This window comes from Streptomyces nidicola (assembly GCF_050106155.1).
In the GTDB taxonomy this organism is placed as follows: Bacteria; Actinomycetota; Actinomycetes; order Streptomycetales; family Streptomycetaceae; genus Streptomyces.
The window spans coordinates 8103412-8328958 of record NZ_JBNBPI010000001.1 but is presented as its reverse complement, the minus strand read 5'-3'; the positions used below and the strand labels follow the sequence as shown (position 1 = coordinate 8328958).

General features: G+C 71.4%; 205 protein-coding genes, 1 tRNA gene, 1 pseudogene and 1 riboswitch (2 of these 208 running past the window's edge). Of the genes and pseudogenes, 107 read left to right on the top strand and 100 right to left on the bottom strand.

Annotated features, from left to right (window positions below; genetic code table 11):
* The 7 genes from ACOKM3_RS37625 to ACOKM3_RS37595 all read left to right on the top strand — a co-directional run.
* A protein-coding gene (locus ACOKM3_RS37625; RefSeq protein ID WP_426905745.1) for an ABC transporter substrate-binding protein crosses the window boundary here: on the top strand, positions 1-1326 show its 3' portion. 378 nt of this gene lie to the left of the window's left edge; 1326 of the gene's 1704 nt are visible here — the last part of the coding sequence; the start codon falls outside the window, past its left edge; the stop codon is at positions 1324-1326.
* A 6-nt stretch (positions 1327-1332) separates the two neighbouring features.
* Entirely contained in the window at positions 1333-2292 is a 960-nt protein-coding gene (locus ACOKM3_RS37620; RefSeq protein WP_426905744.1) for an ABC transporter permease, read from the top strand.
* Complete coding sequence (locus ACOKM3_RS37615; RefSeq protein WP_266717189.1) at positions 2292-3287, top strand: ABC transporter permease; 996 nt, start codon at positions 2292-2294, stop codon at positions 3285-3287. Before ACOKM3_RS37620 ends, ACOKM3_RS37615 begins: the two co-directional genes overlap by 1 nt.
* Entirely contained in the window at positions 3284-4171 is an 888-nt protein-coding gene (locus ACOKM3_RS37610) for an ABC transporter ATP-binding protein (protein WP_426905743.1), read from the top strand. Before ACOKM3_RS37615 ends, ACOKM3_RS37610 begins: the two co-directional genes overlap by 4 nt.
* Positions 4168-5037 carry an ATP-binding cassette domain-containing protein gene (locus ACOKM3_RS37605; RefSeq protein WP_426905742.1) on the top strand — a complete coding sequence of 290 codons (870 nt, stop codon included), beginning with the start codon at positions 4168-4170 and terminating at the stop codon, positions 5035-5037. Before ACOKM3_RS37610 ends, ACOKM3_RS37605 begins: the two co-directional genes overlap by 4 nt.
* On the top strand, positions 5034-6476 hold the full coding sequence (locus ACOKM3_RS37600; protein WP_426905741.1) for an aminopeptidase P family protein: 1443 nt from the start codon (positions 5034-5036) through the stop codon (positions 6474-6476). Before ACOKM3_RS37605 ends, ACOKM3_RS37600 begins: the two co-directional genes overlap by 4 nt.
* 162 nt (positions 6477-6638) lie before the next feature.
* Positions 6639-8063 carry an MFS transporter gene (locus ACOKM3_RS37595; RefSeq protein ID WP_426905740.1) on the top strand — a complete coding sequence of 475 codons (1425 nt, stop codon included), beginning with the start codon at positions 6639-6641 and terminating at the stop codon, positions 8061-8063.
* A gap of 79 nt (positions 8064-8142) precedes the next feature.
* Here the strand turns inward: ACOKM3_RS37595 and ACOKM3_RS37590 are convergent, their stop codons facing one another.
* Entirely contained in the window at positions 8143-9684 is a 1542-nt protein-coding gene (locus ACOKM3_RS37590; RefSeq protein ID WP_426905739.1) for a serine/threonine-protein kinase, read from the bottom strand.
* Between the two features lie 100 nt (positions 9685-9784).
* Positions 9785-9991: a tautomerase family protein gene (locus ACOKM3_RS37585; protein WP_426905738.1), complete on the bottom strand. Its 207-nt coding sequence runs from the start codon at positions 9989-9991 to the stop codon at positions 9785-9787.
* A gap of 211 nt (positions 9992-10202) precedes the next feature.
* Between ACOKM3_RS37585 and ACOKM3_RS37580 the strand changes: the two genes are divergently transcribed.
* Positions 10203-11072: a helix-turn-helix transcriptional regulator gene (locus ACOKM3_RS37580; RefSeq protein WP_461856267.1), complete on the top strand. Its 870-nt coding sequence runs from the start codon at positions 10203-10205 to the stop codon at positions 11070-11072.
* A gap of 27 nt (positions 11073-11099) precedes the next feature.
* Here the strand turns inward: ACOKM3_RS37580 and ACOKM3_RS37575 are convergent, their stop codons facing one another.
* The gene (locus ACOKM3_RS37575; protein ID WP_426906996.1) at positions 11100-11714 is read right to left on the bottom strand and encodes a PAS domain-containing protein; all 615 of its coding nucleotides are present in this window, start codon (positions 11712-11714) and stop codon (positions 11100-11102) included.
* Between the two features lie 231 nt (positions 11715-11945).
* Here ACOKM3_RS37575 and ACOKM3_RS37570 point away from each other — a divergent pair, with 231 nt between their 5' ends.
* On the top strand, positions 11946-15128 hold the full coding sequence (locus ACOKM3_RS37570; RefSeq protein WP_426905735.1) for a cytochrome P450: 3183 nt from the start codon (positions 11946-11948) through the stop codon (positions 15126-15128).
* A 28-nt stretch (positions 15129-15156) separates the two neighbouring features.
* On the opposite strand, the gene ACOKM3_RS37565 is transcribed toward ACOKM3_RS37570, so the two are convergent.
* From ACOKM3_RS37565 to ACOKM3_RS37555, 3 genes are all read right to left on the bottom strand, one after another.
* On the bottom strand, positions 15157-16215 hold the full coding sequence (locus ACOKM3_RS37565) for an ABC transporter substrate-binding protein (protein WP_426905734.1): 1059 nt from the start codon (positions 16213-16215) through the stop codon (positions 15157-15159).
* Between the two features lie 72 nt (positions 16216-16287).
* Entirely contained in the window at positions 16288-17151 is an 864-nt protein-coding gene (locus tag ACOKM3_RS37560; RefSeq protein ID WP_426905733.1) for an ABC transporter permease, read from the bottom strand.
* Positions 17141-17965, bottom strand: coding sequence for an ABC transporter ATP-binding protein (locus ACOKM3_RS37555; protein WP_426905732.1), 825 nt, complete (start codon positions 17963-17965; stop codon positions 17141-17143). The genes ACOKM3_RS37560 and ACOKM3_RS37555 overlap by 11 nt, the downstream gene beginning before the upstream one ends.
* Positions 17966-18188: 223 nt before the next feature.
* On the opposite strand from ACOKM3_RS37555, the gene ACOKM3_RS37550 reads away from it, so the two are divergent.
* Together ACOKM3_RS37550 and ACOKM3_RS37545 are read left to right on the top strand one after the other, a co-directional pair.
* Positions 18189-19844 carry a sensor histidine kinase gene (locus ACOKM3_RS37550; RefSeq protein WP_426905731.1) on the top strand — a complete coding sequence of 552 codons (1656 nt, stop codon included), beginning with the start codon at positions 18189-18191 and terminating at the stop codon, positions 19842-19844.
* Positions 19841-20551, top strand: a complete 711-nt coding sequence (locus tag ACOKM3_RS37545; protein ID WP_426905730.1) for a response regulator — start codon at positions 19841-19843, stop codon at positions 20549-20551. Before ACOKM3_RS37550 ends, ACOKM3_RS37545 begins: the two co-directional genes overlap by 4 nt.
* On the opposite strand, the gene ACOKM3_RS37540 is transcribed toward ACOKM3_RS37545, so the two are convergent.
* Positions 20548-21168 carry a TetR/AcrR family transcriptional regulator gene (locus ACOKM3_RS37540; protein ID WP_426905729.1) on the bottom strand — a complete coding sequence of 207 codons (621 nt, stop codon included), beginning with the start codon at positions 21166-21168 and terminating at the stop codon, positions 20548-20550. The genes ACOKM3_RS37545 and ACOKM3_RS37540 overlap by 4 nt on opposite strands.
* 137 nt (positions 21169-21305) lie before the next feature.
* Between ACOKM3_RS37540 and ACOKM3_RS37535 the strand changes: the two genes are divergently transcribed.
* The 7 genes from ACOKM3_RS37535 (at position 21306) to ACOKM3_RS37505 (ending at position 29157) form a co-directional block, all read left to right on the top strand.
* On the top strand, positions 21306-22709 hold the full coding sequence (locus ACOKM3_RS37535; RefSeq protein WP_426905728.1) for a purine-cytosine permease family protein: 1404 nt from the start codon (positions 21306-21308) through the stop codon (positions 22707-22709).
* Between the two features lie 47 nt (positions 22710-22756).
* A complete protein-coding gene (locus tag ACOKM3_RS37530; RefSeq protein ID WP_426905727.1) occupies positions 22757-24463 on the top strand; it encodes an amidohydrolase in 1707 nt (568 codons plus the stop codon).
* A gap of 194 nt (positions 24464-24657) precedes the next feature.
* Complete coding sequence (locus ACOKM3_RS37525; RefSeq protein ID WP_426905726.1) at positions 24658-25302, top strand: hypothetical protein; 645 nt, start codon at positions 24658-24660, stop codon at positions 25300-25302.
* Positions 25299-26636, top strand: coding sequence for a copper resistance CopC/CopD family protein (locus ACOKM3_RS37520; protein WP_426905725.1), 1338 nt, complete (start codon positions 25299-25301; stop codon positions 26634-26636). The genes ACOKM3_RS37525 and ACOKM3_RS37520 overlap by 4 nt, the downstream gene beginning before the upstream one ends.
* Positions 26637-26701: 65 nt before the next feature.
* Positions 26702-27802, top strand: coding sequence for a cupredoxin domain-containing protein (locus tag ACOKM3_RS37515; RefSeq protein WP_426905724.1), 1101 nt, complete (start codon positions 26702-26704; stop codon positions 27800-27802).
* Between the two features lie 144 nt (positions 27803-27946).
* Positions 27947-28471, top strand: a complete 525-nt coding sequence (locus ACOKM3_RS37510) for a hypothetical protein (RefSeq protein WP_426905722.1) — start codon at positions 27947-27949, stop codon at positions 28469-28471.
* A complete protein-coding gene (locus tag ACOKM3_RS37505; RefSeq protein ID WP_426905721.1) occupies positions 28459-29157 on the top strand; it encodes a cupredoxin domain-containing protein in 699 nt (232 codons plus the stop codon). The genes ACOKM3_RS37510 and ACOKM3_RS37505 overlap by 13 nt, the downstream gene beginning before the upstream one ends.
* Here ACOKM3_RS37505 and thiD read toward each other — a convergent pair whose 3' ends face one another.
* The 4 genes from thiD to ACOKM3_RS37485 all read right to left on the bottom strand — a co-directional run bounded on the left by thiD (position 29158) and on the right by ACOKM3_RS37485 (position 32978).
* A complete protein-coding gene (thiD, locus tag ACOKM3_RS37500) occupies positions 29158-29979 on the bottom strand; it encodes a bifunctional hydroxymethylpyrimidine kinase/phosphomethylpyrimidine kinase (RefSeq protein WP_426905720.1) in 822 nt (273 codons plus the stop codon). It lies immediately after the preceding gene.
* Complete coding sequence (gene thiE / locus ACOKM3_RS37495) at positions 29976-30698, bottom strand: thiamine phosphate synthase (protein WP_426905719.1); 723 nt, start codon at positions 30696-30698, stop codon at positions 29976-29978. Before thiE ends, thiD begins: the two co-directional genes overlap by 4 nt.
* Positions 30695-31516: a hydroxyethylthiazole kinase gene (gene thiM, locus ACOKM3_RS37490; protein WP_426905718.1), complete on the bottom strand. Its 822-nt coding sequence runs from the start codon at positions 31514-31516 to the stop codon at positions 30695-30697. The genes thiE and thiM overlap by 4 nt, the downstream gene beginning before the upstream one ends.
* A gap of 61 nt (positions 31517-31577) precedes the next feature.
* Positions 31578-32978, bottom strand: coding sequence for a purine-cytosine permease family protein (locus ACOKM3_RS37485; protein ID WP_426905717.1), 1401 nt, complete (start codon positions 32976-32978; stop codon positions 31578-31580).
* Positions 32968-33062, bottom strand: a riboswitch (TPP riboswitch). It overlaps the preceding gene by 11 nt.
* A gap of 413 nt (positions 33063-33475) precedes the next feature.
* Here ACOKM3_RS37485 and ACOKM3_RS37480 point away from each other — a divergent pair.
* The 5 genes from ACOKM3_RS37480 to ACOKM3_RS37460 all read left to right on the top strand — a co-directional run bounded on the left by ACOKM3_RS37480 (position 33476) and on the right by ACOKM3_RS37460 (position 40920).
* Complete coding sequence (locus tag ACOKM3_RS37480; protein WP_426905716.1) at positions 33476-34891, top strand: family 2B encapsulin nanocompartment shell protein; 1416 nt, start codon at positions 33476-33478, stop codon at positions 34889-34891.
* A gap of 54 nt (positions 34892-34945) precedes the next feature.
* A complete protein-coding gene (locus ACOKM3_RS37475; RefSeq protein ID WP_426905715.1) occupies positions 34946-36283 on the top strand; it encodes a family 2 encapsulin nanocompartment cargo protein terpene cyclase in 1338 nt (445 codons plus the stop codon).
* A 16-nt stretch (positions 36284-36299) separates the two neighbouring features.
* Positions 36300-37187: a geranyl diphosphate 2-C-methyltransferase gene (locus ACOKM3_RS37470; RefSeq protein ID WP_426905714.1), complete on the top strand. Its 888-nt coding sequence runs from the start codon at positions 36300-36302 to the stop codon at positions 37185-37187.
* A 158-nt stretch (positions 37188-37345) separates the two neighbouring features.
* On the top strand, positions 37346-38431 hold the full coding sequence (locus tag ACOKM3_RS37465) for a hypothetical protein (RefSeq protein WP_426905713.1): 1086 nt from the start codon (positions 37346-37348) through the stop codon (positions 38429-38431).
* A 470-nt stretch (positions 38432-38901) separates the two neighbouring features.
* Complete coding sequence (locus ACOKM3_RS37460) at positions 38902-40920, top strand: SpoIIE family protein phosphatase (protein WP_426905712.1); 2019 nt, start codon at positions 38902-38904, stop codon at positions 40918-40920.
* Between the two features lie 54 nt (positions 40921-40974).
* Here ACOKM3_RS37460 and ACOKM3_RS37455 read toward each other — a convergent pair whose 3' ends face one another.
* A complete protein-coding gene (locus ACOKM3_RS37455) occupies positions 40975-41934 on the bottom strand; it encodes an NAD(P)H-quinone oxidoreductase (RefSeq protein ID WP_426905711.1) in 960 nt (319 codons plus the stop codon).
* A 345-nt stretch (positions 41935-42279) separates the two neighbouring features.
* Complete coding sequence (locus tag ACOKM3_RS37450; protein WP_426905710.1) at positions 42280-43509, bottom strand: IS701 family transposase; 1230 nt, start codon at positions 43507-43509, stop codon at positions 42280-42282.
* Between the two features lie 167 nt (positions 43510-43676).
* Between ACOKM3_RS37450 and ACOKM3_RS37445 the strand changes: the two genes are divergently transcribed.
* Positions 43677-44222, top strand: a complete 546-nt coding sequence (locus tag ACOKM3_RS37445) for a helix-turn-helix domain-containing protein (RefSeq protein ID WP_327668343.1) — start codon at positions 43677-43679, stop codon at positions 44220-44222.
* Positions 44219-44773 carry a transposase gene (locus ACOKM3_RS37440; protein ID WP_327668342.1) on the top strand — a complete coding sequence of 185 codons (555 nt, stop codon included), beginning with the start codon at positions 44219-44221 and terminating at the stop codon, positions 44771-44773. Before ACOKM3_RS37445 ends, ACOKM3_RS37440 begins: the two co-directional genes overlap by 4 nt.
* 11 nt (positions 44774-44784) lie before the next feature.
* Here ACOKM3_RS37440 and ACOKM3_RS37435 read toward each other — a convergent pair.
* The 4 genes and pseudogenes from ACOKM3_RS37435 to ACOKM3_RS37420 all read right to left on the bottom strand — a co-directional run bounded on the left by ACOKM3_RS37435 (position 44785) and on the right by ACOKM3_RS37420 (position 49205).
* Positions 44785-45649: pseudogene (locus ACOKM3_RS37435) on the bottom strand (alpha/beta hydrolase).
* A gap of 172 nt (positions 45650-45821) precedes the next feature.
* On the bottom strand, positions 45822-46439 hold the full coding sequence (locus ACOKM3_RS37430) for a TetR/AcrR family transcriptional regulator (protein WP_426905709.1): 618 nt from the start codon (positions 46437-46439) through the stop codon (positions 45822-45824).
* A 166-nt stretch (positions 46440-46605) separates the two neighbouring features.
* Complete coding sequence (locus ACOKM3_RS37425; protein WP_426905708.1) at positions 46606-47826, bottom strand: metal-dependent hydrolase family protein; 1221 nt, start codon at positions 47824-47826, stop codon at positions 46606-46608.
* A complete protein-coding gene (locus ACOKM3_RS37420) occupies positions 47823-49205 on the bottom strand; it encodes an MFS transporter (protein WP_426905707.1) in 1383 nt (460 codons plus the stop codon). Before ACOKM3_RS37420 ends, ACOKM3_RS37425 begins: the two co-directional genes overlap by 4 nt.
* Positions 49206-49441: 236 nt before the next feature.
* Between ACOKM3_RS37420 and ACOKM3_RS37415 the strand changes: the two genes are divergently transcribed.
* The gene (locus ACOKM3_RS37415) at positions 49442-49744 is read left to right on the top strand and encodes an antibiotic biosynthesis monooxygenase family protein (RefSeq protein WP_426905706.1); all 303 of its coding nucleotides are present in this window, start codon (positions 49442-49444) and stop codon (positions 49742-49744) included.
* Between the two features lie 31 nt (positions 49745-49775).
* On the top strand, positions 49776-50615 hold the full coding sequence (locus ACOKM3_RS37410; RefSeq protein ID WP_426905705.1) for a MurR/RpiR family transcriptional regulator: 840 nt from the start codon (positions 49776-49778) through the stop codon (positions 50613-50615).
* Between the two features lie 61 nt (positions 50616-50676).
* On the opposite strand, the gene ACOKM3_RS37405 is transcribed toward ACOKM3_RS37410, so the two are convergent.
* On the bottom strand, positions 50677-52287 hold the full coding sequence (locus tag ACOKM3_RS37405) for a succinic semialdehyde dehydrogenase (protein ID WP_426905704.1): 1611 nt from the start codon (positions 52285-52287) through the stop codon (positions 50677-50679).
* Positions 52288-52318: 31 nt separating this feature from the next.
* A complete protein-coding gene (locus tag ACOKM3_RS37400) occupies positions 52319-53260 on the bottom strand; it encodes an acetoacetate decarboxylase family protein (protein ID WP_426905703.1) in 942 nt (313 codons plus the stop codon).
* Positions 53261-53521: 261 nt separating this feature from the next.
* Between ACOKM3_RS37400 and ACOKM3_RS37395 the strand changes: the two genes are divergently transcribed.
* Entirely contained in the window at positions 53522-54937 is a 1416-nt protein-coding gene (locus ACOKM3_RS37395; RefSeq protein ID WP_426905702.1) for an acetamidase/formamidase family protein, read from the top strand.
* A 92-nt stretch (positions 54938-55029) separates the two neighbouring features.
* A complete protein-coding gene (locus ACOKM3_RS37390; protein WP_426905701.1) occupies positions 55030-56355 on the top strand; it encodes an amidase in 1326 nt (441 codons plus the stop codon).
* Positions 56356-56368: 13 nt separating this feature from the next.
* On the opposite strand, the gene ACOKM3_RS37385 is transcribed toward ACOKM3_RS37390, so the two are convergent.
* Positions 56369-57394 (bottom strand): AsnC family transcriptional regulator, encoded by a 1026-nt coding sequence (locus ACOKM3_RS37385; protein WP_426906995.1) that lies wholly within the window; start codon positions 57392-57394, stop codon positions 56369-56371.
* A gap of 191 nt (positions 57395-57585) precedes the next feature.
* Here ACOKM3_RS37385 and ACOKM3_RS37380 point away from each other — a divergent pair, with 191 nt between their 5' ends.
* Positions 57586-59139, top strand: coding sequence for an AbgT family transporter (locus tag ACOKM3_RS37380; protein WP_426905700.1), 1554 nt, complete (start codon positions 57586-57588; stop codon positions 59137-59139).
* Between the two features lie 58 nt (positions 59140-59197).
* Entirely contained in the window at positions 59198-60433 is a 1236-nt protein-coding gene (locus ACOKM3_RS37375) for a M20 family metallopeptidase (protein WP_426905699.1), read from the top strand.
* Between the two features lie 8 nt (positions 60434-60441).
* Here the strand turns inward: ACOKM3_RS37375 and atzF are convergent, their stop codons facing one another.
* From atzF to ACOKM3_RS37355, 4 genes are read right to left on the bottom strand one after another with little or no spacing between them, the layout of a single operon-like run.
* Positions 60442-62130 carry an allophanate hydrolase gene (gene atzF / locus ACOKM3_RS37370; protein ID WP_426905698.1) on the bottom strand — a complete coding sequence of 563 codons (1689 nt, stop codon included), beginning with the start codon at positions 62128-62130 and terminating at the stop codon, positions 60442-60444.
* On the bottom strand, positions 62127-65714 hold the full coding sequence (gene uca / locus ACOKM3_RS37365) for an urea carboxylase (RefSeq protein ID WP_426905697.1): 3588 nt from the start codon (positions 65712-65714) through the stop codon (positions 62127-62129). Before uca ends, atzF begins: the two co-directional genes overlap by 4 nt.
* Positions 65711-66364, bottom strand: coding sequence for an urea amidolyase associated protein UAAP2 (locus ACOKM3_RS37360; RefSeq protein WP_426905696.1), 654 nt, complete (start codon positions 66362-66364; stop codon positions 65711-65713). Before ACOKM3_RS37360 ends, uca begins: the two co-directional genes overlap by 4 nt.
* Positions 66361-67233 carry an urea amidolyase associated protein UAAP1 gene (locus ACOKM3_RS37355; RefSeq protein ID WP_426905695.1) on the bottom strand — a complete coding sequence of 291 codons (873 nt, stop codon included), beginning with the start codon at positions 67231-67233 and terminating at the stop codon, positions 66361-66363. The genes ACOKM3_RS37360 and ACOKM3_RS37355 overlap by 4 nt, the downstream gene beginning before the upstream one ends.
* 158 nt (positions 67234-67391) lie before the next feature.
* On the opposite strand from ACOKM3_RS37355, the gene ACOKM3_RS37350 reads away from it, so the two are divergent.
* Complete coding sequence (locus tag ACOKM3_RS37350) at positions 67392-68078, top strand: TetR/AcrR family transcriptional regulator (protein WP_426905694.1); 687 nt, start codon at positions 67392-67394, stop codon at positions 68076-68078.
* 5 nt (positions 68079-68083) lie between these two features.
* Here ACOKM3_RS37350 and ACOKM3_RS37345 read toward each other — a convergent pair whose 3' ends face one another.
* Both ACOKM3_RS37345 and ACOKM3_RS37340 read right to left on the bottom strand, forming a co-directional pair.
* A complete protein-coding gene (locus ACOKM3_RS37345) occupies positions 68084-69607 on the bottom strand; it encodes an amino acid permease (protein WP_426905693.1) in 1524 nt (507 codons plus the stop codon).
* Between the two features lie 774 nt (positions 69608-70381).
* A complete protein-coding gene (locus ACOKM3_RS37340) occupies positions 70382-71026 on the bottom strand; it encodes a dihydrofolate reductase family protein (protein WP_426905692.1) in 645 nt (214 codons plus the stop codon).
* A gap of 105 nt (positions 71027-71131) precedes the next feature.
* On the opposite strand from ACOKM3_RS37340, the gene ACOKM3_RS37335 reads away from it, so the two are divergent.
* The 3 genes from ACOKM3_RS37335 (at position 71132) to ACOKM3_RS37325 (ending at position 73094) form a co-directional block, all read left to right on the top strand.
* Positions 71132-71638 (top strand): winged helix-turn-helix transcriptional regulator, encoded by a 507-nt coding sequence (locus ACOKM3_RS37335; RefSeq protein ID WP_426905691.1) that lies wholly within the window; start codon positions 71132-71134, stop codon positions 71636-71638.
* Positions 71628-72545, top strand: a complete 918-nt coding sequence (locus tag ACOKM3_RS37330) for a YihY/virulence factor BrkB family protein (RefSeq protein ID WP_426905690.1) — start codon at positions 71628-71630, stop codon at positions 72543-72545. Before ACOKM3_RS37335 ends, ACOKM3_RS37330 begins: the two co-directional genes overlap by 11 nt.
* Positions 72546-72686: 141 nt before the next feature.
* Positions 72687-73094: an FKBP-type peptidyl-prolyl cis-trans isomerase gene (locus ACOKM3_RS37325; protein ID WP_426905689.1), complete on the top strand. Its 408-nt coding sequence runs from the start codon at positions 72687-72689 to the stop codon at positions 73092-73094.
* A 4-nt stretch (positions 73095-73098) separates the two neighbouring features.
* On the opposite strand, the gene ACOKM3_RS37320 is transcribed toward ACOKM3_RS37325, so the two are convergent.
* Positions 73099-73893, bottom strand: coding sequence for an SDR family oxidoreductase (locus ACOKM3_RS37320; RefSeq protein WP_426905688.1), 795 nt, complete (start codon positions 73891-73893; stop codon positions 73099-73101).
* 194 nt (positions 73894-74087) lie between these two features.
* Positions 74088-74161, bottom strand: a tRNA-Pro gene (locus ACOKM3_RS37315).
* 129 nt (positions 74162-74290) lie between these two features.
* On the opposite strand from ACOKM3_RS37315, the gene ACOKM3_RS37310 reads away from it, so the two are divergent.
* Both ACOKM3_RS37310 and ACOKM3_RS37305 read left to right on the top strand, forming a co-directional pair.
* Positions 74291-74791, top strand: a complete 501-nt coding sequence (locus ACOKM3_RS37310) for a DUF309 domain-containing protein (protein WP_426905687.1) — start codon at positions 74291-74293, stop codon at positions 74789-74791.
* Positions 74792-75169: 378 nt separating this feature from the next.
* On the top strand, positions 75170-77260 hold the full coding sequence (locus ACOKM3_RS37305) for an MDR family MFS transporter (protein WP_426905686.1): 2091 nt from the start codon (positions 75170-75172) through the stop codon (positions 77258-77260).
* A gap of 24 nt (positions 77261-77284) precedes the next feature.
* Here the strand turns inward: ACOKM3_RS37305 and ACOKM3_RS37300 are convergent, their stop codons facing one another.
* A complete protein-coding gene (locus tag ACOKM3_RS37300) occupies positions 77285-78055 on the bottom strand; it encodes a sulfite exporter TauE/SafE family protein (protein WP_426905685.1) in 771 nt (256 codons plus the stop codon).
* Positions 78056-78232: 177 nt separating this feature from the next.
* Between ACOKM3_RS37300 and ACOKM3_RS37295 the strand changes: the two genes are divergently transcribed.
* Together ACOKM3_RS37295 and ACOKM3_RS37290 are read left to right on the top strand one after the other, a co-directional pair.
* Positions 78233-78643, top strand: coding sequence for a DUF1622 domain-containing protein (locus ACOKM3_RS37295; protein ID WP_426905684.1), 411 nt, complete (start codon positions 78233-78235; stop codon positions 78641-78643).
* Complete coding sequence (locus ACOKM3_RS37290; RefSeq protein WP_426905683.1) at positions 78640-78855, top strand: hypothetical protein; 216 nt, start codon at positions 78640-78642, stop codon at positions 78853-78855. Before ACOKM3_RS37295 ends, ACOKM3_RS37290 begins: the two co-directional genes overlap by 4 nt.
* Before the next feature lie 36 nt (positions 78856-78891).
* Here the strand turns inward: ACOKM3_RS37290 and ACOKM3_RS37285 are convergent, their stop codons facing one another.
* The 7 genes from ACOKM3_RS37285 to ACOKM3_RS37255 form a co-directional block, all read right to left on the bottom strand.
* Positions 78892-80406, bottom strand: a complete 1515-nt coding sequence (locus tag ACOKM3_RS37285) for a long-chain-fatty-acid--CoA ligase (protein WP_426905682.1) — start codon at positions 80404-80406, stop codon at positions 78892-78894.
* A gap of 377 nt (positions 80407-80783) precedes the next feature.
* Positions 80784-81422 carry a LuxR C-terminal-related transcriptional regulator gene (locus tag ACOKM3_RS37280; RefSeq protein ID WP_426906994.1) on the bottom strand — a complete coding sequence of 213 codons (639 nt, stop codon included), beginning with the start codon at positions 81420-81422 and terminating at the stop codon, positions 80784-80786.
* Entirely contained in the window at positions 81419-83173 is a 1755-nt protein-coding gene (locus ACOKM3_RS37275) for a sensor histidine kinase (RefSeq protein ID WP_426905681.1), read from the bottom strand. The genes ACOKM3_RS37280 and ACOKM3_RS37275 overlap by 4 nt, the downstream gene beginning before the upstream one ends.
* A 67-nt stretch (positions 83174-83240) precedes the next feature.
* A complete protein-coding gene (locus ACOKM3_RS37270) occupies positions 83241-84083 on the bottom strand; it encodes an ABC transporter ATP-binding protein (RefSeq protein WP_426905680.1) in 843 nt (280 codons plus the stop codon).
* Positions 84067-84885, bottom strand: a complete 819-nt coding sequence (locus ACOKM3_RS37265) for an ABC transporter permease (RefSeq protein WP_426905678.1) — start codon at positions 84883-84885, stop codon at positions 84067-84069. The genes ACOKM3_RS37270 and ACOKM3_RS37265 overlap by 17 nt, the downstream gene beginning before the upstream one ends.
* Complete coding sequence (locus ACOKM3_RS37260) at positions 84882-85661, bottom strand: ABC transporter permease (protein WP_426905676.1); 780 nt, start codon at positions 85659-85661, stop codon at positions 84882-84884. The genes ACOKM3_RS37265 and ACOKM3_RS37260 overlap by 4 nt, the downstream gene beginning before the upstream one ends.
* Entirely contained in the window at positions 85658-86635 is a 978-nt protein-coding gene (locus ACOKM3_RS37255; protein ID WP_426905675.1) for an ABC transporter substrate-binding protein, read from the bottom strand. The genes ACOKM3_RS37260 and ACOKM3_RS37255 overlap by 4 nt, the downstream gene beginning before the upstream one ends.
* Before the next feature lie 303 nt (positions 86636-86938).
* Here ACOKM3_RS37255 and ACOKM3_RS37250 point away from each other — a divergent pair, with 303 nt between their 5' ends.
* From ACOKM3_RS37250 to ACOKM3_RS37235, 4 genes are all read left to right on the top strand, one after another.
* Positions 86939-87793: a TetR family transcriptional regulator C-terminal domain-containing protein gene (locus ACOKM3_RS37250; protein ID WP_426905674.1), complete on the top strand. Its 855-nt coding sequence runs from the start codon at positions 86939-86941 to the stop codon at positions 87791-87793.
* Between the two features lie 169 nt (positions 87794-87962).
* Entirely contained in the window at positions 87963-88853 is an 891-nt protein-coding gene (locus tag ACOKM3_RS37245; RefSeq protein WP_403714980.1) for a beta-keto acid cleavage family enzyme, read from the top strand.
* A 106-nt stretch (positions 88854-88959) separates the two neighbouring features.
* A complete protein-coding gene (locus tag ACOKM3_RS37240) occupies positions 88960-89940 on the top strand; it encodes a 3-hydroxyacyl-CoA dehydrogenase NAD-binding domain-containing protein (RefSeq protein ID WP_426905673.1) in 981 nt (326 codons plus the stop codon).
* A complete protein-coding gene (locus ACOKM3_RS37235; protein WP_426905672.1) occupies positions 89937-90413 on the top strand; it encodes a thioesterase family protein in 477 nt (158 codons plus the stop codon). Before ACOKM3_RS37240 ends, ACOKM3_RS37235 begins: the two co-directional genes overlap by 4 nt.
* A gap of 74 nt (positions 90414-90487) precedes the next feature.
* On the opposite strand, the gene ACOKM3_RS37230 is transcribed toward ACOKM3_RS37235, so the two are convergent.
* On the bottom strand, positions 90488-92599 hold the full coding sequence (locus ACOKM3_RS37230) for an MMPL family transporter (protein WP_426905671.1): 2112 nt from the start codon (positions 92597-92599) through the stop codon (positions 90488-90490).
* A gap of 173 nt (positions 92600-92772) precedes the next feature.
* Here ACOKM3_RS37230 and ACOKM3_RS37225 point away from each other — a divergent pair, with 173 nt between their 5' ends.
* The gene (locus tag ACOKM3_RS37225; RefSeq protein ID WP_426905670.1) at positions 92773-93144 is read left to right on the top strand and encodes a VOC family protein; all 372 of its coding nucleotides are present in this window, start codon (positions 92773-92775) and stop codon (positions 93142-93144) included.
* Between the two features lies 1 nt (position 93145).
* Here ACOKM3_RS37225 and ACOKM3_RS37220 read toward each other — a convergent pair whose 3' ends face one another.
* The 10 genes from ACOKM3_RS37220 to ACOKM3_RS37175 form a co-directional block, all read right to left on the bottom strand.
* Positions 93146-93796 carry a response regulator gene (locus tag ACOKM3_RS37220; RefSeq protein WP_426905669.1) on the bottom strand — a complete coding sequence of 217 codons (651 nt, stop codon included), beginning with the start codon at positions 93794-93796 and terminating at the stop codon, positions 93146-93148.
* Positions 93793-94977 (bottom strand): sensor histidine kinase, encoded by a 1185-nt coding sequence (locus ACOKM3_RS37215; RefSeq protein ID WP_426905668.1) that lies wholly within the window; start codon positions 94975-94977, stop codon positions 93793-93795. The genes ACOKM3_RS37220 and ACOKM3_RS37215 overlap by 4 nt, the downstream gene beginning before the upstream one ends.
* A 130-nt stretch (positions 94978-95107) precedes the next feature.
* Complete coding sequence (locus ACOKM3_RS37210) at positions 95108-96031, bottom strand: TauD/TfdA dioxygenase family protein (RefSeq protein ID WP_426906993.1); 924 nt, start codon at positions 96029-96031, stop codon at positions 95108-95110.
* Positions 96032-96430: 399 nt separating this feature from the next.
* Entirely contained in the window at positions 96431-97885 is a 1455-nt protein-coding gene (locus ACOKM3_RS37205; protein WP_426905667.1) for a glyceraldehyde-3-phosphate dehydrogenase, read from the bottom strand.
* A gap of 54 nt (positions 97886-97939) precedes the next feature.
* Complete coding sequence (locus ACOKM3_RS37200; protein ID WP_426905666.1) at positions 97940-99130, bottom strand: GDSL-type esterase/lipase family protein; 1191 nt, start codon at positions 99128-99130, stop codon at positions 97940-97942.
* Positions 99131-99174: 44 nt separating this feature from the next.
* Positions 99175-99747, bottom strand: coding sequence for a TetR/AcrR family transcriptional regulator (locus ACOKM3_RS37195; RefSeq protein ID WP_426905665.1), 573 nt, complete (start codon positions 99745-99747; stop codon positions 99175-99177).
* 85 nt (positions 99748-99832) lie between these two features.
* Complete coding sequence (locus ACOKM3_RS37190; protein WP_426905664.1) at positions 99833-101107, bottom strand: GDSL-type esterase/lipase family protein; 1275 nt, start codon at positions 101105-101107, stop codon at positions 99833-99835.
* A 164-nt stretch (positions 101108-101271) separates the two neighbouring features.
* Entirely contained in the window at positions 101272-102036 is a 765-nt protein-coding gene (gene madM, locus ACOKM3_RS37185; protein ID WP_426905663.1) for a malonate transporter subunit MadM, read from the bottom strand.
* Position 102037: 1 nt separating this feature from the next.
* A complete protein-coding gene (madL, locus tag ACOKM3_RS37180; protein ID WP_426905662.1) occupies positions 102038-102466 on the bottom strand; it encodes a malonate transporter subunit MadL in 429 nt (142 codons plus the stop codon).
* 83 nt (positions 102467-102549) lie between these two features.
* On the bottom strand, positions 102550-105519 hold the full coding sequence (locus ACOKM3_RS37175) for an AMP-binding protein (RefSeq protein ID WP_426905661.1): 2970 nt from the start codon (positions 105517-105519) through the stop codon (positions 102550-102552).
* Positions 105520-105660: 141 nt separating this feature from the next.
* On the opposite strand from ACOKM3_RS37175, the gene ACOKM3_RS37170 reads away from it, so the two are divergent.
* On the top strand, positions 105661-106332 hold the full coding sequence (locus tag ACOKM3_RS37170) for a GntR family transcriptional regulator (protein WP_426905660.1): 672 nt from the start codon (positions 105661-105663) through the stop codon (positions 106330-106332).
* 81 nt (positions 106333-106413) lie between these two features.
* Here the strand turns inward: ACOKM3_RS37170 and ACOKM3_RS37165 are convergent, their stop codons facing one another.
* The gene (locus ACOKM3_RS37165; RefSeq protein ID WP_426905659.1) at positions 106414-109101 is read right to left on the bottom strand and encodes an ATP-binding protein; all 2688 of its coding nucleotides are present in this window, start codon (positions 109099-109101) and stop codon (positions 106414-106416) included.
* A 241-nt stretch (positions 109102-109342) separates the two neighbouring features.
* On the opposite strand from ACOKM3_RS37165, the gene ACOKM3_RS37160 reads away from it, so the two are divergent.
* From ACOKM3_RS37160 to ACOKM3_RS37130, 7 genes are all read left to right on the top strand, one after another.
* A complete protein-coding gene (locus tag ACOKM3_RS37160; RefSeq protein ID WP_426906992.1) occupies positions 109343-109969 on the top strand; it encodes a TOPRIM nucleotidyl transferase/hydrolase domain-containing protein in 627 nt (208 codons plus the stop codon).
* A gap of 74 nt (positions 109970-110043) precedes the next feature.
* On the top strand, positions 110044-110439 hold the full coding sequence (locus tag ACOKM3_RS37155) for a TOBE domain-containing protein (protein WP_426905658.1): 396 nt from the start codon (positions 110044-110046) through the stop codon (positions 110437-110439).
* A gap of 216 nt (positions 110440-110655) precedes the next feature.
* Entirely contained in the window at positions 110656-111447 is a 792-nt protein-coding gene (gene modA / locus ACOKM3_RS37150; protein WP_426906991.1) for a molybdate ABC transporter substrate-binding protein, read from the top strand.
* A gap of 2 nt (positions 111448-111449) precedes the next feature.
* Positions 111450-112274 carry a molybdate ABC transporter permease subunit gene (gene modB / locus ACOKM3_RS37145; protein ID WP_266716626.1) on the top strand — a complete coding sequence of 275 codons (825 nt, stop codon included), beginning with the start codon at positions 111450-111452 and terminating at the stop codon, positions 112272-112274.
* Entirely contained in the window at positions 112271-113356 is a 1086-nt protein-coding gene (locus ACOKM3_RS37140; RefSeq protein WP_426905657.1) for an ABC transporter ATP-binding protein, read from the top strand. Before modB ends, ACOKM3_RS37140 begins: the two co-directional genes overlap by 4 nt.
* A gap of 80 nt (positions 113357-113436) precedes the next feature.
* A complete protein-coding gene (locus ACOKM3_RS37135) occupies positions 113437-113856 on the top strand; it encodes a TOBE domain-containing protein (RefSeq protein ID WP_266716622.1) in 420 nt (139 codons plus the stop codon).
* Positions 113857-114073: 217 nt separating this feature from the next.
* Positions 114074-115354, top strand: coding sequence for a YeeE/YedE family protein (locus ACOKM3_RS37130; RefSeq protein WP_426905656.1), 1281 nt, complete (start codon positions 114074-114076; stop codon positions 115352-115354).
* Positions 115355-115443: 89 nt separating this feature from the next.
* Here ACOKM3_RS37130 and ACOKM3_RS37125 read toward each other — a convergent pair whose 3' ends face one another.
* The 3 genes from ACOKM3_RS37125 to ACOKM3_RS37115 form a co-directional block, all read right to left on the bottom strand.
* Entirely contained in the window at positions 115444-116190 is a 747-nt protein-coding gene (locus ACOKM3_RS37125; RefSeq protein ID WP_426905655.1) for an SAM-dependent methyltransferase, read from the bottom strand.
* 167 nt (positions 116191-116357) lie between these two features.
* Positions 116358-117035, bottom strand: coding sequence for a GntR family transcriptional regulator (locus tag ACOKM3_RS37120; RefSeq protein ID WP_426905654.1), 678 nt, complete (start codon positions 117033-117035; stop codon positions 116358-116360).
* A gap of 46 nt (positions 117036-117081) precedes the next feature.
* A complete protein-coding gene (locus ACOKM3_RS37115; RefSeq protein WP_426905653.1) occupies positions 117082-118287 on the bottom strand; it encodes a CaiB/BaiF CoA transferase family protein in 1206 nt (401 codons plus the stop codon).
* Between the two features lie 130 nt (positions 118288-118417).
* On the opposite strand from ACOKM3_RS37115, the gene ACOKM3_RS37110 reads away from it, so the two are divergent.
* Positions 118418-119593, top strand: a complete 1176-nt coding sequence (locus ACOKM3_RS37110) for an acyl-CoA dehydrogenase family protein (RefSeq protein ID WP_426905652.1) — start codon at positions 118418-118420, stop codon at positions 119591-119593.
* Between the two features lie 10 nt (positions 119594-119603).
* Here the strand turns inward: ACOKM3_RS37110 and ACOKM3_RS37105 are convergent, their stop codons facing one another.
* Both ACOKM3_RS37105 and ACOKM3_RS37100 read right to left on the bottom strand, forming a co-directional pair.
* On the bottom strand, positions 119604-120104 hold the full coding sequence (locus ACOKM3_RS37105) for a GNAT family N-acetyltransferase (protein ID WP_426906989.1): 501 nt from the start codon (positions 120102-120104) through the stop codon (positions 119604-119606).
* Positions 120105-120172: 68 nt separating this feature from the next.
* Positions 120173-120787, bottom strand: a complete 615-nt coding sequence (locus ACOKM3_RS37100; RefSeq protein WP_426905651.1) for a LysE family translocator — start codon at positions 120785-120787, stop codon at positions 120173-120175.
* 113 nt (positions 120788-120900) lie between these two features.
* On the opposite strand from ACOKM3_RS37100, the gene ACOKM3_RS37095 reads away from it, so the two are divergent.
* From ACOKM3_RS37095 to ACOKM3_RS37075, 5 genes are all read left to right on the top strand, one after another.
* Entirely contained in the window at positions 120901-121353 is a 453-nt protein-coding gene (locus tag ACOKM3_RS37095; protein ID WP_385754492.1) for an Lrp/AsnC family transcriptional regulator, read from the top strand.
* Positions 121354-121466: 113 nt separating this feature from the next.
* Positions 121467-122783, top strand: coding sequence for an MFS transporter (locus ACOKM3_RS37090; protein ID WP_426905650.1), 1317 nt, complete (start codon positions 121467-121469; stop codon positions 122781-122783).
* On the top strand, positions 122780-124177 hold the full coding sequence (locus ACOKM3_RS37085) for an alpha/beta fold hydrolase (RefSeq protein WP_426905649.1): 1398 nt from the start codon (positions 122780-122782) through the stop codon (positions 124175-124177). The genes ACOKM3_RS37090 and ACOKM3_RS37085 overlap by 4 nt, the downstream gene beginning before the upstream one ends.
* Positions 124178-124229: 52 nt before the next feature.
* Positions 124230-125078: a PaaX family transcriptional regulator gene (locus ACOKM3_RS37080; RefSeq protein WP_426905648.1), complete on the top strand. Its 849-nt coding sequence runs from the start codon at positions 124230-124232 to the stop codon at positions 125076-125078.
* A 58-nt stretch (positions 125079-125136) separates the two neighbouring features.
* The gene (locus ACOKM3_RS37075) at positions 125137-125991 is read left to right on the top strand and encodes an endonuclease/exonuclease/phosphatase family protein (RefSeq protein ID WP_426905647.1); all 855 of its coding nucleotides are present in this window, start codon (positions 125137-125139) and stop codon (positions 125989-125991) included.
* Between the two features lie 14 nt (positions 125992-126005).
* Here ACOKM3_RS37075 and ACOKM3_RS37070 read toward each other — a convergent pair whose 3' ends face one another.
* A complete protein-coding gene (locus ACOKM3_RS37070) occupies positions 126006-126710 on the bottom strand; it encodes a LuxR C-terminal-related transcriptional regulator (protein WP_426905646.1) in 705 nt (234 codons plus the stop codon).
* Between the two features lie 467 nt (positions 126711-127177).
* Positions 127178-128980, bottom strand: coding sequence for a flavin-containing monooxygenase (locus ACOKM3_RS37065; RefSeq protein WP_426905645.1), 1803 nt, complete (start codon positions 128978-128980; stop codon positions 127178-127180).
* Between the two features lie 179 nt (positions 128981-129159).
* On the opposite strand from ACOKM3_RS37065, the gene ACOKM3_RS37060 reads away from it, so the two are divergent.
* Both ACOKM3_RS37060 and ACOKM3_RS37055 read left to right on the top strand, forming a co-directional pair.
* Positions 129160-130218 carry an SDR family NAD(P)-dependent oxidoreductase gene (locus tag ACOKM3_RS37060; RefSeq protein WP_426905644.1) on the top strand — a complete coding sequence of 353 codons (1059 nt, stop codon included), beginning with the start codon at positions 129160-129162 and terminating at the stop codon, positions 130216-130218.
* 56 nt (positions 130219-130274) lie between these two features.
* Complete coding sequence (locus tag ACOKM3_RS37055) at positions 130275-131306, top strand: SMP-30/gluconolactonase/LRE family protein (protein ID WP_426905643.1); 1032 nt, start codon at positions 130275-130277, stop codon at positions 131304-131306.
* A gap of 3 nt (positions 131307-131309) precedes the next feature.
* On the opposite strand, the gene ACOKM3_RS37050 is transcribed toward ACOKM3_RS37055, so the two are convergent.
* Positions 131310-131888 (bottom strand): TetR/AcrR family transcriptional regulator, encoded by a 579-nt coding sequence (locus ACOKM3_RS37050; RefSeq protein ID WP_426905642.1) that lies wholly within the window; start codon positions 131886-131888, stop codon positions 131310-131312.
* Between the two features lie 58 nt (positions 131889-131946).
* Here ACOKM3_RS37050 and ACOKM3_RS37045 point away from each other — a divergent pair, with 58 nt between their 5' ends.
* From ACOKM3_RS37045 to mnhG, 8 genes are all read left to right on the top strand, one after another.
* Positions 131947-132789, top strand: coding sequence for an SDR family oxidoreductase (locus ACOKM3_RS37045; protein ID WP_426905641.1), 843 nt, complete (start codon positions 131947-131949; stop codon positions 132787-132789).
* Between the two features lie 174 nt (positions 132790-132963).
* Positions 132964-134205, top strand: coding sequence for a cytochrome P450 family protein (locus tag ACOKM3_RS37040; RefSeq protein ID WP_426905640.1), 1242 nt, complete (start codon positions 132964-132966; stop codon positions 134203-134205).
* Positions 134206-134273: 68 nt separating this feature from the next.
* On the top strand, positions 134274-137168 hold the full coding sequence (locus ACOKM3_RS37035; RefSeq protein WP_426905639.1) for a Na+/H+ antiporter subunit A: 2895 nt from the start codon (positions 134274-134276) through the stop codon (positions 137166-137168).
* Complete coding sequence (locus tag ACOKM3_RS37030; RefSeq protein ID WP_426905638.1) at positions 137165-137758, top strand: Na(+)/H(+) antiporter subunit C; 594 nt, start codon at positions 137165-137167, stop codon at positions 137756-137758. The genes ACOKM3_RS37035 and ACOKM3_RS37030 overlap by 4 nt, the downstream gene beginning before the upstream one ends.
* On the top strand, positions 137755-139350 hold the full coding sequence (locus ACOKM3_RS37025) for a Na+/H+ antiporter subunit D (RefSeq protein WP_426905637.1): 1596 nt from the start codon (positions 137755-137757) through the stop codon (positions 139348-139350). The genes ACOKM3_RS37030 and ACOKM3_RS37025 overlap by 4 nt, the downstream gene beginning before the upstream one ends.
* Positions 139347-139991 (top strand): Na+/H+ antiporter subunit E, encoded by a 645-nt coding sequence (locus ACOKM3_RS37020; protein WP_426905636.1) that lies wholly within the window; start codon positions 139347-139349, stop codon positions 139989-139991. Before ACOKM3_RS37025 ends, ACOKM3_RS37020 begins: the two co-directional genes overlap by 4 nt.
* Positions 139988-140326, top strand: coding sequence for a monovalent cation/H+ antiporter complex subunit F (locus ACOKM3_RS37015; protein WP_426905635.1), 339 nt, complete (start codon positions 139988-139990; stop codon positions 140324-140326). Before ACOKM3_RS37020 ends, ACOKM3_RS37015 begins: the two co-directional genes overlap by 4 nt.
* A complete protein-coding gene (mnhG, locus tag ACOKM3_RS37010) occupies positions 140323-140676 on the top strand; it encodes a monovalent cation/H(+) antiporter subunit G (protein WP_426905634.1) in 354 nt (117 codons plus the stop codon). The genes ACOKM3_RS37015 and mnhG overlap by 4 nt, the downstream gene beginning before the upstream one ends.
* Here the strand turns inward: mnhG and ACOKM3_RS37005 are convergent.
* Positions 140610-141500, bottom strand: a complete 891-nt coding sequence (locus tag ACOKM3_RS37005) for an AraC family transcriptional regulator (protein WP_426905633.1) — start codon at positions 141498-141500, stop codon at positions 140610-140612. The genes mnhG and ACOKM3_RS37005 overlap by 67 nt on opposite strands.
* A gap of 54 nt (positions 141501-141554) precedes the next feature.
* On the opposite strand from ACOKM3_RS37005, the gene ACOKM3_RS37000 reads away from it, so the two are divergent.
* The gene (locus tag ACOKM3_RS37000) at positions 141555-142757 is read left to right on the top strand and encodes an MFS transporter (protein ID WP_426905632.1); all 1203 of its coding nucleotides are present in this window, start codon (positions 141555-141557) and stop codon (positions 142755-142757) included.
* 35 nt (positions 142758-142792) lie between these two features.
* Here the strand turns inward: ACOKM3_RS37000 and ACOKM3_RS36995 are convergent, their stop codons facing one another.
* The 6 genes from ACOKM3_RS36995 to ACOKM3_RS36970 form a co-directional block, all read right to left on the bottom strand.
* On the bottom strand, positions 142793-144982 hold the full coding sequence (locus ACOKM3_RS36995; RefSeq protein ID WP_426905631.1) for a glycosyltransferase: 2190 nt from the start codon (positions 144980-144982) through the stop codon (positions 142793-142795).
* 188 nt (positions 144983-145170) lie between these two features.
* The gene (locus ACOKM3_RS36990) at positions 145171-145491 is read right to left on the bottom strand and encodes a Rieske (2Fe-2S) protein (protein WP_426905630.1); all 321 of its coding nucleotides are present in this window, start codon (positions 145489-145491) and stop codon (positions 145171-145173) included.
* Positions 145492-145493: 2 nt separating this feature from the next.
* Positions 145494-146780, bottom strand: a complete 1287-nt coding sequence (locus ACOKM3_RS36985; protein ID WP_426905629.1) for an NAD(P)/FAD-dependent oxidoreductase — start codon at positions 146778-146780, stop codon at positions 145494-145496.
* A gap of 5 nt (positions 146781-146785) precedes the next feature.
* A complete protein-coding gene (locus ACOKM3_RS36980) occupies positions 146786-147142 on the bottom strand; it encodes a Rieske (2Fe-2S) protein (protein ID WP_426905628.1) in 357 nt (118 codons plus the stop codon).
* Positions 147143-147222: 80 nt separating this feature from the next.
* Positions 147223-147945: a TenA family transcriptional regulator gene (locus ACOKM3_RS36975; RefSeq protein WP_426905627.1), complete on the bottom strand. Its 723-nt coding sequence runs from the start codon at positions 147943-147945 to the stop codon at positions 147223-147225.
* 115 nt (positions 147946-148060) lie between these two features.
* The gene (locus ACOKM3_RS36970; protein ID WP_426905626.1) at positions 148061-149614 is read right to left on the bottom strand and encodes a hypothetical protein; all 1554 of its coding nucleotides are present in this window, start codon (positions 149612-149614) and stop codon (positions 148061-148063) included.
* 295 nt (positions 149615-149909) lie between these two features.
* Here ACOKM3_RS36970 and ACOKM3_RS36965 point away from each other — a divergent pair, with 295 nt between their 5' ends.
* Positions 149910-151340, top strand: coding sequence for an MFS transporter (locus ACOKM3_RS36965; protein ID WP_426905625.1), 1431 nt, complete (start codon positions 149910-149912; stop codon positions 151338-151340).
* Here ACOKM3_RS36965 and ACOKM3_RS36960 read toward each other — a convergent pair.
* Positions 151258-152985, bottom strand: coding sequence for a PucR family transcriptional regulator (locus tag ACOKM3_RS36960; RefSeq protein WP_426905624.1), 1728 nt, complete (start codon positions 152983-152985; stop codon positions 151258-151260). The genes ACOKM3_RS36965 and ACOKM3_RS36960 overlap by 83 nt on opposite strands.
* 127 nt (positions 152986-153112) lie before the next feature.
* On the opposite strand from ACOKM3_RS36960, the gene ACOKM3_RS36955 reads away from it, so the two are divergent.
* The 4 genes from ACOKM3_RS36955 to ACOKM3_RS36940 are packed head-to-tail and all read left to right on the top strand — an operon-like array spanning position 153113 to position 155805.
* A complete protein-coding gene (locus ACOKM3_RS36955; RefSeq protein WP_426905623.1) occupies positions 153113-154567 on the top strand; it encodes an aldehyde dehydrogenase family protein in 1455 nt (484 codons plus the stop codon).
* Positions 154568-154593: 26 nt separating this feature from the next.
* Entirely contained in the window at positions 154594-155043 is a 450-nt protein-coding gene (locus tag ACOKM3_RS36950) for a GlcG/HbpS family heme-binding protein (RefSeq protein ID WP_426905622.1), read from the top strand.
* A gap of 55 nt (positions 155044-155098) precedes the next feature.
* Positions 155099-155407 carry an ArsR/SmtB family transcription factor gene (locus ACOKM3_RS36945; RefSeq protein WP_426905621.1) on the top strand — a complete coding sequence of 103 codons (309 nt, stop codon included), beginning with the start codon at positions 155099-155101 and terminating at the stop codon, positions 155405-155407.
* Positions 155404-155805: a VOC family protein gene (locus ACOKM3_RS36940; protein ID WP_327668976.1), complete on the top strand. Its 402-nt coding sequence runs from the start codon at positions 155404-155406 to the stop codon at positions 155803-155805. The genes ACOKM3_RS36945 and ACOKM3_RS36940 overlap by 4 nt, the downstream gene beginning before the upstream one ends.
* 13 nt (positions 155806-155818) lie before the next feature.
* Here the strand turns inward: ACOKM3_RS36940 and ACOKM3_RS36935 are convergent, their stop codons facing one another.
* Positions 155819-156292, bottom strand: a complete 474-nt coding sequence (locus ACOKM3_RS36935) for a DUF3592 domain-containing protein (RefSeq protein ID WP_426905620.1) — start codon at positions 156290-156292, stop codon at positions 155819-155821.
* Between the two features lie 53 nt (positions 156293-156345).
* A complete protein-coding gene (locus ACOKM3_RS36930; RefSeq protein WP_426905619.1) occupies positions 156346-157863 on the bottom strand; it encodes a SulP family inorganic anion transporter in 1518 nt (505 codons plus the stop codon).
* Between the two features lie 195 nt (positions 157864-158058).
* Between ACOKM3_RS36930 and ACOKM3_RS36925 the strand changes: the two genes are divergently transcribed.
* Together ACOKM3_RS36925 and ACOKM3_RS36920 are read left to right on the top strand one after the other, a co-directional pair.
* Positions 158059-158463 (top strand): MerR family transcriptional regulator, encoded by a 405-nt coding sequence (locus ACOKM3_RS36925; RefSeq protein WP_426905618.1) that lies wholly within the window; start codon positions 158059-158061, stop codon positions 158461-158463.
* 88 nt (positions 158464-158551) lie between these two features.
* A complete protein-coding gene (locus tag ACOKM3_RS36920) occupies positions 158552-159055 on the top strand; it encodes a DinB family protein (RefSeq protein WP_426905617.1) in 504 nt (167 codons plus the stop codon).
* Positions 159056-159077: 22 nt separating this feature from the next.
* Here ACOKM3_RS36920 and ACOKM3_RS36915 read toward each other — a convergent pair whose 3' ends face one another.
* The 8 genes from ACOKM3_RS36915 to ACOKM3_RS36880 all read right to left on the bottom strand — a co-directional run bounded on the left by ACOKM3_RS36915 (position 159078) and on the right by ACOKM3_RS36880 (position 165546).
* Entirely contained in the window at positions 159078-159944 is an 867-nt protein-coding gene (locus tag ACOKM3_RS36915) for a GNAT family N-acetyltransferase (protein ID WP_426905616.1), read from the bottom strand.
* Positions 159945-160005: 61 nt separating this feature from the next.
* Positions 160006-160701 carry a GntR family transcriptional regulator gene (locus ACOKM3_RS36910; RefSeq protein WP_426905615.1) on the bottom strand — a complete coding sequence of 232 codons (696 nt, stop codon included), beginning with the start codon at positions 160699-160701 and terminating at the stop codon, positions 160006-160008.
* A gap of 99 nt (positions 160702-160800) precedes the next feature.
* A complete protein-coding gene (locus tag ACOKM3_RS36905) occupies positions 160801-161844 on the bottom strand; it encodes an LLM class flavin-dependent oxidoreductase (RefSeq protein WP_426905614.1) in 1044 nt (347 codons plus the stop codon).
* Positions 161841-162083 carry a tautomerase family protein gene (locus ACOKM3_RS36900; protein WP_426905613.1) on the bottom strand — a complete coding sequence of 81 codons (243 nt, stop codon included), beginning with the start codon at positions 162081-162083 and terminating at the stop codon, positions 161841-161843. Before ACOKM3_RS36900 ends, ACOKM3_RS36905 begins: the two co-directional genes overlap by 4 nt.
* An 8-nt stretch (positions 162084-162091) precedes the next feature.
* A complete protein-coding gene (locus ACOKM3_RS36895) occupies positions 162092-163588 on the bottom strand; it encodes an aldehyde dehydrogenase (protein ID WP_426905612.1) in 1497 nt (498 codons plus the stop codon).
* On the bottom strand, positions 163581-164348 hold the full coding sequence (locus ACOKM3_RS36890) for an alpha/beta fold hydrolase (protein ID WP_426905611.1): 768 nt from the start codon (positions 164346-164348) through the stop codon (positions 163581-163583). The genes ACOKM3_RS36895 and ACOKM3_RS36890 overlap by 8 nt, the downstream gene beginning before the upstream one ends.
* A gap of 8 nt (positions 164349-164356) precedes the next feature.
* Positions 164357-164908: an amino acid synthesis family protein gene (locus ACOKM3_RS36885; RefSeq protein ID WP_426905610.1), complete on the bottom strand. Its 552-nt coding sequence runs from the start codon at positions 164906-164908 to the stop codon at positions 164357-164359.
* Entirely contained in the window at positions 164905-165546 is a 642-nt protein-coding gene (locus ACOKM3_RS36880) for an amino acid synthesis family protein (RefSeq protein WP_426905609.1), read from the bottom strand. Before ACOKM3_RS36880 ends, ACOKM3_RS36885 begins: the two co-directional genes overlap by 4 nt.
* A 206-nt stretch (positions 165547-165752) precedes the next feature.
* Between ACOKM3_RS36880 and ACOKM3_RS36875 the strand changes: the two genes are divergently transcribed.
* From ACOKM3_RS36875 to ACOKM3_RS36865, 3 genes are all read left to right on the top strand, one after another.
* Entirely contained in the window at positions 165753-166682 is a 930-nt protein-coding gene (locus ACOKM3_RS36875; RefSeq protein WP_426905608.1) for a flavin reductase, read from the top strand.
* Between the two features lie 40 nt (positions 166683-166722).
* Positions 166723-168192 (top strand): purine-cytosine permease family protein, encoded by a 1470-nt coding sequence (locus ACOKM3_RS36870; protein WP_426905607.1) that lies wholly within the window; start codon positions 166723-166725, stop codon positions 168190-168192.
* 99 nt (positions 168193-168291) lie between these two features.
* The gene (locus ACOKM3_RS36865; protein ID WP_426905606.1) at positions 168292-168666 is read left to right on the top strand and encodes a VOC family protein; all 375 of its coding nucleotides are present in this window, start codon (positions 168292-168294) and stop codon (positions 168664-168666) included.
* 15 nt (positions 168667-168681) lie between these two features.
* On the opposite strand, the gene ACOKM3_RS36860 is transcribed toward ACOKM3_RS36865, so the two are convergent.
* On the bottom strand, positions 168682-169287 hold the full coding sequence (locus ACOKM3_RS36860; RefSeq protein WP_426906988.1) for a CatB-related O-acetyltransferase: 606 nt from the start codon (positions 169285-169287) through the stop codon (positions 168682-168684).
* A gap of 215 nt (positions 169288-169502) precedes the next feature.
* Between ACOKM3_RS36860 and iolC the strand changes: the two genes are divergently transcribed.
* The gene (gene iolC, locus ACOKM3_RS36855) at positions 169503-170456 is read left to right on the top strand and encodes a 5-dehydro-2-deoxygluconokinase (RefSeq protein WP_426905605.1); all 954 of its coding nucleotides are present in this window, start codon (positions 169503-169505) and stop codon (positions 170454-170456) included.
* A gap of 34 nt (positions 170457-170490) precedes the next feature.
* Here the strand turns inward: iolC and ACOKM3_RS36850 are convergent, their stop codons facing one another.
* The gene (locus ACOKM3_RS36850) at positions 170491-170832 is read right to left on the bottom strand and encodes a DoxX family protein (RefSeq protein ID WP_426905603.1); all 342 of its coding nucleotides are present in this window, start codon (positions 170830-170832) and stop codon (positions 170491-170493) included.
* 94 nt (positions 170833-170926) lie between these two features.
* Between ACOKM3_RS36850 and ACOKM3_RS36845 the strand changes: the two genes are divergently transcribed.
* Together ACOKM3_RS36845 and ACOKM3_RS36840 are read left to right on the top strand one after the other, a co-directional pair.
* Positions 170927-171820: a LysR family transcriptional regulator gene (locus ACOKM3_RS36845; RefSeq protein ID WP_426905602.1), complete on the top strand. Its 894-nt coding sequence runs from the start codon at positions 170927-170929 to the stop codon at positions 171818-171820.
* A gap of 119 nt (positions 171821-171939) precedes the next feature.
* Positions 171940-173061, top strand: a complete 1122-nt coding sequence (locus ACOKM3_RS36840) for a quaternary amine ABC transporter ATP-binding protein (RefSeq protein ID WP_426905601.1) — start codon at positions 171940-171942, stop codon at positions 173059-173061.
* Here the strand turns inward: ACOKM3_RS36840 and ACOKM3_RS36835 are convergent.
* The 5 genes from ACOKM3_RS36835 to ACOKM3_RS36815 all read right to left on the bottom strand — a co-directional run bounded on the left by ACOKM3_RS36835 (position 173045) and on the right by ACOKM3_RS36815 (position 177426).
* Positions 173045-174358: an MFS transporter gene (locus ACOKM3_RS36835; RefSeq protein WP_426905600.1), complete on the bottom strand. Its 1314-nt coding sequence runs from the start codon at positions 174356-174358 to the stop codon at positions 173045-173047. The genes ACOKM3_RS36840 and ACOKM3_RS36835 overlap by 17 nt on opposite strands.
* Before the next feature lie 111 nt (positions 174359-174469).
* The gene (locus ACOKM3_RS36830) at positions 174470-175306 is read right to left on the bottom strand and encodes a sugar phosphate isomerase/epimerase family protein (RefSeq protein ID WP_426905599.1); all 837 of its coding nucleotides are present in this window, start codon (positions 175304-175306) and stop codon (positions 174470-174472) included.
* A gap of 19 nt (positions 175307-175325) precedes the next feature.
* Complete coding sequence (locus ACOKM3_RS36825; RefSeq protein ID WP_426905598.1) at positions 175326-175919, bottom strand: sugar phosphate isomerase/epimerase family protein; 594 nt, start codon at positions 175917-175919, stop codon at positions 175326-175328.
* Positions 175822-176274 carry a sugar phosphate isomerase/epimerase family protein gene (locus ACOKM3_RS36820; RefSeq protein ID WP_426905597.1) on the bottom strand — a complete coding sequence of 151 codons (453 nt, stop codon included), beginning with the start codon at positions 176272-176274 and terminating at the stop codon, positions 175822-175824. The genes ACOKM3_RS36825 and ACOKM3_RS36820 overlap by 98 nt, the downstream gene beginning before the upstream one ends.
* Before the next feature lie 3 nt (positions 176275-176277).
* The gene (locus ACOKM3_RS36815; RefSeq protein WP_426905596.1) at positions 176278-177426 is read right to left on the bottom strand and encodes a Gfo/Idh/MocA family protein; all 1149 of its coding nucleotides are present in this window, start codon (positions 177424-177426) and stop codon (positions 176278-176280) included.
* 220 nt (positions 177427-177646) lie between these two features.
* Between ACOKM3_RS36815 and ACOKM3_RS36810 the strand changes: the two genes are divergently transcribed.
* Both ACOKM3_RS36810 and ACOKM3_RS36805 read left to right on the top strand, forming a co-directional pair.
* Positions 177647-178915 (top strand): ROK family protein, encoded by a 1269-nt coding sequence (locus ACOKM3_RS36810; RefSeq protein WP_426905595.1) that lies wholly within the window; start codon positions 177647-177649, stop codon positions 178913-178915.
* A 257-nt stretch (positions 178916-179172) separates the two neighbouring features.
* Positions 179173-180264 (top strand): Gfo/Idh/MocA family protein, encoded by a 1092-nt coding sequence (locus ACOKM3_RS36805; RefSeq protein ID WP_426905593.1) that lies wholly within the window; start codon positions 179173-179175, stop codon positions 180262-180264.
* A gap of 12 nt (positions 180265-180276) precedes the next feature.
* Here ACOKM3_RS36805 and ACOKM3_RS36800 read toward each other — a convergent pair whose 3' ends face one another.
* From ACOKM3_RS36800 to ACOKM3_RS36785, 4 genes are all read right to left on the bottom strand, one after another.
* Positions 180277-180735, bottom strand: a complete 459-nt coding sequence (locus ACOKM3_RS36800; RefSeq protein ID WP_327654448.1) for a MaoC family dehydratase — start codon at positions 180733-180735, stop codon at positions 180277-180279.
* Positions 180736-180737: 2 nt separating this feature from the next.
* Entirely contained in the window at positions 180738-182096 is a 1359-nt protein-coding gene (locus ACOKM3_RS36795; protein WP_426905592.1) for an MFS transporter, read from the bottom strand.
* Positions 182097-182189: 93 nt separating this feature from the next.
* Entirely contained in the window at positions 182190-183416 is a 1227-nt protein-coding gene (locus tag ACOKM3_RS36790; RefSeq protein WP_426905591.1) for an acetyl-CoA C-acetyltransferase, read from the bottom strand.
* Positions 183417-183544: 128 nt separating this feature from the next.
* A complete protein-coding gene (locus ACOKM3_RS36785) occupies positions 183545-184447 on the bottom strand; it encodes a LysR family transcriptional regulator (RefSeq protein ID WP_426905590.1) in 903 nt (300 codons plus the stop codon).
* 140 nt (positions 184448-184587) lie between these two features.
* Between ACOKM3_RS36785 and ACOKM3_RS36780 the strand changes: the two genes are divergently transcribed.
* The 3 genes from ACOKM3_RS36780 to ACOKM3_RS36770 are packed head-to-tail and all read left to right on the top strand — an operon-like array spanning position 184588 to position 187919.
* On the top strand, positions 184588-185505 hold the full coding sequence (locus ACOKM3_RS36780) for a CoA transferase subunit A (protein WP_426906986.1): 918 nt from the start codon (positions 184588-184590) through the stop codon (positions 185503-185505).
* Positions 185506-185534: 29 nt separating this feature from the next.
* Positions 185535-186335: a CoA-transferase subunit beta gene (locus ACOKM3_RS36775; RefSeq protein ID WP_426905589.1), complete on the top strand. Its 801-nt coding sequence runs from the start codon at positions 185535-185537 to the stop codon at positions 186333-186335.
* Positions 186336-186395: 60 nt separating this feature from the next.
* Positions 186396-187919 carry a 3-hydroxyacyl-CoA dehydrogenase gene (locus ACOKM3_RS36770; protein ID WP_426905588.1) on the top strand — a complete coding sequence of 508 codons (1524 nt, stop codon included), beginning with the start codon at positions 186396-186398 and terminating at the stop codon, positions 187917-187919.
* A gap of 24 nt (positions 187920-187943) precedes the next feature.
* Here ACOKM3_RS36770 and manD read toward each other — a convergent pair whose 3' ends face one another.
* From manD to ACOKM3_RS36750, 4 genes are read right to left on the bottom strand one after another with little or no spacing between them, the layout of a single operon-like run.
* Entirely contained in the window at positions 187944-189161 is a 1218-nt protein-coding gene (gene manD / locus ACOKM3_RS36765; protein ID WP_426905587.1) for a D-mannonate dehydratase ManD, read from the bottom strand.
* Positions 189162-189203: 42 nt separating this feature from the next.
* Positions 189204-190715, bottom strand: coding sequence for a mannitol dehydrogenase family protein (locus ACOKM3_RS36760; protein ID WP_426905586.1), 1512 nt, complete (start codon positions 190713-190715; stop codon positions 189204-189206).
* A complete protein-coding gene (locus ACOKM3_RS36755; RefSeq protein ID WP_426905585.1) occupies positions 190712-191770 on the bottom strand; it encodes an NAD(P)-dependent alcohol dehydrogenase in 1059 nt (352 codons plus the stop codon). Before ACOKM3_RS36755 ends, ACOKM3_RS36760 begins: the two co-directional genes overlap by 4 nt.
* Positions 191771-191812: 42 nt before the next feature.
* Positions 191813-193168, bottom strand: coding sequence for an MFS transporter (locus ACOKM3_RS36750; protein WP_426905584.1), 1356 nt, complete (start codon positions 193166-193168; stop codon positions 191813-191815).
* Between the two features lie 107 nt (positions 193169-193275).
* Here ACOKM3_RS36750 and ACOKM3_RS36745 point away from each other — a divergent pair, with 107 nt between their 5' ends.
* The gene (locus tag ACOKM3_RS36745) at positions 193276-194049 is read left to right on the top strand and encodes a GntR family transcriptional regulator (RefSeq protein WP_267071743.1); all 774 of its coding nucleotides are present in this window, start codon (positions 193276-193278) and stop codon (positions 194047-194049) included.
* A 30-nt stretch (positions 194050-194079) separates the two neighbouring features.
* Here the strand turns inward: ACOKM3_RS36745 and ACOKM3_RS36740 are convergent, their stop codons facing one another.
* Positions 194080-194652, bottom strand: a complete 573-nt coding sequence (locus ACOKM3_RS36740) for a TetR/AcrR family transcriptional regulator (RefSeq protein WP_426905583.1) — start codon at positions 194650-194652, stop codon at positions 194080-194082.
* 143 nt (positions 194653-194795) lie between these two features.
* On the opposite strand from ACOKM3_RS36740, the gene ACOKM3_RS36735 reads away from it, so the two are divergent.
* From ACOKM3_RS36735 to ACOKM3_RS36700, 8 genes are all read left to right on the top strand, one after another.
* Entirely contained in the window at positions 194796-195530 is a 735-nt protein-coding gene (locus tag ACOKM3_RS36735) for an SDR family oxidoreductase (RefSeq protein WP_426905582.1), read from the top strand.
* A 77-nt stretch (positions 195531-195607) separates the two neighbouring features.
* On the top strand, positions 195608-196147 hold the full coding sequence (locus ACOKM3_RS36730; protein WP_426905581.1) for a GNAT family N-acetyltransferase: 540 nt from the start codon (positions 195608-195610) through the stop codon (positions 196145-196147).
* A 131-nt stretch (positions 196148-196278) separates the two neighbouring features.
* Positions 196279-197562: an ABC transporter substrate-binding protein gene (locus ACOKM3_RS36725; protein ID WP_426905580.1), complete on the top strand. Its 1284-nt coding sequence runs from the start codon at positions 196279-196281 to the stop codon at positions 197560-197562.
* A gap of 102 nt (positions 197563-197664) precedes the next feature.
* Positions 197665-198600 carry a carbohydrate ABC transporter permease gene (locus ACOKM3_RS36720; protein ID WP_426905579.1) on the top strand — a complete coding sequence of 312 codons (936 nt, stop codon included), beginning with the start codon at positions 197665-197667 and terminating at the stop codon, positions 198598-198600.
* A gap of 69 nt (positions 198601-198669) precedes the next feature.
* Entirely contained in the window at positions 198670-199512 is an 843-nt protein-coding gene (locus ACOKM3_RS36715) for a carbohydrate ABC transporter permease (protein ID WP_426905578.1), read from the top strand.
* A gap of 5 nt (positions 199513-199517) precedes the next feature.
* Entirely contained in the window at positions 199518-200540 is a 1023-nt protein-coding gene (locus ACOKM3_RS36710; protein ID WP_426906985.1) for a LacI family DNA-binding transcriptional regulator, read from the top strand.
* Between the two features lie 102 nt (positions 200541-200642).
* Positions 200643-202571, top strand: a complete 1929-nt coding sequence (locus tag ACOKM3_RS36705) for a glycoside hydrolase 5 family protein (RefSeq protein ID WP_426905577.1) — start codon at positions 200643-200645, stop codon at positions 202569-202571.
* 3 nt (positions 202572-202574) lie between these two features.
* A complete protein-coding gene (locus ACOKM3_RS36700) occupies positions 202575-204812 on the top strand; it encodes a glycoside hydrolase family 3 N-terminal domain-containing protein (RefSeq protein WP_426905576.1) in 2238 nt (745 codons plus the stop codon).
* A 73-nt stretch (positions 204813-204885) separates the two neighbouring features.
* Here ACOKM3_RS36700 and ACOKM3_RS36695 read toward each other — a convergent pair whose 3' ends face one another.
* Positions 204886-205839 (bottom strand): LysR family transcriptional regulator, encoded by a 954-nt coding sequence (locus tag ACOKM3_RS36695; protein WP_426905575.1) that lies wholly within the window; start codon positions 205837-205839, stop codon positions 204886-204888.
* A gap of 149 nt (positions 205840-205988) precedes the next feature.
* Between ACOKM3_RS36695 and ACOKM3_RS36690 the strand changes: the two genes are divergently transcribed.
* Together ACOKM3_RS36690 and ACOKM3_RS36685 are read left to right on the top strand one after the other, a co-directional pair.
* Positions 205989-207110 carry a PrpF domain-containing protein gene (locus ACOKM3_RS36690; protein WP_426905573.1) on the top strand — a complete coding sequence of 374 codons (1122 nt, stop codon included), beginning with the start codon at positions 205989-205991 and terminating at the stop codon, positions 207108-207110.
* Positions 207111-207202: 92 nt separating this feature from the next.
* Entirely contained in the window at positions 207203-208459 is a 1257-nt protein-coding gene (locus tag ACOKM3_RS36685) for an SLC13 family permease (RefSeq protein ID WP_426905572.1), read from the top strand.
* Positions 208460-208534: 75 nt separating this feature from the next.
* Here the strand turns inward: ACOKM3_RS36685 and ACOKM3_RS36680 are convergent, their stop codons facing one another.
* Complete coding sequence (locus tag ACOKM3_RS36680) at positions 208535-209206, bottom strand: DUF4097 family beta strand repeat-containing protein (RefSeq protein WP_426905571.1); 672 nt, start codon at positions 209204-209206, stop codon at positions 208535-208537.
* Positions 209207-209456: 250 nt separating this feature from the next.
* Between ACOKM3_RS36680 and ACOKM3_RS36675 the strand changes: the two genes are divergently transcribed.
* Positions 209457-210191: a GbsR/MarR family transcriptional regulator gene (locus tag ACOKM3_RS36675; RefSeq protein ID WP_426905570.1), complete on the top strand. Its 735-nt coding sequence runs from the start codon at positions 209457-209459 to the stop codon at positions 210189-210191.
* A gap of 53 nt (positions 210192-210244) precedes the next feature.
* Positions 210245-211234, top strand: a complete 990-nt coding sequence (locus ACOKM3_RS36670) for an ornithine cyclodeaminase family protein (protein WP_426905569.1) — start codon at positions 210245-210247, stop codon at positions 211232-211234.
* Between the two features lie 10 nt (positions 211235-211244).
* Here ACOKM3_RS36670 and ACOKM3_RS36665 read toward each other — a convergent pair whose 3' ends face one another.
* Positions 211245-212300, bottom strand: coding sequence for an aldo/keto reductase (locus tag ACOKM3_RS36665; RefSeq protein WP_426905568.1), 1056 nt, complete (start codon positions 212298-212300; stop codon positions 211245-211247).
* A 120-nt stretch (positions 212301-212420) separates the two neighbouring features.
* On the opposite strand from ACOKM3_RS36665, the gene ACOKM3_RS36660 reads away from it, so the two are divergent.
* Positions 212421-213266 carry a helix-turn-helix transcriptional regulator gene (locus ACOKM3_RS36660; RefSeq protein ID WP_426905567.1) on the top strand — a complete coding sequence of 282 codons (846 nt, stop codon included), beginning with the start codon at positions 212421-212423 and terminating at the stop codon, positions 213264-213266.
* A 31-nt stretch (positions 213267-213297) separates the two neighbouring features.
* A complete protein-coding gene (locus tag ACOKM3_RS36655; protein WP_426905565.1) occupies positions 213298-214263 on the top strand; it encodes a threonine/serine dehydratase in 966 nt (321 codons plus the stop codon).
* 42 nt (positions 214264-214305) lie between these two features.
* Here the strand turns inward: ACOKM3_RS36655 and ACOKM3_RS36650 are convergent, their stop codons facing one another.
* The 7 genes from ACOKM3_RS36650 to ACOKM3_RS36620 are packed head-to-tail and all read right to left on the bottom strand — an operon-like array spanning position 214306 to position 221850.
* Entirely contained in the window at positions 214306-215100 is a 795-nt protein-coding gene (locus ACOKM3_RS36650; RefSeq protein ID WP_426905564.1) for an SDR family NAD(P)-dependent oxidoreductase, read from the bottom strand.
* Between the two features lie 4 nt (positions 215101-215104).
* Positions 215105-216604 (bottom strand): aldehyde dehydrogenase family protein, encoded by a 1500-nt coding sequence (locus tag ACOKM3_RS36645; RefSeq protein ID WP_426905563.1) that lies wholly within the window; start codon positions 216602-216604, stop codon positions 215105-215107.
* Positions 216601-217449, bottom strand: a complete 849-nt coding sequence (locus ACOKM3_RS36640; protein ID WP_426905562.1) for an ATP-binding cassette domain-containing protein — start codon at positions 217447-217449, stop codon at positions 216601-216603. The genes ACOKM3_RS36645 and ACOKM3_RS36640 overlap by 4 nt, the downstream gene beginning before the upstream one ends.
* Complete coding sequence (locus ACOKM3_RS36635) at positions 217442-218473, bottom strand: ABC transporter ATP-binding protein (protein WP_426905561.1); 1032 nt, start codon at positions 218471-218473, stop codon at positions 217442-217444. The genes ACOKM3_RS36640 and ACOKM3_RS36635 overlap by 8 nt, the downstream gene beginning before the upstream one ends.
* Positions 218470-219336: an ABC transporter permease gene (locus ACOKM3_RS36630; protein ID WP_426905560.1), complete on the bottom strand. Its 867-nt coding sequence runs from the start codon at positions 219334-219336 to the stop codon at positions 218470-218472. Before ACOKM3_RS36630 ends, ACOKM3_RS36635 begins: the two co-directional genes overlap by 4 nt.
* Positions 219336-220283, bottom strand: coding sequence for an ABC transporter permease (locus ACOKM3_RS36625; protein ID WP_426905559.1), 948 nt, complete (start codon positions 220281-220283; stop codon positions 219336-219338). The genes ACOKM3_RS36630 and ACOKM3_RS36625 overlap by 1 nt, the downstream gene beginning before the upstream one ends.
* A gap of 16 nt (positions 220284-220299) precedes the next feature.
* Complete coding sequence (locus ACOKM3_RS36620) at positions 220300-221850, bottom strand: ABC transporter substrate-binding protein (RefSeq protein WP_426905558.1); 1551 nt, start codon at positions 221848-221850, stop codon at positions 220300-220302.
* 122 nt (positions 221851-221972) lie between these two features.
* On the opposite strand from ACOKM3_RS36620, the gene ACOKM3_RS36615 reads away from it, so the two are divergent.
* From ACOKM3_RS36615 to ACOKM3_RS36595, 5 genes are all read left to right on the top strand, one after another.
* Positions 221973-223403 carry an amidase gene (locus tag ACOKM3_RS36615; RefSeq protein WP_426905557.1) on the top strand — a complete coding sequence of 477 codons (1431 nt, stop codon included), beginning with the start codon at positions 221973-221975 and terminating at the stop codon, positions 223401-223403.
* Positions 223400-224173, top strand: coding sequence for a FadR/GntR family transcriptional regulator (locus ACOKM3_RS36610; protein ID WP_426905556.1), 774 nt, complete (start codon positions 223400-223402; stop codon positions 224171-224173). The genes ACOKM3_RS36615 and ACOKM3_RS36610 overlap by 4 nt, the downstream gene beginning before the upstream one ends.
* Before the next feature lie 74 nt (positions 224174-224247).
* Positions 224248-224445: a hypothetical protein gene (locus ACOKM3_RS36605; protein ID WP_426905555.1), complete on the top strand. Its 198-nt coding sequence runs from the start codon at positions 224248-224250 to the stop codon at positions 224443-224445.
* Positions 224400-225161, top strand: a complete 762-nt coding sequence (locus tag ACOKM3_RS36600) for an NAD(P)/FAD-dependent oxidoreductase (protein WP_426905554.1) — start codon at positions 224400-224402, stop codon at positions 225159-225161. The genes ACOKM3_RS36605 and ACOKM3_RS36600 overlap by 46 nt, the downstream gene beginning before the upstream one ends.
* A gap of 151 nt (positions 225162-225312) precedes the next feature.
* Positions 225313-225547, top strand: the beginning of a protein-coding gene (locus ACOKM3_RS36595; RefSeq protein WP_426905553.1) for an acyl-CoA dehydrogenase family protein. The gene runs 962 nt beyond the window's last position; only the first 235 of its 1197 coding nucleotides appear in the window; its start codon is at positions 225313-225315; its stop codon lies beyond the right edge, outside the window.

Here is a 225547-nt window from a genome sequence, read left to right as displayed (position 1 = left end):
ACCAGCAAGGAGGTGAAGTTCGGGGTCGAGCGCGCCTGGGATCCCGAGGCCGGGCTCGGCTCGCCGTACGCCAAGCAGTACATCGAGGCGCCCGACAGCTACAAGGGGCCGTACAAGTCGGGTGACCTGTCGACCATCGAGACACCGGACGCGCACACCATCGTCTTCCACCTGAAGAAGGCGACGGCGCAGTTCGGTTACATCGCCGCGCAGCCCACGTTCACGCCCTTCCCGAAGGGCAGTGGCGCCAAGGCCGTCTTCGACCGCAAGCCGATCGCCTCGGGCCCGTACCGGGTCAAGAGCTATCAGCACGGCTCCAAGCTGGTCCTCGTCCGCAACAAGCAGTGGAAGCGGTCGACGGACAAGGTGCGCGACGCGAAGCCGGACAGCTTCGTGTGGACCTTCGGCCTCGATCCGGCGACCATCGACGAGCGGCTCATCGCCGGGCAGGGCGCCGACGCGAACGCCATCAGTGGCACCGCCTCGCTACAGCCCGCGACCGTGTCCCGTATCCAGACACCGCAGCTCAAGCAGCGCACGATGTCGGGGCCGACGGGCTGCACCTCGTACATGAGCATCAATACGAGCAAGGGCCCGCTGAAGGATGTGCGGGTCCGGCAGGCCATCGAGTACGCGGTCGACAAGCAGACCACCGTGGATGCGCACGGGGGCAAGTCCCTCGCGACCGTGGCCACTTCCATCCAGCCGCCCACCCTGCCGGGCCGGGACGCGAGCGATGTGTACCCGAGCAAGGGCGGCACCGGTGACGTGAAGAAGGCCCGCAAGCTCCTTGCCGAGGCGGGGCAGTCCAAGGGCTTCACGTTCACGCTCGACACCCGTGCCGCGGGCGTGGAGCAGGCGACGGCCGTCGCGGTGCAGCAGGCCCTGAAGCGGGTCGGCATCAAGGTCAAGGTCAACACCATTGACACGTCGACGTTCTACGAGGTCATCGGCACACCCTCGCAGGAGCACGACGGCGCGCTGACCGGCTGGTGCCCGGACTGGCCGAGCGGCAGCACGTTCCTGCCGCCGCTGTTCGACGGCCGCAACATCACCGGCAGCGGCAACCCGAACATCTCGATGCTCGACGACAAGAAGGTCAACGACCGGATGGACGCGATCGAGGCGATGAGCGACGCGGACGCGCAGAACACGGCGTACGGGAAGCTCGACGCGCAGATCATGCGGCAGGCGCCGATCGTGCCGCTGCACTACACCAAGTACCTCACGGTCGTCGGCGACAACATCGCGGGCGCCTACCTCACTCCGTCCTTCTCCGGCGGCATCGACCTCGTCTCCGTCGGTCTCGCGGACCCGAAGAAGTAGCCCGCCATGTCCACTTCCGTCCTCCAAGAGGCGCAGCCGGGCACGGCCGGCGCGCCGCCGGGCACCGAGCTGCCCGGCTCCACCGGGCGCCGGGTCCTGCACGCCCTGTCCCGCGATGTCGGGGCGGTGCTCAGCACCGCTTTCCTGCTCCTGATCGTCCTGATGGCGCTGTTCGCCCCGCTGCTCACCATGATCACGGGGCACGGCCCGGACGCCTTCGACCGCGCGGCCGTCGACACCGACATCGGTGGCCTGCCGCGCGGCTCGTTCGGCGGGATCAGCGCCGAGCACTGGTTCGGCGTCGAGCCGCAGAACGGCCGCGACGTGTTCGCGCGGATCGCCTACGGGGCCCGTACCTCGCTGCTGATCGCCGTCGCGGCCACCCTGATCACCACCGCGATCGGCACGGTGCTCGGGGTGCTCGCCGGGTTCCTGCGCGGCTGGGTGGACACGGTGATCTCCCGGCTCATGGACTTCCTGATGGCGTTCCCCGCGCTCATCTTCATGATCGCGATCCTGTCCGCGCTGCCGGGCAGCGGCCGGGCACCGCTGCTTGTCGTCGTGCTCAGCGTGTTCGGCTGGCCGTATCTGGCGCGCGTGGTGCGCGGGCAGACACTCGCGCTGGCCGAGCGGGAGTTCGTCGAGGCGGCCAGGGCGTCGGGCGCGGCCAAGTGGCCGCTGGTGTTCAAGGAGATCCTGCCGAATCTGCGCAACTCGGTCCTGGTGATGGCGACGCTGTCGGTGCCGGGCTACATCGGTACGGAGGCGGGTCTGTCCTTCCTCGGTGTCGGTGTCACCCCGCCGACGGCATCCTGGGGGCAGATGATCGCGAGTTCGGTCTCCTGGTACCAGGTCGACCCGCTGTACTTCGCGATCCCCGGCGCCTTCCTGTTCGGCACGGTGCTCTCGCTGACGGTGCTCGGCGACCGGATCCGGCACGCACTCGACGCGGGGGAGGCCGTCTGATGGCCCGTTATCTCGCCGGACGCCTCGCCTGGGTGGCGCTCATCCTCGTGGCCGTCTGCGTCTTCACGTATCTGATCTTCTTTCAACTCTCCCCCGATCCGGCCGTGATGATCTGCGGCAAGACCTGCACCGCCGAGCGGATCGAGACCATCAGGTCGTCCCTCGGCCTGGATCTGCCGTTCTTCACCCAGCTGTGGGACTTCCTCAGCGGTATCGTCGTCGGCCGCGACTACGGCAGCGGCGCGAACCTCGTGCACTGCCACGCCCCCTGCCTCGGCTACAGCTTCCAGAGCGGCCAGTCCGTCTGGGACATGGTGCTCCAGCGCCTTCCCGTGAGCGCGACCGTCGCGATCGGCGCCGCCGTGCTGTGGCTGCTCGCCGGGGTGGCCTGCGGGCTGCTCAGCGGCGTCAAGGAGGGCACCTGGTGGGACCGCGGCGCGATGAGTCTCGCGCTCGGCGGCTCCAGCATCCCCAACTACGTGCTGGCGCTTGCCCTTCAGTACGTGCTCGTGGTCAAGCTCCAGATCCTGCCCTTCCCCGCGGCGGTCTCCTTCGGCGACGATCCGCAGATGTGGCTCGAGTCATATCTGATGCCGTGGATCGTGCTCGCCACCGGATACGCCTGTCTGTACGCGCGGTTGACCCGCTCCAACGTCATCGACACCCTCTCCGAGAACTTCGTGCGCACGGCGCGCGCGAAGGGGCTGCGGCCGACGCTGCTGATGCGCCGGCACGCTCTGCGACCCGCGCTCACCCCCATCACCACGCTCTTCGGCATGGACTTCGCGGGGCTGCTCGGCGGGGCGATCATCACCGAGACCGTCTTCGGGCTCAACGGCGTGGGCAAGATGGCCTCCGACGCGATCTCCAAGAACGACCAGCCGGTCATCATGGCGGTCACACTCCTCGCGGCCTTCTTCGTGGTGCTCGGCAACCTCGTCGTCGACGTCCTCTACACCTTCCTGGACCCGCGCGTGAGGATCACCGCGTCATGACTGATTTCCCGAACCAACGCGCTTCTACAGAAGGCCTGTTGACGGTCGAGGGCCTGACCGTCACGTTCCCCACCGGGCGCGGCCCCGTCGATGTCGTCCGCGATCTGTCGTTCACCGTGGAGCGGGGCGAGACCCTCGGCATCGTCGGCGAGTCCGGCAGCGGGAAGTCCATGACCTCACTCGCGGTCATGGGCCTGCTCCCACGCGGCGCGCGCACCAGCGGCAGCGTCCGCTTCCAGGGCCGCGAGCTGCTCGGCCGCCCCGACCGGGAGCTGCGCCGGCTGCGCGGCGACGCGATGTCGATGGTGTTCCAGGACCCGCTGTCCTCGCTCAACCCGTACTACACGGTGGGCCTGCAGATCGCCGAGGCCTACCGCAGCCACCGCGGCGGTTCCCGGCGGGCGGCACGCAGACAGGCCGTCGAGGCGCTCGGCCAGGTCGGCATCCCGCGGCCCGCCGAGCGTGTGGACCACTTCCCGCACCAGTTCTCCGGCGGCCAGCGCCAACGTGTCATGATCGCCATGGCGTTGGTGTGCGAGCCGGCGCTGCTGATCGCGGACGAGCCGACCACCGCCCTTGATGTCACCGTGCAGGACCAGATCCTCACGCTCCTCACCGAACTCCAGCAACAGACCAGCACCGGCATGCTGTTCATCACCCACGACCTGGCGGTCATCGCCAACCTGGCGGGCCGTGTGCTGGTGATGCGGGGCGGCGAGCAACTGGAGTACGCGACGACGGAGGACGTCTTCTGCGCGCCCCAACACGCGTATACGAGAAAGCTGTTGGAGGCGATCCCCCGCATCGACGACGAACTGGCCGAGCCCGGCGGAACGCTCGCCGATCTGACACCGCTCGGCGCGGCACAGGAGGACTCCCGGTGACCCCCGACCACTGCGGCTCCGCACCCGCGCCGCTGCTGCGCGCCCGCGGGCTGACCAAGACGTTCACCACGCGCGGCTCGCTCGGCCGCACGTCCGTGACCACCGCGGTCGACGACGTGAGCCTCGACATCCACCCCGGCGAGACCCTTGCGGTGGTCGGCGAGTCCGGCAGCGGCAAGTCGACCACCGCACGCCTGGTGGCCAAGCTGATGGAACCCACCGCCGGCACCCTGGAGTTCGCGGGCGAGGACGTGACACACGCGAGCGGCGCCGCGCTCGCCCGCTTCCGCAGCAACGTACAAGTGGTGTTCCAGGACCCGTACTCCTCGCTCAACCCCCGGCACACCGTCGAACGCATCCTGACCGCCCCGCTCGACTACCAGCACCTGCCGATCCCGGGAGGCCGCCGCGCCTTCACCCGCGAGCTGATGGAGCGCGTCGGCCTGAACCCGGACCACGCGCTGCGCTATCCGGCGCAGTTCTCCGGCGGGCAGGCGCAGCGGATCGGCATCGCCCGCGCGCTCGCGGTCGGCCCGCAGCTGGTGATCTGCGACGAGGCGGTGTCCGCGCTCGACGTGTCGGTGCAGGCCCAGGTGATGAATCTGCTGCTGCGCCTGCAACGGGAGAACGGCTTCTCCTACCTGTTCATCGCCCACGATCTCGCCGTGGTGCGCCGGATCGCCCACCGCGTGGCGGTGATGCACCAGGGACGTATCGTCGAGTCCGGCCGCGCCGCGGACGTCTTCGACCAGCCGCGGGACGCGTACACCCGCACCCTGCTCGGGGCGATCCCGCGCATCAACCCGGAGTGGGACCGCCGCAGGCGTGCCGCTCCCCGGACCTCTCAAGGAGTGGAGTCGGCATGACCGAGACGACCCCCGCCACCTCCGTGCCCAGGTCGAGCACCCCGGATCCCCGGATGCCGCGCCTCGCCGAACTGCCGGACTTCGCCGCGTACATGGGCCAGGGCTGGGACGAGGCCGACCGGACGCCGCCGACCGTGCCGGGGGGCGCCGACGCGGCCGCCGCGCACCGGGCGCGGCTCAGCGCCGAGTTCGCCGGTCGGCCGCTCGTGGTCGCCGCCGGACGGGCCCCGGTGCGCAGCAACGACACGGCGTACGACTTCCGGCCCGACAGCGACTTCTACTGGCTCACCGGCTGTTCGGTCGAGGACGCCGTCCTGGTCCTTCGCCCCTCCCCCGGCGGTCACGACGCGGTGCTGTATCTGCCGCCGCCGGCCCGCCCCGGCGAGACCGGATTCTTCGCGGACGCGGCGCACGGCGAACTGTGGGTGGGCCCGGCCCCCGGCCTGGACGACTGGCGCGAGGCGCTGCGCGTGGACACGGCGCCGCTGGGTGCCCTGGACGAGGCGCTGGCCGCGTGCGCGTCGCAGGGCCCGCTGCTCACCGGCCCGCTCGACCCCGACACGGCCCGCCGCCACGGGATCGCGGCCTCCGCCGACCTCGGCCGGACGCTCTCCGAGCTGCGCATGATCAAGGACGCGTGGGAGATCGGCCAGCTGCGCGAGGCCGTGAACCGTACGGTCGAGGGCTTCGCCGCGGTGGTCCGCGAGTTCCCCGCGGCCGTGCGCGGCGGCGGCGAGCGCTGGCTTCAGGGCACCTTCGACCGCTACGCCCGCACGTACGGCAACGGCCCCGGGTACGCCACGATCGTGGGCAGCGGCCGCAACGCCGCGACCCTGCACTGGGTGCGCTGCGACGGGCCCGTGGCCGAGGACGCGGCGGTGCTCCTGGACATGGGCGTCGAGACACGCAGCTACTACACGGCCGACGTCACCCGCACCTTCCCGGCGTCCGGCCGCTTCACCGACGCCCAGCGCCGCGTGCACGACCTGGTGGAGCGCGCGCACCGGGCCGGGCTCGACGCCGTGGGTCCGGGGCGGGAGTGGGCGGACTTCCACACGGCGTCGATGGAGGTCGTCGCGCGCGGCCTCGACGACTGGGGCCTCCTGCCGGTCTCCGTGGACGAGGCCCTCTCCCCCAAGGGCCAGCACCACCGCCGGTACCTGGTGTGCGGCATCGGCCACCACCTCGGCCTCGACGTGCACGACTGCGCCCGCGCCGACTACTCCGCGTACCAGGGCGCCCGCATGGCTCCCGGCATGGTGCTCACGGTCGAGCCGGGCCTGTACTTCCACGCCCATGACACGACCGTGCCGCCGGAACTGCGCGGTATCGGGGCGCGCATCGAGGACGACATCCTGGTGACCGAGGCCGGTTCGGAGGTCTTGTCGACCGAACTGCCCCTGGACGCCGCCGGGTTGGAGCGGTGGATGGCGGCGTAGGCGGACCGCCACACCTTTACGTGTCTCACATATCGAACACCCATTACCGGTGAGTGAGACACATGAAAGGTTGTGATCCTCGTACCGTCCGACCGGTACGAGGGTCGCCGGCGTCCCGTGCCGGTGGACGCACACCGCAACACCCCTGGGATTGACCCGAAGATGTCCGCTTCTGCCACCGGCCCGGCCCCTGCCAAGACCGCCGCGCCGTCACCCGCCTCCGGCCCGAACCCGGCCGCGCCGGTCAACCCGCGTTCGCGGGTCCTGATCGCCAGCCTCATCGGAACGACGATCGAGTTCTACGACTTCTACGTCTACGCGACCGCAGCCGTACTCGTCTTCCCCGCGCTCTTCTTCCCCAGCAGCGACCCGACCACCGCGCTCCTGTCGTCGTTCGCCGTGTTCGGCGCGGCGATGGTGGCCCGGCCCATCGGCGCGGCCTTCTTCGGGCACCTCGGTGACCGGCTCGGCCGCAAGAAGACGCTGGTCGTCTCGCTGCTCACGATGGGCATCGCCACCTTCCTCATCGGCGTGCTGCCCACGTACGGGTCGATCGGCTGGGTCGCCACCGCGTTCCTCGTGCTGATGCGGCTCGCGCAGGGTTTCGCGCTCGGCGGCGAGTGGAGCGGCGCGGCGCTGGTCGCCACGGAGAACGCGCCTCCGGGCAAGCGGGCGCTGTGGGGTACGTTCCCGCAGCTGGGCGCGCCGCTCGGGTTCATCATCGGCAACGGCCTCTTCCTGGTCATCGCCGCCCTCCTGCCGTCCGCGGCGGGCGCCGACCCCTCGCAGCCTTCGCAGGCGTTCCTGTCGTGGGGCTGGCGGATCCCGTTCCTGTTCTCGGCCGTGATGGTCGCGATCGGCCTGTGGGTGCGGATGCGCCTGGTCGAGGCGGAGGTCTTCACCAAGACGCAGGAGACCAAGAAGGTCCGCAAGCTGCCGCTGGCGACCGTGTTCCGGCACCACTGGAAGCAGCTGATCCTCGGCACCTTCGCGATGCTGGCGACGTACGTGCTCTTCTACCTGATGACGACGTTCTCGCTGAGCTACGGCCGCACCGCGAAGGACGCCGCCGTCCCCGGGCTCGGCTACAGCTACACCACGTTCGTGCTGATGCTGATCTTCGGCGTGGTCTTCTTCGCCGCGTTCACGCTGATCTCCGGGCCGCTGGCCGACAAGTACGGCCGCCGCAAGACGCTGGCCTGGATCACCGCGGGCATCTTCGTGTTCGGCCTGGCGTGGGTGCCGCTGATCGGGCTCGGCACGCTCGGTGTAGTGCTGTGGCTGGTCCTCGGCTTCACGCTGATGGGCCTCACCTTCGGCCCGATGGGCGCGCTGCTCCCGGAGATGTTCCCGACGTCCGTGCGCTACACCGGCTCCGGCATCTCGTACAACGTCAGCTCCGTCCTCGGCGCGGCCGTCGCCCCGTTCATCGCGGTGGCGCTGTGGGAGGCCGGCGACGGCTCTCCGTGGCTGGTCGGCGTCTACCTGTCGGCGATGGCCGTCCTCACCCTCGTCGCGCTGCTGTGCAGCAAGGAGACGAAGAACGTGGACCTGGGGGAGCTGGAGGCGGGCGAGAGCCCGGCGTAACCACCCTCTACGTAAGAGCCCGGACCACCCCTTTGCGGGCGGTCCGGGCTTTTGCGTGTGTCATCGCCGACTACGTGTCTCATCCCCTGCCCGGGTCGAACGACTTCAACAGGACGCGCAGCGCCTGGCGGTTCGTGGTCGCGGTGAAGGTGTCGGCAGGGGTCGTCCAGCGCAGCGAGAAGCCGCGCTCGCCGCCGAGGCGGAAGCCGCGCCCGAAGGTCCGCACCCGCTCGTTCCCGCTGCCGGCCAGCCACTCCATGTCGGCGGCCCGGAACCCCTGGTAGGTCGTGCCGCGGATGGCCCCGACGCGCCGGTACCCGGTCCGCTGCCGCAGTGCGGGTTCCACGTCGTCGCGCCAGACCGCGACCGGGTCCCGGTCGACGCGTTCGGTGTACGTGACGGCGAGGCGGCGGTCGTCCCCGCTCGCCCCGAAGTCGACGCGGTAGGCGCCGTCCGGCGCACGCGTGATGCCCTGGCGCCGCCAGCCCGTCGGCAGGGCGAGGGAGAACCCCTCGGGCGCGTCGTAGCGGCGGAAGCCGGGCGGCAGGGCAGGTGCTGGGGAGGAGGAGACGGTGGGACGCGGGGCAGGAGCGCGCCCAGAAGCAGCGCCGGGCGACGAGGAGCCCGACGAGCCCGAGCCGGGCGGCTGATGGGTGACGGCCAGGACCGCGACCGTCACGGTCACGACGGCCAGAGTGGTGCCCGCCGCCATGGCCCGCCTGCCCCATGCCCGGCCCGCCCTCCGGGCCGCCGCGTACGCGCAGCCCCGCAGCCGGGGCCGTGGGAGCGGAGCGGCGACCGCGTCCGGATCCTCGTCCAGTACGCGGCTGAGGACCTCGCGCACCACGCCTCGGGGAAGCCGCTCCCGGGAGTCCTTCCTCAGCAGCCCCTCCACGGCCCGGGTCAGCGAGCCGGCCCGCTGCGGGGCGCGCAGCGGCTGCCGGTCCACGCTCCGCAGCGTGAGCTCGGCCGGGCCCCGGTCACGGTACGGCGGCCGGCCCTCGACCATCCGGTACAGCAGCGCGCCGAGCGCCCACAGGTCGGCTGCGGGTCCGATGCGTTCGTCGCGGGCCTGTTCCGGGGCGGCGTACGCGGGCGCGGTGATTCTCTGGGCCAGGGTGACGCCGGCCAGGCCGAAGCCGGTGAGTACGATGCCGCCACTCTCGCGCAGGAACACCTGGCCGGGGCCGAGTTCGCCGTGGGTGATGCCCTGCGCGTGGGCGGCGTCCAGCACGTCGAGCAGTTCGAGACCGATGCGGGCCGCCCGCATGTACGTGAACGACCCCTCCACGTCGAGGAGTTCCCCCAGCGGCAGTCCTTCGATTCCCTCGGTGACGGTCCACAGCGCCCCGGCCTCCGTGACCGCGTCGACCACCGTGGCGACCCGGCCCGGCCTCAGCAGCCGGACGGCCTCGGCGGTGCGCAGGACGCGAGCGGTGATCCGGCGGGCGGCCTTCCGGTCCGTGCCGTCCGGGAGCACGATCCGGGTGAGCAGCCGGGGGCGCGCGGCCTCCAGGTCCTCACCACGCCAGCAGACGTGGTTCGTCTCCCGGTGGACGACCTCCAGGAGCCGGTACCGCCCGGCGACCGTGCCTGCGGCGGACCCGCACCCCTCGACCATGGTCACCCCTTCGTTGAGCCTGCGGCCGGCTTTTCGCCCAGGGATACGAAGGGTGGGGGCGGGTGTGTTCACCCGGCCCCGCGGAAGGTGCTCGCGGATCTCAACTGCGCCCGAGGATACCGGCGTTGAGGACGCTGCCGCCCAGGCTCCAGCCGCCGTCGGCGACCTCTTCGAGGATGACGAGGGTGGTGGCGCGGGCGCGCTCTCCGTAGACGTCCGCGAACGCGTCGGTGACGGCGTCCTGCAATTTCTTCTTGGAGGCCGCCGTGAGCGTGTCGGCGGGCACCTTGAGGTTGGCGTAGGGCATGGGGTGCGTTCCCTTCACAAATGGTTCGTTGCTTGCACAAGGTGGGGTGGTGGGCGACGACGTGGGCGATGTCGTCCGGCGGGGCGCTTCCGCAGAACTGCCGGCGTGGTCCATGCGATCCACGATGCGGCGCCCGCGGCGTGCGTGCCAGGGGATGTCATCCCCTGGGTCGGCGGCCCATCGGCGGGCCGCATGCGCGCAGACTGGGCGCGTGGCTTCTCTCAAGTACACCGGCAAGTACACCGAGCTCGGCGCCTTCCTGCGCTCGCGCCGCGAACGCATCCGCCCCGAGGACGTCGGCCTGGTCACCGGTCCGCGCCGCCGGGTGCCGGGGCTGCGCCGCGAGGAGGTGGCGCAGCTCGCGGGCGCCTCGGTCGACTACTACAACGAGCTTGAGCGGGGCGCGGGCTCCCAGCCCTCCGAGCAGATGCTCGCGGCGCTGGCCCGCGCGCTGCGCCTGACGTCGGACGAGCGCGACTATCTGTACCGCCTCGCCGAGCGCCCGCTGCCCGCCGCCGGAGGGCCGCAGGCGCATGTGCACCCCGGCATGCTGGATCTGCTCACGCGGCTGACCTCGACGCCGGCGCAGGTCATCACCGATCTGCACGTCACGCTCGTGCAGAACCCGCTCGCCGTCGCGCTGCTCGGCGACCATGCGCGGTTCCGCGGCAAGAACGTGAGCTTCGTGCACCGCTGGTTCACGGACCCCGACGCTCGGCGCCTGTACCCCGAGGCGGATCACGAGGCGCAGTCCCGCGCGTTCGTCGCCGATCTGCGGGCCGCGGCGGCGCGCCGCGACGCGAAGGACCCCGAGGCCCGCGCCCTCATCGCCGAACTGACCACGCGCTCCGCCGAGTTCGCCGCCCTGTGGGCCCGGCACGAGGTCAAGGTCCGGGCGAACGACCGTAAGCGCATCAACCACCCCAGCCTCGGCACGCTGGAGGTCAACTGCCTCAACCTGTTCAGCGAGGACGGCCGCCAGCGGCTGCTGTGGTTCACGCCCGCGCTGGGCACCGACAGCGCGGACAAGCTGGAGCTGCTCGCCGTCATCGGGACACAACTCACCGACACCCCGCGCTGACCGGTCGCGGGCTCCTGTGACGTACCGTCAGGCGCCCGCCTCGGGCGGCGGCGACGCGACCCGCGGTGGCCACACCCCCGCCACCAGCACGCCCTCCGCATACGCCCGCGCCACCAGCTCCGTGCGGTTCGACGCGCCCCAGCGGCGCGACAGTTGACGCAGGTGGTACGTGACGCCGTCGGTCGTCAGGCCGGCCTCGCGGGCCGCTCGGGCCGTCGTCGCGCCGGCGGCGAGCAGCGCCAGGATCCGCGCCTCCTGCGGGTGCGTCGGCGCGGCCGTGGACGGCATCGGGTCGGGCACGGGCGACGCGTCGAAGACCCGTACCGTCACCAGCAGATCCGGCACGCGATTGGCCCGCTCGCTCACCGTGTCGACGATCAACTCGCCCCGGCGCCGCACCCCGTCGCCGCCGCGCCAGGCCACCGCCACCGTGTAACGGGAACGACGGCCCGTCTTCTGCGCCTGGGTGATCCGGTCGACCTGGGCCGCGTCGACCGGGACGAACAGGTCGAGGATCGAACGTCCCTTGAGCCGGCCCGCTGTGGTGCCCCACTCCAGGGCGAACGCGGCGTTCACCAGTCGTACGTCGCCGTAGGGGTCGCACACCGCGACCGGCATCGGGATCCGGTCGAACAGCACCATCGCGCGATTGCGCCACACCACGGCGTCCCCGGTGTCCACCGACTCCTCACCTCCCGCCCCCGTACGCACCGCTCTGCCACGGACGGCGTCCGCGCACAAGTCCGATACACCGTCAGCCACTACACAATCATGTAGTGGACGGGGCCTGGCCAGCGGGGGGAGCGGATCAAGCTGGAAGCCGCAGCTCCCCACTCCGCGCCAGCAGGTCCCCTTCCGTGAAAGGCCCCCACCATGACGGACTCCCCCACACCGACCCCCGAGGACAGCGCCTACGCCGACGCCGGTGTCCCCGTGATCGACGTCACCGCCACCGGCCTCGGCGCCGGACCGCTGCAGCAGGTCATGGGCCTGATGCGGGAGCACGGTCCCGTGCTGGTGCGGCGGGTGCACGGGCGGGACGCCCTGTTCGTGTCCGAGCTCGACCTCGTCACCGAGCTCGCCGACGAGACACGGTTCGCCAAGGGCATCGGTCCTGCACTGCGCAACGTCCGCGAGTTCGCCGCCGACGGCCTGTTCACCGCCTACAACGACGAGCCGAACTGGGCGCGGGCCCACGACATCCTGATGCCGGCCTTCGCGCTCGGCTCCATGCGTACGTACCACCCGGTGATGTACAAGGTGGCGCGCCGCCTCGTCGAGTCCTGGGACCTGGCGGCGGGCGACGGCAGCCCGGTCGACGTGCCCGGTGACATGACGCGGATGACGCTCGACACCATCGGACTCGCCGGTTTCGGCTACGACTTCGCCTCCTTCGAGAGCAGCGAGCCGCACCCGTTCGTCGAGGCGATGGTGCGCTGCCTGGAGTGGAGCATGAAGCGCCTGGCGCGGGTGCCCGGCGGTGACTACGAGGCCGCCGACGCGGCGTTCCGCGCCGACGCCGACTATCTGGCGCAGGTCGTCGACGACGTGATCAGCGCGCGCGTCGAGAGCGGGGAGCGGCACACCGACGACCTGCTCGGCCTGATGCTGACAGCCGAACACCCGGTGGACGGCTCCACGTTGGACACGGCCAACATCCGCAATCAGGTCATCACGTTCCTGATCGCCGGGCACGAGACGACGTCGGGTGCCATGTCCTTCGCCCTGTACTACCTCGCGAAGAACCCGGCCGTCCTCGACCTCGTACGCCGCGAGGTGGACGCCCTGTGGGGTGACACCACGGACCCGGAGCCGGACTTCGACGAGGTCGGCCGGCTCACGTACACCCGGCAGGTCCTCAACGAGGCGCTGCGGCTGTGGCCGACGGCCGCCGCGTTCAGCCGGGAGGCCCGCGAGGACACGCTGCTCGGCGGCCGTGTCCCGGTCCGTGCTGGGCAGGGCGTGCTCGTGATGGCGCCGATGCTGCACCGGCAGCCGGTGTGGGGCGACAACCCGGAGCGCTTCGACCCGAACAGGTTCACGCCGGAGGCGGAGGCGGCACGTTCGCCGCACGCCTTCAAGCCCTTCGGTACGGGCGAACGGGCCTGCATCGGGAGGCAGTTCGCGCTGCATGAGGCGACGATGCTGCTCGCGATGCTCGTGCACCGCTACCGCCTGGTCGACCACGCCGACTACGAGCTGACGGTGAAGGAGACCCTCACCCTGAAGCCGGACGGCTTCACCCTCACCCTCGCGCCGCGCACCCCGGCCGACCGCCGGCACACTCCGCTGCCGGGCGCCGCGACACAGGGCGAACAGGCCGTGCGGGACGGCGAGTTGCCGACCCGCGTCCTCCCCGGCACCCGCGCCCTGTTCCTGCACGGCAGCAACTACGGCACCTGCACGGGGCTCGCCGCCCAGCTCGCCGACGAGGCCGCGGCGCTCGGCTGCGACACGGAGGTCGCCCCGCTGGACGCGTACGCGGACGGTCTGCCGGCCGACCGTCCCGTGGTGATCGTCGCCGCGTCCTACAACGGCCGTCCCACCGACGACGCCGGGCAGTTCGCCGCCCGACTGCTCGACACCGACACACCGACCGAGGGTGTGTCGTACGCCGTGCTCGGTGTCGGTGACCGCAACTGGGCCGCCACCTACCAGCACTTCCCCACCCACATCGACGAGCACCTGGCCGCGCACGGCGCCGACCGGCTGTGCAAGCGGGCCGCCGCCGACGCCTCCGGCGACCTGGGCGGCACCGTCCGCGCCTTCACCGCCGACCTGCGCACCGCCCTCCTGGAGCGGTACGGCGACCCGGAGGCCACCGCCGCGAACACCCCCGCCGAGTCCACCGCCCCGTACGAGATCCGCGAGATCACCGGTGGGCCGCTGGCCGCCGCGACGGCGAGGCACGGGCTCGACCCGCTGACGGTCACCGAGGCACGCGACCTGACGGCGCCCGGCCACCCCCGCGTCAAGCGGTTCGTGCGGCTCGCGCTGCCCGATGGTGCGTCGTACCGGACCGGCGACCACCTCGCGGTCCTGCCCGCGCACGAGGACGGGCTCGTCGACCGCGCGCTGAAGGTCCTCGATCTCGACCCGGACGCGCTGCTCGACATCCGGGACGCCCGTCCGCGGCGCGATGCCCTGCCCCTCGACCGGCCCGTGACCGTACGCGAACTGCTCACGTTCCACGTCGAGTTGCAGCACCGCCCGGGCCCGGACGAGGTGGCCGCGCTCGCCGCCGCCAACCCCTGCCCGCCGGAGGCCGCAGCGCTGCGGGAGCTGCCCGCCGACGACCCGCGCACCTTCCTCGACCTGGTCGAGGACCACCCGGCGCTGCGCGAGGCCCTCGACTGGAACCTCCTCCTCGGCCTCCTTCCGCCGCTGCGCCCGCGCCACTACTCCATCTCGTCCAGCCCGGCCGAACTCCCGGGCCACGTCGACCTGATGGTGTCCGTGCTCGACGCGCCCGCCGCCTCCGGCACCGGCCGCTACCGCGGCACCGGCTCGCACCACCTGGCCGCCCTCCGCCCCGGCGACACCGTCCTCGGACGCGTCCAGCCGTGCCGCGACGCCTTCCGCATCGGCCCTGACACCCCGGAGCCCGTCATCATGATCGCCGCCGGGACGGGCCTCGCCCCGTTCCGCGGAGTGGTCGCCGAACGAGCGGCGCAGGGCACCCAACAGGCTCCCGCGCTCCTCTACTTCGGCTGCGACCACCCCGAGCGGGACTTCATGCACGCCGACGAACTCCGCGCCGCCGACGCCGCGGGCGCGATCTCCCTCCGCCCCGTCTTCAGCGACGCCCCGGTCGACGGCCACGCCTTCGTCCAGCACCGCATCGCCGCCGAGGGCGCCGAGATCGGCCGCCTCCTCGACGCGGGGGCGCGGGTGTACGTGTGCGGGGACGGCGCCCGGATGGCACCGGGTGTGCGCGCCGCGTTCCGGGCACTGCACCGCGAACGCACACCGGGCGCCGACGAGGCGGCGGCCGAGCAGTGGCTCACCGAATTGATGGCCGAGGGACGGTACGTGGAGGACGTGTACGGCGGCTGACGGCCGCACAAGTCCGCCGCGGGCCTGTTCAGTTGGCCTTGTCGGTGAATTCGGTCGTGTACGTCTTCTTCAGGTCGATGGTGGCGTCCTTCAGGTTCGGATTGAAGGACTTCAGGACCCGCTGCACGGTGGCGGGTCCGTCGGCCGGCATCCTGCCGTCCTTGGTGAACATGGGCAGCGTGCTGTCGATGGCCTGCGCGTACAGGCCCGCGCCGCCCTGCGCGTAGTCGCCGGGCATCTTGGCGGCGATCTCCTTGGCGCTGTGCGCGGACATCCACTTGAGGGTGCGGACGAACACCTTGGCCAGCTTCTGGACGGTGTCCTTGTGCCCGTTCACCCAGTCGGTGTTCATGTACAGGCTGGACGACGGGTACAGGCCGCCGAGCGCCTTCTTGGAGCCTTCGGGGGTCCGCATGTCGACCACGGCCTTGCCGAGCTTCTTGTCGACGATCTGGGCGACGGTCGGGTCGGTGGTCATCCCGCCGTCGATCGAGCCCTTCTTCAGGGCGGAGATGAACGTCTGCCCGGCGCCGACGGCGACGTTGGTGAACTTGTCGGTGGAGACACCGTCGTGGACGCCGAGGTACTTCGTCAGGAAGTCGGTGGACGAGCCGAGGCCGGTGACACCGAGCTTCTTGCCCGCGAAGTCCTCGGGCGACTTGAGGCTGCCGGCCGCCTTGTTGGAGACGACCTCGACCTCGCCGGGGGTACGGGCCAGCTGCACCACGGACTCGACCTGCTTGCCCTTGGTCTGCAGGTCCAGGGTGTGGTCGTAGAAGCCGACGACGCCCTGCACGTTGCCTGCGACGAGGGAGGTGGTGGCGTCGATGCCGGCCGGCTCGCTCAGCAGCTCGATGTTCAGGCCCTCGTCCTTGAAGTAGCCGAGGCGCTGGGCCAGCATCGCCGGCAGGTAGATGACCTTGTCGATGCCGCCCACCATGATCTTGACCTTGCCTCCCTTGCCGCCTCCCCCGGCGCCGTCCGCGGACTTGGAGGAGACCTCGTCGGCGCAGCCGCTGAGCGCGGCCAGGGCGGCGAGGGCCGCAGTGGCGGCGGTCAGTCTGGTGGTCAGAGTACGACGGGACATGTACGGCTCCTGACGGACGAAACGGGCGGGGAAGGTGCAGCGGACGGTGAGGGTGCGGCGGAAGGCGGAGGTTCAGCGGGCGTCGTGACCGGCGGGCTTCCAGCGGAAGAGCCGGTTCTCCAGGAAGGTGAGCAGTCCCTCGGCGAGCAGGGCGACGACGGCGAGGATGACCATGGCGGCGTAGACGCCCGCGGAGTTGAAGGTGCCCTGGGAGGCGGAGACGAGCAGGCCGATGCCCTTGGTGGCGCCGATGTACTCGCCGACGATGGCGCCGATGAGGGCGAAGCCGAAGCTGACGTGGAGGCTGGTGAAGATCCACGAGGTGGCGGCGGGGATGACGACCTGGAAGGTGACCTGCCGGTCGCGGGCGCCGAGGATGCGGGCGTGGTCGATGATGTGCCGGTCGACCTCGCGGGCGCCCTGGAAGGCGTTGAAGAAGACCGGGAAGAAGACCAGGACGACCGCGGAGGCCACCTTGGAGGCCGGTCCGAGGCCGAACCAGATGAGGAAGATCGGGGCGAGGACGATGCGCGGCAGCGCGTTGAGGACCTTGATGTAGGGGCCCATCACGTCGGCGAGGAAGCGGACGCGGCCGAGCGCGATGCCCAGGACCACGCCGCCGATGACACCGATGACCCAGCCGAGCAGTGCCTCGTAGAGCGTGTACCAGATCTGTTCGAGGAGGGAGCCCTGCGGGGTTCCGTGCAGGGCCCACTGCTGGATCTGGTCCCAGATCTTCGAGGGCATGGAGAAGTTGAACGGGTCGATGACGCCGGCCCGGGAGAACCACTCCCAGATGCCGAGGACGAGGACGAGCAGCGCGGCCCGCGACAGGAGGACGATGCCGCGGCGGCGGCGCGCGGCTCGCGCGCGTTCCTCGGAGCGTGCGGGCTTGACCACGGTGGCGGCGGGGGCGGTCGAGGTGTCAGGCGGCATGCTGGGCGCTCCTTTCGCGGGTGATGCGGACCTCTTCGCCCAGCGAGGACCAGATCTCGCGGTAGATCTCGACGAAGCGCGGCTCCAGGCGGATCGACTCGACGCGGCGGGGCCGCGGCAGGTCGATCGTGAAGATCTCCTTGACGGTGGCGGGTCCCGCGGTCATGACGACGACCTGGTCGGCGAGCGCGATGGACTCCTCCAGGTCGTGGGTGACGAAGACGACCGAGGAGCCGGTGCCGGCCCACAGTTCCATCAGCTCGTCCGACATCAGGGCGCGGGTCTGCACGTCGAGGGCGGAGAACGGCTCGTCCATGAGCAGGATGGACGGGTCGTTGACGAAGGTGGAGGCGAGGGCGACGCGCTTGCGCTGGCCGCCCGACAGCTGGTGCGGGTAGCGGTCCTCGAAGGAGCTCAGGCCGACGCGGGCGAGCCACGCGCGGGCCCGCTCCCTGGCCTCCGGTTTCGGCACACCACGGAACCGGGGCCCCGCCATGACGTTCGACAGAACGGTGCGCCAGGGAAAGACGGCGTCCTGCTGGAAGACGAAGCCGACCCGCTCGTCGATGCCCCGCACCGGCGTGCCCGACAACATGACCTCGCCCTCCGTCGGTTCCTCCAGGCCGCTGACCAGGGTGAGGGTGGTGGACTTCCCGCAGCCGGTGGGGCCGACGACGGCGACGAACTCGCCCTGCCCGACGGTCAGATCGAGGTCGTGGACCGCGGTGTGCGGGGTCCCTGACGGGGTGCTGAAGGCCTTGCGGACACCGCGCAGTTCGATGGCCGGACTCGATGGGCTTGGCAGGCTTGTCATGCCGCGGAACGTTAGGAACGGCGGCACGGCCTGGGAAGTATTGGCCCGCAACCGCCGGTTGTGCCCGTTGCAGGGGATTGTGCTCATTGTGCCGACGGCGCGCGCAGGAGGTGGCGCCCGGGGCCTTCCCCGGCCAAAACACCTGCGGCTACGGTGCGTTCACCCCCGCGAAACGTCCGCTCGCGCGGGAGAGTTCCCGAAGGCAGGTGTCACCGTGGCCCGCATGCGCATCGGTTGGCCCAGGCAGGTGTTCGCGCAGGTGCTGATCGCGCAACTGCTCATCACCATGGGCGTACTGCTGTTGCTGACGGGGCTGTTCCTGCAGCCGCTGCGCACCCAGCTGGACGACCAGGCGGAGCATCAGGCGCTGGCCATCGCGCAGACCACGACGGCCGATCCGGCGATCGCCTCCGGACTGCTCACGAGCGCGCCCGATCCGCGGGGGCCGGTGCAGCGGCAGGCCGAGCGCACCCGTGCGGCGACCGGCGCGCTGTACGTCGTGGTGATGGACCTGCGCGGAATCCGCTGGTCGCACACCAATGTCCGCAAGGTCGGACACCATGTGTCGACCGATCCGTCGCTCGCGCTGCACGGGCACGTGGTGCTGCAGATCGACCGGGGGACGCTGGGCACGTCGGCGCGGGCGAAGGTGCCGCTGCGGGACCGCTCCGGCCGTGTGATCGGCGCGGTGTCGGTGGGGATCGCGTACTCCGGGGTGCAGGACCGTCTGATGGCTGCCCTGCCGGGGCTGCTGCGCTACGCGGGCACGGCGCTCGCGGCCGGTGCCTGCGCCGCGCTGCTGGTGGCCCGCATCCTGCGCAAGCGCACCCATGGTGTCTCGGTGGGTGACATCTCGGCGCTGCTGTCGGAGCGGGAGGCGATGCTGCACGCCGTACGGGAAGGTGTCATCGCGCTGGACGGACGCGAGCGGGTGCGGCTCGTGAACGACGAGGCGGCGCGGCTGCTCGCGCTGGAGGACGGGGCGGCGGGACGCGCGCTCAAGGACGTGCTGCCGCCCGGCCGGTCCCGCGATGTCATCACCGGGCAGGTCACCGGCCGTGATCTGCTGACCGTCCGGGGGAACCGGGTGCTGATCGCCAACCGGATGCCGACGCCGGACGGCGGCGCGGTGGTCACGCTCCGGGACCGCACCGAGGTGGAGCTCCTGGGCCGTGAACTCGATTCCACCAAGGGCCTGTTGGACGCGCTGCGCGCCCAGGACCACGAGCACGCCAACCGTCTGCACACCGTCCTCGGCTATCTCGATCTCGACATGGGCGCGCGGGCACGCAGCTACGTCGCCGGTCTGACCAGCGCCCGGCGGGCCTCGGCCGGGGAGGTCGCGGAGCGCGTGAGGATGCCGATGGTCTCGGCGCTGCTGGCCGGGAAGTCGGCGATCGCCGCGGAACGCGGGGTGACGCTGCGGCTCTCCGACCGCACCCATCTGCCCTCCGGGCCGATCGAGGCGCGGGACCTCGTGACCGTCCTCGGCAACTTGATCGACAACGCGCTCGACGTGGTCGGCGGCGGCCGGGCGGCCCGCCCCGTCGTCGAGGTCGAGGCCTTCGTCGAGGCCGACACGGTGGTGCTCCGCGTCAGCGACAACGGGCCCGGTGTGCCGGTGGAGCTGCGCGACACGATCTTCCAGGAGGGCTGGAGCACGAAGGAGTCGCCCGCCCACCGCGGCCGCGGCCTGGGCCTCGCCATGGTCCGCAGCCTCGCCGAACGCTACGGCGGGACGGCCCGGGTCGCCGCGCGGGCGGGTGGCGGCGCCGTGTTCACGGTCGTTCTCCCCGACATCGTTTCGCGGGGCGCGCCGCCCGGACCCGTCCCGGTCGCCGCCCTGACCGCACGCCAACATCCAGGAGACACACCGTGATGGACGTTCTGGTGGTCGACGACGACTTCCATGTCGCGGAGATCAACGCCGCCTATGTGGAGAAGGTGGCGGGGTTCCGTGTCGTGGGCACGGCCCACACCGCCCTGCAGACGATGCGGATGCTGGAGGACCGGCATGTCGACCTGCTGCTCCTCGACCACTATCTGCCCGACCGCACCGGCCTCGACCTCGTGCGCGCGCTGCGCCAGCGCGGTGTGCGCAGCGACGTCATCATGGTCACGGCCGCGCAGGACGTCGACGTCGTCGAGGCGGCGCTGCGTTACGGCGTGCTGCACTACCTCGTCAAGCCGTTCACGTTCGAGGGGCTGCGCTCCCGCCTGGACGGCTACGCCGAGCTGCGCCGCACCCTGCGGGACGCGGGCGGGGCGGCGACTCCGGGCCAGAAGCAGATCGACCGCATCTTCGGCGCGGTGCGGGCGCCGGCGGGCGGTGCCCCGCCGACACCGGCCAAGGGCTGGTCGGGCCCCACGGTGGAGCTGATCCGCGAGGTCCTCGCGGCCGCCGAGACCCCGCTGTCCGCCCATGACGTGGCCTCCCGCACGGGCATCAGCCGCTCGACGGCGCAGCGCTATCTCCGCTACCTCCAGGAGCAGGGGGTGCTCGACCTGTCACTGCGCTACGGCGACGCGGGCCGGCCCGAGCACCGGTATGCGTGCGCTTCCTCGGGGCCCGCGAACGAGTGCTAGGGCCTGTCGGCCGCGGGCACCAGCGCCGCCGCCGCCGAGCGCGCCGCGGCCAGCGCCTGGCGGCGTTCGGCGCCCGGCTGGCCCAGGACGACGCGGGTGCTCAAACCGTCGAGCAGCGCGAGGAGTTGGGCCGCGCGGCCGGGGACGTCGTCGACGGCGAAGGCGCCCCGGTCGACTCCCTTGGCGAGGATCGCCTCCAGGTCGCGCTGCCAGCCCTGGTCCAACTCCTGCTGCGCGGCGCGCAGTTCGTCGTCGGCGCCGGAGCGTGCCCACAGCTCGATCCAGAGCATCCAGCGCGGGTCGCGGGGGCCGGCCGGCAGATACAGGTCGAGGAAGAGGTCGAGCCGGCGGGCCGGGGTCACCCGGCGGGCCAGCAGCCCCGCCCGCTCCTCGGTGAGCGCGGCCTCGCTGTAGCGCAGGGCCTCGACGAGCAGCAGGTTCTTCGAGCCGAAGTAGTAGAGCAGGTGGCCGCCGCTGGTGCCGAGCCGCTTGGCGAGCGAGGCCATGGTCAGGTACGCGAGGCCCTGCTCGGCGACGACGGCCGTCGCTTCCTGGAGCGTACGGGTCCGCAGATCGCCGCCCGGCCGTCCCGGCCGTGCCGCTGTCGACCCTGCCATCCGCTCCGCCCCTCACCACTGTTCGTACGGATCGCAGCCTACCTCTTGACGTGGGGCGGCACCGCGCCGCATCTTGAATGCCATTCAAGGTTCTTGAACGGCATTCAAGCCGTTCCCCTGCGATGAGAGGCGACGGCATGACCGCACCCCCGACCGCGCGGGACGCGCCCGCCCAGGCACCCCGGGACGAGGTGTTCCAGGTCGAGGAGCACGGCATCGACCCGATCCCGGAGTCCGAACGGCACGGCGGGGCGCGGGACCTGTTCTGGCTCTGGTTCGGTTCGAACCTGACGTTCACCTACGTCATCAACGGCGCGCTCGCCGTCTCGTTCGGGCTGTCCTTCTGGCAGGCGGTGCTCGCGGTCGTCCTCGGCGGCCTGACGTTCTTCGCCATCAGCGCGGCGGGCATGAGCGGCGTACGGACGGGCACGGCGACGCTGGTGATCTCCCGCGCCGCGTTCGGCGTGCGCGGCAACTGGCCGGCGGGCCTGCTGAACTGGATCGTCAGCATCGGCTACACCATCGTGAACACCGTCGTCGGCGTGCTCGCGCTCCAGGCGATCTGCGCCGAACTCGGCTGGCACGGCACCGCCGCCCGCGCCGCGAGCCTCGCCGCCACCCTGGCCCTCACCTTCGCCGTCGCCCTGTGGGGCCACGCGACCGTGCAGTGGGCCGAGCGCTGGCTGGCGTACGCGCTGACCATCGGGTTCGCGGCGATGCTGCTGTTCCTGCTGCCGGGCACGGACACCGGCGCCGCGCCCGCGCCGGGCGGTGCGGCCGGCTGGTCCCTCGCGTTCGTCGTGGTGCTCGCCGGCCCGATCAGCTACGTGCCGATGCCCGCCGACTACACCCGCTACCTCCCGACGACCACCACGATGCGCGCGCTCACCTGGAACGGGGCACTCGGCGGACTCATCTCCTCCGTCGCCCTCGGCGTCGCCGGCGCGGCGGCCGCGACGCAGGCCGACCTCACGGACGCGGTGGCCGGGACGCAGGGGCTGCTGCCCACCTGGTTCCAGCCGCTCTTCCTCGCCCTGGTGCTCGGCGGCTCGGTCACCAACTCGATCATCACGCTGTACTCGTCGAGCCTCAACCTCCAGGTCCTCGGCATCCCCTGGAGCCGCGCGAAGGCGATCCTGATCAGCGCGGCGGTGACGGCCGCCGGTTCGCTCGCCGCGCTGTTCCTGGTCGATTTCACGGAGTCGCTGCTCTCCTTCCTCTCGCTGCTCGTCATCGTGTTCGCGCCGTGGGGCGGTGTCTTCCTCACCGACATGGTGCTGCGCCGCTGCCGCTACGACGCCGAGTCCCTGCACACCGGACGTGCCGGCCGCTACTGGTACCGCGCCGGCTTCAGTCCCGCCGGCCTCACCGCCCTGGTCGTCGGCATGGTCTTCGCGGCGCTCACCTGCGACAGCGCCCTGTGGCGCGGCCCGCTCGTGGCCCCGCTCGGCGGCATGGACCTCAGCGCCCTCGGCGCCGTCGTCGCGGCCGTCGTGTACGCGGCCCTCGCACGCACCAGCGCGCGCCCGCACACCGCCTGACACCTCTTCCCTCACCACACCCTCGTACGAGAAAGAACCGCATCCCCATGGCACGCGCACAGCACCACTCCCCCGAACCCGCCCCCGCCGACCTCGTCCTGCGCGGCGCCCGTATCCACACCGTCGATCCGGAGCTGCCCGCGGCCGAGGCGCTCGCCGTGCGCGACGGGCGGATCGTGTGGCTCGGCGACGACGCGGACGCCGGGCCCTGGACCGGCCCGGACACCCGGGTCGTCGACGCGGAGGGGCGCCTCGTGCTGCCCGGGTTCATCGACGCCCACAACCACGTCCGGCTCGGATCGGACGACGCCTGCGTCCAACTGGCCGGAGCGGCAAGCCTTTCGGAGATCCACGACCGCATCGCCGCGTGGCGCGAGCGGAACCCGGACGCCGCCTGGATCGAGGCCGAGGCGTTCGACTACTCGGCGCTGCCGGACGGCCGGATGCCCACGGCCGCCGACCTCGACCCGGTCACCGGCGACACCCCCGCCATGGTCCTCAGCTACGACGTGCACACGGCCTGGCTCAACACGGCGGCCCTGGACCGGCTCGGCGTCCGGGCCGACCGCACGGAACTCCCCTTCGGCGTCGCCCAGACCGACCCGACGACGGGTGAACCGACGGGATTCGTACGGGACTTCGCCGTGCGTGGGCTGTCCCGCGACGGCCACCGGGCGCTGCGCGAGCTCGGTGTGCCGTGGGCATCCCCGGAGCGGCAGTACGGGCGGCTCGTGAAGTCGCTGGACGACGCGATCCGGTTCGGCATCACCACGGTGGTGGAGCCGCAGAACTCCCTGGACGACCTGGCCCTGTTCGAGCGGGCGAGGGCCGAGGGGCGGCTGCGCTCGCGGCTCGTCGCCGCCCTGTTCCACCCGCACGGCACCTCCGACGCGGACCTCGACGACTTCGAGGCCGCCACGCGCGCGTACCGCGACGAGCGGATGCGACTCGGCCCGCTCAAGCTGTACATCGACGACGTCGTGGAGCCGCGCACGGCCGCGCTCCTCGAGCCGTACTCGACCGGCTGCGGGGGGCACCGGGGCGAGACCTTCTACCCGGCCGAGGAGTTCGCCGACCTGCTCACGAAGCTGGACGCACGCGGTTTCCAGTGCTTCGTGCACGCCACCGGCGACCGGGGCATCCGCACCGTCCTGGACGCGGTCGAGCAGGCCCGCGCCGTCAACGGCCCGCGCGACGCCCGCCACCAAGTGGTGCACGTCGAGTGCCTGGACCCGGCGGACGCCCCGCGCTTCGCCGAGCTCGGTGTCGTGGCCTGCATGCAGCCGCGGCACTGCGCACCGGAGATCGCGGGCCCGGGCCAGGACTGGGCGGCGAATGTCGGCGCGGGCCGCTGGCACAAGGCGTGGCCGATGCGCACCCTCGACGCGGCCGGTGCGACGCTCGCCTTCTCCAGCGACTGGAACGTCGCGGAGATGGACCCGATGATCGGCATCTACACGGCCGTCACCCGCAAGCCGCTGGCCGGCGGCCCGGCGTGGATGCCCGACGAGACGGTCGACGTCGCCACGGCCGTGCACGCCTACACGATGGGTTCGGCGTACGCCAACTTCCTTGAGGACGAGCGGGGTTCACTGTCCGTGGGCAAGGTCGCGGACTTCTCCGTGCTCTCCCGGGACATCCTGCGGGCCACTCCCGAGGACATCCCCGGCACCGTCGCCGAGCTCGTCGTGGTGGCGGGGGACGTGGTCCACGAGGCAGGCATATGCAGGAGCGGGCATTCCGTGAAGAATTGATGAGCACCTTGCTCCTTTTCGCCATTTCTCTCTGTACGGCAATGCGTGCATTCCACCGGTGAAGACCTTTCTCACAGTGGGCCGGGTCGCAGAAATGAGGCAATGAAACCGCGCATTAACTGACGCGTATCCACCGGGACTCCTGACGTCGATGCACTCCTTGGCATTGCAGGTCCGCCGTCAGGAGGAAATTCATGTCCTTCTTCGCCAGGGCTTCCTGGCCAGGAGACCACCGTGACGAGGTCGTGGCCGGCGCGCTCGCCGCCGCCGTGATCATCGTCCTCGGCTACGCGTCCGGCATCGGCGCAACGGCCGATCAGCCCACAACCGGCTCCGCCCCGCCGACCGTCGGGGTGCCCGCCTCGCCGTCCGCCCCCGGCAGCCCCGAACCGGCGCCGACCGAGTCCCCCACCTCGGATTCCGGAGGTGCCGGAACCGGGGACCCCGGCGTGCTGCCCGTGGGCGGAATTCCCGGCGGCGGTTCGGAAGGAGCGGGGGGAGCCGCGGGTAGCCACGACGGGCACGGAAATTCCGGTGGCATTCCCGATGGCGGCTCCGGCCATTCCGGTCACACGTCGCCGACCCCGTCGGCCCCCTCATCACCGCCGTCCGCCACCCCTTCACCCTCCCCCTCCTCCCCCTCGACGTCGCCGTCGTGCGCGGACGGAGAAGTCCGCCTCGTACAGCCGCTCCTGAAGGGGGCACTCACCCCGGTGACCGGGCTTCTGGACGGCCTGACCAACGGGGGCGACAAGACCGCGTCCGACGAAGAGGTCACCCCCTCGCCGTGTGTCGGTCTGGCCTCCGACCCCGCCCTGCTCACGGAGTTGACGCCGTGAGAACTCGCTCCCTTTACGTCATCGTCCTCACCCTCCTGGCGCTTCTGTTCACGGCCCCCGCCGCCTCCGCACACACCGAGCTGGAGTCCTCGTCCCCCAAGAGCGGGGCCCGCCTCGACAAGCCCCCGAAAGAAGTCACACTCACCTTCACCGAGCCCGTCGACCTCGCCGACCTCCATGTCACGCTGGGCGGCGACGAGTTGGCGCTCGCGCAGGAGAAGGTTCGCGACACCGTGGCCGTCACCGTCCCCGAGCGCAAGGCCAAGAAGGCCGGCCGTCGCCTCACCCTGGATTGGCATGTACGCAGCAAGGAGGACGGGCATCCGACCTCCGGGTCGCTGTCCTTCACGCTCCCCGCGCACGCCGGTTCCACCGCTCCGGACCACACATCCACGGACGGCGCCGCCGCGCCCGCGGTCGGGCCGTCCGGCACGGTCCGCACCGCCTGGGCCGTCGCCCGCTGGGTCGGGTATCTCGCGCTGGCGCTGTACGTCGGCGGGCTGGCCTTTGTGGCGATGCTGTGGCCCGAGGGCACACGGGAGCGCAGGACCCGGCGGATCCTCGCCTCGTCCTGGGCGGCCGGCCTCGTCGCCACCGTGGCGGCGGCCGGGCTACAGGGCGCGTACGGCGCGATGGGCTCGATCGGCGACGCGTTCAAGGCGTCCACGTACGTCGACCTGCTGGGCAGCGAAGTCGGTGTCGCCCTGGCGTGCCGGGCCCTGATGTGGGTGCTCGCGGCGGTGGTGCTCGCCGCGCTGCTGCAGAACGGCGAGCGCGCCGCACGGTCGCCGGGCTGGCGGGTCGGTGCGGCCGTCGTCTGCCTGGGACTGCTGCGCACCACGGGCATGGCGGGCCACAACTCCGAGGGCGGTCACCCGGGTTGGGGCGCGGTCGCCGACCTCGTCCATCTGCTCGGCATCTCGCTGTGGCTGGGCGGGCTCACCCTGCTGCTGGCCGGCGTGCTGCCGCGCCGCCGCCCGGACGAGATGTCGACCGCCGTCTCCGGTTACTCGATGCTCGCCGGGGTGTCCGTCGCCGCGATCGCGGCGGCCGGAGCCGTACTCACCTGGCAGGTCGTCGGCTCGTTCGACGCCCTCTTCGCCACCGGCTACGGGCAGTTGCTGCTCGTCAAACTCGCCCTGCTCGCCGGGGTGTTGCTCATCGCCCAGCGCAGTCGCGGCTGGGTCCGCACCCGGCTCGACATCGCCGTTCTGCTGCGCGGGGACCGCGCGACGGTACGGCCCTTCGTCTACTCGGTCGCGGCCGAGACGGGGCTCGTCCTCGTCGTGCTCGCCGCGACGAGTCTGCTGGTCACCGCCGCTCCCGGCCGTTGACCCGCGTACCACCATCACCCCATCCAAAAGCCGATCCGCAAGGATCCGTGAGGAGAAGTACCTTCATGACTACTGACGTTTCCGATCGCGACACGCAGGTGCGGCAGCGCCCGCCGTCCCGGCGCGGCAATCGTGTCCTGCTCGCGGCCGGGCTCGGCGCCGCCCTGGCGTCCGTGGGCTGCCTCGGCCTCCTCCAGGCGGCCGACGGAGCGGCGGCTCCCGCCCCCGCCGCGGCCCAACCGGCCGCCGACGCCCACTCGATGGCACAGACGCAGGAGCAGCGGCCCGCCGCCGCGGCGGCCGGGGCCGACCACACCATGAAGATCGCGGACATGAAGTTCGCGCAGGCCAAGATGACCGTCAAGGTCGGCGAGACCGTGAAGTGGGTCAACGAGGACACCGCTCCGCACACGGTCACCGCGACGAGCGGCCCCGCGAAGTTCGACTCGGGCACGATGGAGAAGGGCGACAGCTGGTCGTACACCTTCACCAAGCCCGGAACCTATGAGTACTACTGCGCCGTGCACCCCGACATGGTCGCCTCGATCACGGTGGTGGCGGACGACTCCGGGGGCGGGGCGGGCGGTTCGGACACGGGTGGTTCGGGCAGCACGGGTGGTTCCGGAAGCGCGGGCGGCTCCGGCTCCGGTGGCTCGACCGGCGGCAGCGGGTCCGGCGGGTCGACGGGCGGTTCCACCGGCGGCTCCTCCGGCGGTTCGTCCGGGGGCCACGAGTCCGGCGGCTCCATGGGCGGTGCCACCGGAGGGTCGAGCGGCGGTTCCGGCGGTGGCGACGACGGTGACGACGCCGGGCAGTGCCAGAGCGTCCAGCAGGTCCTCCTGCCCATCCTTCAGCACCTCAACAAGGCCCACCTGGAGGAGTCCCCCGGCCAGCAGGTCCAGGACGCGCTGAAGCTGGACAGCTACATCAAGATGCACACCGTCTGGGTCGAGTCGATCCTCGAGCCGACCGTGGAAGGCGGCGGCTCCGTCCTCGACGACACGCTCGGCGTCCTGCTCCAGCACGTCAACAAGGCTCACCTGGAGGAGTCCCCGGGCCAGCAGGTGGCGGACATCCTCAACCCGGACGCGTACGTCAAGATGCACACGGTCTGGGCGGAGCACCTCCTCGCGCCGTCGATCAACTACGTCTCGACCTCCTGCTGAACCGAGGTCGCCGACGAAGGCGTGTGATGGCGGGCCGGCCGAGTCGCAGTCGGCCGGCCCGCCACCGCCGCCATTGTCCCCAACCGACCCGCCCAATGCCATGCCCCTCCCTCGTGAACCGAGGTACCCGCCGTGAGCGCACACATGACCACGCAGACCCTGCCCGTCCCGTCCACCGCTCCACCCGGACCCGGCCCTTCCTGGCTGCCACGCCCCGGCGCGTACGCCGCGGCCGGTGACCGCTGCATCGTCGAAGTCACCACCCGGCTCGGCCCGTTGACCACCCTGCGCCGCCGCGTCACCGCCGACGAGGCGACACTCACCGTCGCAACCTCGCCCGACGACTGCGTACTGGCCCTCAGGCTCACCGGGGACGCGCTCGACGGCGACGAGCTCTCGTTCGTCAGCAGCGCCCTCGAACCGCGTTCGGGCAGCGCCGAGTTGCTCGTCCACGGTGAGCTGGCCACGGCCGACCCGACCGTTCCCGGCGTCCCCGCGACGCTGCCCCTGCGCGTCGTCGCCCGCACCGACGACACACTCCTCGTCCTCGGAACCGCCCGCGTCCCCTACGGCCACCTGCGCCGCACCACGGGCTTCGCCCTGTCCCGCATCCGCCCCGCAGACCAGCTGCGTCTGCTCGTCGCCGCGAAGTTCACATGCCCCGCCTGACCCACCGCGCCGCCCGCCTCGCGCTCGCCACCGCGCTCAGCTCGGGCGCCGTCGTGTTCCTCCCCGTCCCCGCCGCACACGCGGCGAGTCACCAAGTCCTCATGTCGGACTACAAGTTCGGGCCCCGTACGCTCACGATCCCGGTCGGCGACAGTGTCACCTGGGTCAACCAGGACACCGCGCCGCACGACGTCAAGACCACGTCGGGCCCTGCCTCGATCCACTCACCGATGCTCGACAAGGGCGGCACCTGGAGCCATACGTTCACCAAGGCGGGCTCGTACGGCTACGTCTGCACCGTGCACCCCGGGATGACCGGCGGAATCGTCGTCAAGGCCGCCGCGACCACCCGCGCACCGGCTCCCAGCACCCCTCCTCCGGAGGCCGCACACACCCACGAACATCCCAGCCCGACACCCACCAAGACGTCGAGCACGAGCCCCACGCCCAGCTCGACGCCGTCGCCGTCCGAACACCACAGCAGTGCGGCCGCCGCACCACCGGCCCCCGCATCCCCCACACCGCAAGCGGAGCAGACCCCGGCGACCCAGGCCGTCGGCGCCGCCCGCCCGCTCGACCCGCTGCTCGTCCTGGCCGGGATCGTCGCCGGGTGCGCCGTGCTCTGCCTGCTCCTGGTCGGCTCCCGAGCGGCCGCGGCCTCCGCGCACACCACCGAAGGGAAGTGATCACACCGCCCGGAACCGCCACCCATGGTCGACGGGCCCGATCCCGGCGCCCAGCGCGAACCCCGCCGCGATCGCCCCGGTGACGTACTCCTTCGCCCGGCGCACCGCCTCCGGCACCTCGTGCCCCTGTGCCAGGCCGACCGCGACGGCCGAGGCGAGGGTGCAACCCGTGCCGTGAGTATGGGCGTTGTTGTGACGCGGCGAGCGCAGCCAGTGCTCGTCCGTGCCGTCGGTGAGCAGGTCGACGGCCTCGCCGGGCAGGTGACCGCCCTTGACGAGCACCCAGCGGGGGCCGTACGCGAGCAGCCGCTCGGCGGCCCGCCGCATGTCACGTTCCGCGGTGTCGGCCTCGACGGCGACGCCGGTGAGTTCGGCTACCTCGTCGAGGTTGGGGGTGACGACGGTCGCCACCGGCAGCAGGCGGTCCCGTACGGCGTCGATCGCGTCGTCGGCGAGCAGCCGGTCGCCGTGCTTGGAGACACTGACGGGGTCGACGACTACGGGGGCCGGCGCCTCGGACAGCAGCTCGGCGACCGTGACGACCATGTCGGGGTCGGCGAGCATGCCGGTCTTGAGCGCCTGCACGCCGATGTCGTCGACGACGCTGCGGTACTGGGCGCGCACGGCGTCGAGCGGAAGGCTCCAAGCGCCTTGTACGCCAAGGGAGTTCTGGGCCGTCACGGCGGTGAGCACGCTCATGCCGTGCGCGCCGAGGGCCAGCATGGTCTTGAGGTCGGCCTGGATCCCGGCGCCTCCGCCGGAGTCGGACCCGGCGATGGTGAGCACGCGGGGCGGCGCGACCGCGGGTGGTGTCCCGGTCATGCGGAGACATCCTTTCGGATACGGCTACGGGTGTGGGTGTCCCGGCTGCCGGTCCAGGCGTCGGCGTAGGACCGGGCGGCGGCGCGGGGGTCGTCGGCGGCGCAGATGCCGGAGACGATGGCGGCCCCCGCGGCGCCGGCGGCCCGCAGGTGCGGCAGGTCGGCGGGAGTCACGCCACCGATGGCCACGGCGGGCAGCGCACTCTGCCCGGCCAGCGCGGCGAAGCCGTCGAGGCCGAGCGGCTCGGGGGCGTCCGCCTTGGTGCGGGTGGCGTGCAGGGCGCCGATGCCGACGTGGTCGACGCGGGCGTCGGATGTCGCGGCGGCGCCCAGCTCCTCGGCGGTGGCCGCACTCAGCCCCAACACCGCGTCGTCGCCGATGAGTTGACGTACGGAGGTGGCGGGCAGGTCGGACTGGCCCACGTGGACGCCCGTGACGCGTGCGCCGTTCGCCCGTGCGGCCAGGAACACGTCGACCCGGTCGTTGACGATCAGCGCGACGTGCTCGGGCAGGACCTCGGCGACGTCCCGGACGGTGCGCAGGAACTCCCGTCCGCTCGCGTGCTTCTCCCGGATCTGTACGGCGGTGACTCCTCCGGCCACGGCCTGCGCGACGGTCTCGGCCACGGTGCGACCGCGGGCCGCGCACTGCGCGGTGTCGGTGACCAGATACACCGACAGGTCGATCCCGGCAGCCACCGGGTGCGGACGCGCCGTCATGACACCTCCGCCCGCTTCGCGAGGTCCTCCGGGGTGAGCGCGGCGAGCGCGTCCAGGAAGCCGACGGCGAAGCTGCCGGGTCCGGCCGCGGTCCGGGCGGCGGACTCGGCGGCGACCGTGTACGCGGTGGCGGCGGCCACCGTGGTCACGAACCGGTCCGCGTCCACCGCGGCGAACGCGGCCATCACCGCGCCCAGCGCGCAGCCGCCGCCGGTCACACGGGTCAGCAGGGCGTCCCCGTTGGCGATCCGGGCACTGCGTGTGCCGTCGGTGACGTAGTCCACGGGGCCCGACACGGCGACCACACTGGCCGCCGTCCGCGCGAGCTCCACGGCCGCGCCCTCGGCGTCGTCGACACCATGCGAGGCGTCCACGCCCCGGCCGCCGCCGCCCGCGCCCGCCAGCGCGATGATCTCGGAGGCGTTGCCCCTGATCACGGTCGGCCGCAGCGCGAGCAGGTCGGCGGCGAGCGCCGTACGCACCGGCAGCGCGCCGATGGCCACCGGGTCGAGCACCCACGGCGTGCCCGCCTCGGCCGCGGCCCGCGCCGCCTCGGGCATCGCGGCGCGCTGCTCGGCGCGCGGGGTGCCGAGGTTGACCAGCACGCCCGAGGCCACGCGGGCGAAGGGCCCCGCCTCGTCGGGGATGTCGACCATGGCGGGCGCGGCGCCCACCGCGAGCAGCACGTTGGCGGTGAACCCGGTGACCACCGCGTTTGTCAGGCACTGCACCAGCGGTGCGTCCTGCTGTACGCGCCCGAGAGCCCGCGCCGCGAAGGCGACGAGGTCATCGGGGCGACCGGGGGACGTCTGAGGCATGGGGTGACTCCAGGTGCAGGAGGTGCGATACGTACAGGTGGTGCGGGGCTCGTACGGCAGGTCAGCCGCGTCGCCGCAGCCGCAACGGCGCGTACACGGCGGCGGCCACGAGGAACGCTACGTAGTACGACACGTCCGCGCCGTGCAGCGCTTCGGCCACCGGGCCCACGTACAGGCTGGTGTCCATGAACGGGACCGCCGCGCCGAAGGCCGCCGCGAAGGCCAGCAGCGCCGGCCAGGCGGGCCCCCGCCGCTCGCGCTCGGCGGCGAGGTCGAGCGGCGCTCCGGCCCGCGCCCTGGCCCGCGCGCGCCAGTCGACGAGGACGATCGCCACGAAGCCGGGGATCCAGTACCCGACGAACAGCAGCACATTCTGGAACCGCGCGGTGGTGTCGGCGGCGTGCATCCACAGCACGAGCGGGAAGCCGAGCGCGGCGGCGAGGGCGGCGGCCACCGGGCGCGGTATGCGCACGCCGATGGTCTGGAGGGCGAGCGAGCCGCTGTAGTCGTTCATGGCGTTGCTGCACAGCGCGGCCAGCGCCACGGCGAGCAGCCCGAACGCGCCGACCGCTCCACCGCCGAGGATCTTGTCGACCCCGGCGGCCGTCTGGTCGGTCAGCACGGAGGCGCCCCACAGCCCGAGCGCCTGGACGGCCACGAACGACACCAGCAGGCCGAGCAGCGTGTACCAGAACATGCGGGTACGGGAGGTGGTGGCGGGCAGGTAGCGGCTGAAGTCACTGGCGTACGGCGCCCAGGACAGGCTGAGGCTCAGCGCGATGGTGCTGGTCAGGACGAACGCGCCGGCGCGGTCGGCCCCGTGCACGGAGCCGTGGGCGGCGGGGTGCACGCCGTCGAGCATCCGCCACGCGATGAGCAGGAACGCGGCGCCGAGCACGAAGGTCATGACGATCTGGAGCCGGTGGATGGCCTCGTAGCCGAGGACACCGAGCAGTCCCTGGGCGAGCAGCATGACGAGGACGCCGACCCAGAACGGCCAGCCGAACAGGCGGGCCAGCGCATCGCCGCCGAACAGGCCGATGAGCGCGTCCCACGCGATGGACGACAGCCACTGCAGCACGCCCGGCAGCACGACGCCGCGCCCGAACGCGAGCCCGGCCAGCGGCAGTTGCCCCGCCCCGGTCCTGCTCCCCCACGTCCCGAGGTAGGCGGTCGGCACCGCGCCGACCAGGGTGCCGAGCACGACGGCGGCGAGGGCGGTGGCGAAGTCGAGGCCGAGGGCGATGCCGACGGTGCCGGTGAAGACGCCGGTCATGGTCAGGTTCGGGGCGAACCAGACGGTGAACAGGCGCCCGGCCCCGCCGTAGCGGTTGGCCTCGGGGACCGGTTCGATGCCGTGCCCCTCGATGCCGAGGTCGCCGGGTGCCGCGGGCATCCGCCCGTCGAAGGCGCCGCTCTCGCGGTCGGCAGGCAGGCCACTGGAAACATGCGCCACAGGCATGAGACATCCCTCCGCCAGTACGAACTGGTTCAGGTTCGACGGGTGTGTTCTCAGCCCTCGGGTGGGGCACCCCGTGTCCGGTTACGGCGGCCAGGGTAACGCGGTGGCCGGTGTCGGCGCGCGGGTGGGTTCCCGCTCGGCCGTGCCGCCTTTACCTTGCCCCGTGCAAAGTCCGCAATGAGGACCTCTGCGGCGGCTGGCCGACTTCCATCGGGTTTGCGACCCCGCGACACCCTGCCGCCGCGTGAGAGCGGGCCGGCATCCGCGGGGACACGCCACGGAAACGGGCCGAGATCCATCGGTGGCCGGGCAAACACCGCGCGGCCTTGATCATCGCATCGAGCTAATGTCCCCGGCTTCCCTTGGCCGGGCGGGCGAGGCGGCCCTTACGGTGATTCAGGTTCTGGACGCATTACCTCTGACATATCCCTCTTTCCTTCTTCTGCCCCGTTGCTACGGGCATGCGTGCTTTCGCCCGACCAAGGAGAGCTCACCCGATGACCGTTGACTCGACCACGCCGGACACCGCGTCGGTACCGCCGCAGCAGACCAGCCTCGGCACGGCGGCCGCCCGCAACCTCGCCACCACGACCAAGTCCGCACCGCAGATGCAGGAGATCACCTCGCGGTGGCTGCTGCGGATGCTGCCCTGGGTGGAGACCAAGGGCGGCGTCTACCGGGTGAACCGTCGCCTGACCTACACCGTCGGCGACGGGACCATCGAGTTCATCCAGGACGGCGGCACCGTCCGGGTCATCCCCCGCGAACTCGGTGAACTGGCGCTGCTGCGCGGCTTCGACGACGTCGAGGTGCTCACCACCCTCGCCGACCGGTGCGTGCAGCACGACTTCCGGGCCGGCGACACACTGGTGGAGCGCGGGGCACCGTCGGACAAGCTGCACCTGATCGCCCACGGCCGCGTCAGCCAGCTCTCCGAGGGCGAGTACGGCGACGAGGTCGCGCTCGACGTCCTCGCCGACGGCGACCGCTTCGGCGACAACGCGCTGCTGGACGAGGACGCCCGCTGGGAGCAGACCGCGGTCGCCGAGACCTCGGGCACCCTGCTCACCCTGTCGCGCTCCGACTTCGCGGCCGTGCTCTCCGCGGCGCCGCACCTTCAGGAGCACGTCGACGAGTTCAAGTCGCTCGCGAGCCGGGGCCAGAACCACCGCGGCGAGGCCGAGATCCCCATGTCGGCGGGGCACGTCGGCGAGCACGAACTGCCCGGCGCCTTCGTCGACTACGAGGCGAAGCCGCGCGAGTACGAGCTCTCGGCCGCCCAGACGATCCTGCGCGTGCACACCAGGGTCGCCGATCTCTACAACGAGCCGATGAACCAGACGAAGGAGCAACTCCGGCTCACCATCGAGGCATTGCGCGAGCGCCAGGAGCACGAGCTCGTCAACAACCGGGAGTTCGGCCTGCTCCACAACGCCGACTTCAAGCAGCGCCTCCAGCCGCACTCGGGCCCGCCCACGCCGGACGACCTGGACGAGCTGCTCTGTCGCCGCCGCGGCTCGAAGTTCTTCCTGGCGCACCCCCGCACGATCGCGGCGATGGGGCGCGAGTTCAACGCGCGGGGGCTGTATCCCGACCACGTGGACCTCGGCGGCCAGCAGGTGCCGGCCTGGCGCGGGGTGCCGATCCTGCCCTGCAACAAGATCCCGGTCACCAAGGAGCGCACCAGCTCGATCCTGTGCATGCGTACCGGCGAGGACAACCAGGGTGTCATCGGCCTGCACCAGACCGGGCTGCCGGACGAGTACGAACCGGGTCTTTCGGTCCGGTTCATGGGCGTCGACGAGCAGGCCATCACCAAGTACCTCGTCAGCACGTACTACTCCGCCGCGATCCTCGTGCCGGACGCGGTCGGTGTGCTGGAGAACGTACAGATCGGCCGCTGGCCCAGGTAGCGGGCGCAGGCCCGGAGCCGCCCACCCCGCCAAGGAGCCCTCAAGGAGACATGGATGCCCCCGCCTGAGCCGACACCTCCTCAGTCGAGCCTGCCGGAAGCGGTCTCCCGCTTCGGGGCGCAGGTCCTGGCCGACGCCGCGGCCCGCGCCCGTGACATCGGCGCCGTCACGGGCGGCGCGCCCCGAGTGGCCCCGCCGGCCGCCGAGGCACCCGCGGCCCCGGTGCCGGCGACCCCGGTGCCGACGGCCGGGGTACCGGCAGTCGAGGTGCCGGCGGCCGAAGTCCCGCCTGCGGGCGCCGACTTGGAGCGGCTGCTGCGCGGGCCCAGCGGCCTCGGCACGGCGGGCCTGCGGCTGACTCCGCGGGCGGAGCCGAGTCCGCCGGACCCGGCTCCGGCGCCGACTGCCGCGAAGGGCAGGCCCGTTCCCGGCCTGTACCACCACCCGGCGCCCGACCCCGATCCCGTACGCGTCGCGGAGGTCAGCCGCAGGATCAAGGCCTGGGCGCTGGACGAGGTCGATCTGTACCCCGACGACTGGGAGGAGGAGTTCGACGGATTCTCCGTGGGCAGCTACATGGTCGGCTGCCACCCCGACGCACCCACCGTCGACCACGTCATGATCGCCACCCGGCTGATGATGGCCGAGAACGCGCTGGACGACTGCTACTGCGAGGACCACGGTGGCTCGCCCGTCGGCCTCGGCTCCCGGCTCCTGCTCGCGCACACCACGCTCGACCCGCTGTACACGACGCGGGAGTACCAGCCGCAGTGGACGGAATCGCTCTACGCGGACGCGCCCCGGCGCGCCTACCGCTCCGCCATGGAGTACTTCGTCCAGGCGAGCAGCGCCTCGCAGGCCGACCGCTACCGGCACGACATGGCCCGGCTCCACATGGGCTACCTCGCCGAAGCGGCCTGGTCCGAGCACGACCACGTACCGGAGGTGTGGGAGTACCTGGCGATGCGCCAGTTCAACAACTTCCGCCCCTGCCCGACCATCACCGACACCGTCGGCGGCTACGAACTGCCGGCGGATCTGCACGCCCTGCCGGACATGCAGAAGGTCATCGCGCTCGCGGGGAACGCGACGACCATCGTCAACGACCTGTACTCGTACACGAAGGAACTCGACGCTCCCGGACGGCACTTGAACCTGCCGGTCGTGATCGCGGAACGCGAGGACCTGTCCGACAAGGAGGCCTACCTCAAGTCGGTCGAGGTCCACAACGAACTCATGCACGCCTTCGAGACAGAGGCCGCGGCCCTGGCCGCCGCCTGCCCGCTCCCGAACGTCCAGCGCTTCCTGCGGGGCGTCGCGGCGTGGGTCGACGGCAACCACCAATGGCACCAGAACAACACCTACCGCTACAGCCTGCCCGACTTCTGGTAAGAGATAGGACACATCAGTGACCAGCACCGAACTCACCGCCACGGCCCAGACCGCCTCCCCGTACATCCCCGGTCCCGCCACCCCCTACCAGGGGGACATCGCCCGCTACTGGGACGGCGAGGCCCGGCCGGTCAACCTGCGGCTCGGCGATGTCGACGGTCTGTACCACCACCACTACGGCATCGGCGCCGTCGACCACTCCGCACTCGGCGACGGGACGGGTGACGCGAACGAGAAGAAGCTGATCGCCGAGCTGCACCGTCTCGAGTCGGCACAGGCCGAGTACCTGCTCGGGCACCTCGGTGACATCGGCCGCGACGACACCCTGGTGGACGCCGGCTGCGGCCGCGGCGGCTCGATGGTGATGGCGCACCAGCGCTTCGGGAGCAAGGTCGAGGGAGTCACCCTCTCCGCCAAGCAGGCCGACTTCGCCAACGGCCGGGCCGAGGAACTCGGCATCCAGGACCACGTCAGGGCGCAGGTCTGCAACATGCTGTCCACCCCGTTCGAGACCGGGCAGATCTCGGCGTCGTGGAACAACGAGTCGACCATGTACGTCGACCTGCACGACCTGTTCGCCGAACACTCCCGCATCCTGGAGGTCGGCGGCCGCTACGTGACCATCACCGGATGCTGGAACCCGCGGTACGGCCAGCCCTCGAAGTGGGTGTCCCAGATCAACGCGCACTTCGAGTGCAACATCCACTCGCGCCGGGAGTACCTGCGCGCGATGGCCGACAACCGCCTGGTGCCGCAGGCCGTGATCGACCTGACCCCGGACACCCTCCCGTACTGGGAGCTGCGGGCCACGTCATCGCTGGTGACGGGCATCGAGGACGCGTTCATCAACTCGTACAGGGACGGCTCGTTCCAGTACCTGCTGATCGCGGCGGACCGCGTCTGACCGTTCCCCGACCGAAGGGGGTGGAGCCGTTCGAGGACGGCTCCACCCCCTTCGGTGTCACCCGGCGTTCGCGCCTGTGCCATGATCCGTCGACGGCGGCCGGCCCTGGGGAGGGACCGGCCGCCACCGAATTGGCACGGTACAAGGGGAGTTCACCAGTGAATCCGGGTGGGGATCAGGGCGGTTCGTCGCTGTCGGACGAGGATTGGGAGCGCTTCCTCCAGGAGTCCGAGGACGGTGTGCGGGACGCGCCGAAGGAGCCGTCGGCGCGCGCCCGCATGGTGACGCGCCGCTTGCAGGAGGAGGACGCCCGGCCCGAGCCGTGGCGTGCGCACCGGCCGGCCCGGCCGCGCCGCCGTACGGGTTGGTACGTACTCGGCCTGGTGGCTGCCCTGGCCGTGGTGGTCGTGGCACTCGCTCCGGGACGGGTGACGGACTGGTTCGGGTCCAGCTCCTCCTCCGACGATCCGACACCGCTCGCAGCGGCGCCGCCATCGGCCCGATCGGCCGAACACCCCACACTGGCCGAGCCGTTCAGGGGCTCCCCCGCCGCACGCTGGGCCTCCGGGACGGCCGGGATCACGGTGCCCGCGGCCCGGGCCACCGGCTGGATGACCAAGGCACAGGTCGCCCGGACCCTCGAACGCTCCCGCGACTTCCTCGCCGCGTCCAGCCTGGACCCCGCGGTGCTGCGCGGCGCACACCCCGTCGAGGCCATCGCCCTCATCAACCCCCACCAGCCGAAGGAACGCGCCTTCCTGGACCGGTCGTTGAGCGCGCCGAGCGAGAAGTACAACCCGCTCGTGCTGTTCAGTCGCTTCGACCCGACGAAGGTCGAGCCGGCCGGCGACGTGGTCAAGACCCGGGGCCGCATCACGTACCGCGCGGGCGACAAGGGTGCGCTGGAGGTCACCACCGATGTCACGTACGTGTACCCGGTGATGAGCGCGGAGACGGGCGACGACCGTGTCACGCGCGTCATCGTCCGCCGCGAAGTGGTGATGAACTGGCACGATCCGGCGAAGGTGGTCACGGAACCGGGCACCTTCTCGGTCGTCTCGAACCGCGTGGACACCACCAACGCGGGCTGCGAGACCTACACCGGCTACCTCACCCCGTCCTTCACCGACGAGCACGACACCGGCGAAGGACCCGTGGTCGACCCGTACGACCGCAGCGTCACGATGGACGAGCGGGTGGGCGCCGCCGGGGACGACAAGTGCGGGACCGCCGCGCGGTCGTGAATCGGGGGGCGGCACGGTGCGCCGGCGTCGGGGTGCGGACGCAGGAACAGGAGCCCAGGCCGTGCTGGAGGAGGGGTGAGTCGATCCAGTACGGGGCGGACAGCTCGGCGAGGGGCTCATCGTGCGGTGCGTGGCTCATACCGAGGAAACGACTGCGCCCCGTGCGCGGGCGCGTGCCCCGGCGAAACCGTTATCTCGCCGCCCCCGCACGAGTGAAGCCGGATGCGCTCCGTGAGCGAAAGTGCGGATGTGACGCCGTCGTCGTGGACGAGTGGTGCTCGCGGAGCGTCAGCGGGGTGCATGCCGTCAACCCGCCGTCGCAGGGCACGGTGCTGTCTGCGGTGTCCGCCCTCGCCGGCGCGCGTACGGCTGCTCATTCCGTCTTCTCAGGGGATCATGGTGGAGTGGAAGAGGACGCCGCTCTCAGCCCGGGTCCCGCCTTCGACTTAAAGAGTCTCCAGGCGGCGACCGTGGGGGCAGCGCTGGTCACGGGGCCCTTTCACCGGCTGAGAGAGCGCAATCAGCCGTTCGAGGAGCTGTTCGAGTTCTGGCGGTTGGGGCAGGAAGCGGGCGTCGCGCTGGCGGGGCCCGCCCTGCGGCCCGTGCTGCGTGCCCTGGATCTCGCCGGGACGGAGCGATCGACCGTGCTGGTCGATGTCCCCGGCACTCGCTCCGAGGGCGCGACACACCATGCGTGTGTGGTGACGTGCGTCCCGGTGCGGATCTGGTGCGGACGTGCCACGTTGATGCTGGCCGCGCGCATCACGACGCGCGTGCTCGGTGCCGGTGGTGGGGTGCGGGAAGAGGCGCACGACACTCCCGCGAATGCGGTCAGACGCTACGAGGCCCTGCTGTCGGCCATCCCGCACGTGGTCTGGCTGATGGACAGGGACGGAAGCGTGTCGGCGCTGGTCGGCCGGTTCGGACAGGGCAGCGGCGGCCTGTGGAACCCGGACGGCAAAGGCTCGTGGATGGACGCCGTCCACCCCAAGGACCGCGCGTGGTTCGAGTCGAAGTGGCAGGACACCGCGAGCGGCCGGTCGCTCCTCGATGCGGAGATTCGCGTACGGGCAGCGGACAACACCGGCGGTTACCGGCACGTGAAGATCATCGCGGTACCGGTGCTGAGGGACGGCGAGCTCGTCGAGTGGATCGGCACGGTGAGTGACGCCGAGGAGCAGTGGCGCAGGCAGATGCGGGAACGGCTCCTCGCAAGGGTGGCGGCCGAGCCCGTGGCGGGTGACCTCGCGGAGCTGTTCGCCGGTACGGCCTCGGCCGTGGTGCCCGACCTCGTCGATGCCTTCGCCGTCTTCCAGCTTCAGAGCGGCGGCCCCGCCGCGCGCGATCCCGGCTCCGGCCTCCACCTCACCAGCCGGGTGCGCATCGCCCGCGCCCCGAACCTGCCGCCGATCACTCCGCTCGCGGGCGACTTCGTTCTCGGCCCGCTGGCCGAGCAGGCGATCGAGCACCGCCGGGCCCGGGTCATCAGGTTCCCGGCCGGCGGACCGCCCGATGACCTGTTCTCCGGGCCGACACGGGAATGGCTGGCCCGCGCCCAGGGCACGAGCCTGACGCTGCTGCCGATCGTCGTGGACGAGCGGACGGTGGCCCTCGCGGCGGCGGCGACCTGCCAGGGCAATCCGCCACCCAGTGACACGGACATCGAGCTTCTCCAAGAGGTCCTCCACCGGGCTCAGGGCCCCGTGTCACGCACGCTCGAACTCCAGAATGTGCGTGACACCGCCCTGGCCCTCCAGCGCTCGTTCCTGACGGCCCCGCCCCAGGTCGAAGGTGCGGAGCTGGCGGCGGTGTACCAGCCCGCCAGCTCCCAGGCCGAGATCGGCGGTGACTGGTACGACGCCACGGCCTGCCGCGACGGATCCCTGACCCTGACGATCGGCGACGTCGCCGGGCACGATCTGAACGCCGCCACAGCCATGGGCAAGGTCAGCAACATGCTGCGCGGCTTCGCCTACGACGACCCCACGAGCCCCGCCCGGACACTGAGCCGCCTGGACCAGGTGACACAGGGCCTCGGCACCAGTCCGTACGTCACCATCCTCCACGCGGTGCTCACGCCGGCCGAGGGCGGTGGCCGGGATGCGGTCCTGTCCAATGCCGGGCACCTCCCGCCCCTGCTCGTTCCGGCCGGCGGTGGGGTTCCGCACTATCTCGCCGCCGTCGACGGTCCGGACCTGCCCCTGTGCGTGGCACCTGGCGCGCGACGCGGTGAGTGGCACGAGCGGCTCGGGCCGGGAGACACGCTGCTGCTCTACACCGACGGTCTGGTGGAGACACCCGGGCAGGACATCGGCGACGGGCTCGGCCGGCTGGCGGCCCGAGCCGCCTCCCTCACGTCCCAGGACCTGCCGCTCGCGACCCTCATCAAGGAGCTGCTCACCCTGCCCGGCGAGCGCCGCGACGACATCGCCATCATCGGCCTCCGCGTCACGGTCGACTCGCCGTGCCCGCGGGAGCGCGAGCGCTGAGCCACGGGCGCAGGGGACTTCACACTTCACACTTCAGACCTCAGACCTCAGACTTCAGGCGTTCACCAGAAGGATTTTGCCGACGTGGTGACCCGTGTCGATCAGCCGGTGCGCCTCGGCTGCCTCGGCCATCGGCACGGTCTGGTCGACGACCAGTCGCACGGCCCCGCTCTCGATCATCGGCCAGACCTCGCTCCGGACCTCGGCCACGATCGCCGCCTTCTGCTCGGCGGAGCGGGTGCGCAGGGTCGTACCGTGCACGGAGAGCCGCTTGAACACCATGTCGGCGAGGTCGAGTCGGCCTTCCAGTCCGTCCTGGAGGCCGATGACCACGAGGCGTCCGTCCGGGGCCAGGGACTGGACGTTCCGCTCGAGGTACTGGCCGCCGACCACGTCCAGGATGACGTCGTAGGGGCCGTGCTCGGTGAAGTCCTGAGCGCGGTAGTCGACCGCCACGTCGGCGCCCAACTCCTTTGCCCTGGCCGCCTTTTCCGGGCCGCCGACGGTGGTGACGACCCGGGCCCCGACCGCCTTGGCGATCTGGATGGCCGCGGTGCCGACGCCGCCCGCGCCGCCGTGGACGAGCAGGGTCTCCCCCTCCTCGAGGTGCGCGGTCATGACGAGGTTGGACCACACGGTGGCCACCGCCTCGGGCAGCCCGGCCGCCTCGACCAGGCCGACCCCCTTGGGCACGGTGAGCAACTGCCCTGCCGGAACGGCGACCTTCTGCGCGTATCCGCCCCCGGTCAGCAGCGCACACACCTCGTCCCCCACCTTCCAGCCGGTCACCCCCGCACCGACGACGCCGATACGGCCCGACACCTCGAGCCCCGGGTACGGAGAGGCACCCGCGGGGACCGGGTACAGACCCATCCGCTGCATGACATCGGCCCGGTTCACCGCACTGGCCACCACGTCGACGACCACTTCCCCGGCTGCGGGTACGGGGTCTTCGGCATCGACCCATTGCAGTACTTCGGGCCCACCGGGTTCCTTGATCGACACTGCCTTCATGACATTCCGTTCACGTGGTTGAGGGGAGACCGTCTGTGCGCGGGGCCACTGCTCGCGCTCTGCTTCTAGGGCCTGTCGTTTGGATTAGGCCGGATCAGGGAGCGGGGTCTGGTGCGTGCGATCGCAAGGCGGAGGAGGGAGGCGACGCGGAGCGTCGTCGACCGACGACAACGCCGCGAGCGTGCGTGCCAGACCCCGCGAGCCCGGCCTGATCCAAACGACAGGCCCTAGTAGTGCTTCGTTAAGTTCTGGCTCGGCTCGCTGTGAGGGGTTGGCCGCAGGTGGTGCAGGTCCCGGTCCAGCACCGCAGCAGGTCCTGCAGGGTGTCGAGGACTTGGTAGAGACTCAAGCTGGACTCGGGGCTTTTGGGTCGTAACGCCGCAGGGTGAGGAAGGCCTGGGCGGCGGTGACGAGGGTGACGTGGTGGTGCCAGCCGCGCCAGGTGCGGCCCTCGAAGTGGTCCAAACCGAGGCCGTGTTTGAGTTCGCGGTAGTCGTGCTCGATGCGCCAGCGCATCTTCGCCAACCGCACCAGGTCGGCGACCGGGGTGGTGGCGGGCAGGCTGCTCATCCAGTAGCCGCTCGGTGCCGCCTCGTCCTCACGCTGTTCGACCAGCAGGGTCCGCAGCGGCAGCACGCCGTCCCAGCGGGCCCGTCCGCCGGCCCGTTCCTGGGCGGTGCGGCGGGCGAGCTTGCCGGCCGGCCGCACTTGCAGCACCGCGAAACGGGAGGTCATCGGGCCCTTGCTGCCTTGTCGCCAGGTCACCTGCTGGAACGGGGTGGTGGCATCGACGACATCGGCCAACGCCCGGGCGCTATCGCGGTAGCAGGGCCGCGTCGGCGGCCCCAGCCCGCCGTAGGGCGGCTGATACGGTTCGGCCGCCTCCATCTGCACGGTCTCCTTGGGATCGACGGCCATCACGTAGGACCAGCCGTGTTCCTCCAGCGCCTGCCGGAAGGAGACACTGCGGCCGTAACCGGCATCGGCCACGATCACCGGCACCTGATCCACCGAACCGGACAGCTCATCGAGCAGGTCCAGCGCCAGCTGCGGCTTGGGCACGTGCCCCACCTCCTCCGGCACCCCCGCAGCCCGCCGCCGCGCGACATCACCGGCCCACTGTTCGGGCAGGAACAGCGCCCACTGAAGCGGGCACGACACAGTGTCGGTGGCCGCGTGCACGCTCACCGCGACCTGGCAGTTGGCCCGCTTGCCCAGCGCACCGCAGTACTGCCGGGCCACCCCCACCGACGCCGTCCCGCACTTGGGAAAGGACACGTCGTCGACCACCCACACCTCGGGCCGGATCACCTGGCAGAGCCGCTCGGCGATCCGGCGGCGCACCGGCGTCCAGTCCCACGGTGACTGGCTGACGAACTGCTGCAGGGCCTGCATGTTCCCGTCCGGCAACCGCTCGGCCATCGGCTGGATCGACTTGCGCCGCCCGTCCAGCATCAACCCCCGCAGATAGCACTCGCCCCAGCCCCGCTGATCCTTGCGCGGCACCGAGGCGAACACATCCGCAACAAACAGTCCCAACTCCGCCCGCAGACGGTCCACTTCATGTGCGTCCACACACCCAACATGCTCCTGATCAGCCTCAACAACCAGAGCTAACGAAGCACTACTAGTGCTGGATTCCTCTTTGGCGGGGTAGGTGTAGTAGTGCGGGGTGCTGATTCGGGCTGCTCGGGGGGCGAGTTGTTGTGCCAAAGGTGTTATCGGCCCGTCCGGCTTCGGACGTGGCGGAGGAGAGCAAGGTCCGCAGGCTGGCCGGGGCGAGGCACGCGCCGGCTGACTGGATTCTGCGGGCGGGGATCATCGCGCTGAGCTGGGACGGCCTGCACGTTCCGGTGATCGCGCACCGGTTGGGCTGCCATCACAAGACGGTCCGTAAGTGGTTGCACCGGTTCAACACCCAGGGCCTGGACGGACTTGGTGACCGGCCGGGCTGCGGCCGCAAGCGCAGGATCACCGAGGACGAACGCTCCCGCATTATTGCCCTGGTCAAGCTGACTCCGCCCGGCAGACTCGAGATCCAGCCGTCCAACGAACTGTGGGCGGCCGATGTGAAGGGTCCGGAGGAGTGGACTCTGGACGCGCTGGCCGCCACCGCCCAGGCCGAAGGCATCCAGGTCGGCCGGTCTCAGGTCCGCCGGATCCTCATGGCAGAGGGCGTGCGCTGGCGCCAGACCCGTACCTGGACCACCAGCCGGGATCCGGAGTTCTCCCCAAAAGGACGAGGATTGTCGGCCTCTACACCGAACCGCCGAAGGGCACCACGGTGATCTGCGCGGACGAGCTCGGGCCGGTCATCCCGCGTGCCTTCCCACCCGCGCCCGGCTGGTCACCGGACGGGCACCGGATCAAGGCGGAGCTCGACTACAGCCGTGGCCCGGAAAAGACCTGGGTCTACGGTGGCCTGCGGGTGCGTGACGGCATTGAGGTCACCACCACGGCCGCTTCCCGCAACAGCGTCAACTACCAGCAGTTCCTGCAGAGAATCGAGGACGCCAACCCCACCGGTCCGCTCTGGATCGTGACCGACAACCTGTCCTCCCACAACAGCAAGTCCACTCGCGAGTGGCTGGAGGGCCACCCCCGCATCCACCATGCCTTCATCCCGGTCGGCGCCTGCTGGCTCAACCTGCAAGAAGGCTGGTGGCGCCTGTTCCGCAAGGCTGCCCTGGCCGGCCGCTCCTTCTGCGGACCCGACGACATCGCCGAAGTCACCACCGTGGCCACCGCCCAGCTCAACGCCCGTGCCAAACCCTGGATCTGGGGCCGACCGGCACCATCAACGCGCGTCCTCCGGCACCGTTTTGAGTACCGCCTTTGAGGAATCCAGCACTAGTCGTGCAGTGCGCTCTTCGGCGCGTTCACGGCGAGGTTCCGCGCGACGTTGGCCGCCCGTGTGTCACGCAGGCTGTCGAGGAGCAGGAAGTCGTGGACCATGCCCGCGACCCGCACCGACGTGACATCCACCCCGGCCTCACGGAGCTTGTTCGCGTACTGCTCGCCCTCGTCACGCAGCACATCGGCCTCATCGGTGATGACCAGCGTCGTCGGCAGCCCCTTGAGTTCCTCCAGCGAGGCCTGCAACGGCGCTGCATGCACCTCGGCCCGCTGCGCCGGGTCGGTGGTGTACGCGTCCCAGAACCACTTCATCCCGTCGCGCGTGAGGTAGTAGCCCTCGGCGAACTGCAGATACGAGGGGGTGTCGAAGTCCGCGTTCGTCACCGGATACAGCAGGACCTGCGCCTTGAGGTCCGTGCTTCAGCACCCACTGCCCCACCGCGTAGTTCTGCTCGACCTGCGTCGGGTACTTGGCCTCGGGCGCCCGGTCGTACACCGGGAAGACACCCGCCGCACCGGCTCCGACAGTGAGTTCACGGAACAGCCGGTCATGCGTCTTGTCGTCACCGAACACCCAGCCCGCGCCGTGGATGTAGAACACCACCGGCATCGGACCGCTCGACCCCTTCGGCCGGATGATGCGGGTACGGACCGTGCCCCATTCGCCCGCGTCCACGTCGACCCACTCCTCGTCGACGTCGGGCCGGGGCACACTCGGGTCGCTCTGCAGCCCGAGCAGGATCTCGCGCCCCTTCTCGGGTGGCACTTCGTAGATCCGCGGGTGTGGGTCGGTCGCCTCGGCCAGCTCCTTCGCGGCCGGCTCCAGGTAGGGCGTGATCGGCGGCGGCACATCAACCATGTCCACTCCTAGTGACGAGCCCCCCCATGGGCGTGACTATGTCGGTCACACCGGTCGGGCGAACCCCCGTGAATCGCCCCCGCGTCCCATCTTCAAGCCCCGCCCACAGTCCGCAACACGGCACGAAACCGTCCGCCGGGACGGCGGTGACCGTGGGTGAAGGCCCCTCGCCCTAGGCCGATGCCGCCTCGCCCTGCCCGGCCGCCGCCTGCAACGCCGGAGCCGCCATGAACAGCGCGGACACGGCAGCGCGGACCTGCGACGCGACCGTCTCGGGGGTGGACGTGTCGAGCTTGCCGTCGAGGTGCAGGAAGGCCAGTCCGTGCACGAGGGCCCACACCGTGGTCGCCAGGACACTGGCGTCCGAGCCGGGGAAGGCGTTACGGACGATGCCCTGGACGTACTCCGAGATGACAGCCGTCGCGGCGACGCGTTCCTCGCTGGTGGGGTCGCAGGGCTCGGCGAACATCGCCCGGAACAGCGCCGGGTGGTCGAGGGCGAACCGTACGTAGACGACGGCGACCGCCGCGAGGTCCTCAGGCGTCGAGGGCGCGGGGTGCGCGGCGGCCAGCTGCTCGGCGAGTTCGCGGTAGCCCTCCGCCGCCACCGCGGAGACGAGCGCGTCACGGTCCGCGTAGTGGCGGTACGGAGCGGTCGCCGACACCCCCGCACGGCGTGCCACCGCACGCAGCGACAGTCCGGCGCTGCCGTCCTCTTCCAACAGCTCACGCGCCGCCCGCAGACAGGCCGCCCGGAGATCCCCGTGGTGGTACGCAGCGCCTTGCGGCATGGTCACGCTCCTCTGTGTTCGCACCGTCGACATTGTCCCTAATGTGAACGGTGCATACACCGTAAGCGATCGAACCGGAAGAGCGGAAACGAAAGAGGGGAACCAAGGGCGGGACCCCGAATGTCCGGCGGACTGCTCCCGCATGTCGGCCTCCCCTCGACGAACCTCAGGTCACGGTGCCGCCCTTGATGACATGCCGGAGGTTGTCCTGCGGGCGGGTGAGGACGCCGATGTCGTCCAGCGGGTCGCCGTCGACGACGAGGAGATCCGCGTCGGCGCCGATGGCCAGGGTGCCGATCCGGGATTCCAGGTTGAGCAGGCGGGCCGCGGTGCTGGTGGCCGCTCGTACGATGTCGGCGGCCGGCTGGACCTCGGCGCGCAAGGTGAACTCCTCGAGTTGGGCGGTCTGCATGGGACCGAGCAGATCGCTTCCGTAGACGAGGTTGACGCCTGCCTTGTGGGCGCGTTCGAGGGCCGCGAGGCCGCCTTCATGGACGTCCGCGATCTTCCGGTGGGACGCCTCCGCCATGCCCAACTGCTTGCCGAGCTTGGCCATTTGATCGTAGGTGACAAGGGTGGGGACGAGGTAGGCGTCGTTCTCCAGAAGGAGGCGGACGGTCTCGTCGTCGATGAGGTTGCCGTGTTCGACGCAGCGCACGCCTGCCCGCAGGGCCCGGTTGACGCCGCGGGGGTGGTAGGCGTGCACGGTCACGTACCGGTTGTGGTTCCTGGCCTCGGTGACGGCGGCGCGCATCTCTTCGTCGGTGTACTGGACTTCGGAGACCTCGTCATGGGGTGAGGCGACACCGCCGCTGAGGAGCATCTTCAGGTGTGCGGCACCCTTGCGGAACTCGTCGCGTGCGGCGGCCTTGACGGCGTCGACGCCGTCGGCGATGCGGGAGAAGGCGGGGCGGGCCTGGCAGCAGGGCATGGTGTCGTCGCCGAGCGGGCGGAGGTCTCCGTGGCCGCCGGTCTGCGACAGCGCCTTGCCGCCGAAGATCAGGCGGGGGCCGGGGGCCAGCCCCTCCTCGATGGCTCGGGCCATTCCGTAATCGGCGCCGCCGACGTCGCGGACGGTGGTGAAGCCGCGGCGCAGCATGCGGCCGGCTTCGGCGAGGGCGCGGACGGTGGCGTACCCGGGCGTCCAGGAGGCGGACTCCTGACGGTCGAGGGTGCTCAGCAGGAGGTGGACGTGCGCGTCGACGAGTCCGGGCATGACGGTGGCGCCCGCGGCGTCGATGTGCCGGACGCCGTCGGTCGGCTTGGGGGCGCGGCCGGTGCCGGTGGCGGCGATCCGGCCGTCCGCGACTTCGAGCCATGAGGCGTCGGTGATCTCGGCGGTTTCCGGGTGCAGCAGGTGGGCGTCGGTGATGAGCAGGCGGTTCATGCGGTCCTACTTTCGATGTGCTCAAGGCTGTGTCCGGCGGTCCTCTCGCCGAACACGGTGACGACGAGGACGGCGACGGCGAGCAGGCCGACGAGGCCGAGGAACACCTTGCTGAAGCCGACCGCGCCGTAGAGGTAGCCGATGGCGATGGGCGAGAGGATGGCACCGCACCGTCCGACGGCAGAGGCGGCGCCCATGCCGGTGGTGCGGATGGCGGTGGGATACAGCTCCGAGGTGTAGACGTAGTAGGCCGCTGCGGAGCCGTTGATGAACGCGGCGAGGAAGGCGGCGCCGACCAGGAGCAGCACCTCGCTTCCGGTGAGCGCGACCAGGAGGGCGGAGAGGGTGGCGCCGGTTGCGTAGAGGGCGATGACCCACTTGCGTTCGATGCGGTCGACCAGGGCGGCGGCTATGTAGTAGCCAGGTACTTGGGCGAGGGCGGTCACCAGTCCGTAGAGGAAGGACTTGGTGATGGCGAAGCCCTTCGCGGTGACCAGCAGGGTGGGGAGCCAGCTGGCGAAGCCGTAGTTGACACCGGTCAGGGTGAACCAGATGACCCAGAGGACGAGCGTCCGGCGGGCCAGGCCGGGACCGAAGAGCGCGGTCAGTTGGGCGAGGCTCGGCCTCTTCACCGCCGTGGCCGGGGTGTCCGGTGTGCTCGGTGCGCTCGGCGCGTTCGATGCGTTCGATGCGTTCGATGCGGTTGGTGCAATCGGCGCCGGTAGGTCGGGAGCGGTGTGCGGGCCCTTTGACCCGGAGGCGGCACCGGGAGCAGCGCTTTCGAAGCGGCGGACCACCTGTTCGGCCTCGTCGAGACGCCCACGGGCGATGAGGAAACGCGGGGATTCCGGAAGGCTCTTGCGCCACCACAGGAGGAGAACCACGGGCAGCGCCGTGATCAACGCGGCGATCCGCCATCCGGTCTCCGCGTGCGGGCCGACCACCACGGCCGCGACGACACCGGCCAGGATGTAGCCGAAGGACAGGAAGCCGACCGTGCGGGCGACGAACCGGCCGCGGTAGCGGGCGGGCAGGAACTCGGAGATGTAGGGCGCGACGAGCACGCTCTCGGCGCCCACTCCGATGCCCGACAGGGCCCGCCAGACGAAGAGTTGGGTCGGGTCGCTCGCGGTGGCCATCAGCAGGCTGAAGACGGAGAAGATGAGCAGCGCGAACATCATCAGGCGCCGCCGGCCGAACCGGTCGGCGAGCACGCCGGCCCCGAGCGCGCCGATCAGGTAGCCGAAGTAGAGCGAGGACAGCAGCCAGCCGGCCGGTCCGGCGTCGATGCTCCACAAGGCGATGACCGCGGACAGGGCGTACCCCATCAGCGCGCCGTCGAAGGAGTCGAAGGTGTAGCCGAGGCCGCCCTGGAACATCAGGCGGCGGTGTGCCGATGAGGGCTCGAGACGGTCGAGCCTGTGCAACAGGTCCTCGCCGTTCAGCGCCTGCGATATCTGTGATGCCTGTGATGCCTGTGATGCCCGTGATGCCTGTGGTGTCTGTGGTGCTTGTGACGGTTGGGAAGGGTTCACTGCGCCTCCACGAACGGGGTCCGGCACTCGATGCGGCGCAACGTTAGATGCATGGAGCGAATCCATGCAATGGTTGATGCATGAAGATTTCGGTACTCACCCTGCGCCCCACGCCCGGCACGACCGGCGAACTCCTCGCCTTCTATCGCCGTCGGCAGATCCTCGAAGCCTCGGGAGCTCTTGAGTCCCGCATCCTGACCAGCGAGGATGCACAGGAGCTGGTCGTCACCGCCGTGTGGCCCGACACGGCCGCGTACACCGCGTGGCAGCGCTCACCCCGCCGGGCCGAGCTGGCGGAGGGCATGGCACGCTTCTTCAGCTCGCCCAACGCCGTGCACAGCCAGTTGTTCGACGTCGCCCATACCGTGTCGGGCCGCCCGTGAACGGGCGTGTCCCGTGGCCGAGGAGTCGCCCGTGTCCGTGATCGAGACCTGGCTGCGCAACCAGGAGGGGTACGCGGCCCTGGGCCCGCAGGCGGAACGCGTGGTCCGGGTCCTGGTCCGCGAGCCGCACTTCGCGAGCTACGCCTCGGCCCGTGAGGTCGCCGAGCGCGCGGGGGCCAACACCTCCACCGTCGTACGCACCTGTCAGCAGCTCGGCTTCGAGGGCTGGCCGGCGCTGCGGGAGGGGTTGCGCGGCCTCTACCTCGACAGGCTGACCGGGACCGAAGGAGCGCCGAGCCACGCACAGGATGCCGCCGCCCGGGCGCTGCACCAGGACGCCGCCAACCTGCAGGCGCTCAACACCACGGAATCCGTCGAGGCGATCCGCGAGATCGCCGAGGCCATCCGCACCGCGCGCCGCACCCTGATCGTCGGCTCGGGCAGCGCCGCGGGCCCCGCTCACATCCTGGCGCACCTCGGCGCCATCATGGGCTACGACATCCAACTCGCCCTCGGCGCCCCCACCGTGCAGGCCGTGCGACTGAGCCACCTCCGGGCGGGCGACTGTGTCATCGCCATCAACATCTGGCGCCTCACCCGGGCCCTGCGCGGGCTGACCCGGCTCGCCCGTGAACAGGGGTCGACCGTCTGCGTGTTGACCGACCTGCACTCCTCTCCCCTGGCGGAGGACGCCGACCACGTACTCGTGACGCCGATCGAGGGGCTGCACTCCACTCCGTCGCTGACCGCCATGGTCTCGGCCGTGCAGGCCGTCGTCGCGGAACTGGGGGCCTCCCCCGACCGGCTACGGTCGGTGGGTCGCGTCGAACACGCCTGGAACGACCTGGACTTGATGGACGATCAGCCCTGACGGGCTGTGGTGTGCGGCGGAACAGGCGGTACATCGGGGCCGCGTCGCCCGCTCCCCTCCGTCAGCGAACACCCGCCGCCTTGAGGACCTTCATCGCTGCGGCGAGCATGGCCGCCCAGGTTTCGGGTGAGACGCGGGCCGGCGGGTAGAAGCCCTGGACGCGCTGGTGGGCGACGGTCTGCGCTTCGGTGTACTTGAGGATTCCCTCGGCTCCGTGGCGGCGGCCGAGCCCGGAGTCACCCATGCCGCCCATCGGCGCGTCGATGCTGCCCCAGGCGGCGGCGAACGCCTCGTTGACGTTGACGGTCCCGGCGTGAACGCGCGCGGCCACCGCACGGCCGCGGGCCCCGCTGCCGGCCCAGACGCTCGCATTGAGGCCGTAGGGCGAGGAGTTGGCGAGCTCGATCGCCTCGTCCACGTCCCGGTAGGAGTGGATGGAGACGACCGGACCGAAGGTCTCGCTGTCATGAAGCGTCATGTCTGGGGTGACATCGGCGAGGATGGTCGGCTCGTAGAACAGCGGCCCCAGGTCGGGCCGTGCCCTGCCGCCCGCGAGGACGGTCGCGCCCTTGGCCACGGCGTCGTCGACGTGTGTGGTCACGGTGGCCAGCTGGGACGGGGTGGTGAGACTGCCGACATCGACGCTGTAGTCGTACGCGGCCCCCATCCTGAGCCTCTCGGTACGGGCCACGAACGCGGCGACGAACGCGTCGCGGATCGACTCCGCCACGTAGAGGCGCTCGATGGAGACGCACAGCTGTCCGGCCGAGGGGAAGCAGGCGTTGACGGCGCCCTCGGCGGCCTTGTCGATGTCGGCGTCGTCGAGGACGATCATTGCGTTCTTGCCGCCGAGTTCGAGGGAGGCGCCAATGAGGCGCTCTCCGGCGGCACTTGCGATCCCGCGACCGCTGGCGGTGGAGCCGGTGAACATCACGTAGTCCGCGTTGTCCATCAGCGCACCGCCGATGGAGCTGCCGCGGCCGACCACCATCTGCCACACGTCGGCCGGCAGCCCCGCCTCACGCATCAGGCCGAGCGACCACAGTGCGGTGAGCGCGGTCTGGGTGTCCGGCTTCTGGACGACGGCGTTGCCGGCCATGAGGGCGGCGACGGCATCACCGGCGGCCATGCTCAAGGGATAGTTCCACGGGGAGATGACGGTGACGACGCCCTTGGGGTGACGCCGTTCCGTGGTGTGCGTGAGCAGCGGCATCGCACCGCGGCGGCGCTTGGGTTTCAGGTACCTGGCGGCGTTGCGGGCGTAGTAGCGGGAGGTGATCGCGATGTCGATCACCTCGAGGACGGCGTCGCGGCGGGTCTTGCCGTTCTCGGCCTGCATCAGGTCGAGCGCTTCGTCCTTGCGGGCGAGGACGAGGTCGTGGAAGCGCAGCAGGATCTTCTTACGTGCACTCAACGACGTTGCGGCCCAGGCCTGTTGGGCGACGCGGGCGCGCCCGAAGGCCTCCTCGACGTCCGCCGGGGCCGAGACCGGAAGGTCGGCGAGCGGGGCGCCCGTGTAGGGGGCGGTGGTGGTGACCCGCGCGGCGCCGGGCGCGGCCGCGACGAGCGCGGCCAGTCGCTCGAGGCGGGCAGGGGTCAGTGACGCGGGCAGGCCGGAAGCGGGGGTGGGGGTGGGGGTGACCGTGGATGGGGTGGCGTGGGTGGCGGCCATGGCGGGGCTCCTTTCCTCTGGTGTCCAGTGCCTAGTCGCGGCCCTGGACCGAGGTGGGTGTCGGTGTGTGCACCGAGGTGGGGACCGGCATGTGCAGGGCGGCCTGGCCTTCGGTCACGACGTCGAGTTGGAGGGTCCTGATCGGGTTCAGCGAACGCAGGTCGTCGGACATGCGGCCCCGCCCGAGCCGGAGGTCGACGCCGCGCGGGAATCGCACGGTGCCGGCCGACAACAGGTTGGTCTGGTTCAGCGTCGAGTGCCATGCGCCGTCGATCGACGTGTACGAGGTGAGGGACGAGACACGTGCACCGCTCGGGTGGGTGGTCTGCGCCGGTGTGGCCGCGGAGAACGACACGTCGGTTCCACCCTGGTCGTTGGCCACGCGGGCCGTCGCGCGGCGTGTGTCGATGTCGACGTCGAGTTCGGTGACCCACTTGGGGAAGCCGTAGCCGTCGTGGCCGCGCACTTGGGCGATCTCGGTGTTGACGGGCAGCGACAGCACGTAGGAGTCGAGGTGGTCGTTCTTGAGGGCGGAGACCAGGTCGAAGAAGCCGAGCCCGCCGTGCCGGGCCGGCTTCACGGCGATCCCGACGGCGGCTTCGGTGTAGGAGTCGATGTCGCACACGTCGTAGCGGAAGAACATCACCGAGACCAGCCCCGCCCCGGGCGCGACCTCCAGCGGTGCCAGTTCCCCGGGCAGGCGGCTACGGATGGAGCGGGAGCGGGCGAGCATGGTGAGGCGGGCCGTCGAGATCCGGTAGTAGAAGTTCGGGGTGAGCGTCGGCCCGATCGCCGATTCGACCTTCGTCTTGGGCAGCCGCCGGAAGAAGTCCACGCTGCTGACGCGGGGATCGCGGGCGACCTCGTCGAGGTCGGTGTCCATCCGGTAGCGGTCATAGAGGCCGCCCTCGGGGACGGTGACCGTACGGCCGCCCAGGTCGACCTGCACGGTGTCCTGCGTCGTCGATGGCATGGGGAGGCCCTTCGCTACGATGTTTACGGCGCTTACATGAGCACGTCGACCATAGGGCGGGATGTGAGCACCGTCAACAATGAGGCGAGGGCCTTGGAGCAGGGCCGACCGCGCGTTACCCCCGGGAAACCGGACGCACCCCCTCCCGGTAACAGGCGCTGCATAGGAAAGGCACATCAGCCGCGCACGCCACGTGTCACCACCACGTGCCATGTGTATACCGCGATACGACGAGGGGTCTTGATGTCACACGAGCCGCGTATGCCGAACCACCTTCCCAGTGCGGCCGCCGCCGAGCCCACCGAACTCCCCGCGGTGTACGAGGCGTTGGCGTCGCGGCTCGGCCGGCGTGGACTGCTGCGTATCGCGGCGGGGCTCGGCGCGGCCGGTGGGATGGTGGCCGCGGGGACGCATGCCGCCGCGGCGGCGCCCTCTCGTACCGCCTCCGCCGTCTCCCGCCCCGGCCGCGTCCTGCAACCCGGCAAGGGGCCCATCCACGGTCAGCACTATCTGCGGGCCACGCCCGACACCGTCCGCTGGGGCTACGTACCCGCCCGCGACGCCGAACCCGCGCTGCGCATGCGGTCCGGCGAGACACTGACCGTGGATGCCCTCTCGCACGAAGGCCTGCTCGAGGACCAGGGACGGGACCCGGTCGCCTGGTTCGGGGAGCACGGCGTCGGAAAGGAACAGGTGCTGCGGGACGCGGTCGACCTCGCCCGCGACTACACACGTACACCCCGCTCCTTCGACACCGACGGCCCGCACGTCGTCCTGGGCCCGGTGCAGGTGTCGGGCGCCGAGCCCGGCGACGTACTGAAGGTCGAGACACTGTCCCTCCTGCCGCGCGTGCCCTACGGCGTCGTGTCGAGCCGGCACGGCAAGGGCGCCCTGGCACGTACCCGAGACGGTGGCGCCCCCGACGGCATCACACTCGACGAGGTCATGCCGCCCGTCGGCACCGACGGCCGAGCCTCCGCCAAGGACCCCGAACAGTACGGAAATGTCTCGGTGTTCACCCCGATCCGCACCGGCGGCGGCAGCGGGGACGGGCACGGTGTGCTGCCCCTCGACGGGCCCGGCGAGGTCACCTTCCCGCTCAATCCGCACATGGGCCTGATGGGCACCGCGCACGCCGACGCCGACTCCCTCACCGACCCGCTCCTGAACTCGATCCCGCCCACCCTCGGCGGCGGCAACATCGACATCCGCCACCTCGGATCCGGCTCCGCCTTCTACCTCCCCGTGCACGCCGAGGGCGCCCTCTTCCACACCGGCGACCCGCACTTCGCGATGGGCAACGGCGAGGTGGCACTGACCGCGCTCGAGGGGTCGCTGCGCACGACCTTCCGGCTCACCGTCTGCAAGCCCGGTTCCGGCGACGCCCCTTCGGTCGCGTACCACTACCCGTTCGGCGAGACCGACGAGGCGTGGCTGCCGATCGGTCTCTCCGATCCGGACGGCGCGGCCGGGACCAAGGGCCAACTCTCCGATCTGGACGTCGCGATGCGTCGCGCGGTCGTCAACGCCCTCGACTTCCTGCAGTCCGACCTCGGCATGAGCCGCTCGGTGGCGTACGCGTATCTGTCGGCGGCGGCCGACTTCGAGGTGTCCCAGGTCGTCGACCGGACCACCGGGGTGCACGCGGTCATCAGGAAGCAGGACTTCGGGCGGTAGGCCCCCTCACTTCGGGCGGCAGGCCCCTCCCCCATTCCACCGACCCGTTCCAACACCGCACGAATACCCACCAGTTGAGGAGTTTCGTACGCATGCAGGCAGTGAATCGAAGGGGCTTCCTCACTCTCGCGACCGCGGCCGGCGCCGGTGCGGTGCTGCCGCTCGGCGCAGGGACCGCCTCCGCGGCTCCCCGGCCCGGTGCCCTCGACCCCACCGTATGGCGGGAGTTCGGTTCCCCGCTGGTGGCCGCGACGGGGCACGGCCCACTGTCCGGGCTCAGTGTCGCCGTCAAGGATCTGTTCGCCGTCGAAGGGCACCGGGTGGGCGCGGGCAATCCCGCGTGGCTCGCCGAGAGCCGACCGCAGACCACGACCGCCGCGGCCGTCGCCGCCCTGCTGGCGGCGGGCGCCGACGTCGCCGGCATCGCCCGCACCGACGAGTTCGCTTACAGCCTGGCCGGCACCAACGGCCACTACGGTACGCCGCCCAACCCCGCGGCCCCCGACCGCATTTCGGGCGGTTCGACCTCCGGGCCCGCCAGCGCCGTCGCCCTCGGACAGGCCGACATCGGCCTCGGCACCGACACCGGCGGCTCGATCCGGATCCCCTCCTCCTACCAGGGCCTGTACGGCATCCGCCCGAGCCACGGCGCGGTGTCCACCGCGGGACTGCTGCCGCTCGCACCGTCCTTCGACACGGTCGGCTGGATCGCCCGCGACGCGGACACCCTGCGCGCCGCGGGCCGGGTCCTGCTCCCCCGCACCCAGACCCCCATGCCCTCGGGCGTGGTGCTCGCCCAGGACATCGTCGACGTGGCCTCGCCGGAGGTCGCCGCCTCCGTGCGCCGGGCGGTGGCCGGCTGGCGCGGCGCCGCGGATCTGCCGCGGCTGCGCAACGTACGGTTCGACGCGAGTGTGCTGCCCGGGTGGGTGCGCGCCTTCCAGACCAAGCAGGGCGTGGAGGCCTGGCGTCAGTGGGGCCCGTGGGTGTCTCGCCACTGGGACTCGCTCAACCCCGATGTCCGGGCGCGCTTCGAGACCGCGTCCGCGTACACCTCCGCCGACCTGGCCGCCGCCGAACGCGTGCTGCGCGAGGCCCGGGCCCGCGTCGACGACCTGCTCGGCGACCGGATCCTGCTCCTGCCGTCCGCGTCCTCCGTGGCCCCTACCCGGGAAGAGGCCTCCATCGGCGGCCCCGCCATCGAGGAGACCAGGGCCCAGACGTTCCAACTCACGTGTCTGGCAGGCCTGACGGGCCGCTGCGCCGTCAGTATCCCCATCCGCAGCCGCACCGCTCCGGTGGGCCTCTGCCTCGTCGGGCCGCGCGGCAGCGACCGGCATCTGCTGGATCTCGCGGTCCGGGTGACGGCAGCGGTTCCGGAAGCGGGACGGCGGGCGCGGCAGACGGGAACCGCCTGATCTGCCCTCACCTTCACAGCAACCCCGGCGGATGGAACTCCCCCAGCCCCGACTCGCGGTCCCGGTCCAGCCAGTAGCGGCGCGGCTCGGTGAGCATGACGTCCACGCCGGCCTTCACGATGCCCGGCACCTCCGCCAGTTCGTGGTCGATGAACGCCGCCAACGCCGCCCGGTCGGCCACGAGCCCGGTGCACAGCACGGACAGGTCGCCCGCGACGTGGGCGGTGAGCCGGGTCTGGGACAGCCGGTCGATGCGGCCCATCACGTCGGCCGTCGAACCGGGGGCGACGCGCAGACGCAACAGGAACGGGGTGTCGAACCCCAGCCACTGCGACACCGTTTCGAGCCGCGGCTGGACCCACCGTTCGTCCAGGACCCGGCGGACGAGACGGTGCGCCGTGGACGTGGCGAGGCCCGCGGCCCGGGCGATGGCCGCGGCTGAGGCCCGGCCGTCCCGCATCAGATGGGCGACCACGGTGCGTTCGGACTCACTGAGCGGCTTGCCGGGCGGAGCCGCGGTCGCGGTGCCCTCGGGATGGACGCCGGTCAACTCCCGTAGCCCGGCCCGCTCGGCGTCGGTGAGGAAGCCTGGAGCCCAGTTGATGCCCCGGCGCAGTGTGCGCAGCGCGGGCAGGGCGTTGACGCGGCGGACGCCGGGGACGGAGAACAGCCGGTCGACCGCCTCGCCGGTGGCGGCTTCGGACGGGGCGTGCACCACGGCGTAGAGCGGATGGTCTCCGGAGATCTGCGCGAGGTGCTGGAGGTGGGGCAGGCCACGGAGCCGCTCCAGGACGGCGAGTGGCGTGGCGCCGGTGACATCGAGGAACACATGGACCGGCATCGCCGAGGAGTGCATGCCCCAGGCAGCTTGCCCGATGACACGCGCCATCCCGGCTTCGTGCAGCCGGTCGAAGCGTCGCTTGAGGGTGCCCGCGTCGGCGGCCAGCACGGCGCCGATGTCGTCCCACGTCGCCCTGGGCGCCAAGTGAAGCGCACCGATGAGGCGTCGGTCGAGCTCGTCGAGTGACGGCGTCGTCACGTGGGTCATGTAGGTCATGCGGCCCCCTCTGGGTGCAGATTAATCCCGATGTTACGCGCGACCTCTAGAGAATCTCTTACTCGACTGCCATGGTGTGCGACAACGTCCCCTTACGGAACGCCTCCCACCGGCTCCCCCACTGCCGGCACCTCGTGTCCCCGTCCCCACCCCTGACCGCGTGAAGAGGCCCCATGAGTTCCCTCACCACCGAGACCCGGCCGACCGAGCCGCCCTCGCGCATGCTGCGCGTCGCGTTCCGCTCCTTCGCGGCGATCGAGAAGGTCGGCAACAAACTCCCCAACCCCTTCTGGCTGTTCTGGATCCTGGCCGGCGTCGTCATCGTCCTCAGCGCGGTACTCGCGTCGGTCGGCGTCAGCACCACGCACCCAGGCACGGGCGACACCATCGCGGTACGCAGCCTGCTCAGCAAGGCGGGCGTCACGGAGATGATCGAGGGGGCCGTCGACAACTTCGCGTCGTTCCCGCCGCTCTCCACGATCCTCATCGTCGGCTTCGGCATCTCGATCGCCCAGGCGAGCGGCCTGTTCACGGCGACGCTGCGCCGCATGGTCGCCCGGGTGCCCGCCCGGTATCTCACCTTCGCGCTGTCGATGACGGCGATGGTCGGCCACGTCGCGGGCGACGCCGCGTACGTCACGCTGATCCCGCTCGGAGCGCTCATCTACCGTGCCGCGGGCCGCAGTCCGGTCCTCGGCTGCATCGTCGCGTACGTCTCCGTCTCCGCCGGTTACGACGCCTCGCCGGTGATCACGACGACCGACACACTTCTCTCGTCGATCTCCACGGCCGCCGCGCACACCATCGACGCGGACTACCACGTCACCCCGATCGCCAACTACTTCTTCGCCCTCGGCTCGTCCGTCCTCGTGGCCCTGGTGATCGCGCTCGTGGTGGACAAGGTCATCGCCAAGCGCTCCGACCTCGAGCCCGACGAGCCGGTCACCGCGCCGAGCGCCACGGAGCTCAAGGAGATCGGGACAACTCCCCAGCAGCGCCGTGCACTTCGGGCAACCGGCCTGACCGCACTCGGCTTCATCGCGGTGGTGGCCGCGGGCATGATTCCCGTGAACTCGCCGCTGCGCGGCAAGGGCGGCTCCCTCGTGGAGTCCCCGGTGGTCACGGGCATGTCGATCGTCCTGTTCGCCTTCTTCGCCCTGCTCGGCTGGGTCTACGGGAAGGCCTCCGGGACCTTCGCCCGCCCCCGCGATGTCGTCGACGGGCTGGTCGAGGGCACGCGCACGTACGCGCCGATCCTCGTCCTGTTCTTCGCGATCTCCCAGTTCCTCGCGTACTTCCAGTGGACGAACATCGGCAACGTCATCGCCGTCGAGGGCGCCCGAACCCTCAAGGACCTGCACCTGAGCGGCTGGAGCGTGCTGGTCGGCATCGCCGTCCTGATCACCTTCATGAACCTCGTCATCACCAGCGGCTCGGCGCTGTGGGCACTCGCCGCGCCCATCCTCATCCCGATGCTGATGCTCATCGGCATCAGCCCCGAGGTCACCCAGGCCATCTACCGCGTCGCCGACTCGGTCACCAACTGCGTCACCCCGATGAGCCCGTACTTCGCGATGGCGCTCGGCTTCATCCAGCAGCACAAGAAGTCCGCGGGCATCGGCACGCTCGCCTCCTTCACCATCCCGATCGCCGCCGTCATCTGGATTGTCTGGGTCGCGTTCTTCGTGGCCTGGTACCTGCTCGGCATCCCGTTCGGCATCGGCTGACCCGCACCCGCCCGTACGACAACGCGCACAACACCCCGCACGGAAACGAGAGTTCACCATGACTACATCCCCCACAGACACCGCCACATCCGACACCGCCACCTCCGGCACCAGCACCGCCCACGCTCTTACCGGCCGCGCCGAAAAGGCCTCACCCCTCATCGTCGAGGACATCCTCGCGCTCGTGGGCCAGGAGACCAGCAGCTACGACCTGCCCGCCCTCGCCGAGGGCCTCGACCTGCTGCGCAACCTGGCCGTACGACGCCTCGGCGAGCCCGACCACGAGCACCGCCACCCCGGCGGCGCATGCGGCGACATCCTCACCCTGACCTATACGGGCACCGCCCCCGGCCACGTCGCGCTCATCGGCCACTACGACACCGTCTGGCCGACGGGCACACTCGCGACCTGGGAAGGCTGGGAGCAGCCGCACACGGGGCCCGAGGGCCGCGAGCGGCTCAGCGGCCCCGGCATCTTCGACATGAAGACCGGTCTGGCGCAGGGCATTTGGGCCCTCAAGCTGGCCCGCGAGAGCGGCGCCCCCGTGCCCACCGTGACCTTCCTCTTCAACGGCGACGAGGAGATCGGCTCCCTCTCCTCGCGCCCGGTGATCGAGGAGACCGCACGGAACGTCGACGCCACCCTGGTCCTCGAACCCTCCGCACACGGCGCGGTCAAGACGTCCCGCAAGGGCTCCGCCATCTTCAAGGTGACGGCCACCGGCATCGAATCGCATGCCGGTCTCGCGCCGCAGGACGGGGCGAGCGCCGTCACCGCGCTGGCCGAGTTCGTCCTCGCGGCGACGAAGATCGCCCGCCCCGAGGCCGGTACGACCATCAACCCCGGCCTCTTCCACGGCGGTTCGGGCACCAACGTCGTCGCGGGCAAGGCCACCGCCAACATCGACATCCGGGTCACCAGCGAGGCCGAACAGGCCCGGGTGGACGCCGAGTTCAGCGCCATCACCGTGAGCGACCCGCGCGTGGACATCGCCATCGCCCGCGACTGGAACCGCCCGCCGATGACCCTCGGCGCCGCTTCCACCCCGCTCCTCACCCTCGCCCGCGAGGTCGCCGCCGAACAGGACCGGGAGCTCCCCGACACGGCGGTCGGCGGCGCCAGCGACGCCAACTTCGTCGCCGCGCTGGGCCTGCCGGTGCTGTGCGGGATGGGCGCGGTGGGCGACGGGGCGCACGCGCAGGGCGAGTTCATCTACCCGGACACGGTGCCCGCTCAGACAGCGCTGGTGGCGGGGCTGTTGACGCGGCTGGCGCGGGGGCTTTCGGACGGCTGAGCCCGCACCTATCGGGGTGCCGTTGCATTCCGCTCCATGAGAGGGAGTGCGGCGCGCCAGCCTCCGAACGGGGTGATCTCCCGGGCGCCCTCCAGCGCTTCGGGTGCGCAGAGGAATCCGGGTACCGAGCTTCCGTCCGCGAGTTCCACGCTGCCGAGCGCCATGGGCCGGGGCACCTGTGCGAGGAGCATGCCGAGTCCCTCGGCCGGCAGCTGCCACACCTCGGCCTCGATCGGGGCCCCGCCCTCGCGAGAGCGCACCAGGCCCGGCTTCGGGGGCGTCGTGTCCAGCGCGTACAGGCGGTACGTGGTGGCGGTCGTGGTCGTGCGGAGGAGCCGGCCGCCCAGGGCGAGCAGCTGCCCGTTGAGCGGCTGCCCGGACAAGTGCGCGCCGACCACCGCCAGTTGCTGCGGCGGCGAGGTGAGCAGGTGGGCGATGCGGGCGAGCCGCCCGTCCGTGAACGCGGGGCCGATCAGCATGACGCCGAACGGCCTCCCGTTCACCTCGCCCGCGGGGACGGCCACCGCCGCCAGGTCGAACAGGTTCGTGGAGTTGGTGAACCGGCCGAGCCTCGCGTTGGCCCCCAGCGGGTCGGCCGCGACCTCGGTGAGGGTCGGGTGCCCCGGCGCCGTCGGCAGGAACAGCGCGTCGGCGTCACCGAGGGAGTCAAGGGCACGGGCGCGCAGTACTGCCAGCCGCTCCATGTCGGCGTAGAGCTGGTGGGCAGGGACATCCCGGGCCCGGGAGATGATCCCGGCGACGGTCGGGTCGAGGTCCGCCGAGCCGGTGTGCGCGTCGACGAAGGCCCCGACGGCGGTGTAGCGCTCGGCGACGAACGCGCCCTCGTACAGCATCGCCGCCGCCTCGGTGAACGGGGCGAGGTCGACGGGCAGCAGTTCGGCGCCCGCCTCGGCGAGCCGCCGCGCGGCCGTCTCGAACGCCTCGGCCCAGCCCCCGTCCAGCTCGCCGAGCTGTGCCCTCTCGGGGACGGCGACCCGCCACGGGCCCGGGCGGCGCTGGGCCTGATCCGGGAGTTCGCGCCCCGGTGGTGCCGTCATGTACGCCAGCGCCTGCTCGGCCTCCGACAGCGTACGGGCGAAGACGGTCACGCAGTCGAGCGATGCGCAGGCCGGGACGACGCCTTCGGTGGGCACGAGGCCGACGGTCGGTTTGAGGCCGACGATGCCGTTGAAGGCGGCCGGGACGCGGCCGGAGCCCGCGGTGTCCGTGCCGAGCGCGAAGTCGGCGATGCCGAGGGCGACCGCGACCGCCGAGCCGGACGAGGAGCCGCCGGAGATGTACGCCGGGTCGACGGCGCCGCGGACCGCGCCGTAGGGGCTGCGGGTGCCGACGAGGCCGGTGGCGAACTGGTCGAGGTTCGTGGCGCCGAGGACCACCGCGCCGGCCGCCTTCAGACGGGCCACCACCGGGGCGTCGACCTCGGGCCGGTACGCGTAGGCGGGGCAGCCGGCGGTCGTCGGCAGCCCGGCCACGTCGATATTGCCCTTGACCGCGAACACCCGTCCAGACAACGGCAGTTGTTCGCCCGCTGCCACCCTCGCGTCGACCGCGGCGGCATCGGCCTCGGTCTCGGCCTGGGGGCGCAGGCCGATCCACACCTCGGGGCGGTCCACTTGTGCGATGCGCCCGTACGCGGCCCGCACCCGCTCCACCGCGCTCGTCGTACGGTGCGTCACGCGGCCACCTCCGCGGCCTCGGCGGGGGCGAGGACGACGAGCGCCGTGCCCGCCTCGACCTGGCTGCCAGGCGCCGCCAGGACCTCCGCGACGACGCCTTCGGCGGGGGCGAGGACCGGTGACTCCATCTTCATCGCCTCCAGTGCGAGGAGTTGCTGTCCGGCGGTCACCCGGTCTCCGGCCGCTACGTTGACCTGCCAGACGCAGGCGGTGAACTCGGCCTCGATCAGGCTCCCGCCCGCGGGGACCTCGATGTCGGTGACCGGCGGCGCGATTTCGGCGGCCGCCTCGGCGCGGGCGAACTCCCCCGCCGCCTCCCAGGCGTCCCGCTCCGCGCCGAACGCCGTGCTCTGCCGGTCCCGGAACGCGGCGATCGACTCGGCGTTGTCATCGATGAAGCCACGGTACTCGGCGAGCGAGAAGGTGCCTTCCTCCGTCTTCGGTACGAACCGGCCGGCGACGATGTCAGCGCGCAGCTCCAGGAGTTCGTCCGCCGCGACCGGGTACCACTTGATCCGGTCGAAGAAGCGCAGCAGCCAGGGCCTGCCCGGCTCGAACGCGCCGCGCTGCTGCCACGGCGACCACACCTGGGTCGTCCGCCCGACGAACTGGTAGCCGCCGGGGCCCTCCATGCCATAGATGCACAGATACGCGCCGCCGATGCCGACCGAGTTCTCCGCGGTCCAGGTGCGGGCCGGGTTGTACTTGGTGGTGACCAGCCGGTGCCGGGGGTCCAGCGGGGTGGCGACCGGTGCGCCCAGGTATACGTCTCCGAGGCCGAGCACCAGGTACTCGGCGTCGAAGACGGTGCGGTACACGTCGTCGACGGTGTCCAGGCCGTTGACGCGGCGGATGAACTCGATGTTCCACGGGCACCACGGGGCGTCGTCGCGCACGCCCGCCATATAGCGCTCGATGGCTTCGCGGGTCGCCGGGTCGTCCCAGGACAGCGGCAGGTGCACGGTCCGGCTGGGCACCACCAGCTCGTCGGTGGCGGGGAGTTCGGCTTCCAGGCGCAGCACGGTCTCCAGGAGCTTGTCCTGCGGCAGGGCGTCGGGGTCCGTCTGGATCTGTAGCGAGCGGATGCCCGGGGTCAGGTCGGTGATGCCGTCCAGGTCCTGCGCGGCGAGCGCCTGCGCCAGGGCGTGGACGCGCATCCGCAGGCCGAGGTCGAGCTGCATCGGCCCGTACTCCACGAGCAGGTTGTCGTCACCGCTGCGCCGGTACGTGACCGTGGGCCGGCCCGCGGTCTCCTCCAGGCGGGCGAGCACGCCGCCGTCGACGATCGCCTCGCGGTCGGCGCGGGGTGCCCTGGCCGGTTCCGCCCTCAGTGCGGCGGCCCCCTCCCCGGTGACCGGGACGAAGCGGGCCGTGTCGCCGGGCCGGAGCTGGCCGAGCTTCCAGCGCTGGCCGGTGGGCACGGTCGCCGGGCACACGAAGCCGCCGAGGGACGGCCCGTCCGGGCCGAGCAGCACGGGCATGTCACCGGTGTAGTCGACGGCGCCGACCGAGTAGGGGGTGTCGTGGATATTGGAGGGGTGCAGGCCCGCCTCGCCGCCGTCCGTGCGCGCCCAGCGCGGCTTGGGGCCGACCAGGCGGACGCCGGTGCGCGCCGAGTTGAAGTGCACCTTCCAGTCCGCGGCGTAGAAGTCGCGGATGTCGTCCTCGGTGAAGAACTCGGGGGCGGCGTGCGGGCCTTCGAGGGCGCCGATCCGCCAGGCGCTCACGAAGTCGGGGCGTCGGCCGAGCGGGACGACGGCGGTGTCGTGGCGCTCCTCGCCGCCGTGCAGGACGTCGCCCGCGCGCAGCGCACGGCCGCCGTGTCCGCCGAAGCGGCCGAGGGTGAAGGTGGCGGCGCTGCCCAGGAACCGGGGTACGTCCAGGCCGCCCGCGAACAGTACGTAGGTGCGCAGTCCGTGGGCGTCGGGGGCCGCGACGCCGAGGGTCTGGCCGGCGCCGACGGTGACCGGTTCCCACTGCGGCACGGTGGCGCCGTCGAGCGTCACGCGCGCGGGGGCGCCGGTGACACACACCGTGGTGGGGTGGGTGAACCTCAGCCGGGGCCCTTCAAGGGTGCACTCCAGGCCCGGTGCGCCCTCGTCGTTGCCGAGCGCGGTGTTGCCGAGTCGGAAGCTCAGGTCGTCCATCGGCCCGGACGGCGGGACGCCCACCTGCCAGTGTCCCGTGCGCCCCGGCCAGTCCTGCACGGTGGTCAGGGTGCCGGGCAGGACGACCTCGACGCGCGGCGTCGGGTCGGCGATCCCGGCGAGCGAGGCGGTGGTGTGTGCGGCGGCGCGCACGTCGGTTTCACGGAGGGCGGCGCGTACCAGTCCGAGGTTGGTCTCGATGCCGTCGATACGCGTCGCACACAGGGCCGCGTCCAACCGGTCGAGGGCCTCGGCGCGGTCGGCCCCGTACGCGACGACCTTCGCGAGCATGGGGTCGTAGGAGGTGGTGACCTCGGTGCCGGTCTCCACCCAGGTGTCCACGCGGACACCCTCGGGGAAGGCGACGCGGGTCAGCAGTCCTGCGCTCGGGCGGTGCTCGCGCGAGGGGTCCTCGGCGTACAGACGCGCCTCGACGGCGTGGCCTTCGGGGGCCGTGGGCTCGCGGACGACGGAGGTCTCGCCCTGGGCCAGGCGCAGCATCCACTCGACGAGGTCGACGCCGTAGATCTCCTCGGTGACCGGGTGCTCGACCTGGAGGCGGGTGTTGACCTCCAGGAAGTACGCCTCTTCGCGCACGGCGTCGTACACGAACTCGACCGTGCCGGCGGAGCGGTAGCCCACCGTGGCGCACAACTGGCGTGCTGATTCCGCAAGTTGGCGCCGTACGTGATCCGGGAGGCCGGGGGCGGGGGCCTCTTCCAGGACCTTCTGGTTGCGTCGCTGCAATGAGCAGTCGCGGTCTCCGAAGGTGACGACCTTGCCCTCGCCGTCGCCGAAGACCTGCACCTCGACGTGGCGGGCCCGCTCCACCAGGCGCTCCAGGAAGACGCCGGTCGAGGAGAAGGAGGCGGCGGCCACGCGCTGCACCCGTTCCCAGGCGTCCGCGAGTTCGTCGGGGCCGTGGCAGGCCTGCATGCCGATGCCGCCCCCGCCGCCGGTCGCCTTGAGCATGACCGGGTAGCCGATTTCCTCGGCCGCCGCGAGTGCCGCGTCCGCGTCGGGCAGCAGTCCGGTGCCGGGGGCGAGCGGCACCCCTGCTGCCTCGGCGGCGGCGCGGGCGGTGTGCTTGGCGCCGAACAGCTCAAGGTGCTCGGGGGTGGGTCCTACGAAGACGATCCCGGCCGCGTCGCAGCGGCGTGCGAAGTCGGCGTCCTCGGACAGGAATCCGTAGCCGGGGTGGATCGCGCCGGCTCCGGTGTCCGCGGCGGCCTTCAGGATGAGGTCGGCGTCGAGGTACGACTCCTTGGCGGGCGCGGGGCCGAGCCGGACGGCCGTATCGGCGAGGCGCACGTGCGCGGCGCCGCGGTCGGCGTCGGAGTACACGGCGACGGTGCGCAGGCCGAGGCGGCGGGCGGTGCGGATGATGCGGGCCGCGATCTCGCCGCGGTTGGCGATGAGCAGAGTGTCGAACGTCATGCGGCCTGGCCCCCGTCCGGATCGGTGACGGTCACTTGCAGGGCGGTCGGGTCGAAGCCGTTGCAGGGGTTGTTGATCTGCGGGCAGTTGGACAGCAGCACCAGGACATCGGTCTCGGCGCGCAGGACGACCCGCAGGCCCGGGGCGGAGATGCCGTCGACGATGCCGAGGGTGCCGTCCTGCTCGACCGGCACGTTCATGTACCAGTTGATGTTGGAGACGAGGTCGCGTTTGCCGAGGCCGTGCCGGCTGCCCTCGGCGAGGAAGTTCTCCACGCAGGCGTGCTGCGAGAAGGTGTGGTGTCCGTAGCGCAGGGTGTTGGACTCCTTCGAGCAGGCGCCGCCGACGGTGTCGTGCCGCCCGCAGGTGTCCTCGACCACGGTCATCAGCGGGGTGTGTTCCCCGGAGAGCAGGACGGACCCGGTGGTCAGGAAGATGTTGCCCTGGGCCTGGATGGTGTCGGGCGCGCTGTAGCGCACACCGGTGTCATGGGCGTCGTAGACGAGGAAGTCCGCGGCCTGGTTGCCGTGCAGGTCGGTGATGGTCAGCGACTGGCCGGCGCGCAGGTGGGCGGAGAAGGCGGCGCGGGCGGGGACGGTCTCGTCGCGGACGACGCGGCCGGCGGTGGACGGGCCGAGGGTGGTGGTCATGCGATCCCCCTTGCTGTCAGGTGCTCGACGGTGTTGAGGAAGGCGCGGCGGCCCTCGGGGGTGGCCTCCCACAGCGCGTCGCCGGGGGCGGTCGGGCGTGCCCGGTGCGCGAGGACCTGAAGCGGCGTACAGGTGTAGGCGGGGCGCGGGTCCAGCGGGTGCGGGACGTTGGCGATCAGCACGGTCAGCGGCTGCTCGGCGCGCAGCGTGACGGAGGCGCCGGGTCCGGCCGAGCCGGTGAACCCGGTGCTGCCGTCCTCGGCGATCCGCACCCCCTGGAACAAGGAGACGGATGGCGGGATGTCCCGGGGGCCCAGGCCGTTCTTGAGGGCGGCGAGCTTGAACAGTTCACGACCGGCCGGGGTGGCGGACTGCGCGGTGCCGTCGCCGTAGCGCGTGGTGTTGCGCGCGAGGGCCGAGGTGCCGGTGAGGGCGTCGTGCCGACCGGAGGTGTCGGCGACGAGGGAGGCGAGCACGCGGCCCTGGTCGGACAGGAGCAGGTGCCCCGCGCCGAGATAGGCGTTCCAGAGCACCTTGACGGTGTCGGCCGTGTTCAGCCGCTCCCAGGGGCGGTCGGCGTTGAACAGCAGCACGTGCGCGCACGCGTCACCGGTGAGGTCGGTCAGCCTCAACTCGGTTCCACGGGCGAGGACTTTGTGGGTGTAGTTGCCGCCTGCCACGGTCTCGGCCCACACGATCTCCTCGGCGGCGACACCCTCGGGTGGCGTCGGCCAACTGCTCGCGGGCAGGACGGGCATGGTGTCGACCTCGGTGCCCGCCTGGGCGCGGGCGTGGTCGCGTGCGCCGTGCGCCGTCGCTGTCGCTGTGGCTGTGGCTGTGGCCGGCGCCGTCACTGGACCTGTCGTCATGGCTCACCTTCCAGCTCGTCGGCATAGTTTCTGTCGAGTGACAGAAATTAGGCGGCGGTCGAGTCGAGGCCATTGCCCGCCCATTTCCGCCCAGTTACCGGAAGCTCACCCGGAGTTCCCCTCAAAGGGCACGCCAGGGGCTGTGCGAGGATCGGCGGGTGACCGCCCGCACCAGCAGAAGAGTCGGCCGCCCGCGCGCCCAGGAGCGTCACGCAGGCGGCCTGGAACCACGTGACGAAGTCCTGGCCGCGGCCGCGGAGTTGTTCACCGTCCGCGGCTACACCGCGACCTCCACCCGGGCGGTCGCGGAGCAGGCCGGCCTGCGACAGGCATCCCTGTACCACTACTTCGACGGCAAGGAGGCGATCCTCGCGGCGCTGCTCGAGGGGACCGTCCGCCCTTCCCTGGAGGTGGCGCGCGAGCTGATGTCCCGCACCCGGGCGTCCGCGGAGGCGCGGTTGTGGGCCCTGTGCCTGTCCGACGTGGAGCTGCTGTGCGGCGGCCCGCACAACCTGGGGGCGCTCTACCTGCTGCCCGAGGTGCAGACGGAGCGCTTCGCCGCCTTCCATCGGGTCCGGACCGAACTCAAGGAGGTCTACGGGCAGTTGCTGGCCGCCACCGAGCCGGGCACGGCACTCGACGCCGCGGACCTGACGGTGCGTACGGACCTGCTCTTCGGCCTCACCGAGAGCGTGATCCTGATCCGGCGCTCCGCCCCCGGCCGTGACACCGGGGCCCTGGCGGCGGCGACCGCCGACGCGGCGCTACGGGTGGCCGGTGTGCCCCAGCGCTCCCTGGCACGCCTTGGCCGCGAGGGGCGGAGCCTCCTCGCGGCCAAGGCGTGAACGGCTCAGGCGGCGGACGTCCCGCGGCGGTACCGGCGGTAGAGCGCGCCCGTCACGACGGTGACGCCGAGGAACAGGACCGTGAACCACTGGAAGTACCAGTGCCCGCCCTCCGGGTCGTACACCCCGGCGCGCGGCCAGGACAGGTTGACCGTCATCAACACCCCGTAACCGACCGCGAGTACGTTGACGGGCAGACCCCAGCGGCCGAGGGAGAACAGCCGCCCGCCCAGTTCGTCGCGCTCGCCGTCGACAGGCGGCCACTGGCCCCGCAGTCGCCGTAGCAGCATCGGCCCGGTCACCATCGCGTACGCCAGGTACACCATCGCGATGCAAGTGGTGCCGATGGCCAGAAAGGCCTGCGGGGAGGCGAGGTTGAGCAGGAGCAGCAGCGCCGCACAGACACCGACCACCGCCGCGGCCGTGCCGGGCATCCCGGTCCGTCGCGGCACCCGCGCGAGCCGCGGCGACCACGGCAGGACGCCGTCGCGCGCCATGGAGTAGAGCATGCGGGTCGCCGACGTCTGGATCGCCAGGGTCGCCGCGCAGATGGCCAGGGCCACGTCGGCGAGCAGGACCTTGCCGAGGCCGTCGCCGAGGGTGCTGGTCAGCACGTAGCTCAGCCCCTCGCTCGCGAGGCGCCCGTCGCTGAGGCTGGGCGCGGCGAGCAGCCCTCCGAGCAGCAACAGCCCGCCACAGACTCCGGAAGTGGTGAGCGCGGTCAGCGTCGTACGCGGGGCGGTGCGCCGGGGGTTGACGGTCTCCTCGCTCATCTCGCTCGCGCTCTCGAAGCCGATGAGGACGTACGCGGCGGTGAACGAGCCCACCAGCAGCGCCGCGATGACACCACCCTGGCCGCCGGTGTGCAGGGTGATGCCGGGATCGCGTTCGGCGTGCGTGACGAGGAGTACGACGATGAGGGAGACGCCCGCGATCTCCGCGGTGACACCGACCGTGTTGACGGCCGACAACAGCCGGTTGTCCAGAACGTTGAGCAGTGTGGTGAGGGCCAGCAGGGCCACGCCCAGCAGGGCGGCGTTGGCGGCGCCGCTGGTCGTGGTCGGCGCCGGGTCACCGCCCACGAGCTGGAAGCCCGACCAGACCGCGGGCAGCACCACCTGGAGGGCGAGCGCCGCGGCCGCCACCACCACGATCCGGCCGATCACCATGATCCAGCCCGCGTACCAGCCGAAGGCCGGGCTGCCCAGCCGGCTCGACCACTGGTAGACGGCTCCCGCGATGGGCAGCCGGGCGGCGAGTTCGGCGAAGCAGGCGGCGACCAGCAGTTGACCGAGGAGGACGGCGGGCCAGGTCCAGAAGAACAGCGGACCGCCGAAGGAGTAACCGATGGCGAAGAACTGGAAAACCGTGGTCAGTACGGAGATGAAGGAGAACCCGGCGGCGAACGAGGCGTAGCGCCCCATCCGCCGCCGCAGCTCCTGGTGGTAGCCGAACTCGGCGAGCGAGCCGTCGCCCGTGCCGTCGGCTTCGGAGGGTGTGGGCCGGGCGGGATCGGTGGTCACGGTCATGGCGGTCCCCTGTCGCATGGGCGAGTTGCCGCGAGACGTAATTCCTGTCAAGCGACAGAAATTAGAGACAGCCCGTTTCCCCCGGGTGTCCCGGCCGTGTCGCCACCGTTAGCGAGTCTTCTCCTCAGCGCCCCACGCCACTGCGCCGCACCGCCGACCGCCACCCTCGACACGGCCACCATCACCGAGGCTCCGCCGTGCGACAGCGAGAAATGGGGCGCGCCCACGGCATCCCGCACCTCCGACCGCCCTTGCGCCCCGGAACACCACGGGCAGTCGGACCGCCCGAATCGCACGGCGTCCGATGGCAGACCCACGTAGAGCGCCAGTACGCGGCGCAGCGCGAGGTGATCGCTGACATAGCGCAGCCGGCCCCTGGTCCGTACGAACGCGGCGGCACGGCGCAGTTCCTGTCGGTCGAGCTCCGCGAGGACGCGGCTCGGCCACCCCTGCCCGGAGTCGGGGACGCGCAGTGTCCAGATGTGCGTCTCATGGACACCGAGGGGCAGGCACGGTGACGCGGGCGGTGGGGCAGGGGCCGCCTGCCGACGGCCGCCGAACATTTCGCGCACAGCACCCCACCCCGACCGGACGCGACCCCCGCGAGATCTGGGCGTCGCCGACTGACGGCAACCGAGGGTGCGAGCCACGTCAAGCGGTGTCAGAGAAACGACAAATCAACGGCCAGACCGACTCCGCGGCCCGAAGCGGAGTGGCCCGACGCGGACCTCCCGCCGGGCGAGCGACCGTCCGAGCGCCGGCCCGACGTGGCCGCTACCGCCGCGTGAACGTCATATGCGTAACGCCCCCGGGCGTTGTCACGGACTCGACCCGGAAGCGCTCCTCCAGCCCTTCGAGTCCGTCCCACAGACGCTCACCACGCCCCAGAACGATCGGGACGACGGCGACGTGCAGATGATCGACGAGGTCTTCGGCGAGGAACTCGCGGACCGTGGTCGGCCCGCCACCGATCCGCACGTCCAAGTCGCCCGCGGCCTCGCGCGCCTGACGGAGCGCCTCCTGCGGCGTGGCGTCGATGAAGTGAAACGTGGTGCCGCCCTCCATCTCCACCGAGGGGCGGGGGTGGTGGGTCAGGACGAACACCGGGGTGTGGAAGGGCGGATTGGGCCCCCACCAGCCCTTCCAGTCCTCGTTCTCCCACGGCCCGCGCTGGTGCCCGAACTTGTTGCGGCCCATGATCTCCGCCCCGATGCCGGCATCCCAGGCGGCGGCGAACGCGTCGTCGACGCCAGTGCTCCCGCCCGGCTTGCCCAGCATGTGCTGGAAGGTCCTGGTCGGGAAGAACCACTCATGGAGCCGCTCACCGGCGTGGCCGAACGGGGCGTCGAGACTCTGCCCCTCGCCAGTGGCGAATCCGTCGATGGAGATGGCGAAGTTATGAACCCTTACGCGGGACATTGCACCGACTCCTGCCGTCGAAGCGATGTGATTGCGATTTGCAATCACTGGCTGTGAGTGAGCCTAGAAGTGGTGATGGCAGAATGCAATCACTGGAGGTGGGAAATGCGAGACAGACCGCGGTCCGGATGCGCGATCAACGCGGCCGTGGAGGCACTTGGGGACCAATGGAGCCTCATCGTCCTGCGCGACGTGGTGTTCGGCGGGCGCCGACACTTCCGCGAGCTGCTCAGCGGCTCCGACGAGGGGATCGCGTCGAACATCCTCAGCAGCCGCCTCAAGGCCCTCGTCGCCGGCGGCCTCCTCACGCAGGAGCAGGCCGGACGAGGACATCGAGCGACCTACAGCCTCACGGAAGCGGGCATCCAGACCGTTCCCATCATGGCCGCGCTCGGCTCCTGGGGAATGCGACACCGCCCGACCACCCCCGAACTCACCGCCCGCGCCCGCCTGTTGGAGGACGGCGGCCCGCGGCTCTGGGAGGACCTCATGGACGAACTCCGCGAGGTGCATCTGGGCATCCCCCGCCCGAACCCCGACCAGCCCCGGGCGTCCGAACTGCTTCAGGCCGCCTACGAACAGGCCCTCACGGAGAGGCCGCATGTCAGCTGACCCGCACGCCCTCGACGGAACATCGCACGAACGCGGCCCACGCCCCGCCCCGTCGAGAGGCGACACCACCGTGCAGACCTGGCGAGCCGCGCTGCGCCGCACCCCGGCGTCGATGTGGCGCGACGACATGTCGGACTCCGCGGCCGCACTCACGTACTACGCGATCCTGACCGTCCTGCCCTCCCTCATGGTCATCTCCCTGGCATTCAGTCTCATCAGCCCGGACACGGCCGAGCAATTCATCGCCCACGTCACCGAATACGCTCCCGGCCAGTCCGGCACCCAGCTCCACGACGTACTGTCCCGGGCACTGCACCACGGCACGGCCGCCTGGACCCTGCTGGGCGCGGGCACAGTCAGCGCACTGTGGTCGGCCTCCAGTTACCTCGCGGTGTTCCGTCGCGCCGTGCACCGCATGCACCGGGTGACGGACCGCCGCTCGACCTGGCACAAGGCCCACCGCATCGTGATCACGGCCCTCGCCCTGCTCGGCATCCTCGTCCTCAGCGCCCTGGTACTCCTGATGACCGGCCCGCTCGCCGGGACGATAGGCCGCTACCTCGGCCTCGGCACCGCCGCCGCCCTGGCCTGGAGCCTGCTGCGCTGGCCCCTGCTGCTGTGCGTGGTCGCTCTCCTCGTCGTCATCGTCTTCCGCACCGGTCCCGCGCAGGCCCGCGTGCGTACCCACAGCATCCCCGGCGGCGCCCTGGCGGCCTTCCTGTGGCTGTGCGCCTCCGCCGGATTCGCCCTCTACACCTCGGAGTTGAGCACCTACAGCAGGCTCTACGGATCACTGGCGGGCTCCGTCGTCTTCCTCATCTGGCTGTGGCTGTCCAACCTGGCACTGCTCGCCGGCGCTCAATTCACCGCGGAGCTCAGCGAGTTGGAGAAGCAGCCATCAGGCTGAGCGACACGTACGGCGCGGTGCGGTGCGGCCCGCATGACGGTGTGCCCTCCTGATCCTCGGTAACGTGGCCATCTGCGGCATGGTGTGTCCATGTGCCCGGCCGACCCCTGCAAGGCCCCGACGGAGAGTGACGAGGCGGCAATGAGTGAACTGACGAAGCCCGAGGTCGACGTTCCGGAGGGTGCCGCTCCCACCGAGCTGGCCGTCCGGGACCTGGTCGTCGGGGACGGGGCCGAGGTGAAACCCGGCATGGTGATCAAGGTCCACTACGTCGGGGTGACCTTCGCGTCCGGGAAGGAGTTCGACGCCTCCTGGGACCGCGGCGAGCCGTTCAAGTTCGCCCTGGGCGGCGGCAGGGTCATCAAGGGCTGGGACCGGGGGCTGAGGGGGATGAAGGTGGGCGGTCGGCGCGAGATCATCGTTCCCCCGCGTCTCGGCTACGGCAACCAGTCGCCCTCGCCGCTGATCCCGGCGGGCTCGACCCTCGTCTTCGTGGTGGACCTGCTCGACTCGTATTCCAGGACGACCGGGTGGAGCAACACGCTTTAGGCGCCTACGCGGTTGTGGCGATGCCCCCGTCGACGGGGATCACGGCGCCCGTCAGGTATGCGCCGGCCCTGCTTGCGAGGAACACGGCGACACCCGCCATGTCGTCGTCGCGGCCGATCCGGCGTAGTGGGGCCGCCGCCGCGATCGCCTCGCCGAGCTCATCGAGGGTCGCAGCCATCATCGCCGACGGGAACGGTCCCGGCGCCACGGCGTTCACGGTGACGTGCTGCGGTCCCAGTTCCTTGGCGAGCACTCTCGTGAGTTGATGCAGCGCGGCCTTGCTGCTGGAGTACGAGTAGTTGGGCCGCTGGGGGATGTGGATGGCGGCGATGCTGCCGATGTTGATGATCCGCGCGGGATCGTCGGCGGTGCCCGCCTTGCGAAGTGCGGGCAGCAGCTCCTGGACCAGCCAGAACGGCGACTTCAGGTTGAGATCGACGACCGTGTCCCAGGCCTCGTCCGGGAACGTCTCCAGCGGCTCGTCCCACATGGCGCCCGCGTTGTTGACGAGGATGTCGAGACGCTCCGAGCCGGCGGTGACGAGGTCGGACAGTCGCCGGCACTCGTCGTGGCGGGACAGGTCGGCGGGGACGGCCCGCACGTCACCGAATGCGGACAGCTGCTCCTGCGCCCGAGCGCACGCTTCCGCGTCGCGTGAGCTGATGACGACGCGGGCGCCCGCCTGGAGAAGACCACGCGCGATCATCATCCCGATGCCTCTGGTGCCACCGGTGACGAGCGCGCGCTTCCCCCGCAGATCGAAAAGTCCTGCATGTGTTGTGAACTGGTTGTCCATCACTTGCCACCTTGCACGAGAGATGCTTCCTGGACACCGGGCACCTGGCTCCCGTCGATCCGAGAACCCAGTGACACCGGCATGCCCTCGACGCTATGACCTTGGCGTGCACTCCAAGCAAGCGGAACAGGTGAGGAAACAGAAAAAGGGCCGTTCGAAAACGGCCCTTCACCTGCGACGTTCGATCGTTCGAACTGTCGGGACGACAGGATTTGAACCTGCGACCCCTTGACCCCCAGTCAAGTGCGCTACCAAGCTGCGCCACGTCCCGATGTCCACTGCCATCCGGTCCGGTGTTCTCCGGGCCCTTCCGGCGGCGACAAGAAGAACAATACCCCAAGCTCAGGGGTGGTTTGAAACCGGATCCGCGGGCCGTGGGCGACTGAGCGAGAATCGGCGTATGAGCACTTCACGCGAGGGTGACCGGGATCGGGACGAGGAGGGGCGGGCTCGTAATGCTCGGCCCCGTGATGGGCTCGGGCGGCCGCTCCCCCATGGTGCGGCCGGCGTCGAGCGGCAGCCTGAGGGCGTCGTACGGACGGCCGCGCAGAGCGTCGCGGAGGCGCAGGCGCTGCTCGATGCCGGGCGGCCCTTCCATGCGCACGAGGTGTTCGAGGACGCGTGGAAGTCGGGGCCCGAGAGTGAGCGCGGGCTGTGGCGGGCCCTCGCGCAGACCGCCGTCGGGCTGACGCACGCGGCGCGCGGCAACGCAACCGGGGGCGCCCGGCTGCTGCGGCGCGGAGCGGACGGACTCGTGGAGTGGCAGGGCAAGGGGCGGGGCGTCGCGCCGGCCGGGCTCGACACGGCGGGGCTCGTGCGGTGGGCGCAGGAGCTGGCCGGTGAGGTGGAGCGGAGCGCCGAAGCCGTGGATGCCGCCGCCGTCGCACCGCGTCTGACCTGACGCGGCGCGCTGGGCGCGCACGCATTCCATCCGACGCGGGCACCGGGCGGCGCGCACATCCCCCGGCCGACAAGGGCGCCGGGCGCGCATGTCCCCGTCCGTCGTGGGCGCCGGGCGCGCCCCCCTCGGCCGACGAGGGCGCCGGGCGCGTACTCCTCCCCCGCCTGACACACACGCCGAGCGCGTACGCCCCCGTCTGAAACGCGCGCCGGGCGCGCACGTCCCCCGGTCCGACACACACGCCGGGCGCGCGCGTCACCCACCGGACACGACCCGGGCGCCAGGCACCCACACACCCCACCCGACGCGGCAAGCGCACGTCACCGGTCCGGCCCCCACCCGCATGCGCGGCTCCGGCCCCGATGTGACGCTGCGAGGGTGACGACCACCGAAGAAGCCGCAGCCCCGCCCCCGGCCGCAGAGGCCGCGCCTCCGGTCCTCGACAAGCGCCGTCGCAATGTCGTCTTCGGGACGATCATGCTCGGCATGCTGCTCGCCGCCCTGGACCAGACGATCGTCGGCACGGCGCTCCCGACGATCGTCTCGGACCTGGGCGGCGCGGCGCACATGTCGTGGGTCGTGACGGCCTATCTGCTCGCGGAGACCGTCGCCACCGTCCTCGTCGGCAAGTTCGGCGACATGTTCGGGCGCAAGATCGTCTTCCAGCTCTCGGCGATCATCTTCATCACCGGCTCGTTCCTGTGCGGCCTGTCCACGAACATGTCGCTGCTCATCGCCTGGCGCGCACTGCAGGGCATCGGCGCGGGTGGACTCATGGTGACGGCGATGGCGCTCATCGCGGATGTGATCCCGCTGCGCGAGCGCGGCAAGTACCAGGGTGCGATCGGCGCCGTCTTCGGTGTGTCGACCGTCATCGGGCCGCTGCTCGGCGGGCTGTTCACGGACCACCTGACGTGGCGTTGGGCGTTCTACGTCAACGTACCGATCGCGATCATCGTCGTCATCGCCGCCGCTCGTACGATCCCGGTGGTGAAGTCGGCGGCCAAGCCGATCATCGACTATCTCGGCATCGCCCTCGTCGCGGTCGGCGCGAGCGCCCTGATTCTCGCGACCAGTTGGGGCGGCAACGAGTACGCGTGGGGTTCAAGCGTCATCATCGGCCTGTTCGCCGGCGGCATCGTCGCGCTCGGGCTGTTCTGCTGGGTGGAGACGCGGGCCGAGGAACCGATGCTGCCGATGCATCTGTTCCGCAACCCGGTGTTCACGGTCTGCTCGATCCTCAGCTTCATCGTGGGCTTCGCGATGCTGGGCGCGATGACGTTCCTGCCGACGTATCTGCAGTACGTGGACGGGGACTCGGCCACCATCTCGGGTGTACGCACCTTGCCGATGGTGATCGGTCTGTTGATCGCGTCAATCTTCTCCGGCAATGTTGTCAGCAAGACCGGCAAGTACCGGATCTTCCCGATCGTGGGCGCCCTGGTGATGGCGCTCGGGCTGTATCTGCTGTCCCTGATGGACAGTTCGACCAGTGCGTGGCTCGAGTCCGTGTACATGTTCGTGCTGGGGCTCGGCATCGGGTTGTGCATGCAGGTGTTGACCATCGCCGTCCAGAACACCGTCGAGTACGCCGAGTTGGGTACAGCGACGTCCGGTGTCACGTTCTTCCGTACGCTGGGCAGCTCGTTCGGCACCGCCGTGTTCGGCACGATCTACGCCAACAGCCTGGAGCCGAACCTGAAGCAGGGCATCCAGGAGGCGGCGGGGGCCGGCACCGGGATCCCGCCCGCGACCCTCGCCAAGGCCGCGCAGAGCCCGCAGGGTCTGCACGGGCTGCCGGAGGCGGCGCGCGAGCCGATCGTCAACGGGTACGCGGACTCGCTGCACACGGTGTTCCTGTGCACGGTGCCGGTGGCGCTCATCGGGTTCCTGGTGGCGCTGTTCCTCAAGCAGGTGCAGTTGCGCGACACCGCGCGCGCGGGTTCCTCGGACATGGGCGAGGGCTTCGCGCAGCCGTCGTCGGGTGATTCCTCGCACGTGCTGGAGCGGGCCGTGGCGAACCTGGTGAAGGAGACGAACCTCAACACCGCGCGGCAGATCCTGGAGAAGTCCGAGACGCGGCTCGATGTCGCGGGCGCCTGGGCCGTGATGCAGGTGGACTTCTTCACGCGGATGGTCGGGCACGCGAGCCTCGGGATGATCGCGGCGCGCCGCAGGGTGCCGCCGGAGGTGCTGGTGCCGGTGTTCCAGCGGATGGTCGACGAGGGCTATCTGACGCGTACCGGCTCGTACTTCTCGCACACCGAGGCGGGGCACCGGGAGTCGGAGGTCATCAACAGCGCCTGGGGCGACTGGTTGAGCCAGAAGGTCGAGGCCGATGTCGGCCGCCCCGCGGACGCGGAGCTGCGGATGGCGGTCGACTCGATCGCGAAGCGGCTGCTCGCCGAGGACATGGCGCAGGGGCTGACGAGCCAGTCGGGTTCGGAGCGGGCGCTGGTCCCCATGTAGCTCATGCGGATCCCGCTCCCGGTGTCACCGCAACAGGAGCTGGAGGCCGCCCAACACCGTCGCCGCGATGACCAGTTGCTCGAAGAGTCGCTGGTTGATCCGGTTCACGCACGCCTTGCCGATGATGGCGCCCGGCACGACGAAGAGACAGAGCGCGGCGTCCAGGAGCAGCGAGCGGCCGTCGATGAGACCGAGGCCCACGCTGAACGGCACCTTCGCGGAGTTCACGATGAGGAAGAACCACGCGGAGGTGCCGAGGAAGCCGAGCTTCTTGAAGCCCGCCGACAGCAGGTACATGGACATCACGGGGCCGCCCGCGTTGGCGACCATGGTGGTGAAGCCGCCGAGCACGCCGTACGAGCCCGCCTTCACGCGGGCCGCGCGGGTCTGCGTCGACTCGGATTCGGCAGCGGCAGCCGCCGCCTGTTTGCGGCGCCACACCGTCACGCCCGCCATGACGAGCAGGATCACGCCGATCGACATCCGTACGGCCCCGTCCCCCGCGAAGCCGAGGAAGACCGTCCCGAGGACCACGCCCGCGCCGACGGCGGGGAACAGGCGCCACAGGGTGGGCCAGTGGGCGTGCCGCCGGTAGGTGAGCACGGCGAGGATGTCGCCGCAGATCAGGATGGGGAGCAGTACTCCGGTGGAGGCGCGCGCGGGCAGGATCGCGGCGAAGACCGCGAGGCTGACCGTATTGGCGCCGCTGACGGCCGTCTTGGAGAAACCCACCACCATGGCCGCGGCGGCCAGGGCGGAGAACTCCCAGGGTGTGATCCCGAATATGTCGTGCATGGCGGGGTCAGATGCTAGACCCAACTATCTGTTGGGCGTCAGGGGCGCCACATGGTGATACGGGTTACGTTTCATCGGGTTTCACGGGACCCGTAGGCCCGCACGCACGGCGCCCGGCCCTCCGCGCGGCGCGAACTCGGCCTTGTGTCCAGGCCGTTCGGGGACGAGTCTCCCTCCATGACCCCGCTGGCAGAAGTACTGCCCGAGTCGACGCTGCACGATCTGATCGGCCTGCTGGTCAGGCTGGTCGAGACCGCGGGCGCGCTGATCATCTTCATCGGCGCCGTATGGGCCTTCGCACAGTTCGTCCGGGCAGGTGTGCGCAGGCGCGGCAAGGAGGCGGAATTCAGCCGGATCAGGCTCAGTCTGGGGCGGTTCCTCGTCCTGGGCCTGGAGTTCCAGCTCGCCGGTGACGTGCTGCGCACGGCGGTCGCACCGAGTTTCGCCGAGATCGGCCAGCTGGCGGCCATCGCGGCCATCCGAACTGCGCTGAACTACTTCCTCGGACGCGAGATCGCCCAGGAGCGGGCAGAGATCGAGCAGGGCCGCTCGGCGACCGCGCCCGGCGCCGAGGGACGGCCGACATGAGCGAGTGGCTGCCGCGGGCCGCCGTACTGGTCTGCGTGTTCGGCCTCTTCGCCGCGGCAGCGGTCTGGCGCCTGACGCACACGGTGCGCCGCGCGCTGGCCGTGCTGCTCGACTTCCTGACCGCCGCGGCCCTCCTGCGGCTGGCCGACCGGCCGTCCTGGGACACCATCACCCTGACGGCAGTGGCGGTCGCGCTGCGCAGGATCCTCTGATCACCCGTTGGCCGGTTCCGGTCGGGACGCCCGTCCTCAGCCCTTGTACGTCTCCCGCAGCTCGCGCTTGAGGACCTTCATGCTCGGGCCGAGCGGCAGCCGGTCGGTGAACTCCACGCGGCGCGGGTACTTGTGCTTGCCCAGGTGTTCCTTGGACCAGGTGGTGAGTTCGGCGGCGTCGAGCGTGGTGTCGGGCTTGAGGACGGCGACCGCGCAGACCTCCTCGCCGTGCACGTCGTCGGGCAGGCCGATGACGGCGACGTGGTCGATGGCGGGGTGGCGCATCAGCACCTCCTCGACCTCGCGCGGGTAGACGTTGTAGCCGCCGCGGATGATGACGTCCTTCTTGCGGTCGACGATCCGCAGGTAGCCGTCCTCGTCCTTGGTGCCGAGGTCACCGGTGCGGAACCAGCCGTCGACGAGGGCCTCCGCGGTCTCTTCGGGCCGGCCGAGGTAGCCGGAGAAGACGCAGTGGCCGCGGACGACGATCTCGCCGAGTTCGCCGGTGGGCAGCAGCTCGATGCGGTCGTCGAGTTCGGCGCGGGCGACCTCGACGTCGACGCCCCAGATGGAGTGGCCGATGGTGCCCGCCTTCGCGCCGTACCAGGGCTGGTTGACGGCGGCGACGGGCGAGGTCTCGCTCAGCCCGTAGCCCTCGTGGACGGGGGCGCCGAAGAGCTGCTCGAAGCGTTCGAGGACCGCGACCGGCAGCGAGGCGCCTCCGGAGACCGCGACGCGCAACTTCGGGAGCGTGTCCGCCTGTTCGGCCGCCGCGAGCAGGTGTACGTACATGGTGGGCACGCCCTGGAAGACGGTGACGTGCTCGCGGATCATCAGCTCGACGGCCTTGGCGGCGTCGAAGCGCGGCATCAGGACGAGCGTCTTGCCGGCGCGCCAGGTGGCGTGCATGGAGGCGGTCTGGCCGAAGGCGTGGAAGAGCGGCAGGGCGCCGAGGACGATGTCGCCGGGGCTGTGCTCGTTGCAGTCGAAGGCCTCGACGGTCGCGTTCATCACCAGGTTGAAGTGGCTGAGCACGGCACCCTTGGGGACGCCGGTGGTGCCGCTCGTGTAGAAGACGACGGCCGCGTCGTCGGCGTCGCGGGTGGCGTACGTGGCGATGGGCTCGGCGGCGTCCGTGAGCTTCTCCAGCTCGCCGTCGGCGCCGAGGGCGACGGTGCGGATGCCGACGGCGTCGGCGGCGGCCTCGCCCGTCTCGGCCTGCGCCGGGTGGCACAGCAGGAGCGTCGCGCCGCTGTCCTTGAGGACGTGCTCGACCTCGTGCGCCGACAGCAGCAGGTGGACGGGGACGACGGCGGCGCCGGCCGCGATGGCCGCGTAGTAGGCGTGCGGGAACTCGGCGGTGTTGGGCGCCATGAGGGCGATCTTGTCGCCGGGGCGGACGCCGAGCTCGGCGAGGGCGGCGGCCTGCTTGCGGACCTGGAGCCACAGCTCGGCGAAGGTGCTGCGCAGCTCGCCCGCGACGAGGGCTGTCTTGTCGGGGTACCGGCGGGCGTTGTCGGCGAGGATCGCGGCGAGCGAGAGGGTGGCCATCGGGTAGCGCTCCGTTCCGTACTGACTGCTGGTTCGGCGGTGGACCAGGTCGGGAGGGTTCCGTAGCAGTAAATTAGCGCCGCTAGTTTTCGCCTCCTGGTGGGACTCTACGCCTCGACCCCGACCGAGCGGTATGTGCCCTGGGTCACTTCCGGATCTCAGGGCTGGCCCTGATGTCCTGACAGGTCGGCCCGCCTACGGTTGAGGTCCGGCACCGCTCCGCGGACGACGTACGGGGGAGCACGGGGGCTACGGGGGTGGCGCGTCGTCCGACGGAGCGGGTAGCCGGAACCTCTTCCCTCCTTACGGAGGGGGAAGCGTCCTCAGGGACGCGCAGCCTCCTTACGGAGGAGGCGCCTTACGGGAGCTGCGCGGAATCAGCCGCGCAGAAAGCGCAGCACGGCCATCACGCGCCGGTGCTCGGCCGGGTCCGACTCCAGGCCCAGCTTGGCGAAGACGTTGCGGACATGGGTCTCGACCGTCTTGCCGCCGATGACCAGCTTGTTCGCGATGGCCTCGTTGGAGCGCCCCTCGGCCATCAGCGCGAGCACATCGCGCTCGCGGCCGGTGAGGTCGTCGAGCGGCCCCGCCGGACGCGGCGCGTCCATGAGACGGGCCACCACCATCGGATCGACGACGGTCTCCCCCGCGGCCACCCGCTTCAGCGCCCCGCTCAACTCCTCGGCGTCGGCGACGCGCTCCTTGAGGAGGTAGCCGAAGCCCTCCGGCCGCCGGGCGAGCGCCCGGACGCTCGCGGTCGTCTCCACGTACTGGGACAGCAGCAGCACACCGGTGCCGGGGTGCGCCGCACGCACGGCCGCCGCCGCGACCAGGCCCTCGTCGGTATGGGTCGGCGGCATACGGATGTCGAGCAGTACGGCGTCCGGGGTGTGCTCGGCGACCAGGGCGAGCAGCGGCGCGGTGTCCGCGCACTCCGCGACCACCTCGATCCCCTCGTCGCTCAGCAGCCGTACGATCCCCAGCCGAAGGAGAGCCGAGTCCTCGGCGACGATCACGCGCACGGCAGCTCCGCCCTGATTCTGGTTCCGCCCCCGGCGGGGCTGTGGATGTGCAGTACTCCGTCGACGGCGGCGAGCCGGTCGGCGAGGCCACGCAGGCCGGTGCCGCGCGCGAGGTCGACGCCCCCGACGCCGTCGTCCACGGTCTCCACGACCAGGCGCCCTTCGTGGTGCCGTGCCGAGACGCTGACGGCCCGGGCCTCCGCGTGCTTGGCCGCGTTGGTGAGGGCCTCGCAGACGGTGAAGTACGCGGTGGACTCGACGAGCGCGTCGTAGCGGCGGGACTCGGCGGCGACGACGACCGGGAGCGCGGCCTCCTCGGCGAGCTCGCTCAGCGCCGCGGCGAGGCCTTCGCGGGTGAGGACGGCGGGGTGGATGCCGTGGGCGATGCCGCGCAGCTCCGCGATGGCGTGCCGCACGCCGGCCTCGGCCTCGTCGGCGGCCTCGCGCAGCGCCGCGTCCGGGTGGTCCGCGAGGCCCTTCTGCACGCGGCGTACGGACATCAGGGCGAAGACCAGGCGGGTCTGCGCGCCGTCGTGCAGATCGCGCTCCAGGCGGCCGCGCTCGGCGTCGGCGGCCTGCACGATGCGGGTGGCGACGTCCTTCGCGCGCGTGCGCAGCCAGACGTTCTCCAGGGCGAGGCGCAGGGCGGCCGCCACGGACTCCAGGAGTTCGGGGTCCTCGGACAGGGCCGGGTCGTGGTGGAGCAGGGCGAGCGGGCGGCCGTCGGAGGCGGCCACCGGGGTGCGCCCCGGCCCGTCCTTGCCGATCTCGCGGCGGGACCCGTCGACGTATCCGCCGCGCTCCTCGTCCCACAGGCCGAGCCGCAGCGTCGGGTCGCCGAGGACGCGGACCAGCGCCTCACGCAGCCGCGCCGGATCGGAGTCGGTGCCGATGTCGATGACGAGCCCGCTGACCTCGGCGCGCTGCAGGCGCATGCGCAGCAGGCCCGCCAGGAAGGCGAAGGGGACGGCGACCTGGGCGAGGTCGGACAACAAGTAGACGGCCTGTTCGGGCACCGAACCGACTCCGCCGAACCACGGCACTACGTAGAACAGCATGTCCCACATCAGGAACACCGTGGCGACGCCGATGCCGATCCAGGCGGGCAGCAGGGCGCGCCTGCGGGCCGCGGACGCGCTCCGCCAGCGCAGCACGATCGCGACGGCGGCGACGACCGAGAGCACCCAGCCCGCCGCGTGATAGGCAGCGTCGAACGGGCCGAAGAGGCCGTCCCAGGCGGGTACGTGCAGCAGGTTCGGGCCGCAGTCGCGGCAGTCCAGGTACGTCGCCCCGGCCTGGGCCGCCGGGTCGAACAGGAGCGTGCGGACGAATCCGCCGACGGCGACGAGCCCGTACGCGAACTGCACCAGGCGGCGCGAGAGGACCGTGGTCAGGCGGCCTTCGGGGAACGACAGGACGAGGTGCAGGAGGATCGCCATGTTCAGCGCCTCCCACCAGGCGCCGAAGGCGAAGAGGGCCGGGACGGCGGTGCCCTGGAGGTTGCCGAAGAACCAGGTGATGCCTTCGAACACCATCAGGCGCCCGGTGTGGTTGGCGGGCCTGCGCCGCCAGGCGACGAGTCCGGCGACCACGAACGCCCAGCCCACCGCGAGGTCCCGCACGAGATCGCCCGCGGACGCGCCACTGCGCGCGTACGCCCACACTCCCGCGCCACCCGATACTGCGGCGAGGGCCGCGGCCCCGGTCAGGCGCAGCCGAACCGCCCGCTCACCCTGACTGTCCACGGCCACACGGTAAGGCATCCGGGGGTGGGCCGGGGAAATCGGGCGGGGCGTGCGGGGGCACTCGGGGTCACCGGGGGCTCTTGGGGTTACTGGGGCTCTTGGCCACGTGGTCCTGCGGCCCGCGGCCGCCGCTCGCGCCACCGCCCGAGCGGATCAGCTCCAGGACCCGGCTCCTGAGGGTCGTGAACCGGGCGTCGGCCCGGGTCGTCAACTGGTCTCGTTGTACGGGGAGTTCGACGGGCATGTCCTCCAGGACCACGGTCGGCGACGCGCTCAGGACCAGCACCCGCTCCCCCAGGTACACCGCCTCGTCGATGTCGTGCGTGATGAACAGGACCGTCATGCCGCGCTCCCGCCACAGGCCGCGCACCAGGTCCTCCAGGTCGGCGCGGGTCTGCGCGTCGACGGCCGCGAAGGGCTCGTCCATCAGGAGCACCTCCGGCTCGTACGCCAAGGCGCGCGCGATGGCGACGCGTTGCTGCATGCCTCCGGACAGCTCCCACGGGTAGGCGCGGTGCACGCCCGCGAGGCCGACCGCTTCGAGGGATTCCGCGACCCGCGCGCGGCGGGCCGCCTTCGGCATCGATTTGCGCTGTCTGAGGGGGAGTTCGACGTTCTCGGCGACCCGCATCCACGGGAAGAGGCTGCGCCCGTACTCCTGGAAGACGACGGCGAGACCGGGGCGGGGGCCGGTCACCGGGGCGCCGTCCAGGGCGATCGTTCCTTCGGTCGGCCGGAGCAGCCCGGCCACGCACTTCAGGAGCGTCGTCTTGCCGCAGCCGGAGGGGCCGACGACGCACACCAGCTCGCCCGCCCCGAGGCGGAACGTCAGGTCGCGCAGCGCCTCCACCTGCCGGCCCGAGCCCTCGTAGAGCTTGCGCAGTCCCGTGACCTCAAGCACCGCCGCCACCCGCCTTCCGCCGCGCCCCGCGCGATCCGTGGTACCAGCCGAGGGCCCGCCGTTCGACGAGCCGGAACAGCAGCGCGAGCAGTACGCCGAGCAGGCCGAGGACGAGGATTCCGGTCCACATCTCCGGTACGGCGAAGGAGCGCTGGAACTCCACGACGGCGAAGCCGAGGCCGCTGCTGGAGGCGTACATCTCGCTGATGACCATGAGGATGACGCCGATGGACAGGGCCTGGCGCAGGCCCGCGAAGATCTGCGGGCTCGCGGCGGGGAGCACCAGGTGCCGCAGCCGGGCCGCTCCCCCGATGCCGTACGAGCGGGCCGTCTCGGCGGCGACCCGGTCCACGGAGCGCACACCCGCGGTCGTGTTGAGCAGCACCGGCCAGACGCAGCCCGAGGCGATCACGGCGACCTTCATGGTGTCGCCGATGCCCGCGAACAGCATGATCACGGGGACCAGGACCGGTGGTGGGACCGCTCGGAGGAACTCCAGGGCGGGCTCGGTCGCGGCGCGGGCGCGGCGTGAGGAGCCGATGACGACACCGAGGGCGACGCCGACGACGCCCGCGACCGCGTATCCGGCGAGCAGGCGCAGCACGCTGGGCAGGACGTCATCCTGGAGCCGCTCCGCCGTCCAGGTGTCGTCGAAGCGGCCGAGGATCGTGCGCAGGGGTGGCGCGTAGAAGCTGGTGCTGGCCGCCGAGGCGAACCACCAGATGGCGATCAGGACGCAGGGCAGGGCCACGGCCAGGACGGCGGCGCGCAAGGCACGGAGGGGGCGGAGGGCGCGGAGGGGGCGGCTCACGCCGGGTCCTCCGCCCGTACGGACTGGTGCCAGGACAGGGCGCGACGTTCCACGAACCGCGCTCCGGTGTTGATCAATACGCCCAGGCAGCCGGCGACAAGGATCAATGCGTACATGTCCGGGACGGCCTGTGAACTCTGCGCAACATTGATCCGGTGCCCCAAGCCCGGTGCACCGATGACGAGTTCGACGGTGATGGCGAGGATCAACGCGACCGCGGCGGCGAGCCGCACACCCGTCATCACATACGGCAGCGCCGTCGGCCACACGACGTGCCGCACGCGCGCCCACGCGCCGAGGCCGAAGGCGCGCGCCGTGTCCTCGGCGACCGGGTCCACGTCCTGCACCCCGTACAGCACCTGCACGAGGACCTGCCAGAACGCGGCGTAGACGACGAGCAGCAGGACCGAGCGCAGCTCCGTGCCGTACAGGAGGATCGCGAGCGGGATGAGCGCGACGGACGGGATGGGGCGCAGGAACTCGACGGTGGACGCGGTGAGTTCACGCAGGTGCGGGACCGTGGCGATGACGAGGCCCGCGAGGACGCCGCCCGCGGTGGCGAGGGCGAGGCCGAGTGCCCAGCCGGTGAGGGTGTCGCCGAGCGCGGTCCAGAAGGTGGCGTCGGCCAGTTCGCCGCGCAGGGCGTTCAGGGTCGTCGTGAAGGGTGGCAGGAAGTCCGGGTCGACCAGGCCGAGGCGCGGCACCGCCTCCCACAGCGCCGCGCACACGAGCAGCCCGAGGAGCCCGGGGACCGCGGGGATCACGGCAGCGATCACGGCAGCAGCGCGTCGAGGTCGGGGCGCTTCTCGAACAGGCCGTCCTGCTCGCCGAGCTTGGCGAGGGTGTCGAGCGAAGGGCGGTTCCACTGCGCGGGCCAGGCCGGGAGGGTCACCTTGTCGAGGGTCGACTGCGGGATCTTCGTGTACGTGCTGATGATGTCGCGGACCTCGTCGGGGTGGCCGTTGGCGTAGGTGAGGGACTTCTGGGTGGCGGCCTTGAACTTCTTGACGACGTCCGGGTGTTGATCCACGTATTGAGTCGACGAGAAGTACATCGCGACCGTCAACTTACGTGCCGTGTCGACGAAGTTGGAGGCGATCACGCGTCCGCCCTGCGCCTTGACGGTGGCGGTGGCGGGTTCCACGACCTGGGCGGCGTCGATCTGCCCCTTGTCGAGCGCGGCGGGCATCTGGTCGAAGGCGAGCTCGACGAACTTCACCTTGGAGGGATCGCCGCCGTCCTTGCGGACCGATTCCCGGACCGTGGTGTCATTGATGTTCTTGAGCGTGTTGACGGCGACCTTCTTGCCCTCAAGGTCCTTGGCGGACTTGATCGGGCTGCCCTTGTTCACGACGACGGCGCCGAAGTCCGCGTTCTGCTTGCCCGTGGAGCCGACGCCGTTGACGACGACCTTGACGGGGACGCCCTTGGACTGGGCGACCATCAGCGAGGTGGAGTTCGAGAAGCCGAACTGGAACTGGCCGCTGACCACGCCCGGCACGATCGCCGCGCCGCCCTGCGCCGTGGTCATGGACAGGCTGAGGCCCTGCTCCTTGTAGAAGCCCTTCTTCTGCCCGAGATACAGGGGCGCGACATCGACGATCGGGATGATGCCGATCTTGAGCTTCGTGGTGCCGGCGTCTCCGGTGGATCCGGACTTCGGACTGTCGGAGCCGGAGCCGCAGGCAGCGGTGGCGGCCAGCAGCATCGTGGCGGTGACAGCGGTGAGTGTGCGGCGCGTGCAACGCATGGGTATCCCCCTGGGAGCCCTGGTGCTCAGCGGGAACGTAGAGCCCGCACCCTATGGGGTCAACTCCCCTCGCAGGCAAGGCTGTTGGCACGTTTCACAGCGCAACCTTTGGGTGCGTGGCGCGTCGCCCGCGAGCGGCGCCCGCGGGGTCACCTGATCCCGGCCGTCGTCCCGGCCGTCACCCCGTCCCTCGTGTTGCGATGGTGACTGATGAGACAGTCAGAGGCTCAATGGCCAGTGTTTCCCATTGATTGATGGGCATCGTGTTGAGTTCTTCTCAACATGTGGTTAGGGTCGGGCCCCGTGGAATCCAGCAACGAGGCAAGCCCTGCCGACACCGCCGCCCGCGTCCGTGAGGTCATCACGGCGGCCGGTGTCAGCCAGCGCGAGTTCGCGCGCCGCATCGTCATGGATCCGTCGAAGCTCTCCCGCTCCCTGAGCGGCACCCGCCGGTTCACGGTGGCCGAGCTGGCCCGGATCGCCGACGAGGCGCGCGTCGACCCGGGCTGGCTGCTCGGCGCGCGGCCGCAGGAGGCCGAGGCCGCCGCGCCAGCGCCCGCTTCCGTGGAGGGCGGGCGGCCGCTGCAGATCGTCCAGGAGACGGTCCGGCTGGTCGCCGAGCACGGCTTCCACGCGGTGCGGGTCTCCGACATCGCCCGTGCCTGCGCCACCAGCACCGCCGCGATCCACTACCACTTCCCCGGCCGCGCGGACCTCCTGGAGGCCGCCGTGCGCTGGTGCATGGACGAGGACACCGCGCGCCGCGCCGCCCACCTCGCGGAGGCGGACGACGCGGCGGCGGAGCTGCGCCAGCTCATCGAGTTGCAGACGCCGCGCACGGAGCAGCAGCGGCGGCAGTGGAAGGTGTGGCTCGACCTGTGGGCCGAGGCGGCGCGGTCCACGACGGTCGGACGGTTGCACACGGAGTACTACCGGCAGTGGCGGGAGACCGTGGCGGATGTCCTCCGTCGCGGGGTCGACCAGGGTGTGTTCCGGTCGTCCGTCGAGCCGGCCGCCGCGGCGTATGCGCTGACCGCGCTGATCGATGGGCTGGCCACGCAGGCGCTTTCCGTGGGTCGGGAATCGGCCGCGGCTGCCGCGGATGCGATGCGTGCGGCGTTGCTCTCTTACGTGGATGGCGTGATCACGAAGCCGTAGTCGACGACTCGGGGCTCTGCCCCGGACCCCGCTGCTCAATCGCCGCAGGGGCTCTATTTGACCCGCCTGCTCTACCGACCCGACCGCTTGATTTGCCCGACCGCTTGCTTGACCCACCCGCTCTAAATGCACATCCGCCGCAGGCGGCAAGACACCTGGGAGGTCCCCTATGCCCACCGAAAACGTCATCATCACCGCCGCTCTCACCGGAGCCGGTGACACCGTGCGGCGGAGCCCGCACGTGCCCGTCACTCCGGAGCAGATCGCCAAGAACGCCGTCGAGGCGGCCGACGCGGGTGCTGCCGTGGTGCACATCCACGTACGGGACCCCGAGACCGGTGACCCCTCGCGCGACACGAAGCTGTACCGCGAGGTCGTCGAGCGGATCAAGGAGACCGGCACCGACGTCGTCATCAACCTGACGGCCGGCATGGGCGGCGACCTGGTCATCGACCCGGACGAGCCGCTCAACCACCTGCCCGGGACCGACCTCGTCAGCGGCCTCGACCGGCTGCCGCACGTCGAGGAGCTGCTGCCCGACATCTGCACGCTCGACTGCGGTTCCCTGAACTTCGGCGACGGCTCGAACCTGTACGTGTCGACGCCCGACATGCTGCGCCAGGGCGCCAAGCGCATCCAGGAGCTGGGCGTGCGGCCGGAGTTGGAGATCTTCGACACCGGCCAGCTGTGGTTCGCCAAGCAGCTGCTCGCGGAGGGGCTGCTCGACGACCCGACCGTGTTCCAGCTGTGCATGGGCATCCCGTGGGGCGCCCCGGCCGACCCGGGCGTGCTGCAGTCGATGGTCAACATGCTGCCGGAGGGCGCCCAGTTCGCCAGCTTCGCCCTCGGCCGCATGCAGATGCCGTGGGTGGCGCAGTCCATCCTGCTCGGCGGGCACGCCCGCGTCGGCCTGGAGGACAACCTCTACCTCGGCAAGGGCAACAAGGCGACCAACGCCCAGCTCGTGGAGCGCGCCGTGACCATCACGGAGTCCCTCGGCTCGCGCGTCGCGACGCCGGACGAGGCCCGCGCGCTGCTCGGCCTCAAGCCGCGTTCCTGAACACCCCCATACGGGAACACCCCCATACGCAAGCAAGCCGCGTCACTGAACTCCCCTCACACGCAAGCAAACTGACACCGCTTCACCGGAAGGCAACACCACCCTCATGACCTCCCCCCTCACCGCTCCCGAGGACGTCCGCCGGGTCGCGTGCGTCGGAGCCGGCGTCATCGGCGGCGGCTGGGTCGCCCACTTCCTCGCCCGTGGCTACGACGTGAAGGCCTGGGACCCCGCCCCCGACGCCGAGCAGAAGCTGCGCCGCCTGGTCGACGCCGCCTGGCCCGCCCTCACCGAGATGGGTCTCGCCGACGGCGCCTCGCGCGACCGGCTCACCGTCACCGCGGCCCTCGAAGAGGCCGTCGCCGACGCCGAGTTCGTACAGGAGAGCGCCCCCGAGGACCTCGACCTCAAGCGCGATCTGCTGTCCCGGCTCGACGCGGCCGCCCCCGCCGGCGTCGTCATCGCCTCGTCGACCTCCGGCTACCCGATGACCGACATGCAGACCACGGCCGCGAACCCCGCGCGCCTGGTCGTCGGGCACCCCTTCAACCCGCCGTACCTGATCCCGCTCGTCGAGGTCGTCGGCGGCGAGAAGACCGACGCCGACGCCACCGCCTGGGCCTCCCGCTTCTACGAGGTGGCCGGCAAGTCGGTCATCACCATGGACCGCGAGGTGCCCGGCTTCATCGCCAACCGCCTCCAGGAGGCCCTGTGGCGCGAGGCGCTGCACATGGTCGCCAACGGCGAGGCGACGGTGAAGGAGATCGACGACTCGATCACCGAGGGCCCCGGCCTGCGCTGGGCGTTCATGGGCCCGATGCTGACGTTCGCGCTCGCGGGCGGCGAGGGCGGCATGGCGCACATGCTCGACCACTTCGGCCCGTCCCTGAAGTCGCCGTGGACGCGACTCGAGGCCCCGGAGCTCGACAAGCAGCTGTACGACTCCGTGGTCGCGGGCTGCGACGTCGCCGCGGACGGCCGCTCCATCGCCGAGCTCGTCGCCGAGCGCGACCAGGGCGTCATCGACGTACTGCGCGCGACGGGCCGGCTGAACGGCAACAAGAACGGGGAGGCCGACCCGCGATGAGCACGCTCCCCCTGCTGCACCGCACGGTCCGCCCCGAGTGGATCGACTACAACGGTCACATGAGCGAGGCGTTCTACGTCCTCGCCTTCGGTCACGCCACCGACGCCATGATGATCGAGACGGGCCTGGACTCGACGTACCGCGAGTCCACCCACTGCTCGCTCTACACGGTCGAGTCGCACATCCGTTATCTGGGTGATGTCCCCGAGGGCGCCCATCTCGCCATCCGTACCCGGGTGTTGGGGGCGGCGTCGAAGAAGGCGCGCTTCACGCACGAGATGTTCGTGGTCGACGAGGAGGCCGCCGAGCCGGGCCCGGACGCGGCCCCGGTGGCGACCACCGAGCTGCTCGCGATCCACGTCGACCAGGAGGCGGGCAGGGCGGCCGAGTTCCCGGCCGCCGTACGGGACCGCTTCACCGAGCTGACGGAGCCCGCCCCGGAGTGGGCGGGCCGGTCGATCGCCGTCGTCTGACGGCGCACCGACCACCTGACGTGCAGGGCCCCGGACACGAGATGTCCGGGGCTCCTGCACGTGCGTGCTCTCCCTTACTGACGTGGCGTCACCAGGGTTTCCTTCGGGGCCTCTTCCTCCTGCACGCCGAACCGGTCGTGCACCCTGCGCAGCGCTCGCGGCGCCCACCACGCACGCTTGCCCATGAGGGCCATCGTCGCCGGTACGAGCAGCATCCTTACGATCGTCGCGTCGATCACGACCGCCAGGGTGAGGCCGAGGCCGATCTCCAGGATGGGCGCGAAGCCGCCGGTCATGAAGGCGCCGAAGACGACGGCGAGGAGCAGCGCCGCGCAGCTCACGACGCGGCCCGAGCGCCTCAGCCCGGTCACCACCGCTTCCTGCGCGTCCCCCGTGGTGCGCCACGACTCGCGCATCCGGGCGAGGATGAACAGTTCGTAGTCCATGGCGAGCCCGAAGGCGATGGCGACGATCAGCGGGGGCGCGGTCAGACTGAGCGCGCCGAGGCCCTCTCCGCCGAGCCAGGACGCGGCGTGCCCGTCCTGGAAGACGAGGACCACCACGCCGAGCGCGGCGCCGAGGCTGAGCAGGGTGGTGAGGATCGTCCGCAGCGGGATCAGCAGCGATCCGGTGAACGCGAAGAGCAGCGCGAAGATACCGGCGAGGACGGTGAGCGCGGCCCACGGGGCGCGATCGGCGAGCATCTGACGGAAGTCGACGAGCCGGGCGGCGACACCCGCCACGCTCACCGGATTGTCCCCGCGCAACTCCCGTACGTCTTGCACGAGTTGGGTAGCGGTCGCTCCGTCGACCGAACCCGACGGGGTGACGCGCAGTACGCGGGTGCCGTCGTCGAGGGCCCGGGTCTCGGTCGACGCGACGCCGTCCAGGGCCTTCACGCGGGCCTCGAAGGCGGGGTCCGTGCCGGGGCGTGCCACGACGACGACCGGGTCGACGCCGACACCCGCCGGGTAATGCTGTTGCATGGTGTCGTACAGCTGCCGCGCCTCGGTGGAGGCGGGGAGTTGGCGGGCGTCGCCGATGTCGATACGCAGGTTCGAGACGGGCAGCGCGAGCGTGAGCAGGGCGAGGACGCTCACCGTCGTCACGGCGATGGGGCGGCGGGCCGCGAACATCGCGAGGCGGGCGAAGACGCGGCCCTCCGTGCCGGGCGCGCGGGGCTTGGACGGGGCGATGCGGGAGCCGAACCGGGTGAGCAGCGCGGGCAGCAGGGTCAGCGCGGCGAGCATGTCGACGACCACGACGGCGGCCACGGCCAGGCCCATGCTGCGCAGGAAGGGGCTCGGGAAGACGAGCAGTCCGCTGAGGCTGACGGCGACGGTGAGGCCGGAGAAGAGGATGGTGCGGCCCGCGCGTTCGACGGTGCGGTGCACGGCCTCGGTGACGTCCGCGCTCGTCCGGCGTTCCTCCCGGAAGCGCATCACCATAAGCAGCGCGTAGTCCACGGCGAGGCCGAGCCCGAGCATCGTCGTCACCTGGATCACGTAGACGGAGATCTCGGTGACCTGGCTGAAGCCGAACAGGGCGAGGAACGCGCCCGCCACGCCGCTGACCGCCACGAGCAGCGGAAGACCGGCCGCGCGCAGCCCGCCGAAGATGAGCAGGAGCAGCCCGAGCACCACCGGCAGGGATATCAACTCGGCGCGCTGGACGTCCTCTTGGGCCCGCTCGCCGAGCTGCTGCCCGAGCAGCGGGCCGCCACTGACGTGCACATCGGCGCCGTCGATCTCCTTGACGCGGTCGGCCACGGCGGCGACGGTCTCGTCCTCCGCGTCGTCGTCGAGTCCGCCCTTCAGGGTGACGGGCACGATGAGCGCGCGGCCGTCGGCGGAGGCCAGGCCCTCGGTGGCGTACGGGTCGGGCACGGCGGCGACGCCGGGGATGCGGCGCAGCTCCGCGGCGGTCCGCTCGACCTGGCCGCGCAGCTCGGGATCGGTGACACGGCGCGCCTCGACGACGGCGCTGAGGGATTCGCCGCGCGGGTCGATGTCGTCGAGGAGTTCGGCGGTGCGGTCGGACTCGGTGCCCGGCACGTCCGGCACCGAGTCGGAGAGCCGGCCGAAGACGCCGGTGCCGAGCCCGAAACCGAGCACGATCAGGGCGAGCCAGGTGAGGATCACGGTACGGGGGCGGCGGGTCGCCGCCCGGGCGAGTGCGCTGAGCACGGCGCCTCCTCGGAGGGTTCCGGTGGGACACCGTCAGCGTGGTCGCGCGGAGGGGTCCGGCGGATCGCCGGGGCGGGCGGTTCCCGGCTCGCGCGTGGGAGGGAGTCGGGGCGCGCGGCATGGGTCGCACGGGTGAGTGACAGCCGCCGGGCGCGCCGGACATGCTGATGCGCATGCCGGTCTCGCTGCACCACATCGTCATCGACGCCCACGATCTGCCCGCCCTGGCCCGCTTCTGGGCCGGTGCGCTGCGCTGGCGGATCCTGTCGGAACGGGAGCGCGAGGTGGTGATCGGCCCGGACGAGAACGCGCAGGTCGGCATCTGCTTCATGCCGGTCACGGACCGCAAGGCGGTCAAGAACCGGCTGCACCTCGACCTGACCTGCACAGCCGAGGACCGGGACGCGGAGATCGAGCGGCTCGTCGGGCTCGGGGCACGCAGCGCGGACGTGGGCCAGCGCGGCGACGCGTCGTGGTCGGTGCTGGCCGACCCGGAGGGCAACGAGTTCTGCGTGGTGCGCCCGAAGCGGACGCTCACAGGCTGAGCTAGCCCGGCGCCACCAAGCCCGACTCGTACGCGCAGATGACCGCCTGCACCCGGTCGCGCAGGTGGAGTTTGCTCAGGACGTTGCTGACGTGGGTCTTGACCGTGTGCTCGCTGACGTGGAGGGTCGCGGCGATCTCCGCGTTCGTGAGGCCGCGGGCGAGGTGGCGCAGGGTCTCCAGCTCGCGGGCGGTCAGGGCCGAAAGGGTGGGCGTCTCGCGGGAGTTGGGCCTGCGGCGTGCGACGTCGGCGACGAGGCGGCGGGTCACGGACGGGGCGAGGAGGGAGTCGCCCGCCGCGACGACGCGGACGGCGTGCACGAGGTCGTCGCGGCGGACGTCCTTGAGGAGGAAGCCGGACGCGCCCGCGTACAGCGCCTCGTAGACGTACTCGTCGAGGTCGAACGTGGTCAGCATGACGACGCGGCAGCTGGACTGTTCGCAGACGCGGCGGGCCGCTTCGATGCCGTCCATGTGCGGCATGCGGATGTCGAGCAGGAGGACGTCGGGGGCGTGGCGGCGCACAGCGGTGACGGCCTCCGTGCCGTCGGCCGCCTCGGCGACCACCTCGATGTCGGGCTGCGCGTCGAGGATCATGGTGAAGCCGCTGCGCACCAGCTCCTGGTCGTCGGCGACCACGACGCGGATGCTCATGGCGCGTGTTCGGCCGCGGGGCGGCGCGCGGCGGGCAGCCGGGCAGTGACCCGGAATCCGCCGTGCGGGCCCGGGCCGCTGTACGCGCTGCCGCCGCAGGCCGCGGCGCGCTCCTCGATGCCGACGAGTCCGCGCCCGCCACCGGCCTCGGGCGTGTCGGGTCCGGTTCCGTCGTCCGTCACGGTGATCGCCAACTCCGCGTCCCCCCAGTCGAGTTGTACGTCCGCCCGGGCAGCGTACGCGTGCTTGACCGTATTGGTCAGGGCCTCCTGGACGATCCGGTACGCGGCGGTCTCCGTTTCGGGGGCGAGGGGGCGGGGGTGGCCCGTGGTGCGCAGGGTGACGGTCACCTCGGTGGTCGCGGACACCTGGCGGATCAGGTCGGGGAGGCGGGCGACGCCGGGGGTGGGCGCGACGGCGGGGTCGCCGACGCCGCGCTCACCGTTGCCGTGGTCGGTCAACACGCCCAGGATCAGGCGGAGTTGCTGCATGGCCTCACGTCCGGCGCCCGCGATCGCGTCGAACGCCGCCTCGGCACGCGCCGGGTCGCTGCGCACCACGACGGGGCCCGCCTCGGCCTGCACGACCATCAGGCTGACGGCGTGGCCGACCACGTCGTGCATGTCCCGGGCGATCCGGGCGCGCTCGCTGGTCACCGCGCGGGCCCGGTCGACCTCGCGCTCCCGCTCCACGGCGCGGGCGCGCTCCTCCAGGGCGGTGGTGTACGCGCGCTGGGTGCGGGCCAGCACCCCGAACCCGTAGGCGCTCAGGAGGCTGAGCAGGTGGAAGGCGTACTCGAAGGGCTCGGCGTGCTCCTTCATGGACATCGTCGCCGACGCTCCGATCAGCCAGCCGACGAGCATGACGCGGCGCGGCACCGGCTCCGCGTACGCGGCGAGCGTGTAGAGCAGGACGAGTCCGCCGTACACGACGTCGGGCGGCGGCGCGTGGTAGAGCGCCATGGCCGGGGTGGCGACGGTCACGAGGACCGCGCACAGGAGCGGTGCGCGCCGCCGCCAGATCAGCGGCACGGACGTGCCCGCGCCCAGCAGGAAGCCCTGCCAGGACAGCGGGTCGCCGTCCTCGTCGGGGAAGAGGAACTGCAGGGACACGGCGAACAGGACGAGGGCGGCCAGCGCCCCGTCGACGAGGTACGGGCTGGTGCGGCGCGGCAGACGCATGGTGCGGCTCCTCGTGACCTGGGTCCCTGTGCAGAGTCTTCGCGGAGTTCTCTGCGGGGCCAGTATCGAGGGGGCGGCCCGCGGGGCACCTCGCCGGTGAGAGGGATTTCGGGCCGCCCGCACCGGATTGCTAGAAGGGGCGGTCCCCCGCGATGGCGACGCGTTCGGCGACCCGGCGGGCGTCGCCGTAGTCGGCCACCGCGTAGTGCTGGGTGGCGCGGTTGTCCCAGAACGCGAGGTCGCCCGGCTGCCAGTGGAACCGCACCTGGAACTCCGGCACATGGGCCTGCTGGTACAGCAGGCGCAGCAGCCGGTCGCTCTCGGCGCGCTCCATGCCGAGGATCCGGGTGGTGAAGGAGGTGTTCACGAAGAGCATGCGCCGCCCGGTCTCGGGGTGGCGGCGCACGACCGGGTGGGTGACCGGCGGGAACGACTCCTGCCACTGGGCGAGGCGTTCGGGGCCATAGAAGCGGCGGAAGCCCGGCAGGAAGTCGTGCTCGGCCTCGGCGCCCTCGATGCGCGCCTTCACCTCGTCGGAGAGGTTGTCGTACGCGGCCGCCATGTCGGCCCACATGGTGTCGCCGCCGAACGGCGGGACCTCGCGCAGTTGCAGCACGGCGCCCAGGGCGGGGCGCTCACGGAAGGTGACGTCGGTGTGCCACACGTTCTCGTAGCTGGGGACGCCGCCTGCGCCCTTGTCGAAGCGGACGACGTCCTCGCTGTCGCCGCGCTCCAGGAGCGGGTTGGTCTCCAACTCGCCCCAGTTACGAGCGAATTCCTTCTGACGCTCGCTGCTCAGGTGCTGGCCGCGGAAGAACAGGACCTTCCATTCGAGCAGGGCCCGGTTCAGCTCCTCGCGCAGCTCTGGGGAGAGTGGCAGGCTCAGGTCGAGGCCGCTGATCTCGGCGCCGATGGTGGCGCCCTGCGGGGTGAGGTCGAACAGCTCGTAGGGGCGGTCCTGCCAGCCGTCCGGGGTGCGGCGCAGGACGCGGCGCCCTTCGTAGAGGCCGTCGGCGGGGATGTGGGCGGGGCGCAGCGAGAGAGAAGGGGGCATTTCGGTCACGGACAAGGGGGCCTCCACAGGCACGCAGTGACGAGGGAACGCGCTGAACGCGAGAGTGATCCGTACGTGCGGTATGCGGTACGCGGTGCGTGCGGTACGTAGTACGTGCGTGGCCGTCGCCCTACCGGGCGGTGGCTTCTACAAGGCGTACAGCAACGCGTGCTGCACGACGTACAACAAGACGTACGGGAAAGTTCGGCGAGGGGTCTACAAGCCCGCTACAAGCCGCTGCGCGCGCAACCACATCGGTCCGGAACGGGGGCCGTTCCGAGAGCGTGGGCGCGATGCATGAACATGTGCCCCATCCTGCGCCCCAGTTGATCATTCCGTCAAGTGCCGCGAGGCCGGCCCCGCGGAGAGCGGGACCGGCCTCGGGAGAGGTACCGGGTGTCAGGCGGTGGGCGCCGGGAACGTCGGGTACTCGACGCCGGAGACGTGCTGGACGACGCGGATCACCTGGCACGAGTAGCCGAACTCGTTGTCGTACCAGAGGTAGAGGATCGCGTTGTCGCCGTCGACCTTGGTCGCGCCCGCGTCGACGATCGAGGCGTGCCGGGAGCCGAGGAAGTCGCTGGAGACCGCGTCGGGCGAGTCCGTGAAGTCGATCTGGCGGCGCAGCGGCGAGTTCAGCGAGACGTCGCGCAGGTGGTCGAGGACCTCTTCGCGGCTGGTCTCGCGGCCGAGCCGCAGGCTGAGGATCGCGATCGAGACGTCCGGGACGGGGACGCGGATCGAGGAGCCGGTGATCGGCGCCTTGAGGTCAGGCAGGGCCTTCGCGACGGCGGAGGCGGCGCCGGTCTCCGTGATGACCATGTTGAGCGGCGCGGAGCGCCCGCGGCGGTCGGCCTTGTGGTAGTTGTCCAGCAGATTCTGGTCGTTCGTGAACGAGTGGACGGTCTCCACGTGACCGCGCTGCACCCCGTACTCGTCGGCCATCGCCTTGAGCGGCGGCACGATCGCGTTCGTGGTGCAGGAGGCGCAGGACAGGATCTGCTCGTCCGGCTTGATCGTGTCGTGGTTGACGCCGTGCACGATGTTCGGCACGTCACCCTTGCCGGGCGCGGTGAGCACGACCTTGTCGATGCCGGGCCGCAGGTGCGTGGAGAGGCCCTCGCGGTCGCGCCACTTGCCGGTGTTGTCGATCAGGATGGCGTCCTTGATGCCGTACGCCGTGTAGTCGACCTCGGACGGGTCGTTGGCGTAGATCACCTTGATCGCGTTGCCGTTGGCGTTGATCGTGCTGTTCGCCTCGTCAACGGTGATCGTGCCCTGGAACTGGCCGTGGATCGAGTCGCGGCGCAGCAGCGAGGCCCGCTTCACGATGTCCTCGGCGGCCCGCTCACCGCCGCCGCGCACGACGATGGCGCGCAGCCGCAGGCCATTGCCGGATCCCGCCTTCTCGATGAGCAGGCGAGCGACGAGGCGGCCGATGCGGCCGAAGCCGTAGAGGACGACGTCGCGGCCCTCACCGCGCTCCAGCTTCAGGGCGCCGGTCGCGCCGGCGACGGCCTCGGCGGTGAACTCCTCGACGCTCAGGCCCCGGTCGTCGGTCTTGTACGTCATGGCGAGGATGCCGAGGTCGATCTGGGAGGGCCCCAGGTCGAGGTCGGCGAGGGCCTTCAGGAAAGGCATCGTCTCGGTGACCGAGAGCTCCTCGCCGGCGATCTGGCGGGCGAATCGGTGGGCCTTCAGCAGGCTGACCACCGACTTGTTCACCAAGGAGCGGCTGTGCAGCAGGACGTTCACGTCCCGCTCGCGGTGCAGCTTCCCGATGATCGGGATCATTGCCTCCGCGGTCTCCTCACGGTGCTTCCAGTTGGTGAACGAGTCGTCGTTGACAGTCACGTGCGTCTCTTTCGAGCTAGGCGGCGCTCATATGCTAACCCGCCCGCTCGGCTGTCATTTCAGGGGGCCGAGCCCCAGCTCGGCGAAGCGTTCGCCGATGCGGCGGTGGGCGGCCGCGTCGGGGTGGACGGCGTCCGGCAGCGGGAGTTCCTCGTGGTCGGCCTCGCCGTACAGTTCGCGGCCGTCGAGGTAGTGCAGGTGCGGGTCGTCGGCGGCGCGCTGGGCGACGATGCGGGCCAGTTCCTCGCGGATGGTTTCGAGGGTGAGCCGGCCCTGGGCCACCTCCCCCGGGTCGCCGGTCGCCATGAAGCGCATCTGCCCCTCGGCGACGGAGCTGAAGTCGGGCATGAGCGGGCCGGGCGTCTTCTCCTGGATCGGGCAGAGGATCGGCGAGACGACGAGGAGCGGCGTGGTCGGGTGCCCCTCGCGGATGGTGTCGAGGAAGCCGTGCACGGCCGGGGTGAAGGCCCGCATGCGCATCAGGTCGGCATTGACGACGTTGATCCCCATCTTGACGCTGATCATGTCGGCCGGGGTGTCCCGCAAGGTGCGCGCAGTGAACGGGTCGAGCAGGGCGCCGCCGCCGAAGCCCAGGTTGACGAGGTCGACGCCGCCGAGGGAGGCGGCGAGCGCGGGCCAGGTCGTGGTCGGGCTCGCCGCGTCGGAGCCGTGGCTGATGGAGCTGCCGTGGTGCAGCCACACCTTGCGGTCGGACTCCCCGAGGGGCGCGGCGGGCTCCACGGGCGCGTCCGTGCGCAGGGCGACGAGCTCGGTGGTCTCGTTGTGCGGCAGCCAGATCTCGACGGTCTTGGGGGCGTCGGACAGACCGGCGAACCGGAGCGTGCCCGGCTCCCCCGGCGCGTGCTCGAAGGTGCCCGCGCTCATGTCGATGGTCAGGGTGTCGCCGCCCGTCACGCTCCCCTGGCCGGCGAGCCGTCCGTCCACGAGCAGGTCGTAGAGGCCGTCGGGGCGCGGCGGCACGCCTGCGTAGACGCGCTTGGTCGGCACCGTGTCGAGTTCGACGACGGTGGCGCGGGTGCGGAAGGCGAGGCGGACGCCGGAGGGCTGCGACTCGGCCATGGCCAGCTGGCCGTCCGTGTTCTGGGCGCGGGCCCAGGCGGGGAGGCGGTGCGGGAGGAGACCGCGGGCGGTGCGCTCAATGTCGATCGCACCGTGGACGAGGTCGTCCGTCAGCGGTGTGGTGGTCAATGTGTGGACGGGGTTCGGGCTGTTCGTGCTGTTCACTGTGGCGTCAATCTGTTGATCAAGAGGGTGGACGGCGTGCGGGCTCACGCCCGCTCGGGCCAGTTCCGCAGCAGTGCGTCGAGCGCGTCCAGGCTGCGCGCCCAGCTCTCGTCCGAGTCGGGTGCGCTGTGGCTGAATCCGCCGGCCAGTTCGAGGCTGACGTAGCCGTGGAAGACGCTGCCCAGGAGCCGGACCGCGTGGGTCTGGTCGGGTTCGGTGAGGTCGTAGCCGCGCAGCAGCGCCCGCGTCATCTGCGCGTGCCGGACGCCCGCGCTGGCCGCCGCCGTCTCCGGGTCGAGCCGGTACTGGGCGGCGGCGTAGCGGCCCGGGTGTTCACGGGCGTAGTCACGGTAGACGTTGGCGAGGGCGACGAGGGCGGCCTTGCCGGACCGCCCCGCGAGGGCGTCGGCGGCCCGGTCGGCCAGCTCTTGCAGAGCGATCAGGGCGATCCGCGTCTTCAGGTCGTGCGAGTTCTTGACGTGCGAGTACAGGCTCGCGACCTTGACGTCGAACTGCCGGGCGAGGGCCGAGACGGTCACCTGCTCGAAGCCCACCTCGTCGGCGAGTTCGGCACCGGCCCGCGCCAGTCGCTCCGCGGTCAGTCCGACGCGTGCCATGACCGTACGCCCTTCCCTCACACCCCTGGCTGTTACCGAAAACCAGTGTGCATCTGCCTAACACCTTTAGGCAAATCCCAGGGTCCTACAGGGAGCCGGAGGCCACCATCCGCAGCGAGATCGAGTCGGCGATCGCCTGCTGCCCGGCGATGTTCGCGTGGACGCCGTCCCCGTTGTCGTACGCGGGCTTGATGCTGTTCGGGTGCAGCGGGTCCTTCAGGACCTCGTCGAAGTCCATGACGCCGTCACAGGTCCCGGCGCACGAACTCGCCTTCTTCGTAAAGAGGTTGACCGTGTGGCGGTCCAGGTTGTTCTGGTCCGTGTAGCCGGGGCGGGGAGTGATGGGCGTGACGTAGATCTTGATGCCGGCGTCGCGCAGTTCCTTGAAGACCTTCTTGTAGCTGGCCAGGATCTGGTCCCCGTCGCAGCCGAAGGCGAGGTCGTTGGTGCCGTAGTAGAACAGGACCGAGGTGACGCCGTGCAGGGCGAGGACGTCCCTCTTGAGACGGCTCGCGGCGTCGAGGCCCTTCACGTTCGAAGGGGCGCCGGGGCAGTCGGCCGCGCTCGTCGTGCCGCTGATGCCCGCGTTGGCGATGGCGACCTGTTCGGTGCGCGGGAGTTCGGCGTGCACGCGGCGCGCCAGGTCGTCGGTCCAGCGGCGGTTGGTGCCGGTCTCGGTGCAGCCGGGGCCGCAGTTGGTGCTGCCGACGCCGTCGACGACCGAGCTGCCGTAGGCGACCGCCGTGCCGTTCAACCGCGAGTTGTGCACGTCGACCGCGCTGACCAGGTAGGTGGCGTCGACGGTCTTCGTGTACGCGGCGCCGCTGGTGTCGGCGGTGTGGTCGCCTGTGCCCTCCGGCGTCAGGTAGTTGGTGCGCAGCGCGGTGCGGTGCTGCCCCGGGGTGGCGGCGCCCTTGAGCGCTACGGAGACGGCCACGTCGTCCTGGGCGGCCGTCTTGAGGCCGGTGGGGTCGCTCCACACCTCGCCGCCCGCGGGGACGGTGACGTGGGTCTTCCCGTCGAAGCGGACGGGATGGGTGTCGCCCTTGATGGATGCCCCGTCGCCACTCAGGCCGACGGACGCGCCGCCGACCTCCAGGGGCGCCGTGCCGAAGGTGTTCTGGATGCGGACGCGGACGCCGTCCCCGCCCTGGCTGAGATGTGTGACGGTGCGGACGGACTGGTCGCGCAGTGGGTCCGTCGCCGCGTCCTGCTGGGACTGGGCCCAGGAGGTGAACCAGGCGTTTCCGCCGCCCTGTTGGGGTCTGGCCTCGGCGGGGTGCGGGGCGGCGGCGAGACCGCCGCCCGCGAGGGCGAGGACGGCGGCTGCGACGGTCGTGAGCGTACGGAGTCGAGGCATGTGCACAACCTTCTTCCGGTGAACGGGAGTCTGGATGGTGCGGAGCTACGAACGCGAAAGTGGGGCGGTGCTACGAACGTGAAAGTGGTGCGGCGCTACGAACGCGGAAGGGGCCCGGCAAGCCCGGCGCGGGCCCCTTCCCTACTTCCTGTCGGCGATTCCTGTCAGCCGCCGACGAGCGCCCTCAACGACACGTAGAACAGCGACGGGCCGAGGAGGCAGCCGACGCCCGTGTAGAAGGTGGCGGTCATCGCCCCGTACGGGACGAGTCGCTTGTCGGTGGCCGCGAGGCCGCCGGCCACGCCGGACGTGGTGCCGAGCAGACCGCCGAAGGCCATCGCCGACTTGGCGTTGTTCAGGCCAATCAGGCGCGCGACCAGCGGCGTACCCACCATCACAACAACGGACTTGACCAGACCCGCGGCCACCGACAGCGCGATCACGTCCGAACTCGCCCCCACCGCGGTGCCCGTGACGGGACCCACGATGTACGTCGCCGCGCCCGCGCCGATGGTCGCGAGCGAGGCCGCGTCCCGGTAACCGAAGAGCGCGGCGATGAGCGCGCCCGCGACGAAGGAGACGAGGACGCCCAGCAGGATCGACAGGACGCCGGCGGGCCCCGCCCCCTTGATCTCCTTCAGGTCGACGCCGTACGCGGTGGAGACGATCGCGAAGTCGCGGAGCATCGCGCCGCCCATCAGGCTCATCCCGGAGAGCGCGGTGATGTCGGCGATCCCCGCCTCTCCCCCGGTCGCCGAGCCGCCCCAGTAGGCGAGCGCGAGGCCGAGCACGATGGCGATGGCGGAGCCCTGAAGCCGCCCTCGGGTCAGCTTCTTGGACAGCCACGCCGAGACCAGCATCAGCGTGCCGACGAGGGCGAAGGCGACTATGAGCCCGTTGTCCTTGCAGACGGAGACGAACGTATCCACGTCAGGCCCCCTGCTTCTCGGTGGCGGGCTCCGCCGCGTCCGCGCTCGCGTCACTCAGGGGCGGCAAGGGTTCCCCTTTTCCACCGATCCGCGCGATCACCGGCACGAGGGCGAATCCCGCGACGAGCGCGAGGAGGCCGGCCAGGAGAGCCATCGGGCCGCCGGTGACGGCCTTGTACACGTTCTGCGTCGACGCCATCGCGATGACGATCGGGATGTACATCGCGCTCCAGAAGAGCACGCCCTGTTCGCTCGCCTCGGGGAACTTGCCCTTCTGGCGCAGCCAGTGGGTCGCGAACACGAGCATGATCATGGCGAAGCCGACGCCGCCGACATTGGCGTCGACGCCGAGCGCCTCGCCGAGGTATTCACCGACGAGCGTGCCCGTGAGCATGCACACCGCCAGCGCTGCCACTCCATAGAGGACCATCGTCTTCTCCACACTGAGAGACCGGGAAATAAGTAAGCAAGAACGTGGGGGGTGGAGCCAGGAAACGTAAGGACGGGTAGAGATCAGGCCTTCGCGAACAAGTCCGCGTAGGTCTTGCGGAGTTCGGCCTTCTGGACCTTGCCCATGACGTTGCGGGGCAGCGACTCCACGACGCGTACGGCGCGCGGGTGCTTGAAGCGGGCGAGGTCGGGGGCGATGGAGTCGATGAGGTCTTGCTCCTGCGGCTCCTGGCCCGGTGCGGGGACGACGACGGCGACGACCGTTTCGCCGAAGTCCGGGTGCGGGACGCCGATCACGGCGGATTCGAGGACCGTGGGGTGGGCGTCGAGGAGCGTCTCGATCTCCTTCGGGTAGACGTTGAAGCCGCCCGAGATGATCAGGTCCTTGCCGCGCCCGGAGATGCAGAGGTAGCCGTCGTCGTCGATGAGGCCGAGGTCGCCGGTGATGAAGAAGCCGTCCTCGCGGAACTCGGCGGCGGTCTTCTCGGGCATCTGCCAGTAGCCGGCGAAGACGTTGGGGCCGCGGACCTCGACGCTGCCGACCTCTCCGTCGGGCAGCGGCTTTCCGGTCTCGGCGTCCACCACGCGGATCTCCGTGCCGGGCAGCGCCTTGCCGACGGTGCCGGGCTTGCGGGGCCCGCCCTCGTACGGGTTGGTGGTGTTCATTCCGGTCTCGGTCATGCCGTAGCGCTCAAGGATGGCGTGTCCCGTGCGGGCCTCGAACGCCTCGTGGTCGCTGGCGAGCAGCGGCGCCGAGCCGGAGACGAACAGGCGCATGGAGGCGCAGGTCTCCGGGGTGACCTTCTCGTGCTTGAGGAGGCGTGTGTAGAAGGTGGGCACGCCCATGAGCACGGTGGCGCGCGGCAGCAGCTCCGCGATCGCGTCGGCGTCGAACTTCGGCAGGAAGAACATGGAGGCGCCCGAGGCGAGCACCATGTTGGCGGCGACGAACAGACCGTGGACGTGGAAGATCGGCAGGGCGTGGATCAGCCGGTCCTCGGACGTGAACTGCCAACTGCCCAGCAGTGCATCGCAGTTGGAGGCGAGGTTCTCGTGCGTGAGGATCGCGCCCTTGGATCGACCCGTGGTGCCGGAGGTGTAGAGGATGGCCGCCGGGTCGCTCGCCGACGCCTCGTACACGTCGTCGTGGTGGGCGTCACCTTCGAGGAGGCTGCCGTCGCCCGCGGTGCCGAGGGTCTCGACGACGAGGTCCGGGCCCTCGCGGTGGGCGTGGTCGGCGCGGCGCTGGGGCGGGCAGACGAGGACGCGCGGCTTGGCGTCGCCGATGAAGTAGTCGATCTCGGCGCCGGTGTAGGCGGTGTTGAGCGGCAGGAACACGCCGCCGATCCGCAGCGTCGCCAGGTAGAGGGCGATGGCCTCGACGGACTTGTCGACCTGCATGGCGACGCGGTCGCCGGGGGTGACGCCGTCGGCGACGAGGCGCGCCGCGATGCGCCGCACGGTGTCCGCGGTCTCGCGGTAGGTCACGGACCGCCCGTCGGGCAGCTCGAAGAGCGCCTTGTCCGGCCGGAGTTCCGCCTGCTCGACGAAGGACCGGTGGATGGTGCGGAAGGGCGCCGTCGAGGGGCTCGGCTGCGTGCTCGTCGGGGTGGTCATCGGGGTGGTTCCTTTCTCCTTTTCCTCCGAGGCCCGGTCGTACGGGGCCTCGTGCTGCGGGAAGTCCTCTTCGAGGGGGCCGCCGACCGCGACGGAGCCCCGGCGCACGAAGTCCTCGTGGCGGCGCTCCAACTGGTCCGGTTCGTAGCGATAGTTGATCATCGCGCCGTAGGACTGGCGCCAGGCCTCGGGCGAGGAGTTGGCGGGCCAGTCGAGCTGCCAGGCGGCGGCGCCGTTGCCGAGGTGGAAGCGGGCGACGGGGTCCAGGGGGCGGCCGTCGGCGCGGCGTTCGGCGACGATGTAGCGGGCGAGGACCGGGAGGAGGCGGGGGCGAATGCGCTCGGCGTCATCGGCGGCGACTGCCGGGGCGCTCAACTCCGCTGCCAGATCCTGGAGTTCGGGCTCATGCTCGGCCCGTCCCTCCAGCCACGCCCGGAAGCCGGGGATGGGTGACAGGGTCGCGAACTGTGTCAGGTGCGGGAGTTGTTCGCCGACCTGCTCGATGACCTGCTTGATGAGGAAGCTGCCAAAGGAGACTCCGGCGAGGCCGTCGAGCGCGTTGTTGATGGAGTAGAGCGCCGCTGTGTCCGCGTGCGCGGGGCTGAGCGCGGGGCCGGGTTCGAGCAGCGGGGCGATGCTGTCGGGCAGCCCGCGGACGAGGGCGACCTCCACGAAGATCAGGGGTACGTCGCCGATGGCCGGGTGGAAGAAGGCGTAGACGCGGCGGTCCTCGGGCTCGACGCGGCGGCGCAGTTCGGCCTCGGACGCCATCGGGTGCACCCGCTCGCCGCGCAGCAGATGCCGGTGCAGCTCGGGCGGCGAGTCCACGGTGACCTCCTCCATGCGCAGGAAGCCGCGGTTGAACCAGGAGGTGAGCAGGTGGTGGAAGTCGTGGTCGAGGGGCCGCAGTTCGGGGTGGGCGGGCAGCAGGCGGCGCAGGTCGGCGCGCATGTGGACCAGGGCGAGGGTGGCGTCGGGTGCGTGGTTCATGCGGCGCAGCAGCTGCTGGCGGACCGGCTCGACGACGTCGAAGAGGCGGACGAGCTCCGCCTCTCCCTGGGAGCCGGTGGCGCGGGCCTCTTCCCAGTGACGGTAGGCGGCGCGGACCCGCTCGGCGTCGGCGTCGTAGGTCTTGGTGATGTGGGCGAAGAAGGCGAGCCGGTCGGCGTCGTCCAGCGCGTCGTAGGCGGCGAGGGCGCGGGCCGCCACGGCGCGCGTGGAGGCCTCGCCGACGTCGCTCATCAGGACTTCGCAGGCCGCGAGCAGCTGGTCGAGCGGGGCGTCGGCGGCCGACCGGTCGGCACCGCCGTCCGCTCCCGCGCCGACCTTTCCGAGGGCCCGGTAGAGGTCGGTGAGCAGCCAGCCGTCGTGACGGTCGTCATGGTGTTCGCCGTGGTGTTCCGCACGCCGTTCCATCTGCGCTCCTGCCCACGTCTCCCCACGACGCCGGATATGCATCGTGGGGCATGATGTATATAACAAGCGCACGGTAGATCACAGGAGTGACCGGCGCCACCCCCTGGAGCGGGCGGATAATCTGGGCAATCGGAGGTGGAGATGGCTCGAGTCCCTGAGGCCAGACGCGTGCGCGACGCCCTGGAGAACGCGGTGGTGGACGGCCGGTACCGGCCGGGCGAACGCCTCGACCCGGCGGAGCTGGAGCGCGAGTTCGGCTGCTCGCGTACGCCGGTGCGCGAGGCGTTGCAGGCCCTCGAGCGGTCCGGCCTCGTACAGATCCGCCCGAAGCAGGGGACATACGTCACCGAGCTGAGCGTGTCCGAGCTGGCCGAGCGCTTCGAGGTCATGGCGGAGCTGGAGGGGATGGCGGCGAGGCTTTCGGCTCGCCGCATAGAGCGCGAGGCGCTCGCCGAGCTCGAGGACGCGTTGCGGGAGTGCGAGCAGCATGCGCGCGCGGGCGACGCCGATCCTTACTACTACGCCAACGCCCGCTTCCACGCGATCGTCTACGACTCGTGCGGCAACGAGTATCTGCGCCAGCAGTCCCATGCGCTCAAGCGGGCCCTTCAGCCTTACCGGCGGCTGCAGTTGAGGGTGCCGGACCGGATGCGGCGGTCCCTCGCGGAACATCGGGCGATCGCCGACGCGATTGCCGCGGGGGCGGCGGATCAGGCGGAGGACGCGGCGCGTGAGCATGTGCTGGTGCAGGTGAAGGAGTTCAGCCAACTGGTGCGGACGTGGCGGCATTTGACGGAGCCGGCGGCGGGCTGACCCGTGGGGTGCGGCGGGCGTTGCCTACGTCGCGGGCTTGATTGGCGGGCACTTCGTCCACGCCGCAGGTACTCGAAGTGCCTACAGCAACGCCCTCGCCCGTTCCGCCAAGCCGTCCGCGCCGCACGTCTCCGCCAGGGTCAGCGCGCGGCGGGCCTGGCTGGGGTCGGTGGTGGATTCGGCGAGGTCGAGGCGGGCGGCGGCCTCCTCGTAGGCCGCCGGGGAGCCGGAGAGCTGGTGGATCGACTCCGTGAGCAGGGCGCGTGCCCGCTCCGGTGGCGCCGACGCCGCCGCGCGGCGCAGGGACTCGCCGACGACGCTGCGGGTGCCGAGCACGCCGGCCCAGTGGCGCGCGTCGGCGAGCAGCGTGGCGGCGCGCTCCGGGTCCTCCTCGGCGATCAGGTCGGCGAGGTCGTAGGGCCATGGCGCCCACTGCACGTTGTGGCGGCCGCGGATCGTCGTCGAGGCGGCCGTGCCCTCCAGTTCGGCCCTGGCCTCCTTGGTGCGGCCGAGCGCGAGCAGCAGGCGGCCGCGCACGGAGCGGGCGTCGGGGAGGATCAGCGCGTCCGGGTAGGGCGGGCGGAAGCCGTGGTCGTCGGCCAGTTGGTGGGCCTCGTCGACGTGGCCGCGGGCGAGCAGTGTGTCGATGAGCAGGCAGAGCGCGTCCCACTGGACGGTGACCCGGTCGCCGACGCGTTCGGCGAGACGCAGCCCCTCGCGCAGGTACGCCTCGGCCTCCACGAGGCGCCCGCGCCTGCGCTCGACGGCTCCGCACAGGATGTGCGCGAAGGCCAGATGGGCGCCGCTCCAGCCGCCGAGCTCGAACGTGCGCAGCCCCTCCGTGAACAGGCCCTCCGCGTCGTGCAGCCGGTCGATGTAGGCGAGCGCGATGCCGAGCAGGGCGGGGATCTCGAAGCCCCATTCGGTGTCGGTCCAGCCGAGACCGGGCGGGAGCCGTCCGTCGACGAGGACGCGGTCGCACAGGTCGGACACGTGGTCGGCGGGCTCGCCGCGCAGCATCGCGTCGAAGGCGCGCAGGGTCAGCAGGGCGCGCTCGGCGTTGTCGGCGCCGGGCAGCGGGTCGGCGAGCAGGGCGAGTTGCTCGGACCGCGCGGGTCCGTCGTCCTCCTCGGCGAGGAACGCCTCGTACATGAACCGGGCGGCCAGCAGCCGTAGTTGTTGGGTGCCGGGCGGCGTGACGGCGGCGCTGTCGGCGACGCAGCGCGCGGCGTCCCGCATCTGGTTGCTGTGGGCGAGGGCCTGGGCGAGGCGCAGGGTGGCGTCGATGCGCAACTGCTCGGTGAGGCCCGGCAGTTCGAGGGCGGCCCGCAGGTGCTCGACGGTGGTGGCGGGCGAGGAGAGCAGACAGGCGCAGCCGAGTTCGTACAGCACCTGGGCGCGGTCGACGACGGACGGCGGTTCGCGCAGGGCGCGCTCCAGGCAGCGGCGGGCCGCTTCGGGCGCGCCGACGGCCAGGTGCTCGGCGGCGGCGGCGCGCAGCAGTCGGACCGCCTCGTGGTCGTCATCGGGGTGCACCTCGAGGAGGTGCCGGGAGATCGCGGCGGGCCCGTGGCCGTGCCGGGTCAGTGTCCAGGCGGCCTGGCCGTGCAGGGCGGTGCGGGTGGCGGGCGGGACGCTGCGGTAGACGGCGGTGCCGACGAGGGGGTGCTGGAAGTCGAGCGGCTCGGAGGGGTCGAGGATCTCGCCGAAGGCGGCCGGGCGTGGACCGCCCGGCCCGCCGTCGGGTGCCAGGATGCGGGCCTCGCGCAGCAGTTGGACGCACCGGGTGGCCCGCTCCGGCGGCAGGCCCGCGAGGCCCGCCGCCGAGGCGAATGTGATGTCGGCGCCGAGGACCGCCGCGGCCCACGCCAACCGGTTGCAGTCCGCGTCGAGTTCACCGAGCCGGGCCACGATGCCGCCGCCGCGCGCCGTGGTGCCGAAGGCGCGCAGCACGATGGCGGCGTCCTGCGTCGGAGCGAGGCCGCGGGCGCTGCACTTGGCGAGCAACTCCACGGCTTCGTAGGGGTTTCCGGTGGTGACCGCCCATACCTCGCGGCAGAACACGTCGTCGGCCAGGTCGCCGAGGACGCCCCGCACCAGGTCGCCGGTGGCCTCCTGGGTGAGGGACTGGAGGGTGACGTGCAGGCGGGCGGCGCGGGCGAGTGCGGCGAGGTCGGCGGCGGCCTCGCGCGAGGCGTCCGCGAGTTCTTCGGGGCGGTGCGCGACGACGAGCAGGACCGGCAGTGCGGCGAGGCGTGGCGCGAGGGAGGCGAGCCAGGTGAGGCTCTCGCCGTCGGCCCAGTGGGCGTCGTCGGCGAGCAGTACCAGGGGGCCGTCCTTCGCGGCGATCCGCTCGTGGGCCAGTTCGGCGAGGAGGGTGTCGAGCGCGTCACGCACGCCTTGCGGGTCGGCGGGGCGGGCGCCGGGCGCGCTGAGACCGAGGGCGGGCCCCGCGACGTCGAGGGCGGGACCGGACGCGGAGCGCGGTGTGTCCGAACCGAGCGCGGGGCCGAGCAGGTGCCGCACCAGGTGGAACGGCTGATGCGTGGTGGACTCGCCGGACCGTGCCGCGTACACGGTGCAGCGCGTGCGGGCGGCGTCCGCGATCCGGGTGAGCAGCGCGGTCTTCCCGACTCCCGCCTCGCCCCGGTAGACGACGACTCCGCCGGTGCGCCGCGAACCGCACAACGCGTCCAACGCCCGCGTCGCCGCGGCCATTTCGAGGTCTCGCTCGAAGAGACGGGGTCCTGAAGGTGTGGCGTCGTCCATGCCGGTCCCTGGGGGTTGCCGTACAGCCGTATGAGGGCCGCGGTACGTGCCCGTAGCAACGGCCCGCGGAATGTGCCCACGGCACGCGTGGGCGTTTTGAACGGACTTCGAGGCTAGTACCGGCGCTGGGCGGCGCGGGAGCGGTTCGACCGAGATTCCTCCTCGCCGTGATACTCGGTTGGGCTCCCGGCCCTTCCAGCAGAGGATTGAGCGCGTGACGGAGACGACGGACACGGCAGGCATGAAGGCGTTCCACCAGGCGGTCACCGAGTGGGCCGCCGGTGGTCCCGGTACGCAGGCCCGGGAGCTGGCCGTGCGGCTGCGGGTGCGCGGCGCCGTACTCCTCGAAGGGCTCAGTGATGTCGCGGCGGTTGACGCGCTCGCCGAGCGGCGCGGGCGGGACCTCGCGGCCGAGGGCGTGTGCGTCGTGTCCATGGGCGGCGCGATGAACGTCGGCCGGTACGCCCGGCTGCTCGGACCGGCAGGGCTCGGGCTGCGCCTGACCGGGCTGTGCGACGAGCGCGAGCGGCGCTATTACGACCGCGCGCTGGAGCCGGGCGGCGGGCAGATCGGCGGGCCGGGCGGCGGCACCGTCTTCGTGTGTGTCGCGGATCTGGAGGACGAGTTCATCCGCGCGCTCGGCGTCGCACGGGTCGAGGGGGTCGTCCGGGAAGCCGGCGAGTGGCATCCCTGGCAGACCTTCGCCCGCCAGCCCGCCCAGCAGGACAGGTCCGCGCACCGCCGGCTGCGCCGCTTCCTCGGCACCAAGGCGGGCCGCAAGATCCGCTACGGACGACTGCTGACCGAGGCGGCATACGACGCGGGGTGTGTGCCCGCGCCGCTCGAGGGACTGTTCGCGCAGCTGTAGGCGGCCCATCGCGACGCTCTCGGCCGGGGCGCCGCACGATCTCCGCGCGGTGACCGGAAGTTAATCTTTGCCGCATGCAGTCCTACACAATCGGCCAGGCCGCACGGCTGCTCGGCGTCAGCCCCGACACCGCGCGGCGGTGGGCGGACGCCGGGCGGATCGTCACACACCGCGACGCCAGTGGGCGCCGGGTCGTCCAGGGCACGGATCTCGCCGCGTTCTCCGTGGAGTTGGCCGCGGGCGACGACGCCGACGACCACCCCTCGTACACCTCCGTGCGCAACGCGTTCCCCGGCATCGTCACGGCCGTGAAGCTCGGCGATGTCGCCGCCCAAGTGGAGATCCAGGCCGGGCCGCACCGGCTCGTCTCACTGCTCACGCGGGAGGCGGTAGAGGAGCTGGGCCTGGAGGTCGGCATGGAGGCCACGGCGCGCGTGAAGTCGACGAATGTCCATATCGACCGCACGTGAGCACGCTCCTCCGGTCGACCCCACCGCGCCTACGCAACGGTGTGTACGTACGAACGCACATGCGCACCCATACCGTCCACCCACCGGGATCATGCGAACCCACAGGGGACTTACCCCTGGCAGATGCGGCAGTATGGTCGCCGTAAGCGTTCCAGGACACAGCAGGGGAGCTGAACCGTGACAACCCGTTCCGCGCGCAGGACCACGACCCGCCGCATGCTTCAGGTGACCGGCATCGGGGCGGCGGCGGTGCTGACGCTGAGCGCCTGCGGATCGTCCGACGCGGACTCCTCCGGCTCCTCCTCCAGTGGCGACTCCGGCGGCAAGAAGCTGTCCGGGACGGTGAACGTGTTCGCCGCCGCCTCCCTCAAGGAGAGCTTCACGAAGCTGGGCGAGCAGTTCGAGAAGGAGCACCCCGGCACCAAGGTCACCTTCAACTTCGGCGGCAGCGACAGCCTCGCCGCGGGCATCACCGGCGGCGCCCCCGCCGATGTGTTCGCGGCCGCGAGCCCCAAGACGATGAAGACGGTGACCGACGCCGGTGACGCCGACGGCAAGCCGAGCACCTTCGTCCGCAACCAGCTGGAGATCGCCACCCTCCCCGGCAACCCGAACAAGGTGTCGTCTCTCAAGGACCTCACGAAGCCCGGCCAGAAGGTCGTGCTGTGCGCAAAGGAGGTACCGTGCGGCGCCGCCGCGCAGACGGCCCTCACCTCCAGCAAGCTGAAGCTCACCCCGGTCTCGTACGAGCAGGACGTCAAGAGCGCCCTGACGAAGGTGGAGCTGAAGGAGGCGGACGCGGCGGTCGTGTACAAGACGGATGTGCACGCGGCCGGTGACAAGGTGGAGGGCGTGGAGTTCCCCGAGTCCAAGGACGCCATCAACGACTACCCGATCGCCCCGCTGAAGAAGGCGCCGAACGCCGAGGCGGGCAAGGCGTTCATCGAGCTGGTCAAGTCCGCCGACGGGCAGAAGGCGCTGACCGAAGCCGGGTTCTTGAAGCCGTGACCGTGGCGGCGAACGACACTGTGGAGGGTGGGGCGCGGCGGCGCCGTGGCCGCGTCCCTCCGCTGCCGCTCCTCGTGCCCGCGCTGGTGGGTCTTGCGTTCCTGGTGGTGCCGCTGATCGCGCTGCTCGTACGGGCCCCGTGGGCGCAGCTGCCGGAGCAGCTGACCAGCCCCGAGGTGTGGCAGGCGCTCCAACTGTCGCTGGTGTGTGCCACGTTGGCGACGCTGGTGAGTCTGGTGCTCGGGGTGCCGCTGGCGTGGCTGCTCGCGCGCACGGAGTTCCCGGGGCGCGGTCTCGTACGGGCCCTGGTGACGCTGCCGCTGGTGCTGCCGCCCGTGGTGGGCGGCGTCGCGCTGCTCACCGCGCTCGGGCGCAATGGTGTCGTGGGGCAGTACCTGGACTCCTGGTTCGGGATCACGCTGCCGTTCACCACGACCGGTGTCGTGATCGCCGAGGCCTTCGTGGCGATGCCGTTCCTCGTGATCAGCGTCGAGGGCACGCTGCGGGCGGCCGATCCGCGCTACGAGGAGGCCGCCACGACGCTCGGCGCCTCCCGGTTCACCGCGTTCCGGCGGGTGACGCTGCCGCTGATCGCGCCCGGGATCGCGGCCGGCGCGGTGCTCGCGTGGGCGCGGGCGCTCGGCGAGTTCGGCGCGACGATCACCTTCGCAGGCAACTTCCCCGGCCGCACCCAGACCATGCCGCTCGCCGTGTACCTCGCCATGCAGAGCGACCCGGCCGCGGCGATCTCCCTCAGCCTGGTGCTGCTCGCCGTGTCGATCACGGTGCTCGCGGGCCTGCGTGACCGCTGGATGACCGCGTCATGACCGACCTTCAGAAGACACTGGCGCCCGAGGATGTGGCGGGGGCGGGGCTCGACGCGCGGCTCGTCGTGGACCGCGGCACCTTCCGGCTGGACGTCGCGCTGACCGCGAACCCCGGCGACGTCGTCGCGCTGCTCGGGCCGAACGGGGCCGGGAAGACGACCGCGCTGCGGGCGCTCGCGGGCCTGACGCCCCTCGACGCCGGACACCTCCGCCTCGATGGCACCCCGCTCGACGGCACGCCGCCCGAGTCGCGCCCGGTGGGCGTGGTGTTCCAGGACTATCTGCTGTTCCCGCATCTGAGCGCGCTCGACAACGTGGCATTCGGGCCGCGCTGCCAGGGTGCCGCGAAGGCGGAGGCTCGTACGCAGGCGCAGGCCTGGCTCGACCGGATGGGGCTCGCGGAGCACGCCGGGGCGAAGCCGCGCCGGCTCTCCGGAGGGCAGGCGCAGCGGGTCGCGCTCGCCCGCGCGCTCGCCACCCGGCCGCGGCTGCTGCTCCTCGACGAGCCGCTCGCCGCGCTCGACGCCCGCACCCGCCTGGACGTGCGCGCCCAACTCCGCCGTCACCTGGCCGAGTTCGAGGCGGTGGCGGTGCTTGTCACCCACGATCCGCTGGACGCGATGGTGCTGGCCGACCGGCTCGTCGTCATCGAACACGGCCACGTCGTCCAGGACGGCGCCCCGTCGGACGTCGCGCGCCGCCCGCGCACGGACTACATCGCCCAGCTCGTCGGCCTCAACCTGTACCGGGGCCGCGCAGAGGGCCACACCGTCCACGTCGACGACGACGGCCCCGCGATCACGACGACGGAGGAACTGAACGGGCCGGTCTTCGTCGCGTTTCCGCCCAGCGCCGTGACGCTGCACCGGGAGCGGCCCACGGGGTCGAGCGCGCGCAATCTGTGGCGGTGCGAGGTGAGCGGGATGGAGACGCACGGCGACCAGATCCGCGCCGCCCTCTCCGGCGGCCTCCCCCTCGCCGCGGACCTCACGACGGTGGCTGCGGCCGAACTCGACCTGCACCCCGGCGCGACGGTGTGGGCCACGGTCAAGGCGACACAGACGCACGCGTACCCGGCGTGACGGGTCCTTCGGAGTGCCGGGACTCTAGGGTGAAGCACACGCAAAAACCCCATAATCCCGACTTTGCGAGGCGCATCGCCATGGCCCTCTCCATCCGCAACCAGCTTCCCGGCACCGTTACCGCCGTCACCACGGGCGAGGTGATGGCGACGGTCAAGGTCCGCCTCGACGGCGGCCAGGACCTCACGGCCGCCATCACCCTCGAGTCCGTCAAGGACCTGGGCCTCGCCTCGGGGTCCGCGGTCCGCGCCCTGGTCAAGTCCACCGAGGTGGCGCTCGCGACAGCGCCCGTCGAGGGCCTGTCCATCCGCAATCAGCTGCCCGGCACGGTCAGGGACGTCGCCACCGGGGGTGCCATGGCCTCGGTCAGGGTCGACATCAGCGGGGCGGAGCTGACCGCCGCCATCACGAAGGACGCCGCCGCCGACCTGCACCTGGCGGCCGGATCCACGGTGGTCGCCCTGCTGAAGTCGACAGAGGTGTCGCTGGCCACGGCCTGAGGAATCCGCTCGCGTCTCATGTCGCGCCCGCGATGTGAGACGCGCTCCCACGGAATCCGGCGGAAACCCTAAAGTGGCGCACATGTTCGGTCCCGCTCGTCACCTGGCTCTCGCGCTCTTCGCGGCCACGACGTGGAGTGTCGACGACGCGCTCTGTCGTCGCTGACGTTCCTCCACCGCGCCCGAACGTTCCCACTCCACCTGCCGGAGAACTGCCGTGACCACCGCTCCCCCCGCCGGGGCGCCGCCGCGCGCCGCCCTGATCGCACCGTCCCCCACCTCCTCGCCCGCCCCGGTCGCCGAGGCCGCGCCGCCCACCCGGTGGGGGCCGCTCGTCGGTGCCGGAGTCATCGGCGCGGCGCTCGACGCCTACGTGTTCGCTACGCACGGTGCCAAGCCGGGCGTCCTGCTGCTGCTCGGTCTCGGGCTCGGGTTCGCCCTGTTCCACTCGCGATTCGGGTTCACCTCGGCCTGGCGGCAGCTCGTGGCCGTCGGCAACGGCACCGGGCTGCGGGCGCACGCCCTGCTGCTCGGCACGACGGCGACGCTCTTCGCGCTGATCATCGGTACCGGCAGCGGGCTGTTCGGTTCGGTGCCCGCGCCCAGTGCGGGGCCGATCGGCATCGGCCTCATCGTGGGCTCGTTCCTGTTCGCGATCGGCATGCAGCTCGGTGGCGCGTGCGCGTCCGGAACCCTGTTCGCGGTCGGCTCGGGGCAGAGCTCGATCGTCCTCACGCTCTTCGGGTTCATCGTCGGTTCCACCCTCGCCGCCTGGCAGTTCGGGCTCTGGAGCGATCTGCCGGCGCTCGACCCGTATCTGCTGTCCGACCACGTCGGCTGGTTCGGCTCCTGGGCGATCACCATCGTCGCGCTCGCCGCGATCTGGTTCATCGCGCGGGCCGTGCAGGCCCGCCGCAACCCGCCGCCGGTCGGCACCCCGCCGTCGGCGAAGGGCGCGCTGCTCCGTACGGTCCGTGGCTCCTGGCCGCTGGCGGCGGGCGCCGTGGTGCTCGCGGTGCTCGGCGCGGGCGTGCTGCTGGTGTCCGGCGGCGCGTGGGGCGTGACGAGCGCGTTCGCGCTGTGGGGCTCGAAGGTGGTGGGCGCGCTCGGCGGGTCCCCCGAGACGTGGGCGTTCTGGCAGCAGCCCGGCAACTCCGCCCAGCTGGCAGGCCCGGTGCTCGCCGACAAGACGAGCCTCACCGACATCGGCATCATGGTCGGCGCGGCGGTCGCCGCCGCGGCGGGCGGCGTGTGGAAGCTGCACCGCGGCATCCCCGCCCGTACGGCCATCGCCGCGGTCGTCGGCGGCATCCTGATGGGGATCGGCGCGCGCCTCGCGGGCGGCTGCAACATCGGCGCGTACCTCGCGGGCATCGTCTCCGGTTCGCTGCACGGCTGGATCTGGGGCGCCGTCGCCATCCTCGGCACGTGGGCGGGACTGCGTCTGCGCCCGCTGTTCGGCCTCGGCAACCCGAAGCCGTCGGACAGCGTCTGCTGACCTCGTAGGACATCACTCGTAGGGCATCAGAAGATGAGCGGGGCCGGGAAGCACACAGCGTGCTCCCCGGCCCCGCTGTCATGAGGCCGTCAGCGCGCCATCAGCGCGAAGACTCCCCAGCCCAGATATTCGCGCTGGTACCGCGTGTAGCGGGCGGGCTCGGTGGTGAGCTCGGCCCGTACCTCGGAGGCCAGTTCGTCCTCGGGATGCGCGTCGAGCCAGCGGCGCATGCTGAGCCACTGGGCCGCCTGGTACCGGTCCCAGCTGTCCTGGTCGGCCAGCACCATTTCCACGACGTCGTACCCGAGCCCGCCGAAGCGTTCGATCAGTTCCGGCAGCAGCAGGAAGTCGTCCTTGCCGGTGGCGTGGCAGGCCTTGGCGGTGTCCTCGTCCGGCACCTCACGGCGCCAGTACGGCTCGCCGATGAGCATCAGGCCGCCGGGGCGCAGGCTCCTGGCGAGGAGGTCGACCGTGCCGGCCACGCCGCTCCCGATCCAGGTCGCCCCGACGCACGCGGCGAGATCGACCGGCTCGTCCGCGACGTGCCCGGAGGCGTCGCCGTGGACGAAGGAGACCCGGTCGGCGACACCGAGTTCGGCGGCGCGGGCGCGGGCCTTCTCGGTGAACACCGTGCTGATGTCCACTCCGGTCCCGGTGACCTGATGGTCGCGGGCCCAGGTGCACAGCATCTCGCCCGAACCGCTGGCGAGGTCGAGCACCCGGGTCCCTGGCGCCAGGTGCAGCGCCCGGCCCAGGTCGGCGAGCTTGCCCGGGGTGAACGGGTTGTGGATGCGGTGGCTACTTTCGCGGACGGTGAAGATGCGTGGCAGATCCACGAGGGGTGTTCCTTACGTTCGATGAGGTCGGGGCTTCCGTGAAGGACGGTCGACCGGAGTCGGCCGCCGTTGCTCGGACCGTCATCAAGCACACCTCGTTCTGCACACGCGGGATCGTGGACCGGACCCGGTCAACCTAGGTGGTCCGGTGCGGCAGCTCCACCGATTTACGCCCCCGCCCCCTCCCCGTCCCCGAGCAGCCCCTCCAGCGCGGCCACCGCATGCTCGCGGTGGCCGTCGAGCAGCCGCACGGCGTCCTCCGTGCGCCCCTCGCGCAGGGCGTCGAGCACCGCTCGGTGTTCGTCGATGACATGCGTACGGCTGGTCGAGTCCGCGTAGTAGAGGGAGCGGTAGGCGTCGGTGGCGTCCCACAGGGTCGCGATGAGCTGGACCAGGCGGTGCATGCCGGACGCCTCGAAGAGGACGAAGTGGAATCTGCGGTTGGCGGCCGCCATCGCCGCGACATCCGCCGCGGCGGCCTGCGCCTCCACCTCCTCCTGGGCCTCCTCGAGGGCGTCGAGGACGGCGCCGCCGCCGCGCATCGCCTCGCGTACGGCCTCGGCCTCCAGGATCTCCCTGATGCGGTACACCTCGCGCAGCTCGGCCAGGGACAGCTCGGCCACGAAGTAGCCGCGGTGCGCGTGGTGCACGACGAGGGACTGGCCCTCCAGCGTCTTGAGCGCCTCGCGCAGCGGCACCCGGCTCACGCCGAGCTGCTCGGCGAGGGCGTCCTGCCGGATCGGCATGCCCGGCCTGATTTCGCCGCTGGTGATGGCCCGGCGCAGCTCCTCGAGGACGAACTGCTGCGCCGTGGGGGGCCGCCGCCTCGGTGCGGGCGTGGTCATGGCGGCTCCTCTTCCTCTCTGCAGCACGTGGTGAACGGCGCCCATCCTACGGAGCCGCACTGACATCGCCCGCCTCGTCGACGGCGGAAAGCCCCAGCTCCGCGAGGATCTGTTCGGTGTGCTCGCCGAGCCGGGGCGGCGCCGTGACGTACGCGGCGGGGGCGGCGCTCAGCCGGATGGGGTTGGCGACCTGCGCGGCGGGGGCCTCGCGGTTCGGGTCGTCGATGTGTACGCGGGGGTCCAGGCCGAGCCGCTCCGCGAAGGCGAAGGCCTCCCCGAGGTCGTTGATCGGGCCGCAGGGCACACCGACGGCGGTCAGTGTCTCGAACCACTCGTCGGCCCCGCGCTCGCGCAGCCGCTCGGTGAGTTCGGCGAGGAGTTCCTCCCGGTGGGCCACGCGCGCGGTGTTGCTCGCGAAGCGCGGGTCGTCGGCGAGGCCCGGCACCCCCAACTCGGCGCACAGCGCGGCGAATTGCCGGTCGTTGCCGACGGCGAGCGCGAGCGGCCGGTCCTTGGCGTCGAGGACCTCGTACGGGGCGATGCTCGGGTGCTTGTTGCCCATCGCGCGCGGCACCACTCCCCCGGCGACGTGCGCGGAGGCCTGGTTGGTGAGCGCCGAGAGCAGCGAGGTGAGCAGGGAGACCTCGACCTTCTGCCCCTCGCCGGTGGCGTCGCGGTGCCGTAGCGCCGCCATGACACCGAGCCCCGCGTGCATCCCCGTGATGACGTCGACGAGCGCGACGCCGGCCTTGGTGCCCTGGCCGCCCGGCTCCCCTGTGACGCTCATCAGTCCGCCCATGGCCTGCACCAGGAGGTCGTAGCCGGGCAGCGCGGCGCCCTCGGCGGCGCCGAATCCGGTGACCGAGCAGTACACGAGGCCGGGGTTGAGCGCGCTCAACTCCTCGTAGCCGAGGCCGAGCCGTTCCATGGTGCCGGGCCGGAAGTTCTCGACGAGGACGTCGGCGCGGGCGGCGATGGCGCGGGCCGCCTCGCGCCCGGACTCCTCGGTCAGGTCGAGGGCGACGGAGCGCTTGTTGCGGTTGACCCCGAGGAAGTAGGTGGCCTCGCCGTCGGCGAACGGCGGCCCCCAGGAGCGGGTCTCGTCGCCGACTCCGGGGCGCTCGACCTTGATGACCTCGGCGCCGAGGTCGGCGAGGAGCATCGTCAGATAGGGGGCCGCGAGGACCCGGCCGAAGTCGGCGACGACGAGCCCCGAAAGGGCTCCCTGGGCGACGGGCGTTGTGGCCGGCATACGGCTCTCCTTGTGGAACCTTGGCAAGCGGTGGGCGTGCGGCTACGATCCGAGACGTAAAGAAAGTTGGATCCAAAATCCGATATCCGCCACCCTAGCGCCGACCGGCCACGCAGCCAAGGAGTCCGCGATGTCCTCAGCCCCCCTCCACCCCTTCGAACTCGTCGACATCGACGGCATGTTGAGCGACGAGGAGCGCGCCATCCGCGACACCGTGCGCACCATGGGCGAGCGCGAGCTGCGCCCGAAGGTGGCCGAGTGGTTCGAGAACGGCGCGATCCCGGCCCGCGAGCTGGCCCGCGAACTGGGCGGCCTCGGCGTCCTCGGCATGCACCTGGAGGGCTACGGCTGCGCGGGCACCAGCGCCGTCTCGTACGGCCTCGCGTGCATGGAGCTGGAGGCGGTGGACTCGGGTCTGCGCAGCCTGGTCTCGGTGCAGGGTTCGCTCGCGATGTACGCGATCTGGAAGTACGGCTCCGAGGAGCAGAAGCAGCAGTGGCTGCCGGGCATGGCGGCGGGCGAGAAGATCGGCTGCTTCGGCCTCACGGAGCCGGACGCGGGCTCCGACCCCGGCTCGATGCGCACGAACGCCAAGCGCGACGGCAAGGACTGGGTCCTCAACGGCGCCAAGATGTGGATCACGAACGGTTCGGTGGCGGACATCGCCGTCGTCTGGGCCCGCACCGAGGAGGGCGTGCGCGGCTTCCTCGTCCCGGCGGGTACGCCCGGCTTCTCGGCGCCGGAGATCAAGCGCAAGCTGTCCCTGCGCGCCAGCGTCACCAGCGAGCTGGTCCTGGAGGACGTACGGCTGCCCGCCGACGCCATGCTGCCGAACGCTCGCGGCCTCTCCGGCCCTCTCGGCTGCCTCAACGAGGCTCGCTTCGGCATCGTGTTCGGCGCGCTCGGCGCCGCCCGCGACTGCCTGGAGGCGGCGATCTCCTACGCCGGTGACCGTACGGTCTTCGAGCGCCCGCTGGCCTCGTACCAGCTGACGCAGCAGAAGCTCGCCGACATGACCCTCGAACTCGACAAGGGCATGCTGCTCGCGCTGCGCTTCGGCCGGCTCAAGGACGAGGGCCGCGGCACGCCGGAGCAGATCAGCGTCGGCAAGCTCAACAACGTGCGCGAGGCCATCCAGATCGCCCGCGAGTGCCGCACCATCCTCGGCGCCAACGGCATCACCCTCGAATACCCGGTGATGCGGCACGCCAACAACCTGGAGTCGGTGCTCACTTACGAGGGCACGAGCGAGGTCCACTCGCTGGTGATCGGCAAGACCCTGACGGGCCTGCCGGCCTTCCGCTGAGCCGCCCTTGTCACTTGCTGAGCCGCCACGTCACTTCGCCGTCCTGCCACTCGTCCGTGGGCGCGAGCCCGCAGGCGGTGGCGACGGCGGCGGACGCGTGGTGCTCGGGGTGGATGTGGGCGACGAGCGTCCCGACGCCCTGCTCCCCGAGCCACGCGACGAGCCCTCGCGCCGCCTCGGTGGCGAGGCCGCGCCCCTGCCACCGCGTGCCCACGACCCAGGCGATCTCCGCGACGCCGTCCGCGACGGTCGCCTGGACCGTGCCCACCAGGCGCTCCTCGCCCTGGAGTTGGACCACCCAGTTGAGCCAGGTGACGGCCGGGTCGGGCGAGCCCGCGAGCATCCGCCGGTAGCGCGCCCGCAGTTCCTCGACCGTGTCCGGTGTGCCGCCGATGAAGGTGTGCAGGGCCGGGTCACCGAGCACGCCGGCCATCTCCTCCGCGTACTCGACACGCAGCGGCAGCATGGCCAGCCGGCCGGTGGTGAAGGTGGACAACTGCATCCGGTCCATCTCGCCGTTCACACGTACTCCTCGGTCTCCGCCCACGACAGTCGCTCCGCCCACGGCGACCGCGCCGCCTACGCCAACTGCTCCGCCAACAGGAAACCACCGATCGCGATCATCATGACCCCGGAGACCCGCGTCACGGCCCGCGCCGCCGAAGGCCGTGTCTTCAGGACGGTGCGTGCCAGCACGCCGACACCGAGGTAGACGACGGCGCAGGCGGTCATGTGGAGGGTGCCGAGCACGCCGGTCTGCACGGCCACCGGCCAGCCCGTCGCGGGGTGGATGAACTGCGGGAAGAGGGAGAGATACAGCAGCAGCGCCTTCGGGTTGAGGCCGCTGATGCCGATGCCCTTGAGCATGACCTGGCGGCGGGACGCGCCGACGGACTCCTCGTCGGCGGTGAGCACGGCGGGCTGCCGCAGCACGTTGCAGCCGAGCCACACCAGGTATCCGGCCCCGGCGACGGTCAGCGCGGTGAGCAGGGTCGCCGAACTCGCCACGAGCACGGCCAGGCCCGCGACGGCGAGCAGTGTGTATCCCACGTAGCCGGTTATCAGCCCGGCCACCGCCGGGACGACCGAGCGGTCCCGCAGTCCGGCCGCGATCGCGTAGGCCCAGTCCGCGCCCGGTGTGAACACCAGCAGGAGGTCCACGGCCAGAAATGCCGCCAGCGTGGTCGTGTCCATGTGTGTCGATCCCTCTCACGTGCAGTTGTACGCGAGGAAGGCTAGGCCGGATCCGCCCGAAGGTGTTCCCTTCTTTACTCCGGCATCGGCGGATCTGAGGGAGAATCTCCTCCATGGACGCCATGGACCGGAAAATTCTTACCGAGCTGCAGATGGACGGCCGCCTCACCATCACCGAGCTGGCCGCGCGCGTGAAGCTGAGCGTCTCGCCCTGCCACCGCCGCCTGCGCGATCTCGAACGCTCGGGGGCGATCCGCGGCTACCGCGCCGTCGTCGACCCGTCAGCCCTCGGCCTGGACTTCGAGGCGCTGGTCTTCGTCACCCTGGGCTGGGAGGACCGGGACACCGTCGCCTCGTTCGAGGAGGCGGTGGCGGCGGTGCCCCATGTGCTGCAGGCGCAGCGCCTGTTCGGCGACCCGGACTATCTGCTGCGGGTGGCCGCCGCCGACCTGACCGCCTTTCAGCAGCTCTACGACCAGCAGCTCGCGCGCCTGCCGGGAGTTCAGCGCCTGAACTCCACGCTCGTGATGAAGAACGTCGTCACCAACCGGCCACTGCCCGACTAGCCGCTGCCCGACCGACTGTCCGGCACCGACTTTGATGTTGTGCACTTTATTGACCGCAGTCACCGAAGCGCATACATTCGCGGACACCCTTCCCCTGCCCAAGGGAGTCCGCGATGTCCCAACGCACCAAGCAACTGCGGCGAGTGGCCCTCTCGGGGCTGCTCGGGACCGCCGTCGAGTTCTACGACTTCCTCGTCTACGGCACCGTCGCCGCCGTCGCCTTCGGTGAGCTGTTCTTCCCCGGCGCCGACCCGGCCGTCGGCACCATCGCCGCGTTCGGCACCTTCGCCGCCGGGTACCTCGCCCGCCCGCTCGGCGGGATCGTCTTCGGGCACTTCGGCGACCGGCTCGGCCGCAAGTCGATGCTGCTGCTCACGATGGGCCTGATGGGCGGCGCCAGCTTCCTCATCGGGCTGCTGCCGACGTACGACACCGTAGGTGTCTGGGCGCCGCTGCTGCTGATCACGCTGCGCGTCGTGCAAGGCATCGCCATCGGCGGTGAGTGGGGCGGCGCCACGCTGATGGTCGTCGAGCACGCGGGGGCGCGACGGCGTGGACTGTGGTCCAGTTTCACGCAGTTGGGGGCGCCACTGGGCTCCCTGCTCTCCGCGGCCGTCGTCGCCGTCGTCGTCTCGCTTCCTAAAGAAGAGTTCATGTCCTGGGGTTGGCGGGTGCCGTTCCTGCTGAGCGTGGTGCTGCTCGGCGTCGGCCTCTTCGTACGGCTGAAGGTCGTCGAGAGCCCGCTGTTCGCCGAGGTGAAGCAGGAGCGCGGCACGGCACGCCTGCCGATCGTCGACGTGCTCCGCCGCCCGCGCCCTGTCCTTCTGGCCTGCTGCGTCGGCATCGGCGCGTTCACCGCGCAGTCCCTGCTGACCAGTTACCTCATCTCGTACGCCACCGACATCGGCTACGCGCGCCCGCAGGCGCTGACCGCGCTCACGGTCTCCTCGTCGGTCGCGCTCGTCGTGCTGCCGTGCGCCTCGGTGCTCTCCGACCGGATCGGCCGCCGCCCGGTCGTCCTCGCCGGCGCCCTGCTCTCCGCCGCGCTCGCCTTCCCCGTCCTCGCGCTGGTCGACTCCGGGTCGCCCGGCCTGCTGATCCTGGCCGTGGTCCTGGGGCACGGGGTCGCCCAGTCCATGATGTACGGCCCGCTGGGCGCCCTGTTCAGCGAGATGTTCGGCACGCGCGTGCGTTACACCGGCGCCTCGCTCGGCTACCAGGGCGCCACCCTGGTCGGCGCCGGCTTCTCCCCCATGATCGCCGGAGCCCTGGTGGCGGGGAGCGGCAACGGCACCCCCATCGCCCTGCTGGTCTGCGGCGGTTCGCTGATCACCGCGCTCTCGCTGTGGTTCGTCCGCGAGACCGGCAAGGACACGCTCACGCACACCACCGAAGCCCCCGCCACCCCCACCAAGGAGGCCACCGCATGAGAACACCCGGTCCCCGGACACGTATCGCCTGCACCGCGGCCGTCGCTATCGCGCTGGCCGCCACCGCGCTGCCGTCCCCGGCCCTCGCGGCATCGCCCGACTCAGGACACGTCGAGGGCAGCCTGCCCTCGGGTGCGACGTACACCATGGACGTGCCCGCGGCCTGGAACGGGACGGTGCTGCTCTTCGGCCACGGCTACAACGACGTCGGCGCGCCCAACCCCGCGGAGAACGCCCCGGACGACGCCACCAAGTCCCTTCTTATGAAGCAGGGTTACGCCCTCATCGGTTCCTCCTACGCCACCACCGGCTGGACGCTGCCGGGCGCGGTCGACGACCAGCTCGCCACCTTGTCGGCCTTCACGAAGCGGTTCGGCGCCGCCGAGCGCACCGTCGCCTGGGGGCGTTCGTACGGCGGGATGGTCACCACCGCGCTCGCCGAGCGGCACCCGGAGCGCATCGACGGCTCGCTCTCCCTGTGCGGCCTGGTCCACGGCGGGATCGCCAACTGGAACAACACGCTGGACCCCGTGTTCGCCCTCAAGACACTCCTCGCGCCGGACTCCGACGTCCCCCTGGTCGACCTGCCGGACCAGGAGACGGCCACGCGCGCGGCGAACACCATGGTCGCCGCGGTCGACAAGGCGCAGACGTCCCCCGAAGGGCGCGCGCGTATCGCGCTCGCAGCCGCCCTGCACAACATCCCCGGCTGGAACCAGGAGGCGCAACCCCGTCCCGCGCCGAGCGACTGGGACGCCCAACAGGCCAACCAGTACGACGCCGTCAAGGGCCTGCTCAAGATCGCCGCCTTCAACCGGCGCCAGGAGTCCGAGACCCGCTCGGGCGGCAACACGTCCTGGAACACCGGCGTCGACTACACGAAGCTGCTCGCCCAGTCCTCCGTGCGCAAGGAGGTCGGCGAGCTGTACCGCAAGGCAGGGCTCTCCCTGCGGGACGATCTCGCCACGCTGGGCCGCGCGCCGCGCATCGGCGCCGACCCGGACGCGGTGTCCTGGATGCGCCGCACCAGCACGTTCTCCGGGAAACTCACGAAGCCGCAGTTCGACGTGCACACCACCGGCGACCCGCTCGTCCCGGTGCAGACCGAAAGCGCGCTGCGCCGCGCCGTCACCGCCGCCGGTGCCTCCTCCCAGCTGCGGCAGGCCTACACCGACAACGCCGGGCACTGCACGTTCAGCGCCGCGGAACAGGTCGCCGCGCTGCACACCCTGGAGGACCGCATCGACACGGGTACGTGGCACGGCACGGACGCGGACTCCCTCAACTCCCGTGCGGCAGAGGCGAATTCAGCGGACCCCGCCCGTTACGTCTCGTACCGTCCGAGCGCCTATATCCGCCCGTACGACCGTGCGCACCCCGCCGATGGTCGGTGAGCCGGGACGGTCGCCCGCCGCGTTGTCGGTGGGCGACCGTAGGCTTACCGGTGTGGAGGACATCGGTATCGACCCGACCCGTGACGCGGCGGACGTCTCGCAGCCGCGCCCGCAGTCGCTCCTGCTCGCCTTCTTCGGCAATCACGTGCTGGAGGAAGGGGACCTGTGCGTGTACTCGGGCAGCATCATCGAGGTGCTCGGCCGGGTCGGCGTCGGTGAGCAGGCCGTGCGGTCGACGCTGACGCGGATGGTCAACCGGGGCCTGTTGCAGCGCCGCCGCGAGGGCCGCCGCATGCACTTCGGCCTGACGGAGCAGGCGAAGCAGGTGCTGTACGACGGCGGCGCCCGCATCTGGAAGCAGGGCGCGGTCGACGACGACTGGGACGGCACCTGGACACTGCTCGCCTTCTCCCTTCCCGACGCCTGGAAGCGTCAGCGCCACGAGCTGCGTTCGCGCCTCGCCTGGTCCGGGTTCGGCGCGCTGTACAGCGGGTTGTGGATCGCGCCGGGGCAGGTCGACGTGTCGGCGGTGGTCGCGGAGCTGGGGCTCGCCAAGCACGTCAAGGTCTTCCACGGGGCGGCGGGGGTGGCCACGGACATCGAGGAGATGATCCGTGACACGTGGGACCTGGAGAGCGTCGCGGCCCGCTACCGGGCCTTCGACAGCCGGTGGAGCGACGCGTCCGCGGCGGGGGCCGACGACCCGCTCGGCACCCGGCTGAGACTGGTCAGCGAATGGCTCGACATCATCCGCGCCGACCCCCGGCTGCCCGCCGGGCACCTCCCGCGCGACTGGCCGGCCCGACCCGCCCAGGAGACGTTCCACCGCATCGCCGAACAAACCGAGGCGCCCGCGCGGGAAATGGCCCGCGAACTGCTCCAGACGACGACGGTGCGATGACAGGATCACTCTGAGGTCATCGACAGGATCACCCTGAGGCCATCCTGAGGAGGTGCCGGTGTTCGGACGGGGCAGGCGGTTCCTCGCGGTGGCCGTGGCCGCGGTCTGCATGGTGCTCATCGGCCCGAGCACGCCCAGCGGCGCGCTCGTCTCCGAGCCGCTCCCGCTGCCCGTCGGCGCCGCGAAGGACATCGTGCCGGGCCGCGTCATGACGTGGAACATCTGCAATCCCTGCGGCAGCGCCCAGAACCTCGGCAGGGCGGCGGACATCGCGACGTACGCGCCGCAGGTCCTCGGCCTTCAGGAGGCGTGCGTGCGGGACGTCGAGGAGATCCGCGCCTACCTGAAGACCTTCTACGGGCTGACGTACCGGGTGGAGTACGGCTCGGTGCTGCGCAACTGGGGCCGCTGCGGGGGACTCCCGTGGCGGGCGGGCGGTTACGGCCAGGCGATCCTCTCCGCGGCGCCGATGACCGACCCCGTCACCGTCGAGTACCCGGACGGCGGTTCCGAGGACCGCGGCTATCTGGCCGTCACCACCTCGGTGGGCGGCCGCCCCGTCCGCGTCTTCAACACCCATCTCGCGCAGCGGCAGCAGGAGTCGTTCCGCGAGAAGCAGGTCGCCTTCTTCGCCAAGGCGGTCGCCCGGCACGAACGCACCGTCGTGCTGGGCGACTTCAACGCCGTGCCGGACGCTCCCGAGCTCGCCCCGATGTGGTCACTGGCCAAGGACGCGGACCCCCGGTGCCGCCCCGCGGCCGGCGCCGACTGCGAAACGACCACGGACTGGTTCAGCAAGTTCGACTACATCTTCCTGCGCGGCTTCACGGCACACGGCCACGCGGTGCACGCCAGCGCGTACTCGGACCACCACCAGTTCCGGGCGGATTTGGAGCCAATGCAGCAGCAGTAGTTGATCTGCCACTGCTAGTGGATCGGTGTCCGCTGGGGCATGGAGGGTCCGTCGTTCTGGGCGCTCAGGAAAGTGAGCGCCGCGGTGACCCGGCGGTCGATCAGAGGCTGGTCGGTGAGTTCGAGCTTGCGGAAGATGACGCTGACGTACTTCTCGACGGCCTTGACCGAGATGAAGAGCGCGGCGGCGATACCCCGGTTGGACAGGCCGTGGGAGATGTGTTCCAGGACGTCGATCTCGCGCAGGGTCAGGTCGTCGATGGCGATGCCGTCCCGGCGCGTCACCAGGGAGTCCACGATGCTCGGGTCCAGGACGGTCTGGCCGGACCGGATGTCCCGCAGCGCGCCGAGCACGGTGTCGATGCCCGGAATCCGGTCGTCCAGGAGGTAGGCGATCCGTGAGGCGCCGCCGCGCAGGAGTTCCAGGGCGAAGCCGTTGCCGCGGTCGGAGATGACGACGATGCCGACCCCCGGATGGTCGGTGCGCAGACGGCGGGCCGCTTCGAGGGTGGCCATCGTGGTGACGACGGGTGTGCGCAGACTGATGATGACCGCGTCCGGTTCATGGTTGTCGACCACGGCCAGCAGGTCGTCGGGGTGGCGGACCCGGCCCACGATCTTGACGTCGGGGGCGTCGGCGAGCAGCGCGGCGAGGCCGTCCCCGATCAGGAAGCTGTCGGTGGCGAGGACGACGGTGAGAGGGGTGGTGTCGGGTGCCATGTCCGCTCTCCTTGCTGGTGGGCAGCAGATCTCGGAGATGGCCGGTTGCGACGGAGGCTTTCCCGAGCCAGGGCAACCGCCGGACACGTCAAAGGTCTCGTGGTTCGACTCTACTCCGCAGGGCCCGCGCCGGGGCCGGTCCCACGGCCCGGCCGGGGCGAACCGGGCGTCCACGGCGGCATGTTGAGGGCCCACCCCCCCATACGGGGGGGGCGGGTATACACCCCGCTGAATCCGCAGGTCTGCCCCATACCGGCCGGTCGCCGGGAAAGGGTTCACTGAAAGGGTTCCTGCCCACAGATCCCGGTCCCGTCCTCCGGCCCGCCCGCGTGGGGCGAACTCCCGCGCTCCCCGGGCGACCTGAGGACCATCCCGGAGAGGACTCGCGCTCGAGGGAGAGCGCGAGTCCTCGCACCGGCGGCCGCCACCCTCGCCGACGAAGGGGTGGCGGCCGCCGTTCACTGCCCTCACCCCTTCTTGCGCAGCACCTCCCCCACGTTCTCCTCACGCCACCGCCGCAGCAGTTCGTGGAAGGCGACCGCGCCGTGCGGGTAGGCGCCCGGGCCGTTGGGGCGGCCGCGGCCCTCGCGGTTGTAGTAGCCGGGGGTGCACTCGGCGTGGAACCACTCGTGGTCGGGGGCGCCCTCGGCGCAGGTCGCGCGCCAGGCGTCGACGGCCTCCGGGGTCGGCTCCAGGACGGCGTCGGCCTTCTCGGCGGCGGCGACGAGGGCCGCGGCGTGCACGGCCTGTTCGTCCAGGATGTGGCTGAAGTTGACGCTGGAGGCGTTCTGCATCGGGCCCAGCTGAATCAGGTTGGGGAAGCCCGCGCTGGTGAAGCCGTGCAGGGTGCGCGGGCCGAACCGGGCGTAGGAGTCCAGGAGTTGGAGTCCGTCGCGGCCCGTGACCGGCAGCTTCCCCGAGGTGACTCCGGAGACACCGACGGAGAACCCGGTCGCGAAGACCAGGCAGTCGATCTCGTACTCCACCCCGCCGACGACGACACCGCGCTCCGTCATGCGCTCGATGCCATGGGTCTGTGCGGTGTCCACGAGCGTGACGTTGTCGCGGTTGAAGGCCGGGAGGTACAGGTCGGAGAACGTGGGCCGCTTGCAGGCGTAGCGGTACCAGGGCTTGAGGGCCTCGACGGTGGCCGGGTCGGTGACCTCGGCGGCGACGCGGTCGCGGATCTGGTTCATCGTGGCGTGGTCGGCGGCCTCGTACGCGGCCTCGAAGTCCGGTTCGCCGTCCCGACGGAAGCTCGGCAGCAGCTTTTCGAGCAGGGCGGCCGACTCGGTCCAGCGGTCGGCGACCAGGTCCCGCTCGGCGTCCTCGCCCGAGACGATCCGCAGGAAGTTCTCGCGCCGCTTGTACGCCCAGCCGGGCCGGTCCGCCCCCACGTCCTGCGGGGTCATGCGGCGCTGTCCGCGCGTGTCGACGGCGGAGGGCGTGCGCTGGAAGACGTACAACTGCCGGGCGTCCTCGGCCAGTTTGGGGATGGCCTGGACGCCGGTGGCTCCCGTGCCCACGACGCCGACGCGCTTGTCGGCGAGGCCCGTCATGCCGCCGTCGGGGCCGCCGCCCGTGTAGCCGTAGTCCCAGCGCGAGGTGTGGAAGGTGTGCCCCTTGAAGTCCTCGATACCGGGGATGCCGGGCAGCTTGGGCTCGGAGAGGGTGCCGGTGGCGGTGACGACGTACGTGGCCCGGAACTCGTCGCCCCTGTCGGTCGCGACCACCCACTGGTGGGCGCTCTCGTCCCAGGTCAGGGCGGTCACCGCGGTCGAGAAGAGGGCGTCCTCGTACAGGCCGAAGCGCTCGGCGATGCGCACCGCGTGGCGCCGGATCTCGTCGCCCGGCGCGTACTTCCACTCGGGTACGTAGCCGGTCTCGTCCAGCATCGGCAGGTAGACGTGCGACTCGATGTCGCAGTGGATGCCGGGGTAGCGGTTCCAGTACCAGGTGCCGCCGAAGTCGCCGCCCTGCTCGATCACCCGCACCTTCGCCAGACCCTGCTTCCGCATCCGCGCGCCCGCCAGGATCCCGCCGAACCCGCCGCCGACGACCGCGACGTCCACCGCGTCGCGCAGCGGCTCGCGCTCGGGGATTTCGCCCACATACGGGTCGGCGGCGAAGTAGCCGAACTCCGCGGTGGTGGACCGGTATTGGGCCGCACCGTCGGGGCGGACGCGACGCTCGCGCTCGACGCGGTAGCGCTCGCGCAGCTCCGCCGTCTCCTGCGGGGTGGGGGGCGTGGCGCACTGCGGCAGGGTCATGCGGCGGCTTCCTCTCGTGGGGGGACATGCGAAGGCGCCCCACGCTGGGGCTCCCGCACGGTCACAGGTACCGTAACCCAACAACCGGACAACACTGTCCGGTAGGGTTCGGTGCACCCCCACCGGCCCCAGGACGCGACACGACTCAACGCGACCCGACTCGACGCGAAAGGCCCGCGATGTCGAACCTCACCCCCACCTCCCCGCTGCGCGACTGGCTCGCGAACCCCGCCGCGGGGCAGATCCTGCGCGGCATGCTGGCCTCCCAGGGGCAGAGCGAGGAGGCGCTCGCGCCCGCCCTCGGACTGCCGCTGGAGCAGCTCGTCAAGATGTCCGGCGGCAAGTTCCCCGCGGAGCTGGTCGGTGTGCTGGTCACCGCCGCCGAGACCGGTGAGATACCCGAGGGCCTGCCCACCGCTCCCCCGGCCGCCGCCACCGCCCCGTCGGAGGACCCGGGCATCGAGATCGGCACCCCCGAGCCGTGGACCGAGCAGATCACCTCCGGCCGCTTCTCCGGGCAGACCGTCGTGGTCACGGGCGCCGCCTCCGGCATCGGCAGGGCCGTCGCCTCGCGCGTCGTACGCGAGGGCGGCCGGGTCGTCGCCGTCGACGTGTCGGGCGACAAACTGGCCGACCTGGCGGCCGAGTTGGGCGATTCGCTCGTGCCGGTCGCCGCGGACATCACCGAGCCCGCGTCCGCCGACACCGTGCTCGCCGCGGCGGGCGGCAGCGTGGACGCGCTCGCGAACGTCGCGGGCGTGATGGACAACGACGCCGCCGTGCACGAGGTCGACGACAAGATCTGGGAGCGCGTCATGCGCATCAACGTCGACGGGCCGATGCTGCTGATGCGCGCGGTGGTGCCCGGAATGCTCGCGGCGGGCGGCGGCCGGATCGTGAACATCGTGTCCGAGGCGGCGCTGCGCGGCTCGGCGGCCGGCGCGGCGTACACGACGTCGAAGCACGCGCTCGTGGGCCTGACGAAGTCCTCGGCGTACCAGTACGCGGGCACGGGCGTGCAGGTCAACGCGGTGGCGCCGGGCGCGGTCGCCACGGGGATCCAGGTTCCGGCCGGTGCGCCCTACGGCTCCGCGCGCACCGCGAAGATGCGGGTGGCGATCCCCGGTCTCGCGATGGCGGAGGAGCTGGCGGCGTCCGTCACGTTCCTGCTCAGCAAGGACGCGGTGAACCTCAACGGGGTCATTCTGCCGTCGGACGGCGGCTGGTCGGTGGCCTGAACCCGACCGCCAACCGACTCACGACGAAGACTGACGACGAAGAGGACAGGACACCCATGACCACGCACCGCGCGCCCCGCACCCTCGTGGGTCTCGCAGCTGTCGGCATCCTCGCCCTGACCGCCTGCGGCACCCAGACCGCCACCGCCAAGAGGTCGGGACCGGCCTCCGCCGGCGAGGGCCGCACCATCCGCGCCACCCAGGTCTCCCACGTCACCGATGTCCACGAAGCCACCGGGATGACGCTCCTCGAAGGCCCGGTCCTCGCCAAGGACGACGAGCTGTACGTCGTGGACGTCACGGCGCCGCCCGGCGACCCCAAGCTGCTCTCCGTCGACCTGAAGACCGGCAAGCACAAGGGTGTCTACACCGACAAGACCGGCGCGTACACCTCCGCGCAGATCAGCCCGCACGACGGCCGCGTGTATCTGACGGAGTACCAGAGCGGCGACATCGTCAGCCTCGCGAAGGACGGCTCCGACCCGCGCACGTTCTTCTCCGGCAAGGTCGACGGCTCCACGATGAACCCCGACGACATCGCCTTCGACGACGACGGCAATCTGTACGTCAGCGATCTGCACGGCATGAAGACGGGCGAGGCCGAGGGCCGCATCGTACGGATCGACCGCGACGGCAAGAAGTCCGCCGTCCTCGCCGACAAGCTGGCCCAGCCCAACGGGGTCATGTTCGACCCCGAGCAGAAGGGGCTGTGGATCAGCGAGTTGGAGAAGGACACCATCTCGTACCTGCTGCTCGACGCCGACAAGACGGCGGTGACCAACCGGCACGAGGCCATTCACGTCGACGGCGGTCTCGCGCAGACCGACTCCATCGCCGTGGACGCCAAGGGCAATCTCTACCAGGCGCTGCACGGCCGGCCCGCCATGGCCGTCTTCAGCAAGTACGGGGAGCGCCTCGGCACGGTGGAGGTGCCGGCGAAGGAGGCCGAGGGGCTCCAGTCGGCGACCAATGTCGCGATCACGCGCGGCGGCACGGACGCCTATATGACGGTCAGCGGCCCGAAGGGTGGCTACGTCTACAAGTTCTCGGCGCTCGCCAAGGGCATCCGCCTGTCCAACGGCGGCTGACGGTCAGTCGTCGCCGAGTTCGACGGCGCGCAGCGGGCCCACCTCGACGCCGAGCAGCCCCCAGGCCGCGAGTGCCAGGCGTTCGCGCTCGGCGAGGGTGGGTCCCGCGACGGCGCCGGAGACCATCGCGATGGCGAGCATCAGCTCGTCGGCGGACAGGCCGCGCCCGGCAGGCCGGCATCCGTCGAGGACGCCGCGCACCCGCGCGGACAGTTCCCGGCCCTGCTCGTCGTCGCCGCGCACCCGCAGCAGATCGACGAAGGCGGTGGAGCGGGTGATGTGCCAGGTGACGACGCCGAGCACGGACTTGAGGTTCGCGTCCGGCTCGGCGGCGGCCGCCTCGATCTGCCGTACGTTCTCGTCGAGCACGGCCGAGGCCAGGGCGACCCGGTCGGCGAAGTGCCGGTACAGACTGCCCTGCCCGACCCCGGCCCTGCGCGCGACGGTGGACAGCGGCGCGTTGAGACCCTGCTCGGCGAAGACCTCGCGGGCGGCGGCGATGAGGGCGGCCCGGTTGCGGGCCGCGACACGGCGTCCCTGGTTCGCCGGGCGGGCCTGTGCGGGGTCGGAGGGGTTCGTCACCTTGGCAGCGTAATGCAGCGCAATACGCTCCTGATCCACATCAACGAGGAGAAAACCCATGTCCAAGCCCGTGGTCGTCGTCATCGGTGTCGGCGGGATGGGGCGGGAGATCGCCCGCCGGCAGGGCTCCGGGGCCCGCCTCGTCCTGGCCGACTTCGACGGCCGGTCGCTCGCGTCGGTCGCCGAGGACCTGACGAACGACGGCTACGACGTCACCCCGCTGCGGGTCGACGTCGCCGAGCGCGCCTCCGTGGCGAAGCTGGCCGCGACCGCCGCGGGACTCGGCCCGGTCACGCAGGTGGCGCACACCGCGGGCCTGTCCCCGGTGCAGGCCCCGACCGCGGCCGTGCTCGCCGTGGACCTGCTGGGGGTGGCCCTGGTCTTGGAGGAGTTCGGCGCGGTGGTCGCCGAGGGCGGCGCGGAGGTCGTGATCGCGTCGATGGCCGGGCACCTGGCGCCACCACTGCCGCCCGAGGTCGAGGCCGCGCTGCGTTCCACTCCGACCGACGAACTCCTCGGCCTGCCGTTCCTGCGGCCGGACGCGCTGACCGACCCCGGCTCCGCCTACGCGTTCGCGAAGCGCGCCAACCACCTGCGCGTACAGGCCGCATCCCGCGCGTGGGGCGCACGCGGGGCCCGCGTCAACACGATCAGCCCCGGCGTGATCTCCACCGCGATGGGCCGCGCGGAGCTGGCCGGCGAGTCCGGCGGCCATATGCGCGCCATGATCGAGAGCTCGGGCACGGGGCGCGCCGGAACCCCGAACGACATCACGGAGGCGGCGGCGTTCCTGCTCTCCCCCGCGGCGTCCTTCGTCACGGGAACCGACCTGCTGGTCGACGGCGGAGCGGTGGCCGCCGCACGCTCGGCGGCGGCGGCGCGGGGCGACTCCACCTCCTGAAGCGGCCGGCGGCCCCGCCTCCTGAAGCCGCCGACGACTCCCCCTCCTGAAGCCGCCGGCAGCTCCGCCTCCCGAAGCGCCGACGCCTGGCCGACGAGGCGCTCTGGACGGGACGACCGCGGAGCGGGACGCTCTGGACGGAACACCGCCCGCCCTCCGAAGGAGCCCCCCACCGTGCCCGACCAGCAGATACTCGTCCTCGACCCCAACAGCTCCGACCACCACGCCGAACATCGGGCGTTACGGGAGCGCGGGCCGGCCACGCTCGTCGACATCCTCGGGGTGACCGCCTGGTCGGTCTCCGATCCCGCGCTCCTCAAGCAGCTGCTCACCAGCCCGCACGTGTCCAAGAACGCCCGCGCCCACTGGCCGGCCTTCGCCGAGACGGTCGCCACCTGGCCGCTGGCGCTGTGGGTGGCCGTCGACAACATGTTCACCGCGTACGGCAGCGACCACCGCCGGCTGCGCCGCATGATCGCGCCAGCCTTCTCGGCCCGTCGCATCACCGCGCTGCAAGCCGACATCGAGGCACTCGTCACCGGCATCCTCGACGGCCTCGACGAACTTCCCGACGGTGAAGTGGTCGACCTGCGCGAGCAGTTGGCGTACCCGCTGCCGATCGCCGTCGTCAGCCGGCTGATGGGTGTGCCTGGCAGCCAGCAGGCCCAGTTCCGCACCATGGTGGACCGGATCTTCGCCACCACCCTCACCGCCGAGGAGGCCGGCAAGAACACGGCCGCCGTCTACCAGCTCCTAGACGAGCTGATCGACTCCAAGCGCACCGACCCGGCCGACGACATGACCTCGCTCCTCATCGCCACCCGCGACGAGGAGGGCGACGGCAGCACCCTGAGCGACGCGGAACTGCGCGACACCCTGCTGCTGATGATCAGCGCGGGCTACGAGACGACCGTCAACCTCATCGACCAGGCGGTCACCTCGCTGCTCGCCGACCCGGCGCAGCTCGCTCACATCCGCACAGGACGCTGCACCTGGCAGGACGTCGTCGAGGAGACGCTGCGGCACGAGCCGGCCGTGAAGCACCTCCCCCTGCGCTACGCGCTCCAGGACATCCCGCTGCCCGACGGGCGGACCATCCGCGCGGGCGAGGCGATCCTCGCGTCCTACGCCGCCGCCAATCGCCACCCGGCCCTGCACGGCGACACCGCCGACGAGTTCGACGCCACCCGTCCCGGCAAGGAACACCTCGCCTTCGGGCACGGCGTCCACTTCTGCCTCGGGGCCCCGCTCGCCCGCCTGGAGGTGACCACCGCGCTGCGGCTGCTCTTCGAGCGCTTCCCGCACATGCAGCTCGCGGTGCCGGTCGAGGAACTCGCCCCGTACCCCACCCTCATCAGCAACGGACACGTGTCGCTGCCCGTGCGCCTGCGGCCGGACGAGGACGCGCGGCGCTGACGGACCGGGTGGGGCCCGCCCGGCGCGCCCCACCCACAGCACCCCTTTTCACCCGATATGTATCGTGTATGACCGCACTGGTCCTCGCACACTTCGTCGTCGCGCTCTGCGCTGCCCCGCTGATCCGCCGGGTGGGGCCACGCGGGTTCGTGGCGCTCGCGCTGCCGCCCGCCGCCGCCCTCGGCTGGGCGCTCTCCCGCTGGGGCGAGGTGAGCGGCGGCGGGGCGAGCGAAGAGGCCTGGTGGTGGATCAGGGACTACGACGTCGAGATCGCGTTCCGGCTCGACGCGCTGTCCCTCGTCATGGTGCTGCTCGCCGCCGGCATCGGGGCGCTCGTGCTGCTGTACTGCGTGCGCTACTTCGACGGCGGCGCCCGGCAGTTGGGCTCGTTCGGCGGCAACCTCCTCGCGTTCGCGGGGGCGATGCTCGGGCTCGTCCTGGCCGACGACCTGATGACCCTTTACCTGTTCTGGGAGCTCACTACCGTCCTGTCCTTCCTGCTCATCGGCTACGACAGCGAGAAGCGCGCCAGCCGCCGCTGCGCGCTGCAGGCCCTGACGGTGACCTCGGTCGGCGGGCTCGCGATGTTCGTCGGTTTCCTGATGCTCGGTCACCTGGCGGGCACGTACCGGATCTCGCGCATCCTGGAGTCGCCGCCCGCCGCGAGCGGCACCCTCTCGGCCGCGCTCGTCCTGATCCTGTGCGGGGCGCTCGCCAAATCGGCGATCTGGCCGCTGAGCATGTGGCTGCCGAACGCGATGGCCGCGCCCACCCCGGTCAGCGCCTATCTGCACGCCGCCGCGATGGTGAAGGCGGGCGTGTACCTGGTGGCGCGGTTCGCTCCCGCCTTCTCCCACGTCGCGCCGTGGCGCCCCGTCCTGCTGACGCTCGGCGCGGCGACGATGCTGCTCGGCGGGTGGCGTGCGCTGCGGCTCAACGACCTCAAGCTCGTGCTCGCCTACGGAACCGTCAGTCAGCTGGGCTTCCTGGTGGTGCTCGCAGGCGCCGGCTCCTACAACGCCGCCCTCGCGGCCATCGCGATGCTCCTCGGCCACGCGCTGTTCAAGGCGCCGCTGTTCCTCGTGACGGGGATCGTCGACCATGCGAGCGGCACCCGCGATCTGCGGAGCCTGTCGGGGGTGGGACGAAGACTTCCATGGGTGTGTACGGTCGCCGTCCTTGCGGGCGCGTCGATGGCGGCGCTGCCGCCGCTGCTCGGGTTCGCGGCGAAGGAGGCGGCGTTCGACGCACTGTTGCACGGCACGGTGGGCGAGCGCTGGGTGCTCGCGTGCGTCGTCGTCGGCTCCGCGCTCACCACCGCGTACACCCTGCGCTTCCTGTGGGGCGCGTTCGCGCGCAAGCCCGGGGTCGCCGACACGCCCGTGCACCGCGTCGGCGCCGCTTTCCTCGCGCCGCCCGCACTCCTCGCCCTCGCCGGCCTGCTGCTCGGCCCGGGGATCGACTGGACGGCACACCTCTTCGAGCAGTACGCGAAGCAGTACCCGGTCCCCGCGCACCCCTACCACCTGGCGCTGTGGCACGGATTCGGCACGGCACTCGGCCTGTCCGTGCTCGCGTGGGCGGGCGGCGCGGCGCTGTTCCTCGCGCGGGAGCCGGTGGTGCGGCTCGGTCGGCGGTTCGCCTGGCCGAAGGCGGACGAGGTGTTCGGCCGGACCGTGCTCGGCCTCGAACGGTCCTCGCTCCAGATCACGGGCGCGGTGCAGAAGGGCTCGCTGCCCTCGTACGTGGCGACGGTCCTGGGCGTCATGTTCCTCGGGCTGGTCGCGGTCCTCGCCACCGACCGGCCCTGGGGCGCCACCCCCGCGCCCCGCCTGTGGGACCACCCGATGCAGGCGGGCGTCGGCGCGCTGACGTGTGCGTGCGCGCTGATGTGCCTGGTGGTGCAGCGGCGCATGAAGGCGGCGGTGCTCGCGGGCCTGACCGGGTACGGCACGGCGCTCCTGTACGTCGTGCAGGGCGCGCCCGACCTGGCGCTCACCCAGTTCGGCGTGGAGACGGTGTCGACCGTGGTGCTCGTCCTCGTCCTGCGGCGCCTCCCGGTGTTCTTCGGCGACACGCAGCGGACCTGGCGCTGGGGTGTGAGCATGCTGCTCGCGCTCGGCAGCAGCGTGGCGGTGGCGTGTGCGGTGTGGCTGGCGACGGGCGCGCGCACGGCGGAACCGGCGGGCGCCGCGCAGGTCGAGGAGACCGCGCACCACGGCCTCAAGGACGTCGTCGCGACGATCCTCGTGGACTTCCGGGCCTGGGACACCATGGGCGAGTCGGCCGTCCTCGCCGTCGCCGTCCTCGGTGTGACGAGCCTGCTGTACGTGCACCGCCGACAGGGCCGGGCGACCGCGCCCGCGCCCCGGCTTCCGGGCGGGGTGACCGCGTGGTCGCTGGCGAACTCCCGGCTCAAGGTGCCGGCCAAGTACCAGCAGGGCGCGCCCGAACGCAGCTGGCTGGTGGCCGGTGACACGCTCGCGCCCGAGCACCGCTCGGTCGTCTTCGAGGTGGTCGCCCGGCTCGTCTTCCATCCGATCCTGATGCTGTCGGTGTACCTGCTGCTGTGCGCGGAGAACCTGCCGGGAGGCGGTTTCGTCGGCGGTCTCGTCGCCGGGGTGGCCCTGACGATCCGTTACCTGGCGGGCGGGCGGCACGAGTTGGCGGTGGCGGCGCCCGTGCACCCGGGCTTCTTCACCGGACTCGGCCTGACCCTGTCGACGTCGGTCGCGCTCGTCGGGCTCGCCGACGGCACCGTGCTGCACGGCTGGACCTGGCACGGTCACCTGCCGCTGATCGGCGACTGGCACGCGAGCACCGCCGTCATCTTCGACCTCGGGGTGTACCTACTGGTCCTCGGGGTTGTCCTGGACGTCGTACGGGCGCTCGGCTCGAAGATCGACCAGCAGACCGAGTACAGGGCGAGTCTCGCGCTCGCCGGGGAGGCCCAGAACCCGTGACCGTCAGTCTCACCCTGCTGGCCTGCGCGGTCGTGCTGACCAGCGCAGGCGGGATCCTCATCCACACGCGCAGCCTCACCCGGGTGCTCGTCGGCATCATCGTGTGCGGCAACGGCGTGAATCTCTTCGTCCTCGCCTCGACGGGGGCTGCGGGCTTCCCACCGCTGCTCTATCCGGGCGTCGAGGCGGCCAAGGTGACCGATCCGCTGCCGCAGGCCATCATCCTCACCGCCGTCGTGATCACGCTCGCCACCACGGCGTTCGTGCTCGCGATGGCGTACCGCAGCAGCCAGTTGACCGGTTCGGACTTCGTGCCGGACGACGTCGCGGACCGGCGGGTGGTGCTGCGCGCGGAGATCTCCGCCGAGCGGGCCGAACTGCGTGAGCTGCACCGCGAGGACGGGCCGAGCGCCTGGCGCGAGGAGCGGCGCGACCAGCGCCGCCGGCTGCGCGCGGAGCGCGCCTACCAGGCCCGCGCCCGGGACGCGGACGGCGACCTGTGGGACGACGTCCTCGGCGCGGACCCGCCCGAGTCCTCCGCCGCCGACCCGGCCGAGCCCCCCGAGACCCGCCCGGAGGAGACCCGGTGAACTCCCTCGTCCCGCTGCCCGTCGTGCTGCCCCTCGTGGTGTGCGGACTGACCTTGTTCATCGGGCCGCGGCTGCGCTGGCTGCACCGGCTGATCACCGTCGGAGTGCTCGCGGCGGTCGTCGCGGTCGATGTCATCCTGCTCGTGGAGGCCGACCGCACGGGCCCGCTCGTGGTGCACCTCGGCGACTTCGGGCCGCCGCTCGGCGTGACGCTGGTCGCCGACCGGCTCGCCGCGCTGATGCTCCTGGTGTCCGGCGCCGTCACCTTCATCGTCCTGGTCTACGCGATGAGCCAGGGCATGGCCGACCGCGAGGAGCGGGCGCCGATCGCGGTCTTCCACCCGGCCTATCTGGTGCTGGTCGCCGGGGTGTCACTGACCTTCCTCGCGGGCGATCTCGTGAACCTCTACGTCGGCTTCGAGATCATGCTGATGGCCAGCTTCGTGCTGCTCACGGTGGGTGCCACGGAGCCACGGGTGCGGGCCGGATCGACGTATGTCGTCGTCTCCCTCGTCTCGTCCCTGGTGTTCCTGTGCGGGATCGCCGTGACCTACGCGGCGGCGGGCACCGTGAACTTCGCGCAGCTCGCCCAGCGCATGCCCGAACTCCCGCTGGGCGTGAGCACATTGGCGGAGGTGCTGCTGCTCACGGTGTTCGGGGTGAAGGCGGCGGCGTTCCCCGTCGCGGCCTGGCTGCCCGACTCCTACCCGACGGCGCCCGCGCCGGTGACGGCCGTGTTCGCCGGGCTGCTCACCAAGGTCGGCGTGTACTCGATGATCCGCGCCGACACCCTCTTCTTCCCCGGCAACCGGCTCTCCGGTGTGCTGATGGCGGTGGCGTTCGCCTCGATGATCATCGGCATCCTCGGCGCCGTGGCGCAGACCGACCTCAAGCGCCTGCTGTCCTTCACCCTCGTCAGCCACATCGGCTTCATGCTGTACGGGCTCGCGCTCGGCACCCGGGGCGGCATCGGCGGCGCCATCGTCTACACGGCCCACCACATCACCGTACAGACGACGCTGTTCCTGGCCGCGGGCCTGCTCGAAAAGCGGTACGGGACAACGGAGTTGACGCGGCTCGGCGGCACGCTGCGCTCGGCCCCGCTGCTCGCCGCGCTCTGGTTCGTGCCCGCCATGAACCTCGCCGGGATCCCACCCCTGTCCGGGTTCCTCGGCAAGCTGGGTCTGATGCGGGCGGGCGCGGCTGCCGGTGGCGCGTGGTCGTACACGCTGCTCGCCGCCGCGGCCGTGACCAGCCTGCTGACCCTGTACGTGATGGCGAAGGTGTGGAACCTGGTGTTCTGGCGGGCCGCCCCCGCCCAACCGCCTTCCGAGGACGACGTGTTGGAGGAGAGCGACGATTCCGACTCCGAGCCGGAGGAAAGCAGCGGCGGCGGCATCTCGGCGGCGACCTCCGTGTGCGTACGCACCACCATGCGCGTGCCCCGCGTCATGACCGCGGCGACGGCCGCCGCGGTCGCCCTCGGCCTCTCCTACACGCTGCTCGCCACCCCGCTGATCGGCCTCGCCGACCGCTCGGCCGCCGAACTCCTCTCCCGGACGCCCTACGTGGAGGCGGTGCTCAACCAGTGAACTCCTCAAACCCCAGGGGCCGTTGGCGCCGCATCGACCTGCCGCTGATCGCCTGGCTCACGGTGATCTGGACGCTGCTGTGGACCGGCCTGAGCTGGGGCAACGTCATCAGCGGCGTGGTCGTCGCGATCCTGCTGTGCCTGGTCTTCCCGCTGCCCGCCGTCGAACTCGACCTGCGCCTGCGCCCGATCGGCATCGTCCGGCTCGCCGGGTACCTCCTGTACGACATGACGTCGTCCACGGTCACCGTGACCTGGCAGACGCTGCGCGGCAGGCCGGGGCCCGCGGCCGTGATCGCGGTGCCGCTGCGCTGCCGCACCGACCTGATGATCGCGGCGACCGCCGTCGCCGTGTCCAGCGTCCCGGGCGGCGCGCTCGTCGAGGTCAACGGGTCCACGGCCACCCTGTTCCTGCACGTCGTGCACGCCGACGACCCGCGGGCGGTGGACCGGGCCCGCGACGACGTGCGACGCCTGGAGACCCTCGTCGTACGGGCCTTCGGCACGCGCGAGGAGATCGGCCGGCTCAAGAATTCCACGCCGCCGGACGCACCCGACGCTCCTGAGGCATCGGACGCACCTGATGCACCCGACGCTCCCGACGCTCCCGACGCTCCCGACGGAAGGACGCCCGACGCATGAAGCTGGCCAACGACATCCTGCTCAACGGCGCGCTGGTGCTGATCGTCCTGGCCGGCGCGCTGCTCCTGGTGCGGATCTGGCGCGGCCCCTCGATGCTGGACCGGGCCGTGTCCGTCGACATCGCGGCGGTGCTCATCATCGCCGGGATCGGCGTCAACGCCGCGATCACGCGCACCAGTTACTACCTGTCGATCATGCTGGTGACCGCCTTCCTCGGGTTCACCAGTTCGGTGGCCATCGCCCGCTTCATCGCGGCGCGCGACCGGCCGGGGGTGCGCACGCGGCCCGGCGCCGTCTCCCTCAAGAAGGCCCAAGGACCCAAGGAGCGCCCGTGAACTGGCACGACGTCACCGATCTCGCCGGCTCCGTCCTGCTGTTCGCCGGGGCGGCGGTCTGTCTGACCGGCGTCATCGGCATGCTCCGGCTGCCGGACGTGCTGACCCGCAGCCACGCCGCGACCAATCCGCAGACGCTCGGCATGCTGCTGCTCGTGGCGGGCGTCGCGCTGCGCCTGCGCTCGGGCGTCGACCTGGGCACGCTCGCGCTCGTCGCCTTCTTCCAGCTCCTGACCAGCGCGGTCGCGGCCCATCTGGTGGCACGGGCCGCGTACCGCACGGGTCAGGTCGGCGAAGTCGCGCTGCTCCGCGACGAGTTGGCCTCGGCACGGGACCGGCCCTCGTCCTGACCGCGCGACCGGTCCTGGTCCTGACCCGGGTGGCTGCCCGGTGTGTGCCCGAACGCGCGCCGGAACACGTCGATGAACGCGCTCGGCGACGACCAGCCGCACAGGTTTGCCACGGTCGTCACCGGTGTGTGGTCGGCGAGCAGGATCAGCGCGTGGTGCAGGCGCAGTTGGGTGCGCCACTGCGGGAACGTCATGCCGAGGTCGCCACGGAACAGCCGGGACAGCGTACGGTCGCTCGCCCCGACCTCCCGGCCCAGTTCGGCCAGGGTACGGCGGTCGGCCGGATCGGCGTGCAGCAGGTCGCACACGGCGCTCAGCAGGGGCGTCGTCGGCGTCGGCAGGTGCAGCGGCTGTTGCGGTGACAGCTTCAGCTGGTCGAGCAACACCGCCCGCAGGCGCGCCCGTTCGGGGCTGCCGACGTCCGTGGTGTCCGGGGACCCGGTGCGCGCGTACTCGATGATCAGCTCGCGCAGCAGCGGGCCGACGGCGAGCACGGCGGGGGTGTCGAGGCCGAGCGGGTTCTCGCTCGCGGGCAGCCCCACGAAGTGCAGTTCGACGTCGCCGTGGGCCTGGTGGGCGTGCACGGTGTCGGCGGGCACCCACAGCGCGCGGGTGCCCGGTGCGACCCAGGACCCGGCGTCGGTGGTGACGGCGACGACGCCCCGGCCCGCGTAGGCGATCTGGTGGTCGTCGTGCCGGTGGGCGTCGATCTCGGCGCCGTGCGCCAGGTACCTGGTGTGCGTGGGGGCCACCGGGGTGTGCCGGACGGTGCGCCGTGGGGTGTGGCGTGAAGTGTCTCGCGCGGCGTGGCGGTTCTTCGACATTGTCTGGCAGGTTATCGGAAGCGGGACAGCGGGCCCGCTCGCGACGATGACCGGGTGCGAAAGAACACCTCCATCCCCCTGCTCTCCGTCGGGCACGCGTGCGTGGACGTCTACCAGGGCGCCGTCGCCTCGCTCGTCCCGTACTTCGTCGCCGAACGCGCGTACAGCTACGCGGCCGTGTCCGGCATCGTGCTCGCGGCCTCACTCCTTTCGTCGGTGGCGCAGCCGGTCTTCGGCCTGCTCACCGACCGCCGGGCGATGCCGTGGCTGCTGCCGCTCAGCACGCTGCTCGCGGGCGTGGGCATCGCGCTGAGCGGGGTGAGCGATTCGTACGCGGTGACCCTCGCCGTCGTCGCGGTGTCCGGGATCGGGGTGGCCGCCTACCACCCGGAGTCGGCGCGGGTGGCCCGGCTCGCGAGCCGCGGCAGCCACAGCGCGATGGCCTGGTTCTCGCTCGGCGGCAACGTCGGTTTCGCGCTGGCCCCGCTCCTGGTCGCCGCCGCGGTGGCCACGGGCGGGCTGCGGTTCACTCCCCTGCTTGCGCTGCCCGCGGCGGCCGGTGCCGCGATCTGCCTGCCGGTGCTGCGCGCGCTGGGACGGCGCGAGAACACGTCGTCCGCCACCGCGTCGACGCCCGCCAGGGACGACGTTCCGGCGTTCGTCCGGCTGTCGTTCGCGGTGGTGTGCCGCTCCATCGTGTTCACCGGCCTGAGCACCTTCGTCTCCCTGTACGCGACCCAGCGCATGGGCGGCAGCAAGGCGGCGGGCACCGCGGCCCTGTTCGTGCTCTACGTGGGCGGCGCGGTCGGCAGCGTCCTGGGCGGGGCACTGGCGGGCCGCTGGGACCGGGTCACCGTCTCGCGCTGGTCGTACTTGCTGACGGCGGCATCGGTGGCGGGCGTGGTGTGGGTGCCCGGCCCGGCGCTCTACGGCTTCCTCGCGCTGACCTCGGCCGGCCTGTACGTCCCGTTCTCACTCCAAGTCACGCTCGGACAGGACTACTTGCCCTCGCGCGTCGGCACGGCGAGCGGCATCACGCTCGGCCTCACGGTGAGCATCGGCGGCCTGGCGAGCCCCCTCATCGGCACCGTCGCCGACCACACCTCTCTGCGCACCGCCCTGTCCCCGCTCATCCTCATGCCCCTGCTGAGCTGGCTGCTGTTCCGAACGCTGCCGGAGCCGGCGGGTACGGGGGCGGGGACGGTGGCGCGCGGCGAGGCCGAGCCGGACGCCGCGGAGCGCGCCGCCCGGCGTTGAGACCTGCGCTGACGCCCAGTTGGTAGGTGCCGCCGCTATCCGACCCCGCTCAGCCGGACGCCCGTCGCCTGCGCGTCGACCACCGCGTCGCGTCCCGGCTCCGAGGCCGGTGCCACCTCGCGGACCGTCACCGCCAGGGCGTTGGCCGCGGTGAAGTAGGGGCCGATCCGCACCTGTTGGCCCCCGGCGCCCTCATGGAAGGCCGGGGGCACCGGGTCGGTCCCCTTGCGCTCGGCCACGTCCCCGCCGATGCGGCCGACGGGGATCCGGGCGCCGCGATCGACCAGGTGCAGGTCCCACAGCTCGCGGTCCTCGCCGGCGGCCCGGCACCGCTCGGCGAAGTCGGCGTACGGCACCGAGAACCACACGTGGTCGCCGGTGACCACGACCTCCGCCGACTCGAAGGCGGTGTCCTCGCCGCGCCGCGCTGCCACCACGACGGTGTCGTCACCCAGCGGCCGTCCGACGATCCGGCCCTCCACGATGAGGGCGGACCCTCCCGTGTCCACGGCGCCGATCTCGAGGTGTGCGGGGCGGGACCAGGCCCGTACGGCAAGGTGTCCCGTGCCCGTGGTGCGGGGGATGCGGGAGGTCACCTGGTCCCCGACCAACTCCGGTGTGCGGCCCACCAGTTCCGCGGTCTCCACCGTCAGGGAGTGGACCCGGCGACGTACGCCGTCGTCGGTGCGCTCCACATGGACGGCCCACTCCCCCTCGTCCAGCGCGTGCTCCCGGCCGATGCGGGCGCGCAGGGATTCCGGTTCCGGGCGGAGCGGAAGGCGCAGCGTGTCATCGCCCCGCCGCAGGAGCAGTGCGGCGTGTGGTGTGTGTACGCCGGTGATGTCCACGACGATGTCACCGTCGGTCGTGGCCCTGGTACGGGCCACGGGGTGAAAGCCGGGGGTGCGGGTGAGGCGCTTGGCGCGCCCGGGCATCAGGGCGCGGACGGCGGGTGCGAGGACCGGGCTGCGCAGGGCCGCGCGCAGGACAGGACGTGCGACGGTGCCGACGCGCTCGCGCACCACGCCGCGTACGGGTTGACGCACGCGGCCCGGTGTCGTCGCCGGATCGAGGCCTCGGGGGCCGCCCAGCTCCGCCACCAGGCCGAGGAACCGTTCGGCCGCCGTCCGCGGCGTGAAGGTCAGCGCCTTCGCCCGCGCCGCCTCCGCCATCGCGTGGCGCCGCTCGTCGTCCGCGATCAGGTCGAGCAGCGCGGCGGCGAGCGCCTTCTGGTCGCCGGGCTGCACCAGGTATCCGTCGCATCCGTCGTCGATGATCTCGCCGGGCCCGTACGGGCAGTCGGTGGCGACCACGGGCAGGCCCGCGTGCATGGCCTCGACGAGGGTCATGCCGAAGGATTCGGCGTTCGACGAGACCGCCGCGATGGATCCCTTCGACCACTCCGGCTCGATGGGGGCGACGGCACCCATGAGCCGCACGTGATGGTGCAGCCCCGCCGCCATGACCTGCTCGCGCAGCCGCCCCGCGAGGCGGCCCCGGCCGTAGAGGCGCAGCGACCAGTCGGGGCGCTCGGCCACGACGTGCCCGAAGGCCTCGACGAGCAGGGAGTAGTTCTTCACGGGAATGAGGCGGCCGGCCGCCACGACCACTTTGTTGCGTCCGGTCGACGGGGCGACGTCCGGGACGGGGACGCCGTTGGGGATGCAGCGGATCTCGGTGTCGACCCCGGGCAGGGCTTCACGGTAGCTCTCGGCGTCGGCGTAGGAGACGGTGATGAAGGCGTCGAGGCCGGCGATCGCCTCGTCCTGCGCCGACTGGATGGCCGGCTTCTGCATACTGCGCGTCAGGTGTTCCTGCCCGATGCGCAGTGCGTGGCGGGGGCCGTACTCGGCGAGCAGCACATTGATGCCCGGCCGTGTCCCCACGATCACGTCGGCGTCGGTGCTGTTCAGCCACTCGACGATGCGTCTGTCGGTGAGGGTGCTGGAGTGGGCGTAGGGGCCGTCGGCGCGGAGATAGAGCCGCGAGGGAGAGGCCTCTGGATCGTGTTCCGGATCGAAGGCCGCGGAGCCGCGCCGCGCCTCGACGAGCGGGAGGATCCTGACTCCGGGTGCCGGCTTCAGCGCGGGGTGTTCCCTGCTTCGCACGACCGATGCGATCTCTACTTCGTGGCCCGCCTCGGCGAGCGCGCCCGCGAGATTCATCGTGGAGCGTATGGTGCCGCCGATGCCGTAGGCATTGAAGATCAGAAAGCTGACTTTCATCCGTGGGACGCCCGTTCTGTGGTGCTGGGACTGACGCGTGGGTTGACGTCTCCCGTCACATTAAATGCCCGGATCCCGACATATGCGACTTTGGGCGTTGTGTCGCATGCCAAGTTTTGGCCGATAACGGGCAGTTGGGCGTCCGGTCGGTTACGGGCGGGGGTGTCTCCCGGCAAGGCCGCACCCGGTCACAGGCCGCCCACGAGGATCTCGCCGTTCTCCTCCCGGGCCGGATAGATCTTGATCGGCTTCACCGCCGGTGGCGACAGCGGCTCACCGGTGGCGAAGTCGAAGACGCTGCCGTGGCAGGAGCAGCGCAGCCCGTCCTCGGTGACCTTGCCGGCGGACAGGTGGCAGGCGAGGTGGGTGCAGTAATTGGCGCTGACGTGGACATCGCCCTCGAAGCGGGAGACCGCGAGTTCGAGGTCGCCGACGAAGAAGCGGCGTACGACGCCTTCGGGGACCTGGCCGGAGCGGGCCACCTTCACATATTCGAGTTCCGTCGCCACTGTCAGTTCCCCCCTGTCCCGGCCGCGTCGGCGACCGGCTCCGCGCGCTCCATGAGCTCCATGAGTTCCATCAGGTCCGTGTCCTCGTCGGCGAGGAGATCGGGGTCGGGGCGCGCACCCCGGGCGATGAGCTCCTTCGCCGCGTACACGTCACCACCGCGCTCGGCCGCGAACGCCGCCCTGAGGACGCCGTCGGCCAGGTAGAAGGCGATGAAGTCGCGCTCGTCGGGCGAGCCGCGGACCACCAGGCGGTCCCAGCCGTGGGGGTCTCCGCAGTGCTGGAGATTGAGGCCGAACTGTTCGGACCAGAACCAGTGCGGGTCGTCGTACACCACGTCGCGGCCGAGGATGTTCTTCGCCGCGGCCATCGCCTGCTTGTTGGCGTTGTCGAAGTGTTCGACGCGCACCCACCGCTCGTACAGGGGGTGCTTGTGGTTGGCGACGTCGCCGGCCGCGTACACGCCGGGCACGCCGGTGCGGCAGTGTTCGTCGACGAGGACACCGTCCGAGACGGACAGGCCGGAGGCACGGGCCACGTCGGTGTTGGGGAGCGCGCCGACCGCGACGACCACGGCGTCGCCAGCCACTTCCAGCCCGCTCGCCGTGGTGACCACGACCGCGTCCGGTGTCGTACGCACCGTGCTGACGGTCTCACCGGTGTGCAGCTCGACCCCGCCCGTGCGCTGCACATCCGCGCAGAACGCGCCGAGTCGAGGGCCGAGCACGCCCGCCAGCGGCACCTGTCCCTGTTCCAGGACGACCGGGGTGACGCCCCGGGCGAGCGCCGTGGAGGCGACCTCCGAGCCGACGAAGCCGGCGCCGACGATCACCACGCGCCCGCCGGGGCGCAGGAGTTCGCGCAGGCGCAGTGCGTCGGCCATGCCGCGCAGGTGCACGATCCGCTCGTCGTCCTCGGGTACCCCCGGCAGCCGTCGGGCGCGGGCCCCGGTGGCGAGGAGCACGCGGTCGGCGGGGACGCGGGTGCCGTCGGCGAGCTCCACGGCGCGGCCCGCCGTGTCGATGCGGCGGGCCTCGGCGCCGAGGCGGAGCGCGATGTCGTTGTCGCGGCACCAGTCCTCGGAGAGCAGTGCGGCGTCCTCGGGCTGCTGCGAGCCGTCCAGGAGTTCCTTGCTGAGCGGCGGGCGCTGATAGGGGGCGTACGGCTCGTCGCCGATCAGCGTGATGGTTCCGCTGAAGCCGCGGCGGCGCAGGGTGCGGGCGGCGACCGCCGCGCTCTGACCCGCGCCGACCACGGCGACGCTGCGGGGGGTGTCGGGCTGCTCGGGCATGGGGCTCACTCCTGTACGGGCAGGGCCGCCGCGGCGGCGGCGGCGAGGGACGCTGGGTTCGCGGCGTACACCTGGACCCGACCCTCCGCCACCCGCACCGGATAGCCGGGCTGGCACTCGTCCCGGTCGTCCGCCCGGCCGGTGCGCAGGTCGAAGGCCCACTGGTGGCCGGGGCAGATGAGGCGGCCGTTCAGCACGGTGCCGCGGGACAGGGCCTTGCCCTTGTGCACGCAGGCGTCGGCGAACGCGTAGATCTCGCCGGCGTCGTGGAAGAGGGCGATACGGGTGTCGCCGACGGTCACGAGTTTCTTGCGGCGCCTCATGACGTCGGCGAGTTCGGCGACGTCCACCCAGTCGGACATGGGCTCCCTCCCTTTCTTTCGGTCCAGGTCTGTGGGGTACGAAAGGGGGCGGCACAGGACGCCCCCTTTCGGCCTTTCCGCTACGCGACCGGGGCCTGTTCCAGGTCCGGGCCGACATACGTGTCGTACAGCGCCTTCGTGTACGCGAAACGCATCTCGGCGCCCCAGCGCACGAATTGCAGGCAGCGCTGCTGCAATTGCGGGGTGTCGGCGTGGTCGAGCACGATCTGGTAGCCGCGTTCGCCGTGCACGACATCGGAGGTGATGTGGAGTTCGAAGAACTCGATCTCGTCCTCGGTGAATCCGTAGGAGCCGCGCAGCGGAATGATCTGTTTCTTGTAGATGCTGGGGACCTGCGATTCGAGGCCGACGACGAGCGCGGCGGTCGCGACGACGAAGTGTTCGCGCATCGCGACGGCGTAACACCAGGACTGGAGACCGCGGGTGACCGCGTTCATGTTGGACGGGTCCTCGACGCGCTCGCGCGTGGTGCCGCAGGCCTCGGCAAAGCGGATGAGGAGGTCGGTGTGGCGGATGTCCGCGATCTCCTCCTCGTACATGTTCTGGAGGGTGAAGTCCTTGGCGCCGGTGAATTCGTCCGGGGTGTTTCCGTAGATGTAGCCGAGGTAGTCGGCGAACGGGCCGACGTAGTGATAGTGGTTCTCGGCCCAGCGCGCGAAGTGCTCCCGCTTGAGTTCGCCGTCCGCCCATGCCCTGCTGAAGGAGGCGTTCTTGGCCTCACGGCCCTTGATGGCATCTTCGAGAGCGGTACGGAATTCGTCCCTGGAGAGAAGCTCGGTCATGTTGCGGCGTCCTTTCCGCTTTCCGGGTGACTCCAAAGTAGGTGCGGCGGGTTGAGGGGTGGATGGTGTTTGTGCACAGGCCCCGCGGCGATCTCTGTGCACAGTGCCCCGTACGTCAGAACAGCACCGTGGCGAGCGCCGTCGCCGCCGCGAGTCCCGCGACCACCGGCAGGAAGCAGTGGCGTACGAGTTCCTGCACGGGCACCCGTGCCACGCCGGCGACGGCGAGCAGCGAGGACCAGGCGATGAGGGTGCCACCGCCGGTCCACACCGAGCCCATCTGGCCGACGGCGGCCAGCGTCGCCGGGTCGGTGTGCGCGGCAGGGCCGAGCGCGCCGGCCAGCGATCCGGTCAGCGGCAGGCCCGCGAAGCCGGAGCCCTCCAGGCCCGTGATCATGCCGATGATCAGGATGGCGAACGACAGCATGAAGCCGTTGTCGGGGATGTGCTGGTCGACGGAGGCCACCAGGTCGAAGAGGAGCGCCGGGGGCTTGGCGTCGTGGACGCCCGTGATCCGCGAGATGAACTCGGCGTTCCCGAGGAAGAAGAAGCCCGCGATGGGCACGACGACACCCATCGCCTTGAACGCGAACACCAGGCCGTCCACGACGTGGGAGGCCGCGGTGGTCAGTCCGTGGCTGCCGTCGATGCTGAAGACCGCCGCGAACAGCAGCAGCATCGCGACACCGCCGACGAGCCCGGCCGCCTCGTCGCCCTGCACCTCGCCGACCACGTTCGTGAACTTGCCGAGGAGCATGTAGCCGACGATGGCGGCGAAGGTGAGCGGGACGAGCACGGCGAACAGGCGTGAGCGGCGCACCGGTTCGGGCTTCGGGGGCACCGCGGCCGTCTCCGGGGAGGGTTCGAGTACCTGCGTGGCGGTGTCCGCGTCGGTGGCGGCGCGTGTCGCGGCCGCGGCGGCCGCTCCCTTGCCGATGCCGCGCGCTCCGGGCGAGCCGCCGAGCTGCACCTCGGCGCCACTGTCCAGCCCGTTCTTCCGGGCGAGCCAGCGCAGTTCGTTCTCCTCGCCGGCCACGCCGAAGGAGCGCCGCCCGCGCAGGTACAGGCAGGCCAGCGCCACCGCGCCGGTGATCAGCGAGAGCACCATCGCCCGGTCCGCGACCGCTCCGGTGCCCACCCCCGCGGCCTTCGCGGAGAGCCCCGGCGCGACCTGGATGACGTAGTCGCTGGAGAGCGCCATGCCCTGCCCCGCGACGGCCATCACCGCGCCCGCGGTCATCGCGGGGAGCCCGGCCCGGATCGCGGCGGGCAGCAGGATCGCGCCGATGAGGGGCACGGCGGGCGTCGGCCAGAAGAAGAGACTGATGAAGTACGTGGCGGCGGCGATGGTCAGGAAAGCGGCCCGGCCGCCCCGCATGAGTCCGCGGAACGGCCGCACCATGCGCTGCTCGGCGCCCATCGCACGCAGGCCGCCGAGCAGCGCGGTGATGATGGCGATGATCAGGAAGATGGAGAAGAGCTGACCGGCGGCCGTCAGGCTCGCGCTGAAGATCGAGGCGAGTCCCTTGACGAGGTCGCCGCTGTAGGCCCAGGCCGTCAGGAAGGTGGCGAGGACGGCCGGGACGACGATGTTCCGGCGCGCGATCATCACGCCGATGATGACGACTACCCCCGCGAGATACGTCCAGTGCGCAGCAGTGAGTTCCACGTCCGCACTCCCTACCCGGCGCCCGGCGCTGCGGGGCCGAAGTCCGTTGGTTGTCGGGTGGTTGACGGGCATGCTGACGACCCCGGCTGCCAGGCCACAGGGGGACGATGCACATTGTCGGCGACATTATTTGTGCAGTGTGCGGGCCCGTGACAGCTCCCGTTTCCGATGGATTTCCGGCCGGTCACGCGCCGGGCGCGGGCGGCCGTCGCTGTGCGAAGTGCCCTGCGGCGCACCGAGATCGAGGGCTCCTTGCACGTGGCTCGCGGCGGGTGGGTCCAGGCATACTCCGGGCATGATCGCCACCCGCCTCGGTCTGCTTCCCCTGCTCACCGCGACGTTGACCACGACGATGGCGAACACCGTGGTCAACGTCCCCATGACGGCGATCCTGGCCGATCTGGGGGCACCGCTCGGCCGGGGTGTGCTCGTCGCGACCGCGTTCCCGGTGACACTGGCGGCACTGATGCCGCTGTCCGGGTGGCTGGGCGACCGGTTCGGGCACCGGCGGGTGCTGTGCGCGTCGATGGCGTCGATGATCCTCGGCGCGGCGGGCGCGGCGCTCGCCCCGAACCTGCCGCTGCTCGTGGCCTTCCGCATGCTGCAGGGCCTGTCCGCGGCGCCCGTACTGCCGGTGGTGATGGTCCTCGTCGTGCAGGTGCTCGGCGAGGAACGGCGCGGCAGGGCACTGTCGTTGTGGGCGGCCGCGAACGGGGCGGGGCAGGCGCTCGGCCCGACCACGGGTGGCCTCCTCGCCGAACTCCTGGGATGGCGTGCGGTGTTCTGGCAGATCGTGCCACTGTCCGTACTCGTGGTGGCCGGCGGGTGGCTGCTGCTCCCCCGCGACGACCGCTCGCGGACGCGGCCGCGGCTGGACGGGGCGGGTGCGCTGACACTGACGTGCGGGGCGGCGCTGCTGCTCGTCGCGGCCTCGGCGCTGCCCTCGCAGGGGGCCGGTGCGCCGGTGGTGTGGGGTGCGGCGGTTGCCGGGGTGCTCGCGCTCACGGCCTTCCTGCTGGTCGAGCGGGGGCGGTCCGCGCCTTTCCTGCGCCCCCGCCATCTTGCCGAACTCCGCTATGTGCGCTCGTCGTTCGCGGCGGCGGCGCAGATGTTCGTCCTCGGCGCGGTGCTGCTGGCCACCCCCGCGTATCTCGTGGGCACCCGGGGCATGTCGCAGTCCCGTACCGGCCTGGCCGTCCTGGCGCTGCCGCTGGCGATGGCATCGCTGGCACCGGTGGCCGGGCGGTGCACGGAGCGGTTCGGTGGCCGGGGTGTCATGCGGTGGGGTCTTGCGGTGCTGTGCGCGGGGGCGGTGCTGCTCGCGGTCGGGACCGGGGCGGGCACGGGGGTCCGGCCGGTGGTGGCGGCGCTCGTGCTGACCGGGGCCGGGATCGCGTTCGTCCAGACCCCGGCGGCCACCGGTGCCTCGCGTTCGACGGCCGGGCGTACGGGGGCGGGTCTCGGCCTGTTCAGCCTGATCCGCTTCGGTGCGACGTCGCTGGGGGCGGCGTCCGTGGCACTGCTGGGAACCCAACCGGCAGGCCTGGTGCGCGTGTTCGGGGTGTGTGCGGGGCTCGCGGCGGTCGGGGTCGTCGTGGCATCGCTCGGACGTGACAGCGGCGCCTCCCGGAGAACCGGCCCACCTACGCCGGCGGCGCCAGCTCCGCCTGCAGCACCCGCAGCGAGTCGTTCAGCGTCTCGATCCGATGGGCGAGCCACACCGTGAACTGCGTCTCCGCCACCCGTACATCCATGCCGAGGGCCCGCGAGGCGCGCTCCAGCTTGTACAGCATGGTGTTGCGGTGCAGTTGGAGGCGGCGGGCCGCCGCGTTGAGGTTGCCGGACTCGGCTATGTAGGCGAGCACCACCTCCTCCAGGTTCCCGGTCTGCCCGTCCGCCCGGCGCAGCGGTTCGAGCACCTCGTGGGCGAACTCCCGGCCCTGCGCCGAGTTCGCCGCCGCCTCGACCGCCGCGAAGACCTGCAGCTCGTCGTAGCCGCACACCTCCGCCACCCGTACCCGCCCCGACAGCTCCAGCGCGATCCGCGCCTCCCGGTAGCTCGCCGCGACGCCCGCCGCCCCGGGCGCGGCCCGCCCGTGCGTCACCTGCACGCCGCTCGACATGCGCTCCGACACGAGCCTCTGGAGCTGCCGCCCGAACCGCGCCTGCGCCCCCTTGCCGCCCGTCTCGGGGCTGAACTCGGCGACCACGACCAACAGTTGACCCATCAACGCCGCCATCGTGAAACCGGGGCCGCCGCGCAGCGCACCCACCGCACGCGGCAGGGACTGCGCCCTGACCGGGCCCGCGTACGGCACCGAGGCGACGAACACCGCGTGCTCCGCTTCCGTGTCGAAGCGGTAGTGCCGTGACCTGGCCCCGAGTTCGTGCACATCGGTGAAGCGGCCGTGCACGAGGGTGTCGAGGAAGTCGTCGCGCGAGCGTTCCTCCGCCTCGACGACGGAGCGCTGTCGCAGGATCTCGGAGGCGACGAGGGGCGCGCCCTGCTCGACGATCACCCGGTGCTGGGCGAGGTCGTGCGCGGCGGGCGCCGACGGCGGTTCCACGACGGCGACCGTCCCGTACGGTTCACCCGCCACCCTCACGGGTGCGGTGACCACATGCACCGGCTCCTCGCCCCAGGTGACATCGAGGTCGGTGGCGGTGGCGGTGGCGGTGGCGTGGCCGTGTCCCGGTGCCGACTCCGCGAGCGGCCCCTGCTCGATGTGCACCCTGTCCGCGAGTTCCTGCCACCGCGCGTCCGTTGCGGCCCGCTCCCGCTCGGCACGGGACAGGAGTTGGCCCGCCTCGTCCATGATGAGCACGGTGGCGCCGGCGAGCGTGGCCATGGACCGGGCGAGCGCGGGGAGCCCCGAGCCGGACGCGAACACCTCCCCCAGTGTGCGGTGTACGCGCACGCCGTACTCCAGCACATGGGCGCTGTCCGCGATCGTCTTCGTCGCCACCAGACGCCCGATGTGGTGGTACGTGGCCTCGGGTGCGAGCCGCACCAGCGGCAGGTCCGCGGCGTCCGCCGCCCGCATCAGCGGCCCGAAGTCCGGTTCCGCACGCGGCTGCGGGCGGGCGAGGACGGCGGTGACGCCACGTGCGGCGAGCCCGGCGAGCAGGCGGCGGCAGTCGGGCGCGCAGGTCAGCTCGGCCACCGACGCGAACACCACGATCCCGGCCAGGTCCGCGCCCGCCGCGGGCCGCTCGGGCCCGGGCCCCGGCGGTAGTTCCGCCAGCGGCAGACACCAGCTCACCGCCTGCCGCAGTCCGGCCTTCCCGCCGAGGAGCCGCCCTCCGACGGCGGGCTCGGCGAGAAGCCTTTCGACCGTCAACTCCCTTTTGTGCGCTACGTCGTGTGCCATCTGCCTACATCCTCCTGCGGCGAAGGTGCGGAATGTACGAAGCCGCCCGGCACCTTCGCGACGAATGCTGGGGGCACGGGAAAACGCCGATGACGCGGTCGGGGCCGACGAGAACGTGGAGGTCATCTTGACTCAGAAGCTACTTGCGCACCAGACCACCTCCCAGCACCGCCCACCGGCGGTGGTGACGTCCTTCGACCCGACCGCCCCGCACCGGCAGGTCACCGAAGTACCCGCTTCGACCCCGGCCGACGCGGCCGACGCGGTGCGCACGGCGGGGCTCGCCTTCCCCTCCTGGGCCGACGCGACGGCGGGCCGCCGCGCGGAGGCGCTGCACGGCGCGGCGGCGGGGCTCGCCGAGGACGCCGCGGGGATCGCCGCGCTGATCTGCGCCGAAGAGGGCAAGACGCTCGGCGCCGCGCGCGGTGAAGTGGCCAAGGCCGTCGAGCAGTTCAGGCTCGCTGCGCAGTTGGCCTTCATGGTCGAGGGCATCACGTACCCCGCCGAGTCCGCGGGTGTCTCGGCCTGGACGCTACGTGTCCCGCTCGGCGTCGTCGTGGCGATCACGCCGTGGAACTTCCCGCTGTCGCTCGCGGCCCGCAAGCTCGCCCCGGCGCTCGCGGCCGGCAACACGGTGGTGTTCAAGCCGTCGCCGGTGACACCGGGCGTCGGCGCGCGGCTCGCCGCGGCCTGCCATCGCGGCGGGGTGCCGGAGGAGGCGCTGCGGGTCGTGCAGGGCGACGATCCGGAGGCGATGGCGGCACTGGCCGGTGCGCCGGAGGTCCGTGCCGTCAGCTTCACCGGCTCGGACCGGACGGGCGCCCTGCTCCACCGCACCGTGCGCCCCGGTGTGCGTACGCAGTTCGAACTCGGCGGTCACAACGCGACGTTGGTGTGCGCCGACGCCGACCTGGAACACGCGGCGGCCGAGGTGGCGGCGGGCGCCTTCGGCCTCACGGGGCAGGTGTGCACGGCGACGGACCGGGTCCTGGTGGACCGTTCCGTGGCGGCCGAGTTCACCGAACTGCTGGCGGAGCGCACCGCGAAGCTCACCGTGGGACCCGGCGATGACCCGGCCGCGGCGATGGGCCCGGCCGCCACGTCGGCCCAGCGGGAACGGGTGAGCGCTCTGCTGGACTCGGCGCTCGCGGCGGGCGCCCGGGCGGTCGCGCGGGGCAGCCTGATCCCCGGCGCGGACCCGGCGGGACACTGGCTGCTGCCGACCCTCCTCGCCGACGTCCCGGCCGACCACCCCGTGAACACCGCCGAGGTCTTCGGACCGCTGCTCTCCGTCGTTCCGGTGGATGGTCCCGACGAGGCGCTTGCCGCCCTCAACGACGACGCCCACCGGCTCGTGACCGCCGTGCACACCCGCGATCTCGGCAGGACGGCCCGCTTCGTGCGCGCCGCGCGGCACGGCATCGTCAAGGTCAACCAGCGCACCACCGGCAACGGCGTCGCTCCCCCCTTCGGCGGCTGGGGCGCCTCCAGCTCCGGCGCGTTCCCGGAGGGCGGCCGCTCGGCGCTGGAGTTCGTGACCGACACGAAGACGGTCTACTGCGACGCACTCACCACCCGCTGACCCCTACGCCCCCCTGGGAGGAACGCATGCACACCATCCACCGCCTCACCCTCGAAGACGCCGTGATCATGCTGGAGGCCGCCGAGGCCGAGGCCGCGCGGGTCGGCGTGAAGCAGACGATCTGCATCGCCGACGACGGCGCCCACCCCATCGCGCTGCACCGGATGACCGGCGCCCGCCTCACCGGCGTGGAGATCGCCATCGCGAAGGCGTTCACGGCGGCGGGCCACCAGCGCGCCACCCACCTCTTCAACGAGACACCGAAGGGGCCCGCCCTCCCCGGCAACGAGGCCTTCGGCATCCAGCACATGCACCCCGGCCGGTTCGCCGCGTTCGTCGGCGGCTTCCCGATCGTGTACGAGGGTCAGGTCATCGGCGCCGTGGGCGTCAGCGGGGGCAACGGGGAGCAGGACAAGGCGGTCGGCGCGGCGGCGCTCGCCGCGTTCGAGGAGAAGGTGGCGGTGCGCCGCCAGTGACACGCGCCTCCCCTTCCGGTTGATAGGCAAGCTCACACTTGCCTATGCTGGCGTCGTGGCCGATGACCTGTTCAGAGCCTTGGCCGACCCCACTCGCCGCACGATCCTCGACGAGCTGACGGAGAAGTCGGGGCAGACCCTGTTCGAGATCTGCTCACGGCTGGCCATGAAGCACCGGCTGAGCCTGTCGCGGCAGGCTGTCTCGCAGCATCTCGCCGTGCTGGAGACGGCCGGGCTCGTCGAGACACGGCGGGAGGGGCGCTACAAGTTCCACGACCTGAACACCGCCCCGCTGCGCCGGATATCGGAGCGGTGGCTCAAGCCAGCAGCCCCTGCACAGGACCCGGAAGAGAGCACCCCATGAAGATCCACATGACGAGCGTCTTCGTCGACGACCAGGCCAAGGCCGCGCACTTCTACACCGAGATCCTCGGCTTCCAGAAGAAGCACGACGTGCCCGTGGGCGAGACCGACCGCTGGCTGACCGTCGTATCGAGCGAGGAGCCCGGCGGCACCGAGCTCCTCCTGGAGCCGGCGGGCCACCCGGCCGTGAAGCCCTACCGCGACGCGCTCATCGCGGACGGCATCCCGCTCGCCCAGTTCGCCGTCGACGACGTGCGGGCCGAGTACGAGCGGCTGACCGCGCTCGGCGTGCGCTTCACGCAGGAGCCGCTGGAGATGGGCCCGGTCACGACCGCCGTGCTCGACGACACCTGCGGCAACCTCATCCAGATCGCGACGGAGCCCGCGGACCCCCAGTAGAGCCGCTTTCCGGTTACGCGCGCCGCCGCCGTCCGAAGACCGCGATGCCCGTGGCGACGGCGGCGGCGATCAGCCCGATCCCGCCGAAGATGAGCGGCAGCAGCCACAGCGAGAGAAACCCGTTGATCTGCGCGTCCTCGGGGTCGTCGGCCCGGTACAGCACCTCGACGCGCTCCCCCTCCTCGTACGAGGGCGGGTTGGAGCCCGTCGAGCTGCGGAAGGTGTGCGGGGTGCCGTCCGCGGTGGTGAACTCGACGACCGGATACGCCGAGGGCTTGTCCCGCTCCCGGGTCTTGCGCGTCACGCCGATGTGGCTGTCGCGCCACTCCACGGCCACGACCCGGCCCGTCGTACGGTCGGCCTCCCGCAGCAGCGAGACCGACGACCACGCAAGGATCAGCCCGACCACCAGGAAGATCCCGCCGAACGCCGACACCCCCAGCACGACCCATCGTCGTACCGCCCGCCCCTGCACCTGAACCTGCACGCCGCGCCCCTCACTCGTCCGAAGAGGAGGGACGTTATCGCAGACGGAAGTGGTCAGTTGCTGCCGGTGAGTTCGCCGCTCAGCTTTCCGTGCAGGGCCGCGCTGTCCGGGTTGAAGCCGACGATCTCGACGCTCTTGCCGCGCTCCGCGTACTTGGTCTCGATCGCGTCGAGCGCGGCGACCGACGAGGCGTCCCAGACATGTGTAGCGGAGAGGTCGATGACGACCTTGTCGGGGTCGCCTGCGTAGTCGAACTGGGTCACCAGGTCGTTGGAGGAGGCGAAGAAGAGCTCACCGGTGACCGAGTAGACGACCTGGCCGCCGTCGGGGTCGGTGACCGAGGTGACGTTCGCGACGTGGGCGACGCGCCGGGCGAAGATGACCATCGCGGTGATCGAGCCGACGACGACACCGATCGCGAGGTTTCTGGTGGCGACCACGACCACGACGGTCAGCACCATCACGACGATTTCGCCGGCCGGCATCCGCTTCAGCGTCTTCGGGGCGATGGAGTGCCAGTCGAACGTCGCGAAGCACACCATCACCATGACGGCGACCAGGGCGCCCATCGGGATCTCGGAGACGACGGGCCCGAAGACCACGCAAAGGATCATAAGGAACACGCCCGCGAGGAACGTGGAAAGGCGGGTCCTGGCGCCGGACACCTTTACGTTGATCATCGTCTGCCCGATCATGGCGCAGCCGCCCATGCCGCCGAAGAAGCCGGTGACGATGTTGGCGATGCCCTGCCCGATCGACTCGCGGGTCTTGGACGAGCGGCTGTCGGTGATCTCGTCGACCAGCTTCGCCGTCATCAGGGACTCCATGAGCCCGACGAGTGCCATGGCGAGCGCGTACGGCGCGACGATCTTCAGCGTCTCCAGGGTGAACGGCACGTCCGGCAGCCCGGGCACGGGCAGCGAGGAGGGCAGCGCGCCCTTGTCGCCCACGGTCGGCACCGCGATCCCGGCGGCGACGGTGATGACGGTCAGGATGACGATGGAGACGAGCGGGGCGGGGACCGCCTTGGTGACCTTCGGGAAGAACACCATCAGCGCGAGCCCGGCGACGATCAGCGGGTAGACGGCCCACGGCACGTCCGTCATCTCGGGCACCTGGGCCATGAAGATCATGATGGCGAGCGCGTTGACGAAGCCGACCATCACGCTGCGCGGCACGAACCGCATCAGCTTCGCCACGCCGAGCGCGCCGAGGACGATCTGGAAGACACCGGCCAGGATCACCGCGGCCACCAGATAACCGAATCCGTGCTCCCGGTTGAGCGGCGCGATCACCAGCGCGACGGCGCCGGTGGCCGCCGAGATCATGGCGCGCCGCCCGCCGACGATGGAGATGGTCACGGCCATCGTGAACGCGGCGAAGAGACCGATCTGCGGATCGACGCCCGCGATGACCGAGAACGAGATCGCCTCGGGGATCAACGCGAGCCCCACCACGAGTCCGCCCAGGATCTCGGTGCGCCACACCTTCGGGTCGGACCACCAGTCGGGGCGCAGGCCGCGCAGCCGGGCGGCCGGTGACGGAGCGGAAGGGGCGGGAGAGGGGGACAAGAGAAAGTAACCTGTCGTGGTCGGGCACACCGGCGTCACGCGGCCTGTGCGAGCGGGAGGACGGGCGGCGTGCGGCCAACCCTGACATTCGACAACTCTACCCTAACGTTAGGGTAGAGATCGGCGTCGCCGAGTGTGGCCCCGGTGACACCACACGGACACGGCACGGCACGCAGACACGGAGAAAGGCGCCGCGTGAGCAGCGAGCACATGCAGATCGGCGAGGTCGCCACCCGGACCGAGCTGTCGTTGCGCACCATCCGGCACTACGAGGAGACGGGCCTCGTCATCCCGTCCGCCCGCTCGCAGGGCGGCTTCCGCCTCTACACCGAGCACGACGTGGCCCGCCTCATGGTGATCCGCCGCATGAAGCCGCTCGGCTTCACCCTCGACCAGATGCGGGACCTGCTGGACGCCACGGACCGCCTCGACGCGAGCCCGCCGCCCGAGGGCGACGAGCGCGAGCAACTCCTGGACCGGGTCCGCCACTTCGAGCAGGCGGCGGCCGATCGGGTCGCGGATCTGCGCAAACAGCTGGGCCGTGCGGAGGAGTTCGCGGGCACGCTGCGTGAGCGCCTGGACGGGGCCGGGGCGGCGTGACCCGGCACGGCGGCGACAAGGCGGCGTGACCCGGCGCCGGCGGCGATAACCGGTACCGCGCCCTGTCGGTGCGTGCCAGGATCACGCCATGACACGCACCGATATGCCGCCGTCCTGGGACGAGCGCACGATGCTCACGACCTTCCTCGACTACGCCCGCGCCACGGCCGTCGCCAAGTGCGCCGACCTCGCACCCGAGCACGGGGGCGCGGCGCCGCTGCCCGGCTCGCCGCTCATGACCCTGGGCGGCCTGATCAACCACCTCCGGTGGGTCGAGTACCACTGGTTCCAGGTGATCTTCCTCGGCGAGGAGGACGCGGGCCCGTGGACGGACGAGGACCCGGACCGCGAGATGCGGCTCGGAGCCGAGACCCCCGTCCCCCAACTCGTCGCCGAGTACGAGGAGCAGAGCGCCCGCTACCGTCAACTGGCCGCGGACACGGACCTGTTGGCGACGGCAAAGCGTCCGATCAGGGACGGCACGCATGTCTCCCTCGGCTGGATCCTGATGCACCTGATCGAGGAGACCTCGCGCCACAACGGGCACATCGACATCCTGCGGGAGATGGCGGACGGCGCGGTGGGCGACTAGGCCGGCCGCCGACCACGAGTCACTACACCTCCCGGCAGCGGTCCCTGACCTCCGGTAGTGGCTGGAAGCCGGCCGCCTTGTAGGTGGCCACGGCCGCGGTGTTGGCGCTCGGCGTGCCCACGAGGGCGCTCGACGCGCCGAGTTCGCGGAGCGCGGCCGCCGCGGCGACGGAGATCGCCGCCCCGTGACCACGGCCGCGGTGGTCCCGGTGCACCCCCATGGGTTCGAGCAGCCCGGGCCGACCCGGCCCCGCCGACCACACGGTCACCGCCGCCACCGCCGCACCCTCGTCGTCGTACGCGAGCAGACACCGCGCCTGCGCGTACGGCGCCCCGGCCGCCATCGCGTGCCACTGCGCCCCGCTGAACCTCGACCCGTCGAACGCCGCCCGGTGCACCGCGGCGTACGCCTCCGCCCGCTCCGCCCCCGCGACCTCGATCCGCACGGCCGGGGGCCGGACCGGTTCGCTGAGATCGCGCCGCAACGGCGTCCACGCCTCGCCGGTACGCCAGCCGGCCCCGGCCAGGAAGTCGTGCAGCAGGACGCCCCGGGGAGCCTCGATATCGACCGACCCCTCCGGCAGGACCCCACGCTCCCAATCGCCCACGTCGGCGAGCAACTGCCGCGCCAGTTCCGGGTCTTGATGGGCTTCGGGCGCCAGCGTCAGCCGCAGTAGGGTGGGGCCGTCCAGCAGTCCGACGGCGAGGACCCGACCGCCGCGACGCCACGTCCGCACGTCCGCCGCGGTGCGCTCCGCGCCGGTCCGCCAGTACCAGCCCAGGTCGCCGGGGTGCAGCTGCATCGGTGCCGCGTCGTGCTGCCATGTGCGCAGTACGCCGACGACGTCACCCAGCTCGTCGACTTCCGGTGTCACCAACTCGATGGCCATGCAGGTGATGACACACCACGGGGCGCGGTGTGCGCATCTGAATTCCGTCAGTCCTTGAGGCTCAGTCCTTGAACCGCTCGTCGTCCATCCCCGCCATGAGCGCCTGATGGCTGCGCCGCACGTGTTCGCGCATCACGCGCTCCGCGCCGTCGCCGTCCTTGGCGCGGATGAGGTCGAGGACGCGGTGGTGCTCGTGGTCGGACTCGGTGAGGCGGCCGGGCTGGGACAGGGACGTGCGGACGAGGCGGGCGTAGGCGAGCTGGTTCATCAGGGTGCGGTAGTGGGCCTCCAGCTTGGAGTTGTCGGCCCCGACCATGATCAGCTCGTGGAAGTCGTGCACCAGCTTCTCGTACTGCTCCGAGTCGCCGGCGCGCACCGCCTCGTCGGCGGCGCTCATGTTGGCGGCGAGGCGTTCCACCTCGGGGACGTTGCCGCGGAAGGCGAGGAGGCGGGCCGCCGCGCCCTCGAGGAGCTCCTTCATCTGGAAGAGCTCCGTGATCTCGCGGCGCGAGGGCACCGCGACGAACGTGCCGACCCGCGGGCGCACCTCCACCAGGCCCTCGATCTGGAGCTGCTTGAGGGCTTCGCGGATCGGGGTGCGGCTGACGCCGAAGGTCTGCGACAGCGTCATCTCGGAGAGGCTGGAGCGTGGCGGCAGCTCTCCGCTGATGATCATCCGGCGCAGCTCTTCGGCGACCTTCGCCTGCATGCTGGTCTGCTGGAGCGGCCTGCGTGCGAGGTGCTTGGGCTCTTGCATGGCACGAGAACCTAGTCTTCGGGGACGCGTGGCGTCAATTGACGGGGAATCCCGGAATTGCCATGCAAGAGGGCGGGCAATGCCGTGTGGGCGGGTGGCCTACTGGAAGGCCGGGACGACCTCCTTGATGAACAGCTTCAGCGACTCGCGCTTCTCCTCGTGCGAGAGGGTGTTGTCGATCCAGAAGCTGTACTCGTCGACGCCCAGCTCCTCGTAGCCGCGCAGCCGCTCGATGACCTCGGCGGGCGTGCCGATCATGGCGGTCCTGCGCAGGGCCTCGGGCGCGAACTCGGGGCGCTCGGCGAACTTCTCCTCGGGGCTGGGCTCCAGGAAGCCGTTGACCGGGGCCTTCTTGTTGCCGAACCAGGCGTCGAAGGTGCGGTAGAACTTGTTGATTCCCTCGGCGGCCGGGCGCCAGCCCTCCGGGTCCTCCGGGGCGTGCACATGGGTGTGGCGCAGCACCATGATGTCGGGGCGCTCCACCTCGGGGTGGTTGGCGACCGCGGTGTCGAACTTCTCCTTGAGGGCGGCGACCTCCTCGTCGCCCTTCATCAGCGGCGTGACCATGACGTTGCAGCCCTGAGAGACGGCGAAGTCGTGCGAGGCGGGGTCGCGGGCGGCGACCCACATCGGCGGGGTGGGCTGCTGCACCGGCTTGGGCACGCTGGTCGACGTCGGGAACTGCCAGATCCCGCCGTCGTGCGCGTAGTCGCCCTGCCACAACGCCCGTACGGCGGGGACGAGTTCGCGCAGGTGCTTGCCGCCGTCGGAGGCCTTGAGCCCGTCGGCGAGGCGGTCGAACTCGATCTGGTACGCGCCGCGGGCGATGCCGACCTCGGCCCGGCCGTTGCTGATCACGTCGAGGAGCGCGGCCTCCCCCGCGGCCCTGACCGGGTGCCAGAACGGGGCGATGATGGTGCCCGCGCCGAGCCTGATGGTGTCGGTCTTCGCCGCCAGGTACGCCAGGATCGGCATCGGGCTGGGCGAGATCGTGTACTCCATGGCGTGGTGCTCACCGACCCACACCGTACTGAATCCGCCGGCCTCGGCCATCTGCGTCAGCTCGGTGAGGTTCTCGAAGAGTTCGCGGTGGGTGGTGCTCTCGTCCCAGCGCTCCATGTGCACGAACAGCGAAAACCTCATGACAGCTCCTTTGCTGAGGTAGGGGTGGCTTCTTCCATGGCCATGGCGGTGGCTCGCATCTCCGCGAGCGTGGTGTCTCCGGTGGACCAGTGCGTCGCGGGTACCTCGTGGACGACGACCCGGATGTACTCGGGGCGTGTGTCGATCGAGCGCAGGACGGCCTCATGCACCTCGTGCTGCAAGGTCCTGATCTGCTCGGGGGTGCGGCCCTCGGCGAGCGTGACGGTGATCTGTGGCATGGCGGGCGTCAGCTCCGCATCGTGAACGGGTCGGCCACGGGCTCCTCGCTCGTGTTGATCCATACGCTCTTGAGCCGGGTGTACTCCTTGATGGTCTCGGTGCCGTGCTCGACGCCGACACCGCTGGCCTTGAAGCCCTGGCGCGGGGACATCGGGGACATGGCCCGGTAGGTGTTGACCCAGACCGTGCCCGCGTCGAGGCGGCCCGCCACCCGGTGGGCGCGGGACAGGTTGGTGGTCCAGATGCCGGCCGCGAGGCCGTACTCCGTGTCGTTGGCGAGGGCCACGACCTCGTCCTCGGTGTCGAAGGGCATGATCGCCACGACCGGGCCGAAGATCTCCTCGCGGACCACGCGCATGCTGTTGTCCACGTCGACCAGGACGGTCGGCTCGTAGAAGCAGCCGCCCGTGCCGCCGTCGGTGGGCGCGCCGCCGGTCAGCACGCGGGCGCCCTCCTCGCGCCCGAGGTCGACGTACGCGGCGACCTTGTCGCGCTGCGCCTCGAAGGCGAGCGGCCCGAGTTCGGTGGCGTCGTCGAGGGGGTCGCCGATGCGGATGGACTTGGCGCGCTCGCAGACCCGCTCCAGCAGCTCGTCGTAGACGGAGCGGTGGGCGAAGACGCGGCTGCCGGCGATGCAGGTCTGCCCGGCCGCGGCGAAGACACCGGCGATGACACCCATCGCGGCGTTCGCCACGTCGGCGTCCTCGAAGACGATCTGCGGCGACTTGCCGCCCAGTTCGAGGGTGGAGCCGATGAAGCGGCCCGCGGCCGACGCGGCGATCTTCGATCCGGTCGCCGTGGAACCGGTGAAGGAGATCTTGGCGAGGTCCTCGTGGTCGACGAGGGGCCCACCGGCCTCGGCGCCGTACCCGGTGACGACGTTGACGACGCCGGGCGGGAAGCCGGCCTCCAGAGCCAGCTCCGCGAGGCGCAGGCCACTGGCCGACGTGTACTCGGAGGGCTTGACGACCACCGTGTTGCCCGCGCACAGGGCGGGGGCCAGCTTGCTGGTGGTCAGGGTCAGCGGCGAGTTCCACGGGGTGATCGCGCCCACGACGCCGAGGGGTTCGCGGGCCGTGTAGTTGAGGACGGCGCGGTCGGAGGTGGGGATCGTCTCGCCGTGGATCTTGTCGGCGAGGCCCGCGTAGTAGTGGAAGTACTCGGGCAGCGAGGCGAGTTGGCCGCGCATCTCGCGCAGCAGCTTGCCGTTGTCCCGCGACTCCATGAGGGCGAGCTCCTCGGCGTTCTCGGCGATCAGCTCACCGAGGCGGCGCAGGAGGTGGCCCCGCTTGGTCTGGTTGAGGTCGCGCCAGCCCGGGTCCTCGAAGGCGGCGCGCGCGGCGGCGACGGCCTTGTCGATGTCGGCGGCGGTGCCGCGGGCGGCGCGGTAGAGGGTGCGGCCGGTGGCCGGGTCGGTGCTGTCGAAGTATTCCCCGGCGGCGGGCTCGACCCACCTGCCGCCGATGAAGTGCTTCCAGGTCGTGAGCGTCGTGGGCTCAGACATGTGCGGTGTCTCCAGGTGCGCTCTCGTCGGTGAGCTGTGCGCTCTGTGCGATGAACGTGGTGAGGGCCTCGGTGAACGCCTGAGGGCGCTCGACGGGCAGCATGTGTCGCGCCCCGGGCACGATCACGGCCCGGCAGTCGGGCAGCGCCGCGGCGAGGCGGTGTGTCATCTCCGGCGTGGAGCCGGGATCGTTCTCCCCGGTCACGGCCAGGGACGGCACGGTGATGTCACCGAGCCGCGGGCCGAGCTCGGCGTCGGCGCCCGCGAACACCCGGTAGCAGCCGAGGAAGGAGTCGACATCGTTCGCGCGCAATGTCGCCTCGGTGCGGCGCACCATGCCGGACGGCACGGTGGTGCCCGCGTACCAGCGCTCGATGGACGCCGCGGTGCTCGCCGCGAAGTCGCTCTCGGCATGGCGAAGCCGGGTCCGGACCGCCGCCCGCTCGTCGGGGGTGCGGCGGCAGACCGAGCTCACCGAGGTGAGCGTGCGCGTCAACTCCGGCCAGTGCAGCGCGAGCTGCTGGGCGACCAGCGCGCCGAGCGAGAACCCGACGAGGTGCGAGCCGGTCGGAATGTGCCCGGCGATCCCGTCGGCGAGCTCCGCCAGGGTCACGTCGCCGCGCACGGGCGGGCGGGCGCCGTGTCCGGGCAGATCGAGCGCGATGACGGTGAAACGGTCGGCCAGCAGGGCGGTGACGGGCTCCCACATGGTGCGGTCGAGGCCGACACCGTGCAGGAGTACGAGGGGCGGCTTGTCCATGGCGGTGCCTACTGCTCGGTGGCGAGCGGGGCGAGGCGGGCCTGCGGACGGCCCTGGGCCGCGGCGGCGAGGCCGATGACGATCTCGTCGGCACGCGGTCCGTCCGGGACCCGCACCTCGATGCTCTGGTGGTGGGAGCGGATGGTGGCATCGGTGATGTGCTTCAGCGGGATGTCGAAGACACCTCCGGCGACCGCACGCTTCTCCACGGCCGGGAGCAGCGTGGTGGCGTTCGCCGCCTTGCGGAAGTGGTCGCCGAACTTCAGCGTGTGGATCAGCGCGCTGCCGTGCTCGACCTCGCCGTCGAGGCCGACGATGGCGGCCTTCCCGTACGCCTCGACGGGCGCGCCGAGCGCCTCCACGACGCGCGGCGCGAGCAACTCGCCGAGCTGGGGCGCCACTTCGTCGATACCGGGCAGCAGGTCGTCGACGAAGCCCCGGCCCGCCCACGGGTTCTCGATCACGGCGAGCACCACCGCGGTGCGCGCCACCGAGTCGACGGGGCGGCCGCCCTCGGCGTGGATGTCTTCGACGTACGTCACGAACTTGCGGAGGTTCATCGGGCGGTCTCCAAGTCGGCGAGGCGGACCACGGGGTCCTGGCGGCGGTCTCCGATACGGGCATTGGGGCGCGGCCCCGAGGCGGCGGCGGCCACGACGACGATCTCGTCGGGGCGCGGCGCGTCCGGCACCCGGATCTGGACGGTCTGGTAGTGGGAGCGGGTGGCGGCGGCGGTCTTGTGCCACACCGGGACGGTCAGCGGCTCGCCCGCCGCGAGCCGGTCGTCGCTGAACACGATGATCGAGGTGCCCTCGGTCAGCTCACGCAGCACATTGCCGAAGTACGGGGTGTGGATCAAGGCCCCGCCGTGCTCGATCTCCCCGTCGAGCCCGACGACGGCCGCCTTGCCGAACGCCTCGACGTGCTCCACGCCGCCCAGCGTCTCGATCAGCCGGTCGGTGAGGAGGCGGCCGATGCCGGGCGCGATGTCCTCCACCTCGGGCCCCAGATCGGCGACGAATCCGCGCCCGGCCCAGGGGTTCTCGATCACGGCGGCCGCGGCGACGCGGCGTACGGGGGTCGCGACGGGCCGGCCGAGTTCCAGGAGGACCTCCTCCACCACGGTGACGACCTTGCGCAGTCTGCCTCGTGTGGGCGTGGCCCACAGCTGTTGGCCTGCTGATGGTTGCTGTGCCATGGCAGCGAGGCTAAGAGTGGTCCGGGGAGCCGTCAAGGGTTGGCAGCAAACAGGCGGCCCTGACCTAGGAGTTCCCGGTAATACAGCACAGGAAGCAGCGAATTCCGTCCGAACCATTGACATGACGGATGCCCGATTCCTACGGTCCTCTGCCATACAACAGATCTGCCATGCAAGAGCAGGCCGATCCGATCGATGGAGCCGCCATGTCAGTCACTCTGGAACATGCCACCGACCGCCCCGCCCGCCTCCGCGCCGCCTGGGACGCGGCCTGGAACCGGGGTGAAGTCGACGCCCTGGACGCCGTGTTGAGCCCCGGCTACGTGCGCCGCCGCGGTCCGGCCGGCACCGCTCAGGACCGCGCCGGGTTCAAGGAGAGCATCAGCGCGGTGCGCGCGGCGTTCCCCGATCTGCGGACCGAGATCGAGGATCTGGTCGTGGACGGGGACCGGCTGGCAGTCCGCTGGCGCAGCACGGGCCGGCACACCGACACGTTCATGGGTGTGCCGCCCACCGGCCGGCCGGTCGAGGTGTCCGGTGCCACGTTCGCCCGCTTCGACGGTGACACCGTCACCGAGGAGTCCGTGACCTTCGACTCCCGGCAGCTCCTCGAGGCGCTCGGCATCATCACGACGGCGCACGAGGCCGCCGTCGACGCCGACCTGGTCAAGGGGGTGCACCGCAAGTTCATCACCGGCGTCACGGTGGTGACCACCGACGACGACGGGACCCCCAGGGGTCTCGCGGTGAACGCGTTCGCCAGCATCTCGCTCGACCCGCCGATGGTCCTGGTGTGTGTCCAGCGCAGCTCGTCGACACACCCCGCGCTGCACCGTGCCACCCACATCGGCATCAACATCCTCGCGGCCGACCAGCTCGACGTGGCGAAGGTGTTCGCGAGCAAGGGCACCGACAAGTTCGCCGCCCTCGACTGGGCGCCCGGCGAGCACGGCGCCCCGCTGCTCGCAGGCTCCGCGGCCCAGCTGGAGGTGGAGATCGGTGAGCGCCTGGAGGCCGGGAGTCACACCGTCTTCACCGGACGTGTAGTGTCGGCGTCTCATTCTGAGCTCGCCCCGCTCGTCTACAGCGGTGGCGGCTTCTTCGACATCTCGCAGACGGCGCCCCTCCCGTGGTGACTCGCGTCCGCTTCCCGCACCCACGTTCTTTGGAGCACCCATGACCCATGACGCACAGGGTCCACCCGTCTACGGCAGCGCCGTCACCAAGGTCGAGCCGTTCGGTGTCGACCACATCCCCGACAGCGAGCGACACGGTAAACCGAGTTCACAGTTCTTCGTGTGGTTCGCCGCGGGGCTGAACTTCCCGGTCATCCTGCTCGGCTTCAGCGCCGCGTGGTTCGGGCTCAGCTTCACCACCGCCGTCGCCGCGATCGTCGTCGGCGCCGGTGTCGGCGCCGCCCTGATGGCCGTCATGTCGCGCATGGGCGTCCGCCTCGGTGTGCCGCAGCAGATCCAGGCGAGGGGGCCGCTGGGCTTCTTCGGCAACTTCCTGCCCGTCGCCTATATCAACGTGTTCTCCGGTGTGGGCTGGGCGGCCGTCACGGTCATCCTCGGTGGCAAGGCCTTCGCGGAGCTGAGCCACCTGCCGTACTGGCTGTGCGCCCTCCTGCTCACGGTGGTCGAGCTCGTGGTCGCCATCTTCGGCTACAACATGATCAATTTCCTGCAGCGGGCGCTGACGTACGTCCTCACCCCGCTGTTCGTGCTGATCACGGTCGTGGCGGTGGCCCGCGGCGGCAGCCTCTTCGAGGCCAACCCGCACGCGGACGGCTATGTCGGCACGGCCGGCGGCTCGATCACCCTCGGCGGCTGGTTCCTGGCGTTCCTCGTGGCGTGGATGCCCTTCGCCTCCGACTACTCGCGCTATCTGCCCGACACCGCGAAGGTCGTCCGGCAGACCACCTGGTACACCGCCTTCGGCAACTTCCTCACCATCGCCTGGCTCGGCATCCTCGGCGTCGTGGTCGGCGCCTCCGCCTCCAGCTCGGACACCATCACCGCCCTGCACGAGCTGATGGGCCCGTTCGCCGTCCCCGCGCTCGTCGCCGTGGGCCTGTCCGCGCTGGCCCAGAACTTCCTCAACGTCTACGGCGGCGCGATCTCCGTCCAGACCCTCAAGGTCCCCGTCACCCGCACCCAGGCGGTGGCCGGAATCTGCGTCCTCGCCTATGGCATCAGCCTGTGGGGTGCCTCCGGCACGGAGGACAAGTTCAAGGTCTTCCTCAACCTGACCGCGTACTTCATCGCCCCGTTCGCCGCCGTGCTCCTGATCGACTTCTACCTGGGCGGACGCGGCGACCCCCGCAGGATCGCCGAGCTCTACGACCGCTCCCGGGTCGTCGACTGGGGCCTGGTGGCCTGGGCGGCCGGCGTGGTGGCGTCCGTACCCTTCTGGGTGTCCGACATCTACACCGGCGCCTTCGCCTCGGCCCACCCGGGCGCCGGCGACCTCAGCATGCTCGTCGCGGCCGGTGTCGCGGTCGTCGTGTACCTGTTCACGTACCGGCTGAAGCCGCTGTGGCGACGGGCGGGCGGCGAGAACTCCGACGTCGACACGGCCACCGGCACCGGCACCGCCGCCGGGCAACTGCCGGAGCCCGCACCGGACTTGATCGGCCGCGGCTGACGGAGTGCCACCGCGGCGGGTGTGTCCGCCGCGGTGGCGGGTACGACACTTCCCGTGCAGGATGTCGCAGAAGCGGCGGAAGAGCGAGGAGTGCCCCAAGTGATTCGAAAACTGCAGGCTGTCGCGCTGGACTGTGCCGACCCCGTACAGCTCGCCGAGTTCTACGCGGAGCTGCTCGGCGGCCGCGTGGTCCTGGACCCCGACGATCCCGACTGGGTCGACGTGGTGGGGTTCGAGGGGACGCCCCTGGCCTGCCAGCGCGTGGACGGGTACCGGGCGCCGCAGTGGCCGGGCCAGGAGCGGCCGCAACAGGTCCACCTGGACTTCGACGTGGACGACCTCGAAGCGGACGAGAAGCGGGTGCTCGCTCTCGGCGCGACGCTCCTGGAGCGGACGGACCAGATCCGCCCGGACACCAACTGGCGGGTCTACGCGGACCCGGCAGGACACCCCTTCTGCCTCTGCCTGCACTGAGCGCGGCGGGCCGCCTCACTCCGTCGGCGCGGCCCGCTCCAGGTCGTCGATGCTCCCCGACATGATGTCCCGCACGTGCGCCGTGATGTGCTCCAACGGCCAGTCCCACCACGCCACTTGAAGGAGCCGCTCGACGTCGGCGTCGCTGTACCTGCGGCGGATGACACGGCCCGGATTGCCGCCGACGATGCCGTAGTCGGGGACGTCGTCGACGACCACGGACCCCGAGGCGATCACCGCCCCGTGCCCGATGCGGACGCCGGGCATCACCATCGCGCGGTAGCCGAACCACACGTCGTTGCCGACCACGGTGTCGCCCCGCCCCGGCAGCCCGGTGATGAGGTCGAAGTGCTCGGCCCAGGAGCCGCCCATGATCGGGAACGGGAACGTGGAGGCGCCGTCCATGCGGTGGTTGGCGCCGTTCATGATGAACCGCACGCCCTCCCCCAGCGCGCAGAACTTCCCGATGACCAGCTTCTCAGGGCCGTAGTGGTACAGCACGTTGCGGGTTTCAAAGGCGGTCGCGTCGTCCGGGTCGTCGTAGTACGAGAACTCGCCGACCTCGATGAGCGGCGACGTCACCAAGGGCTTGAGGAGGACGACCCGCGACTGCTCGGGCATCGGGTGCAGCACGGTCGGGTCGGCGGGAACGTTCGGTGTCACCAGTCGGCCTTTCTCAAGCACATGCGGAGCACATGGGGAGCACATGGGGAGCACATGGGGCCGCCGCGAGCGGCCGACCACCCATTGACATGACATTTGAACAAGAACGATCGTACTCGGGCCAGAGCGCACCAGAAGCCCGGAGCGAAGGGACGCCAGCCGAGATGCCGTTCATGCCGTTCGATGTGTTGACCATGGGCCGCGTGGGAGTGGACGTGTATCCGCTCCAGACGGGCGTGGGGCTCGCGGAGGTGTCGACGTTCGGGAAGTACCTCGGCGGCAGCCCGACGAACGTCGCGGTCGCCGCGGCCCGCTACGGACGGCGGGCGTCGGTGATCACGAAGACGGGCGCGGACCCCTTCGGTGATTTCGTGCGAACCGCCTTGGCGGGCTACGGCGTTGATGCCTCCTTCGTCGGAACGTCGGATGTCGCGCCGACGCCGGTGACGTTCTGCGAGATCTTCCCGCCGGACGATTTCCCGCTGTACTTCTACCGGTTGCCGAAGGCCCCGGACCTGGACATCCGCCCCGACGACCTCGATCTGGACGCGGTGGCGGCGGCCCGGATCTTCTGGATGACGGGGACCGGCCTCTGCGAGGAGCCCTCCCGTTCGGCGACGCTGGCGGCGCTCCAGCACCGGGCGAAGCAGGGGACGACGGTCTTCGACCTGGACTGGCGGCCCGTGTTCTGGCAGGACACCGCCCAGGCTCGGGTGTACTACCGCGAGGCACTCGCCCACACCACGGTGGCCGTCGGCAATCTCGACGAGTGCGAGATCGCGACCGGTGAGCGGGAGCCGCACGCGGCGGCAACGGCCCTGCTGGCGGCGGGCGTCGAGCTGGCCGTCGTGAAGCAGGGCCCCAAGGGTGTGCTCGCCATGGACCGCACCGGCGCGGTGGCCGAGCTGCCACCGGTACCGGTGGACGTGGTCAACGGGCTCGGCGCGGGCGACGCGTTCGGCGGCGCGCTGTGCCACGGGCTGCTTTCTGGCTGGGACGTGGCACGGGCTGTGTCGTTCGCCAACGCGGCGGGCGCGCTGGTGGCGGGCCGTCTCGCCTGCTCGGACGCCATGCCCACGGCGCCAGAGGTCGAGGAGAAGCTCCGTGAGGTGAACGGTGGAGCCTGAGGAGCAGACGGTGCGCCACTGAATGCCTGCCGTCCTACAGCCCGACGGCCAACGTCGCGACGACCGGGGCGAGATACAGCACCGGGAACGCGACCGTCTTGTAGGAGCGCGCCCGCAGCACGGTGACGACCGCGCCGACGAAGTACAGGATCAGGCCGATCGCGGCCGCGATGCCGACGGCCGGCACGGCGAGGCCGGCCAACAGGCCCACGGCGCCCACGAGTTTGGCCACGGCGAGCCGGGGCCACCAGGTCTCGGGGACCCCGTACGAGACGAGGGGGTCCACGACGAACTCGGCGCGGCGCAGCAGCGAGATGCCGGAGAAAGCGACCCAGAGGGCCGTCAGAACGGTGACGATGACGACGGTGATGGACATACGGCCAAGGGTCCTCGTCGCCGTGGGCGGTATCAACGGCCGTCGCGGTAACGAGCGATAATCCCCGGGTTAACGATGGGGAGGGGGCTCAGGGGTGGAGCTGCGCGACATCGAGATCATCCTGACGCTCGCGGACGAGCTGCACTTCGGCCGGACCGCCGAGCGGCTGCACATCTCGGCGGCCAGGGTGAGCCAGGTGGTCAAGACGCAGGAGCGGCGCATCGGCGCGGCCCTGTTCGAGCGGACCAGCCGGTCGGTGCGGCTCACGCCGATCGGCCGGCGCCTGGCCGAGGGCCTGCGGCAGGGGCAGGATGCCATCAACGCCGCCGTCGCGGAGGCCCACGCCGCCGCCCGCGGTGTGTCCGGCACGCTCACGCTCGGTGTGATGGGTGCGCTGGGCCATGAACTGCGGGCGCACATCGGGCACTTCGGCAAGCTGTATCCCGAGTGCGAGGTGCGGCTTCAGGAGGTCCACTTCAGCAATCCGTACGGCCCGCTGCGCCGCGGCGAGGTGGACGTGCTGGTGCTGTGGCTGCCGGTCGACGAGCCCGATGCGACCGTGGGCCCCGTGGTGCTGACGGAGGGGCGGGTGCTCGCGGTGTGGGCGGGGCACGAACTGTCCGGGCACGCCGGCGTCTCCCTGGAGGACTTGGCGGGCCGCACCGTCATCGACCTCGGCCCCGAAGTACCGCAGGAGTGGGGCGAGGCCATGCTGCCCACCCGTACACCCAGTGGGCGCGTGATCCCGCGCGGTTTCCCCGTACGCACCTTCCACGAGGTCCTCACCCAGGTCGCCGCCCGCGCCGTGATCACGCCGCTCAACGCGCACGTCCTGCGCTACTACCGCCACCCCGGCGTGGAGTTCCTGCCGATTCGGGACGCGCCGCCGACCGAGTGGGCGCTGGTGTGGCGCACGACGAGCGAGACCGCGCAGATCCGGGCCTTCGCGGAGGCGGCCCGCGCGTTCGGGGTGCGCAGTGCCGGATGACGACACGGGGCCGAGCGGATCCCGAGGCGTTTGACCCGTCCCACCCCGGGCAGGCACTACCGCCGACGAGCATTGCTTGATTCCGGAACTTCTCACGGGTCGAAGAGATCGAGGTTCATGTGTCGGTCAGGCTTGAGGCCGAGCACCTGTACAAGGTGTTCGGCAGGCGACAGGAAGAGGCGGTCGAGCGGCTCCGCTCCGGGGCCGACCGGGAGGAGCTGCGGTCCGAAGGGACCACCGCGGGCGTGATCGACGCCTCCTTCTCGGTGGAGTCCGGCAAGCTCTTCGTCGTCATGGGCCTGTCGGGATCGGGCAAGTCGACACTTCTTCGCATGCTCAACGGCCTGTCGGAGCCGACCTCCGGTCACGTGAGGTTCGACGGCCAGGACCTGACCGCCCTGCCCGCCAAGGAGCTGCGGGCGGTCCGCTCCCACAAGATCAGCATGGTCTTCCAGCACTTCGCGCTGTTCCCGCACCGCAGTGTGCTCGAGAACGCGGCCTACGGCCTCGCGGTGCAGGGTGTGCCGCGCGCGGAGCGTGAGCGGCGGGCCACGGAGGCCCTGGGGCTGACCGGGCTCGAGGGCTGGGAGAGCTCCTTCCCCGACGAGCTCTCCGGCGGCATGCAGCAGCGCGTGGGCCTGGCCCGCGCGCTCGCCACGGACGCCGAACTGCTGCTGATGGACGAGTCGTTCAGCGCCCTCGACCCGCTGATCCGGCGGGACATGCAGGACCAGCTGCTCGTGCTCCAGAAGAAGCTCAAGAAGACCATCGTCTTCATCACGCACGACCTGAACGAGGCCATGCGCCTCGGCGACCGCATAGCCGTCATGCGCGACGGCCGCATCGTACAGAACGGCACACCGGAGGACATCCTGGTCCGCCCGGCGGACGACTACGTCGCCAACTTCATCCAGGACGTGGACCGTTCACGGGTGCTGACCGCAGGGGCCGTCATGGAGTCCCCCGACGCACTGCGCGCGGGCTCGGGCCGGACGGACCTCACCGACACCGAGCTGCTCACGAAGGCACCCGTCCGCGTCGGCCCCGACACTCCGCTCGCCGAACTGTTCGCGCCGTGCGCGCAGCGGACCGCCGCGCCCGTCGCCGTCGTCGAGGACGAGATGCTGACGGGTGTGGTCAGCCAGGAGCGGCTGCTGGCCGTGCTCGGCGAGGCCGCGACCGGGGCGCAGGACGACACCCGGGACGCGGCCCTCGGCCGCCCCGTCAGCGGACCTTCTTGATGGGGATCACCACCAGGGCGCCCACCACGCAGATCGCCGCCGCTACCTGGAGCATCGTCGCGTAGCTGTCGCCGCCGACCGTGGTGACGAGGAAGCCGGCGAGGCCCGGGGCGAGCGCCTGGGGGCCCGCGTTGGCGACGTTGAAGACACCGAGGTCCTTCGCCGCGTTGTCGGGATCGGGCAGGACGTCCATCACCAGCGCGATGTCGACGCCGATGTACATGCCGTAGCCGAGCCCGAGCACCAACTCCGCCCAGTAGAAGGCCCCTATGGACTCCACGTGCACCAGCATGTACGTGCCGATGCCGAAGAGCAGGGTGGCCGCCCCCACGAACACCTTGCGGCGGCCCGTCTTGTCCGACAGCCATCCGGCCGTCTGCGAGGCCACCATCAGGGCGACCGTGTAGACGAGGATGCCGGTGGCCATCGCGCCGGTGGCCTCGCTCGCCGACAGATCGAGCTGGTGCTCCAGGTACATGAGCCGGAACGTGGTGAACATGTACGCCGCCAGGATCACCATGAACCGAGAGGCGAACGCCCAGCCGAAGTCGGGGTGCTGGCGCGGATTCACCCAGAACGTCTTGACCGCGGTGCGCCAGCCGCCGTCGGTCCGCGGGCGCTCGCGCAGCGGGACGTCCGGGAGCATCACTGCGTACAGCACCATCGCGGCGAGACCCACGAGGCCCGGCACCATGAACAGCAACAGCATGTCGTGGCCGAGGAGTTGACCCGCGTACGCGGCGCCCAGCACGCCCGCGTTCTGCATCAGGCCGATGAGCCCTGACACCTTGCCGCGCTGCCGGGTCGGCACCTGGTCGGCGACGGAGGCCAGATAGGCGGCGAGTGCGGCGTTCGCGCAGATCTGGGCGAACAGCCAGGCCACGGCGACGGTGGCCACGTTCGGGGCGAGGGCGATCACCAGCAGGCAGGCGGTGAGCCCGGCCGCTCCGGACACCAGCCAGGGGCGGCGGCGTCCGAAGCGGCCCGTGGTCATGTCGCTGATCCGGCCGAAGATCGGGTTGGCGAGGAAGGCGCCGACAGCTCCGAGTGAGGAGACGGTGGCCAGGGCGGTGATGGCGTCGCCGTCGGCGGTGAGGGTCTGCAGCTTCAGGGTGAGGCTGACGTAGACGGGTGTGAGGAGGGCGAGGTACAGGCCGGCCTGGGCGATCGCGAGGAAGACGACGAGCCGGGGCGGGGCCTTGCGGGTGGGTGGGGGGATGGTGGGGTTGGCGACGGAGCCGGATCTTGGGGTCTCGGTGTCGGTGTCGACGTCGGCGTTGTTCGGGGTGGATCCCATGGTTCGCCTCCTTGCGAGCCAGGGTGGATGTGGGGGGCGCTCGTTGCGGCGCGGCGGGGTTGCGGACGCGGAGTTCCGCCCCGGACCCCGCGCCTCAAACGCCGGCGAGGCTTAAATTGCCGAGTGGGAGCTTGATGTGCCCAGCTTCAGCAGCGCGTCCCGGTTGTGCTTCAGGAGGTCGAAGCGGTCCAGCTCCGTCGTGTCGATCTCGGCGATGTGCCAGGCGAGGGTGGGGCCTCCGGCCTCGATCGCGGCGGGGACGTCGACGTCTCCCGTGCCGATCGGGGTCTGCGGTTCCTGGCGTACCGCCTTGCCGTCCTTGAGGTGTGCGGCGACCACCCGGCCGTCGAGCGCGCGCAGCACGGCCGCCGGGTCCTGGCTCGCGACGGTCGCCCAGTAGACGTCGAGTTCGGCGATGACCTGCGCGCCGGTCAACTCCCAGAACACGTCGTACCCGTGGCGGCCGTCGGGCAGCGTCGTCCACTCCAGCTCGTGGTTGTGGTAGCCGAGGCGGATGCCGTGCCCGGCCAGTTCGGTGGCGGCCTCGTCGACGCGGGCGGCGAACCGGGTCAGCGTGTCCAGGTCGCCGAACACGTCGCGGCCGAAGTGGTCCCCGCCGTCGAAGCCCTCGACGAGCCCGGGGATCGGGATGAAGACGGTGTCGGTGCCGAGGATGCGGCACTCCTCTGCGAGGGTGGCCAGCTCGCCGGCGGCGATCGAGGCGTGCAGGGAGCAGACGGAGAGGCCCGCCGCGTCCAGGTCGGCGCGGAGTGCGCGGGCCTTGGCCAGGCGCTCGTCGGCGGGGGTGCGCCAGTCGCCGAAGCCGAAGGGCTCGACGTAGCGGTAGCCGAGTTCGGCGACGCGGGCGAGGGTGCCCGCGCGGTCCTTGTCCAGGTCCTCGCGGAGGCTGAACAGCTGGACGGCGAGGGTGGCGTGCGTGGTGGTCATGGTGGGTCGGTCCTCCGGGTCAGTCGACGATGAGCGGGCGGAGCGTGCTGTGGGCGATGTCGAGCCCCTGGACGACCTTTTCCGGGGTGCCGCCCCAGACGGGGTCCTCGTGCTCGACGGAGAGGGTGCCGGTGAAGCCGTGCTCGTAGAGGCGGTCGAGGACCGTCCCCCAGTCGACCTGGCCGCGCCCGGGGACGCGGTAGCGCCACCAGCCCATGTCCCAGGGGTTCTTCGTACGGTCGCGGGCGGGGCCGAAGTGGCCGTAGCGCTGCCGGTCGTGCGGCCGCAGCTCGACGTCCTTGGCCTGGGCGTGCACGATCCGGTCCGCGTACGGCGCGATCGTCTCGACCGGGTCGATGCCGATCCAAGTCAGGTGGGACGGGTCCCAGTTGAGGTACAGGCCCAGGTCGAACATCCACTCCCACAGCTCCGGGGAGTAGGCGAGGTTGCCGGGGTAGCCGTCCGGGTGCCAGCCCTCCATCACGCAGTTCTCGATGATGAGCTTGACGCCGCGTTCACCCGCGTAGTCGACGAGTTCGGGGAAGATCCGCTCCGCCTCGGCGAGGTTCTCGGCGACCGGCTTCGTCCAGTCGCGGCCGATGAAGGTGCCCACGTAGGGGACGTTCAGGCGCTGGGCGGTGTCGATGGCGTGCTTGAGGATGGGTGCCGTACGCGGCGCGCTGCGCCGGGTCGGGGTGGAGGTGGTTCTCGTAGTAGGCGAGCGCGGAGATCTCCAGGCCGTGCCGGTCGAGGAGGGCGCGGGTGCGCTCCTCGTCCTCGCCCGTGAAGGTGGCCACGGGCAGGTGGGCGGCTTCGAAGTCGCGGCCTCCCGTGCCGGGCCAGACGGCGACTTCGAGGGCCTGGTAGCCGCGGCCCGCGGCGTAGTCGGCGATCCTTTCGAGGTCCCAGGAGGGCAGGCAGGCGGTGAGCATGCCGAGTTTGATCTGGCTCGTGGTGGGTTCACTCATGGGTCAGTTCACCTTTGTCCAGGTGCCGTTGGCGGATGAGGTCAGGAAGGCGTCGACGAGACGGGCGGAGCGCAGCCCGTCGGCGAAGAGCGGGAGCCCTTCGGGTGTCTCGCCGGTGGTGACGGCCTCGTACACGTCGGCGACGAACGCGGCGAAGCAGTCGACGTAGCCCTGCGGGTGGCCGGGCGGGACGACGTTGAGGCGCTGCTGTTCGGGAGAGGTGTGTCCGGCGCCGCGGTGCAGGATGCGGGAGGAGTCCTCGCCGCCGAGCCAGAGGGTGTCCGGGTTCTCCTGGTCGAAGACGGCGCTGCCGGCCGAGCCGTCGAGTTCGAACCAGAGGCGGTTCTTGCGGCCCGCGGAGACCTGGGACACCACGGTCGAGGCGAGTGCCCCGCTCTCGGTGCGCAGGAGCAGCGCGGCGGCGTCCTCGGTGGTGACGGTGGAGCGCTCACCTTCGACCGAACTGGCCGTCGTCGAGAAGGACTTGGCATCCGTGGCCGAAGGGCGGTCGGGGACGGTGACCGTACGGTGTGCCGTCAGTTCCGTGAAGCGGTCGCCGGTGACCCATTCGACGAGGTCGCACCAGTGCGAGCCGATGTCGGCGAAGGCGCGGGACTCTCCCCCGGCCCCCGGGTCCACGCGCCAGCCGGACGCGTCCGGGTCGAGCATCCAGTCCTGAAGGTAACTGCCGTGCAGCAGGTGCCAGTTGCCGAATTCCCCGGCAAGGGCTCGGCTGCGCAACTCCCGTACGAGGGGGTGGTAGCGGTACACGAACGGTACGGCGGCGACGGTGCCGGCCCGGTCGGCGGCCGCCACCAGGCGCTCGGCGTCGGCCGCGCCGGTCGCCAGGGGCTTCTCGCACACCACGTGCTTGCCTGCCGCGAGGGCGCGTTCGGCGTACGCGGCGTGGGTGCGGTTGGGGGTGCAGATGTGCACGACGTCGACGTCCGCGTCAGCGAGGAGGTCGTCGAAGTCCCCATAGGCGGCGACGGGTTGGCCGGGGGCCGACCAGTCGGCGGCGACCTGCGCGGACCGCTCCGGGCTGGAGGCGAGCACGCCGGTGAGGCGGCCTCCGGCGGTGCGGACCGAGCGGCGGTGCACCTCGGCGATCATGCCCGCGCCGACGATCGCGGAGCGGACCTGGGCAGTCACGGAGCGGTCCTGGACGGTCGCGGGGTCAGGACTTGGTGGTGCGGGCGGGGCCATCGCGGCCGCCCTCCTTTCGACGTCGACACATGACGCCGTGCACACCATCGGCGGAGGTAACTCGTCCCGCAGATGAACGTAGGACACTCAATTCCGTCCTGACAAGCAAAAGTTACTGCATCTTGAGAGTCATAAATGGCGGGGAACGCGTGTACGGTGTGCAGCCATGTCCCCTTCTGCCTCCGCCCGCGCCCGGCTGTCCGTCCCCACGCTGCGGTTCCGGGACGGCGGCGGGCTGCTGTACTCCACGCTGGCCCGCCTGATCGCGTCCGGCGCCGCCGTGCACCGCGGTGACCTGGTGGAACGCGCCGGGCTCGCCCGCTCGACCGTGACCCGGCACCTGGACGCGCTGATCGAGGCCGGGGTGGTGGTCGAGGGCGGGGGCGTCGCGCGCGCGGGACGCGGCCGCCCGCCGCAGCTCCTCGCGCTCAACCCGCGGGCGGGGCTGGTCGCCGCGGCGGACATCGGGGCCCGCGATGCCCGCCTCGCCATCGCCGACCTGTCGCAGAACCCGCTGGCCACCGCCCACATACCCGTGGACCTGGCACAGGGCCCGAAGGAGGTGCTCGGCCAGGTGGAGGCGGCCCTGCGTGAGCTGCACGCCGCCGCGACCGACGACCGCGCCCCGCTGTGCGCGGTCGCGGTCGGGCTTCCGGGCCCCGTCGATCACGCCGCGGGGGCGCCCGTACGGCCGCCGATCATGCCGGGGTGGGACGGGTACCCGGTGGGCGACGCGCTCGCGGAGCGCTTCGGCTGCGCGGTGCTCGTCGACAACGACGTGAACCTGATGGCGCTCGGCGAGGCGCGCAGCCTGCCCGAGGACCAGCTCCCACTGCTGTTCGTGAAGGTGTCGACCGGCATCGGCGGCGGCCTGGTCTCGGCCGACGGCGAACTGCACCGTGGGGCGGACGGTGCGGCGGGCGACATCGGGCATCTCCCGGTCACCTCCGGTGGCGCGTCGGAGGTGGTGTGCCGGTGCGGGAAGAGCGGGTGCGTGGAGGCGGTCGCCTCGGCGGCGGTGATGATCCGCGGGCTCAACTCGGGGCGGGAGACGGCGGGTTCGGAGTTGCGTACGACCGGGGACCTGGCCCGGCTCGTGGCACACGGCGACCCCGACGCACTGCGCGTGGTGCGCGCCGGAGCGGAGCGGATCGGTGAGGTGGTGGCGCTTCTGCTGCACGTCTACAACCCGGCGCGGGTGGTGCTCGGCGGAGCCCTTGCGGGGGCGGGCGACGAGTTGCTCGCCGGGGTGCGGTCTGTGGTGTACCGGCAGGCGCTGCCGCTGGCCACGCGCAAGCTCGTGCTCGAACCGAGTGTGCTGGGCGAGCGGGCGGGATGGGTCGGCGGCACGGTTCTGGCGGTGGAACATGTGCTGTCGCCGGACGGGGTGGTGGATCTGATGGAGCGGCGCCGGGGCCCCGTGCGGGGCCGGTGAGGTGACGTCGCCGTCCGGGCACGGCGGGAAGTGGCTCACGCCGCGGGGCTCTGCCCCGGACCCCGCGGGCTCTCGTCCAGGAGCGGGGCTCAAAAATGGCCGGCGGGGCTCGAAGTGGCGCCCCCAGGGGCCCACGCATCACTGCACGCGCCCTTGACATCCCACTCCCCCGGTGTTTGATTGGCGCAAGATCGTGCACTTCGCGGCGGAGGTCTCGTCCCCCGAACCCACCCCGCCCGAAGGGAAGTTGCCCGCTCATGAGCCGCAGCGTCAACGTCGGCATTCTCGGCACCGGTTCGATCTTCCGGGCCTACGCCGCCGGCATCGCCACCCTCCCCGAGCTGACCGTCACCCGCGTCGCCGACGTCGATCTGGACCGGGCCCGCACGGCCGCGGCCGAGTTCGGCATCCCGGCCGCGGGCACCACCGAGGAACTGCTGGCCGACGACGACGTGGAGATCGTCGTCAACATCACCCCGCCCGCCGTGCACGCACCCCTCAACGACGCCGCCCTGCGCGCCGGAAAGCACGTCTACACCGAGAAGCCGCTCGCCGCGACCACCGAGCTCGCGCGCGCCAACCTCACGACCGCGACCGAGACGGGCCGCACGCTGGGCGGCGCGCCCGACACGTTCCTCGGCACCGCCGGGCAGACGGCGCGCGCCGCGATCGACGAGGGCCTGATCGGTACGCCCTTCGCCGCCACCAGCTTCGTACGATCGAGCCGGGTGCAGGCGTGGCACCCGAGCCCCGGCTTCTTCTTCCAGGCCGGCGGCGGGCCCGTCCTCGACTGGGGTCCGTACCATGTGGCCGCGCTGGTCAACCTGTTGGGCCCGGTGCGGGACGTCATGGGCGCCAACGCGATGGCCGAGAAGCAGCTGGCGGTGACGGCCCCGAAGCGCACCGTGGAGTCGGTGCCGGTGGAGGTGCCCACGCACGCCACCTCCATCCTCCGCTTCGACTCGGGGGTGCTCGCGACGGTGATGTACTCCTTCGACGTGTGGGACACCGAGCTGCCGCACGTGGAGATCTACGGCACCGGCGGCACGCTCTCCCTGCCGGACCCCAACACGTTCGACCGCCCGGTCCGCATCAAGCGCCGTGGTGACACCGAGTGGAGCGAACTCCCCGCGGTGACCGAGGCGAAGGCGCCCGCCACCGGGCCGTTCCGCGGCCTCGGCGTCCTCGACCTGGCGCGGCACCTGGACGGCGGTCCGCACCGCGCGTCCGGTGAGTTCGCCTTCCACGTGCTCGACGTCCTGGAGCGGATCTCCCTCGCGTCCCCGGAGTCCGGCGCGCTCACGGTGCTGTCGTCCGTGAAGCGGCCGGCTCCGCTGGATCGTCCCTGAAAGCCCGCGGGCCTACGGGTAGAAGTGTGTGAGTGACTCCGCCACACACGCGGGCTTCTCGGAGCCCTCCAGTTCGAAGGTGAACGCCCGCGTCATCTGCACCCCGCCCCGCGCGACCTCCGTCACCGAGGTGACGGAGGCGTGCAGGCGTACGCGGCTGCCGACCGGCACGGGAGCCGGGTAACGGACGCGGTTCACGCCGTAGTTGAGCGCCCGGCCGACGCCCTTGACCTGGAGCAGCTCGCCGAACATCGGGATGCCCCAGCTGAGCACCATGTAGCCGTGGGCGATGGTGCGACCGTACGGGCCGGAGGCGGCGCGCTCGACGTCGGTGTGGATCCACTGGTGGTCGCCGGACACGTATGCGTACGCGTCGATGAGCTCCTGGGTGATCTCTTTCCAGTCGGAGTGGCCGAGGTCGCGGCCTGCGAGGTCGAGGATCTCCGGGATGCCGTGCACGGTCAGCGGCATGGTCAGGCTCCGTTCGTGGTCGCGGTCGCGGCGACCGTGCGGGGAGCCGGAGCCGCGTCGGCGGCCAGCTCGTCGTGGTTGGGGCGCTTGAGCAGGAGCAGCATGCACCCCAGCGTCAACGCGACCTGGAACAGGGCGTAGGCGATGACCGCGGTGATGGACCCGGTCTTGTTGAGCAGGAACTGGCCGATGATCGGCGTCGTGCCGCCGAGGAGCGTGCCGCACAGCTGGTAGCAGAGCGAGATGCCGGTGTAGCGCAGATGGGCCGGGAAGCGGCTGGCGAGCATGCCGGCGAGGGCCGCGTAGTACAGGCAGTGCGGGATCGTGGCGACGGCGACACCGAGCATCGCGAGGCCGTAGTTGCCGGTGTTGATGAGGACGAACATCAGCGGCAGCAGGACCAGTTCGGGCACCAGCATGACGGTGACCGCGCGGGACCAGCTCTTCATCTTGGTGGCGAGCACGGCGCCGAAGGGCTGGACGATGACCTGCGTGATGTTGGCGACAAGGATGATCGTCAGGAAGGTGCTGCGGTCGAAGTCGAGCGAGCTGGTGGCCCAGGACAGGGCGAACGTCGACTTGAAGTACGTCGCGGACAGGCCGATCGTGCAGGCGCCGATGCCGAGGGCGATCAGACCGGGGTGGCTGCGCAGGACCTCGGTGAGCGGAAGCTTGACGACTTCCTTCTTCTCGATGAGCTTGGCCATGGCCGGGGACTCGGCGACCTTGAGGCGGACCAACAGGCCCACCAGGACGAGGACCGCGGAGGCGAGGAACGGCACGCGCCAGCCCCAGGACGCGAAGGCGTCGTCGGGCAGCTGGCTGATGGCGAGGAAGCTCAGCGTGGCCAGCGTGTTGCCGACGGGCGAGCCCTGCTGCGCGAACGCGCCGTAAAGCACCGACTTGCCCTTGGGCGCGCTCTCGGAGGCGATGAGGACGGAGCCGCCCCATTCGCCGCCGAGGCCGATGCCCTGGATCATGCGGATGCAGACCAGCAGGATCGGCGCGGCGACGCCGATGGAGGCGTAGCTCGGCAGCAGGCCGATCGCGGTGGTGGAGATGCCCATCATCAGCAGCGTGATGACGAGCGTCTTCTTGCGGCCCAGGCGGTCGCCGAAGTGACCGAAGACGATGCCGCCGATGGGGCGGGCGAGGAAGCCGACCCAGAAGGTGGCGAAGGCGACCAACGTGCCGATGGCACCGTCCAGTTCGGGGAAGAACACCTTGTCGAAGGCGAGCGCCGCCGCGGTGCCGTAGATGTAGAAGTCGAACCACTCGATGGTGGAGCCGACGAAGGCACCGAGTCCTGCTCTGTTGGCGGCTCTGGTCTCCGCACGCGAGGTGGCGGTGGACGCACTCATGGGTCGCTCCGTGAACGTCGTTGATCAAGCGGATGGGGACGGGCGGGGACTGCTCTGATGGCTGGGGAGTGGTGACGCGTGACTGGGGAGTGGTTACGCGGCGATGCGCTCGAAGACCGCGGCGAGGCCCTGGCCGCCGCCGATGCACATGGTCTCCAGGCCGTAGCGCGCCTCGCTGCGTTGCATCTCGCGGGCGAGCGTGGCGAGGATGCGGGCGCCGGTGGCACCGACGGGGTGGCCGAGGGAGACGCCGGAGCCGTTGACGTTGATGCGCTGCTCATGATCCTTCTCGCCGAGGCCCAACTCGCGGGTGCAGGCGATGACTTGGGCGGCGAACGCCTCGTTGAGCTCGATCAGGTCGAGGTCGGCGAGGGTGAGTCCGGCGCGCTCCAGGGCGGCGCGGGTCGCCGGGACGGGGCCGATGCCCATCGTCGCGGCGGGGACGCCCGCGCGGGCGAAGGAGACGAGGCGGACCAGCGGGGTGAGCCCGAGCCGTTCGGCGGTGGCGACGCTGGTGACGAGGCAGGCGGCGGCCGCGTCGTTCTGGCCGCTGGCGTTGCCCGCGGTGACGGTGGCCTCCGCGTCGGACTTGGCCATGATGGGGCGCAGCGCGGCGAGTTGCTCGGCGGTGGTGTCCGGGCGCGGGTGCTCGTCGACGCTGACGACGGTGTCACCCTTGCGGCCACGTACGGTGACGGGCACGGTCTCCGCGTCGAAGCGGCCCTCCTCGACGGCACGGGCTGCGCGCTGTTGCGAGCGCAGGGCGAGGGCGTCCTGGTCGGCGCGGCTGATGGCGTACTCGCGGCGCAGGTTCTCGGCGGTCTCGATCATGCCGCCGGGCACGGGGTGGTGGATGCCGCCCGCGGTGACCCGGCCGCGCGCGAGCGAGTCGTGCAGCTGGAGGCCGGGGCCCTTGATGCCCCAGCGGCCCTCGTGCGTGTAGTACGGGGCCGCGCTCATCACGTCGACGCCGCCGGCGATCACGACCTCGCTGAAGCCCGCCCGGATCTGCATGGCCGCGTCGAGGACGGCCTGAAGGCCGGAGCCGCAGCGGCGGTCGATCTGGGCGCCGGTGACGGAGTCGGGGAGCCCGGCGTCCAGGGCGGCGACGCGGCCGATGGCCGGGGCGTCGGAGGAGGGGTAGGCCTGCCCGAGGATCACCTCGTCGACGCGGTCAGGGTCGATTCCGGTGCGGGCGACGAGCTCGCCGACGACGCGCGCGGCGAGCGCCGCCGGCGTCTGCCGGGCGAAGGCGCCGCCGAAGCGCCCGATGGGGGTGCGCAGTGGTTCGCAGATGACGACATCGGCCTGTTCGGGCACGGCGGAACACCTTTCGGGCGGCTCAGGGAGGTGAGCCGACCATCGCACCCGACCGCTTAGTCGGTCCAATACCAAGTTTTCGATCCATCAAGACGGGTCGCGTCTCAATCGGCGCTACGGATGGCGTCTCACTCGGCGCTGCCGGGAGTCGGCAGCGCCTCCTCGCAGACCGCCAGCACCGCACGCAGAGCGGCGGAGGGGTTGTCGGCCCGCCAGGCGAGGGCGGCCTGGCGCCGGATGGGCTCTCCCGCGAGCGGCCGGTAGACGAGCCCGGTCTGCTGGATGTGCCGGACCGAGGACACCGTGAGCGTGACACCGACACCGGCCGCGACGAGCGCCAGGATCGTGTACGAGTCGGGGGCCTCCTGCACCACGCGCGGGTTGAACCCGGCGGCCTCGCAGGTCTCGACCATCGCGTCGCGGACCGTGGACCCGGCGTTCGCGGGGAAGGAGACGAAGGGCTCTTCGGCGAGGATGTCGATGGGGATCTCGTCGAGCGTGGCGAGGTGGTGGTCGGAGGGCAGCGCGCACAGCAGCTCCTCCTCGTCGATGACCCGGTGGGCCACGCCCGGCTGGGTCACCGGGAGCCGCACGAAGCCGAGGTCGAGCGAGCCGTCCGCGACCCGGTCGAGCGCGACGTTGGCGTACGTCTGGCCCTTCATGACCAGTTCGATGGCCGGGTGCGCTGCCCGCACGGCGCGGGTGAGCCGGGGCAGTGTCTCGTGGCTCGATGCGCCCGCGAAGCCGATCGTGACCCGGCCGAACTCCCCGCGCCCGGCCGCCTTCGCCGCCCGCACCGCCGTGTCGAGGTCGGCGAGCACGGTGCGTACGGGTTCGAGGAAGGACTCCCCCGCGCTGGTGAGGCGCACGGAGCGGGTGTTGCGCTCGAAGAGCTGGACGCCGAGCTCCTTCTCCAGCTGCCGGATCTGCTGGCTCAGCGGCGGCTGCGCCATCTGCAGCCGCTTGGCGGCCCGGCCGAAGTGGAGCTCCTCCGCGACGGCGGTGAACGCGGTGAGATGACGCAGCTCCACGAGCCCGCCCCCATTCATTAATCAGCGGTCTTGATCCGACCTTAATTTGGTATTGGACGGCAATCAATAGGCGCTGACACGGTAGGGCGACCAGTACGCACTCGCCGAGGAGCACCGTGGAAGCCGAGTCACCGAAGGTCATGTCGATGAAGGAGGCCATCGCCGCCTTCGTGCACGACGGCGCCACCGTCAGCATCGAGGGCTTCACCCACCTCGTTCCCACCGCCGCCGGACACGAGATCATCCGGCAGGGCCGCAGGGACCTCACGGTCGTCCGGATGACGGCGGACATCGTCGTGGACCAGATGCTCGCCGCGGGCTGCGTCTCGCGCCTCGTGTCCTCCTTCGTCGGCAACTCCTCCGCGGGTTCGCTCGGTGAGCTGCGCCGCAGGATCGAGCGGGCGGACCCGGCGCCGCTCGCCTTCGAGGAGTACAGCCACTACGGGATGATCTGCCGCTACCTGGCCGGCTCCCAGCGCCTGCCGTTCTTCCCGCTGCGCTCGTACGGCGGCAGCGACCTCCCCGGCATCAACAACGCGCTGCAGAAGGTGACTTCGCCCTACCCCGGCCCGGACGGCGAACCCGAGCAGATCTACGTGGTTCCGCCCGTGAACCCGGACGTCACGATCATCCACGCGCAGCGCGCCGACCGCCGGGGCAACACCCAGATCTGGGGTCTGACCGGCATCCAGGCCGAGGCGGTGTACGCGGCGGACAAGGCGATCGTCGTGGTCGAGGAGCTCGTCGAGGACGAGGTGGTCCGCTCGGACCCCAACCGCACGCTCGTCCCGGCCCACGCCGTGGACGCCGTCGTCGTCTGCCCGCGCGGCGCGCACCCGTCGTTCGCGCAGGGCTATTACGACCGGGACAACGCCTTCTACCGCGCCTGGTCCCACATCAGCAAGGACCCGCAGCGCCTGAAGGAATGGCTGGCGGAGTGGGTGTACGGAACGGCCGACCACGCCGAGTACGTCGCCAAGCAGGGCGAGGAGTTCTGGGAAGGCCTCGCGGTCGGCGAGGCCCTCAGCGAGCCGGTGAACTACGGACGGCGACTGTGAGCGCGACACACGACAAGGACCTGACCACCATGACTGCTGCCACGACTGCTGCTGACACGCCCGGGACCGCCGAGACGGTCACCTCTTCGGAGCTGCTCTCCGTCGTCGCCTCCCGCGAACTGGCCGCCCGCCGCACGGTGTTCGCCGGCATCGGCCTCCCCACCCTCGCCACCGAACTGGCACACCTGACGGTCGCCCCGCAGATCGAGGTCGTGTACGAGTCCGGGGTGTGCGGCGCGCACCCCTCGCACCTGCCGGAGACCATCGCGGACGCCGTGCTCATCTCGGGCGCGGAGGCGGTGCTCTCGATGCCGGCCCTGTTCGGCTGCGTGCTCCAGGGCGGGCACATCGACGTCGGTTTCCTCGGCGCCGCGCAGATCGACCGCTGGGGCAACCTCAACACCTCGGTCATCGGCGACTGGGAGAGCCCGTCGGTGCGGCTGCCGGGATCCGGCGGCGGCATCGAGGTGATGGCCAACTCCCGTGAGGTCTTCGTCGTGATGCGCCGGCACAACCCGCGCTCCTTCACCGAGACCCTGGACTTCTGCACCACGCCCGGCCCGGACCGCGCGCTCGCGGAGGGCATCCGGCCGTTGGGCGTCGGTGTCACGCGTGTCATCACCGAGCTGGGCATCCTGGCCCGCGAGGGCGTCGGCGAGGAGCTGCGACTCACCGCCGTCCACCCCGGTGTCACGGTCGAGCAGGTGAAGGAGGCGACGGGCTGGGACCTGAAGGTCGCCGACCACGTCGACACGGTGGAGCCGCCGAGCTTGGCGGAGCTGCGCCTGCTGCGCGAGGACGTCGACCCCGGCCGGGTCTATCTCCGCTGACACACCCCGACGTACCCTCCCCTGCACCCCCTCCCGAATCTGCGAAAGGTCCCAACTGCCATGCGTATCAGGATCGTCGGCGCCGGAGCCATGGGCCGCGGCATCGCCCAGTGGGCGGCGAGCGCCGGGCACACCGTCGAGCTGGGCGATGTCAGGGCGGAGGCGGTGCGGGAGGCAGTGGACTTCGTACGGTCGATGCTGGACCGCGCGGTGACCAAGGGCCGCATGACCGCCGAGGACAGCGCGGCGGCCGTGGCACGGCTGGTCCCGCTGGACGACCCCTGGGCGCCGGGCCCAGACGTGGAGCTGGTGGTCGAGGCCGTACGGGAGGACCTTGACACCAAGGCGGAGGTCTTCGGAAAGCTGGAGCAGGTGCTGCCCGCCTCCGCCGTCTTCGCGACCAACACCTCGTCCCTGTCCGTGACGCGGATCGCCGCGACGCTCGGCGATCCGTCACGCCTCGCCGGGCTGCACTTCTTCAACCCCGTTCCACTGATGCGGATCGTGGAGGTGGTTCCGGGCGCCGCCACCCGCCCCGAACTCCCGTCCCTTCTCACGGAGTTGGTCGAGAGCTGCGGGCATCGCGCGGTGACGGTGGCCGACACCCCCGGCTTCCTGGTCAACCACGCAGGCCGCGGTCTGGTGACCGAGGCGCTGGCGCTCCTGGAGGAGTCGGTGGCGCGTCCCGCGGACATCGACCGCGTGGCGCGCGACGTACTGGGGCTGCGGATGGGCCCGTTCGAGCTGATGGACCTCACCGGGCTCGATGTCACGACGGCGGTCATCGACTCGATCTGGCAGGGCTTCCGCCACGAACCCCGGCTCCGCCCGTCCTACCTCACGCCGAACCGGGTGACGGCAGGCCTGCTCGGCCGCAAGACCGGGCGGGGCTGGTACGCGTACGGTCCCGAGGCGTCGGACTCCCCCGAGGAGCCGGTGACGGGCGACGCAAACCGCCCGGTGCACGTGGCGGGCGGGGGCGAGGGCGCGGGGGCGCTGCGGGACGCGCTGGCGACGGCCGGCGCCTCCGTGGAGCACGACGGCCGCCCCTCCGCCGAGGCCCTTGTCCTCGTCCCGGTCTGGGGCACGACCGTGGCCGACGCGGTCGCCGCCCACGAACTCCCCGCTGAGCGCACGTTCGGCGTGGATCCGCTGTCCGTGACCAGCGGCCGCCGTGTGCTGTCGGTGACCCCGGCGGCCGACCCGACCGCCGCACGCGACACGCGCGCGGTACTGGCCCGCGGCGAACACACCGTCACCATCGTCCGTGACACGGCTGGTTCGGTGGCCCAGCGCCTCCTCGCCTCCGTGGTGTCGGTCGCCGCGTCGATCGCCGAGCGTGGGCTGGCCGCCCCTGCGGACATCGACCTGGCGGTGACGCTCGGCCTCGGCTACCCCACGGGACCGCTGGCCTGGGGCGACCGCGTCGGCGCCACCCGGGTGCTGGACCTTCAGCGCGCCCTGCACACCACCACGGGCGATCCCCGCCACCGCCCGAGCCGCTGGCTCACCGAACGCGCCCAGCTGGGCCTGCCGTTGACCCACCCGGGCACGACGCCCGAGGACTGTCTCGGCCTCGTCTGAGCCGGCGGGCGCCGCCCGGCCTCGTCACCAGTCGTGCACGCCCCCGTCCCGCAGCCGGTTCACCGGCAGGTACTTGCGCTCGTACGGGAACTTCTCGGCGGCCTTCTCGTCGAACTCGACGCCGATGCCGGGGCGGTCGCCGGGGTGCATCAGGCCGTCCTCGAAGGTCCAGGACGTGTGGAACACCTCCTCGTAGCCGGGGAGGTGGGCCATGTACTCCTGCATGCCGAAGTTCGGGATCGCCAGGTCGAGGTGGAGCGCGGCGGCGAACGACGCCGGGGAGAGGTCGCCCGCGCCGTGCGAACCGGAGCGCACCCCGTACAGCTCGGCGAGCGAGAAGATCCGGCGCAGGTGTGTGATGCCGCCCGCGTGGGAGACGGAGGCGCGGATGTAATCGATCAGCCGGTTGGTGATGAGGTGCTGGCAGTCCCAGATCGAGTTGAAGATCTCGCCGACCGCGAGCGGCGTCGTGGTGTGCTGCCGGATGAGCCGGAAGGCCTCCTGGTCCTCGGCCGGCGTCGGGTCCTCGATCCAGAACATGCGGTACGGCTCGAGGGACTTGCCGAGCCGGCCGGCCTCGATCGGGGAGAGCCGGTGGTGCACGTCGTGCAGCAGGTGGAAGCCGTAGCCGAACTCCTCGCGAACGGCGGCCATGTACTGGGGCACGAAGTCCAGGTAGGCGCCGGTGTCCCAGACCTCCTCGGTCGGCAGGTTGCCGTCGGCGGGCTCGTAGGTGTCCCCGTCGCCCTTGCGCATGCCGTAGACGCGCTCCAGGCCGGGCACCGCCGCCTGGGCGCGGACCGCGCGGAAGCCCTTGTCGCGGAACCGCCGTACGTCGTCGAGGAGTTCGGGGATGGTGTTGCCGCTGGCGTGGCCGTAGACGGTGACACCGTCGCGGGCTGCGCCGCCGAGCAGCTGGTAGACGGGGAGGCCCGCGACCTTCCCCTTGATGTCCCAGAGCGCAACGTCGACGGCGGCTATCGCGGTCATGGTGACAGGGCCGCGCCGCCAGTAGGCGCCCTTGTAGAGGTACTGCCACAGGTGCTCGATGCGGGCCGGGTCCTTGCCGATGAGCGTGGGGCAGACGTGGTCGCGCAGGTAGGAGGCGACAGCCAGTTCCCGGCCGTTGAGGGTGGCGTCGCCGATGCCGGTGACACCGTCGGAGGTGGTGATCTTCAGGGTGACGTAGTTGCGGCCGGGGCAGGTGACGAAGACCTCGGCGGCGGTGATGGTGGAGGACATGCGGTCCCGTTCTCTCGGGGAGTGGCTTCGTTGGATGGTGTGTCAGTCGCGGGCGGCGGCCCGCAGGGCGGCTTCGGCCCCGTGCGCGTCCAGAATCCGTGCGAACTCGGCGACGGTGTTCGCGAACTGCTCATGCTGTGCGGCCTCTTGGGGCAGCAGTCCACCTTCGGCGAGCAGCAGGCGGGCCTTCCCGTCGGGGCCGTTCGCGCGCGACGCCAGTTCGGTCAGCCGGGCACGGGCGCCGTCGTGGACGGTGCCCAGGCTCCGCTCGTCGTACGCGTCGTCGGCCGTGATCACCCGTACGTACGCGGCGAATCCGAGCGCAAGGACGCGCGGCACGCGTCCGGCGGCCAGTGACTCGGTGAGGGGTCCGGCCCAGCGCACGGGGATCTTCAGCGAGCCGTCGGAGCCGACCTGGGCGGTGCGGTGGCCGAGCGCCGGGTTGGCGAAGCGGTCGAGGAGTTCGTCGATGTACGTCCCGCCGGGCATGCCGTCCGGCTCGGGGACGGTCGGCAAGATCTCCTCACGCATCGCGAACTCGACGACCCCGCCGAGAAGTTCGTCGCCCACCGCCTGGTCGATGGAGCGGTGGCCGCGCAGCAGTCCGAGGTAGGCGAGCAGGGAGTGCGCTCCGTTGAGGAGACGCAGCTTCATCAGCTCGTACGGGCCGACGTCCTTGGTGAACACCGCGCCCGCCTGCTCCCACGCGGGCCGTCCCGCGCGGAAGTCGTCCTGCATCACCCACAGTTTGTACGGCTCGGCGGGCACCGGCACGGTGTCGCGGACGCCGAAAGCGCGGGCGGCCAGGGCGCGGTGCTCGTCGGTGGTGGCGGGCGCGATCCGGTCGACCATGCCGTTCGGCGTCGACACCGAGGCATCGACGTACGCCTGGAGGTCGTCGCGCTCGGCGACGGGCAGCGCGGCGATGAACTCGCCGAGCAGGGACCGGAGTCGGGCCCCGTTGTCCATGAGGTTGTCGCAGCTGAGGAGCGTCACGGGCGGGGCGCCGGCCCGGACCCGCTGTTGCAGGCCGCGGGCGATCAGGCCGAGCGCGGTGCGCGGGGTACCGCCCGCGAGGTCGGCGCGGACGAGCGGGTCGTCGAGATCGAGGCGGCCGTCCGCGCCGAACGTGTAGCCCTTCTCCGTGACGGTGAGGGAGACGATGCGGGTGGTGTCCGCGCCGATGGCGGCGACGACGTCCGCGCCCTGTCCGTCGGCGACCAGGCCCGTGTGGTGCACGCCGGGGACACTCGCGGCGACGGCGCCGTCGCGGTGCAGGGTGAGCACGGTGTAGAGGCCGTCCTGCGCGGCCATGCCCTCGATCACCGGCCGGGGCCGGTTGCCGGGCGTGGTGGACACACCGGTGATCCCCCACGGTCCGTCGGTGTGCCGCAGCGCGTCGGCGGTGTACACGGCCTGGTGGGCGCGGTGGAAGTTGCCGAGGCCGAGGTGGACGATGCCGGACTCGGGTGTCAGCGGCGGCAGTCTGAGGCCTGCCACCGGGAGCGCGGCCCGGGTCAGGCGCGGCGCCGCGCGGTGCTGGGCGGCGGTCACGCGTCCACCTCGCCGGGTGTGACGAGCACCTTCATCTGGGTGCGGTCGGTGAGCGCGGTGTGCAGCGCCTCGTCCGCCCGCTCCAGCGGGAACTCGGCGGTGACCAGCTCGTCGAGGCGCACGCGACCGGACCCGGCGAGGCGCACGGCGGCCGCGAAGTCCCCGGCGGCGTACCGGAAGGAGGTGACCAGGGACATCTCCTGGCGCTGCATCCACGCCAGCGGCAGTTCGGTCTCCGGACGGTTCGGGTTGCCGACGACGACGGCGGTGCCGCCGGGGCGCAGCGCGCGGATCCCGGAGACCAGGGCGGGGCCGACGCCGGAGCAGTCCAGGACGGTGTCGTAGCCGTCCGGGTCGGCGAGTTGGTGTGTCCGGTCGGGGTCGGGGGTGAGCGCGGTCGCGTCCACGGTCCCGGCGCCGAGCCGGGCCGCGAACTCGCGCCGCGCCGGGGCCACGTCGGACACGGTCACCAGGGCTCCGCACGCTGCGGCGACCTGGGCCACGAGCACGCCGATCGGCCCGGCGCCGGTGACCAGGACCCGCTCGCCGGGCGCGACACCGGCGCGCCGCACGGCGTGCACGGCGACCGCGAGGGGTTCGACGAGCGCGCCCAGCTTCACGTCCATGCCCTCGGGCAGCGGGTGCACGAAGTCCCTTGGTACGGCGATGAGTTCGGTCAGGGCGCCGTTCGTGGGCGGCGAGCCGAAGCAGGTGCCCTTCGGGCACAGGTTGTAACGCCCGGCCCGGCAGAGGGTGCAGCGCCCGCAGGGGTGGGCCGGCTCGACCGCGACGGGCGTGCCGTGCGGCAGGCCTTCGGCGCCCGCGCCGTGGCCGACGACGAACCCGGCCGGTTCGTGGCCGAGGACGGTCGGCTGCCGCAACACGTTGGGCCCGTTCTCGCCGTGCTCGTAGTAGTGCAGATCGGAGCCGCACAGGCCGACGGCGCGCACGGCGACAAGTACCTCACCATCGCCCGGCTCGGGCACCGGACGGTCCTCTACGCGCAGGTCCTTGGGTCCGTGCAGCACGGCGGCGCGGTGCGTGGTGGTGGTCACGGGGCGCTCCTTCCTCTCGTACGAAAAGTCTTGCAGGCGGTCTCAGGCCCGCACCGGCAGCGGTTCGACGCGCTTGATGACGAACGCGTAGGTCAGGGCGCCGACGATCGACAGGGCGCCGGAGACGAGCAGCGGCACCAGGTACGAGCCGCCGGAGGCCGCCAGCAGGAAGCCGGTGACGATCGGGCCGAGGGCGCCGGCGACGTTCGAGGCGAAGTTCTGGATGCCGGCGAGGGACGCGACATGGCCCGAGGTGGGCGCGACGTCGGCGGGCAGCGAGGCCACGGACGCGGTGGCGAAGGTCAGCGAGGCGTAGCTCAGGGAGAGCAGCGCCAGTGCGCCGGACGCGGTCGGCACGACGACGGCGAGCGCGATGACGGACGAGCACAAGGTGCCGGAGATCAGGCAGGTCTTGCGGACCTTGGTGGTGGACCAGCCCTTGCGCAGCAGCCGGTCCGCCGTGTAGCCGCCGAGCAGCGAGCCCACGATGGCGACGAGGCCGGGGACGGTGCCGAAGAAGCCGAGCGAGAGGAGGTCGAAGCCGCGCTCGTCGACGAGGTAGCTGGGGAACCAGGTGATGAAGAAGTAGATGACGTAGTTGAGGCAGAAGAAGCCGAACATCATGCCCCAGACCGTCCGGTACCGGAACAGGTCCCGCCAGCGCACCTTGGGCGCACTGTCCTCCTCGGCCGGTGTCTCCTCGATGCGGGCGCCGCCGGCCTCGATGTACTCGCGCTCCTCGGCGCTGAGCTTCGGGTGGTCGGCGGGCTCGTGGTACAGCCGCCACCAGCCGATGATCCACAGGAAGCCGAGCAGTCCGCAGACGACGAAGGCGATCCGCCAGTGGAAGGCCGAGACCAGCATCGTGACGAGCGGCAGGGCGATGGCGGTGCCGACGCGGGCGCCGTTGTCCCACACGCTGTTGGCGAGGGTGCGCTCGTGCCGCGGGAACCAGCGCGAGACGGCCTTCGCGGGCGCCGGGTAGCCGGCGGCCTCGCCCGCGCCGAGCAGCATCCGCGCCCCGACGAGCGAGCCGACGCCGCGCACCAGGCCCATGCAGATGGTGGCCACCGACCACCAGATCGCGCCGAGCGCGAAGACCCGCTTCACGCCGTACTTGTCGAGCAGCGCGCCGGCGGGCAGCTGGCAGATCGCGTACGTCAGGAAGAACGCGCTGAGGACGAAGCCCTGGGTCTCGGGGCCTATGTGCAGGTCCTTGGACATGGTGGGCAGCGCGACGCTGAGCGTGGAGCGGTCGAGGTAGTTGACCGCGAGGCCGCCGAAACAGAGCACGGCGATGCCCCAGCGGACGTTCTTGCCGCGGCCGCGGGGCCGGGGTGGCGGGGTCGTGCCGGACGGCGTCGTCACCTCGGTGTCGGTGACGGGATGGCTGGTCATCATTGACCTCCGGTCGGAAGCGGGCTCGTCATTTTCTACCTGGGCGACCGCTTACATACAAGGCTTGTATGTAAGAATTTCCGCAGCTGAGGTGAGAGGGTGACGGCATGCGGGACGAGCAGCGGCGAAGCGACAGGGCGACACGGCGCACGGTGGAGGCCGTGACACCCAAGGAGTCCAACCGGGTACGTGTGCACGCGCTGCTGCGCTCCCGGATCACGTCTCTCGAACTGCCGCCGGGCGCCCCGCTGTCGGAGAACGAGCTCGCCGCGGAGCTCGACGTCAGCCGCACGCCGGTGCGCGAGGCGCTGATCCTGCTGGGCGAGGAGTCGCTGGTCGACATCTTCCCGAAGCTCGGCACGTTCGTGTCACGGATCAGCGTCGACGCCGTCCTCGAAGCGCAGTTCATGCGCGAGGCGCTCGAACTGGCCGCGCTGCGCGAGGCGGTGAAGCGGGCCGACGACGAGGACATCGCGGCGCTGCGCGCGAACCTCGACGCTCAGCGCGCCGCGTTCGAGGCGGCGGACGACGATCTGTTCTTCGAGCAGGACGAGGCGTTCCACCGCCGGCTGATGGAGGCCAGCGGCCACCGCACACTGTGGCGCACGGTGACCACGGCCAAGGCCCACCTCGACCGCGCCCGCCGGCTGAGCCTGCCGCTGCCGCGCCGCATCGAGCACCTCATCGACGAGCACCGGGCGGTGGTCGACGCCCTGGAACTGCGCGACGCGGCGCGGGCCGAGCAGGCGCTGCGCGGTCACCTCCAAGGCGTGTTCGACGACATCGGCACCATCCAGGCCGAGCGCCCCGAACTCTTCGTGGAAACCGGGGAGTTGCCCCCGCCCAGCAGGCCCCGCGCCCACCCCGGCCTGCGCGCCTGAGCACTCCGGCCGGGCACCTCGACGGGCCCCTCAGGCGGAGCGCCTCAGCCCGTCCAAGGTGAGGTCGAGGAGCCGCTCGGCCTGGGCGCGCTGTTCGGGCCCGGCGGAGGTGAGGGCGATCCCGGCGAGGGCCGCGAAGATGTCACCCGTGGGGATGTCGGAGCGGATCGCTCCCGCGCGCCTGCAGGCGTCCATCAGCTCGGCGATGGACGCCTCGATCATGTCCCGGCTGTGCCCGTACGGATTTCCGCCCTCGGCCGCCATGGCGCGCAGGGCGTCGGCCATGCCGTGCTTGGCGCTCGCGTAGTCCATGAAGCGGCGGGTCCACGCGCGCAGGGCCTCGAACGGCGGGTGCGCCGCGAGCAGCTCGGTGGCGGCCTCGCACACCTGGGCCACCTCGTTGCGATAGGCCGCTTCGATCAGGGCCTCGCGGGTCGGGAAGTTCCGGTACAGCGTCGCGCTGCCGACGCCCGCGACCTTGGCGATGTGCTCCATGCGCGCGTCGAGGCCGTCCTCGGTGAACACGCGCACCGCGGCGGCCAGAATCTTCTCCCTGTTGCGTCGCGCGTCCGCCCTGAGCGGCCGCTCCGCGCCTCGGTCCATCACCGGTTCCCTTCGTACCCACTTGCTAAGTGGAGGCTACCCCACTTACGGTCTCCCCATCAGTCTAAGTGGGGACTCCCCCACTTAGACTCCTGAGGCACGGCCCCGGCCTGCCCACACCCACCCCCTGGGAAGGACCACCCATGTCGGGAATCGAAGGCAAAGTCGTGGCGATCACGGGCGCCGGCAGCGGTATCGGCGAGGCCACGGCCCTGCTGCTCGCGGAGCGCGGCGCGAAGGTCGTCCTCGGTGCGCGCCGCACCGAGCGCCTGGAGGATCTGGCGGGCCGCATCGAGAAGTCCGGCGGCCAAGTCGCTTGGATCCGCACTGACGTGACGGTCCGCCAGGACCTCGCGTCACTCGTGGAGTTGGCGCGCAGCCGCTTCGGCAGGCTCGACGCGCTCGTCAGCAACGCGGGCATCGGGCCGATCTCCCCACTGGACGACCTGCGCGTCGAGGACTGGGAGAACATGATCGACGTCAACTTCAAGGGCGTGCTGTACGGGATCGCGGCCGCGCTGCCGGTCTTCCGGGAGCAGGGCTCGGGGCACTTCGTCAACGTCGTCTCCACCGCCGGGCTGCGGATCGTCCCGACACAGGCGGTGTACGCGGCCACCAAGAACGCCGTGCGCACCCTCTCCGAAGGCCTGCGCCAGGAGGCCGGTGACAGCCTGCGGGTCACGGTCGTCTCGCCGGGCATCACCCGCACGGAGTTCGCGGACCACATGGCGCCGGAGGTGAAGGACCGGATCGCCTCGTCCATGGGCGACATCGGCATCCCGCCGGAGTCCATCGCGCGCGCCATCGCCTTCGCGGTCGAGCAGCCGGCCAACGTCGACGTCGGCGACATCGTGGTCCGGCCGACGGCGCAGGGGTAGGGCTTGGCGGAGTCGTAGAGGCAGAGGCGCCGAGCATTCTTCGTTCGACCGTTCCCGCCTCCTGTTAGCGTGCGCCGATGGACGCACTGGAGCTCGCCACCTGGCCGCCGGAGCCGATCAGGACCGAGAGGCTCGTGCTCCGCGGGTCCGAGGCCCGGGACCGGGCGGCGTTCGTCGAGTTGCTCGCCTCGCCGGAGGTGCACACCTACCTCGGCGGCCCCCGGCCGCGCGACGTACTCGCGCGCGAGTTGCCCGCGGTGCCCGAGCGGTGGCCCGGGAGCTTCGTCGTCGAGCTCGACGGGTCGATGATCGGCCAGCTCCTGCTCCGGAGGGCGCCGGCAGACCAACGCCCGGCCGCCGCGGGCAAGGCCGACCTCGGCTATCTGTTCCTGCCGCGCGCCTGGGGCCTCGGGTACGCGTCCGAAGCGTGCGCGGCGGCGCTCGACTGGCTCGCCGGCGCCCTTCCCGGCGAACCGGTGGTGCTCACCACCCAGACCGCCAACACCGGCTCGATGCGCCTGGCGGCCAAGCTGGGCTTCACCGAGGTCGAGCGGTTCGAGGCGTGGGACGCCGAGCAGTGGCTCGGCATGCGGGCTCCGGTCACGGCGTCCGACTGAGGCCCCTCCCCCGACCACCCCGCGCAACTCGTCATCCGTGTCAAGGGGGTTGACCCCGTTCCGCTTCCTGCTTACGGTGCTCGCACCCCGAAGGTATATCGATATACCAAAGCGACAGGAGGCGTCCCGCCTTGCGCTCCCCGATGAATCGACGCGGCTTCATGGCTCTGGGTGCGGGCCTTGCGGCGGTGCCCGCGCTCAGTGCGTGCGGCGCGTTCTCTGCCTACGGCTCGGACCCCGACACCCTGGTGATCCACAGCCAGATGGGCGGGAACGCGCCCGGTTCCCCCACGTTCCGCGCGGTCGTGAACCAGTTCCGCAAGGAGAACCCGGACATCACCGTGAAGAACCTCATCAACGGTGACGACCTCGGGCAGGTCTACGAGACCTCGCGGCTCGCGCGCGCCGAGGCCGATGTCGTGATGGTCAACCTCTACGACAAGACGCTGTCGTGGACCGAGGTCGGCGCCACCGTTCCGGTCGGCGGCTATCTCGACGACTGGGGGCTGCGCGAGCGGATCATCCCCAAGGCCGTCACCGAGTGGACCGACACCGAGGGCCGGCTGCGCGCCTTCCCGTACATCGGGACGAACTGGCCGATCGCCTTCAACCACGCGCTCCTTGAGCGCGCCGGGGTCGACACACCGCCGGCCACGTCCGACGAACTCATCGCCGCGGCCAAGAAGTTGCGCGGCAAGGGCATCGCACCGTTCACCGTGGGTGGCAACGACTGGACGGGGCAGAAGCTGCTCGCCCAGATCATCCAGACGTTCCTGACGCCGGCCGAGGCACGGCACCTGTACCGCACGGGCGACTTCAGCGGCTCGCGCGGCGCGCAGGAGGGCATCGGGTACTTCGTGGATCTGCGCGACGCCGGGGTGTTCGCCGACAAGGCGCAGGGGCTCACATCCGACGCGATGACGACGCAGTTCAACACCGGGCACGCGGCCATGCAGTCGGCGATGTCCTCGGCTCTCGCCAGCGTGCCGGACAACGTTGTCAAGACCACGTCGGTCGGCGGCTTCCCGCTCGCGGACGGCGCCGCGCAGAAGAAGCCGACCATCCTGCGCACGTACACCGTCTCCGGCTTCTGGGTCAGCCCGAACGGGGTGAAGAAGATCGAGACGGTCGAACGGTTCATCCGGTTCATGTACCGGCCCGAGGTCGTGGACCGGTTCGTCACCGAGGGCGGCCGCGACATGTCGGTGGTCACCGACGCGCTCAGCACGGACTTCCCGCTGGTGGCGAAGGCGCAGCAACTCGGCGACTCCGTCGGCCAGGTGGTGCTGCCGGACCAGTACATCCCGGCCGCCGCCGCGCAGCCGCTGATCCAGGCGACGTCGACCGCCTTCACCCCCGGTACCTCTGCGCGCGCCATCCGTACGGCGCTGGAATCCGCGTACCGCTCCGCCTGAGCCCGCTGTGGAGAACACCGAGAGCGCCGAGAACGCCGAACCCGTTGAGAACGCCGCGAACGCCGAGCCCGCTGAGAACGCCGAGAACGGAAGTCGACCCCGATGACGATCACCACGTCACGGCCCGCCGCCACCGCGGGCCGGGCCCCCTCCCCCGTAAAGCCCGGCGGCAGCCGCAAGGGCGGCCAGGGCGGCACGATCCTCGCGCTGCCCGCGCTCGTCTGGTATCTGCTGTTCATGGTCGGCCCGATGGTCGCGATCTTCGTGATCGCGGCCCTGCACTGGCCGGGCATGCTCCAGCCGGTGTCCTTCGCCGGCCTCGACAACTTCCGCACCGTCTTCGCCGATCCGGCCTTCTGGGCCGCCGTTCGCAACACGGCGGTGCAGCTCGTGATCGCGCTGCCGGTGATGATCGTCTGCGCGTACATGATCGGCTACTACGTGGCGCAGCGGCCGCCGGGACATCGCGTCATCCGGTACCTGCTGTTCGTGCCCGGTCTGATCTCGACGCCGGCGAAGGCGATGGTCTTCTACGCCGCCCTCTCCCCCGACGGCCTGCTCAACGGCGCCCTGTCGGGCCTCGGCCTCGACTCGCTCACCGACGCCTGGCTGGCCAGCCCCTCGACGGCCCTGTACTGCCTGATCGCCATGGACATCTGGGCGGGCATCGGCTTCACCGCCGTGCTGTTCGCGGCGCGCCTGTCCAGCGTTCCCGAAGACCTCGGTGAGGCCGCGCAGTTGGACGGGGCGGGGCACTGGCGGACGATGTGGCGCATCCACTTCCCGGTCGTGCGGGACTACGTGGGTGTGGTGACGATGCTTCAGCTGCTGTGGACGCTGTTCGGCTCGGCGCAGAACGTGCTGCTGCTCACCCAGGGCGGCCCGGGCACCTCGTCGACGACGCTGTCCTTCCTCGTCTACCAGAAGGCGTTCATCGAGGCGGACCTCGGCTACAGCCAGGCCGTGGGCGTGATCCTGTTCCTGTCCGGGCTCGTGGGCCTGCTGACCATCCGCCGCGTCTTCCGTGCCAGCCACTGAGCACCGAGCACCGAGCACTGAGCACTGAGCACTGAGCCGATCGGAGCTGTTTTCCCCATGAGCGTTCCCATGAGCAAGAGTCGTGCGAAGTTCGGCCGGTCGTGGTGGCCCGCGCACATCCTGGTGTGGGGGTACGCGGTGCTGCTCGCGGTGCCGCTGTACTACTTCGTCGCCTCCTCGTTCAAGTCCAATGACGCGATCTTCGGCAGCCCGCTGGCGCCGCCGACCTCGCTGGGTCTCGACAATTTCACAACAGCCTTCCGCACCGCGGGACTTGGCACCGCGGTGGTGAACTCGGCGCTTGTGACCGTGGTGGCCCTGGCGTTGACGCTCGGGCTCGCGGTCCCGGCGGCGTTCGCGCTCGCCCGTTCCGAGGGCCGGGCGGCGTCGGTGATCGAGAAGGTGTTCTCGCTCGGGTTCCTGATCCCGACGTTCGCCGCCCTGTTCCCCACGTTCCTGCTCGCGGCGGCGGCCGGGCTGTTCCACACTCGTACGTTCATGGTGCTGCTGCTCCCGGCGACCGCGCTGCCGCTTTCGGTGGTGATCCTGGTGCAGTTCATGCGGACCATCCCGAAGGAGATGGAGGAGGCCGCGCGGATGGACGGCGCCTCCACCTTCGCGGTGCTGCGCCACATCTATACGCCGATGTGCATGCCCGGCATCGCCACGGTGCTGCTCCTCAACTTCCTGAGTTTCTGGAACGAGTACCTGTACTCCCTCGTCCTCATCGGCCCCGACCCGGACCTGCGCACGATCCAAGTCGCCCTGCCCACCCTGAAGTCGGTGACCGGCACGGACTACGGCGTGCTGACGGCGGGCACCGTGCTCACCCTCGTCCCGGTGTGGATCGTGTACACGGTGTTGCAGAAGAGGATGCAGACGGCCCTGGTCAGTGGCGCGGTGAAGATGTGAGTGGGCTGGGAAGGCGGGCGCCGGGCAGGCGTCCCACCATCAAGGACGTGGCGGCCGAGGCCGGTGTCTCGCCGGGCGCGGTGTCGAAGGTGTTCAACGGCACGGGCCGGATCTCCGAACCCACCCGGGAGCGCGTGCAGTTGGCCGCGACGCGCCTGGGCTGGTCGCCGAACGCCGCGGCGAGCGCCCTGCGCCGCTCCCGCAGCCACACCATCGCCCTCGTGGTGCGTCGCCCCAGCGATGTCCTGGGCACGGACCCGCACTTCAGCGAGCTGATCAACGGTCTGGAGAGCGAACTCGCGCCGCGCGGCTACGGCCTGCTCCTGCATCTCGTCGCGGACGTCGACGAGGAGGGCCGGCTGTACGAACGGCTGGCCGCCGAGGGGCGGGTGGACGGCGCGGTGCTCACGGAGAGCCGGATCGATGACCCGCGCCCGGCCCAACTGCGGCGTCTGGGGCTGCCGTTCGTGCTGCTCGGCGGCCCGGACGGCGTGATGCTCAGCCATCAGGAGACCGGTGTCACGGAGGCCGTGGAGCATCTGCTCGCCCTCGGTCACCGGCGGATCGGCTATGTGTCCGGACCGCCGGAGCTGGTCCACTCGCGGTTCCGGCAGGGCGTGTTCACCGATGTGCTCGCCCGGTCCGGGCTCGCCCCGGCCGCCGTGATCCCCACGGACTTCGGCGCCGAGGCCGCGATCGCCGCCACGGAGCGGCTCCTCGGCCTCTCCCCCCGCCCCACGGCCATCGTCTACGCCAACGACTCGATGGCGATGTGCGGCATCGGCGCGGCCCAGCGCGCGGGCCTGTCGGTACCGGGCGACCTGTCCGTCATCGGCTACGACGACCTCCCGCTCGGCCGCTGGCTGCACCCACGGCTGACCACCGTCGACCAGCGGGTGACCGTGGTGGGCGCGGCGGCCGCGCGGGCGCTGCTCGCGGAGGTCGGCGAGGAGGGTGTGCCCGCACCGGACCTCACGGAGAGCCCGCGGCTCGTCGTGCGGGAATCGACGGGGCCGGCCTCGATGTAGGCCATCACCGGCACCGGCCTTGCGGACGCGGGGCTCTGCCCCGGACCCCGCTGCTCAAGCGCCGCAGGGGCTTGAAGTTACAACCACCACCTATGGAGCACCATGCGTCGCCACAGCGCCCAGCTGTCCCACCACCCCGCCGTCCTGCCCTGGCTCGGTGCCAACTACTGGTCCCGCACCGGCGGCCCGCTCATGTGGCGGAACTACGACCCGGCCGTCGTCCGTGAGGAACTCGCCGTCCTGCGGGACCACGGGCTGAACATGACGCGCTCGTTCTTCTACTGGCCCGACTTCCACCCGGAGCCGCACCGTATCGACGAGCAACTCTGCGACCGGTTCCGGGACTTCCTCGACGCGCACGAGGAGCTCGGCATGGGGTCCGTCCCCACCTTCATCGTCGGCCACATGTCCGGCGAGAACTGGGACCCCGCCTGGCGCGGCAACCGTGACCTGTACGAGGACGTGTGGATGGTCGGCCGGCAGGCGTGGTTCGCGTCCGAGATGACGCGGCGGTTCAAGGACCATCCGGCGGTGACCGGGTGGCTGATCACCAACGAGATGCCGGGGTACGGGCGGATCTACCAGGTCGACCCGCCCTCCTCCGACGTGGTGACGGCCTGGGCGCAGTTCATGTGTCAGGCCGTGGTGGCGGCCGGGGCCACGCAGCCGGTGTCGCTCGGCGACGGCGCGTGGGGCATCGAGGTCACCGGCAAGGACAACGGGTTCTCGCTGCGCGACACCGACGCGTACGTGGACTTCGTCGGCCCGCACGTCTACCGCTCGGACACGGACAGGCCGCGCCAGCACTATCGGGCCGCCTTCGAGTGCGAGTTGGCCGCGGTCACCGGGAAGCCGGTGATCCTGGAGGAGTTCGGGCTTTCCACGGACACCGTGTCCGCGCGCAACGCGGGGGTCTACTACCGGCAGACGCTGCACAACTCGCTGCTCGGCGGCGCGACCGGCTGGATGGCCTGGAACAACACGGACTACGACGACCTGTGGGAGCAGTCGCCGTACGACCACCACCCGTTCGAGATGCACTTCGGGATCACGGACAGCACGGGCAGCCCGAAGGAGCCGCTGCGTGAACTCGCCGCGTTCGCCCAGGTGTTGAAGGGCGTGGACTTTCCGCGCTGCCGCCGCACGGACGCGGGCGCGGCGCTCGTGGTGCCGGCGTTCCTGGAGAAGGGCTACCCGTACAGCCGCCCCGCCGACCGGCCGCTGATCTTCAGCTCGCTCCACCAGGGTTACGTCGCCGCGCGCGGCGCGGATCTGCCGGTGGGCTTCGTCCGTGAGGCCGACGGGCTGCCGGAGGCCGGTGACGTACAGCTGTATCTGCTGCCGTCGACGCGGCAGTTGACGACGCGGACGCGGCGCGGTCTGGAGCAGCGGGCGCGCGAGGGGGCGACGGTGTATCTGTCGTTCTGCTCCGGCGAGCACCCGGGGACGCGGGGGCCGTGGTTCCACGACCTGGACGGCCTGTTCGGGGTCGAGATGCAGCTGTCGTACGGGGTGGCGGAGCCGATCGAGGACGACGAGCTGGCCATGACGTTCACCGAGGACTTCGGCGGTGTGCGGGCGGGTGAGACGCTGCGTTTCCCCGTCGCGGGGAACGACGACAGCCGCGCGTGGCTGCCGGTCGTCCCGGACGGCGCGCGGGTCGTCGCGACGGACGCGCACGGCCGTCCAGCGCTGCTCGTGCACGAGATCGGCGCGGGCCGGGCGGTCCTCGCCACGTACCCGCTGGAGCACATGGCCGCGCGGACGGCGCAGGTGAACCCGGAGCAGACGCACCGGCTGTACGCGGCGCTCGCCGAGGTCGCGCGGGCGGCCCGGCCGGTGACCGTGGACACGCCGCTGGTCAGCGCGGACACCCTCGTCCACGAGGACGGGCGGCGGTTCCTGTGGCTGGTCAGCCAGGCGGAGGAGGAGCTGACGGTGCGCCCGTCCGACCGACTCGGCAAGCCGCTCGACGAGGTGACCCTCGCACCGTACGGGGTGCGGGTCATCGAACTGGACACGGAGGCCTGACCCATGGAGCTGTACAGGGACGCGGATGCCCCGGTCGCCGACCGGGTGCGTGACCTGCTCGACCGCATGACACTCACGGAGAAGGTCGGCCAGGTCAACCAGCGGATGTACGGCTGGGACGCGTACGAGCGCACGGCGCAGGGGCATCGGCTCACGGACGCCTTCCGTGAGGAGGTGGCACGGTTCGACGGGATGGGCGCGCTGTACGGGTTGCAGCGGGCCGACCCGTGGTCCGGTGTCACCTTCGCCGACGGCATCACGGCGGCGGACGGTGCGCGGGTCGCGGACGCCGTGCAGCGGCATGTCGTCGAGAACACACGGCTGGGCATCCCCGTCCTGATGGTGGAGGAGGTGCCGCACGGCCACCAGGCCCTCGACGGCACCGTGCTTCCGGTGAACCTGGCGGTCGGCGCCACCTGGGACCCAGACCTGTACCGGGAGACGGCGGCGGCCGCGGCGGCCGAACTGCGGGCCCGTGGCGGGCACATCGCGCTCGTGTCGGCCCTCGACCTGGTGCGGGACCCGCGCTGGGGCCGCGCCGAGGAGTGCTTCGGCGAGGACCCGTACCTGGCGGCACGGCTCACCGAGGCACTCGTGGAGGGAATGCAGGGCACGGGAGACACCATCGCCGCGGACCGGGCGGCCGTCGTGCTCAAGCACTTTGCCGGGCAAGGGAGTTCGGTGGGCGGGCGGAACAGTGCCGCGACCGAGATCGGCGCCCGCGAGCTGCACGAGATCCACCTCCCGGCGGCCCTCGCGGGCGTGCGGGCGGGGGCGGCGGGCGTGATGGCCGCGTACAACGAGTTCGACGGCCTGCCGTGCGCGGCCTCGGGCGACCTCCTCACCGGGCTGCTCCGTGAGCGCTGGGGCTTCGAGGGCCTGGTGATGGCGGACGGCTGCGCGCTCGACCGTCTGGTGCGGCTGGCCGGCGACCGCCCGTCCGCGGCGGCGCTCGCGCTGTCGGCGGGCACGGATCTGAGCCTGTGGGACGGGGTGTTCCCGGAGCTGGGGACGGCGGTGGAGCGCGGCCTCGTCCCGATGGAGATCCTCGACGCGGCGGTGGCCCGCGTCCTGACGCTGAAGTTCCGGCTCGGCCTCTTCGAGCGCCCCTACGTCACCGAGTCGCCCGAACAGCCCGCTGAAACAAGGGAGTTGAGCGAGCAAATCGCCCGCGCGTCGATCACGCTGCTGCACAACGACGGGGCGCTGCTCCCCCTCGGGCCCGACAAGAGGCGCATCGCCGTCATCGGTCCGAACGCCGACTCGATCCCGCAGCAGATCGGCGACTACACGTCGCCGCAGCGGCCGGACAGTGGTGTCTCGGTGCTCGCCGGGCTGCGGGAGGCCGGCGCGGACGTGACGTATGCGCGCGGCTGTGACCTGGTGGGCGACGACCGTTCGGGGATCGCGGAGGCCGTGGAGCGGGCCGCCGCGTCCGATGTCGCGGTGCTCGTGCTCGGCGGGTCCAGCGCCCGGGAACACGACACACGCTTCGACGACAACGGCGCCGCGGTCGTCACCACCGGCAATCCGACGGAGATGACCTGCGGCGAGGGCGTCGACCTCGCCGACGTCCGACTCGGCGCCGGACAGCGGGCGCTCGCCGAGGCGGTGGCGGCGACCGGCACACCGTGTGTGGCGGTGCTGATCCAGGGCCGCCCGCACGCGGTGCCCGAACTCGTGGACGGGGCAGGGGCGTTGGTGAGCGCCTGGTATCCGGGCCCGTGGGGCGGCCGGGCCGTCGCGGACGTCCTCCTCGGCGCGTGCGAGCCGAGCGGACGGCTGCCCGTCTCGGTCCCCCGCTCGTCCGGCCAGCTCCCCGTCTTCTACAACTCCAAGGATCACGGCTTCCGCGGCTACGTGGACGAACCCGGCACCCCGCTCTACCCCTTCGGCCACGGACTGTCGTACACCACCACCGAGTTCGGTGCGCCGCGCGTCCGCGACGGGGTGTGCGAGGTCGAGGTCGTCAACACCGGGGGCCGGCCGGTCCGCGAGACCGTCCAGTTGTACGTGCGCCGGGTCGGCGGCGGGACGTCCTGGCCGCGCGTCCGTGAACTGCGCGGCTTCCGGCGCGTGGACCTGGAGCCGGGCGAGAAGGCGACGGTCGCCTTCCCGCTCGACGACACCGTCCTGGCCTCGGTGACCCGGTCCCTGGACCTGGCCGTGGAACCGGGCACGTACGAGATCGAGACGGGCCGCTCCTCGGACTCCACGCAGTCCGTGACGCTGATCGTCTGACGGCCGGTCAACTGCCTGCCTGACCGGCTGACCGGACCCTGCGCGCAGGAGCCCACCCGCCGGCCCCCGCGCGTCAGCCGCGGCGCACCGCTCCGAGCTGCGCCCGATCCAGGCCCGGCGCCGCGAACCGCCGCGCCACCGTGCGCAGGACGCGCGCCATCGCCTGCGCGGGCGGCGTCGCGGGCCGGGACGTGGAGCGGGCGAGGAGGATGCGGCGGATCGGCGCCGCGACATCGGAGGCGAAGGGCAGGAGCCGGACGTCGCTGCGCCGGCTGGTGAGGGCGAGCCGGGGCGCCAGGGCGATCCCGAGTCCGGCCGCGACCATGGCCTGCGCTTCCTGGTAGTCGTGCGAGGCGTACGCGATACGCGGCTCGAAGCCCGCCTGACGGCAGCTGCGCCGCAGTACGTCGGCGACGGGGTGGTTGTCCGCGCGGATGATCCACTCCTGGTCGGCGAGGCCGCCGAGGTGTACGGGCGCGTGGGCGCGCAGCGGGGAGTCGGCGGGGACGACGAGCACCGTGGGGTCGTCAAGCAGATGTGTGAGCGCGAGGGCCGGGTCGTCGACCCTGTTCCACTCGTAGTCCCACAGCAGCGCCTGCTCCACCTCGCCCGTGTGCAGCATCTCGCGGAGTTCGGCGAGCACGCCCGCCCGCACCTCGATACGGATGCCGGTGTGGCTGCGGCGGAACTTGGTGAGCGCCAGCGGCAGCAGCGACGCGCTCGCCGTGGGGAACGAGCCGAGCTGCAGCGTGCCCTGGTCGAGGGCGGCGAACGAGTGCAGGTCGGCCTCGGCGGCGCGCAGCTCACGGCGTACCGCGCGGCCCCGCTCGGCCAGCGCGGCGCCCGCGGGGGTGGGTCGGATGCCGCGGGGCAGCCGCTCCACGAGGGGCTGGCCCGCCTCCTGCTCCAGCAGCGACATCTGCTGGGAGGCCGCGGAGGTGGTCATGCCCAGCTCCTCGGCGGCCGCGGTGAGCGAGCCGCGCTCGGCGGCCTCGGTGAGGAGCAGCAGGCGACGCACGTTCAGCATGGGTCCGACCTTAGCTGACTTTAGCGCAGCTAAACCCGAGTGAAGTGAACTGCCATTGTCCCCAAGTCGCGGCTCTGCGATGGTCTTGGCAATCGCCGGAGCGGCCCGTTCCGCCGGCGTTCCCCACTGATCAAGGAAGAGCCTCAGACGTGCACATCCCTGCGACCCTTGTGCGTGGCGGCACCAGCAAGTGCTGGTTGTTCCACCAGGTCCATGTCCCCGCGGACCGCGACGAGTTGGCGCGGATGCTGGTCGCCGCGTACGGCGCGGCGGACCCCGTGGAACTGGACGGGGTCGGCGGCGCCACCCCCACCACCTCCAAGGCGGCGATCGTCAGCGCCTCGCCCGAGCCGGGCATCGACATCGACTATCTCTTCGCCCAGGTGGGCATCGGCGACGCCACCGTGGAGTGGACGAGCAACTGCGGAAACTGCGCCACGGGCGTCGCCCTGTACGCGGTGGCCAAGGGCATGGTGCCGATCGCGGGCGACCGGACCCGCGTGGTCATGCGCAACAGCAACACCGGCGCGGTCCTCGAAGGGGTCGTGGACACCACGGGAGGCGTGGTGCAGCACTTCGGACGGCAGACCGTTCCGGGTACGCGGGCCGGTGGTGTCGCCGTCGACCTCACGTTCCGCGACCCGGCGGGCGGCACCACGGGCGCCCTGCTCCCGGCCGGGCAGGCCACGCAGAAGCTGCCGCTCCACGATGCCGACCCGGTCCTCGTGAGCATGGTGGACGCCGGAGCCCCGGTCGTCCTCGTCGACGCCGACGGGGCGGGCCGCAGCGGCTCGGAGTCCCTGGACGAGGTGCGGGCCGATGTGCCGTGGCTGCGCGCGGTCCGGCATGCCGCGGCGCCGTTGATGGGTCTGGTCGAGCCGGGCCGCGCACCCGGTGACGCGGTGCCGAAGGTGGGGCTCGTCGGGGCCCCGGTGCCGTACACGACGACGCTCGGCGAACGGGTCGCGGCCGAGGACTACGACGTGTCGGTGCGGATGCTCAGCATGAACGCGCCGCACCCCGCGATCGGCCTGACCTCCGCCGTCGCCCTCGCCGCCGCGGGCCTCGTGCGGGACTCCGTGGTCCACGGTGTCGCGGCCGCCCGGGACGACGGCTGGCTGCGGCTCGGCACCCCGGCGGGCGTGGTGGCGGTCCGCTGCTCCGACGTACGGGACGGCCTGCCGGGCCGGGTCACCGTACGGCGGGCCGCGCGGCTGCTCGCCGACGCCCGGATCTACGTGCCCGAAGACGGCGAGCCGCAGGCCGCCTGACCGGGACGCACGAACGCACGAACACACCACACCCCCCGCACCGCACTGCCGGTCCCCGACCGTACGACCCTGTCCCCACCGCACCAAGGACGATGATGTCTGCTGAAGTGATATCCATAGGCGCCCTGTTGGTGATGTTCGTGGTCGGCACCGTGCTGCCGATCAACCTGGGCATCCTCGCCTTCGTCGCGACCTTCGTGGTCGGCACCGCCTCCCTCGGCCTCACGCAGGAGGAGATCTTCGAGGGGTTCCCGGTGGATCTCTTCGTGACGATCGTCGGGGTCACCTATCTGTTCTCCGTCGCCCGCCGCAACGGCACCATCGACTGGCTCGTCACGGCGGGCGTCCGGCTGGTGCGGGGCAAGGTGGCGCTCATTCCGTGGGTGCTGTTCCTGGTCGCGGCGCTGCTGACGGCCTTCGGCACGTTCACCCCGGCCGCGGTCGCGCTCCTCGTTCCGATCGGCATGAACTTCGCCCACCGCTACAAGCTGAACCCGCTGGTCGTCGGCATGATGGTGATCAGTGGCGGCCACGCGGGGGCGTTCTCGCCGCTCGCCGTCTCCGGCGCGCTGGTGCTCGGGGTCGTCGACAAGACCTCGCTGCACGTGTCCCCCGTGACGCTGTTCACCGCCAGTTTCGTGATCAACCTGGTCCTTTCGGCGGTGACCTACGCGCTCCTCGCGAAGCGCCCCGCCCCGCTGGCCGAGGACACCGACCCGACGCCCGAGGACACGGACCTGGCCGTCTCCGGCATGCCGGACTGGCGTCAGTGGCTCACCCTCGGCGCCCTGGTCGTCCTGGTCGTCGGCGCGCTCGGCTTCCACCTGGAGATCGGGCTGCTGGCGCTCGCGGCGGGCGCGCTGCTCGCGCTGGTGGACATGAAGCGGCAGGAGAAGGCCGTGGACGGGATCAGCTGGTCGACGTTGCTGCTGGTCGCGGGGATGATGACGTACATCGCCATGCTGGAGAAGGCCGGCATCATCGAGAACATCTCCGAACACGCGGCGGGCCTGGGCGCCCCGCTCTTCGTCGCCCTGCTGTTGTGCTTCACCGTGGCCGTCACCTCGGCCTTCGCCTCCTCCACGGCGATCATCACCGCGATCATCCCCGTCGCCGTACCGCTGCTGCTGTCCAGCCACCTCAACGCCGCGGGCTTGATCGCCGCGCTCGCCGTCTCGACGACGATCGTGGACACGTCCCCCTTCTCCACGAACGGCGCGCTGGTCCTGAGCAACGCTCGCGGGGTCGACTCCCGCCGCTTCTACCGCCAGGTCATCAGCTACACGGGCGGCATCGTGGCCCTCGGCCCCGTGGTCGCTTGGGGCGCGCTGGTCCTGCCCTGGTCATAGCCCTGTACGTCATCGGGGGCCGCGACCTCGCGGACGGCTGCCGCGAGGTCGTGGTCCGTGGTGCGTGGTGTGCGGTCACAGGCTGCGGGCGGTGATGTCCCCGTGGCTGGTGGTCGCGTGGATGGCGAGTTGGGCCTTCGCGCCTTCGGAGTTCGTCAGCGAGTTGTTGATCCGGCCGTGGCCGGTGCCCGCGTCGAGGGTGGCGGAGACGCCAGGGGCGGCGTCGACCGTCACGTTGCCCATCTGGGTGCTCAGGTCGAGCGCGCCCGATGTGGCCTCGGCGATCCGGATGTCACCCTTCTGCACCTTGATCTCCGCGGCGCCGGTCAGCCGGCCGACCGTGACATCACCGGCGGATGAGGACAGCCGCACGCTCGCCGCCTCATCGATCTTCACGGTGCCGTGCGCTCCCTCGCAGACGAGTTCGCCGAGCCGTCCGACACCGCGGAACTCGACTGCGGCGGAGATGGCCTCGACGCCGGATCCGGCGGGCAGTTGGACCGTCACCTCGATGGCGCCGGACGCGCCGAGGAGCTGGTTCTTCGCGGCCGGGGCGTCGACCCGCAGGACCCCGCCGGCGAACTCGACGGTGGTCTGCTCGGCGGCCTTCACGTCACGGCCCTTCGAGGAGTCGGCCGGCCGGACCTCGACGGTGGTGTCGGCGCGGTCGGCGGCGATGACCTGGACGCGGCCGGCGGAGAGGCGCAGGACGGCGGAGATGGCGGCGGGGGTGTCGAACTTCTGCATGGTGAGCTCCTTGAGCTGTCGTTGTCGCACCGTTTCCCTGTTTCCGATGAGTGAAAAGCTACGTTGCGTTTCATGATCAATCAACGTACTTGTTGCACCACGGAGGCCAACTAGCAGGCCAGAGCGGCAATTTCGTTGCAACGGGCATGGCCCTAACGCAACAGAATTCGACGTTCCGTTGCAACGATCTGACGGTGAACGCTACGCTGCCGTGCGTCAGGTCCACGCAGAAGACGGAGAGGTGCTCGCGATGCCGGGAGGCCGACTCACCCAGCAGGAACGGCAGCAGATCTCGCTCGGGCTCGCCGACGGGCTCGCCTACGCCGAGATCGCCCGCCGCCTGGATCGCCCCACCTCGACCATCACCCGCGAGGTGATGCGCAACGGCGGGCCCACGTCCTACCGTGCCGACCTCGCCCACCGCGCCACCGAACGCCGCGCCCACCGCCGCAAGCAGGCCGTCCCGCGCGGAGCCGCGCACGCCCCGGGCCGGGACGACGAGGCGGTGCGCGAGTACGAGGAGACGTTCACGACCCTGCTCATGCAGCAGGGCATGCCCAAGATGACGGCGCGCGTGCTGACGTGCCTGTTCACCAGCGACGCGGGGAGCCTCACCGCCTCGGACCTGGTGCGGCGCCTGGAGGTCAGCCCGGCGTCCGTCTCCAAGTCGATCGCGTTCCTCGAGGGCCAGGGCCTGATCCGGCGCGAGCGGGACGCCGGGCGCCGCGAGCGCTATCTCGTCGACGACGACGTCTGGTACCAGTCGACGATCGCGAGCGCCCGCGGCACCGCGCAGATCGCCGAGGTCGCACGGCAGGGCGTCGGGGTCCTCGGCCGCGAGTCCCCGGCCGCCGCACGGCTCGAGAACATCGCCCGCTTCAGCGATTTCATCAGCGAGAGCATGCTGCGCGCCGCCGACCAGGTGCGCGACATCCTCCATACGAAGCCGGAGACGGGTGGGGACGCGGCGGGCCCGTCCGACTGACCGTTCGGGGATACGGTGATCAACCGTTCTCACCCACGCGAACAGGAGCACAGGTGCAGGAGGATCAGAAGGCGCAGCAGAACAGGTCGACGCAGATCGCGTACATCGGCGACGACGAGCTGACGAAACTGCTGCCGCCCCGCGACGCGGTGACCGCGATCCGTGCGGCACTCATCGGCGGCCTCGACCCGGCGGCCGCGGGGCCACCCCGCTCGATCCTCGAACTCCCGGACGCCCAGGGCCAGTTGCTCGCCATGCCGTCCGCGTCCGCGTTCGGCGTCGGGGTGAAGGCGATCTCGGCCGTCCCCGCCAACGCCGACCGCGGCCTGCCCCGCATCCAGGGCGTCCACCTCGTCTTCCGCCCGCCGTCGTACGCACCCGCCGCGGTCGTCGACGGCGCGGCGCTGACCACACTGCGTACGCCTGCCGTGTCGGTTGCGGCGGTGCTGCCACTACTGACCCGGCCCGGGCGGCGGTGGCGGGTCGTGGTGTTCGGCGCGGGGCCTCAAGGAGCCGGTCACGTACGGACGTTGCGGGACGTCGGCGCCGAACTGGCCGAGGTGACCTACGTCGTACGGGATCCGTCGCGGGTGGATCCGGCGCTGGTCGGGGACGACCGGGTGGTGGCGAGGGCGGACGGCGATGCATGGGTGCGGCGCGCCGACCTCGTGGTGTGTGCGACGCCCTCCCCCACCCCGCTCTTCGACTCGGCCCTCCTCGGCGACGACGCCGTCGTGCTGGCCGTCGGTTCGCACGACGCCGACGCCCGCGAGGTGGACTCGGCCCTGACGGCCCGCGCCCAGGTGATCGTGGAGGACCCGGACACGGCGCTGCGGGAGTGCGGCGACATCGTGATCCCCGTCGCGGAGGGTGTGTTGCCGGCGGCCCGGCTGCTCCCCATGGCACGCGTCGTACGCGACGAGTCGCTGTACGCCACCGACCGGCCCGTCCTGTTCAAGGGCTCGGGCATGGCCTGGCAGGACGCGGTGGTCGCGGACGCGGCTGTGCGCGCATCGGACGACCGTGTCGGTCCTGCCACTTAGGACGACCGTCTCAGTCCTGCCGGTCGAACTTGAGGTCTCCTCTCGTGACCGTCCGGATGTGCCCGCTCGCGAGCATGTCGTGCGGGTAGCCGAGTTCGATGGCGCTCGCCTCGTCGAGGCGCGACAGGTGGGCGTCGGTGAGGTCGACCTCCAGAGCGCCCAGATTGTCCTTCAACTGCTCGGGGGTGCGGGCGCCGATGATCGGTGCCGTCACGCCCGGGTTCCGCAGCGTCCAGGCGAGGGCGATCTGGGCGGGTGTGCGGCCGAGGTCGGCGGCGACCTCCCGTACCGCGTCGGCGATGGCGAGATTGCGTTCGGTGAGCGTGCCCAGCGCGAGGTTGAAGTTCCTGCGGGTGCCGTCGGCCTCCGACGGACGGAGGTCGTCGCGGCCGTACTTGCCGGTGAGCACTCCGCCGCCGAGGGGCGAGTAGGGGATCACCCCGAGACCGAGTTCGCGTGCCATGGGGATCAGGTCGCGCTCCCCGCCGCGCTCGATCAGGTTGTACTCGATCTGGAGCGCGACCAGCGGCGACCAGCCGCGCAGCTCTGCGATGGTCTGCATGCGCGCCACCTGCCAGGCCGGGGCGTTGCAGATCGCCACGTAAAGGATCTTGCCCTGCCGGACCAGGTCGTCCAGGGCGCGCAGGGTCTCCTCGACGGGCGTCGTGTCGTCCCATACGTGGAGGTAGAGCACGTCGATGCGGTCCGTGTCGAGCCGGCGCAGGCTCGCCTCCACCGCGGCGAACAGGTTCTTGCGGTGGCCGCCGCCCGAGTTCGGGTCGCCGGGCGTGCGCAGCGTCGTGTACTTCGTCGCCAGTACGAGGCTGTCGCGCCGGTCGCGGGCGAAGGCGCCCAGCAGGCGCTCGGAGCTGCCGTTGGTGTACGTGTCGGCGGTGTCGACGAAGTTGCCGCCGCGCTCGACGTACAGGTCGAACAGTTTGCGCGCCTCGTCCCGCTCGGCGCCCCAGCCCCATTCGGTGCCGAAGGTCGCGGTGCCGAGGGCCAGCGGGGACACCCGGAGGCCGGAGCGGCCCAGCAGCCGGTAGGTGTCGAGGGTGAGGGACATCGTGTGGTTCTCCTGTGTTCGCGTGCTACTGACGGGAACCAGGTTCTGTCCGACGCGGGACATGCATAAGGGAGGGCCGATCCTGGGAACGCCGGTCCCACCCTCGTTGTTGCAACGACCATGACGACGCACACCGTGGACACCGCGCAGGAGCTGGCCGCCTTCCTGCGTGCCCGGCGCGAGCGGCTGGATCCGCGCGCGCTCGGCCTGCCGCCGCGGCGCGGGACCCGCCGGACTCCGGGGCTGCGCCGCGAGGAGGTCGCCGAGCTGGCCGGGGTCAGCGTCGACTACGTCGTGCGCCTCGAACAGGCCCGCGGACTGCGCCCCTCCGCGGACGTCGTGGAGGCGCTCGCCGGCGCGCTGCGCCTGTCCCCCGTCGAACGGGCCTACCTCTTCGACCTGGCCCGGCAGCGCCCCCGCACCGCCACCGAGCCGTCCGCGACCGCGGCGCCGTCCCTGGCCCGCCTGGTCACCGATCTGTCGCCGCTGCCGGCGATGCTGATGAACCACCGGTTCGACATCCTGGCCTGGAACCGCGAAATGGCGGACCTGCTCCTGGACTTCGACACCCTGCCGCCGGCGCGCCGCAACGCGATGTGGCTGTGCCTGATGCATCCGCGGATCCGCGAGTTCTACGTCGACCGGGAGCGCGTTCTGCGGGAGGGGGTCGCGCACCTGCGCTCCGCGTGGGCCGCGCATCCGGAGGACCGGGCGCTGAGCGATCTCATCGCCGAGTTCCTCGACGGGGACGAGACGTTCGCGCGGCTGTGGGCCGAGCGGGACATCCAGGTCAATGGTCGGGGGGACAAGGCGGTACGGCATCCTGACGTGGGTGTGATCACGGTGCGGTTCGAGGTGCTCATGCCCGTGCAGGACCCGGATCAGCGCCTGTTGATCTTCCGCGCGGCGGACGAGGACAGCCGGTCGGCACTGGACCGGCTGTCCGCACGGACCACGGCTCCGTAGACATCCACAGGCATTCGCAGAAAGGCACGTTTTGATCACTCTGGAAGACGTCGAGTCGGCGGCCCGGCGCATCGGCGGGCGCGTGCGGCGCACCCCGCTCATGGAGGTGGCTCCGCAGGAGCTCGCGCCGACGGCCGGGCGGGCCTGGCTCAAGCTCGAACTGTTGCAGCACACCGGCTCGTTCAAGGCCCGCGGCGCCTTCAACCATCTGCTCACCGCGGCGGACCGGGGCCTGTTGACCGATGCCGGGGTGGTCGCCGCTTCCGGCGGCAACGCGGGGCTCGCCTTCGCGTACGCCGCCGCCGAACTGGGCACCCGCGCCCAGGTGTTCGTGCCCGAGACGGCGCCCGCGGTGAAGGTGGCCAGGCTGCGCGAGCTGGGCGCGGACGTGGTGCGGGTCGGCGTGAAGTACAACGACGCCTACGAGGCGGCGACCAAGCGGGCCGCCGATTCCGGCGCCCTGTTCTGTCACGCCTACGACCAGCCCGCGGTGTGCGCGGGGCAGGGCACGATCGGCCCCGAACTGTGGGAGCAGACCGCGGGCGAGCTGGACACGGTGCTGGTGGCCGTCGGTGGCGGCGGGCTCATGGCGGGGGTGGCCACCGCGCTCGCGGGTCGGGCCAGGGTCGTCGCCGTCGAGCCCACGAGCGCGCCGACGCTGCACGCGGCGCTCGCCGCGGACGGGCCGGTGACCGTGCCCGTGTCGGGCGTCGCCGCGGATTCGCTCGGCGCGAGCCGGGTCGGCGACATCGCCTTCGCGGCCGCCCGTGCCGCGGGGGTCGAGTCGGTCCTCGTGACCGACGAGGCCATCGTCCGGGCACGCCGCGCGGTCTGGGACCGGTACCGGGTCGTCGTCGAGCACGGCACGGCGGCGGCCGCGGCGGCCCTGTTCTCGGGCACGTACCGGCCCGCGCCGGGCGAGCGGGTCGCCGTGCTGCTGTGCGGGGCGAACACGGACCCGTCGGACCTGACGGGTGAGGTCGCGCCCACTCACTGACGGGACACCGCGCCCGGTCGTGCCGAAGCGGGCCGGGCCGGGTCAGCTCGGTGGGGTGTACCGGCCGTCGACAGCCGTCCAGCCGCCGTCCACGAAGAGCTGACTGCCCGTCACGAAGGACGAGGCGTCGGAGGCCAAGTAGACGACCGCGCCCGCCAGTTCGTCGGGGCGGGACCAGCGGCCCAGGGCGCTCTTGGAGGCGTACGCGTCGGACCACTCCGGGACCGCGCGGATCTGCGCGGTCAGCGGGGTCGACACGACGCCCGGCGCGATGGTGTTCACGCGCACACCGGACGGGCCCAGTTCGGCCGCCGCCGTGCGCGCGAGCTGGACGAGGCCCGCCTTGGTCGCCGCGTACACGCCCTGGCCCGGCTCCACCGTCACCGCGCGGATCGAGCTGAAGCCGACGATGCTGCCCCGGCCGCGCTCCGCCATGCCGCGGCCGAACGCCCTCACCAGGTCGAAGGATGCGCGCAGGTTGAGCGACACGACCCGGTCGAACTCCTCCGACGTGTAGTCGAGGAGGCGCTTGCGGACGTTCGTCGCGGCGGTAAAGACGAGGATGTCGATCGGGTCGAGGTCCTCAGCCGCGTGCGTCACCGCGTCGGTGTCCAGGACGTCCAGGGCGTACGCCGACATGCCCGTGCCCATCGACGCCGTCTCCTCGGCGGCCTTGAGGTCGCGGTCCGCGCACACCACCTGCGCGCCGTGCGCGGCCAGCGCCAGGGCGCTCTCCCGGCCGATGCCGCCGCCCCCGCCCACCACGACCGCCTTGCGCCCGTCGAGGCGGAACAGGCCCGCGTAGTCCGTGGGTTGTGTCGGTTCCTGCGTCGTCACCGTGTCACCGGTCCTTCTTCGTCGTGCTCGGGCGGATCACTGCCATGCGGGTCACCGTCAGTTCGTCGATCGCGAACCGCGGCCCCTCGCGGCCCGCCCCCGAGTCCTTCACGCCGCCGTACGGCATGGTGTCGGACCGGAAGCCGGGGACTTCGTTGACGACCACGCCGCCCGCCTCAAGTCGGTCCACCGCGGCGAACGCGGTCTCCAGGGACGCGGTGTAGACGCTGGCGTGGAGTCCGTAGCGCGAGTCGTTGACCAGGGCGAACGCCGCGTCCATGTCCGGGACCGGGCGCAGGCACACCACTGGGCCGAAGATCTCCTCGCTCCAGACGGCGAGGTCGGGGTCCGGGTCGAGCAGGAGCGTGGGCTCCAGCACCCCGCCCGTCGCCCCACCGCCGACCGCGAGGGTCGCGCCCTCCTTCACCGCTTCCTCGACCCACGTACGGACGCGGTTCGTCGAGCCCTCGTCGATCAGGGCCGACACACGTGTCTCGGGGTCGCGCGGGTCGCCCGTCGCGATCCCCGGGATGCGTTGCTTCAGGAGCGCCACGAACTCCTCGCGCACCGCCGCCTCCACGATGACCCGCTGCACACTGATGCAGGCCTGCCCGGACGCGTAGTAGCCGCCGCGCACGACGGCGTCCGCCGCCGCGTCGAGGTCGGCGTCTGCGGCCACCAACAGGGCGGCGTTGGAGCCGAGTTCGAGGAGCGTCTTGGTGGGGGCCGCGTCCTTGGCGATGCGGTGGCCGACGGCCGCGGAGCCGGTGAAGGAGACCGCGCCGATCCGGCGGTCCGTGGTGAGCGTCTCGCCCACCTCGGGGCCTCCGGTGACCAGTTGCACCGCAGCCCGCGGCGCCCCGGCCTCGTGCAAGGCCTCACGCAGCAGGTGCACGAGCCACAGCGTGGCCAGCGGAGTCTGCGGGGCGGGCTTGGCGATGACCGGGCAGCCGGCCGCGACGGAGGGCGCGAGCTTGTGCGCGGCGAGGAGCAGCGGGTAGTTGAAGCCGGCGATGCCGACCACGACGCCGATCGGCTTGCGGGTCCAGAAGCCGAGCAGTCCCTCGCCCGAGGGCAGCAGGTCGAGCGGCACCGTCTCGCCGTGCAGCCGGGCCACCTCCTCGGCGGACGTGCGCAGCGTCAGGAGCGTGCGGTCCACCTCCACCCGGCAGTCGACCAGGGGCTTTCCCGTTTCCAGGACGAGGAGGCGCTCGAAGTCGGCGCGGCGGGCGGCGATCGCGTCGTGCGTCGCCTGGAGGGCCGAGCTGCGGACGTGCGAAGGGAGCGCGCCGACCCGGGTGCGGACCGCGACCGCCTCGTCCAGCGCCCGCCGGGCCAGCGCGGTGTCGCCGACGGGCGCGCGGCCGATGACCGACCCGTCGTACGGGAAGCGCACGTCGTCGCTCGCGGGGGCCGGCAGCCAGGTGTCCCCGACGGGCAGGCCCTCGGGGAACTCCGGCTTCAACGGGCCTGCTGTCGCCGCCGGTTCGGGGTGTGCGTTCACGCGGGGTGCTCCTGGTTGAGGTCGGCCGCCGTCACTCCTGCCAGCGCCTTCTCCAGCGTGGGCACGGCGGCGATCAGCCTGCGGGTGTACGGGTGCTGAGGGTTCTCGTAGACCTCCTCGGTCGGCCCGCTCTCCACGATCTCGCCCGCCCGCATGACGGCGACGCGGTCACACACGTGCCGCACGACGGACAGGTCGTGGGAGACGAAGACGAGGGTGAGGTCCAGCTCGTCGACGAGGTCGGCGATGAGGTTGAGGACCTGGGCGCGCACGGACACGTCCAGGGCACTGACCGGCTCGTCCGCCACGATGATGCCCGGGCGCGGGGCCAGGGCGCGGGCGATGGAGACGCGCTGGCGCTGGCCGCCGGAGAACTGGTGCGGGTAGCGCCGCGCGGCATCCGCGCCCAGGCCCACCGATTCGAGGAGTTCGGCCACCCGCTCCTTGCGGTTCCCGATGCCCTGCGCGACGAGTGGCTCCGCAACGATGTCGCCCACCTTCATCCGCGGGTCGAGCGAGCTCATCGGGTCCTGGAAGACGAGCTGGAGGCGCTCGCGGACGAAGCGGAGCTGTCGTTCCCGGAGCCGGGTGATGTCCCGTCCGTCGATCTCGACCGTGCCGCTCGTCGGCTTGTCGAGCCCCGCGAGGATGCGCAGCAGCGTCGACTTGCCGCACCCCGACTCCCCCACGATGCCGAAGCGCCCGCCGTGCGGCACGGAGAAGCTGACGCCGCGCAGCGCGTGCACGGGAGGTGCGGGGGTGCGCAGGGAGGCGCGCGGCCGGTGGTAGTCGCGGGTGACGTCGGTGACGCGGAGGGCGTCGCCGCGTGTCTGTTGCTCAGCCACGGCCGGCCTCCTGGTGTTCGGTGGTGTGTGCGTCCGCGTGCTCCGTCGGCACCGGGTGGAAGCACGCGTATCCGGAGTCGGGGCCCGTCGAGGTCCACTCGGGGCGGGTCGCGCACTGCTCCGTGGCCGCCGTGCACCGGTTGCGGAAGACGCATCCGGCGGGGAAGGCGCCCGCGGGCGGCACCGAGCCGCCGATGGTGGCGAGCCGGCCGCGCTCGTCGACTGCCGTCAGGTCGGACGCCCCGATCAGCCCCTGGGTGTAGCGGTGTCTCGGGCGCGTGAACACCTCCCGTACGGGACCGGATTCGACGACCCGGCCGCCGTACATGACCATGACGCGTTCGCAGGCGGTGGCGACCACGGCCAGGTCGTGCGTGATGAACAGGAGCGCCGAACCACGCTCCTTCACCCCGCGCACGATCAGGTCGAGGACGCGCGCCTGCACGGTGACGTCGAGCGCGGTGGTCGGTTCGTCGCAGACCAGCAGGGCGGGGTCGTTGGCGAGTGCGATGGCGAGGACGACGCGCTGGCGCTGGCCGCCGGAGAACTGGTGCGGGTAGGCGCGCGCGGCGGCCGCCGGGTCGGGCAGGCCCACCTGGTCGAGGAGTTCGACGGCGGCGGCGTGGGCGGAGGCGCGGTCGGGCCGCGTGCGGTGGACGAGGAGCACTTCGGCGATCTGGAGGCCGATGCGCATCGTGGGGTTCAGGGCGGTCATGGGCTCCTGGAACACCATGGCGATGTCCTTGCCCCGTACGCGGGACATCCGCGCCTCGTCCGCGCCGACCAGCTCGTGGTCGACTCCGGCGAGCCGCACCGACCCGGTGGCGGTCAGCCCTTCGGGGAGCAGGCCCATGAGGCTCAGCGAGGTCAGTGACTTGCCGGAGCCGGACTCGCCGATGAGGCCGACGCGTTCACCGGGGCGGATGGTGAAGTCGACGTCCTCGACGAGCGGCCGGCCGTCACCGGTGGTCACGTCGAGCCCGCGGACTCTCAGTACGTCGTCGGTCTCGGCAGCGGCGGTCATCGGCGGTCCTCCACCTTTGGGTCGAAGCGGTCGCGCAGCCCGTCGCCGAGCAGGTTGAATCCGAGGACGGCCACCGCGATCGCGAGGCCGGGGAAGACGGCGAGCCGGGGTGCCGTGCCGAGCAGTTCCTGGCTCTCCTGGAGCATTCGGCCCCAGGACGGGGTGGGCGGCGGGGTGCCGAAGCCGAGGAAGGACAACGCGGCCTCGGCGAGCACGGCGATGGCGAAGCCGACCGAGGCCTGCACGATGATCAGGCTGCTGACGTTGGGCAGTACGTGCCGCAGCGCGATGGCGAGCGGCCTGCGCCCGGCCGCGCGGGCCGCCATCACGTACTCCGTGCCCATCACCTGGAGGGTGCCGCCGCGGATCAGGCGGGCGAAGCCGGGGATGGAGGCGATACCGATGGCGACCATGGCGACGCCGGTGCCCGCGCCGTAGACGGCGGCGAACATGATGGCGAGCAGCAGGGCGGGGAACGCGAGGATCAGGTCGTTTCCGCGCATGAGGAGTTCGCCGGACCAGCGCGAGCCCATCCCGGCGAGGATGCCCAGCGGGACACCGATGAGCGCGGCGACACCGACCGCGACCAGCCCTACGTAGAGCGTCGTCCGCGAGCCGATCATGATCTGGCTGAACACGTCGCGGCCGAACTTGTCGGTGCCGAACCAGTACTCGGCGGACGGATCCTGCATCCGCACGGCGGGGTCCACGAGCGTCGGGTCGTGCGGCGTCCAGAGGAAGGACAGCAGCGCGACGACGACCACGAGCGCGACGACGGTCCCGCCGACGAGGAGGGAGCCGGGCAGCGGCCTGCGGCGCCGGGCGGTCGCGGACACCGCCGCGGTCAAGGGAGTTGAAGCCATCACCCACGCACCCTGAGTCGAGGATCGATCAGCAGATAGGCCAGGTCGACGAGGAAGTTCACGAGCAGCACCGCCGCCGCGATGATCATGACGACGTCCTGGACGACGATGAGGTCCCGGCCTGCGACGCTGTCGAGCAGCAGGCTGCCGAGGCCGGGGATCACGAAGACCCGCTCTATCACGACGGCGCCCACGAGGAGCGTCGCAAGTTGCAGCGCCAGGACGGTGACCACGGGCACGGACGCGTTGCGCAGCCCGTGCCGCACCAGCGCCTTCATCGGGCGCAGCCCCTTGGCGCGGGCGGTGCGCAGATAGTCCTCGCGCAGCACGTCGAGCACGGAGCTGCGGACGTAGCGGGTGAGGACAGCGGCCTGTACCAACCCCAGTGACAGCGCGGGCATCAGCAGCTGTTTGACGAAGAGCACCGGATCGTCGGCCGGTGGTGTCCAGCCGTTCGCCGGCAACCAGCCGAGCCCCACCGCGAACACGGTGATCATCAGGATGCCCGCGAGGAACGCCGGTACGGCGACGCCCACTTGGGACAGCGCCGACAGGACGAGCCCCGACGGTTTGCGGTGCCGGACCGCCATCAGCGTGCCCAGCGGCACCGCCACGATGACGGCGATCACCATGCCGGTGCCCACCAGCCAGAGGGTGACCAGGAGCCGGTCGGCGAGCTGCGGACCGATCGGCGTGTGCGAGATGTACGAGTCGCCGAGGTCGAAGGTGACCAGGTCGTGCAGCCAGCCCAGGTACTGGTCGAGGAGGGAGCGGTCGAGGCCGAACTGCTCGCGCAGTCGGTCCACCGCGGAGTCGGACGCGCCGGTCCCGAGGGCGACGCGCGCGGGGTCACCCGGCAGCACCGCCATGAACGCGAACACCACGACGGAGCTCACGAACAGGCTCGCCAGCAGGATCGCGATCCGCTGCACCAGACGGACGATCATCGGCTCAGGCCGCCTTTCAGGACCCGTCGGTCCGGCCGGACCGGCTGAGGCCGGTGAGGTCCAGGGATTCGGTGACGCTGTTGACCGGCAGGCCCGTGATGTCCGCGTCCGCCACCATCAGGTTCGGCAGCAGGAACAGCCAGTCGGCGGCGGCGTCCTTCGAGAGCGTGCGGGCGGCTTCGCGCATCGCGGAGATCTGCTCCTTCTGGCTGCCGGTGTCCGCCTTCGCCAACAGCGCGCGGAACGCGGGGTTGTCGTAGCGGGTGTAGTAGTTCTTGTCGCCGAACACGGCGGGCATGTCGCGGGGTTCGACATGGGACATGATCGTCATGTCGTAGTCGGCGTTCTTGAACACCGTCGACAGCCAGGCCGCGGGGAACTCCAGCTGGCTCAACTCGACCTTGAATCCGGCCTGTTCGAGCTGGCTCTTGACGACGGTGCCGCAGGCGGCGGCGTACGGCAGCGTCGGAATCCGCAGCCGTAGTGTGCGCCCGGCCTCACCCGACTCCTTGAGGAGCCTGCGCGCCTTGTCCCGGTCGTACGGGTACAGGTCGGTGAGGTCCTGGTACCAGGGGTCGGTCGGCGGCACCATGCTCCCGATGAGCTTGCCACGCCCGCCCCAGCAGGTGTCGACGAGGGCCTTGTGGTCGATGGCGTGGCGGACGGCCTGCCTGGCCTTCCTGCTCTTCATCGGCCCTGACCCGTTGTTCAGCGAGAGCATCACCTCGCCGTTCGTCGAGCCCTCGATGACGCGGTACTTGGGGTTGTTCTCGAAGCGGTAGAGGGAGTCCGGTGACTGCATCGCGCCGATGACGTCGATGGTGCCCGTGAGCAGCGCGTTGTTCATCGCCGTCGGGTCCTTGAAGTACTTGAGGGTGACCGTGTCGAAGTGCGGCGCAGGGCCCCAGTAGTCCGGGCGGCGGGCGAGCGTGAGGGAGTCGCCGCGGTTCCATCTCTTCAGCTCGTACGGTCCGGTGCCGACGGGGTCGGTGGCCAGCTTGCCGACGCCGGTGCGGCTGAACATCGCGCCCGTGCGGGTGGTCATCCGGTACAGCCAGTCGTTGCTGGGCCGCTTCAGTGTCACCTTCAACTCGTCGGCGGCGACGGCCCGTACGCGGTCCACGACGCCCATCTGGGCCTTCAGCGCCACGGTCCACTTGGGGACGACGCGCTCGATGGAGAACTTGGCGTCCTCGGCGGTGAACGGCGCGCCGTTGCTGAACTTCGCGTTCTTGGTGAGGTGGAAGGTGTACGTCCTGCGGTCCTTCGACAGCTCCCACGACCTCGCGAGCGAGGGCCGGATCTTGCCGTGCTGGTCGAGCTTCACCAGGTTCTCGTAGACGTTGTAGAGCAGCGCCTGGGGGATGGCGGCGCCGTCCGTCTTCGTGAAGTCGAGGTTGGCGGGTTCGGCGGTGACGCCGATGGCGAGGGAGTCGCCGGGGCCCTCGGGGCGGGAGCCGGCGGCCGTCGATCCGGCGGAGCAGGCCGTGGCCAGGAGCAGGAGACAGCAGGCCAGCGCGGAGGCGGCCGTCCGGGCGTGGCGCCCGAATCGTCGGTCCTTGCTCATGCACGACACCTTCCGCCGTAACTGGCCTGACCAGTAAGCTCACTTGACAGGTACCGTGACGACTGAGGGAGTACCTGTCAAGAGGGCGGGACCTGTCCACAGGTCTGAAGGAGAGGGTGCGGATGTTCACCGAACGGAACCTGGCCACCATGTCCGCCGTCGAGATGACCGCCCGCTTCGCCGATCGCTCGGTGTCACCGGTCGAGGTGCACGACGCCGTGCAGTCGGTGATCGAGGCGCGCGAAGGTGTGCTGAACGCGTTCTGGGTGCGGGATCCCGCCGAGTCCCGCAAGGCGGCGGAGGCGAGCGAGGCGCGCTGGGCGGCCGGGGAGCCGCTGGGCCCGATCGACGGTGTGCCGGTGACGCTCAAGGAGAACATCGCCCGCAGAGGCGTTCCGATGCCTTCGGGCAACGCGGGGGTGGAGCCGGTCGTCCCCGAGCGGGACGCGCCGATCACCGAACGGGTCCTGGAATCGGGCGGGTTGGTGCTCGGCTCGACCGTGATGCCGGACTGGGGCATGCTCTCCTCCGGCGTGTCCAGCCGACACGGCATCACCCGCAGCCCCTGGAACCCGGCCTGGACGACGGGCGGTTCGAGTTCCGGGGCGGGGGCGGCGGCCGCGGGCGGGTACGGGCCGCTGCACGTCGGCTCGGACATCGGCGGCTCGATCCGGCTTCCGGGTACGTGGCTGGGCCTGGCCACCCTCAAGCCGAGCGACGGCCGAGTCCCGCTGGACACGCCGTACTTGGGGCGGGTGGCGGGACCCATGGCACGCACGGTCGGGGACCTGTCCCTGCTCATGCGAGTGCTGAGCAAGCCCGACCCTCGCGACTGGACGAGCCTGCCACCGCAGGACATCGACTGGTCGCGGCCGGCCGGTGATGTGCGCGGGCTGCGGGTCGGCCTGCACCTGGACGCGGGCTGCGGGGGCCCGCGCGATCCGGAGGTGGTGGAGGCGGTGCGCCGGGCGGCGGACGTCTTCGAGTCAGCAGGCGCGACGGTCGAACCGCTGAACCCTTTCATGACGCAGGAACTCCTGGACGACCTGGACCTGTTCTGGCGGGTACGGTCCTGGAACGACCTGCGCAAGCTGTCGCCCGAGGCGGCGCTGCGCGTCCACCCGTACATCATGGGCTGGTGCCGCGAGGGGGCCGACGTGCCCGGCACCCGGGTGCTCAGCTGCTACCAGCAGATCATGCGGATACAGGCCCTGACGGTGGCAGCGACGCTCCCGTACGACGTCGTGCTCTCGCCGGTGGCGCCCGTGTCGGCGTTCGCGGCGGAGCAGCCGATGCCGTTCATGGAACCAGGGAAGACGATGTCGCACATCGGCTTCACCGCGCCATACAACATGTCGGGCCAGCCCGCCGCGACGGTCAACTGCGCTTTCACGGCGGACGGCCGGCCCATCGGCGTACAGATCTCGGGCCGCCGCTTCGACGACGTGGGCGTCCTCCGGGCCGCTTCCTGGTACGAGCGGAACCGCCCGGCCGAGGCGGTCCCCCAGTGGCCGGACGACGCGCCGCTGGCGTCCGAAGGGGAGGCTCCGTGACGCCACCGGAGGGGGCACGGTTTCAGCAGGTCGCTCCGGTACGGCTCTACCAGCGCATCGTCGAACAGATCGAGCAGGCGATTGCCTCCGGTGACCTGAAGCCCGGCCAACGCCTGCCCAGCGAGCGCGAGTTGGTCAGCCAGTTCGGCGCGAGCCGGCCCACGGTGCGTGAGGCGCTGCGCGTCCTGGAGAGCAACGGCCTGATCCGCTCCCGTCACGGCGATCCGCACGGCCCGGAGATCCTGCCGTTCACCACGGCGGGCCTGGCCAAGGAGATGACGCGGCTCGCCCGCTTCGACACCATCTCGATGGCCGAGCTGATCTCCTTCCGCATGATCCTCGACGGCTCGGCCAGCCAGCTCGCGGCACGCCTGCGCACGGATGACGAACTGTCCGCGATGGAAGCGACGGTGACGTCGATGTCTAACGCCATCGAGGCGGGCTACGAGGAGTTCAGCAAGGCGGACGTGGCATTCCACGAGGTGGTGGCACGGGCCAGCCGCAACGCGCTGATCGAGGTCTCCAACCAGGTCGTCCGCGGCGCCGTCCTCACCCTGATCGCCGACAAGGTCGCCCACGCCGACAACCGCCAGGCACTCATGCACACCTCCCTCCGCCACCACCAGGAGGTCCTGGAAGCCATCCGCACCCGCGACGGCCTGGCAGCGGCCCACATCTCACGCCGCACGTTGTACGACTACTACGCGGGGTACGTGCCGGAGGAGGAACGGGGGCCGTTGCTGGCGCTCGTGGACGGCGGGGAGAGCTGAGCGTCCTGCGGTCCGGTGGGTCGAATGGGTGAACGGGCCCACCGGGGACCGGCGTTCGGCACTAGCCTCGCGTCATGGGAGATGAACGAGTGGAGTTCCGTGCCGGGCGCGACGACTACGGAATGGCGCGTTGGGTGGACGGACTGGTGCAAGAGCGGGAGCAACGCGGCGACGAGCTGTGGGTCAAGGTCCTGCCCGCGTTCTCCGCATCGGACGGCGACGCCCGATGGGTACGCCAGGACGAGGTCCGCGGGGCACCCGGCTCGGCGTAGGCCCAACGCGCCGCGAGGGGAGGGTCCGTCCCGATGAGGGGTGGGTGCACGGGCGGGGGCTCGTCGGGCGGCTGGTCGAGGAGGCCGTCGCGGCCGGTGCCGAGGTCCGGACGGGTTCTGCTGTGCGTGACATCCGTACCGGTGCGGATGGTGGCGTGCGGGCGCTCGGCCTCTCCGACGGCGGGGCACTTGACGTCGACGCCGTCGTGAATGCCGCCGGGCCCGATGCCTCGCACGTCGCCGGGCTCGTGGGGCGGGACTTGCCGATGCGTCGGGAGCCGGGCGCCGTCGCCCGGGTGGACTGCGCCGAGGTGCCGGTGCGGCGTGCCATGCATACGCCGCACATCGAGATCCGACCCGATGGGGACGCGTCCGTGGTGCTGCACAGTCGGGAGGTCGACGCGCTCATCGATGCGGACGGGGTTCCCGGGGATCCGGGTGAGTTTGGGAGGCTGCTTCGCGCGGCCGCGCAGCGCGTCGTCCCTGGGCTTGGCGACGCCCGTATCGCAGGGGCTCGTGTCGTCAACCGGCCCATCCCGGCCGACGGGTTCCCCTCCGTAGGGGGCGTGACGGCCGTGCCGGGGTACTACGAAGCCGTCACCCACAGCGGCATCACCCTCGGGCCGATCGTCGGACGGCTGCTCGCCTCGGAGATCGTCGGCGGCCGGAGCGACGCGTTGCTCGGGGGATTTCGGCCCGAGCGGTTCTCCCGATAGGGGGACGGCGTCGGTAAACATTCGTCCGCCACGCCGACGTCGGCGAAACGACCCCCGAACGACCCTGGTGCGCTGGTGTTTTCCCTGCCGCAGGTGGTCAATGTAGAAAACGGAATGATGATCACCGGCTGCACGGAGGAGAGGCTGCACCATGGACGCCTATGTCATGACGGAACGTCATGAGGAACTGAGGGCGGAGGTGCGGTCGTTCGCCGAGGAGAAGATCGCTCCCCGAGTCGCCGACATGGAGGCCTCCCGGTCCGTCGAGTTCGAACTGGCGCGGCTCATCGCCAAACAGGGGTGGATCGGCGTCACCGTCGGCACCGAGTTCGGCGGCATGGGGCTCGGGCACCTCGCGAAGACCATCGTCATCGAGGAGCTGTCGC

What these genes read in the sequence shown, in the direction of transcription:
- ACOKM3_RS37055 (WP_426905643.1), top strand. Translation starts at nt 130,275, where the DNA reads ATGACCACGCACCGCGCGCCCCGCACCCTCGTGGGTCTCGCAGCTGTC.
- ACOKM3_RS37475 (WP_426905715.1), top strand. Translation starts at nt 34,946, where the DNA reads ATGCCCCCGCCTGAGCCGACACCTCCTCAGTCGAGCCTGCCGGAAGCG.
- madL (WP_426905662.1), bottom strand. Translation starts at nt 102,466, where the DNA reads ATGGTCCTCTATGGAGTGGCAGCGCTGGCGGTGTGCATGCTCACGGGC.
- ACOKM3_RS37345 (WP_426905693.1), bottom strand. Translation starts at nt 69,607, where the DNA reads ATGACCGTGACCACCGATCCCGCCCGGCCCACACCCTCCGAAGCCGAC.
- ACOKM3_RS37415 (WP_426905706.1), top strand. Translation starts at nt 49,442, where the DNA reads ATGAAGATTTCGGTACTCACCCTGCGCCCCACGCCCGGCACGACCGGC.
- ACOKM3_RS36960 (WP_426905624.1), bottom strand. Translation starts at nt 152,985, where the DNA reads ATGGCACACGACGTAGCGCACAAAAGGGAGTTGACGGTCGAAAGGCTT.
- ACOKM3_RS37095 (WP_385754492.1), top strand. Translation starts at nt 120,901, where the DNA reads ATGGACGCCATGGACCGGAAAATTCTTACCGAGCTGCAGATGGACGGC.
- ACOKM3_RS36885 (WP_426905610.1), bottom strand. Translation starts at nt 164,908, where the DNA reads ATGAACCTCCGCAAGTTCGTGACGTACGTCGAAGACATCCACGCCGAG.
- ACOKM3_RS36910 (WP_426905615.1), bottom strand. Translation starts at nt 160,701, where the DNA reads ATGCAAGAGCCCAAGCACCTCGCACGCAGGCCGCTCCAGCAGACCAGC.
- ACOKM3_RS36680 (WP_426905571.1), bottom strand. Translation starts at nt 209,206, where the DNA reads ATGCAGAAGTTCGACACCCCCGCCGCCATCTCCGCCGTCCTGCGCCTC.
- ACOKM3_RS37155 (WP_426905658.1), top strand. Translation starts at nt 110,044, where the DNA reads ATGCAGTCCTACACAATCGGCCAGGCCGCACGGCTGCTCGGCGTCAGC.
- ACOKM3_RS37225 (WP_426905670.1), top strand. Translation starts at nt 92,773, where the DNA reads ATGCCGGTCTCGCTGCACCACATCGTCATCGACGCCCACGATCTGCCC.
- ACOKM3_RS37590 (WP_426905739.1), bottom strand. Translation starts at nt 9,684, where the DNA reads ATGGTCGAGGGGTGCGGGTCCGCCGCAGGCACGGTCGCCGGGCGGTAC.
- ACOKM3_RS37355 (WP_426905695.1), bottom strand. Translation starts at nt 67,233, where the DNA reads ATGACGACAGGTCCAGTGACGGCGCCGGCCACAGCCACAGCCACAGCG.
- ACOKM3_RS37480 (WP_426905716.1), top strand. Translation starts at nt 33,476, where the DNA reads ATGACCGTTGACTCGACCACGCCGGACACCGCGTCGGTACCGCCGCAG.
- ACOKM3_RS36600 (WP_426905554.1), top strand. Translation starts at nt 224,400, where the DNA reads ATGGGTACGCCAGGACGAGGTCCGCGGGGCACCCGGCTCGGCGTAGGC.
- ACOKM3_RS36810 (WP_426905595.1), top strand. Translation starts at nt 177,647, where the DNA reads ATGTCCCCTTCTGCCTCCGCCCGCGCCCGGCTGTCCGTCCCCACGCTG.
- ACOKM3_RS37330 (WP_426905690.1), top strand. Translation starts at nt 71,628, where the DNA reads ATGTCAGCTGACCCGCACGCCCTCGACGGAACATCGCACGAACGCGGC.
- ACOKM3_RS37380 (WP_426905700.1), top strand. Translation starts at nt 57,586, where the DNA reads ATGAGTTCCCTCACCACCGAGACCCGGCCGACCGAGCCGCCCTCGCGC.
- ACOKM3_RS37120 (WP_426905654.1), bottom strand. Translation starts at nt 117,035, where the DNA reads ATGACCACGCCCGCACCGAGGCGGCGGCCCCCCACGGCGCAGCAGTTC.
- ACOKM3_RS36660 (WP_426905567.1), top strand. Translation starts at nt 212,421, where the DNA reads ATGACGACGCACACCGTGGACACCGCGCAGGAGCTGGCCGCCTTCCTG.
- ACOKM3_RS37570 (WP_426905735.1), top strand. Translation starts at nt 11,946, where the DNA reads ATGACGGACTCCCCCACACCGACCCCCGAGGACAGCGCCTACGCCGAC.
- ACOKM3_RS36720 (WP_426905579.1), top strand. Translation starts at nt 197,665, where the DNA reads ATGACGATCACCACGTCACGGCCCGCCGCCACCGCGGGCCGGGCCCCC.
- ACOKM3_RS37235 (WP_426905672.1), top strand. Translation starts at nt 89,937, where the DNA reads ATGAGCACGCTCCCCCTGCTGCACCGCACGGTCCGCCCCGAGTGGATC.
- thiD (WP_426905720.1), bottom strand. Translation starts at nt 29,979, where the DNA reads ATGACCGGGACACCACCCGCGGTCGCGCCGCCCCGCGTGCTCACCATC.
- ACOKM3_RS37215 (WP_426905668.1), bottom strand. Translation starts at nt 94,977, where the DNA reads ATGCGTCTGCCGCGCCGCACCAGCCCGTACCTCGTCGACGGGGCGCTG.
- ACOKM3_RS36965 (WP_426905625.1), top strand. Translation starts at nt 149,910, where the DNA reads ATGATCGCCACCCGCCTCGGTCTGCTTCCCCTGCTCACCGCGACGTTG.
- ACOKM3_RS37615 (WP_266717189.1), top strand. Translation starts at nt 2,292, where the DNA reads ATGGCCCGTTATCTCGCCGGACGCCTCGCCTGGGTGGCGCTCATCCTC.
- ACOKM3_RS37540 (WP_426905729.1), bottom strand. Translation starts at nt 21,168, where the DNA reads ATGGCAGGGTCGACAGCGGCACGGCCGGGACGGCCGGGCGGCGATCTG.
- ACOKM3_RS37575 (WP_426906996.1), bottom strand. Translation starts at nt 11,714, where the DNA reads ATGGTGCTGTTCGACCGGATCCCGATGCCGGTCGCGGTGTGCGACCCC.
- ACOKM3_RS37220 (WP_426905669.1), bottom strand. Translation starts at nt 93,796, where the DNA reads ATGAGCATCCGCGTCGTGGTCGCCGACGACCAGGAGCTGGTGCGCAGC.
- ACOKM3_RS37405 (WP_426905704.1), bottom strand. Translation starts at nt 52,287, where the DNA reads ATGGCCGCCACCCACGCCACCCCATCCACGGTCACCCCCACCCCCACC.
- ACOKM3_RS36745 (WP_267071743.1), top strand. Translation starts at nt 193,276, where the DNA reads ATGCGGGACGAGCAGCGGCGAAGCGACAGGGCGACACGGCGCACGGTG.
- thiM (WP_426905718.1), bottom strand. Translation starts at nt 31,516, where the DNA reads ATGCCTCAGACGTCCCCCGGTCGCCCCGATGACCTCGTCGCCTTCGCG.
- ACOKM3_RS37325 (WP_426905689.1), top strand. Translation starts at nt 72,687, where the DNA reads ATGAGTGAACTGACGAAGCCCGAGGTCGACGTTCCGGAGGGTGCCGCT.
- ACOKM3_RS36860 (WP_426906988.1), bottom strand. Translation starts at nt 169,287, where the DNA reads ATGCCCGAGCAGTCGCGGGTCGTCCTCCTCAAGCCCTTGGTGACGTCG.
- ACOKM3_RS37505 (WP_426905721.1), top strand. Translation starts at nt 28,459, where the DNA reads ATGCCCCGCCTGACCCACCGCGCCGCCCGCCTCGCGCTCGCCACCGCG.
- ACOKM3_RS37430 (WP_426905709.1), bottom strand. Translation starts at nt 46,439, where the DNA reads ATGCCGCAAGGCGCTGCGTACCACCACGGGGATCTCCGGGCGGCCTGT.
- ACOKM3_RS37485 (WP_426905717.1), bottom strand. Translation starts at nt 32,978, where the DNA reads ATGCCTGTGGCGCATGTTTCCAGTGGCCTGCCTGCCGACCGCGAGAGC.
- ACOKM3_RS36950 (WP_426905622.1), top strand. Translation starts at nt 154,594, where the DNA reads ATGCACACCATCCACCGCCTCACCCTCGAAGACGCCGTGATCATGCTG.
- ACOKM3_RS36880 (WP_426905609.1), bottom strand. Translation starts at nt 165,546, where the DNA reads ATGGCACAGCAACCATCAGCAGGCCAACAGCTGTGGGCCACGCCCACA.
- ACOKM3_RS37035 (WP_426905639.1), top strand. Translation starts at nt 134,274, where the DNA reads ATGACCGCACTGGTCCTCGCACACTTCGTCGTCGCGCTCTGCGCTGCC.
- ACOKM3_RS37300 (WP_426905685.1), bottom strand. Translation starts at nt 78,055, where the DNA reads ATGCACGACATATTCGGGATCACACCCTGGGAGTTCTCCGCCCTGGCC.
- ACOKM3_RS36850 (WP_426905603.1), bottom strand. Translation starts at nt 170,832, where the DNA reads ATGTCCATCACCGTCGTCATCGTCACCGTTCTGACGGCCCTCTGGGTC.
- ACOKM3_RS36715 (WP_426905578.1), top strand. Translation starts at nt 198,670, where the DNA reads ATGAGCAAGAGTCGTGCGAAGTTCGGCCGGTCGTGGTGGCCCGCGCAC.
- ACOKM3_RS36995 (WP_426905631.1), bottom strand. Translation starts at nt 144,982, where the DNA reads ATGAAAGTCAGCTTTCTGATCTTCAATGCCTACGGCATCGGCGGCACC.
- ACOKM3_RS36615 (WP_426905557.1), top strand. Translation starts at nt 221,973, where the DNA reads ATGTTCACCGAACGGAACCTGGCCACCATGTCCGCCGTCGAGATGACC.
- ACOKM3_RS37045 (WP_426905641.1), top strand. Translation starts at nt 131,947, where the DNA reads ATGTCCAAGCCCGTGGTCGTCGTCATCGGTGTCGGCGGGATGGGGCGG.
- ACOKM3_RS37535 (WP_426905728.1), top strand. Translation starts at nt 21,306, where the DNA reads ATGACCGCACCCCCGACCGCGCGGGACGCGCCCGCCCAGGCACCCCGG.
- ACOKM3_RS37295 (WP_426905684.1), top strand. Translation starts at nt 78,233, where the DNA reads ATGACCCCGCTGGCAGAAGTACTGCCCGAGTCGACGCTGCACGATCTG.
- ACOKM3_RS36740 (WP_426905583.1), bottom strand. Translation starts at nt 194,652, where the DNA reads ATGGACCGAGGCGCGGAGCGGCCGCTCAGGGCGGACGCGCGACGCAAC.
- ACOKM3_RS36750 (WP_426905584.1), bottom strand. Translation starts at nt 193,168, where the DNA reads ATGACCAGCCATCCCGTCACCGACACCGAGGTGACGACGCCGTCCGGC.
- ACOKM3_RS37375 (WP_426905699.1), top strand. Translation starts at nt 59,198, where the DNA reads ATGACTACATCCCCCACAGACACCGCCACATCCGACACCGCCACCTCC.
- ACOKM3_RS36775 (WP_426905589.1), top strand. Translation starts at nt 185,535, where the DNA reads ATGACTGCTGCCACGACTGCTGCTGACACGCCCGGGACCGCCGAGACG.
- ACOKM3_RS36675 (WP_426905570.1), top strand. Translation starts at nt 209,457, where the DNA reads ATGCCGGGAGGCCGACTCACCCAGCAGGAACGGCAGCAGATCTCGCTC.
- ACOKM3_RS36805 (WP_426905593.1), top strand. Translation starts at nt 179,173, where the DNA reads ATGAGCCGCAGCGTCAACGTCGGCATTCTCGGCACCGGTTCGATCTTC.
- manD (WP_426905587.1), bottom strand. Translation starts at nt 189,161, where the DNA reads ATGTCCTCCACCATCACCGCCGCCGAGGTCTTCGTCACCTGCCCCGGC.
- ACOKM3_RS37085 (WP_426905649.1), top strand. Translation starts at nt 122,780, where the DNA reads ATGAGAACACCCGGTCCCCGGACACGTATCGCCTGCACCGCGGCCGTC.
- thiE (WP_426905719.1), bottom strand. Translation starts at nt 30,698, where the DNA reads ATGACGGCGCGTCCGCACCCGGTGGCTGCCGGGATCGACCTGTCGGTG.
- ACOKM3_RS36620 (WP_426905558.1), bottom strand. Translation starts at nt 221,850, where the DNA reads ATGAGCAAGGACCGACGATTCGGGCGCCACGCCCGGACGGCCGCCTCC.
- ACOKM3_RS37245 (WP_403714980.1), top strand. Translation starts at nt 87,963, where the DNA reads ATGCCCACCGAAAACGTCATCATCACCGCCGCTCTCACCGGAGCCGGT.
- ACOKM3_RS37165 (WP_426905659.1), bottom strand. Translation starts at nt 109,101, where the DNA reads ATGGACGACGCCACACCTTCAGGACCCCGTCTCTTCGAGCGAGACCTC.
- ACOKM3_RS37285 (WP_426905682.1), bottom strand. Translation starts at nt 80,406, where the DNA reads ATGGCCACCCTCTCGCTCGCCGCGATCCTCGCCGACAACGCCCGCCGG.
- ACOKM3_RS37160 (WP_426906992.1), top strand. Translation starts at nt 109,343, where the DNA reads ATGAAGGCGTTCCACCAGGCGGTCACCGAGTGGGCCGCCGGTGGTCCC.
- ACOKM3_RS36730 (WP_426905581.1), top strand. Translation starts at nt 195,608, where the DNA reads ATGGACGCACTGGAGCTCGCCACCTGGCCGCCGGAGCCGATCAGGACC.
- ACOKM3_RS36605 (WP_426905555.1), top strand. Translation starts at nt 224,248, where the DNA reads ATGGGAGATGAACGAGTGGAGTTCCGTGCCGGGCGCGACGACTACGGA.
- ACOKM3_RS37510 (WP_426905722.1), top strand. Translation starts at nt 27,947, where the DNA reads ATGACCACGCAGACCCTGCCCGTCCCGTCCACCGCTCCACCCGGACCC.
- ACOKM3_RS37335 (WP_426905691.1), top strand. Translation starts at nt 71,132, where the DNA reads ATGCGAGACAGACCGCGGTCCGGATGCGCGATCAACGCGGCCGTGGAG.
- ACOKM3_RS37255 (WP_426905675.1), bottom strand. Translation starts at nt 86,635, where the DNA reads ATGCGTTGCACGCGCCGCACACTCACCGCTGTCACCGCCACGATGCTG.
- ACOKM3_RS37515 (WP_426905724.1), top strand. Translation starts at nt 26,702, where the DNA reads ATGACTACTGACGTTTCCGATCGCGACACGCAGGTGCGGCAGCGCCCG.
- ACOKM3_RS36700 (WP_426905576.1), top strand. Translation starts at nt 202,575, where the DNA reads ATGGAGCTGTACAGGGACGCGGATGCCCCGGTCGCCGACCGGGTGCGT.
- ACOKM3_RS36780 (WP_426906986.1), top strand. Translation starts at nt 184,588, where the DNA reads ATGTCGATGAAGGAGGCCATCGCCGCCTTCGTGCACGACGGCGCCACC.
- ACOKM3_RS37560 (WP_426905733.1), bottom strand. Translation starts at nt 17,151, where the DNA reads ATGCCGCCTGACACCTCGACCGCCCCCGCCGCCACCGTGGTCAAGCCC.
- ACOKM3_RS36915 (WP_426905616.1), bottom strand. Translation starts at nt 159,944, where the DNA reads ATGGCCATCGAGTTGGTGACACCGGAAGTCGACGAGCTGGGTGACGTC.
- ACOKM3_RS37115 (WP_426905653.1), bottom strand. Translation starts at nt 118,287, where the DNA reads ATGCCGGCCACAACGCCCGTCGCCCAGGGAGCCCTTTCGGGGCTCGTC.
- ACOKM3_RS36625 (WP_426905559.1), bottom strand. Translation starts at nt 220,283, where the DNA reads ATGATCGTCCGTCTGGTGCAGCGGATCGCGATCCTGCTGGCGAGCCTG.
- ACOKM3_RS37525 (WP_426905726.1), top strand. Translation starts at nt 24,658, where the DNA reads ATGTCCTTCTTCGCCAGGGCTTCCTGGCCAGGAGACCACCGTGACGAG.
- ACOKM3_RS36770 (WP_426905588.1), top strand. Translation starts at nt 186,396, where the DNA reads ATGCGTATCAGGATCGTCGGCGCCGGAGCCATGGGCCGCGGCATCGCC.
- ACOKM3_RS36795 (WP_426905592.1), bottom strand. Translation starts at nt 182,096, where the DNA reads ATGAGTGCGTCCACCGCCACCTCGCGTGCGGAGACCAGAGCCGCCAAC.
- ACOKM3_RS37420 (WP_426905707.1), bottom strand. Translation starts at nt 49,205, where the DNA reads ATGTTCCAGGGCGGCCTCGGCTACACCTTCGACTCCTTCGACGGCGCG.
- ACOKM3_RS37060 (WP_426905644.1), top strand. Translation starts at nt 129,160, where the DNA reads ATGTCGAACCTCACCCCCACCTCCCCGCTGCGCGACTGGCTCGCGAAC.
- ACOKM3_RS36705 (WP_426905577.1), top strand. Translation starts at nt 200,643, where the DNA reads ATGCGTCGCCACAGCGCCCAGCTGTCCCACCACCCCGCCGTCCTGCCC.
- ACOKM3_RS37195 (WP_426905665.1), bottom strand. Translation starts at nt 99,747, where the DNA reads ATGGCACGCGTCGGACTGACCGCGGAGCGACTGGCGCGGGCCGGTGCC.
- ACOKM3_RS37100 (WP_426905651.1), bottom strand. Translation starts at nt 120,787, where the DNA reads ATGGACACGACCACGCTGGCGGCATTTCTGGCCGTGGACCTCCTGCTG.
- ACOKM3_RS37170 (WP_426905660.1), top strand. Translation starts at nt 105,661, where the DNA reads ATGGCTCGAGTCCCTGAGGCCAGACGCGTGCGCGACGCCCTGGAGAAC.
- ACOKM3_RS36975 (WP_426905627.1), bottom strand. Translation starts at nt 147,945, where the DNA reads ATGACCGAGCTTCTCTCCAGGGACGAATTCCGTACCGCTCTCGAAGAT.
- modA (WP_426906991.1), top strand. Translation starts at nt 110,656, where the DNA reads ATGCTTCAGGTGACCGGCATCGGGGCGGCGGCGGTGCTGACGCTGAGC.
- ACOKM3_RS37310 (WP_426905687.1), top strand. Translation starts at nt 74,291, where the DNA reads ATGAGCACTTCACGCGAGGGTGACCGGGATCGGGACGAGGAGGGGCGG.
- ACOKM3_RS37360 (WP_426905696.1), bottom strand. Translation starts at nt 66,364, where the DNA reads ATGACCACCACCCTCGGCCCGTCCACCGCCGGCCGCGTCGTCCGCGAC.
- ACOKM3_RS36695 (WP_426905575.1), bottom strand. Translation starts at nt 205,839, where the DNA reads ATGCTGAACGTGCGTCGCCTGCTGCTCCTCACCGAGGCCGCCGAGCGC.
- ACOKM3_RS37110 (WP_426905652.1), top strand. Translation starts at nt 118,418, where the DNA reads ATGTCCTCAGCCCCCCTCCACCCCTTCGAACTCGTCGACATCGACGGC.
- ACOKM3_RS36735 (WP_426905582.1), top strand. Translation starts at nt 194,796, where the DNA reads ATGTCGGGAATCGAAGGCAAAGTCGTGGCGATCACGGGCGCCGGCAGC.
- ACOKM3_RS37340 (WP_426905692.1), bottom strand. Translation starts at nt 71,026, where the DNA reads ATGTCCCGCGTAAGGGTTCATAACTTCGCCATCTCCATCGACGGATTC.
- ACOKM3_RS37600 (WP_426905741.1), top strand. Translation starts at nt 5,034, where the DNA reads ATGACCGAGACGACCCCCGCCACCTCCGTGCCCAGGTCGAGCACCCCG.
- ACOKM3_RS36685 (WP_426905572.1), top strand. Translation starts at nt 207,203, where the DNA reads ATGATGTCTGCTGAAGTGATATCCATAGGCGCCCTGTTGGTGATGTTC.
- ACOKM3_RS37390 (WP_426905701.1), top strand. Translation starts at nt 55,030, where the DNA reads ATGCAGGCAGTGAATCGAAGGGGCTTCCTCACTCTCGCGACCGCGGCC.
- ACOKM3_RS37455 (WP_426905711.1), bottom strand. Translation starts at nt 41,934, where the DNA reads ATGAAGGCAGTGTCGATCAAGGAACCCGGTGGGCCCGAAGTACTGCAA.
- ACOKM3_RS36635 (WP_426905561.1), bottom strand. Translation starts at nt 218,473, where the DNA reads ATGACCGCCGCTGCCGAGACCGACGACGTACTGAGAGTCCGCGGGCTC.
- ACOKM3_RS37555 (WP_426905732.1), bottom strand. Translation starts at nt 17,965, where the DNA reads ATGACAAGCCTGCCAAGCCCATCGAGTCCGGCCATCGAACTGCGCGGT.
- ACOKM3_RS37140 (WP_426905657.1), top strand. Translation starts at nt 112,271, where the DNA reads ATGACCGACCTTCAGAAGACACTGGCGCCCGAGGATGTGGCGGGGGCG.
- ACOKM3_RS36985 (WP_426905629.1), bottom strand. Translation starts at nt 146,780, where the DNA reads ATGCCCGAGCAGCCCGACACCCCCCGCAGCGTCGCCGTGGTCGGCGCG.
- ACOKM3_RS36665 (WP_426905568.1), bottom strand. Translation starts at nt 212,300, where the DNA reads ATGTCCCTCACCCTCGACACCTACCGGCTGCTGGGCCGCTCCGGCCTC.
- ACOKM3_RS37550 (WP_426905731.1), top strand. Translation starts at nt 18,189, where the DNA reads ATGCGCATCGGTTGGCCCAGGCAGGTGTTCGCGCAGGTGCTGATCGCG.
- ACOKM3_RS37425 (WP_426905708.1), bottom strand. Translation starts at nt 47,826, where the DNA reads ATGAACCGCCTGCTCATCACCGACGCCCACCTGCTGCACCCGGAAACC.
- ACOKM3_RS36900 (WP_426905613.1), bottom strand. Translation starts at nt 162,083, where the DNA reads ATGCCACAGATCACCGTCACGCTCGCCGAGGGCCGCACCCCCGAGCAG.
- ACOKM3_RS36890 (WP_426905611.1), bottom strand. Translation starts at nt 164,348, where the DNA reads ATGGACAAGCCGCCCCTCGTACTCCTGCACGGTGTCGGCCTCGACCGC.
- ACOKM3_RS37005 (WP_426905633.1), bottom strand. Translation starts at nt 141,500, where the DNA reads ATGTCGAAGAACCGCCACGCCGCGCGAGACACTTCACGCCACACCCCA.
- uca (WP_426905697.1), bottom strand. Translation starts at nt 65,714, where the DNA reads ATGACGTTCGACACTCTGCTCATCGCCAACCGCGGCGAGATCGCGGCC.
- ACOKM3_RS37175 (WP_426905661.1), bottom strand. Translation starts at nt 105,519, where the DNA reads ATGGAACGGCGTGCGGAACACCACGGCGAACACCATGACGACCGTCAC.
- ACOKM3_RS37190 (WP_426905664.1), bottom strand. Translation starts at nt 101,107, where the DNA reads ATGCCTCGACTCCGTACGCTCACGACCGTCGCAGCCGCCGTCCTCGCC.
- ACOKM3_RS37395 (WP_426905702.1), top strand. Translation starts at nt 53,522, where the DNA reads ATGCCGAACCACCTTCCCAGTGCGGCCGCCGCCGAGCCCACCGAACTC.
- ACOKM3_RS37585 (WP_426905738.1), bottom strand. Translation starts at nt 9,991, where the DNA reads ATGCCCTACGCCAACCTCAAGGTGCCCGCCGACACGCTCACGGCGGCC.
- ACOKM3_RS37565 (WP_426905734.1), bottom strand. Translation starts at nt 16,215, where the DNA reads ATGTCCCGTCGTACTCTGACCACCAGACTGACCGCCGCCACTGCGGCC.
- ACOKM3_RS36835 (WP_426905600.1), bottom strand. Translation starts at nt 174,358, where the DNA reads ATGGGATCCACCCCGAACAACGCCGACGTCGACACCGACACCGAGACC.
- ACOKM3_RS37620 (WP_426905744.1), top strand. Translation starts at nt 1,333, where the DNA reads ATGTCCACTTCCGTCCTCCAAGAGGCGCAGCCGGGCACGGCCGGCGCG.
- ACOKM3_RS37090 (WP_426905650.1), top strand. Translation starts at nt 121,467, where the DNA reads ATGTCCCAACGCACCAAGCAACTGCGGCGAGTGGCCCTCTCGGGGCTG.
- ACOKM3_RS36820 (WP_426905597.1), bottom strand. Translation starts at nt 176,274, where the DNA reads ATGAGTGAACCCACCACGAGCCAGATCAAACTCGGCATGCTCACCGCC.
- ACOKM3_RS36895 (WP_426905612.1), bottom strand. Translation starts at nt 163,588, where the DNA reads ATGTCTGAGCCCACGACGCTCACGACCTGGAAGCACTTCATCGGCGGC.
- ACOKM3_RS37290 (WP_426905683.1), top strand. Translation starts at nt 78,640, where the DNA reads ATGAGCGAGTGGCTGCCGCGGGCCGCCGTACTGGTCTGCGTGTTCGGC.
- ACOKM3_RS37240 (WP_426905673.1), top strand. Translation starts at nt 88,960, where the DNA reads ATGACCTCCCCCCTCACCGCTCCCGAGGACGTCCGCCGGGTCGCGTGC.
- ACOKM3_RS36630 (WP_426905560.1), bottom strand. Translation starts at nt 219,336, where the DNA reads ATGGCTTCAACTCCCTTGACCGCGGCGGTGTCCGCGACCGCCCGGCGC.
- ACOKM3_RS36870 (WP_426905607.1), top strand. Translation starts at nt 166,723, where the DNA reads ATGACCCATGACGCACAGGGTCCACCCGTCTACGGCAGCGCCGTCACC.
- iolC (WP_426905605.1), top strand. Translation starts at nt 169,503, where the DNA reads ATGCCGTTCGATGTGTTGACCATGGGCCGCGTGGGAGTGGACGTGTAT.
- ACOKM3_RS36940 (WP_327668976.1), top strand. Translation starts at nt 155,404, where the DNA reads ATGAAGATCCACATGACGAGCGTCTTCGTCGACGACCAGGCCAAGGCC.
- ACOKM3_RS36830 (WP_426905599.1), bottom strand. Translation starts at nt 175,306, where the DNA reads ATGACCACCACGCACGCCACCCTCGCCGTCCAGCTGTTCAGCCTCCGC.
- ACOKM3_RS37135 (WP_266716622.1), top strand. Translation starts at nt 113,437, where the DNA reads ATGGCCCTCTCCATCCGCAACCAGCTTCCCGGCACCGTTACCGCCGTC.
- ACOKM3_RS37595 (WP_426905740.1), top strand. Translation starts at nt 6,639, where the DNA reads ATGTCCGCTTCTGCCACCGGCCCGGCCCCTGCCAAGACCGCCGCGCCG.
- ACOKM3_RS36920 (WP_426905617.1), top strand. Translation starts at nt 158,552, where the DNA reads ATGACACGCACCGATATGCCGCCGTCCTGGGACGAGCGCACGATGCTC.
- ACOKM3_RS37065 (WP_426905645.1), bottom strand. Translation starts at nt 128,980, where the DNA reads ATGACCCTGCCGCAGTGCGCCACGCCCCCCACCCCGCAGGAGACGGCG.
- ACOKM3_RS37105 (WP_426906989.1), bottom strand. Translation starts at nt 120,104, where the DNA reads ATGGACCGGATGCAGTTGTCCACCTTCACCACCGGCCGGCTGGCCATG.
- ACOKM3_RS37400 (WP_426905703.1), bottom strand. Translation starts at nt 53,260, where the DNA reads ATGCCATCGACGACGCAGGACACCGTGCAGGTCGACCTGGGCGGCCGT.
- ACOKM3_RS37070 (WP_426905646.1), bottom strand. Translation starts at nt 126,710, where the DNA reads ATGGCACCCGACACCACCCCTCTCACCGTCGTCCTCGCCACCGACAGC.
- ACOKM3_RS37530 (WP_426905727.1), top strand. Translation starts at nt 22,757, where the DNA reads ATGGCACGCGCACAGCACCACTCCCCCGAACCCGCCCCCGCCGACCTC.
- ACOKM3_RS37610 (WP_426905743.1), top strand. Translation starts at nt 3,284, where the DNA reads ATGACTGATTTCCCGAACCAACGCGCTTCTACAGAAGGCCTGTTGACG.
- ACOKM3_RS36875 (WP_426905608.1), top strand. Translation starts at nt 165,753, where the DNA reads ATGTCAGTCACTCTGGAACATGCCACCGACCGCCCCGCCCGCCTCCGC.
- ACOKM3_RS36905 (WP_426905614.1), bottom strand. Translation starts at nt 161,844, where the DNA reads ATGAGGTTTTCGCTGTTCGTGCACATGGAGCGCTGGGACGAGAGCACC.
- ACOKM3_RS37210 (WP_426906993.1), bottom strand. Translation starts at nt 96,031, where the DNA reads ATGCCCCCTTCTCTCTCGCTGCGCCCCGCCCACATCCCCGCCGACGGC.
- ACOKM3_RS37015 (WP_426905635.1), top strand. Translation starts at nt 139,988, where the DNA reads ATGAAGCTGGCCAACGACATCCTGCTCAACGGCGCGCTGGTGCTGATC.
- ACOKM3_RS36800 (WP_327654448.1), bottom strand. Translation starts at nt 180,735, where the DNA reads ATGCCGCTGACCGTGCACGGCATCCCGGAGATCCTCGACCTCGCAGGC.
- ACOKM3_RS36980 (WP_426905628.1), bottom strand. Translation starts at nt 147,142, where the DNA reads ATGTCCGACTGGGTGGACGTCGCCGAACTCGCCGACGTCATGAGGCGC.